This window comes from Methanocaldococcus jannaschii DSM 2661 (assembly GCF_000091665.1).
Classification (GTDB): Archaea; AGJL01; Methanococci; order Methanococcales; family Methanocaldococcaceae; genus Methanocaldococcus; species Methanocaldococcus jannaschii.
The window spans coordinates 1,364,966-1,595,651 of the sequence record NC_000909.1 but is presented as its reverse complement, the minus strand read 5'-3'; the positions used below and the strand labels follow the sequence as shown (position 1 = coordinate 1,595,651).

The following is a 230,686-nucleotide window of genomic DNA, read 5'->3' as shown; positions in this document are numbered from 1 at the left end:
TGTGCCTTTAAATTGTATTTTTTTGCTATCTTTACAGCTTTTAAAACATCATCTGGTGTCGTAGGTCTTCCTAATAGTTTGCAGTGATTTTTATCCCCACTCTCACAACCAATATAAATTGGGGTTTTTAGATATTTGCTAAATATCTCTGCCACTTTCTCATTAAACAAATTTGCTTTTATATTCTCAATTAATACGTTTGCGTTATATTTATCAGCTAAATCTTTACACTTTGATAATAAAGATTCAATTGCTTCATAATTTGGTTCTGGAAAATAAGGGTTTATTAATTTCTCTCCTCTTTTATAATCTAAAAAATCTGGGGCTGATAAAACAATTCTATTGACTCCTTCCTTTAATAATGCCTCAACTTCTTTTAATATATCTTCCTCATCCCTACTTCTTGCATATCCAAAGACAGAAGGGACAGAGCAGAAACCACATCCCGGATTTATATTTAAAGGGCATTTTAATGTTCCATTTTCACATAGGTTACATTTTTTGTTAGTGCATAATAATAGAGGTCTTTTAAAATTGCTGCAACCTCTAACAACTTCAACATAAACTCTCGCAGAGAAGTAGTTTTTATAATCTTTAATTTCAGTTGAGGGAGTTATTAGCTTTAAATCAGTTAAAATTTCCCTTAGGGGATTTATTTTTAACTCATCCTCATTATAATCCCAATATGTTGTTCCTTTAACATCTTCAGCATCAAAATCCTTTTTTATTAATTCCCTTATTGTTATCTCTCCCTCTCCAACTATACTTATATCCGCCTCTATTTTTTCCAAAATGTTTATGTCGTTAGCTATAGGGCCTCCAACAATTATCTTACTGTCTGTTTTTAATCTAATTCTTTCTACTAATTTTTTAACACATTTAAAGTCAGAGGTCATTGCACTAATAAAAATTAGGTTGTATTTTTTTATATCTTTAATATCTAAGTCCTCTACTGGTGTTATCTTAGCTTCAATACCTTCACTTTGCAAAATACCTTTAACTGTTCTTGGCCCAGCTCCAATAACGTCCCTTGCTAAAATTCTTTTCCCATCACCAGAGGCTAAACAATCAATAATTAATGCTTTCATTTTCTCACTTAACCCATAAATATCTAAACTAACAAAATATTATTTAGGATGATATTTAAATTGGGTGGAAATTTATGGAAATTATACATTTAAGTGAAATTGATTCAACAAACGACTATGCCAAAGAGTTAGCAAAAGAAGGGAAAAGGAATTTTATTGTGTTGGCTGATAAACAAAATAATGGGAAAGGAAGATGGGGAAGAGTTTGGTATTCTGATGAGGGAGGATTATATTTCTCAATGGTCTTAGATTCTAAACTATATAATCCAAAAGTTATCAATTTATTAGTCCCTATTTGTATTATTGAGGTATTAAAAAACTATGTAGATAAAGAACTTGGTTTAAAGTTTCCAAATGATATAATGGTTAAAGTAAATGATAATTATAAAAAGCTTGGGGGAATATTAACTGAACTAACTGATGATTACATGATTATAGGAATTGGAATAAATGTAAATAACCAGATAAGAAATGAGATTAGAGAAATAGCAATCTCTTTAAAAGAAATTACTGGGAAAGAACTTGATAAGGTAGAGATACTTAGCAATTTTCTAAAAACCTTTGAAAGCTACTTAGAAAAACTTAAAAATAAAGAAATAGATGACTACGAAATATTAAAAAAATATAAAAAATACTCAATAACCATTGGAAAGCAGGTAAAAATCCTCTTATCAAACAATGAAATTATTACAGGAAAAGTTTATGATATAGACTTTGATGGCATTGTCTTAGGAACTGAAAAAGGCATTGAAAGAATCCCTTCTGGAATTTGCATCCATGTAAGATAAAAATTTTTGGTTGATAACCATGAAAATAATAAAAACTGAATATGACAAAATTAAGCCTTATATTACTAAAGATGGCTCAATAATTAGAGAATTACTGCATCCAAACATCTATAAAGGTGTAAAACAAAGTTTAGCAGAAGCTATAGTTCCAGTCGGCTCTAAAACTTTATTACATAAACATTACACATCTGAAGAGATATATTATATCTTAGAAGGAAGAGGGTTAATGACTTTAGATAATGAAAAATTTGAAGTTAAAAAAGGAGATACTATATATATCCCTCCAAAAACTCCCCATAAGATTGAAAATATAGGTAATGTCCCTTTAAAGATATTGTGCTGTAGTTATCCTCCATATTCTCATGAAGATACAGAAATATTAGAATGAATTTACTTATTATTTTATTCTTATCCCAAAAGCAAATAAAAACATCCAGATAATCATCAATATTGCTATTAATACAGATAGAATCATCAAACCAGGAGAATTCCCAAAGACAATTGGTATAGGTCCTATCATTACAATTCCAGAATATTCCACACTACTTTCAGTTTTTTCAGTTTCTGGTTTTTCGTAATTTTCTTGAGAACTTGGTAGAATCATTCCTAAAGTTATCATAAAAAATCCAATAAACATTAAAATAATCCCTAAAAATATTAATATTGGCTTCATAATCATCCCTTTTTTAAAAATTAAAAATAAAATTTAGATTTATTTACCCAGTGGATAATTCGGAGCTTCGTTAGTTATAATTATATCGTGAGGATGACTTTCAACTTGCCCACTTGGTGTTATTATTACGAATCTTGCCTTTTCTTGCATTTCTTTTAGGTTTTTAGCTCCACAGTATCCCATTGAAGCTCTCAAACCACCAATTAATTGGAATACTACTTCACTTACAGGCCCTTTATAAGGAACAGCTCCCTCAACACCCTCAGGAACTAATTTTACATGTTTCATGTGGCTTTTTGCTGGTGCTTGGAAGTATCTATCAGCCCCAGCTCCAACTCCTCCTGTCATTGCTCCTAATGACCCCATTCCTCTATACTGCTTGTACTTCCTTCCATTGATAACCATTAACTGCCCAGGAGCTTCATCAGTTCCAGCTAACAGTGAGCCAAGCATAACCGCATCTGCTCCAGCTGCTATAGCTTTGGCAATATCTCCACTGTATCTTATTCCTCCATCTGCTATAATTGGAACGTTATGTTCTTTAGCAACATCAGCCACTTCAGCAACGGCTGTTAATTGAGGAACTCCTACTCCAGCAACAACTCTTGTTGTGCAGATTGAACCTGGCCCTATTCCAACTTTTAAAACGTCTGCTCCAGCTTTAATTAAATCCTCTGCCGCTTCTTTAGTTGCTATATTCCCAACTATTAATTTTATGTCAGTCCCTTCTAACATCTCTTTAAATTTCTTTACATTTTCAACAACCCTCATGTTGTGGGCATGAGCACAGTCAATGGCAATGGCATCAACCTCTGCTTCAATCAATGCCTTAGCCCTCTCAAAGTCATGTGGTCCGCAGGCAGCAGCAACTAACAATCTACCTTTTTTATCCCTTGCAGCTTGAGGATACTTTCTTCTCTTTAAAATATCTCTCAAGGTTATAATACCAATTAGTCTATTTTCATCATCAACTATAGGTAATCTTTCAACCCTATTTGCATACATCAACTCTAAAGCTTCCTCTTCTTCAACATCTTCCTTAGCACAAACGACATCTTTAGTCATTACATCTTTAACCTTCTTTGTTTTATCTTCAATGGCTTTAACATCTCTGTGTGTTATAATCCCAACTAATTTATCTTCATTATCAACAACTGGTAATCCGCTGATGGAGTATGTTTCCATTACATTTATTGCCTCTCCAACAGTATCATCTGGAGATACGGTGATAACATCCTTAATAACTACTTCATCAGCTTTTTTAACTGCCTGAACTTGATGAACTTGTTCCTCTATGGACATGTTTCTATGTATAACTCCTAAACCTCCTAATCTTGCTAAAGCAATAGCCATCTCTTTTTCTGTTACTGTATCCATTGCCGCAGAAACTATAGGGATGTTTAACTTTAAACCCGCTAAGTCTGTAGAAACATCAGTATCCTTTGGCTCTACCCATGAGGCATTTGGAACTAATAAAACATCATCAAAAGTATATGCCTTCTTTGCCTCAATTAGTTTTTTTAAAAACAAAGTCTCACCTTTATAACCTTTTTAACTATATTTAGAAGAGGGGTATTTATACTTTTTATATGATGCCCTTGAGTATATGATTATTTAAATAGTTTATGAACTTAACATTAATTCAATAAAAAATAAAATAAAGTTAATATATGGGGGCATCAATAATATAAAAATTGATTGACAAAAAATAAAATAATTATCTAGTTCTGCAATATTCTATGAAAGTTAGGTGATGGGATGATAGACAAATCCTCAGAAATTGCAAGATTTTCAGGTAAAGGGATATTAATTACCCCAAAAACTTTAGAAAAACCATTGTTAAAGTGGGAAAAACTGGAAATAATACTTTATAAAGATAAAATTGTATTTGAATTTGTAGATAAGACAATTGAAGTGGGGGTAGAAGATATTGAAGACGTGGGGGCAGAGTTACCAAAAAAAGTCATTGATATTGCTAAATCCACATTGGAAGACATCACTTACCACTCATCAATAATCATCAAATCTAAAGAGTTTGGTAATGTAATGGTGGGGTTTGCACCAGAGACATCAATCTATGGAAAAGCTCCTATAGACAATTTCTTAAGAAAACTGTTCTATATCCTGTTAAATAAAAAAGAAGTAAAGATATTGTATAACGCTGGAGAAAATAGTGAAAATACTAAATGGGAGAATGGATTTTTAACATTTATTAAAAAACGTATTAAGGATGGGTTAGTAACAAAGATAGAATACAGATTAGTTGTTGAGATATTAGACAATGAGGATTCTAAAATATACGATATATTTAGCAATATAAAAGATGTTGAAATAGAAGAAAAAGATGTGGATGGAGAAATAGAACCTGTGTTAAAGATACTGCAGGTAAAAGATGGAAAAGATATAATATCCTACCTCTACACTAAGGATAAAAAGGTGAGATTATTTATACTTAGATACATGGTAATACTGCTGGATTACAAATATATTGGAATTTTACGTTATCTTCAGGAAACGGTGGAATAGATGAAACTGGGAGTATCAACAAGTTTATTTTTAGATACTGATAAAAACTTATCTGATGCTCTTGAAATTTTAGAGGAGAGGGTTAAATATGTTGAATTAGGATGCGATGGAAATTTAAATGTAATGTCTGACGGAAATATTGAATTAGCTCAATCTTATGATTTAAAATATACTCTACACTGCCCTATAACTGATTTAAATTTATCTTCTTATAGAGAGAGGATAAGAAAGGTTAGCTTAGATTTTGTTAGAGATGTCTTAGAAGTGGCTATAAAAGTTGATGCCAAATTAATAGTCTTACATCCTGGTTATTGTGTTTTTAAATATGATTATGAAAAGGCATTAAACTCATTAATAAAGAGCTTAAACGATTTAAACAACATCCAAGAAGAATTTGGCGTTCAGATAACTATTGAAAATATGCCATCTTACGATATGTTCATGTTCAGAAACCCAGATAAAGAGATTATTGAAAATTTAGGGGAGTTGAAAATTACATTAGATATTGGACACTCTTTTTTAAACAAAAATATTGAGAATTTTTTAAAAATCTCTGATAAAATAGCTCATATCCACATTCATGATAACAACGGAGAGTTCGATGAACATCTATGCATTGGCAAAGGAAAAATTAACTTTAATAATTTTAAAAAAGATTTAAAAAAGATTAATGCCATAAAGATGATAGAGTTGCAGAATAAAAGCATTGATGATTTAGACTTATGTATAGATAATTTAAAAGAGATTTTGAGGTAATAGCATGATAGAAAAAGTTTTAGAGATGGATGACTGGAAAGCATACAAAATTCCTCATACAGTAGAGATTGATGGCATGGTTGAGGAAACAAAAACATTAATAATTGAGTTTAAAAATAAAAGGAAGGTTTTATCAACAAGAGAAGGATTTAAAGAGGTTAAATATGTAGGAAATCACTCAATCCCTGTTCCATTTTGGGACAAAGTTCATAACTACAAGGACTATGAAAATCAGGTTTTAAATAAAATTGGTATTAAAAAGGAAGATATAGCATTGTTATCAACTGGAGCGAATATGGATAACTTGGCAGTTGCAAAGGAAGAGTTTGATGAATTCTATGTCGTTGCTTTTACAACTGCAGGAGCTAAGCATAACGCTATAAGATTAGGAGATGAAGAAGCTGATTATATTGAAAAGGATTTCAAAACCTACAAAATAGTTGATGGAAAGATTGTGCCTAAGGAAGAGATAGGGACAGTTAATATCATTTTAATAACAAACGCTAATCTAACCGATGGAGCTATGGCAAGGGCAATAATAACAATAACTGAAGCTAAAACTAACGCTTTCCAAGAGCTAAATATAAGAAGCACAAAACATCCAGAACTTCAAGCTACTGGAACTGGAACAGATAATATAGTTGTTGTTAAAGGGTTTGGTAGTGGAGTAGATTACACCGGAGGACATACAAAGATGGGTGAGATGATAGCAAAGGCAGTTAAAAGGAGTGTGATTGAGGCATTAATAAAACAGGATAAGATAAAAATTTAATTAAAGAGATTTTAAGCACCAAATTTCTCATTTCTTCCAGTTAAGTCCAATAATATTTTCATTACATGCTCTCCCTTAATCCAATGTAAAGCTCCTTTAGCACATGCAAATTCGTTAAACTCTGTAACATCATCAACTCTGACACTCTTTCCCCAGATAACTATTGGAATAGGGTCTGCTGAGTGGTCTTTCATCTCTATTGGTGTTGAATGGTCTCCAGTCAAAACAAAATAAACCTCATCCTTATTTATGTGCTCAAATACATAGGCAAGCATCTCATCTATTTTCTCCAAAACTTCTTTTTTAAGTTCATAGTTACCATCATGGCTTGCTTCATCAGCACCTTTAACATTCACTAAAACAAAATCATACTCCTTTAAAGCCTCAACTAAAGCTTTAGCTTTGCCCATGAAGTTTGTCTTCGGTGTTCCAGTAGCTCCCTCAACCTCTATAACATCCAAACCAATCATCTTAGCCATTCCCTTTATTAATCCAGTTCCACAGATACAAGCCCCTTTCATGTTGTATTTTTCAGAGAACTTCTCTATCTTTGGAACAACTCCAGCTCCTCTTGGCAGTATTATGTTAGCTGGAGGTAAGCCCTTCTTTCTCCTCTCCTCATTTATTGGGTGGTTGTTTAACTTTTCATAAACAATCTTTAATAATTTATTTAAAATCTCTGCTGTTCTCTTTGCCTCTTCTGAATCATCCAATGGCTTTATCTCGCTAACCTTAACTCCCTCTTCATGTGGGTCCCCATCGCTAACTCTGCATGATAAGCCTTCTCCTCTCAAAACTAAAGCTCCTCTATATCCCTTAGAAGATTTAAAGATAACTTTAACACCATCAATCTCTAAACCATCAATCTCCTTCTCTAACTCTTCAGCTTCTTCAGGGCTTATTCTCCCAGCCCTCCTATCTAAAACAACAAAGTTCTCATCAACAGTGGCAAAATTACATCTAAATGCTATATCTCCCTCCTTTAAATCTAAGCCAACACCAAAAGCTTCTAAAGGTCCTCTACCAGTATAAACCTCGTAAGGGTTGTAGCCTAAGATAGCTAAGTGGGCTGTGTCACTTCCTGGCCTTATACCAATATCTATGGCATTCATTAAACCGCAAATCCCTTCCTTGGCAATTTTATCCATTGTTGGGGTCTTTGCCTCCTTTAGAGGGGTTAAACCCTTCTCATTTGGTCTGTCTCCTAATCCATCTATAATAAAAATTACACACTTTCCCTTTTTCATCTTTCTCCCTCATGCAATTATAAATCCTTCATCTCTTTCATATCTTTTATTCTTTTTACCCTCTTCATCCTCAATATAAATACTTTCTGTTTTATCATCTTTTGCAACTATAATATTTGTATTTATTAAACTTTCCTTTTTTACTTCATCATCCTTTTCATATTGCTTTTGTCCATCTTTCCGTCTATTATTTTTATCAAATTCCGATTTAGCTAACAATTCTTTTATATAATATTCAAAATCATATAAAATGTTTAAATAACTTGCATAGGCATCAAATGGAGTGTCAAAATGGCTGAAATAGTTATGAACACTCATATCACTAAGCCCCTTAATGGATTGATAATAAAGATTATCGCTTGTCTGTAAGACCTTATACATCTTATATATTTCATCAAATTTATTAAGTTTTTTTAATTTGTTTGAGTTCTCTTTTATAAATTTACCAATATCTTTTAGTTTTTCAAACGATATTCTTTGCATCTTATTCCCTAACCATGCACTTACATCCCTCTCAGTGTCAGCCCATGATATCGTGGCAAATTCATGCACGTAAATCTCTCCTCTTGGCTCTAATCTATCAACAACCTCACTGACATTAACAACCTCTAAATGTTCATGCTTAGCTATCTCTATAGGCAAATATCTCAAAAACTCAAATATTCCAGTTTCTTTCCAGTGATGTTCTCCAAATGTCTCATAGTCCATATATATGTTTATAACTTCCCCAGGAGTTGAAGCTAACCAAATAGCATATTTATCAGCTGTTAATGGATATTGGTCCCAATCTCTTGCTGAAAATCTAAAGCCAATGTCATCACTCAACCTATAATTCCTTAACAGAATTTTCATACCATCTGGTGATTGGTAAAGATAGTTTGGAGACCTCCAGCCTAAGATTTTCTCAATTCCCTCAGTAAATATCGCTTTAAACCCTAAATCTTTTGCTATCTTTGCAATTCTGTTGTTGTATATTAGCTCAGTATTTCTAAACACCTTGGCTTTAAAACCAAATATTTCTTTGTACATCTTTCTATGCATCTCAATATCTTCAATAAACTCATCTTCAGTTTCAAATAGACTTGTTAGTGAGTGATGATATGTTTCAGCTATCAACTCAACATTGCCAGTTTTTACCAAATCCTTAAATAAATCCAACACGTAATCATTAAATTCCAAAGCTTGCTCTACAAAAACCCCAGTAATTGAATAATTAACTTTAAAATCATATTCATCAATAAGCTCCAATATCAACTCATTTGTAGGAATGTAGCATTTATTAGCCACTTTATTAAAAACTTCTTTATTTAATTTTGTATCTACATACTTTTCCCATAAAGTATTTCCGTTTTGGTTTATCTCCTTATTTAGCCTATGTGGTTGATGCACCTCAAAATTAAACGTTATTAACATACTCTCATCTCAAAAATTTATTTATGGTATTATGACCTTATCATTCTCATACACATAAATGAGGAACATTGCATTGCTCCAGCCTAAAGGCATAGCGGACATTGGCACACCTAATTCTTTATGAATTTGCTCTGGAAACAGCCCATCAAAGCTGTATTTCATCACCCAATTAAACAACTTCTTAGATTTTTGTAGATAAATATCTGCCCCATTATCATCTTTTTCTTTTAAAACCTTGTATAACCTTCTATAATACAAAGAAAGCCATAATGTGGTTATAATCCATGGATTGCCTCCAAAGTAAATGTCTTCTGGATATCTCCCAATCCCTCCAACCTTATATTTGAAAGCTTTTTCAATTGCTTCGGCTGTTTTTATCATTCTCTCATCATCAACATCAATCAAATTGAAAGGGTAACTTAAACCCAATATGCTTGTGTCTATCGTCTTGTCTAAAGGATTTATTGATTTAGCAAATCTTTCCTCATCTTCCAAATAAAATCTCTTTGGAACCTCATGTTTTAAAAATTCTATGGTTTTTCCCCAATCCTTAACTTTATCCCTTTTATTCACTGCCTTACTCATGCTGTATGCACATTTCAATCCAGCGTAAGTAGCTCCCATTGTATAAGCAAATACTCCAAACCTCTCTTCCCACAAATCGAAGCATGGAGTAAAGTTTAAAGCTACCAACCTTAAATAATTAGCAGCTTTCTCTATAGTGTTCCAGTATCTCTCAACGAACTTTCTATCCCCAGTTAATCTGTAATGCACATCCATTGCCCATAATATGGAACCAATTTGGTCAGTCTGTATTGCAGTTAATCGTGGTTTTCCATTAACATAATAATTTTGTAGCCATGAACCGTCTGCATTTTGTATCTTAGACATGAATTCAAAAAATCTGTCTGGAATGTTCCTTATGCCAAATAAGTCCAAAGCAATTGAGATATAACTTCCATCTCTTCCCCACACGTATCTATAATCTGGATGTAGAGATGGAGCCGCTATAATCCCTCCTTCCTTATCACATAACATTAAAAGTGTCATTAAAGCCCTTTTAGTTATAGAATAAATCTTATTATTTTGCCTAAGCTCAGGATGTATAAATCTATTTATCTCCCCTATAATATGTTTCCAATAATTCATTGAGAGATTTTTAATGTTTTCACTGTTATTCATTATAATCTTTAGTTGTTCAGTTATTATTGAAAAATCTCCATCGAATCTTTGTGGAAGTATGTAGATGTTGAATGCCAAACTTCTTTTTTCATCAATCTTTATATTCCATGATATTGCACTATCGGTTAATAATCCAGAACTCTCTTTATGCTCCTTCAATATCCCATTTTCTATGTCTATGTAAGCACTTGTTTTACTGTATCTATTTCCACACTGAAATGAATCTATTCTTTTATCACTTCCAATGCAAAAAATATATTTTCCATTATATTTAACGATACAACCATCTTCTAAGAATTTAACTGTATTTGTTATTGGGTTTTCACCAATTCTCAAATTTTCGTAAAAAAAGAGCTTAAAATTTAATTTTTTATCGAGTTTATTTTTTATATACACTCTTCTTATAAGCACGTTGTGAGATACTGGCACAAAATCTTTAATGGTTAATATAATCTTATCATCTTCTAAGATAGTTTTAAATATGTTCGTTTCCTCAATGTATTTTTGGGTTATATCCCAATCATCATCCCAATGCCACTTTACTTTTTTATCATAAACTGCCAATGCAGAGTCAAAGAAATGAGTTTCATAACCAACTTGGGGATAAAAAAGGTATTCAATTTCCCCATAATCTCCAATTTTGGCTAATAAACTATTGTTTCCAACGATTCCACCCATATAAATCACACGATATATTTTTTTAATATTCTATTGCCTTTTGCGAAAAACCTACAATATTCTTTTTATAGCCTTCACAGCCATAGGGCTTCGCCCTATTGGTACAGGATTTTCACAGCTCTTATACATATAAGGAATTTTGATGCCAAAGGCATCTTTATTCGTCATAGAATTTTATTTCTGTGAAAGTCCTGCGATACCCACTAACACCTCTTCGCTTACGCTTGGAGGTGTAATTTTATTTACAATAATCTCTTTATAGCATTCCAGATTAAAAAGCTCTGCGGTTTTAAAATTCCTTCAATAGGATTTAAAAATAATATATTTTTCTTAACTAAATACACATAAATTGGCTTTGCTACTTCACTATCACTAATTTCATAACTATCCTTAAATAATTTTAATGCTTTAACAATATCTTCTTTTTTAAGTTCAATAACTTCATCTCCAACTTCAACCTTTGGCTTTATATAATCCAAGTCATTTAAGAAATACTTCAACTTTTGAGTGGCATCTTTAAGCATAAAGTCCAAAATATCATTTAAATTTTCATATCTTAACTTATCAATAACTTTTATTATCAAAACTGGTTTTCCCCCTACATAACTATATATCAACTCTTTTTCATCCTTAGGGAGTTTTTTATTTAAAATTTCTTTAGCTAAAAAATCTATAAACTTTAAAGCCGTTTGTTTGTCAAAGTCATCCACTAAAATATAATCAGCTCTTCCCTCTAATTCTCCAGTCTTATAAACATATTCAATAAATAAACTATCAGAACTTAAGCAGAAAACATGGCATAAATGTTGGACTTTAGTTAAGGCAACTAAGAATTGGAATAAACTCCATAATAACTTCCTATTTCCGTTTAAAGTTATCTCTTTAATCATTTGCAACTCATCAAATATTAAAATTGGTTTTTTACCTTTTTCGTTTAATTTTGCAAATAAATATTCTATATATTGATAAACATCCGCTGATTTATCCTTTTTATTAAAAATCTTATCAAAAAATGGTTTTGGTATTTTAATGGGCATGCCCAAATAGTATTTGCTAATCTCTTCACTACCTTTAACCAACAAATCAGCTAATGATTTGGCATATTCCCTAAAATCGTCTATTTCTGATTTTTCATCCACTTCAAATAAACATTCAATAAAATTATCAACGTTTAAAATATTCCTTGTCCTAAAATCAATAAAAAACGGAATATACTTAGATATGTCTAATCTATTAACTACTATTTCCCTCATTAGAGTTGATTTTCCACTGTTTAAAGAACCATAGATAAAATAAATATTATTTGGTTCTCCTTCAATAATAGATAGGATTTTATTAATTTCCTTTTCTCTATTGAAGAATTTCATAATTCCACCAAAAAAATATTTAAAATTATATTATTAACTTACTTCAGCTTAATTACCCACTTTTTATCATCTTTTAACACAAATATTTTATCTTCTCTTGCCAGCCATCCAATAGCCATCTTTACAATATTTGAGTTATAACCCTCTTTTCTTAAGATTTTCTCTATCTGGGAGAGGGATTTTTCCCCTCCTTCTAATAAATGGTAGATTTTTCCAGCAGTTTCTCCTATTTTTCCCCACATGTCTTCCATGTTATCCCCCCAAAAGGTCTTAAAATAAACATTATCGTCCCATCATCTCCATAGCTATTTTATAAACATTTACTGTCTCTTTAGCTATATTATCCCAACTATATTTTTCATACACATCCTTTTTGGCATTATTGACTATATATTCTCTAAATCCCCAATCCGATAGAACCCTATCCACACCCCAGGCAATTGAATCGGGATTTTTTGGATAGACCCAAATCCCATTGACCTCATGCTTTATAATTTCCATTAAGCCCCCAACTGAGCTAACAACTACTGGTGTGCCAGCAGCCATTGCCTCTAAAGCAACTATACCAAATGGCTCATAAACTGATGGAATTACAACAACATCCGCAGATTTATAGAGTTTTTTTAACGTATCTCCATTAACAAATCCTAAAAACACTACCTTATGCCTAACACCAAGCTGATAGCACAAATCTTCCAAATAATCCCTCATATCTCCAGAACCTGCAATAACTAATTTTGCATTATGTCTTTCAAGAATTTTTGGCATTGCTCTTATTAAATACTCTATTCCCTTTTGATATGTTAATCTTCCAACAAATAAAATCATTTTTTCATCATCTTGAACTCCTATACTCCTTCTAAAGTTTATCTTCTCCTCCCAACTTAAATTAATATCAAATTCCCATGGATTTATTCCATTGTAGATAACTTTAACTTTATCTTCGGGAGTATTAAATATAGAGCAAACTTCTTCCTTTAAAGATTTACTTACGGTTATTACTTGACAGGATTCGTAAGTTGAAAGGTATTCCATTGCATGAATAGCTTTTGAGTCATCTGAATAAAGCCCCCCACACCTTCCAATTTCAGTGCTGTGTATTGATTGAACATACGGCATTCTGCAGATATGTTTCAAATTAGCTCCAACAAAGTGCGTCATCCAATCATGACAATGAATAACGTCATATTTATCTACTCCTAAAATTCCTAACTTTTTTTCCATCTCTTCAGCCATAAACATAGCCCAAGTTAAAAAATGTGGATGAGATATTGGTCTTACTCTATAAACATTCACCCCATTTATGTTCTCATACTCAGGCAAGTCATAGCCAACTGTTATAACATCTACTTCATGCCCATTCCTAACCAATCCCTCAGCTAAGCCCTTACAATGAATTGCCAGCCCTCCAACAATTCTTGGGGGATATTCCCAAGTTACCATAGCAATTTTCATAATATCATCATTTAGATTTTTAAATATAGTATAAATCTTAGAAAGGTATAAAAACTATCTAATAGATACTTTAAATTAGATAATATAAAAACATTGTGATATATGTACATCATAATATAATATTTATTGTTAAAATCTGAAATTGAAATTGCTTTAAAGGGGTAATTATGAAAATAGTCATCCTTGCTCCAACAATAACCCCTATTGTCTCTTATGGAGGATTAGGGGATGTAATGAGAGACTTGCCAAAATTTTTAAAAAAAGGTAATGAAGTAGTTGTTCTAACTCTAAACCATTATAATAGGTATTTTACTCTTCCCTATGAAGATATCAAAAAAATAACTGTTATCTATAAAGGAGCTAAAATTACATTTGATGTTTTAAGAACAAAGCATCCAACGACAGGAGTAGATTTAATTGTATTTAGTAATGAAAGTGTCAATAACTTAAATGTTTGGGACCCTATTAAGTATGAAATTTTTGCTGATTTGGTTATTACATATTTAGATGAGGTTAAAGATATTGATGTAGTGTCTGGGCATGATTGGATGTGTGGTTTAGCTATAGCCAAATGCAACGATATTTTAGATTTACCAACAACCTTAACCATACATAATGAGGCATTTAAAGGAGAGATGATTGAGTATAAAGGGGAAGTTATGACATTTTTGGAGTTAGGAATTAAGTATGCAGATGCCGTTAATACAGTAAGCCCTTCTCATGCTGAGGAAATAAAAAACTACCCTTATATAAAAAAATACTTAAATAATAAGCCATTCTGTGGGATTTTAAATGGAATTGATATTGATGAATACGACCCCATGAAGATAATAGAAAGGATGTGCAACCTCTCAAACAACAAACTTGACCCAAGAAATTATGCTTATATCTCTCCCTATTCAGCTGAAGATTCCCATAATATAAAACCAAAAATAAAATATTCATGGTTTTATAGAGGAGGAGTTTATGAATATGTGGAAGATTGGAATAAGATTGATAAAGGAATATCAGCTACTGATGTTGAGGTCCATGGTGGGGTAGATGGAGATATAGAAACTCCATTAATTGGTTTTGTTGGAAGGGCGACACATCAAAAAGGTTTTAACACCATGTTTGAAGCAATTCCAGAACTTTTAGAAAAACATGATATAAGATTTGTATTTTTAACAAAGGGGGATAGAGATATTGAAGAGAGACTAAAAAATCTTGCAAATGAACATGATGGAAGAATCTTGGCATTGATAGGCTATTCCCTCCCACTCTCATCTTTAGTATTTGCTGGGAGTGATTGGATAATTATGCCTTCATACTGGGAACCGTGTGGTTTAGTGCAAATGGAAGCTATGGCATACTGCACTCCAGTCATAGCTACAGAAACTGGAGGTTTAAAAGATACCATAATTCCTCTTCATCCAAATCCTTATGAACATCCAAATTTTGATAAGGCAACGGGTGTTTTATTTAAAGTTCCAGATAAAGTGGGGTTTATGTGGGGGGTTGAGCACGCATTAAATTGGACATTCTATAAACTTAATGAAATATGTATGTTTATGCAGTATATAAGATATAAATGCCCTAAACATCCTTATGATGAGAACTCCCCATTATCTATGATGATGAAAAACTGCTACTATCACGTGTTTAGAAACTTAAGCTGGCAGAACTCCCCATCTATAAGAAAGTATAAGGGCTTATTTGGAGGAGCAATTTATAATCACTATCTACAACCATAACTTTCCACTTTATGTAATAAAAGATTTGGGGGGAAATATGCTAAGTTATGATTACGAAAACGCTTTAAAAGTTGGAGAAATAAGCCTTGAAGATATCAATAAAGTAGATTTTGCAAATGCATATTCAAACTTGATGGAGAAATTGGATAATGGAGTTGTAGGATTTAGAGATGTTATTTATGATGAGAACTTAGATAAATATAAATCTTTAAATGGATATGAAAATGTTGTAGTTATTGGAATGGGAGGCTCCATATTGGGAACAATGGCTATTTATTATGCAATTTCACCATTTAACAATAATGCCTATTTTATAGACAACAGCGACCCTGAAAAAACCCTCTCAATACTAAAAAAAGTTGATTTAAACGAATCTATAATTTATATTATTAGTAAATCTGGCAACACATTGGAAACTTTGGTTAATTATTATCTAATTAAAAAAAGAATTGAAAAATTAAATTCATTTAAAGGAAAACTTGTTTTTATTACTAATGGTGGGAAATTAAAGAGAGAGGCAGAGAAAAATAACTATGATATATTTTCAATTCCTGAAAATGTCCCTGGAAGGTTTTCAGTCTTTACTGCTGTTGGTTTAGCTCCTTTATATTCTTTAGGAGTTGATATATCAAAAATATTAGAAGGAGCAAGAGAGATGGACAAAATCTGTCAAAATGAAGATATTTTAAAAAATCCTGCACTTTTAAATGGGGTTATACACTACCTATATGATAAGAGAGGAAAGGACATCTCAGTTATTATGAGTTATGTTGAAAGCTTAAAATATTTTGGAGATTGGTATAAACAACTTATTGGAGAAAGTTTGGGAAAAAATAAGCATGGAATAACTCCTTTATTATCAATTGGAGCCAAAGACCAACATTCTTTATTGCAGTTGTATATGGATGGGAAGAAAGACAAGATTATAACATTCATGGTTGCTAAAAAATATAGGTTAGATGAAGAAATAGAATTTGAAGACATAAATGATGAGAAAATTTCTTGCAGATATTCAGATATAATTAGGAGCCAACAAAAAGCTACAGAGATAGCTTTAACAAATAATGGAGTCCCAAATGTAAGAATAACCCTTGATGAAATAAATGAGATGGCTATGGGGGCTTTACTATACATGTATGAGATGCAAGTTGGTTTTATGGGGGAGCTTTACAATATAAACGCCTACAATCAACCAGCAGTTGAAGAGGAGAAAAAAATTTGCTGGAGATTGATTAAACAATAAATAATATTTCTAATTCTTTTTCTTTATTAGTAGATATCTTAAAATGTGTGATATTATGGAAATAAAAAAATTTATTGAGACAATAAAAGGAACTAAGCTTTTCACAGCATATAATACAAATGTAGATGCAATAAAATATTTAAAAGACGAAGATGTACAAAAATTGGTAGATGAATTTAACCATAAAGATATAATAGAAAGAATGGAAGAATATCCAAGAATTATTGAAGAACCGTTAGATTTCGTTGCAAGGTTAGTTCATAGTATAAAGACGGGAAAACCGGCAGAGGTTCCAATAAAGGATGATAAAAAGTTACATGAGTGGTTTGATAGAATTAAATATGATGAGGAAAGAATGGGAGGACAGGCAGGGATTGTTTCTAATTTAATGGCTACCCTGCAGATAGATAAAATAATTGTTTATACTCCATTTTTATCAAAAAAACAGGCAGAGATGTTTGTTGATTATGATAATTTGCTTTATCCATTAGTTGAAAATGGAAATCTTGTATTAAAAAAAGTTAGAGAGGCATATAGAGATGACCCAATAAAGATAAACAGGATATTCGAATTCAAAAAAGGGTTAAAGTTTAAGTTAAATGGAGAGGAAATAACTGCTAAGCAATCTACAAGATTTATTGTTGCCTCAAGACCTGAAGCTTTGAGGATTGAGATAAAAGATGATGTTAGGAAATTTCTGCCGAAGATTGGAGAGGCTGTGGATTGTGCATTTTTATCTGGTTATCAGGCAATTAAAGAGGAATATAGAGATGGGAAAACAGCAAAATATTACTTTGAGAGGGCTGAAGAGGATATAAAATTATTAAAAAAGAATAAAAACATCAAAACCCACTTGGAATTTGCCTCCATATCAAATATAGAGATTAGAAAGATGGTTGTTGATTATATTTTAAGTAACGTGGAAAGCGTAGGAATGGATGAAACAGAGATAGCTAATGTTTTGCATATCTTGGGCTATGATGAGTTAAGCAATAATATTTTAAAAGACAGTTTTATTGAGGATGTGATTGAAGGGGCTAAGATATTACTGGATAAATTTAAAAACTTGGAGGTTGTTCAAGTTCATACAATATATTATATTTTGTTTGTTTGTAGGGCTGATAATCCACTATCTAAAGAAGAACTTGAAGAATGTTTAGAATTCTCTACTATCTTGGCATCAACAAAGGCAAAACTTGGAAATATAAGGGCAATAGATGATTTACATGAAGGTTTAAAAATCCCTCACAATAAATATGGGGATTTATTAAAGGAGATTGCTGAGAAATTTAACGATAATAATTATAAAATAGCTTTATCTCCATCAAGATATGTTGAAAAACCAAAATCTACAGTAGGTTTAGGAGATACAATATCAAGTGGGGCGTTTGTTTATTATGTATCTCTATTAAATAAAAAAAGAATGAGCTAAAAACTAATTTTTTATTTTTTAAGTGTTTTTACTCCTTTTTTAGTTCCAACTAAAACCTTATCTACCTTTGTAAAGATACCATTTTCAACTACTCCAGGAATGTTATTAATTTCTTTCTCAAGTTCTATAGCGTCATCTATGTTCATAAATACATCAATAATCATATTTCCGTTGTCTGTTATAACAGGTCCTCTTTTTCTGTCTCCTAATCTAATTACTGCCTCTCCTCCCATTTCTGATAAAGCTCTTATTACAACCCTATAAGCTGAAGGAATAACTTCCACAGGGATTGGGAACTTTTCCCCTAATTTTTTAACTAATTTACTTTCATCAACTAAAACAACAAATTCATTTGCGTTGTAATCAACTATTTTTTCTTGAGTATGGCAGCCTCCACCTCCTTTTATTAAAAAGAGAGTTGTTTCCTCAACTTCATCAGCTCCATCAAAGGCAATATCAACATCGTACTCATCTAATGTAACTAATGGAATTTCATACTGCATAGCCAGCATTTTAGCTTCAAATGATGTTGGAATTCCGAAGACTGTTAGCTCCTCTTCTCTAATTCTATTTCCAAGTTCTCTGATGAATAAAGCTGCTGTTGAACCGGTTCCTAATCCAATAACCATTCCATCTTTAACTAACTTCACTGCTTCCTTAGCTACTTTTAATTTTAAATCTTCATTTGACACTATATCCCTCTTTTCTGGCTTTGTGGTTGTTATTGAAATATTACAGGACTTTCACAGAGGATAAGATATTATTTAATGTAAAAAGATGCCTTTGGCATCAAAATTCCAAACTCAATATATAGACTGTGAAAGTCCTGTATTAAGAATGTTATAAAAAGTTTTTGTAATTTATAGATTTAAATATATAAATATAATGAAGAAAAAGAAAATAATATTATTTTTGTGTTTTATCCCGAATTGGTCTGATTTTAATTATAGGGATTATGGTTGGAGTTTCGATGATTATATTACAATTATTTCCATTCCGAAACGGTCTTATTTTAATTTTTTGTATCGATGTATTGGGATTTATTAATGATTGCGATTTCCATTCCGAAACGGTCTTATTTTAATAAATGTCCATTTACTGATACTTCTACCTTATCAATATGTGTATTTCCATTCCGAAACGGTCTGATTTTAATTTTACAAGAAAAAATATTCAAGATTATCTAAGCTTAATTAAAATTTCCATTCCGAAACGGTCTTATTTTAATAAGAAAGGACAATAGTGTTTTTTGGGGTGAAAACTATTTCCATTCCGAAACGGTCTTATTTTAATTCTTCAAATACATTATCAAATTTAAAAAATGAAAATCCCTCCAATTTCCATTCCGAAACGGTCTTATTTTAATGAGGTTCAATTAAATGAAGCAGATAAACATCTGCTGAAATATCATTTCCATTCCGAAACGGTCTTATTTTAATATTAAGATTAATGGTAGCTGTTTGTGCAGACGGTAGTTTATTTCCATTCCGAAACGGTCTTATTTTAATAACTTCATGTCGTCATAGTTAAATACTTCATAAGGAATTTCCATTCCGAAACGGTCTTATTTTAATCTAATAAATTTCTTATGAATAAATGCATCTCTCAACATCTTTTATTTCCATTCCGAAACGGTCTTATTTTAATCTGCCAAAGCATCAATCTCTGACTTATATTTCCCAATTTCCATTCCGAAACGGTCTTATTTTAATAAACTGTGTTTTTAGTCAATAAAGACGAACCATTTACGATTTCCATTCCGAAACGGTCTTATTTTAATAGGGCAATCATTCACAACATAATATACTTCAACTCTCCCAATATTTAAGCTTTTCTATACCATATTTTTCTAAGGGTAAGTAACTACTCCATAATATAAACCCTTTAGTATTTAAATCTTTCTTTCCATAATAAAACAGAGTATTTTTATCTTTTTAAATCCAAAAATTTAACTTATTTGTTAGAGAAATTTTATTTACTTGCCTAATTAATCCTAATTTTTAAAAATCTGAATAATTCAATAAACTCAAATATTCTAAATAATCAAACCAGCTAACCCTTAGAAATTAAATTTAAAACCTCTAAATAAATAAATAATTCCTAAATACTCTCATTTCTAAATTCCAAACTTATACAACAAGACAATCAATAAATCAATTAACAAAATTGAAAATCCCATAAAAACCTTAATAGTAAAATTCTAAAATATAATATCTACGGAACCCATATAAATATGTAACACAAAAAATTAAATTATTTTTTAGTAGAATTGTAGATATGGATTAAATCACTTAAAATAGCTGAAGCTGTTTCTATAGGTCCAGCTCCTCTTCCAACAACTACAACCTCTTTTGCCAAATCAGTTTCAAACATTGCAACGTTTAAAGTTCCCTTGACATTTAATGGGCTGTCTATTGGAACAAGCATTGGCTCAACAATTAAATAGCCATCTTTAATCTGTCCAATTAATTTTATTGTGTATCCTCTTTTATTAGCTAAAAATAGAGCTTCTGGAGTTATTCTACTTATTCCCTTAACTTTTACATCTTTTATTGTTTTATTCATGCCCATAATTGAGTTTGCTAAGATAACAATCTTTGCTGCAGTGTCTAAACCCTCAATATCTTGAGTTGGGTCTGTTTCAGCTATTCCAAGCTCTTTAGCCTCTTTTAATGCAGTTTCAAAATCTAAACCCTCTTTCTCCATTTTTGTTAGTATGTAGTTGGTTGTTCCATTTAAAATTCCCCTTATTGATAAAATTTCATTTCCTGCTAATGTCTCTTTAGCCAAGTTTATTATTGGCATTGCCCCTCCAACTGAAGCCTCATGTCTGAAAATAACTCCATGTTTTTTTGCCTCTTCAATCAACTCCTTATAACATAAAGCTAACGGTCCTTTATTAGCTGTTACAACGTGTTTTTTATTTTTAAAGCTTTCTAATATATGAGTTTTAGCTGGGTCTCCTGTTTCTAAGTTTGATGGTGTTACTTCAACAACAACATCCGCATCAACTTCTTTTATAACATCTATTGAACTCATCTCTCTTCCTTTCTCTGGATAATTTTTAATCTTTCCAGTTTTTTCTTTAACTTCTATTGCTTTTAGTAAATCTAAGCCATCTTCATCTATTGCAGCTCCAGAGCTATCTGTTATAGCAACAACCTTAAATTCCTCATAGTTCTTTTTTAAATAATCTTTTTTATCATACAAGACCTTAGCAATTCCTTTTCCTATAGCTCCAAATCCTACTATAATTATATCCATCCTCTCACCAAAATTTTATTTAAAATATGGATTTTATGAATAACAATCCTTTTTCTTTTTCTAACTCTTCAAATAAGTAAAAAAGCTCCTCTATCTTATCCTCATCAACGATAATTCTCATCATTGCTGATGATTCTTTATCTGGATGTGGCATAATCAAATCTAAATCTTCAACAAGTCCTATCTCATTTATTCTGTCTATTGTGTCTCTCACGTTGGTATCAACAACGTGCCCTATAACAACAACATCTAAATAAACCTTCTTATCTTTTCCATCTATTTTTTTAATTATAGCTCCCTCTTTTTCTAAATCTTCTAAAATCTTTTTTAATTTATCTTTATCATCAACATCAATAACAATCCTTACAGGAACTTTCCCTCCTCTTTTTTCCTCTCTTGAGTGAATAATGCTTATTACATTAGCCCCGTATTTTGAAATTGGAGTTAAAACTCTCAACAATTCTCCAGGTTTGTCTTTTAACTCAATATCTATTGTAATCATATTTTACCACCACACATCTTTAATGCCTAATTTATAGGCAATTATGTTTCCAAGTAGATGAACAAAGACAGTAAATAAACAGATTATAATTATCATCTCATAGGGTATTGGAGCAACAATATAACCAAATGCTAAAGCTCCTATAACAAAGTCAAGTTGGTCTAATAACGGAGCTGGCTTTCCTCTTTCAATATTTAACCTTCTTTTTATAAAGCTACCTACTGCATCACCAACAATAGCCCCGACTGATAAAAAGAAAGCCAATATAACATGGTCTAAAACAGTGCCATAAAAATCTAAGCTATTAAAAATATTAAAATCTACTAAAATTCCCTGAATTAATCCAACTAACGTTCCACATAAAATTCCGAAAATGCAACCTCTATATGTTACTCCATTACCTATTAATCTCCTTCCATCAATAAAATTTTTTCCCAAATCTACTGGAGTACCTCCGCCAAATATACATGCTGATGCATTTGCAACATAAGCTGGCAATATATACCAAAGTGATGCAAACAACAACCTATAAAACATCTGTCTCCCCTTACATTAATTTAACTCTATGGTAGTTAAATTATCCTTTATATATAAAAATATTATTCTGTGAGACCATGAAATGTTCAATCTGTGTTCATACCTCAAAAACAAAAAAGATAATTAACTATGAAGGGAAGCCAATATGTGTAGATTGTTTAACAATGTTAAAATATCCTCCAAACTTTGAGAAGATGAAAAAAGAGGTTGAAGAAATTTTATATAATTTAAAAAAAGAGGGAGGAAAATATCATTGCATTTTAGCATTTTCTGGTGGAAAAGATAGTGTTTTAGCATTAAAATTATTAAAAGAGAAATTTAAATTAAATCCATTATGTGTTATGGTTGATAATAAGTATATGGCTAAAGAAGCCATAGAAAACGCTTTAAATGTAACAAAACATTATCAAGTAGATTTAATGATATTAAATAGAGATTACACAGATTTATTTGAAGATGCAATAAAAAGAGGAGAAAGTCCTTGTAGGAGATGCTCAAGGCTTATATTGAGAGAGGTTTGGAGAGTTACTAAATTGTTGGGATTGAAGTATATAATTACTGGGCATGAGTTACCTTTCGGACACTCTGCAATAAGGGAGATGAAGGAAGGCATAAAAATGATAAGGTTATTAGCACCCTATAAATTTAAAGAAGAGGAGAAATATAAAATGTTAGAAGATTTACCTTGGAAAAAACCAGATTTGGGTGGTTATACAACAAACTGCTTAGTTTTAGGAGTTGCATTAGAGAGATTTTATGATAAATATGGGTTTAGCTTTGAGATTGATAGGATTGCTACACTTGTTAGGTTGGGTTTGTTATCTAAAGAAAAAGCTAAGAAGGAATTGGAAAAACCTAAAGTTCCTAAGGAGATTTATGAAGAGTTGAGAAGAAGAGGATTGAAGATATAAAAAAGAGGGATACTTATGAGCATAATAGCAATAAATGAAAATGGCTTCTTAGATAAAATTAAAGGAAGAAATCCTTTATTTACTTGTGTAATTTCATCAATAGAAACTACCTTATCAATTCCAATATCTGGAGTGCATAGGGATGTTATTAAATACACACCCTCTGCAGATGTTGAGCTTGTTTTTTATGGAAAATCTCTAACTTTAAAAACTCCTCCAATAGATGCCACTGGCTCACCAACACCTGCAACCATAACGAGGGCATGTGTTGAGCTAAAGAATATAAAAAACCTCCACATAGATGCGGGAGCTTTTGTTAAGCCAAAGATTCCTTTTATAGAGATAGATGAAAAGCCAACTGGGAGAATAGAAGAAGGTAAAGCAATGAATAACTCAAAGGAATTATATATGAAAGGTTATCTCTTAGGTAAAAACTTAGATGCTGAATTATTAATTGTTGGGGAGAGTGTTCCTGGTGGGACAACAACAGCATTAGGGGTTTTATTAGGATTAGGATATGATGCCGAGGGAAAGGTTAGCTCTGGCTCTATAAATAACCCCCATGAGTTAAAAATAAAGGTTGTTAGAGAGGGTTTAAAGAAAGCTGGCATTAATGAAAAATCATCTGTCTTTGATGTTTTAAATGCCGTTGGAGATAAGATGATGCCTGTTGTTGCTGGTTTGGCTATAAGTTTTGCTGAAAGAAATAAGCCAGTTATTTTAGCTGGAGGAACACAGATGAGTGCTGTCTTAGCAGTTATAAAAGAGATTAACAAAAAGGTTTTAGATAAAAACTTAATAGCCATAGGAACAACTGAATTTGTTTTAAATGATAAAAAAGGAGATTTAAAGGGAATAGTTGAGCAGATAGGAAATGTTCCAGTTTTAGCATCTAAGTTTTATTTTGAAAAAGCAAAGATTGAGGGATTAAAAAATTATTGCAAAGGTTCAGTAAAAGAAGGAGTAGGGGCTGGAGGAATAGCAGTTTATAGTATAGTTAATGATTTGGAACCAACGAAAATAAGGGAGTTTATAGAAAATAAGTTTTATGAGTGGTATAAAGAATAAAGCAATTTATTTTTAAAATTTTCAAATAAAATAATTATTATTGTAATGCTATTTTCAATAATTTCTATTTTTCAAGGATTTCGGTTTAACTAAAAAATCGTATCTGAAAATGGTATTTCGTGTTTCCATTCCGAATCGGTCTGATTTTAACCACAAAAGAAGAGTATGAAGTTTTAAACGGATTGTTCCAGTTTCCATACCGAATCGGTCTTATTTTAATTGCAAAAATTTTGGTTTGGCATTGGAGGGTTTATTTATTTTCATTTCCATCCTCCAAGAGGTCTGATTTTAACTTCTTAAAACAGCCACAAGTTAAACATTGGTTTATTTCGTTTCCATCCTCCAAGAGGTCTGATTTTAACTTATTGTGTTATTGTCAATTTCCATATTCCCCACCAAAAAATTTCCATCCTCCAAGAGGTCTGATTTTAACAGAAAATGAAGTAAAAGAGCTAAAAAAGTGCTTATGTTTCCATCCTCCAAGAGGTCTGATTTTAACGGTCTGATTTTAAGAAAAAAAATTAAGATAATAAAAACATTTCCATCCTCCAAGAGGTCTGATTTTAACTAGGTTAAAAATTCTGACTTTTCTAGTCCAGATGTGCTTACAGCATTTCCATCCTCCAAGAGGTCTGATTTTAACAGGGCAATCATTCACAACATAATATACTTCATCACTCTTAATATTTAAGCTTTTCTATACCATATTTTTCTAAGGATAAATAACCATCTTACAATATAAACCTTTTAGTATTTAAAATTTTATCTCTTTACTAAAACTAAGCATTTTTATCTTTTTAAATCCAAAAATTTAACTTGTCTGTTAGAGAAATCTTATTTCCTTTCCTAATTAATCTTAATTTTTAAAAATCTGAATAATTCAATAAACTCAAATATTCTAAATAATCAAACCAGCAAACCCTTAGAAATTAAATAAAAATCCTTTGAACTAATTAATAACTTCTAAATACTCTTATTTTCAAATTTCAAACATATTCAACAAGACAATCCATTAACCAAACAACAAAATCAAAAATCCTAAAACCCAAATAATAAAATTCTAAAATATAATATCTACGAACTCATATAAATATATAATGACGCAAAAAATAAATTATTTTAGCATATTAATAGAATCTTAGATATTTAAATCCATCTCCCTCATCAAAACTGTAATGAATAGTGCTGTACTCCTTAGCAAATTCTTTAACATCCTCTCTAACTTTCTCTGGTTTTTCTTTATCAATAGCTATCCTTTTCATAAATTCAGCTATTTCTTCCATCTCTTTTTCTTTCATTCCTAATCTTGTACATTCTTGTGTTCCTAACCTAATACCACTTGGATTGTCTGAGTTATTAACATCATCCCATGGCAATAAGTTTTTATTTAAAATGATATTTGCCTCTTCATACATCTTAGCTAACTCACTTGCTGAAAACTCTATGTCTGGAGAACTCTCTATATCAATAATTACTTGATGGCTTTCTGTAAAGTCCTTGTGCTCACATAAAACATTAAATCCTCTCTCATACAGAGCCTGAGCTAATGCCTTTGCATTCTTAATAACTTGCTTAGCATAAGCTTCTCCAAACTCCAACATCTCAGCTAAGGCAATGGCTAAACCAGCCTTATGATGTAAATGATGGTTACTAACAACCCCTGGGAATACATGGCTGTCTATCTTGTCAGCGTTTTCTTTTGTTGTTAATATAACTCCTCCTTGAGGACCAAAGAATGTTTTATGAGTGCTACCCATTAAATACTCCGCCCCTTCTCTCAATGGGTCTTGGAACTGCTTTCCAGCTATTAATCCCAAAACATGAGCTCCATCATAGGCAATTTTAGCACCAACTTCTTGAGCAGCTTCATAGGCATCAGCTACTGGATGAGGGAATGGGAATAAAGAACCTCCAAACAATATTAGCTTTGGCTTCTCTTCTAAGATTTTTTTAACCATTGCATCAGCATCAATATTCATCTCTTCTGGGTCGAATGGATGGTTTATAACTTTTAATCCTCTAATTCCAGCAGCACTTACTTTCCAATGGCTTATATGCCCACCATCTGGAACACTTAAAGCCATTAATTTATCCCCTGGCTTTGTTTCAGCAAAGAAAACAGCTAAATTAGCAACGACACCACTTGTTGGCTGAACGTTTGCGTGTTCAGCTTTAAATAATTCTTTAGACAACTCTATACAGAGTGTTTCAACTTCATCTATATATTTACATCCTTGGTATAATCTTTTTCCTGGTAATCCCTCAGCATATCTATGCATAAAATCTGTTGCACACGCCTCTCTAACTGCTAAACTTGTTATATTCTCACTTGCAATTAATTTTATGCTCTCTCTCATCCACTCGTGCTGTTTTATTGAAACGTCCCTAATAAACTTTGGAACATCCGAATATTCCATTTTTATCCCTCTTATTAACGTTTAATAGAAATAGAAACAATAAATATACCGTATTAATACTTAAAAATATCTTTAAACTATACTGTCTTCAAAATTAATTAAAGTTTATTAATAAATATTTGACAATAAATATTTAAATGCCTTCCTTTGGAAGGTGTTCATAAGCTACTGGTTACTTCAAAATGTTTTTGAAAGACACTATATAAAAAAGTTTTTGGTGCTGTCTATGATGAAGGTGTGTGTTATAGAAGGGGATGGAATAGGAAAAGAAGTGATTCCAGAGGCCATAAAAATATTAAATGAGTTGGGAGAGTTTGAAATAATAAAAGGAGAGGCAGGATTAGAATGTTTAAAAAAATATGGTAATGCACTTCCAGAGGATACAATAGAAAAAGCTAAAGAGGCAGATATTATTTTGTTTGGGGCTATAACCTCACCAAAGCCAGGGGAAGTTCAAAATTATAAAAGCCCTATAATAACGTTGAGGAAGATGTTTCATTTATATGCAAATGTAAGACCAATAAACAACTTTGGAATTGGACAATTAATTGGGAAAATTGCAGATTATGAATTCTTAAATGCTAAGAATATTGATATAGTTATTATAAGAGAGAATACGGAAGATTTATATGTTGGTAGAGAGAGATTAGAAAATGATACAGCAATAGCTGAGAGGGTTATAACAAGAAAGGGTAGCGAGAGAATAATAAGATTTGCATTTGAATATGCTATAAAAAATAATAGGAAAAAGGTATCTTGCATCCATAAAGCTAATGTTTTAAGAATAACTGATGGTTTATTCTTAGAGGTTTTTAATGAAATAAAAAAACATTATAATATAGAGGCAGATGATTATTTAGTTGATTCAACAGCTATGAACTTAATAAAACATCCTGAAAAATTTGATGTTATTGTTACAACAAACATGTTTGGGGATATTTTATCAGATGAGGCATCTGCATTAATTGGAGGACTTGGTTTAGCTCCTTCAGCAAATATAGGAGATGATAAAGCATTATTTGAGCCAGTTCATGGTTCAGCTCCAGATATAGCTGGGAAAGGTATAGCAAATCCAATGGCATCTATATTAAGTATTGCTATGCTTTTTGATTATATTGGAGAGAAAGAAAAGGGAGATTTGATTAGAGAGGCAGTGAAATACTGCTTAATAAACAAAAAAGTTACTCCTGACTTGGGAGGGGATTTAAAGACAAAAGATGTTGGAGACGAAATTCTAAATTACATTAGAAAGAAGTTAAAGGGATATTGATGAAAATAAAGATAACTAAATCCACAATATTGTTGATAATTAGCTTTTTATTTATTTTAGCAATAATGGCATATATTGGCTTAGATAAAATAATAAAAGTTCTTATCAATACAAACCCAGAATATGTAATTCTTGCTTTTATACTTCAAATACTGGTTTCTGTAATTCTCTCAGCAAGATGGAAATTTATAATTAAGATTTTAGGTTATTCTGCAAATTTTAAAAATATCTTTTTACTCGTTTTAATGGGATTGTTTATTAACAATATAACTCCATCTATGAGAGGGGGAGGAGAGGCATTTAGAGCTTATTATTTATCAAAACTTGAAGAGATTCCAAAAGGTTTGGCATTTTCTACAGTTGTAGTTGAAAGAGTTTTAGATACAGCGATATTTTTATTTTTCACATTATTTGTTATTGGATACTTTGTAGTTACTGGATTTAAGTATCTTGAGTATCTTATACTATCTTGGATTTTTTTATTTTCTCTAACTGCAATAATTATCTATTTAATTGCAAATAAAGGACTTCTAATTAAGACGGTTACCAAAATATCAAAGTTTATCTGTAAATATTGCTCATATAATTATGATGAGACAAAAATCCTACAATCTATTGAAGAGTTTTACAACAGTATGAAATTTTTTAAAAATAAGAGAGGATGGGAGGTTGTTGTAGCCATATTTTTATCAGTTATGCGGTATATCTTCGATATTTTAAAATTATGGCTGTTATTTTTGTCTCTCTCTTATGTTGTCTCAGTTATTTGTGTATCTGCAGTATATTTAATAACCCTCCTCTCTGGTGTTTTATCTATAACTCCAAGTGGCTTTGGAACAGCAGACACAGTTATGATACTTTCTTTCTCTGCTTTTAATATTCCTCCTTCAGTCGCTGCAGCAGTTACTTTATTAGACAGACTTGTTTCTTACATACTCCCTACAATCCTTGGTTATATTGCTATGTTAATTATAAAAAGAGAGATTGATAAGAAAAAAGGAAAATAATTTAATATAATATCTATTAATTATATTTTATTTAATATACTTTAAAATCTCTCTCAAATCCCTTTTCTCTATACAAATATCTGCCTTCTCTTTTAAAATTGGCTTAGCACAAAAAGCTATCTTCAAACCAGCTTTTTTAAACATACTTATGTCATTAGCTCCATCTCCTACAGCAACAGTATCCTCCAAATTTATTCCCTCAATTTTAGCTATCTTTTCCAAAATTTCTCCCTTAGCATTTTCTTTTAAAACCTCTCCCTCAACATCTCCAGTTAGTTTTCCATCTTTAACAATCAATCTATTTGCAAAAGCATAATCTAATCCCAATTTTTCTTTAATTTTATTAACAGCAATATCAAAACCTCCACTAACAACAGCAACAACATAACCTCTATTTTTTAACTCTTTAATAGTCTCTTCAGCTCCCTCTGTTGGTGTTATTCTTTTAATAGCTTTTTCAACCTTTTCAATTGGAAGGTCTTTTAATAAACTAACTCTTTTTCTTAAAGATTGCTCAAAATTTAATTTCCCTTCCATTGCTTCTTTAGTAATTTTTTTAACTTCTTCCTCAACTCCCGCCTCTCTTGCAATCTCATCAATTGTCTCATTATTAACCAATGTGCTATCAAAATCAAATAAAATAAGCTTTTTCTTCTTCTCCATTCAATCACCAACTTTAAAAATTTTAAAATTAAGTAAATTTTAATAAAAAAGTTTAATAAAATTAATTATTCAATTTTCTCGACTTTTATCTCATAATCATGAATAACAGGGTTTGCTAAGAGCTTTTTACACATTTCTTCAACTTCCTCTTTAACTTTTTCTTCATTTTCTCCTTCCATTATTATATCAATCATCTTGTATGTTTGGACTTCTTTAACATTATTAAATCCTAAAAAGTTTAAAGCTCTCTGTATTGTCCTTCCTTCTGGATTTAGAACTCCTTTTTTTAACTTTATTATAACTGTTGCCTTATACATAATTTCACCTTATTGCTTTATAATAATCCCAATCTCTCAGCGACAATTCTGTATTTTGCAATAACATCCCCTAAATCCTTTCTAAATACATCCTTATCTAAGACATCTCGTGTCTCCTTATCCCACAATCTCATAGTATCTGGGCTTATCTCATCTGCAACTAATAAATTGCCTTCCCTATCTTTACCAATTTCAATTTTGAAATCAACTAATATAATGCCCTTCTCATCAAACAATTTCTTTAATACTTCATTAACCTTTAAAGCAATTTCTTTAATTTTATTTAGCTCCTCTCTTGTAGCTAAACCTAAAGCTACAGCAATATCTTCATTTAGCATTGGGTCTCCATACTCATCATTTTTATAGTCAAATTGAACAATTGGAAATGGCAATTCTTTCCCTTCTTCAAAAGGATATCTTCTACACAAACTTCCAGCAGCTATATTTCTAACTATAACCTCAATTGGAATTATCTCAACTTTTTTAGCTATCATGTATCTTGGTTCTATATACTTTATATAGTGGGTTTTGACTCCATTTTCCTCTAAAGCCTCAAATAACTTTGATGAGATTAGAGCATTTAAGTAACCTTTTCCTTGTTTGACATCATGCTTAGCTCCATTTCCAGCTGTTATATCATCTCTAAACTCTATCAAAACTTTATCATCATCAATCTCATAGATTGACTTTGCCTTTCCACTGTATAATGGCTGTTTTTTTAGAATTTCTTCTAATTTTATCTCCATACTTTCACCTTAGCTATAACTTTAAATTTTAATTATTAAAACTCTCATTTAATTTTTAATCTTTATACTTACAATGTAATATAAAAAATTTATAGTTCTTTTCAAATGTTAATAAAGTTTATTAATTAAGTTTGAACTCCCTTCCTAATGGAAGGAGTTCATCAGTGCCTTAGTTATTACAAAATATTTTAAAAAGAACTATAGTCAAAACAGTGAAATAAAAAATAAAAATATATCAAAGATTTCGATGTGCCTCCCTTAAAGGGTTCGGCACATCGTAAGAACGTTATAAAAACTGCCCAGCACCGAGTTAATAGCATATATATGTTTGATATTAAATTTCAATAACTTTAACATCCTTACTTAAAACTGCTTTACCTTCACCTTTTTTCACAACTCTTCCAACTTCAAAAGCATAGCATTTAGCTTTTTCCAACTCATCAATTAAATTATCTTTATATTCTTCTTTTGCTGATATTAATAAGCCACCAGCAGTTTCTGCACCATAACCATCCAATAAAGCATGTCCAAATAATCTGCTTAACTCTGGAGTCCTTTTTATACAAGGCAGTAAATTTATTTCTATTAAAACATTGCTATTCTTAGCCATTTCATTTGAATGCCCCAATATTCCAAATCCAGTTATGTCAGTTAAAGCATTTGCTATTTTATCTCCAACTCTTTCTTCAGCCTTTCTTAGAGCTTTTAATGCATATCTGTTTGATGTAGTCATTATCTCTATTGCCTTATTTATGATGTAGTCTCTTTCTTCTTCAGTTATGCTAATTAAATCCTTAAACTCCTCTGGGATTCTTGATAACGCCATCGCTGTTTGAGTTCCTAATGGTTTTGTTAATATTAAAACATCTCCTACCTTAACTCCAGCCTTTGTTAAAACCTCCTCCTCTCTTCCAACACCAGTAACTGCTCCTCCAATTAAGGGCCATGGATTTAGTATTGTATGACCACCAACTATTGTTGTTTTGTTCTCTCTGCAGAAGTCTTGAAAGCCCTTTAACATCTCTCTAACTACGTGTATTGGAAGCTTCTCTGGAATACCAACAATTGCTAAAACTCCTACTATATCCAATAGTCCCATAGCATAGATGTCGCTTGTTGAGTTGCAAGCTGCTATTTTTCCCTGTATGTATGGGTCATCAACTATTGGTGTAAAGACATCAACTGTCTTTGCTATAACTAACCCATTCCTCTTAATTATTGATGCATCATCTCCTAAACCAACCAAGATATTTTTGTCCAATAAGTCATCATCAGTAACTATTCCTTTAACTAAAAACTCTAACTCGGTGCTGGGCAGTTTGCAAGCTCATCCGTGGAGTTTAACTAATTCAGTTAGTTTTATTTTTTCATTACCTCTTTCCATACTCTCACCTAAAAGTTATAAATTTATAAACATACCAAACAACTACAATTATTAGTAAATTTGATAGCTTAATAGGACTTATACAGATAATATTTTTATTTATTGAATAATGATGCCCAAAGGGCCAAAAATTAATAACTAAAATTCCTAATATGAAACCAATAAACTGGACTGTGAGTTTGCTTTAACTCAGTCTCTTTATATATAAAAGTAGTTATTAAAGCCCCAATAAATATACCAACAACAGTTAAAACAGGAAAAGCTTTTGAAACTAGTGCCATTCCTAATGTAGTCCCAAATAAATGATTAATAATCCAATTTACTAAATCCCTTGTGTGACATGCTATACAGATACCATAAGCTGGTGGAGGGAACACTTTAAACAGTGCTTGCAATATTGCAGCAGTGAAACCACCTATCAACCCTGCTATTAGTGGAGAAATTCTCATCGTTTTCCATCATTTTAGATTTTTTTAATATGGTTTTTGATAGATGCTAACATTTATTTAAAATTTCTAATTATAAAAAGTTTTTTGCAAAAGAATCTAATAATTATTTAGCTATTAGAAAAATTAATTAGGTGATTTAAATAGGACTTTCACAGTTTTTATTATTTGATAAGGCATTTAGGAATCAACTTTCCTTATAAAAGTCTATTCCTGCGAAAGCCCTATTAAATAAACTTTAAACAATAAAAAAGAGATACCAAACAACTATTACAATTAAAAAAGATATCTCATAAACAATTAAATGTAAAGTAGCTAACTTTGCCCCGATTTTTCCAAATATTGAGAGCTGTATTGGTAAATACTTTCTCAAATAAAGAACAACTCTATTTAAAAACCTGCGAGAAATAAAGAAAAGAGAACTTCATTTGGAGACAGTATATTTTCATCTAAAAGTCCAGATGCAATACCTATAGCCCCTGAAATTGTAGCTAACCCTGTAAGCACTATAACTAAAATAGTAGGAGATAAATTTAAAGCATTTAATAAAGAACCAGCAAAATCCTCAACAATATCCAATAAACCATGCTCAATAAGATAAGTTATTATCAAAACAGATGGGACAAATGATGTTAAAACTCTAAAATACTGCTTAAACGTATCTCTTATAGCTCCATATAAACCTTCTGACTTAGATTTAAATTCAATATCAATATTGTATTTCCTTTTTTTAAGCATTAAAACACTTATAATCAAATAATTGCATGTTACCAAAAATTTTATTAGCACATAGATGCCTCCAACATACCAACCCAAACTTGTAGCCATTGGTATAGCATAAAATAAAATTATGTGGATTCCAAATACAAACATCCCTAAAAAGTAAATTGGCAAAAGATTTTCTTCTGAAATTTCACCTTTTTTTAATAAATTTTTTAATAAAAAGCTACCTGATGTTGAACTAACAAAAAAGACAGCAATTATTGGGAAGTATTTATTTTTTATATATTTTTGAAGTTTGTATAAGATATTTAAATGACACATAAGATTTGCTAAAAGAATTCCAAAAAACATTATTGGAAGTATCTTTATAAATATCTGCAATGCCATCATCATGTTCTCAAACTAATAGTTTTTTGCAAAAAACTATTAAACTTCTTTCATTTTTTCCTTTGCTTTCTTTTTAAGGTAATAATTACCTAAAAATCCGGAAACTATTGGAAGGGGAGTTAATATATAAATAAATCCTCCAAAAACTCCTAAAATCTTTTTATAAAGTTTTATTGAATCAATTGTATTATCTCCTATCCTAAAAATTAAAGATTTTATTAACTTCTTTTCTGACGTATAGACAACCTTATAACTCCATAATATTGCTTGATACAAAGGTGTTGGCTTTCCTTCATAAGTCGTTCTTTTTTTAACTATTGCCTTATACAAATCATCAGCTGAATTTCCCTCAAATAATGTATAGGCATTCCCTACCATCCTCGCTATGTGAGCATCACTCCCTCCAATAAATGCAAAAGGCTTTTTGTGGTAGTTCCTTTATAACCTTATTTAATGCTATATTATTAACTATTCCATCCCTATGGTAGGCATTAAAAACCTCAACTCCATCCAAATCTAAGTCAAATATTCGGTCTCCAAGTGCTTTACAGATGGGGCTGTAGGGATGGGGAGCTATAGCTAATCCTCCTTGTTCTTTAATTTTTTCTATAGTTTCCTCTGGAGATAAACCTTTAGGTATATCTTCATTTAAAAATAAACCAATTATTTCCCCTTCGGTAGTCATAATCTCGCTACCTATAACAACTTCAACTCCAAACTCTTTCTCCAATTTTTTTGTCTCAACCCCTCCCCTAATTGTATTATGGTCAGTTATTGCTACAACCTCAATGCCTTTTTTCTTAGCTACTTTCAATATATTTCTTGGCTCTTCAACAGAATCAGGGAATTTAAGTTTCCAAAATTTACCAATTCCAGAATATTTTGTGTGTATGTGCAAATCTGCCTTCATAATCCCTCCTATTATTTGTCTTTAAATATTTTTCCTTGAATAAATAATTTAATAGTTTCATTGAAAGATTTTTAAGACATTAGGGATTTTTTCAATCAAATCTAATGGGGTATAATAATAACCTTTCTCTTTTAACAGCAAATCTCCAGCATAGCCGTTTATAAAAGCTCCACAACATGCTGATAAAAATGCCTCATTAACAGCAAATAAAGCCCCAATTAAACCAGCTAAAACATCTCCAGTTCCTCCCTTTGTCAAACCAGCATTTCCAGTTTTGTTTATTTTTAGATTGTTGGCATTAAATATTATATCATATTTCCCTTTTAACACAATCGTTGATTTTATATTTTCAATGTTATCTAAATCAATCCCCATATATTCAAACTCTCTTTTGTGAGGAGTGAAAATATAATTCTCAGAGAATTCAAAGTTATTATAATCAATAACTTTAATTGCATCAGCATCAATAACCACTTTTCCATCATATTTTGCTAAGAACTCATTTAAAAATGCTTTAGTTCTATTGTTGGCTCCTAAGCCATTACCAAGAACAACAACATCATACTTTTTAGCAATTTCTAGAGTATAATCAACATGTTGAGAGCTTAAATAATCCCCTTCAACCCTATACATAATAAACTCTGGATGATTTACTTTATCTATAACCTTACCGACTGACAAAATCCCCACCAAATCAACAATTTTTAATGCTGCCAAACCAGCCAATATTGGAGCTCCATAAAAATCTTTACTACCTCCAATAATCAAAACTTTTCCATTTTGCCCTTTGTGGCTATTGCTATCTCTCTTCCTTAGAGCTTTTAAATCTCCCCAGCCAACTATGTATTCTGCCTCCTTAGGAATGCCAATCTTTTTTACAATGGCGTTGTCTTTGTTTATAGTCTTTCTCTTGTGGAAAGTTATAGTTAAATCGCTTTCTAAATGCCCTGTCTCAACATCTACACTTATAACAAAGATATTTTTGTTTATTTGCTTTAACTCGTTTATTTTATCAACTATGGTTTTAAATGGCTCTCTTAGCTCTCCTTTAACACCAGTTCCAATCATTGCATCTATAATAACTGCCTTTTTATTTTTTAGCCTTTCAAATATATCATTAACTTCCTCAGCCCATTTAATTTCTCTAATCCTTATATTTCCAAACTCTGCCAAATTTTTTAGTATCTTAAAGTTTTCTCTTGCCTCGTAGGTTTTTATCTCTGACTCTTTTCCTATTAATATAACATCTCCCTTTCCAAGATGTCTTGCTACAACAAACCCATCTCCTCCGTTATTTCCAGTTCCACAGAAAATGATAAATTCCTCAGCATCAATATCCTTAATCTCTTCATAAACTGCCTTTCCAGCATTCTCCATTAATAATATTTTTTGAATTCCCAAAAACTCTGCATTATCATCAATAATTGCCATTTCCTTTGGTGTTATAACCTCTTTTTCTTTAATTTTTTGTTTTAATATTTCAAATAACTCCATTCTCTCACCAAATAGGAAATTATTAATATCCCTTCTCACATAACTATTTTTGTAGTTAGTTTCATATATTTATTGTGGGGATTTTTATGATAAAGAGGTTAAAAAAGAGAGATGTAAAAGTGCCACTAACAGTTCCAGAAGACAGAAAAGAAGAATACATAAAAAACTACTTAGAATTAACAAAAAGAACTGGAAATGTAATGCTATTCGCTGGAGACCAGAAGATTGAACATTTAAATGACGACTTCTTTGGGGAGGGGATAGCTAAGGATGACGCATCTCCAGAACATCTGTTTAATATAGCAAGTAAAGGGAAAATCTGCGGATTTGCAACACAACTCGGATTAATAGCAAGATATGGAATGGATTATAAAAAAATTCCCTATATTGTGAAGATTAACTCAAAAACTCATCTTGTTAAAACAAGAGACCCAATAAGTAGGGCTTTAGTGCATGTTAAAGATGTTGTTGATTTAAAAGAAAACTCTGGATTAAAAATATTGGGGGTTGGTTATACAATCTATCCTGGAAGTGAGTATGAACATATAATGTTTGAAGAGGCATCAAGGGTTATATTAGAAGCTCACAAGCATGGCTTAATAGCAATAATCTGGAGCTATCCAAGAGGGAAGAATGTTAAAGATGAGAAAGACCCTCACTTAATTGCTGGAGCTGCTGGAGTTGCCGCATGCTTAGGGGCTGATTTTGTTAAAGTTAATTATCCAAAGTGTGATAATCCAGCAGAGAGGTTTAAAGAGGCTGTCTTAGCCGCTGGAAGAACTGGAGTTCTATGTGCTGGAGGTAAAAGTATAGAGCCAGAAAAATTTTTAAAACAGATTTGGGAGCAAATTAATATTAGTGGGGCAAGAGGAAATGCAACTGGAAGAAATATCCACCAAAAGCCTTTAGATGCCGCTATAAGGATGTGTAATGCAATATATGCGATAACCATTGAAGGGAAGAGTTTGGAGGAGGCTTTAAAGATATACTATGGAGATAGGAAATAAAGTGATGGAGATGAAAAATGATATTAGTAAATGGAAACTCATAAAAACATTATACAAAGTTTTAAAACTTAAATGTTGGTATGATGATGAAAATTACGCTTGGAGTGGAGGTTTATCTGCTTATGCTGATGGATTGAGGTTGCTGTCAAAAGTTGGATTGTTTAAGATTGAAAGTGAATATTGTAGGTCAGTAACTGGAAAATTTAAGGAATTAAAAGCAAGTGCTGTAAATCTTAATGCAGTAGATGAGGATGAGTTAATAGAAACGCTATATAGGGTGTTACGTCAAAGTTGTATTATGAATATAGATGATAATATTGGAGAAAGTTTTGGAAAAAAGGTATATGCAAGTGGATTAAGGTTATTAAGTAAATTAGGTTTATTTGAAATTGAAAGTGAGCAAGGAGATTATATAATTGGAAAATTCAAAGAAATTTAATTTATATCTTTGGACAATCCAACTTTTCTGAAAATATTTTTATATCAATTATTGGTGTTTCATTGTAAGCGTCAATTTTGTCAATGAAAATTTTATTTCTATAAATTTTATGTATTTTTACAGTGTATTTTCCAATAGGGTTTGGTCTGTAGGGAGAACGGGTAGCAAAAACTCCTTTTAATGGGTTATTTATATCCCCTCTTGGATGAACCTTTAAAATTTTTCGTTTTTCTTCACTGTCGTTTTTATGAAACCAAACCAAAACAATAATGTAATCTCCCTCCTTTAAACCATCTAACCCCTCTACAAACTCATCAAATATATTTAGGACTGTATAGTTCTCATTTTGCTCTACAACTCCAATGGGTTTTAAATAATACATTACAATCTCCTCTTAAAGAATTTACATGTGTTTTTGTAAATGACATCTTTTACCTCTTCAACTTCCATCTCTTTAATCTTTGCTATCTCCTCAATAACCAATTTAACATTCTTTGGTTCATTTTTAGTTCCTTTGATTGGAGATAGATAAGGGCTGTCAGTCTCAGTAGTTAAATACTCTAAATCTAAGCTTTCAACAAGTTTTTTATGATGTTCTGAAAAGCACACCAATGTTGAAATTGATATTAAATGCCCTTCTTTTCCAATCTCCTTAGCTAACTCTACATCGCCACTATAGCAATGGAACATAATATCAACTTTATCTTTGGCTATATCAAATATCTTTCTCTCAAATCCTCTTGCATGAACAACTATTGGTTTGTTAAGCTCTTCAGCTAAGGACAAAAATTTTTTAAATATTTCTTCTTGCCTCTTATAGTTTTCATCTTTGATGTCCATTCCAATCTCTCCAATAGCCAAAATCTCATACTCATTATTTTTAATTAGGTTATAAACCTTCTCTATAACTTTATCATCTGCTTTAACTCTCGAAGGATGATAGCCAAGGGTTAGATAAATATTATATTTCTTTCTAAGCTCTAAAGCTCTCAAACAACCTCCTAAGCTTGCTCCACTTGTTACTATTATAACGTCTTCTTTCTTAGCCCTCTCAATGACCTCATCTCTGTTTTTGTTGAATGCTTTATCTTCTATATGGCAGTGAGCATCAACATATTTCACATCTCTCAAAACTATTCACCTTCATTATCCTCAATTAGCTTCTTTAAAATGGCCATTCTCACTGGAATTCCATAAAAACTCTGCTTAAAATACTTTGCTTGAGGTAAATCATCAACATCATAATCAATTTCATCAACTCTTGGTAATGGATGCATAATTATAAACTTCTTTCCTTCGACATACTCTCTCTTTATCTTATAGCTACCTTTAACCTTTTCATATTCGTTAGGGTCTGGAAACCTCTCCTTCTGGATTCTTGTTACATATAGAACATCTATATCATCATCTAAATCATCCAAACTTTCTTTTTCATAAAATTTTATATTTTTAGCTTTTAAATCTTCAATAATATCTTTTGGTAGTCTCAATTCTTTTGGAGATACAAAATACATCTCAACATTTTCAAATAAGGATAGGGCATAGACCAAGGAATGAACTGTCCTTCCATACTTCAAATCTCCAACAAACGCTATCTTTATCCCATCTATCCTGCCAATCTCTCTCATTATTGTGTATAAATCCAAAAGAGTTTGAGTAGGATGCTGATTACTCCCATCCCCAGCATTTATAATTGGAACTTGAGAATATTCACTTGCCAATCTTGCAGCTCCTTCACTTGGATGCCTTAAAACAATTATATCAGCATATCCACTAATTACTCTAATTGTATCTATTAAACTCTCTCCCTTTGCAACAGAAGAGCTTTTTAAATCAGTCATTGTTATTACTTCTCCACCTAACCTCTTCATTGCCGTTTCAAAACTCAATCTTGTCCTTGTTGATGGTTCATAAAAAACAGTTGCTAATATTTTCCCTTCCAATAACTTTAAAGGTCTTTTTGTATTTAAAAGCTCTTCCATCTTTCTTGCTTCATCTAAAATCTCTAAAATCTCCTCTTTTCCAATATCCTTCATTGATATTAGATGCTTCATAATTATCCCTATTAAAGCATATATATGAGGTTTGATAGAGTATTTATAAAAAAGATTTATAAAAATTTTGGAGAAAATATTGTGTGTCTTTCAAGATAATAATTTGCTAATTTACACCTCCGGGCATAGCGAGGAGGTGTTAGGGTATCACAGGACTTTCACAGAAATAAAATTTTATGATTGAATAAAGATGCCTTTGGCATCAAAATTCCTTATATGGTATAAAAAGCTGTAAAGTCCTTTGTCAATAGGGTTTTCCCATGCTTATAAAAATTTTGGAGGAAAAACTTATGGAACTAATCCAAATAGTTGGGGTTATATTTGCATTGTTTGCCTTGTCAAGGGTTGTGTTGCAGTTAAAAAGAAGAAGTATAAGCTTTAATGAGGGATTATTTTGGATTTTTGTCTGGGGTTTCGTTGTAATATTTTTAGTATTCCCAGAGTTTTTTGGATATGTTGCAGAAGTTTTGGGGGTTGGTAGGGGAGTTGATGCACTTATATATATATCGATAGTTGTCTTATTCTATTTAATTTATAGGTTGTATGCCAAAATAAACAACTTAGAAAGGCAGATAACACATATAGTTAGAGAAATAGCTATAAGGGATAGATATGAACCAAAGAAAAGAGATTGAATTGTTGATGTTTGATGTTTTGCCTTATATGGCAAATATGGAGTTTATTAAAGAGCTTTTAGAAAGTGTTAATAGCTTAGAAGAGCTTGAACAGAAAGTTAGAGAGTTGTTAGAGAAAGAAACCGACATTACTAAAAAAACTGATTTAAAGATACTGCTTGAAAAAATAGAGGAGAGAAAAAATAAGTAAAAAATAAAAATAAAAATTTTCTTACTTCTTTTTCCTGTATTCATGTTCAAAATCTTTATCAAAAGTCAGAATGAAACTTTTCAAAAAAGTTTCATCAAAATTTTTTATGGCTTTTTCTATATTCATGCTCAAAATTCTTATCGTAGAGTTTAGAGTATGCATAATACTTTGGATTTAAAACCTCTCCAACAATTATTAGTGCAGTTTTTTTAATTCCCTCTTTTTTTACCTTTTCAGCTATATCCTTTAAAGTCCCTCTAACTATTTTTTCATCATCCCATGAAGCGTGATAAACAACAGCCACTGGAGTTTCTTCTCTATAGCCACCTTCAATTAGCTCTTTAACAACCTTGTCAATCATTGAAACGCCTAAAAAAATAGCCATTGTTGATTGATGCTTAGCTAAATCCCTCAACTTTTCTTTTTCTGGCATTGGAGTCCTTCCCTCTGGTCTTGTGATAATAACTGTCTGAGAAACCTCTGGGAGAGTTAGCTCAACTTTTAATGAAGCAGTTGCTGCAAATAAGGAGCTAACTCCTGGAATTATCTCTACATCTATTCCATATTTAGATAGCTCATCAATCTGCTCCTTTATAGCTCCGTAAATAGAAGGGTCTCCTGTGTGTAATCTAACGACTTTCTTTCCTTGATTAACTGCTTTAACCATCACATCAATTATTTCCTCTAAGTTCATGTTTGCACTGTTGTAAATTTCAGCATTTTTTTTGTTATACTCTAAGAGCTTTTCATTGACTAATGAACCAGCATAGATAATTACATCCGCCTCTTCTATAGCTTTTTTACCTTTGATTGTTATTAGCTCAGGGTCTCCAGGACCTGCTCCAACAATTATAACTTTTCTATTATTATCCATTATTTCTCCTCTTGTTTTTGTTTTTATAGTAGGTCTTTCAAAATTAATAAAATTTACTTATGAAAATTATCTCGCTCCTCCTCCCCCGCCACCAAAGCCTCCTCCTGCTCCAAATCCTCCGCCAGAGCCTGTTGTTGATGAATATACACTATCTACAGAAGTTTTCATTGAATCATAGTTTGAGTGAATTATTACATAGTCAGCAACCAATTCAGAGAGGTTTAACGATTTCATCGCCTCAACGACTTTATCTCCAACTCCTAAAGCTGTTCCATAAATAAGCCAATCCTTCCAAATTGATATATCCTCCGGAGAATATTTTTTAATCATCGCTAAGTTGGATAAAAAGTTTTTAAACGCATCCCACTCCAATTTTTCTTTATAATAATTGGCTTTCCACCTTCCAAACAGAGATGTAGGGGTTAATGCCAAAATAATATTTTGGACAACAAATACTATTGAGAGGTAAAATACCTCATTAAATGTTTGGGAATATTTGGGTATGAAATATAGGAATACTGCAAGTAATATAGATATTACTAAAAGTGCTATAATTATCTTCTTTCCTCTTGTTTCTAAGAAAGCATTTACCACTTTTGATGAATATCTTGGATACTCCATAATTTTATCTAACTCATCTTTTAACTTCTTAAGTTTATCCTTAGAAGATTTATATTTCTGAGCAAGGGATTTTATATACTCAGGGTCAAATACATTGTTTTTTGAATACTTCATCAAAAACTTCATAACATCTGATTCATATACATCCAAATTTTCTAAATCTGTTTTTAAAATCTCTATTTTTCCACCGTTCATTATTTTTATATAGCCCCTGTTATGTAAGTCCAATAAAGTGGCATAAAATCCCTCTTTATCAAAAAATCCGGCATCTCCAGCAAATATGAGATTAACAATCCATGGTTTTCTATTTTTATTTGGAACATAGCTTAAATATTCTGGAACTACATAAAACTTCTCCTTTCCAAATTTTAAATATATGATATAAGCTATCAATGGAAATAACAAAATTATTGCCATTAGGAGATATTTTAAAGTCATTACAATGTTACTTACAAAAGTATATTTTTTATAGGCAGATATTGTTTTTCCCTCTACATTATAAACATATCTTGTGAATCCATTAACTGAATTTGGTTTTAACAACATTTCAACTTCAATTGGGTCATTCTTTGGACTACTTCCTTCAATAGTATAACCAAAATATGTTTTATAAACCTTGAATGTTGAAGGATAGACGAACAAATCTAATATACTGTTATTTTCGTCTATAACATTAATTTTAACATTTTTGTAAGGGAGGTGTTCATCTGCAAGCTTTAAATTTATATGATAAAATACATTGTCGGTCTCAATTGGAGGATATATGACAAACTTATAACTTGTTGTATAAATTCCGGGATTGCGTATGTAAAGAGGGTTATAGAATCCAACTTCGTTTCTTATATAATATTTATCTACAATCTCTTCAATATTTCTTTTTATCCAGTCCTCATCACTAAATACAAAAATGTCTCCTTTATAATCAACAACATATCCAACCATGTCTTTTGATGAGGTAGAGAGGTTTAAAACTTTTACATAAGGGGTATTTAAACTGCCATTATAGACCAATGGAGCTTTCCAATCTCTATATAGCATCCTGTACTTCCTACCTTCTAAGACCTCATAACTGTAAATTTCTTCTAATGTTAAATTCTTCCCAATATACAAATTTGCCTCATAGTCTTTAATATATATAGAAGTGTATTTCATTCCGTTAAATGATGTGGTCAAAAAAATTCCAACAACTCCCACAATAAAAATGAGAAGACAGACAATGATAATTTCCTTCTCCTCCCTCATAAAAATCCCCTAAAAATTAAAATTAATAATTAAAAGCTAATCTTAGGTCTTTCATATATCTCCTCTTCAAACTGCAGATAATCCATCTTCCTAAATCCAAATAAATTTGCTACAATATTTGAAGGGAATGTATCTATTTTTGTGTTGAACTCTTGGACTATATTATTATAGGTGTATCTATGCCTTGCAATCTCATCCTCTATCTCCTTTATTGCATCCATCAACTCTTTAACTGTCTCGGAGGTTTTTAACTCTGGATAATTTTCAACAGCTACTAAAATATTTCCTAAGATGTTCCTTGACTCTCTTTCAATATTTTGAATTTCTTCAGCTGTGTTTGCTTTCAATACGCTACTCCTCAGCTCAGTTATTTTTGTTAATGTTTCCTTTTCAAAGCTTGCATAGCTTTTAACTGCCTCAACAAGCTGGTTAATCATGTCCAATCTCTTTTTTAAAGCAACCCTTATCTGCCCCAATGTTGCCTCAGCTCCATTTTTTAATGTTTGGAATCTGTTATATATTGAGACAATATAAATCACAATACCTAAAACAATCAATGCAAGTATTAATCCAACAATAATTAACAATAACATTAACATAATTTCACCACAAAAAAGAATTTGAATTATTTGGATAGTTTAGTATGTTTGATATCAACTTATATAAATTTTATTATTAGTTATTCAAATTTGTAACCACAAACTTTACAAAAGTTTTTCAAAATCTCATTTCCATATTCTGTATGAGCAACTTCAGGGTGGAACTGAACTCCATAAATCGGCTTTGTTTTATGTTTCATTGCTTCAACCTGACATATATCTGAATGAGCTAAAATCTCAAAACCTTCTGGAACTTTTTTAACCTCATCCTTATGTGAAGCCCATGCATTGAACTCTCTTGGAACGTTTTTAAATAAATCGTTTTCTTTATCTACATAGACCTTTGTTAGTGCGTATTCTTCTGCCTCAGCCCTTCCAACCTCTCCACCATAAGCCAAGGCAATTAATTGATGTCCTAAACAAATCCCCAAAATAGGGAGTTTAGCATTTAAAGCAATATCTATACAATTTTTAGCTTTTTCAATATCAGGCCCTCCACTTAGTATAATACCCTTAACTTCTTTATTGCTTTCAATCTCTTCCAATGGTGTTGTATTTGGAACTATCTTTGAGCTAACTCCAATATACTTTAAACTTCTGTGTATTCTATGAACATACTGCCCTCCGTTGTCTAAGATAACAATCATTTTATCACCTTATATTTTATTAGTATCTTTCAAAAACATTTTGAAAGAACCTTTTAGTAAAAGGTTCATCAAAAATCTAACACCTCCTCGCTTACGCTCGGAGGTGCAACTCAGAAGGATTTGGGTATACCAATAGGCGAAGCCCTATGGTTTCTGGAATAACTAAGGCATTAATGAACACCTCCCTATAGGAGAGCGTTCAAATATCCATTATTAATATTAATTTTAACAACTTTGAAAGACACTATATTTTAAAATTTCTTTTATTATGATTATCCTCCAAATTTATTGAAGTCAGTTTTATAATCATATTTCCTTTTATGGATATTATAGAGCGGTAGCTTATGGTTATTTAAATTTTAAATGATTTCACCAGTTTACCCAATATTAAATATCCAAGATTACAAATCTATTTAGCATTAATCATTAAAAATTTATTTCCCAGTATAAATAACGTTTATGGAAAAGATTCAATAGAAGATGATTGTCATGGAAGATGTATTTAAAGGCATTGAAAAAGAAATTATAAAGATTTACAAAATCCCAGAGAGGAAAGGGAGATTCTCCAACTTCAAATTTAAAAATAAAGAGATTAATGAGCTAATTGATGCCTTAGGATTTAAATTATATTTACATCAAGTTAAGGCTTTAAAGTATCTCTACAATAAAAAAGATGTGGTTGTTACAACATCAACAGCAAGTGGAAAGAGTGAGATTTTTAGATTGGCTATATTTGACAACTTCTTGTCAAATCCTGACGATAGGTATCTGCTTATTTATCCAACAAGGGCATTGATAAACAACCAATATGAAAAATTCTCTATGGAGAATGAGCTATTTTATAAAATAACTAACAAGAGAGTTAAAGCAGAGATATTAACTGGAGATGTGGGCTTAGAGAAAAGAAGGGAGATTTTGAAGGATAAGCCAAATGTATTATTTACAACTCCAGATATGCTTCACTATCAAATATTAAAAAACCACAACAACTATTTATGGCTTTTAAAGAATTTAAAGCTCTTAGTTGTTGATGAACTCCACGTTTATAGGGGAGTCTTTGGAACAAACATGGTTTATGTTTTTAAGAGATTGTTAAAGCTTTTGAAGAGATTAAATAACAATTTGCAGATACTCTGCCTCTCTGCAACTTTAAAAAACCCAAAAGAGTTTGTTAAATTGTTGTTTAATAGAGATTTTGAGGTTGTTGATAAAAGCTACAATCCTTCATCAAGGAAGTATTTAGCAATCTTAGAGCCAAAGAATTTGGACAATAAACAGTTGTTGAGAAGATTGATAGAGAATTTAGTAGATAACAATATAAAAACTCTTGTATTCTTTGATACAAGGAAAGAGACAGAGAAGTTGATGAGATTTTTATTAAATTCTAAGGTTTTTTATAAACTCTCAACCTATAAAGGCACTCTGCCAAAGTATGTCAGGGAGGAGATAGAGGAGAAGTTTAAAAATGGGGAGATATTAGCTTTATTAACAACCAATGCTTTAGAGCTTGGAATTGATATTGGAGATTTAGATGCAGTTATAAACTATGGTATTCCACCAGATGGCATATTTTCATTAATTCAGAGGTTTGGTAGGGCTGGGAGGAGAGATAAAGAAGCTTTAAACATCATAGTTCTAAGGAAGGACGGTTTAGATTATTACTATAAAGAGCATCTAAATGAGCTTTATGAGAGGATTAGGAAAGGAATTATTGAATACATGCCAGTAAATATAAAAAATAGATTTGTTACTAAGAAGCACTTGCATTATTTAATCTCTGAGTTAAAAATAGTGGATTTTGATGAACTTAATGACTTTGAGAAGGAGATAGTTAAAGAACTTGAGAGAGAAGGGAAGATAAAGATTTATAAAAACCCAATAACCAACAAGACAGAGATAAGGAATGTAAAACAGCCTATTTATTCATCAATAAGAACTGCAAGTGATGAGAGCTATTATTTAATCTTAGATAAACCATGGATTAAATCTAAATTGTTAAATAAAACCCAAAGTGAGATTTTGAGTTTTATAAATTGGCTTAAGATTAAGGGCTATGTTATTGAAGAGGTTGATAAAGATGAGTATTACCGCTCTCTAATTACTGGAATGCCCTATTTTTCAAGAGGGAAGCTGTTTATAGCCAAGGACAAGATAGGTATTAGGAAATTTCATTTTATATTTGCCGATGAGTTGGATATGTTTTGGGATGTTGAAGCACTGCAGAAGAAAGAGGAAGAGATTGACATCTTAGATATTTATGATAAAAAGAGCTATAAGGATATAGACATCTATTATGGAAGATTGAGAGTTAGGAAGATTTATGAGGGATTTATTGTTAGAGGAGTTGATGTTGATAAATACTATCAAGAGCTTTTAGCTCTAAAAGATAATGGCATCTTAGATGCAGAGATTGATTTATTTAAGGATTTCTTTGGCTTGAACTTTATAAGTGTTAAGTTTAACAAAAAGATTATTAGAGACTTTGAGACAGATGGAATATGGTTATGTTATTTCCAGATTATATTAGGGATGTTAACCAAATGAAGAGTTCTTTGAGTTTCTTGGATAAGATAGAAGAGGATGATTTAGCTATCTCAATCTATAGAGATAGAAAACTCAGCAGAAAAGAGCTATTTCCAATTTACTTGGGAGCTACAACTCACTTACATAAAGAATGTTATTAAAAATAGAGTTAAAAAGCACTTAAACGTTAAAAAAGACACTAAAAAGGTTGAAGAGCTAACCTATAAGATAAAAAAGCTTATTGATAGCAAAGACGGCATTGCTGGGGGTTTGCATGCTATAGAGCATAATATTATAAAGATAACTCCAATCTTTACCTATATAGACAGCAGAGAGATTGGTGGCTACAGCTATGAGAGATTCAACAGAAATCTGTTTAAGGATAAAGCAGTTATCTTCATCTATGACGGAAATGAGGGAGGCTTTGGATTGGCGGAGATTCTATATGAAAATGCTGAAAAACTGCTAAATAAAAGCTTAGAGCATTTGAAAAACTGTAACTGCGCAGACGGATGTCCTCTCTGCATATACTCAACAAAGTGTGGAACATTTAACGAATTTTTAGATAAATGGCAAGCAATAAGAATTTTAGAGAAGCTACTTTCCTAATATTTTTGAAATAATTTTGAAATAATATTGACTGCTTCATCTAATGTAACTGGTATTTCATTTATATTATAACCCATATTCTTCAATTTAATAAAAAGCTTAGATATCTCAGGAACATCTAAATTTAACTCATCCAAATTTAGTGAAAATAAATCCTTTACTTTTCCTTCGAATATAACCTTTTTGTTTAATACGTAGCATCTATCTGCCAAGCAAGCCAAATTTAAATCATGAGTAACTAAAACCACAGTTTTTCCACACTCTTTAAATGATTTTATTAAATTCATAATTTCAGCCCTACTTTTTGGGTCTAATGCAGATGTAGGTTCATCCATTAAAATAACCTCTGGTTCAACAGACAATATACACGATATTGAAACCTTTTTCTTCTCTCCACCACTTAGATTATAAGGATGCCTATCCTTTAAATGATAAATTTTCATGTCTTTTAATGTTTTGTCGGTAACTTCAATAGCCTTTTCTTTTGAGTAAAGGTGGAGAGGAGAAAAAGCCACTTCATCCCAAACAGTTGGATTGAATAGCATGACATCAGGATTTTGAAAAACGAATCCAACTTTTCTTCTGAATTCTTTCATCAGTTCTTTGTCTCTTAATATTTCGTCAGTTAATTTTTTACCTTCAAAATAAACTTCTCCTTTATCTGGAAATACTAATCCATCTAAAATTTTTAATAATGTGGTTTTTCCTGCTCCATTTGGTCCTAAAATAGCTACTACCTCATTTTTGTATATATTTAGATTTACATTATCCAAAGCAATAGAACCATTAGGATATTTATATGAAACATCAACAAGTCTATATATTTCTTTCATAGTATCCCTCTATCAAATAATACAAGTAAAGCTGTTATGATTATTGAAAATAATAAAAATGCGATATCTTTAATTTTAATTTCTTCTCTGTAGATGTGCTTTATTTCTCCATTATATCCTCTTGAAAGCATTGCATAATATGKGTCTTCCCCCATTTGATAAGTTTTTATAAATAATGCTCCAATGGCTTTTCCTGCCTCTTTCCAACTCTCCACCATTCCCAATTTATTAACGACTCTTGATTTTCTTGAATACATCATGTCCAATACAAAATTTAAAAGTAAAAATATATACCTATAGGCAAGGTTTGTTATAGTGATAACAACCTCAGGAACTCCTAATTTATGTATGGCAGAGGTAACTTTATTCCATTGTGTTGTTATAGGGATGAGGACTGCAAATGATACACATGTTGCTACTCTCAAAGTAAATGTTATAGCATATATAAGCCCCTCATAAGTTATAGAGATGTGGGGGTTATTTAAAATAACAAAAACATCTTTTCCAGGAGTCATAAAGTTAAACATTACTGGAATGGCAATTATTCCAGCAAAAATTGGAATAAATACATAAACTCTTTTTAAATATTGTAATAGGGGTATATTAGATAAATATGCAAGAATTAATGCAATTGAGTTAAATATGATTAAAGTTAAAATATGCTTGGATAGAACACTTCCAACAAGAAATATAACTAAGGATATTATCTTTATCCTACTTTCTATATTCTGTAAAAGCCCTGATATTCTTGTGTATTTTTCAAAAAATATGTTCTCATTTAAATACTTTATTACATGCTCTATTGTTTTATCAAATAACTTATTGTTCATATTTTCACGAATAATTCTGCTTTTTATATTATATATTTTAAACAATCAAAATAATTACATTACAATTTTTATAATTATTCAATAAAAATTATCAAAATCTTTAAAATTATTATATTAAAATCACTCCAAAAATAATAGAAGATGAATATAGAAATTAAAAAAGTAAAAAAATTATCCTGCCGCTGCTTTTGGATTTACAATCTTTATAAGTGCGTAGTATGCCCCAACGCATAGTATTACTCCAACTATTGCAGATATTATGTATCCTATAGATGCATGAAATGGGTCATCCCATCCTGGAATATCATAGTCTGGAAGAGGAGCATAGCTCCAAATATCCGCTAAATGTAGTAATCCGCTAACTTTATCTTCCCCAACTTTTTCAGCAACATCTTCTGGTCCCCATTCTCCCCACGCATCTCCATAATTCCAAACTAACAATATTCCAAGAGGACAGAGAATTACCATAGCTACAATTAAATAGAGAAACTTTTTAACTAAGGGGTCTTGCCAATTCATGCATTCACCCCACTAACTTGCTGTTCTTTTGATGTGAATAAATCAGGTCTTACTTTCTTTACATACCAAACAACTATTGCAGTTACTACCGCTGCTGCAGGTCCTGCTGTTATCAAGTGAGCAAATGCCATTGCTGGAACTGAGACGGTGAAAGGGTATGGACAATAACCTGGCTCTATAAATGGCTGTAATCCAAACTCAAAGCCTGCAACAATTGCTGCTGCAACAATTCCAACATAAGCCCCAATACCACTTGCAATTACTTCTCCAACCTTATCTCTTAAGAATTTATAAACATAATAACCAACAAACGGTAACACAACACCCATATTGAAGCAGTTTGCTCCAATACAAGTTATTCCCCCATCTCCAAAGAATATTGCCTGTATAATTAAAACAATAGATATTGCTATCGTCGCAACCCATGGATTATCCATCAATATTGCTATCAATGTCCCTCCAACCATGTGAGCTGTTGTTCCATCTGGAACTGGAAGGTTGAACATCATAACTAAGAAAGAGAAAGCTGTTAAAACTCCCAACAATGGCAACTTTCTTGGGTCTAACTTTTTAAGCTCTTTAATACTCTTATACCAAATTGGTATCATTATCAAATAGAAGAAAGCACATGTTATTGGGCCAAGGTAGCCATCTGGTATGTGCATAGTTTCACCCTTTTGGTATTATTTAATTGTGTTATCATCATATCTAATGTTGATAATACTATTTAAACTTTTTTGTTTAAAGTTTATTAAAAATGTCTTGAGCTAATATAAAAAAATGTTACATAAAATTAAAATTGACAAAATTGAGATACTAAATATTATTTTAATGGAATTTTTAATATAGTATTTGAAAAATATAAGATTCAGTGATATCATGCACTGGATTGAAAAATATCTGAAAATATTACAATGTCCATACTGTAGAGGAGATTTATACTTAAACAAAAATAAAAATAAGTTGATATGTAAAAAATGTAATAGGGTTTATGATATAGTTGAAGGTATCCCTATACTGCTAAGATACTGAGGGATAGGATGAGGCTGTTTTTGGCTATAGACATCCCAGAAAATATAAAGGAAGAGATAGCCAAATTTCAAGAACAGTTTAAAATGAAAGGGATAAAGTTAGTTGAGAAAGAGAACTTACATATAACCGTTAAATTCTTAGGAGAAGTTGATGAAGAAAAATTAAAAGAAATATTGAATTTAGATTTATCAATTCAGCCAATAAAAATAAAGCTAAAATATATTGGAACATTCCCAAACTCTAACTATATAAGGGTTATATGGATTGGAGCTTACAATAATAATCTTGTAGAAATCTTTAAAGAAATTGATGAAAAACTATCAAACTTAGGATTTAAAAAAGAAAGAGAGTATGTTCCTCACTTAACAATTGGTAGAGTTAAATTCATTGATAACAAGAAAAAATTAAAAGATAGAATTGAAAAATATAAAGATGTAGATTTTGGAGAGTTTGAAGCAAAACACATAAAGCTTTATAAATCAACTTTAACTCCAAACGGTCCTATATATGAGGTTATAAAAGAGTGGTAGCAATGAATGAGAATCAGCAGAAGTTACATTATATAATAAACCTATTGACAAATGGAAATAAAAAGAGATGGGTTAAACAGACAGTTTTATTTGCTCTTATATATTATTTTATAAAATTAGATGTCTTTAAAGGTTATGACTATGCCCCAACTCCGTTTATGTGGGAAGATGAAATAAAATTCATAAATATCTCTTATGAAGCAATAAATGATTTAAATTATCTCTTGGATAACAATTATTTAAATGAGATTTTACTATCAGTCAGAGGGTTAAATGAGTTTATTGTTGGATATAGTATTGGAAAAAAGATAGATTACAACTTCAACCAGAAAGATAAAGAGACAATTGATAAAACATTATTGGAAAATGGGAGACTAAAAGAAATCCAAATAACAAAGAATGGAATAATAATAAAATCTAAAAATGAAAAATTAGAAATAGAGATTACAAAGATTGATAAAATTAGCTATAAATCAAAAAGCTACATAATGAAGGTATCATTATGGGATTCAAATATTTAAAAATAAAAAATCCAAAGGTAATCTTAACTGAATGGATTCCTTTTGGAAAGAATTATATGACTGAGTTTATAGATAGGATTACATTAAAAGAGTATCAAAGAAAAAGAATTAAATACTTTACCGCATCAGAAAGGAGAGATATAAGGTATAAAGCAGTTTTTGAAACATCTGAATATCAAACAACAGTAAATATTATTGAATTTATTCCAGAAACATCTGTAAAATTTACAGCTGAAATTATAGGGGAAAGGAAAAAAGACGTTTTTATATATGTTGATTATCTTGGAAGATGTATCTACTCCTCTGAAATAACAAAAGCTGGAGATGAAGAGGAGATTGTAAGCTTAGATAATCTTTCTTTCGTGATTCCTGACTTAATCTTGGACTCTTCAAGAATTATGAGCCATTTAATATCTCCACCACAAAGATATTTACTTGAAACTCTCTATGGAGAGATAAAGGTATATAAGCACGTTACTGTTTTAACAGAAACAGTTGTTAATATAGATGAAAATACAATATTGGAGATTAGTCAAGTTATTGGAGCAGTTAAGAATATAATTGAGATAGATGATGGGTTAATAATCTTTGGAGACTTTGGAATATTTATCTCACATAAAAATCCAGAGAAGTTTGAAAAATTTATCTACTACTATCCTTTTATAAGGAGTATTACTGGCGTTTCAAGGGATTTGTTTTTTAAATTAAATAATATTGCCTCTAAATTGGAAGTTATAAGTAACACACTTGCATCAGGAGTTGATTTAGAGGATATAACTGAAATTAGGGGAGAGTTAAGTAGAATAGACAGAGAGTTGGCAGTAATAGAAATTGTCTGCGGTTATCTAAAAGAAATAGTTGAGTTTTTAAACTCCTCTTATCCTCCAAACTTTGGGGACTTTGATTTAATGATTTTAGAGAAAGTTGAGGCAGAAAGAAAACTAAGAAGATTAATTTATAGGATTGCAGAGATAGAAAACATTTTAAAAAGTAATGATAGCTTAGCAACAAGTTTAACAAGGTTATTAACTACAATATCCGAAGATTTAGAGAGAAAGATAGCTAATCAATTGGCTGAAAATACCAAATACCAAGTAGCTATTGGAGAGGCGATGGAAGTTTTAGAAATTGGGATTTTTGGTGTCTATGCCTTAGAAGCAGCTCATATTTTGTTATTAACTTCTGGAAAAGACGAAATACTTCATCACATTAAAATACTTGGATTTCCATTGGAGTTCTGGATAATATTAGTCGTTACAATCCTTGGAGTTTATGTTGGGAAAATTGTCATTGAGTATAGAAAAAAGAAAGTTTTAGGAGAATAAATCATCATCTCCAAAGGCATTTTCTTCAATATCATCTGTTTTTAAACGTTCAGTATTTATAAAGTCCTTTTCCCATAATTCAACAAGATTTAAATCCTCTCCTCCATATCTTCCGTCAAATTTATCTACCTTAACAATTGCTGGCACTTTTATACACGGTCCTAAAATTATCGCCTCACCAATGTTTAAGCTTGTTAATTGTTTAACTAAATCTTCACTCAAATTTTCAGAAGCCATTTGGACATGTTTTTGGTCTGTTGGTTCAATAAGCTTAGATATTATTAGATTAGAGCATTGAGATAAAGTTTCAGCATCTAATGTTTTAGGTCTCTGTGAAACTAAGCATAAACCAACACCAAACTTTCTTCCCTCTCTTGCTATCCTGCTTAGATAATGCTTAGCCCTTGTTTTTCTATGTTGTGGAGCTATTAAATGTGCCTCTTCAAAAATCATAAATATTGGTTTTGCAAAGTCTCTTCCCTTATCAATAATAATCCTCTTCCTATCATCCAAAACTGCTTTAGCTATATAAGAAACAACAATATCCACAGCATTCTCATCCAATTCTTCCATTGGAATTATGTTGATATAATGTTCCCTAATATCATTTATTGGATTATAGTGAAGAGTTATAATATTCTTTCTAAACTGCAACATATCTTCCAATCTAAATATGGCTGTTTGAATACTACTTTCATCTTTTTTATAATTATCATTTGATTTGTATTCTTCCAATTTCCCAATTATTGCATTTATATAATCATCAACTGTGCTGAAATCATGTTCTTTACGTTCTTCTTTAATTTCTTTTATCGCCTTTCTTATATATGGTCTTTGCTTTGTTGCTTGGGCATCTACGCCAGCCAAATCACACAAATCATCATCATTTATCCTATAGATATTTATTTTCGGCTCAATTATATGAACTCTTAGCTTTTCACTTTCGCAGTAAATATCTTTATATTCTCCATGCATATCAAAAACTAAAACGGTTGCTTTAAGCTTATTCAACTCTCTTAACAAAACAGCTACAGTATTTGACTTTCCCATCCCAGTCATTGCCAATATAGCCAAATGTCTTGAACATAATTTATTTGCGTCTAATTTAACCTCCACATCTTCCCTTGTAACTAAATGCCCTATTTTTAAATGCCCATTACCAAAAACTTTTTTTAATAACTCATCATCTGCTCTGTAAATTGGTATTCCTGGCTTTGGTGGAACTCTCGGCAACTTTAAAGCTCCATCTTTATTTAAATCTCTAATATCTCCTAATACCTTTATCTTTCCTAAAATGTAGTAGGATGAGTTATCTTCAAACTCCCTAATTTTCTCTAAATGCTCAATGTTTAAAATATCCTCTAAAGCCATGTTTCCTTGGATTGTGCTTTCAACCATTCCCAATAATTCAGAGTCGTCATAATTTATTTTAACATAATCCCCAACTTTTGGGGCTTCTTTAGCCAAAAATGTTAATTCATCAATCCTTGTTTCTCCTATTGTGTAGCCAATAATCTCATTATTGTCCATCTAATCACCGGATGAATTATCAATTACCTTTATTTTTAAATTATTTTCTTCTTTATGTCCTTCTTTAATCTCTTCACTATCTTCTTTTTCTTCTTCCTCTTCTAATTCATCTTCGTTAATTATAACTCCTCCTTTAGTTCTTGGGGCGATGTCTTTAATTATCTTCATAATATCCTCATTTTCATCAGCCAAGATTTTAACAAATATCCCACCATGTGTGTCTATATCAAAATTCACGGCCCCTACATAAGCTGCCTGTTTATTTAAATAAAATTTTGTTGCGTTCTCTGTCATTCCTTTCTCTAAAACCATCCTTGCAGCATCTAATATTGACTGACTCCTTAAAAGTTCCTTTAACTTCTCTACACTCTTAGTTTTTCCTTCCCATTCTCCAAACTCATTATCTTTCTCAATAAATGTTAATTTTGCCTTTGGAAATATGTTTAAGATAGCTTTTTTAACTTTATATTTATCTTCAGTTGGCTTCACCTTAGCTTTAATAATCACTTCCATAATATCACCATTTAAAATTTTTTGTTATAGTTTATATAAGGTATAAAAGGATTATAAAACTTCTTGAGAGTATGTTTTTATGATTACACATGAAATTCATTATGTTCTATAAAAACATTCTGATATTAAGTATTTTCCTTTATTTATTTTCAAGTTTTCATTTTTAGCTATTTTAGTTATAAATTTAAATATTTATTCTAATTAATTTTAGTAAATTTTATATACCTTCCCATTAATTACATTTTATTCAGTTAGTTCAAAAAATTTTGAACAATATGAACGGGTGAGACTATGGCAGATTGCTATATTACAAAAATAAAACTAAAAAATAAATAAAAGATGGCACGCTAAAATTCTATCTAAAAACAGTTAAAAAGATTACAAAGTGATAATAATGGAAGAAGCAAAAAAATTAATTATTGAGTTGTTTTCAGAACTTGCAAAGATTCATGGGTTGAATAAATCAGTAGGGGCAGTGTATGCCATCCTTTACTTATCTGATAAGCCATTAACAATCTCAGACATTATGGAAGAGTTAAAGATTAGTAAAGGAAACGTTAGCATGTCTCTAAAAAAGCTTGAAGAGTTAGGATTTGTAAGGAAAGTATGGATTAAAGGAGAGAGAAAAAACTATTATGAAGCTGTTGATGGCTTTTCATCAATTAAAGATATTGCTAAGAGAAAACATGATTTAATTGCAAAAACTTATGAAGATTTAAAAAAATTAGAAGAAAAATGCAATGAAGAAGAGAAAGAGTTCATAAAACAAAAAATTAAAGGAATTGAGAGAATGAAAAAAATTTCAGAGAAGATTTTGGAAGCTCTCAATGACTTAGATAATTAATTTCCTTATAATGGTGGTATTGATGCTTAGAGAAATATTAAAAAAAGTTGCTCATTTCTCCGAACAAAAACCATTCCTAATGCTTCTAATTATCTTAATTATAACTGTATTTGCTGGAATATCAGCAACCAATGTTAAATCTCAAACTGCCTTTGAAAAGATGCTTCCTCAAGACAATCCAATTATAAAAACCCTATATGAAGTCAGGGATGAATTTGGAGGAACTGATGTCATAACTATCTGTATAAAGCTAAAACCCTCAGATAGCAGTGATAAAGTTGTTGATATAAGAGACCCGAGAGTTTTAAAAGCAATTAAAGAATTGGAGGATAATTTAAGATATGTAGATGGGATAACAAGCGTAAGCTCTCCAGTAGATATAATCATTCAAAAAAATAACGGTATTGTGCCAAATGACATTGATACGGTTAAAGATATCCTAAATAAACTCCCAGAAGATAAGAGAAAGAGAATATTCAACTCAGACTATTCAATGACAGTTGTTAATGCATATACTGACGCTGGTGGAGACCAGAAAAAGCTAATGAGAGTAATGGATGATGTAAATGAAAGAATTGAAGAAACTCCATTTCCTCCAGGAGTTGAAGTTATAGCAACAGGGACTCCACCAATGAGGAAGTTGATGGATGAGTTAATGAAAGAGAGCCAAAGCTTTACAACAACAGTAGGTCTAATTGGGATTTTAATAATATTGATTATCTACTTCAGAAAGCCGTTATCCTCTATAATGCCTCTCTTACCAGTGCTTATAGCAGTTATATGGACTGGAGGAGCTATGGGGCTTTTAGACATTCCCTTGGATATGGCAACCGCTGGAATAGGCTCTCTGATACTGGGGTTGGGTATTGATTACGGAATACATTTGATGCATAGGTATGATGAAGAAAGAAGGAAAGGGATGCCAATAGATAAGGCAATAGAAACAGCTGTAGTTGAAACAGGAACTGCAGTTATGGCTACAACAGCAACAACAGTAGTTGGTTTCTTAGCTTTGGTTTTAGCTCCATTACCAATGATGGCAAACTTAGGAAAGGTCTGTGCTTTAGGGATTTCCTTCTGTATGGTGGTGGTTTTAACCTTACTACCAGCTTTAATTGTTATTGAAGAGAGGCATATAATGCCACTTATTAAGAGATTGAAAGGTGATACTCAATGATAACCAATAAAATAAAAATATTCCTAATATCATTAATCTTTATTTCAGGAGTTTATGCTTTGCAGGTAGATGCTCCTCAGTATCAGCCGAATGTTATTCATCCTGGGGATGATGTTGATTTGTGGATTAAAATAACTAATGATAATTATGATAATGAAGTTAAAAACATAGTTGTTGAGGTTTCTCCACACTATCCATTTGAGTTAAGGCAGGTTAATCCAATTAAGGGGAAAGCAACAATCAGCCATTTAAATCCTGGAGAATCAGACACTGTATATTTCAAACTACATGTTGATGAAAATGCCCCATCAAGAGACTATGAAATAGATGTAAAGGTAAGTTATGATGAAATTAATAAAGAAGATGGGAAAGAAACAATCCACCACTATGAAATAACTAAAATCTATTACCTACATGTTTATGGAATAGCAAGCTTTGAAATTAATGGGAATTTTAGCCTAATTCCATCAAAAACTCAAACAGTTCCAATTGAAATTATAAACACAGGAACAGGAACAGCTAAGGAAGTTAATCTGTATATTGGATATTCTTTAAACTCTGTAAATGCTGGTTCTGAGTCAGTTGAAGTATCTGCCTATGGGACAACCAAAACCCAAGAAAAAACTATTTACTACCCAACAGCTGTTCCTATATCTAATCTACCAATTTCACCAGTTGGAGAAACAAAATTCTACTTAGGAGCTTTAAAGCCAGATAATAGCAGAGTAATTAATTTAAAGTTATACACTGCAAGCAATTTAGTTGAGGGCTGTTATCAAATCCCTGCAGTAATTACATGGATAGATGAAGACGGAACTAAAAGGGCAGAGCAGATAACCATTGGAGCTTATGTAAAAGGAGATATTTTATTGGGAATATCTAATGTGGTAACTGACCCTAAGGAGATAAAGCCAGGAACAACTTATGTGAGAATTGATGTAACAATAACCAACAATGGACATGCAGAGGCGAAGGATGTTAAATTAAAATTAATAACAAATAAACCATTTAAAGATAGCTGGAGTAACTGCAATATAAAAGATGTTGGCAACTTATTGCCCGGAGTTTCAAAGACAGTATCTTTCTATGTGGATGTAGATAAATATGCCTCTGCTAAGCATTATAAGCTTCCAATTGAAATTAGTTATTTAGATACTGCCAATAACAAATACAAAACTGAAAAATTCATAGACATCTATGTTAAACCAAAGCCATTATTTGAGATTATAACAAAAGAAGTTAATGTAACTGCTGGAAAAGAAAACACCGTCTATATAACAATAAAGAACGTTGGTAGTGAAAAGGCAGAGAGAGTTAAGATTTCAGCAATTAGAAACTCTGGACAACCATTTGATTACCCAATTAAAAGTGACACTATTGGAACTCTCTACCCTAACCAAACAGGAACTGGAGTTATAGTTATAGATGTTGATAAAAATGCTGAATCAAAGCCTTATATAATAACTATTGAAATAAGATGTGCAGGAGATAGTGATGAGGGAGATAATAACGTGTATGTCTATCAAGAACCGTTAAAAGTGGTAGTGAATAATTCAAATTCAAAAAGTTATTGGATATTGGGAATAATAGTGGTTATTGCCATTGTATTGGTTGTAGGATATGTATTTAAAAGAAAAAATAGCAAAGATAAAGAATAAAACACTCTATTTATTTTTGTTTTTTGAATTTTTCCTATTTCATTTTTTTATTTTAACGTTTTTAGGTGGTTTTATGGGAAAATTAGAGAAAAATGTTTTTGTTATTTGGATTACTACCTTTACAACTATGCTTGGTGTTGGTTTTATAGCACCAATTATGGCAATATACGCCCAAACACTGGGAGCTACAAATTTAGAAATTGGTTTAATATTTGGTTCATTTGCATTAGCGAGAACAGTAGCTCAAATTCCTGTTGGAGTTTTATCTGATATATATGGAAAGAAGTTTTTTATTGTCTGTGGAACATTTTTTTATGGAGTCTCTACCTTAATGTATAATTTTGTTAGCACAGTTTTAGGTTTTTTAATTGTGAGAATTTTTACTGGAATCTTTTCAGCTTTTGTAACACCAGTAGCTGGGTCTTATATCGCGGCTATAGCCCCAAAAACAAGATTAGGAGAATATATGGGAATTTTTAATTCAGCAATTACATTGGGCTTTGGCATAGGACCTTTTATAGGGGGAATTCTTGCTGATATGTATGGAATTAAAATGCCATTCTACTTTTGTGGATTTTTAGGAATTTTGGCGGCAATTATAAGCTATATGAAATTGGAGGATATTGTTTTTAATAAAAATAAAGAAAAAATAGATGTTAAAAAAATATCTACTTTATTCTCATTTGAATTTTTGAAAAATAGGAATTTTTCATCCTCTTTTATTATCAATGTATCTAATGTTATGATAAATGCTGGGATATATGCGTATTTGGCATTGTATGCAATTAACTACAATATAACTATAAGTCAAGTAGGTTTTATGATTGCTTTAACAAATATCTTAATGGCTTTACTTCAAAGAAGTTTTGGAAAACTCTACGATAAATTGGGAAATATAATGATAATCATTGGAATTTTTATAATATCCTTTGGAATGTATTTGCTCTCAACCTCTACAACTTTTTTGACTATATTGGCTTCTTTAACAATTATAGCAGTTGGTAGTTCAATATCTTCCACCGCCACAACATCTCTCGCAGTTAAAGACATCCCAACACATAGAAAAGGCGAAGCTATGGGGCTTTTTACAACAAGCATAAATATTGGGATGTTTATTGGTGCAGTGTCGTTTGGATTCTTAGCTGATATTTTAGGAATAGCAAATATGTATAAATTTTCAGCAATATTTTCAATTGTTGTAGGGATTATCAGCTATTTAAGAATAGAAAGATAAAGATAATTATTTTAATCCTGCCAATATTTTATTTAATATTTCTTCAAACAATTTCTCCCTATTTTCAATAGTTAAAGTATATAGCTCTCCTTTATCTTTAAATTTATTTACCCAATTTCTGTGTAGTGTGGCTAATAACGGTTTATCACTTTTAATAACCTCATCAACAACTTCAGAAAACTTTCTACTCTTAAATTCCATAGCTCCAAGTTCATCTATAATTATAATATCAGCATCTTTCAAAGCCCTTTTTATTGCCTCAACTCCAACGTTATCTAAATTTTCTATAAAAACAGCATATTTACCAACTTTTATTTTTCCATCTCCAACATAGGCTAATATTGTTTCTTCATTGGTATCTAAGGTTATTATTTTAAATCCCACTCTTTTTCCTCCATCTCTAATCTCCTTAGTTATAAAACCTCCAACTTTATAGCCTAACTCCTTCAACTTCTCAGCTATCTTTAAAGCTAATGTAGTTTTTCCAACTCCGGGCATTCCCGTTATAAATATCCTCATAGTTTCACCACAACCCTTAAATTGATGTATGTAATGTTTAAAGTTATAAATCATAACTCACTAATCAAATTTAAAGAGGAGAGAAGATGAGTAGAGTTGTAGTTTCAGTTATTGGGCAGGATAGAACAGGAATAGTTGCGGGAATCTCAAAAGTATTGGCTGAGAATAATGCAAACATCTTAGATATAAGCCAAACTATTATGGATAATCTATTTGCCATGATTATGCTCGTTGATATATCAAACGCTAAAGTAGATTTTGCAACACTAAAAAAAGAACTTGAAAAAGCTGGAGAAGAATTGGGTGTTCAAGTCATTGTCCAGCATGAAGATATATTTAAATACATGCATAGAATTTAATCAAATCCTTTCAAATTTAGCATCTACAACAACATGCCAAACGCCTGGAGCGTATTTTTTAATCTTTCTCACTTCATAATCTATCAATTTATAGCCATTTTTTTCAGCATAGAATTTTAATCTCTCTATTGGTCTTTCATACATAATCTTTTCAGCTACTGTTTCATGATAATGTATAACTCCCCTATCTTTTAAAAATTCAAAAGTCTTATCTAAAAATTTGTGTGTTTTATGTACATAGCCCATGATAACTCTATCTGCGACATCTTTTAACTCAACGTCTCTATTATCTGCTAAAATTGGGATGACATTATTTAGTTTATTTAATTTGATGTTTTCACATAGATAATGATAAGCTGTAGGATTTTTTTCGATTGCATAGACCAACTTTGGTTTTGAGTATTTAGCTAATGGAATTGTGAAATAACCAATACCAGCAAACATATCAACAACTACCTCATTCTCATTGCTTATAAATGCCATTCTTTTCCTTTCCTCAATATTTCCCTGACTCCACATAATCTTAGCAACATCTAACTTAAACAAACAGCCATATTCTTTATGGATTGTTTCTGTTTCTTTCCCATATAGGATTTTTACATGTGGAGTTCTAAATTCACCGGTTATTTGGGTTGTGTATAGCAAGATAGCTTTACATTTAGTTCTTTTTACAATCTCTCTAATTTCATCCTCACTTAATTCTTTTTTAACGATAACAACATCTCCAATCTTTTGATATTTTATACCCATAATCTCACAATATTAAAGTTATTATCACAAACAACGCAGTTATCAAAATTCTAACTAATGTAGATATCATCATCAAATTAAAACCATCTTTAAATCCATATATGCCTATATAATATGGAGCTAAAAATCTCAACGCTGGAATGCTTGATAATATAGAGCCAAGAAGTAAAGCTCTTACAACTTCAATCTCATCTAAAATTCCCCTATTTAAAAACTCTCCAGCTAAGACAAAAGCTCCTATGTAGTTTATTGGTTGGGTAACTGCCACAGTAATTTCTTCAACTGAAAGTGGTAGATAATAAGCTTTATTTTTTATAATCTCAGTTATATAGTCAAAAAATCCAAATTCAATCAAAAATGAGGTTATAATGGAGGCTATTGTTATATCCCTTATTATTGGAATTCCATACTTTATAGTGTTTTTAAAAGCTGTATAAACAACATCTTTATTTAGTTTTATCTTTTTGTCTGTGTTATCTTCTTTATACTCCCTATTTTTTAATGTTATCTTTCCAATAGCCATAAAAATGAGTGTTTGAATAAATCCAATCAAAACTAAGATTATAAAATAGATTATTCCAAAGAATCCTAAGGTGGCAAGCAAAATTGGCAATAAAGAATCCCAGTGCCTAAGCATTGCCGGAAATGCATCTATTAAAGATGAGATATAGAGTTCTTTTTTGTTTATAATCCCTTTTTTATAAAAATCTACAAGCATTATGTTTGCCATTCTTGGTTCAATAAAAGATGTTGTTATAGCTATCCCACACTCCTCTGGAAGATTTGCCAATCTTGTAAATATCTTTCCAATAAAATAGATTTTTTTGATGATATTACTCTCTATGAGAATTTGAGAGATAAATAAACCAACAATAAGCATTGGAATGCTGTAATACAAAAAAGTAAATGTCAATGTAAGTGTTTGAATTATCTTATCCATCATAATAATCTTATTAATTTCTCATTAAAAAGTATTTAAAAATTATGGAGTTAATCTCTGCCTATCTCTTGGGAATAAAACACACTCTCTAATGTTCTCTTGCTGAGTTAATACCATGGTAAATCTATCCGCTCCTAATCCCCATCCTGCATGTGGAGGCATTCCATACTTAAATGCCTCTAAGTAATATGTAAATCCATCAGGGTTTAAGCCCTTCTTTTTAATATTCTCAACTAATAAATCATATAAGTGAATCCTTTGAGCTCCTGAAGAAATCTCTAAATCTTTATACATTAAATCAAATGCCTTACAAATATTTGGATTTTTCTCATCTGGCATTGTATAGAACGGCCTAATTTCAGAAGGCCAGTCAGTTATAAAGTAGAGTCCTTCCATCTCCTCTCCAATAGCCTTCTCTGCCTCTCTACTCAAATCTTCTCCCCAGCTAATTTCAACACCTTTTGCATTTGCAATGTCAATAGCTTCATCGTAAGTGATTCTATCAAACTTCTCTGGTGGCAACTCAAACTCTATTCCTAAAGTTTCAATCTCCTTCTTTCTATTCTCATAAACATCTACAAATGCGTTATAAACAACTTTCTCCAATATATCCATAGCATCCTTATCATCAGCAAATGCCATTTCAATGTCTATTGATGTAGCTTCATTTAAATGTCTCCTTGTATTATGCTCCTCAGCCCTAAATATTGGAGCTATTTCAAAAACTCTATCCAACCCAGTTGCCATTAACATCTGCTTATACAACTGAGGACTCTGCCCTAAAAATGCCTCTCTCTCAAAGTATGAGATTGGGAAGAGTTCAGTTCCTCCCTCAGTGCAACTTGCTACCAATTTTGGTGTATTTACCTCAATAAAGCCCTCATTATAGAGTGTGTTTCTTACAGATTTTAGCATTTCACTTCTAATTTTAAATATTGCCTGAACTTTTGGTCTTCTTAAATCTAAGAATCTATTTTCTAATCTTGTATCTAACTCTGCTGGGACTTTTTCAGCTGGGTCTAAAGGAAGAGGTCTTTTAGCGGTGTTTATAACCTCCAACTCTAATGGTAATATTTCAAAACCATTTGGTGCTTTTTCATTTGCTATAACTTTTCCTTTAACTGCTATAACATCCTCTGCTCCAAGTTTTTTTATTTGGCTAAACAACTCATCTCCAACTTTTTGTTTTGGTGCTACAATTTGCACTGTCCCTTCTCTATCTCTTAAAATAACAAATATAATTTTCCCTAAAGCTCTAATTGAATGAACCCATCCCATTATAATAACTTCTTGTCCATCCATTTCTGGTTTAATATCTGCTGAGTAGTGTGTTCTTCTCCACTTCATTTTATTCACCATCTACATCATGTGTTTCCCAAATCACTAAAAACTTTTTAAGGTTAATAATTGTGTAAATGGTTTTTATAGTTTCCTAAGCTTTTGTGTATCTATATATTTAATTTTATAGGTTAAAATTGTCAAAAATAAAAAATAATTAAAAAATTAAATTTATTTAAACCCATAGCCATAAGGCAGATAGTTTTCAAACTCAATTTTTTTAACTAATTGCCAGTTATTTTCATCTAAAATGTGCATCTCTGAAAGTGAGAACGTGTATAGATAATTGTTTATAAATAAAGCCCTCAAAACATTTGTTTTATGCTCATCGTCCTTAACCATTTCTATCTTATTGTCCTCAACTTTAAACACATAAGCATGATTATAAGCAGGTAGAAAGAAGATTTTATACTTTTCATCCCATAAGAATGCGTGATAGTCCCTAAACGCTGGACTCCACCAAACATTTAATTTATATTTATCAACTTCTTTCGGATTATTCAAATCAGAAATATTAAATAGTGAGATTTTTAATTTTCCATCGTCATCTTTACCAATACCAATAAATAAATTATTACCTATTGGATGTAAGTAAGTGGAATATCCTGGAATCTTTAACTCTCCTAAGACCTTTGGATTTTTTGGATTTTTTAAATCAATAACCAATAACGGGTCTGTCTCTTTGTAAGTTACTATATAGGCTTTATCTCCCATGAATCTTACTGCATAAATTCTCTCTCCTTTTTCTAATCCAGTTAGCTTACCAACAACATTTAAATCACTATCTAAGATGTAGATGTTATTGGTCATTTTATCTCTGAATCTCCAGTCCCCTATTGTTGTTGCCACTCTTAAATAGCCGTTGTATTCATCCATAGCAAAGTTGTTTAAGAGATGACCACTAACCTTTCCACTTTTAACTTCAAAGCTGTCTAAGTTAATTTTAGCTATTCCAGTGTATTCAAACTCTTCCCAGTGTTCTTCTAAATAGTTCTCAAAGTCATTCTGCAACTTTTTCATTAGGTTGTGTCTCTTCTCAGAAGGAAGGGAGCTTAAATATCTTTCAATAGTTTCAGTTATCTCAACGAACTTGGCATTGTCTCCAAAGTCTTCATTTTCAATAACTCTCTTTATTTTATCTGCCACTTCTGTTGGGAAGTATTTATCTGCACTTTCATTTAAAAAGTTAAGCATTAATTTCTTCTCATTAATTTTTAGATTATAGGCAAAGTATAAGTTGTTCTTTGACATGTATAGGGTTGTTTTATAATTTCCAACAATTGCAATTGAGTTTTCAACTTTTCCACTTTTTATATTTATTCTGCTAATAATATATGTTGTATCAAAGTCCATACTGTATATTGGGGGAAGTTCTGGAATGTAGTATTTATCATAGCCAATTTTATAATTGTTCCATACAATTGGGCAATCTATAGAGTTTTTTCTAACTACTAAATATAACGTTCCATTATACAACCTTGAATCAACATAACTTCCATTTAAATCCATTTGCCAAATTATTTTTGGCATTTCTGGATTTGAGACATTATAGGAGGTTATTTTATTCCAACTTATAACTATTAGTGTATTGTTTGTTAAGTAAAGATAACCACATTCAGATATGTTTTTTATTATTTTAGCATATTTTGGAGGAAGGGGCTTAATTAAATAAATCTTATTTTGAGAGAAGGCAATAATGTTCCCATTTGTTTTTAATATATCTGCTTCATCAACTCCTTTAACTTGAACATTGGTTTTTGAAAATCTTTCTGGCTCAGTTGAGGTTTCTACATTAGAAGATTTAACAGTTGAGGTTATCTGCACTTCTCTACTTGCATAACTATGTCCAACGTAGATGTAGTTTCCTATTGAATTTTCAACGGTATTTTTAAATTCTTCAAAATTTGATTTGGAATTAACAGGAATTAATTTGAAATCATTACTTCCTTCTTTTATAGGCTTTTCATTTTCAACGCATCCAGAAAATAATGATATAATCATTAATAATGATAAAAATATTGCAACTGCCTTAATTTTCATTATATCACCTAAGAATATTTAAAAAGCTAATTCATTTATATATCTAAAAAAGATACTATATAATGATTTCTAAATCGTTCGGTTATCTCCGAATAATTTTATAAACTAAATAAACTATAAAGATTATTAAAAAAGTAGAGATAATTAAAAAAATTAAAAATAGCGGCTCTTTCTGAAAAGTTGTTGAACCTTTGTAAGTTGTATAAATACCCCTTTCAACAACTGTTTTTGATAAAACAACTTCTCTTGCTTGGTATTTTATTTGTTTGAATATATAGTAGATCCACAAACCAATTAGTGCAAAAATACTGCTGACCATTAAAATCAATGCTTCTAAGTTCTCTAAAACCTTCTTTCCTTTGTTTGTTATTTTATAATAAACCCACTTGCTATAGTTTTCTTTATCAACCAAACCCATTTCATATAAAGCGTTTAAATGCTCACTTATCGTTGATTTTGATTTTCCTAAAATTTTTGATAATTCAGAGATAGTATAATTCCTTTCATTCAATTTTTTTAAAATTTCAATCTTTGTCTTTGAAAATAGAAATTTCATAATCCCACAAAATAAAATAAATTAATTCTCAATTGGCTTAAATTTATAACCATAAGTTATAACTCCATCATCTCCATCTTCTTTAATTCTTCTAAATACTGCCTCAACTTGCATGCCTATATAAACATCTTCTGGCTTGCAATCTACAATTTGTCCTGTAATTCTCGCTCCTTCCTCTAACTCAATGATTGCTATCACATAAGGAGCTTGTTTTTCAAAATCCTTTGGAGCTACATGGACAACTGAGTATGTATAAACCTTTCCTTTTCCACTTAATTTTATCTCTTCAAACTCTGTTTTTCTTCTACACTTTGGACATATCTCTCTTGAAGGGAAATAAACAGTTCCGCAATTTTTACATCTAACTCCAATTAGACAGTATCTTTCTTTAATATGTCTCCAACTTCTGACAACCATTTTATCCCTCAATAAATATTTTATTCCCATCAACCTTTTCTAAAAAGGTTGATCAAAATGGATGCATCACCTCGCTACGCTCGGTGATGCCTCTTAGCTTAGCTACTATTAATATAGGAAGGCATTTCCGAATTTATCCCTCTATAAATATCTTATTCTCATTCAAATCAATCTTTTTAATCTCTCCAACAAATTCTTTTTTATCACCAAATAAATCAATGGCTATAACTTTATCTCCTTTTTTCTCAACAATCATAACATCTTCCATAACCAACTCTCCATTAAAGTAGAGATTGCAACTACACATATTTTCACCATTTAACTCGCTTCATCCTCATCTACATCTTCAACTTCCAAGGTTCCATTTTCATACCCATAAAGCTCATAAATTTTTGATGATATGTAGAGGTCAATGAGCATAATTAGCCTACACTCTCCCCCAACCCACATTACACACTTATCTTTTTTGCAAATATCTTTAATAAATGGGCAGAACTTATCCATTTAGCTCATCCTTCCTATTTTTATTAAATGGTAGGTAGATAAGGGATATTTAGTTTAGTTTTGTCATATATTATAAACCCTATTACAAACAAACAAGCAAATATTATTGCAGAAATCAACAAAAATACAGTTAATCCATCAAATAGATAATACCAAATAATAAAATCCAATACCACAAATCCAATGCTTCCAATTACTATAGTAAGCACTTCCTTTTTAATTTTATCCATAAATATCCTCTAATTATCTCTTATCAGACAATATATGGATGCATACAGTCCCTCCAGTCCCTCCGACATTTACAGTAATTCCATAGCCATTTTTAATCTCTACCTGCCTATCTTTAACCTCCTTATCCTGCTTTAACTGCCAGTAAATCTCTCCAACCTGCCTTATACCGGTAGCCCCTAATGCATGTCCAGCAGCTTTCAGCCCTCCACTTGGATTTACTGCTGGGAAGCCATCATAATCAATAGCTATCTTTTTATCATAAACTATCTTTCCAGCCTCTCCCTTTTTACAGAAACCAAGTTCCTCCATCAATATTAAACCATTTATAGCAAAGCAGTCATGAACTTCAGCGACATCCACATCCTTTGGTTCTATATTTGCCATTTTATATGCTTTTTCACTTGCAACTTTAGCAGCTTTTAAGCTTGTTATGCTCTCTCTGCTGTGTAATGCAATTGTATCTGATGCTTGAACACTTGCTTTGATGTAGATGATATCATCTTTATTTACAAATTCTTTAGCCTTTTCTGCTTCACATACTATAAGGGCAGCAGCACCATCTGAAACTGGTGAGCAATGTAGTAATCTTAAAGGCTCAGCAACTGGTGAGGAGTTGAGAACCTGCTCCAATGTAACCTTAAATGGGAATTGTGCATATCTATTTTTTGAGGCGTTTTCATGCATGATAACGCTCCACATTGATAACTCCTCTAAAGTTAAGCCATACTCATACATATACCTCTGAGCCATCATAGCATACAGTGAAGGAAAAGTAGCTCCAAACAAAGCCTCCCATTCTTGGTCTGAAGCTGATGATATTGCAGAGGTTGCATCAACAACATCAGTCATCTTTTCTACTCCACCAACTAAAACAACATCACTTGCCCCGCTCGCTACATTTAAAACAGCTTGTCTTAAAGCTAAGCTACCAGATGCACAAGCAGCTTCAACCCTTGTTGAAGGAATTGGGTTTAAACCAGCATGCTCAGCTATTAAAGAGGCTATATGCTCCTGTCCAACAAACAAACCAGCACTCATGTTTCCAACATACATCTCATCTATATCCTTCCCATCTATACCTGCAGCTTCAACTGCCTTAACACCAGCCTCAACAATCAAGCTTCTAAAACTTCTTTCCCATAGCTCGCCAAACTTTGTCTGTCCATAGCCGATAATGGCAACATCTCTCATTCTTCCACCTTTTCATAGAATTCAATGAGTTTAATTATTATCAGATGAAATGCTTCGCATTTCATTACTCGCATACTTTCGTATGCGATTTCATAGAGTTCATCAATTCTTTTTAAACCTTCTTTTACAACTTCTAAGTTTAATTTATCGTATTTATGGACAATAGCGTTTCTAAGCCTGTTATATTGTTTTAGTAGAGTAGCTTCATCTTTTGTAATAACATCATGCTTCAAAAGTTTCTTAATGTTTGTATAATCATCTTCAACATTCAACCCAATGTCTTTAACGAGCATTGCTACAACGTCCATAGTAATATCAACACATACTTGAAGAGAAATATAATAAAGCCCTTTTTGTAATCTCATCCCTTATTTCATGTTCTTTTATGAAGTAATATTCTTCCCCAAACTTTTCAAGCTTATCCAAGTATCTCTTCTTTCTTTGCATTAAATCTCCTCCTCAACATAACCTTTTCTCTAACACTGTTGAACTGATTTTCTCTAATCCTCTTTTCCATATCCCTCCAAATCTTTCTAAATTTGTAGAAATGCTCTGAAAGTTCTAATTCATCTCCAAAAATTACTTTATGATTTTTTATAATCTCCATTTTTATATACAAAGGAAGTTCTTCAAAGATTTTTATGTCATATTTATTTCCCAATTTTCCTAAGATTTCTAAGTATGTATTTCTATCAACCCCTACTAAGCATATATCAATATCACTCCTTTTTGTGTATTCATTCTTTGCATAAGAACCATATAGCAGAATTCCAAAAACTTTGCTCACATCTTAATTTTCTTTCTAAATTTGGCATATATTGCATAGTCGATATATTCTTTCCTCTCTAAGTAATAGGCTGTTTTTGGAGCTTTGTCTTTGACTTTATTTATTCTATCAGTTACTGTTATGTCGAAGGCATCACTTCCAGCCCCACTTCCATAGGAGACTGCTAAAATTCTCTCTCCACCTTCACAATTATCTAAGACATTTGATAACCCTAAAGGAACAGCTCCTGAGTAAGTGTTTCCAATATAAGGGGTTAATAGCCCTATTTTATATTGCTCTTCCTTAAAGCCCAAAATCTTAGCTACCCTAATATAGAATTTTCCGTTTGGTTGGTGGAATACGCAGTAATCATAATCTTCTGGCTTTGTTCCCATTTTTTCCATCAATCCTTTAGCAGCATTAATTACATGTCTAAAGTATGCTGGCTCTCCTGTAAATCTTCCTCCATGTCTTGGATATGGCTTTCCTTCTCTCCTCCAGAAGTCTGGGGTGTCTGTTGTGTATGAATAAGTGCCGTTGAATTCAGCTATAACGTTTGATTTTCCTATTATATAGGCAGCTCCTCCAGCTGCTGCCGTGTATTCCAAAGCATCTCCTGGAGCTCCTTGGGCAGTATCTGCCCCAATAGCTAATCCGTATTTGATTAAGCCGCTCTCAACCAATCCCATACACATCTGAATTCCTGCTGTTCCAGCTTTGCAAGCAAACTCTAAATCCGCTGCAGTTAAGTCTGGAGTTGCATCTATAGCCTCAGCAACTATTGTAGCAGTTGGTTTAACTGCATAAGGGTGGCTTTCACTCCCAACATAAACAGCTCCAATGTCTTTTGGGTCTATTTCAGCTCTTTTTAATGCATTTCTTGCTGCTTCAACTGCAATAGTTGCAGTGTCTTCATCCAAGCTTGGAACTGCTTTCTCATATACCAAAAGTCCTTTTTTTATTGATTCCGGGTCTTTGTTCCATACTCTTGCTATTTCTTCAACTTTTATCCTATATTTTGGGATGTATGCTCCATAACCAACAATACCCGCCATAATTTCCCCCTTATTTTATCTCATTTAGTCTTTTTATAAGTTCTTTAGTATCTAAATGGGTTGTTATTAGTGGGATGTTATCAATCTCAGCTAATTTTAAAGCTAAGCTGTCTATCTTGTCTTTATTTATTCCCTGCAAAACAACAACTCTTGGCTTCATTATGCTGACTCTAACAGCAACCATTGGGCTTCTTCCAGTAGAGACGTTTGTGAATATTAAAGCTCTTTCAGTAGTCCATCCGTATAAATGATAGAAATCATCTCCTGTCATCTCTAATATTGCCTTTATACTATCAACAACTGTATGCCCATATATTGGAGTGTCTGAGTTATCTCCAACGGCAATTTCTCCATCAATAATATTTACAAATTCATTAAGGGTTATTGGGTTTTCATACTCTTTTATTGATAAAATTGCCTTCATTGAAGGGCTTTTATCTAAAATTCTTTTTAATGCTTTTATTGTTTGTCCTCCCTTCTCCTTATCTATTTCTATTAATGCCAAAACATACTTTTTTATAATATTCACTCCTGGGTTTTTTCTTCTTCCAACTTCATAATCACTTATAACGGATGGAGAAACGTTTAAGTATTTAGCTAACTCAATCTGCTGGATGTTGAATAAATTCCTCCATTTTTTTAGAGCTTTTCCAGTATTTTCAGCTAAAACAATATCTCCTATAATGTATATTGCTACTTTCTCCATATTAATCACAAAATAAAAATAAAATGTCAATATTATATAAAGTTTTTGATTTTGTTGAAATGCATTATGTTTATTGTCGGATATTGTAAAGAGAAGATTTAAATACTTTGTCTAATATATTAGACATAAAAATATTAAGAGTGTCAAGTATGATAGACAAAAAGATACTATTTGAAGAAGTTATATTAGACAACTTAGAGATTGCAAAGAAAGCAAAGGTAATTAATAGAGATATTGAAATAAAACTCATCCCTAACAAAATAAAGGTTATCTATGGTGTGAGGAGAGGAGGAAAGACATATTTCTTATTTCAAATTATAAACAAGCATTTTAAGGATGATTTCATCTATATAAATTTTGAGGATGAAAGATTAATAAATATAGCTTTAGATGAGTTAAATGAACTCTTAAAGATTGCATTGTCTATAAAAAACACAAAAAACCTATTTTTTGATGAGATTCAGAGTGTTGATAATTGGGATAAATTTGTTAGAAGGCTAAATGATAGTGGTTTCAACATTTTTATAACTGGTTCATCTTCTAAATTATTATCAAAAGAAATTGCCACTTCTTTGAGAGGAAGAAATTTAAAAACTGAAATATTACCATTAAACTTTAAGGAATTTTTGAAATTTAAGAATTTTAATGTTAAGAAGAGGTATTCCACAATTGAAAAGGCAGAGTTGCTGAAGTATCTAAACGAATTCATTAAATTTGGTGGTTTTCCAGAAATAACTTTAATAGATGATGAAAACATTAAAAAAGAAATTCTTAAAGAATATTTGGACGGCATATTTTATAGGGATGTTGTTGAGAGGCATAGCATTAGAAATATAAAGGAAATTAAAGTTTTAAGGAACATTTTAATAAATTTATTTGCTAATGAGATTTCTATTAAAAAGATTGCCAATTTACTCAAAGAATTTAATACAAAAATAAGTAGAGAGTGCATTTACAACTATTTAGAGTATTTTAGTGATGCCTATCTAATATTTTTATTAAATAATTTCTCTTATAAGACTAAGACAATATCCTACTCAAAACTCTATGTTATTGACGGAATGTGGAACTTCTCCTTAAGTTTTAGCAAAAATAAAGGAAGAATTTTGGAAAACCTTGTATTTTTGGAGTTGAGAAGGAGAGGTTTTGTTGAGAATGAGAATCTGTTTTATGTCAAAAGGAAAAACTATGAGGTTGATTTTTTAATATTTGGAGAAAATAAGGAGTTAATTCAAGTATGCTATGAATTAAATGAGACCAATAAAGAAAGAGAAATCAAAGCTTATGAAAAGGCAATAAAAGATTTAAAACTTGATAATGTCAATTTAAAAATTATCACTTACAACGATGAAGGATTCGAAAAAATAACAGTTGATGATAAAGAACATCTGATAGAGATTGTTCCATTCTGGAAGTGGAGTTTAACCTATTGATATTTTAATAATGTAAAAGACATTTTTAAATTAATAAAATAAAAAAGAGATTAAAAATTATTCCTTCTCCAAGCCACACATCTTTCTTAACTCTTTTCCAACCTTCTCAATTAAATGCTCTTTCTCTAATCTTCTTAAAGCATTCAAGTGTGGGAAGCCAGCTTCTCTTTCTAAGCTCCATTCTTTTGCAAATCTTCCATCTTGTATCTCTTTTAAAATCTCTTTCATTGCCTTTCTTGACTCCTCATTTATAACTCTTGCCCTTCTTGTTAAACCTCCATATTCAGCAGTGTTTGAGACGTTCTCCCACATTCCCTGTAATCCCTTTTGATAGATTAAATCAACTATTAGCTTTAACTCATGGCATGTTTCAAAGTATGCCATCTCTGGAGCGTAACCAGCTTCAACTAATGTTTCAAACGCAGCTTTAATTAACTCGGTAACTCCTCCACACAAAACTACTTGCTCTCCAAATAAATCTGTTTCTGTTTCTTCTCTAAAAGTTGTTTGTATTACTCCAACTTTTGTTAATCCAATACCTTTAGCCATTCCCAAAGCAATTTGTAAAGCATCTCCTGTATAATCTCTCTCAACAGCAACCAATCCTGGAACTCCAAATCCTTCTTCATATGTTTTTCTAACCATTGCCCCTGGTGATTTTGGAGCTACCATTGTTATATTAACATTCTCTGGAGGTCTTATAAATCCATAGTGGATGTTGTATCCATGTGAGAAGCTTATTGTTTTTCCTTCTGTTAAGTAAGGCTCAATCTGCTTTTTATAAACTGCTGGCTGGACTTCATCTGGGATTAATATGTGGATGATATCTGCTTTCTCTGCTGCTTCCTCAATTGTCATAACTTTGTGTCCATCTTTAATTGCCTTGTTCCATGATGCTCCATTTGGTCTCAAACCAACTATAACATTTAAACCACTATCCTTCATATTTAAAGCTTGAGCTCTTCCTTGACTTCCATAACCAATAACTGCTATTGTTTTGTCTTTAACTGCGTCAAAGGTTACATCCTTATCGTAGAATATTTTAACCATTTCTATCACCATAAAGACTCTTTTTATTAAATACTCGCTACCTTTATTAGCCATAATACTATTTTAAGGTTTTCGGTTTAATTTGATATTCAGAAATCGATACTATAAAAACCATATAATAATAACATAGAATTTAAATACCATTAGAACACAACTAAATTATAGTGAAATAAATTTAAAACATAAATGTTGGTTATAAACGATATTTAGCAATTACACGGAGAGCATTATCCTAAAATTAAATAGTATGGTGAAATTTATGAAAATAAAGTCAATAGCCGCTAAGAATTTACTATCATTTGATGATTTTAAAATAACATTTGAGGATGGGGATGTTGTTACAATCTTCGGCCCCAATAATGTAGGAAAAACAAACTTATTTAGGGTTTTAAAATTACTAAGAAACATTATAAATGAGAAAATATCAGCAGTAGATTTGGAAATATATTTACACAATAAAAATTTAAAAGCGGCAAAGATAGAGGTAGATGTGATATTTGACAAGAGTGATAAAGAGGTTATTGCCAAATTTCTTAAAATTTTCTTCAAAATAAATGCTCCAGATTTGATAAGACTATGTAACAACTTAAAGCTGAACATTATCAATAGTATTATTGATTATTTTTCAGCAGGGTCATATATTTGGGAGTGCTCTGAATTAAGGTGCTATAGACCATATTTTATGCTTAGATTGAGAAGTTTAGAAGAAGATATTGAAAAAATAAAAATATACTTGAAAGAACGTGAATTATCAGAGATTACACCAGATTTAATTGACCATAGTAAGGTTATACATGAGTTGGACAGAAATGTTGAGATTATAGAAGTTACAAATGATTTAAAAAACATTATAACATCATCTGTAAATGCATTAATTACAATTTATGAAAAAAATGAGAAATTATTCTTTAGCACATTAATTGATGGTAAGGAGAATATCACAACAAGAATTGGAGATGGAAATATAGAAAATATTGTTGAAATCTCAATGAAAGATTTTACAAAAGACATTGAGAAATATGAAGATTGTTTTAAAAGATTAACAATGGATAAAAACATATTGAGAGCATTTGTTGTATTATTGGCTTTGGATAAACTCTTAGCCAATAAAATGTCAATATATGTTAAGAAGGTTTTAGAATATTCAAAAGAAAATCCATGGGACAAAGAAATTATTGAAGATTTAAAATATATTGTAAGATTTTGTGGATTTGATTATAGGGACATATATGAAATTAGTGATATCTCACTAAATGATATTTTATTAAAAATATATGAAAACAGTCTAATATTTTATGAGGATTATTTACCAAATGAAGGCAAAGTAATGATTCCAGATTATATGATAGTTGAATTACTTGCTGGTTTAAAGAATAACAGTTTAGAAAAAAATGTGAAATCTAAAATATTGGAATTATTCAAAACATCCACAACAAAAGACGATTTATATTTAGGTATATTAAGCATGCCATCTGAAAAATGGATACCCAGTTATTTGTTTTACTTAAAGAATAATGCAAATCTAAAGCTAAGAAAAAGATATATGAAAATTAAAGAGATGTTTGAATATATATTTAATAGTGGAAGTCTTAGTTTTGATGTAATTTTAGCTAATAATAAACCAGATATTGTAGTATATTCAGAAGACATTGAGATACCTCTGAACATGGTAGGACTTGGTGTGAAAAAAATCTTAGAAATTCTAACTTTAGTATTTGGGTATGAGTCAAAGGTTATTTTACTTGATACTCCATTTAATCAACTTTACCCAAAATATCAAAAGAGATTTTCAAAGATTCTTAAAGATACTGAGAATATTGACTCACAGGTATTTATAATCTTACATTCTCCATATTTCATAAACAATGAAAATATATTCAATACATTTAGATTTTATAAACCTAAAAAATCCACCAAATACATATGTATTGGGAGTATAATCAAAGACTTGGAAAAAACGTTTGGGACAGTAATTTTAGATAGAACTACCAGAAAGATATTACTATCTGACGCTGTAATTCTTTTAAGCTCTGCTTTAAGGGACATTCCATTATTCGACTTAGCTGAATACGAAGATATACCAATAGACGAATATAATATCGAAGTTATTCGCCCGCAAAACACTTTAAGTTTTGGAAAATATTATGCTCTACTTCAATATACTTCCATCCCATATATTCTTATGCTTAGAAGTTGGATACTTTATAACTTATATGAAGAAATAAAAGATGGTGAAGGAAAAGTTAGATACAAACTATTAGAAAAAGGAAAGTATCATAAAATAGTAGAGGAACGCCTTAATTTCTTTAAAAATAGACATCCATTTTGGATTTCTAAAGAAGAGTTCGATAAAGTTATAAATATTTATATTAAAACTTTGGAAGCTCATAGGGAAAAACTTATTGAGTTAGGATACATATATCTCTCATCTAAAGAAGAAGTAGTTAAATACTGTATAGAACCATTAAGAAAGCAGTTAGAGGATATCTTAAGAAAGAAGTTGTTTATATTTACCGTCCCTACAGATTTCATAATCGAACCACAAGACTTGAAAAACATTCAGATTGAGAAAGATAAATATATCGTTCATAACTATATTGGTTACAGAAAAGATGTATTAAAGGAATTCAAAGAATTCTTTGATTACTTTGTTAAATTCCACAATTTACAGTAATACAAGGTGAAACAGTGATATTGATAAAAAATGTATTTGTAAATGGGAAGAGACAGGATATACTAATTGAAGGAAATAAAATAAAAAAGATTGGAGAGGTTAAAAAAGAAGAAATAGAGAATGCTGAAATTATAGATGGAAAGAACAAGATAGCAATCCCTGGGTTGATAAATACTCACACCCACATACCAATGACATTATTCAGAGGAGTTGCTGATGATTTACCTTTAATGGAGTGGTTAAACAACTACATCTGGCCTATGGAGGCAAAGTTAAATGAAGAAATTGTTTATTGGGGAACACTATTAGGATGTATTGAGATGATTAGAAGTGGAACTACTACTTTTAACGATATGTATTTCTTTTTGGAAGGGATTGCTAAGGCAGTTGATGAAAGTGGAATGAGGGCAGTTTTAGCCTACGGAATGATTGATTTATTTGATGAGGAGAGAAGGGAGAGAGAGCTTAAAAATGCTGAGAAGTATATAAACTACATAAACAGCTTAAATAATAGTAGAATAATGCCAGCTCTTGGCCCTCATGCTCCATACACTTGCTCCAAAGAGCTTTTAATGGAAGTTAATAACTTAGCTAAAAAATACAACGTCCCTATACATATACATCTAAATGAAACCTTAGATGAGATTAAAATGGTTAAAGAGAAAACGGGTATGGAGCCGTTTATTTATTTAAACTCCTTTGGTTTCTTTGATGATGTTAGAGCTATAGCCGCTCACTGCGTGCATTTAACAGATGAAGAAATCAAAATAATGAAACAAAAAAACATAAACGTCTCTCATAACCCAATTAGCAACTTAAAATTAGCTTCTGGAGTAGCTCCAATTCCAAAACTCTTGGCTGAGGGAATAAACGTTACCTTAGGAACTGATGGATGTGGAAGTAACAACAACTTAAACTTATTTGAGGAGATAAAGGTCTCTGCAATCTTACATAAGGGAGTTAATTTAAATCCAACTGTTGTTAAAGCTGAAGAGGCGTTTAACTTTGCCACTAAAAATGGGGCTAAAGCATTGAATATAAAAGCTGGAGAAATAAGAGAAGGATATTTAGCAGATATTGTTTTAATAAACTTGGATAAACCTTACTTGTATCCAAAAGAGAATATAATGTCCCATTTAGTTTATGCGTTTAATGGCTTTGTAGATGATGTCATCATAGATGGAAATATAGTTATGAGGGATGGAGAGATTTTAACTGTTGATGAAGAGAAAGTCTATGAAAAAGCTGAAGAAATGTATGAGATTTTGAGAAGCTAATTTTTGAATTCATTTAACATTTTTATCAAAGCTAATTTGTCAGTAATTTTTATATTTTTTAGAAATATTCCTCCTCTTGCATCATAACCAACAATTAAAACCTCCTTACCTTTATATTTCAAAATAAAAGTTTTCCTATTATTAACTAAAATTTCAGCTATTTTTGAAGCCTCTGATAAAAAAATCTTTAAATCCTCAATTTTTTCTAAGAAACTTTTTAACTTCTTATTCGCTGATTTTGAAGAAACAGCTTCCATAATTTCTTTTAATGTTTTTATATTCTCAATATTAATTGTGATATAATCTCTACTAATCCCTAAAGAAAAAATATTCGTTAATGCTATTTCTAAACTACCATTTTTTATCAATCTCTGAAACAAAAATAAATAGTTGAGTTCTTTAAGCAAAGTCCCACTTATTTTATTCCTTTTTCTCTTTCTTTAATGGGATAATTTTTAAGCCTACTTCTCCATCAATGGTCAATTTGTTAAATACAATTTTAACCTCGCTTCCACTACCTTCTAAGATTTTTGCTAATTTTTCAATATCTACATTTAATTTAGGTAATTTATCTTTAACCTCATCGATAAGTTTTAACATTTCTTCTATTTTTTCTTTTGACACCATTTCTTTTTTATCTTTTAAACTATTTAAAAAACTTGTTATCTTCTCTATTTTATCAGCAATTTCTTTAGGAATCTCAACTTTTATTTCTTTAACTTCTTTTTCTTCTGACATATCTATCCCCACAATTTTGTTGTAGTATTCTGCGTTTATATCTTATATCTTTGGAGATATTTAAAGGTATCCATCTGTTCAATAGCTATTGAGTAAATCTTTAAATTCTTTTAATACCCTATCAGCATCAACCTCTTCCATCTTTTTTATTTTCTTTAAAAATTCTTTTCTTAATTCTACAACCTCTTTAATTTTATCTTTATCTAATTTTTTAGATTTTATATATTCACTTACAATTTTTCTTGTCTCCTTATCAATTTTATCAGAAATATTGTTGTTTTTATTTTTATTTTCCTCTAAAACATAAAATTTAGGAATTTCCTTACTTTTTTCAATTAATTTTTTAGCTATTTCATTAAAATCAATGTCTTTTGTTGTATCTATTATTAAAAATGGCTCATCCCATTTATATTTCTTCCCTGGCTCATCAAATTTCTCATACATCTTTTTAATCACTTCGTTTGGTATTTTTTCCCCTCTCTCAATATTTCTTCTAATTAAAACATCTAAAGAAGCTTTTAAATATATTATGGCATAGTTTTTGTTGTATTTTTTGGCTATATTTATTAAATCTCTCCTCATTGAGTTATAATAGTTGGTGTCATCAACAATAACCCAATAGTTTTTTAAAGCAGAGTCTATTAAGCGGTATGTTGATTTTTTAATAAACTCCTCATATTTCTCCTTCCATACTGGAAAACTCTCCCTAATCAAATCACTTCCTAAAACTATGACATCAATGTTGTTTTTACTCAAAATTTTTGCTAAATTCTTTGAAAACGTTGATTTCCCAACCCCTGGCAGCCCTGTTAAAATGATTAACATGATATCCCCCAAACTTATTTTTAATAGGACTTTCGCAGAGATAAAAATTTTTTAAGGAACTGATGCCTAAAGGCATCCAACTGCATTATGAAATATATGAACTGCGAAAGTCCTATTTAGGGTAAAATATAAATATGAGGAGGTCAATAATAGTGTATAGATGTGGCACAATCAAGGTGATGCTATGAGCTTATCAATGAATTTAAAATTATGTAATTATCACAACTGTAATTGCAATATTGGAGAGGAGTATTATAACCACACTTACCCTCAATTTTGGAATAGGATTATTGAGAAGTATAAGCTCAATAAAATAATTTCTTATGACTTCACTTCCTTGCCTTATTATAGATTTGTGGGAATGGTTGGAGATTTTATTTCAAAAAATATCACAACAGGACCTTGCCTATTAACACCAAAGGAAATTAGAAAGCTCAACCCTAATATAGATTTTGAAGAAGTTAAGAAGATGTTTTTAAGACATCCAACATTTGAAGATTATGTATCAGTGGCTATTGAGACAAATAAGGGATATAAAAACCACATAATAATTGAAACTTACGAATATGCAAAACTTGTTGAATATAAGACAAACATACCTTTTGAAGAGGCATTAAAATTAACTAAACTCAGTGCAAAGAACTTTAAAAAATACTACAAAAAGAAAGTTAAGGCAAAATATTATCTAACGCATAAAAAATCATTTGATAGAAGGTTGAGAGAACTTTGTAATGAGCATTATAAATATTACTTAGAAAATGCAAATATTTCAAAGAAAGGAAAAGAAATAATAAAAAACAATCCTGAAGAATCAACTTGGTTGAGGATTAAAGTTTCATTCCTTCCAGAAGCAATAAATAAAGATGACTCTACAATAGTTGAGCCAGTTTCAAGTATTGAGGGGATGTTATTAGCTAACAAAATTTCAGAAGTTAGTGGAATTGTTGTTAGAAGTCCTCCAACTTTAAACTTAAAACCAATTATGAATGAAGGAAATGAGAACGAGATATTTTACTTAAACAATGATATAGAGAAGGAAATAAAAAAACTAACCTATAGAACAAGAACAAAGTGGGGATGCTCATTGTATCACAACCTTTTATTCCTAAATTCTCCGATATGTTGCAACAAAAATTGCGAAGAGTGTTTAGAAATCTTTATAAATAAAATTAAAATATTAAAAATGGGGTGAAAAAATGATTCACGACACAATAATTATTGGTGCTGGACCTGGAGGATTAACAGCTGGCATATATGCAATGAGGGGAAAGTTAAATGCTCTATGTATAGAAAAAGAAAATGCTGGAGGTAGGATAGCTGAAGCTGGTATTGTAGAAAACTACCCTGGATTTGAAGAGATTAGAGGATATGAATTAGCTGAAAAATTTAAGAATCATGCTGAAAAGTTTAAATTACCTATAATCTACGATGAAGTCATTAAAATAGAAACTAAAGAGAGACCATTTAAAGTTATAACAAAAAATTCTGAGTATTTAACTAAAACTATAGTTATAGCAACTGGGACAAAACCTAAAAAATTAGGTTTAAACGAAGATAAATTTATCGGAAGAGGAATTAGTTACTGTACAATGTGTGATGCCTTCTTCTATTTGAATAAAGAGGTTATAGTGATTGGGAGGGATACACCAGCAATCATGAGTGCTATAAATTTAAAAGACATTGCTAAAAAAGTTATTGTAATTACTGATAAGTCAGAGTTAAAGGCTGCTGAGTCAATAATGTTAGATAAGCTTAAAGAAGCCAACAATGTTGAAATAATATACAATGCCAAACCATTGGAAATTGTTGGAGAAGAAAGAGCTGAAGGAGTTAAAATATCAGTTAATGGAAAGGAAGAGATAATAAAAGCAGATGGGATATTTATAAGCTTGGGACATGTTCCAAACACTGAATTTTTAAAGGATAGTGGTATAGAGTTAGATAAAAAGGGATTTATCAAAACAGATGAAAACTGTAGAACAAATATAGATGGAATTTATGCTGTAGGGGATGTTAGGGGAGGGGTTATGCAAGTAGCTAAAGCTGTAGGAGATGGGTGTGTGGCTATGGCAAATATTATTAAATACTTGCAAAAATTATAAAAATTAAAATATTTTTAGAAGAATTACTAAATTATTTTAAATTATTTTGTGTTAATGGGATGTCATAAACGATATTTCCCATTTTAAAATCTAATCTTAGATTTTCTATACTATCTGGTTTGTTGAATATCCAATATCCCGCAATCTCTTGATTAATTCCAATTTCTATTTCATCAAGTCCTCCAATTTTCCAATATTTTTTATCTCCAGAAATTAAACACACTCCTATAGGAGCAAATTCATATGTGTCAGGATTTAAGTTTTTAGCTACAAAATCAACTCTAAATACTTTTTCAATTCTGTCAGTTTGATTGTTATAAATTTTATAATATCCATATTCTTTTACAGTGAATTTTATCCCCACAACATCCCTAAATTCTTCTATATTAGTTTTTATTGAGTTTTCATGATATTCTTTTTCAAATATTTCTTTCATTTCTTCTTCAGAATATCTTTCAATTGTTCCATAGGTTGTTTTTGATAAATTCACATTATCATTTTTAAATGTCAATACAAATTTTGCATTTTTATAAAAGCCTTTAATTTTTGGCAATTCAATCTCATAGTAATATCCAGCTTTTAAGGGAAGTTCATTAATGTAGTATGTTTTATTAAACAATAATCCACTATCGTCAAATATCTTCAATACAACCTTTCCATTACTTACCCTTGCTAAACTACCGTTCTCATAAGCTAAAGCAAACTGAATTTTTGTTTTGTTTCCTTCTTTGACAATATACATATATTTTATTTCTTTTATTTTAGCTAATTGATTTTTTTCAGTTTTTTGAATTAAACTTTCATTTTCTAAGGTTTTGTTCGTTTCAATCTTATTTATATTTATTTCATTATTTACATTTGTTGTTTTATTGCTTGTGCATCCACACAGCAATACAATAAGCATAACAAAAATAAAGAACAGCCTTTTCATACTATCACCAAATAAAACAAAAAATATAAAAAATTAAAATAAAAAAAGAAAAGTTAAGTTAATTTACTCTTTTAATGCTGGAATAACCTTCTTACCAATTAATTTAATTGCTGTTTCTTTGTTTGGTCCAATTGGGGAACCAGCAACGATTTGAGTAACTCCCATCTCAGCTAATTTTTTACACTTCTCAACAACATCTTCTGGTGTTCCGTAGATTGAGAATGCCTCTAACATTGTGTCATCAACATTCTTGAATGCTTCTGGGAAGTTTCCTGATTTTAAAGCGTTTCTTATTGCCTCAACTTTCTCCATGTCAATTCCATGTCTCTCTAAGACAACTGGTGGAGAACCTGCTGCGATGAATGCAACAACTGGAACTGCTGCCTGCTTAGCTTTATCTGCATTCTTATCAACTGACATACATGCGTAGGCAGCGACATCAATCTCGTCCATGCTTCTTCCAGCAGCTTCGGCACCTTTCTTAATTAATGGGATTGCTGCTTCGAAGTCTTTTGGGTTTGATGCATTAATTAAAACTCCATCAGCAATCATACCAGCTGTTTCTAACATCTTTGGTCCTTGAGCTCCCATATAAACAGGAACTGCCTTTTGGATTGGTTTAACTGCTAAAGCAGCTCCTGCAATCTTGACAACCTTTCCTTCATAAGAAACTCTCTCTCCAGCTAACAACTTTCTTATAACTTCAATTGATTCTTTTAATGTTGTAACTGGCTTAACCCACTCAATTCCTAATGCATCAAAAGTAGCCTTATCTCCTGGACCGATACCTAAAACAGCTCTTCCTCCTGATAACTCGTCCAATGTTGCAATAGCTGAAGCTGTTATTGCTGGGCTTCTAACGTATGGGTTTGTAACTCCTGGTCCTAACTTAATTTTGTTTGTGTTCATTGCGATAGCTGTTAAAGCCATATAGACATTTCTGTTGTTGTAGTGGTCTGTAATCCAACAGTATTCAAATCCGTTGTCTTCAGCTAACTTAACATAGTAACAGAGCTTTTGTATTGGCTCGTTTGGAACAAATTCGATACCAAATTTCACAATCTCACCCTCAATTTTGTTATTTAACAACAATTATTATATTATCAATTTATGGTAGTAATTAAGTTTTCTATTTACCGCAAATCGAAAAATATTTATAGGAGTAAAGATTTTTGATGGGGGTATTAATTTATCTAAAAAAATATTTAATTTCAAGAAAAAACGTTTAAATGCCAAATCATTTAAATAATATAAATAATAATTAGGAAGTTTATCACAAATATTGTAATTCTTCAAATCATTATCTTAAATTCTAAACATATTATAAGTTTAATTTGAAGGTGACATTTATGAATCTTGAAGAGAGGAAAAAGTTAGAAACAAAATCTATTGATGAATTAGATTTAATTGGAAAAAAAGTTTGTGTCGATACCTGTGTCGTTATAGATGGTAGAATAACAGAGCTAATTGAGAGAGGTAAGCTTAAAGATGCTACAATAATAATTCCTGAAGCTGTGGTTTCTGAATTAGAGTATCAGGCAAACATGGGTAGAGAGATAGGATATAAAGGGATAGAAGAGCTTAGAAAACTAATAGAAAAAGCAAGTGAGCATAACATTAAAGTTGAATACTATGGAGAAAGACCTACAAGAGAGGAGATATTTTTAGCAAAAAGTGGAGAAATTGATGCAATGATTAGAAAAGTAGCTAAAGAAACAAACTCTATATTATTAACAAGTGATTGGATTCAATACAACTTAGCTAAGGCACAAGGTATTGAAGCATACTTCTTAGAGGCTGCAGAAGAGGAAGTTGAACTTGTATTGGATAAATACTTCGATGAAGAAACAATGTCTGTGCATTTAAAAGAGGGATGTTTGCCTTATGCTAAAAAAGGTAAGCCTGGAGAAGTTAAGCTTGTTCCAATAGGGGATAAAGAACTGACTAAAGAAGAGATGGAAGATATAATTGATAATATTATAAAGTATGCAGAACAGAATAATGGATTCTTTGAAATTCAAAGAAAAGGAGCTACAGTTATCCAATTAGGAAATATTAGAATTTCAATTGCAAGACCGCCATTTTCTGAGGCTTTAGAGGTTACAGCAGTTAGACCAGTAGTTAAAGCTTCATTAGAGGATTATGAATTGTCAGATAAGTTGATGGAGAGATTAAAGGAGAGGGCAGAGGGTATCTTTGTTTCTGGTCCTCCAGGAAGTGGAAAATCAACGTTTGTAGCGGCTTTGGCAGAGTTCTATAGAAGCCAAGGAAAAATAGTTAAGACAATGGAAAGTCCAAGAGATTTGCAAGTTAGCAAGGAGATAACTCAATATGCACCATTAGAGGGAGATATGGAGAAGACATGTGATATCCTATTATTGGTTAGACCTGATTACACAATCTATGACGAAGTTAGAAAGACAAGAGACTTTGAGATATTTGCAGACATGAGAATGGCTGGAGTTGGAATGGTTGGGGTTGTTCATGCTTCAAAACCAATAGATGCTATCCAAAGGTTGATTGGAAGGGTTGAGCTTGGAGTTATTCCACAAGTTGTAGATACTGTAATCTTTATAAAAGATGGAAAGATACAGAAGGTTTATGAGATTGACTTCACAGTTAAAGTGCCTTATGGAATGGTTGAAGAAGATTTAGCAAGGCCTGTTATTGAAGTTAAGGACTTTGAGACTGGAAGAGTTGAGTATGAAATCTACACCTATGGAGAACAAGTTGTGGTTATGCCAATTAAAGAAGAAGGTGGAAAAAAAGCCCCAATATATGGATATGCTGAAGAGAAGTTGGAGGAGATATTGAAAAAACTTCTACCAAGGAAAGCTAAGCCTATGGTAAAGGTTACTGGAGACAACTCAATTGATTTAATTGTTCCAGAGAAGTATATAGGAGCTATTATAGGAAAGGGTGGAAAAGAGATATCAAAATTGGAAGATATGCTTGGATTAAAAATTTCAGTTAAAGAAAAGGAGAAAGAAGAAGAAAAAGACATGGAAAGGATATATAGAAAGTATGAATATGTAAATGAGCTTGAATCAACAAGAATTTATGAGACAGATAAATATGTGGTCGTGGATGTTGGAGAGGACTTTGCAGGAGAAAACATAAGGATATACATAGATGGGAAGTTATTAACAACAGTAACTGTTAGAAATGACGGGACAGTGAGGATAAACAAAAAAACAAAGGTAGGAAAAGAGATTTTAGAAGCAATTGATGAAGGAAGAGACATATATGTTGATTTGCAATAAAAAATCCTATCTTAATTTTTAACTATCTCTAACGCCTTTTTTAAATCAATTAAACCTTTATATAGTGCTGAACCAATAACAACTCCATAAATACCAAGTTCTTTTAAAGCTTTTATGTCTTCTAAGGTTGTAATTCCACCAGAGTAGATGATAGGAATATCAGTCTTTTCAATTAACTCTTTAATTATATCAACATTTATTCCTTTTAATAAGCCCTCAACATCTACATTTGTAAATAATATATAGCCAACCTTATCTTCAAATTCCTTAATAACTTCTATTGGAGTTTTATCTACTTTTTCCTTCCATCCTTTAATAACAACCTTTCCCTCTTTACATTCTACAGCTAAAACTATCTTATCTTTTCCAATCTCTTTATTTAAATCATCTATGAATTTTGGTTCTAAAATTGCCTTAGTTCCCACTATAACTCTATCAACTCCCAAGCTAATTAATTCCTTTGCTATCTCTAAATTTCTAATTCCTCCTCCAACCTCAACTGGAACATTAACCTCTTTTATAATGTTCTTAATAACGTCTCTATTATTTCCTGTTCCAAATGCGGCATCTAAATCGATTATATGTAGATACTCAGCCCCTTCATCTACAAATTTTTTAGCAACTTCTACTGGATTGTTTAGTTCCAAATGCTTTTTATTTGGGTCTCCTTGAATTAGCTGAACGCACTTTTTATCTTTTAAATCAACTGCAGGGATTATTATCATTTAAATCACCTATATGAATAAGTAATGATATTGTTTAGGTTTTTACTCTTATTTTTCCAGTTAGTAGTAGATTCATTATTTTCTTTTTTGCTTTTTCTATTTGTTCTTTTTCTTTTCTTTTTATTTCTATTAAATCATCAATGGCTTTTAATCTTTTAGCTATTGCTTTTTGTTCTTCTAATGGTGGGAGGGGGATTTTTATACTTTCTAAATCTTTTTTAGTTATTGCTTTGAATACTGCACCTCCTCCTAAATATTCTATTTTTGGCTTTATATAACTCAAATAATAAAATACAAAGAAATTATCTACTTTTTCTTTATTTGATTTTATTCCTGCTAATCCTCTACCGATACAAAGTTTAAACGGTGCTATATTTACATCTCCAACTGGAGCCCTAACTGAAATTAAAATATCTTCATCATCAACGACTTTTAAAGGTTTATTTGTGTATAATACTGGATTAGGATAAATATTTCCAAATTCTGCTTTTCCTTGTAAAAATGGAACTCCTTCACCTTCTTTATTATAGGATGATGATGGTGGTGATTGTCCCATTATAATTTTGAAATATTTTTCATTTCCTAACTCAACAACCTCCCAATCCTCTGGAATCTCCCCAATTTCAGATTTTTTAAAACTTTTATGCTCAAAAACTCCTTTAGTAAATAATTTTTTCATCATCCCCTTTTTTGCCTTATTTAATACTTCAATCTGCTTATTTATTGTTCCTATTAGGTTATCAAAGTCACTTAATATTTTTGCTATTTGTTTCTGTTCTTCTAAGGGAGGGAGGGGGATTTTTAAATGTTTTAGTTGTGTTTGATTTATTGATGATTGATTAACTGCTCTTTTTGCTATATATTTAAATATATTTTTTTGTTTAAAATGCCTCAATAAATATAATAAATAATAAGGCTCAATTTTGTTTTTGTTAGGTCTAAGAAGTAGTAAATTCATTCCATGAAGTAAAAATTCGGGTTTCCCTTCATAAATTGCTACTTTTCCAATATGTTCCTCACTATTTATATGACTGAATAAAATATCCCCGATAATTAATCTATATTTAGCAATATCCTCTTGTTTAATATCTTCAACATACCCTAATTTTGTTATGTCTATTTTACTATCAGAAATCGTTTCAATTCTTGTTATTGGATAACCTATTTTATCTTTATTTTGCTTAGCAGTTAGTCCATTTCTGATAACCTCTAAAATGTCTTTTAATTCCCTAACCTCCCAATCCTCTGGAATCTCTCCAATCTCTGTTTTTTTAAAATTCTCCTCTTTATAAAATTGCAATAGAATCACCACAACGTTATTATTAATGGCCCTTTAGCATTTGGTTTCTTTTTTATCATCAATATGGCGTCTTCCCCATCTTCATAGTATTTTGGAAGAAGCTTTCTATCTCTATAACCCATCCTATAATAAAATCTTCTCGCCAGGACATTTGAAACCCTAACCTCCAAAACTATGTAGTTACAGTTAGCTATATTGAAATAATAGTTTTCAAGTGTTTTTAGTAAAGCTGTTCCAATTCCAAGCCCTCTACATTCTTTTTTTACAGCCAATGAGATAATGTGTCCATTCCCCCAATCCATACTTCCCAAAATATACCCAACAACCCTCCCATCAATCTCTGCCACATAAAAACAGTTTGGATACATTGACCAAAATCCTAAAATTAAGCTGGTTGGATAAGGGGTTTTAAATGCCTCTCTCTCAATTTCTTCAACAGCATCTAAATCTTTAGATGAGAATTTTCTTATTATCATGTTCTCACTTAACCTTTAGTAAAGCCTTTGAATAATTTTAATCAATGAATGTTGTGTAATTTATTAAATTCTATTTTAATTTTAGTATTATTTTAAATTCTTTTTATAGAGTCTTTTAAAACATTTTGAAATACTAAGGACCAATAAACACCCCCTTTATGAAAGCGTTCAAAATTCATTAATAGACTTTATTAAATTTGAAAGACACCATATTTAATCTTTCTCTCTCTAAGATAAATTTTTTCTTGTCTAATCCATAGGAATACCCTCCCAATGAATTTTTAGCAACAACTCTGTGACATGGAATTATTAAAGGTAAGGGATTTCTTTTTAAAGCCATTCCAACAGCTCTTGGTGAAGTGTTTAGTTTTTTAGCAATATCTCCATAAGTTAAGGTTTTCCCAAATTCTATGTCTTTAACAATATCTAAAACCTTTTTTGTAAATTCTGGAACTTCCAATTTATAACTTATTAATTCCCTCACTTTTTTATCATCAATTTCTGCAAAATATAATTTTAATATAATTTCAGCTACTTTTAAATGTTCATCTTCTGGATTGCTAACAACCTCCCCATCCATGAAATTAAATATCTCTTCCCTTCTTAAAGGGATTGTATTTCTAACCAATTGATTACCTTTAAATATCATCCCTATAAAATACTCTTCTATCTGAATAATCATGCTCTCACGGTGAAAGCCTATGTTGATAGTAATTAACTATAAAACATACAATGAAAGTATAGGAAATAGAGGTTTAGAGATAGCTAAAATTGCTGAGAAAGTTAGTGAAGAAAGTGGAATTACAATAGGAGTAGCTCCTCAATTTGTAGATTTAAGGATGATTGTTGAAAATGTCAATATTCCAGTTTATGCTCAACATATAGATAATATAAACCCTGGAAGTCATACTGGACATATATTGGCTGAAGCTATTAAAGATTGTGGTTGTAAAGGAACTCTAATAAACCATTCGGAGAAGAGAATGCTGTTGGCTGATATTGAAGCAGTTATAAATAAATGCAAAAATTTAGGATTAGAAACAATTGTCTGCACAAATAATATAAACACTTCTAAGGCAGTTGCAGCCCTAAGCCCTGATTATATTGCTGTTGAACCACCAGAGCTTATAGGAACTGGAATTCCAGTATCAAAGGCAAATCCAGAGGTTGTTGAGGGAACTGTTAGGGCAGTTAAAGAGATAAACAAGGATGTCAAAGTTTTATGTGGAGCTGGAATTTCTAAAGGAGAAGATGTTAAAGCAGCCCTTGATTTGGGAGCTGAGGGTGTTTTATTAGCTTCTGGAGTAGTTAAAGCAAAGAATGTAGAAGAGGCTATAAGAGAATTAATAAAGTTCATCTAAGTTATAATTTATTTTTCAAAACTTAATAAGATTCTAAGGAAACTTTGAACATTTATCTTATAAGTAAGGTGTTCATTAAGTATCATTTATTCCAAAATATTTTGAAAAGCTATCTCTTAAATTTTTTGGTGAGATTGATGGCTTTGGGATTGGATAGGAATATGGAGGGAGTTTTATGCTATTTGTTATTTTGGATTAGTGGATTGATATTTTTGTTGTTAGAGAGGGAAGATGATTTTATTAGATTTCACGCTATGCAGTCATTTATAACCTTTTTAAGTTTAAATTTAATTGCCATAATTGTATCTGCAATTCCAATAATTGGATGGGTAGCTTCCACTTTAATAAACATAGCCATAATTATCCTATGGATTGTTGGGATGATTAAAGCCTACAATGGGGAAAGATATAAATTTCCAGTGTTTGGAGATATAGCAGAGAGATATTACAGAGAATTTTTGAAATAAAATAATTTTAAGGATTATTATGTGGTTCAAAAAAAGGATTATAATAAAAGAGACAAATATACTCTTAAAGGTTGATGATAAAGGGTATTTTAAAAAGGCGGAGGAGATTATTTTAAAAAATAGATTAGAGTTAGAGAGGTATATATTAAAAAATCCCTATTTTTTAACATCATATTTTCCAGTTGATGTAGAAGATGATGCCCCAGAAATCGTAAGATTAATGGCTATAGCTGGAGAAATTGCCAATGTAGGACCCATGGCAAGTGTTGCTGGTGCAATAGCTGAGATGTTAATTAAAAATCTCAATGCCAAAAACATCATTGCTGAAAATGGTGGAGATATCTGCTTAAGGGCTAAAAAAGACGTTATTATTGGCCTATATGCTGGAAATTCAAAGATTACTGGAGAAGTTGGATTTAGATTAAAAAAAGAGAAGATTAAAAATATCTATGGTGTTTGCACTTCTTCAGCAACTGTAGGTCATTCAGTAAGCTTTGGAGAGGCTGATGCTGTTACTGTCTTTGCTAAGAGCTCTGCTATAGCGGACGCTGCAGCAACAGCTATATGTAATGCTTCAAGAGGAAGAGATGAAGAAGAGATGATAAACAATGCATTAGAAAAAGCGGATGAAATAAAAAAAATAGATGGAATTTTTGTTGTTGTAAAAGATAAGGTAGGAATTAAAGGAAAAATTCCAGAGTTAGTCAAGACAGATAAAAGAATAACCTTGGGAGAGCTGTTCGATATTTATTAACTCATCAAAGTTTAAAAAGTTTATTTTAGATAATCAGTTCCATAATCTACCTTATAAATCTTAAATCCTGGCTGAATGCCAAAGTCTGTTGGGTCTATTGTAGCTTTAACCAGCTTTATATGCTTTAATCCATAACCATCTAAGAAGTGTAATTTAGCGTAGATACTATCTTCTAAGTTTCTTGTTGCTAACCAGGCATACCCTCTTCCATCTGCTTCTATTCTAATAAACTCTGATAACTGTCCATCTTTATTTAATACAAGTTCCTTAACTCCCAAAGGTGTTTTAATATACAACTTGTGTATCTTAAATGTTCCAATGATTTTTGCTTGTCCATTTATTTTTTGAACAATTGCTGTTGAAATGTTAGTACTATTTATTAATGTGACATAACTATATGTATAGACATTTACATTTGCTAAGATTGTTCCATTTCCTAAATAGTAGGCAGTTCCTTTAAAGAACGCTCCTTTTTCCCTCTTGTCATTTGGAGTGTTTGGTGGTAGAGAGAAATTCCAGAATCCAAACATACTCCAAACTGGGGCAATATCTGTCATTCTGTTGTATGTTATTAAATAATCTGGATTTGGATGTTCTGGATGGGTTGCATTTAGAACTAATTTTGCTTTTTTATCACTCAACCCGTATTTTTTAGTTAATATATCATAAGCTTTACTTCTATCTACTGGCAATATTTCATTCAATATCTTAACTGTCTTTGAGACATTGTTGTGAGTGAAGTTCATTAGAACACTGCCTTTTTTAAATGCTTCATCTCCACTTGTTGCTAACATCCTAATTATTCCGATAGATAGATTTTCGTTTGATGTCGCAAAAGCTCTTCCTACCCAGTAAGCTCTTGGAGAGTTTTGACTACCTCCATCAAATGTTACCATTCTTCTTGCCTCATAAGTGTAGATGTGCCCGTTATCCCACCAGCAGGTTATAACTGAGTTGTTTGGAGTATTTGCCTTTATCCAATCTAAACCTTCTTTCCATCCGTTGTTGAAGGTTGGGGCAACAGAAAATGGAACTACGGCAGATAATGGAGGTATAACGACTCCAATGCAAAGTAGTAATGTAGAAACTTTTATTATTGTTTCTTTTTTGTCATTTAATGTTGAGATTATATCAGATATTTTGTAGATAGCTAATAGGGCTAAGACAATTAAAAATCCATAGGCAATTATAGGAACATAAGTCGTTGGTAATAGTATTTGAGAGATTTTTGCAGAGTATTTTGAAAGTATTAATAATCCAAATATTCCAGCAGGGATGCCAATACCAAATATTGCAATATCGCTTTTCATTTTTAAGAATCTCTCTAACTGCCCAACAAATATCCCTAAACCAATTGCCAATGGAGGAGTTGCTAAAGCTGCAAACCTAATTCCTTTTGTTGCTGCATATAAAGTTACTGCTAACCAAATAGCCAATAATATAGAATATTTTATATCCAACTTAACTTTTTCATATCTTAAAGATAAGAATGATAAAAGTATCCCAAGTATTCCAACAATTGCTATTGTATCTGAACCAATGGCATTTGTAAATATCTCACTCCATGAGCTTGGTTTTGCAAGCTCTGCAACGGTTGTATAAACGTTAGGCCAACCAGTTGTTTGAGTGTAAGTTGAAAGTATTTGGTTATAACCCAGAGGTGAAGTAATTGGTGAAATTGCTATCCCCATACCATATATTGCTACCAATAATACAAATGACCCAAATATGTAAAATATGGATAGATAGACAATGTTTTTAAGGTTTCCAATATTAATAAACTCTTTTATTTTTACCTGTGATTTTAATAATGCTAAGGCGATGATATATATTACTAAGAAAGCGGTTATTACATCGAATCCATACCACCAAGCTCCCCACATTTTTGGAGACACAGCTGTTAATATTACAGCCAATAAAGCAAATAATTCAAACTCTAATTCATTACCTTTCAATTTTTTAATTCCTGCTATTATTAAACCTGCTAAAATAAATGCTAAAGATACTGTATAAAATAATATTGAAGCGATAACTACACTTTCTCCTGAAGCGATATTTAAGTAAGCTCCAATTATTAACTCGATTATTAATGCAGCGATTACGAATAAAGAAATAGGATTCTTTAAATCCTTTTTAAATAATGCAGTTTTTTCCTGGCTGTGTATTGACTCAAGAATAAACCAAACTATAAAGAGTATTGGTAGAACTTCAAATATTGGTGTGTCTGCAAATCCAGCACATGTTTTGTATAATAAACCAGGAGCCGATATTAGGGCTATAGCCCCAGCTATCCCTCCAATGTTACTATTTGTAACTCTCCTAACCACGAAATAAATTGGTATTCCCAACAACATCCCCAACACTGCTGGAACCCAGAAGGCAGCATTCATAATGGTTACAGTCAAATCAATAGAATGCCATATATAGTAGATAGCTAATGTTGCTAAACAGATAACTGGTGGTTCCCAAGGCAGTGGATGTCCTGGAGGAGCGTATTGATATAAATCATAAGGTGTTTCTTTTCCATCAACAACTTTTATTGTATCCCCACAGTGTCCGTTATTGTAGAGATTTTCACTTAATCTTAAGTAGTAGTAAGGGTCTAACGCTAAAAGATACATCCTTCCATGTTCATCTGAAAACATATCTTTTAAAAATTCGTTATCTTGGGCAAATTTCATATCCGCTGTTTGAGCCCTCAACTGAAAACTTACAAACATCAACATCAAAATAATTAAAAATACCTTTATCCAGCTTTTCTCTTTGAAAAAATTGTTTATTTTTTCTAATGCATTACTCATAAGTTTCACCTTTATATACATGACAGTCAGTTATTATTATCAATCCGTTATTTTTTATAACTTCATATAACTTAGGTAAAACCCTATTTATATTTTCTTCAATATCAACACATTCAATAATCACTGGGAGATTTACAGATAGCCTAAATATGTCAAACTCAGCTACTCCTCTAACTCCATAACCACATATTCCTTTATAGACAGTAGCCCCACTTATCCCCTCCCTTTTTAGTATTTTCATAATATGTTTATACATCAACTCTCCTTCAAATTTATCTCCTTCCCTTAAATAAATTTTTAAGATTTTTGCCTTTATCATTATTTCACCTACCTAAAGATAGCTAAAGCTAAAACCCTACCAAAATAAACCATAATCAAACAGCCAACTACATTGATTAATATATTTAGTAGAGCTTTAAATAATAATCCTTCATCAACTAAGACAAAGGTTTCATAAGAAAATGTTGAAAAGGTTGTTAAAGCTCCACAAAATCCAGTTCCAATGAATAATTTATATTCAGTTGGTATTGGAGCGAATAAAGAGCAGTATAACAAAAATCCTAAGATAAAACTACCTATTAAATTAACTGCTAATGTCCCTGTTGGTAATCCAAACTTTACTGGAACAATCCCGCTGATTAAATATCTAAAAATAGCTCCAAAAAATCCTCCAACACCTATTAATAATAGTTCCCTAATCATCCTCTCCTCTCCAACCTTTTAGTAAAAGGTTGATCAAAACTTAAAGTATCATTAACTGTCCTCACTCAAATCTCTTCGTCTCCCTCATAAACACAAACTGTTAAATAAGAGAAATCTCCATTAGCTATTTCTTTTAAAGATTTTAAGCTAATTTTTTCATTTTCATAAGTTAGATTTTCTAAAACCCAAATTTTTGTGTCTGGATTTATACCATTATTTATTAAAAACTTCGCATCCTCTTTCAAATTGTTTGGTAAGAAGATAACTTTCTCATGATTTTTTATCAAATTTAAAAGCTTTTTCCTATTTTCTTCTTTTCCGTGGAGTGTTATTATATAATAATCTTCCCAGGAGATTTTTAATTTTGCAGCTGCTATTTGTATAGATGAAATTCCAGAGATAGCTTCAATATCTTCTTTTTTAGCTCCAATCTTTAATAATGTTTTTAATAATCCACTAAAACATGGGTCTCCAGTTGATAATATGGCAATCTTTTTATTTTTTATATTTTCATTTTTTATTAGCTCTTTTAACTCTCCAATTAAGTTTTTTGTTAGAGTTATTTTTTTATCTTCATCTATATTAAATAATTCTAAAGCCCTTTTACTACCAACAACCAAATCAGCATTTTCAACAATTTTTATTGCTTTTAAAGTTAAATATTCTCTATCTCCTGGTCCAATTCCAACTATATAAATCATAGTTTCACATTCAAATAATTTATTACTATTATGTTTTTAAATATCAATAAAATTAAAAAGATAAGGTAAAGATATCAGAATAAGAATATAAAATAAGAATATAAAAATATAAGTTAAATTTTGAATTAAAAATTTAAAAATTGAAATTAGGAGGTTGAGGTCTTTCTTTTCAATAATATATTTGCTAATGGTTTTGCCCATGAGGCTTCCAAGACAACACTGACTATTATTGTCATAAAGGTTGCTACTAATATAGTTCCAGCGAGTTCTGTTGGAGGCATTAAGCTTGCTATATTTTTTGGAACTATGTTTGGATGTTTCATAATCTCTGTATAAACCATTGCTGCTAACGTTGCTGGAACTACCCCTCTCGGCCCTTCTAAAGCTAAATATATCCTTTCAGTAAGTGGTCTAATTGGTGGAATAGCTGTAGCTATCAAAACACCAACAGGTCTTGCTAAAAGTATAGAACCCAATGCACATAAAAATGCAGGGAGTGCATATTTTTCTAATAATGGGATTGAGATACTTGCCCCTAATAATACGAAGATTAATATTCTGATAAATATGGAGAGTTCATCCATAAACACTGCAACCTTTTCCATATCTTTTTTATGTTCTTTTTTATGCACTATGACGTTTCCAATATATAATCCCATTATAGCCACTGCCATAAATCCACTAATTTCATAGCCAGTTATTGATGGGAAAATTCCCTCAGCAAAATACCAAAAGGCAATAGCCAATCCTAAAGTAAATGGAGCAATATAGTCCTCAAACTTAATTTTTGAGATAATAATTTCATAGAACTTGCCTGCTATAACCCCCAATATTATCCCACCAACAGCTAATGAGAAAAATTCAAGAATTGGATTCTCAGCTTTAGCTAAACCAAGGGCTGATAAACATATAAGTGTTACAACAATCCCTAATGGGTCGTTAAAAACACTCTCTGCTTCTAAGGTTATTGCTACTTCTGGATCAATATCCATGCTTGAGAATATTGGTATTAATGTAGCAGGGTCAGTAGCCGAAACGATAGCCCCAAATAGCAATCCAATCAATGATAAGATTGGAAGATGAAAGACAAAGTTAAATACTATTCCAGATATAATCCAAACAATTAATAAAGCCAGTATATCGAGTTTTATTATAACATCCAATACTCTCTTCATAATGTTCCATTCCATTTCAAATGAACCAATAAACAACAATATAATTAATCCAAAGTTTCCAATAAAATCAAAGGAGCTTTCAACAATATTTTTTGGGATTACATTTAGTATAGAAAGTATGAGACCAAATATTAGTAATAGAGGAATATCAGGTATGCCAATCTTTTTAGCAATTTTTGCTATTATGGCACCTCCAGCAAAAAGAATAGATAAATAGCCGAGAAATAATACAATATTCACAATCCCACCAATCTTTTAGTTTTTAATATCTGGATATACAGACACTAAACTTTACATTTAGAAAGCATATAAATTTTTTGGTGGTAATGTGAATAGAAACGATTACGATGTTGTGATTATCGGTGGAGGGCCGGTTGGCTGTATAACTGGAGAGTATATAAAAAATGGTAGGGTTTTGATTGTTGAAGAGCATCAATCTATAGGTGTTCCTTTGCAGTGTGCTGGCTTAATTAGCAAAAATGGGGTTAAGGAGCTTGGTAATCCTAAAGGAGTAGTTAATAAAGTTAGAGGAGCTTATATATATTCCAAAAATAGCATGGTAAAAATAGGCAATGAGGGAATTAGAGCTTACATTTTTGAGAGAAAGGTTATGGATAAAGATATAGCCATTAGAGCGGCAAAAAAATGCGATTTTTTATTAAAAGCTTATGGAAAAATTGAGAAAGATAAAAATGGTTATAAAGTGGAAATAACCCACTTAGGAGAAAAAATAACCCTAAATCCAAAAATTATTGTTGGTGCTGATGGAGCTAAAACAATAACTGGCAAAAAATTGGGCTTAGTAAATAACAAAAATAGAGAGATTTTATCAAGCTGTCAATTTGAAATGGTCAATGCTGAGGTAGATGATGATTTTGTTTATATTTTCTTGGATAGAAAATATTCAGAGAGATTTTTTACATGGATTATTCCAATGGGGAAGGATAGGGTTAGGGTTGGTTTGATAGATAGAGGAAACTGCTACAACAAGCTTATAAGATTTATAAATGAAAATAAAATAGCTAAGGAGATATTAAAAAATGCTACAATAACAGAATTTTCTACTGGCTCTTTACCAATTGGTTATTTAGATAAAACCTTTAAAGATAATGTTTTATTAGTTGGAGATGCTGCCTGTCATGTAAAGCCTCTAAGTGGGGGAGGGTTGTATTTTGGAGCAATGGGTGGAAAGATAGCAGGTGAGGTTATTAGTAAATATTTAAATGAGGATATAGAGAATTTAGAGCTTTATGATAAAAGATGGAAAGAAACATTTGGAAGTGAGATAAAAAATGGTTTGAGAGTTAGAAAATTGTTTTTAAAGCTGGGAAACGATACTTTAGATAAAATCATTGAGAAATTATCAAAAAGTGATTTGATTGATTATATAAATAAGCATGGAGATATGGATAGGCAGGCATCTTTATCTATAAAGGTTTTAAAATCATTAGATATTGGATTAGGATTTAGAATTTTAAGGGATTTGTTATAAAAGAATAAATCATAATGTCATTTTTAGAAGTTTAAGAAATTTGTTGCAGAGTTTTTAGTTTTTCCAATACTTGACTATTATTTTTTAAATCCTCAGATGTTGAAATAATTAAAACCTTGTCCCCCAACTTAGTATTTTCATTAATTTCTGAGAGTTTAATTATCTCAAATCCATTTTGTTTATATATGGGTTCTTTTTCTTCTTTCTGTCTTTTTCTATACTTTTCATTTTCTAACATACCATAATGTTCCCAAAGAATTGTTCTATTTTTTATATTTAATTTGAAGTCAGGAAGAACTCCAATTTTTAAATATTCTGATAGTAGTTCATAAATATATTCTATTCCTACCTCATGGAAGAGATTTGCCAATACACATTCTTGCCAACTTCTAACTTTTTCCCCATTTATTGTTATAATTTGTCTATTTTCAATATAAGGAACTAAATATGAAATGTTAAAATTTTCAAGGAGATTAGTTTTTCTCCTTGCTAAGTCAGAAATATTTGTTTCTAAGAAGTTTTTAAGCTCTTCTTCAACAATAACATACAATCTTTTTTTAGCTCTTGTTATTGCAGTATATAGCATTTCTTTTGAGACAAATTTGTTCAATCCTTTTGGAATTATTAAGATGACATTTTCAAATCCACTACCTTGACTTTTATGAATTGTTATTGCATAGGCATGTTCCATTTCTTTTTCATCTGTATATGCTTCTATTTTTGGATAGTAGAACCTTATAATGGTTTTATTTTCATATTTTTTCTGGTATTTGTTCCATTTTTTGAAAGTGTAGGCGAAACCCATCATTCCATTAAATACGCCATGTTCTTTTACCCATTTCCTTCTTTCAGTATCATAAACCCATTTTTTGTAATTGTTTCTAATTTGTATAACTTTATCTGCAACTTTACCATCTCCAAAAAACCAATTCTCCAACATTTTATTTTTATATTTGTCTGGAATAAACTTTGATTCCTGTTTTATGAATAAATTAATCATATATGAACCAAATTCTCCCTTAGTTTTTGTTGGAACTAAAATTTGTAATTTATCATTAAAAACTGCAAAGTCAAAGAAATCTTCTGTATTATTTTCTTTTAGTATGGTTTCTATAGCATTCTCTAACGATTTTTTAATGTTTCCATCTTTAACAACTTCTATTGTTATTATTTCCTTTTCTATGCCACCAATATTCTCTTTAATCCTATAGATTTCATTATCTCCTAAAGTTTCTTTATTTTTAAACATTTCATTCAAAATTTTTATTCTTTCTTCTTTATCAATATCTAAAAACAATTTTGAAAGTTCAACAATCTTCTTAGAGTCAGCCCTTAAGACAATTTCCAATTTACATATTGATTGTGGATTAACTTTTTCTAAATAGTTATAAATGTCATAGAAAGGTTTTCCAGCACCAACTGGTGGCAATTGGTTAATGTCTCCAACAAATATTAAATACTTCAAATTATCCAATTTTATTGTTCCCAATAATCTTCCCATTGTTTCAATATCTACCATTGATGATTCATCTATAATTAAAGCATCAATTTCTTTCTTGTCATTACCAGTTATTTTATCCAATCTAAGGATGAAATAATTATCTCCCTCAAAATAATCTTTAAATTCCTCTGCAATATATCTATGTATTGTTTTTGCAGTTGCTAAATTATTTAATTTTTCATTAACGACCATTGCTGACTTTCCAGTTGGTGTTAATATGTAGATTTTATTTAATCCAAGCACTTCCTTCATTAATTCCATAATTGTTTTTATGACCGTTGTTTTTCCAGTGCCTGCTGGTCCTGTTAATATTCCAACTCTATTTTTAAGTAGATTTACAACTGCCTCAGTTTGCATATCTAAAGCTTTTTCATATTCTTCATTATCAACTCCCGCTGGTTTTTTATTTTCGTTTTTTATTCTTAATTTTTCTCTAATTTCTAATGGATTCAAATCAATATTTGGAGCTTTCGACTTTAAGAGATAATTTATGGTATTTTCAATTATCTCCTCATATTCTCTAATTTCTTTTAGGGTAAATAATTCAATAATTTCTTTATTTTCATTATTTTTAACTTCTTTTTTGACTATTTCAACTTTTTCAGATATTATGTCTTTATATTCCTCAATTATCCTTAAAAATTCATCAAAAGTTATCTTTACAATGTCTTTATCCATTTTTTCAAAGAAATCTTTAAGGTCTTTTGTTGAAATTGTAGTGTTTCCTGAACTTAAATGCCTTTTTAGAATTTCAACCAATAAAGCTCTAACTCTATATGGACTGTAAGGATTAAATTTATCCCCCAATCTTCTTCTTTCCCATGAGTCAAGCTCTTCAAATATTATCCTTTCAAAACTATCATTTTCTTTTAAATCCTCAACCAAAATGTATGGATTTTTTATTATGTTATCTAAATTAATAAATTCTTTTTCATATTGTTCCTTAATTTTTTCAAGTTTAAATGCAGATAACTCATAATAAACAGCATAATTTTTTAAAAACTCTCTAAACTCTTCCTTCTGTGCTATAAATTTGTCTATAACCTTTTTTGTAATTCCAAACTCTAAATTTTCTTTTCTATTTTCTAAACTTTCAATTAATGCATTATAAAGTTTCTCTTCTCCTTTTTCTCCTTCATTTTTCCAAAGTTCAATATATCTTGAGTAAGCATCTTCCATTCCTAAGAAATAAAGAACTCCAGGAAGTCCAGGATATTTATATTTACTACCTTCAAGTTCTGCAATAACCTTTTTTATATTTTCAGCGAATTCATCAAACTTTTTCATAACATGAGGTCTAAATGCTATATTCTCATCAGTTAAGTATTTATCAAAGTCCTGATTTTCTTCTCTAAATTTATTGAATTCCTCAACAATTTCAAGCCCTTTTTTAAGAATTTGGACTGCCACCTCATCGGATATAAAGTTAGACATGCCTTTAAAGTATCTTTCAAAGTCCCCAACTTCAAAAATTAAATTAAATTCTTTTAGAATTTCTTCAATTTCTTTATTTTTATTTTTGCAGTATTCTAAGAGTTCTTGATAAGGTAAAGCAAATATTACATCATTCTCTACATCAAAAACAATGCCTCTTCCTACTCTATTAGGACTCTGTTTTTTTCTAATGTAATCCTTGCTACCATCTATTATTTCCTTTATTTTAACACATCCGACTATTACTCTATTTTCAGATAAAGGATTTTCTCTAACATAAAGTATTGCGTATTTTCCGTTAATCATTCTTAATTGTTCTTCAATTTCTTTTTTTATCATTTTTATTTCATGTTCATTTCTGTTTTTTCTATCAACATAAAATATTGCTGGAAATCTTATGTTATGCTCCTGTACTTTCCCTTTACAAAATACTATTGCTTCACTACATGCTCTTTCTCTTGAATTTCCTAAATTAGCATCTGGATTATTTACACAAAATTCATACTTTCTCTTTCTTATCACATATCCAAAGCTCTCACAATATTTATTTTCTTTTGGATTTCTACAAACTCTACCATTCCATCCAGAATCATGCCACGCTATCAAAGATATTAAATTTCTCATGATACCACCTCAGCTTTATTTTAATATTAAGTAGAAGTAATATTTATATTTTTTAACTTTTATTTATTAAAGTATTTTACAATCTTATTATCTATATAAACAAACCTAATAATTATCAAAGAAACATATCATTAAACCCCAATTTCCTCAAATCATGTAGAGTTATATTATTAGCCTCACTTAATTTCTTTTCCATCTCTCTTAGCTCTTCAACAAACTCCTTCAACCTCTTCATATTATTATAAAACACATCCTTTTTTGATTCTCTAACAATTCCTCTAATAATCTTTATTAACTCCTTATCAAAGTATCTAACATCTATCTTAGATGATTTAGGTAAATTTTCCCTAATATTCAACAATGTCTCAATAATATCATACTCTTTAACTTTAAAACCTCCATTTCTCAAAATTTTGAAAATTACATGGTTAAACATCTCTTTACTACCATCTTTCTCCAATTCTTTTGTATAATCATATAGCAAACACATAGCGGCTATATTTTTTATAAACTTAAACTCATATTCTCCAATGTTATCAATAAAGTCATAATACCAATCAAAATATAGATATTCTATTAAATTTTTAATTTCATCTGCCAATTTTTCTCTTTCTTTTTTATCTTTTGATAAATATAAATTATAAAACTTTGATAGGCAAATAATCAATACTCTTTGCTCATTTTCTCTCATACTTAATATATCACTCTTAATTTTCTCAATGTAGGCGTTTATTATGTTTAACCTACGAATAATGTCATCTGGAAGATTGTTATTAGCTATAATCCTTCTATAGCTATTAATATCTTCTAAACTTCTATTAAGTGAATTGTAAGTAATTCTAAGGACTTTATCAGTTAACACCACTAATTCATGCAGTTTTTTAATAATTTCTAATTCTTTGTCATCTATGCTTTCCGTTCTTAGTATTTCGTTAGATACTACCTTAAATATTATCTCAACTGCATTATAAACTCTCTCTTTGATTGTTAAAGACTCATCATCAATTGTGTAAATATTATATTCTAAATCATCCAGAATTTTGTTAATTTCAAATATATTTCCACTTTTTAATTCCATGATAAGATTTTTAATATTTTTAGAAACATTTTCACTCAAATCATGTATTTTGTTAGTGTAATCTGGAATGAAAATTATGCGAAGGAATAGTTTTGTCATGTATCTATCTACACTGTCGATTTCGTCTTCACGAGGTTTTGAACCAAAGATTATACTAAGCAATTCAGCCCACTTTTCTTTTTTCTTTTCAATAGTTGGATTAGATTTTTTACTTTTACCAATTTTACTACCATACTTTTTGTCTTTATATTTTTCCTTCTTATTAAAGCACTCTCCACTGAAATATCCAGAATTTCCTGGCTTTTCAAACTCAACATGCCCAACACTTCCATTATATTTTTATTAACATCAATATCCCTAACTAACCACCCACTAAACCACTCATCATCACAAACAACCCTCTTCCCTAAATCAAAAACTCCTCCACCATCTAAGATGTTATCTAACCTCTCATTAACCACATCCCCCATCAATATAAAAGTATAAACTTCCTTACCATTTAAAGTTGTCTTAAATATCATCTCATTCCTAATTTCTACTTGCCAATCAAATTTTTTAGCCATTTTATAAAACTCATCAAACTTTGGCTTTAACTCTTTAGGAATTACTAAAGAAACTCCAATATTCATCCAATCTCTCAATCTATTCCCTAACTTTATCTCCTCATCTCTTAAATTATATCTATTACCAGCAAACCAATTTACTACTTCCAATAACCACTCTTTAGCATGATTTCTTGTGTCCAATCCCAATTTTATTCTTGCAACACCATCAATAAACTCATCATTAGTTAAAATTCTATTATGATAATAATTAAAGACATCATCAAATATCTCTACCTTATAATCCCCTCTTTTTGTATATTCGTCAAATAATACTACAATCTCATTCAACGTTTCATTCAATGGCACTCTCTCACAGCCAATAACTTCAACAACTTCCCTATCTTTAATCCTCTCACTCCACAAATTCATAAGCTTCACCATTTTACTTCACCAATTCCTTAGAGATGTAATAGCCCATAACAATAGGAAATATCAGAAATCCAATAAGAATCAGCAATTCAGGAAGAAATATGACAAGGAGTAGTAGTGTGGATGTTGTTGTTAGACACTTCTTTTTGTCTTTAAATATAAGGCGTGGTAGAATTACTGGCACTCCAATGATTCCATATAACGGCCATAATGGAGCTATAGAATACAACACCAACGTCGCAAAAAACCAGCAAAAAATTCTTAACATTATTTTTAGAAATCCCATACTGCCACCGAATATTCAGTCCTTTAAGAAATCGAACAGCATACCCAACATAGTAAAAACCATCAATAATGCAAATACCGTTACCACAAGTGCAAATACTCCCATTCCTACCTCTCCAAAGTTAGAGGAGATTAATCCATCAATTATCATCCCAATACACAAGACTGAAAACATTATCCCTCCTATAATAAAGAAAATACACGCTATCAGGAATATTATAACCATTACACTTATTATGAGTTCAATTAAATCCAATATCATCAAATCTCCTCCAAAAAATTAAAAATTAATCATCTTTGCTGAAGATTATTGAATAAAGTTGGGCATTGTAATCCTTTGCTGACTTGTAGGCATCATAAATGCTATAAATCCATGGTATAATAAGCCAGCATGTTAATAACAATATTATTCCCTTTCCAACCCTTCCAAGATACATTTGCCCTGCTCCTGGAATTATGAAGCTAAGCAATACTGCAATACCGACACTCTTTTTCTTCTGCTCATAATACACAATTCGTTGATTTTTATCCATGTCTTTTACAAAATCTTTAATTTGCATTAGTTCTATTTCATTCATCGCCATCACCTCAATTCTATTATTAAATTAACTCATAATTATCCTATTTCTTCTCCATCTAAATCCTTTAAGCCTTTTATCAATCTCTACCCTCTTTTCTGGTTTAGTATAAAATGTTGCCTCTAAATCATCCCAATTGACAGTGTCTCTACTATCTTGCTTGATATATCCCTTATCCAACAAACTTCTAATCCCAATTCTCACAACGGAAGCATCATGTCTTATATTTCTGGATAAATACTCAAGATTTTCAATTATTTTCTTTAAACTGACTCTATGGGGACTTTCTCTAAGGATTTTTAAGATTTTCAATTCCAAATCTGTCAATCTCTTATTAGAGTAAATCATTTCCCCATTTTTAAACACCATAAGTTCTCCATTTTCAAAAGACTTCCAATCTTCATTAGTTAGAGGATTTGTAGCTATAATAAACCCTTCTTCTCTCACACTTTTAACATCTCCTAAGTTTATAATATAATCCTCATCCTCCAATCTAATTCTTCCATAAGGTGGCTTTCTCTTTAGGAAATGCAACTCTCTCCTCCCTCTATAATCTTTATAGGCAAATAAATACTCTCCATCGGAGAATAAGCAATTAAAAGCTCCATAGTAATTAATATCAAGCAGTATATCCAACATCTCATCAAAACCCTCTTTATTCCACTCAATCTCCCTCTTTTCAATTTGAGATAATAAATAGCAGAATACATACTCCGAATCCGTCTCTCCAATTGGATAATAGCCATCAAGCTCTAAATCCTCATATCCAAGTAGAGTTCCATTGTGAGCAAATGCTATTTCTTTATCTTCTAATTTTCTAACAAATGGATGGGTATTTACGTAAGATTCACTTCCAGCACTTGCCTTTCTTATGTGGGCAATGAATATATTTGATTTTATCTTAGTCCATCTGACACATTCAGCTAATAAAGCTTCATTCATTTTAATCGGCTCTTTTATTACCCTAACAAACCCATCTGGATAAAATGCAATCCCCCAACCATTTGGATGATCTTCACTCCTATGCTTAAAGCTATTTAATGATAACTCAACATTAACTTTCTTATTAAAGCAAATTCCAAGCAACTCACACATGCTTATCCCCTATAATCCTTATAATCTCCAGATTCTACCAGAATTCCACAAGATTCTGGATAAAAATAAAGCCAAGCCTCTATCTCCTTTCCAGAATCTAAAATTATCGAAACTTTCTTTCTTCTATAATAATCAGGATGTCCTTCAAGGCAGTCAATTCTTTTTAACGTTTTTTCATCAACCTCATAAACTTCCCCAACGATATGAGAGATTTTTTCATTTTCAACAACATAGGGGATGATATTGACATACATAGCGTATTTTTCCTTAGTTTTTCCTTTTCCAATGAATTTAGAGTTTTTTAAATATGGTTCATGATTCCAGAAGCCCTTTCTTAAACTCCCATAAACAAACACATACTCCATAGTATCACAACTTTGGTTTTGTAATGCTCATGAATAATTTAATATGAGAGAGTATAAATAATACTTACTATCTTAGTAACCTTAATGTAGTTACTGTCCTTACTAAAGGTGAGTAAAATGACAAATGATTTAGAGAAAATAAGAGGTGGAGTTCATATAGCAGTTCAAGGTTATGAAGTAGATAGAATTACAGAAGTTCCAATAATGAGGAGGGCTGAAAAAGTTTATTTAATTTGCAAACCTGGAAATAATGATTCAAAACGAGGAAAAGCATTTAAAAATGTTATTATTAAAAAGTTTGAAGAAAAGCGGGTTAATTATGAGATTGTAGAGGCAGATTTGTTTGATTTAGATGATATTGTTAAAAAGATGAAGTTAATTATAGCTCATGAGAGAAAAGAATTTGGAGATGTTAAATTCTATATTAACGTATCTTCTGGCTCTACAATTGGGTGTATTGCTGGCATAACCTGTGCAATGATATTAAATAAGGAAAATTCAAGGATTATTCCATATTATGTAATGCCAGAGAAATCTTTAGATGGCCTCTCTGAAAAAGAAAAGGAAGAATTAAAAAAAGAATATGAAAGTAAATATAACTGCCCTTATTTGCCAAGAAGTTTTGGCGTTAGAGGTGTTAAGCTAATCTATCCATTTGAAGTAACTTTGCCAAGGGAAGAGTTGCTAATATTTTTGAAGTTCATTGGCAGGGCTGGAAATAGAGGATTAACTATAAAAGAACTTAGTATTTTAACAAAAGAAGAGTTTTTAAACGTGGATTTAAATGATAATGAGAGTATAAAAGAGTTAATTAAAGCAGTGGAGAGAAAGGAATCTGTTAGCAACTCATCTGTTAAAAAAATGAAGAATTTAGTTAGAGAGTTAAAGGAGGTCGTTGGGAGTGATGTTGATGATTTGAAGAAGATTATTACTTGGAGGAAAAAGTGTAGGAGTTCAGTTAGTTCTACTGGGCAGAGTGATTTGGTTTGGGTTAATAAAAATGTTGTTGAAAAACTCTTAGAATTGGAATTGATAGAAAAACCAGAAAAAATAGGTAAGTCAAAATATATAAGAATAAGTGAAAAAGGGAAAATGCTACTGAACTACGTTGGATAATTCACTATCTTATACTCAAAATCTCCTCATGTAAAGCTTTTAGCACTTCTATGTAATCAACTTCTCCATTTTCAATCTTATCCATAATCTCCTCCAACTCCCTTGTTCTCTCTTCAGATATTAAGTGAGGATAATTGTTTATCAAATAATTATAGACTTCAATTCCCAGCTTTGTTGGGATTAACTTATTCTTATCTTTACTTTTAACTACGTATCCCCTATCTAACAGCTTTTTAATAATTTGGGCATAGGTTGAAGGTCTTCCAATACCCCTCTCTTTCATCAACTTAACAACCTCTCCCTCATCATACAATGGAACTTTTGGAATCTTTCTAAGTTTTTTGTCTAAAACTTTTAAACTGCTCTTTTCAATCCTTGGAAGCTTTTTTAATTTTAGATTATAAATTCTACTCCAACCATCAAACTTTATATCAACATATCCCTCAACCTTCTCATCTAAATCTTTTATATAAATCTCTTCATATTCAACAACAGCCTCTTTCATCTGAGAGGCTATAAATCTTCTAAATATCAAATCATAAACTTTTATATGATTTTTAGTTAGCTTTATGTTATTTTCCTTTAAAAACTCTATTAACTCATCGGTATTCATTGGTTTTGTTGGTCTTATACATTCATGAGCTCCTTCCATAAAGTATTCTCTATTTTTTAAATAATCCTCTAAATTGTTTAGTTTTAGATACTCTCTTGCTACTCTCATCCCATCCAATGAAACTCTTGTTGAAGAGGTTCTGTGATATGTGCAATTGTGTGAGATAACTCCATTTGATATAAAGTTTTGGTTATGTTTAATGCTTAAATCATAGACATATCCATCATAAGGAATATTTTCTACTTTTTTAACTCTAACAAAGGATATATCTCCATTAACAATCTTTTCTAAAAACTCTTTATGTTCTGAATTATTTGCATATCTTAGCACTGTCTTTAATTTTTCTCTTGGGATGTTATTTGTTTTCTCTTTATACCAATTTTCAATGTGTATTTTGCTATCTTTTAGAATTTCCTTTCTTCCCTTTTCAAATGTTAATTTCTTAAATACCTCTTTTACTGGCAATAAATCACATTCAAATCTTTCTTCATGCTCCTTCTTATATGTTTTATAACCATTTATAAATGCCTCTTTTCTAATCTTTAAATATTTCGCAATCTTTTCCTTAAAGGTTTCTAAGGACTTATTGCTTATTATTAAGGAATAAACTTCTCTACTTTTGTGTAAAGTATTTAGAATACCAATTGAGTTTAGATAAATGCCTATCTTTTCTAAAACATCTCTTCTTTTTGATGTTAAAACCATTCTTAAATTATGTTTTTTTGCCTTTTTATCATAAAGTAGGGAGAAGCATCCATCTGTATCAAAATATCCAGCAATTAATGCATTTATATAACTTTCTGGGAGAGAGAAGATAATTCCGTTTAATTTTCCATTTCTCATTCCTAATTTTTCCAAAATTTCAGCAATAATTGGATTTGAAATAATCACTTGGTTACCAGAAATCCAATTGTGTAAGAATGGGAATGTCTCATCCAATATGCTTTTAACATCCTTTAATGGTGTTTGTGCAATTCTAATTTTGCTATCTTGAATGCTTCCATCTCCCAATACCAAACCTGCAAAATACCAAAACCTCTCATCTAACTTAAACAATGGAATTTTTTTAGTTCCTGCAACGCTTTTATATATGTATTTTGCCTCTTTCTCAATCTCATCCAAATCAAAATTCCACTCAATTAGATATTTTAACGGGACTCTTCTATTTCTTAGATATTTGTATTTTGTGCTTGTTTTAATATTGTTTCTAATATATTCAGCTATTTTTTCAAATATTGTGGAGTTTTCATCAAACTCTATTAATACATCAGTAATATCCAAATATTTCAGAAGATTTAATAGGGAGATTGGCTTTCTTTCAACTTTATAGTTAAATGGCATTGCAATGTAATCATTTTCCTTAATATCTTTTGCAGGAATCCATTTTAGTTGATTGTCTCTTAAAACCAATAAGCAATGGTCTGGAGTTGCCTTTAGCTCATAATTGTTCGAAAGAGTAATTTTACTTAGGTTTCCATTATATCTCAATTTCCAGAATTTAATGGCTGTATCTATTTTTATTGATAAATTATCTAAATCTAATGATAAAACATTTCTTTCCTTAGCATTAACAATGTCTTCAATTGTTTCAATTCTTCCATCCCCTAACACAACATAGGTATCTGGAGTTAAACATAACCCTAACTCAAAAAGCTCTTGAGCTATAGACATTATTTCATCGGTGCTTAATCCAAATCTCTTTGTAGCTTCCTCTAACAATGTGTCTGTTGTGAATGGAGGTAATGGAGGAATCTCCTTCTCATAAACTTTAACTTCAACTTCAACCTCATCCTTATCAAACTCATCTTCCCAAATCTTTCCAATATATATGTCATTTTCCAATTTTAGAGATAGATAAGGGACTTTTATTTTATGTTCATTGTATCTCTCAATAATCCATCCTAACACTGGTGTTTGAACTCTACCAGCTGAGAGGTAGTTTTTATTAAATACCTCCCAAAGCTTTTGACTCAACCTAAATCCAATCCATCTATCTTCTATCCTTCTAACTACCTGTCCTTTAACTTTATTTTCATCTAAGCTAAGTTCTTCTCCTTTTTTAAATGATTCAACTGCCTTTAATATTGCCCTCTTTGTAATCTCATTAAATCCTACTCTGTAGATATTTCTATTGAATGGGAGGGCATTTATGGCTATGTCATATCCTATCTTCTCTCCCTCTGTATCGATATCGGTTGCTATGAATATTGCATCAACCTCATCGGCTATCTCCCTAATAATCTCTATGTTCTCCTTAGCATCCATTGCATTTACTCTCTCTCCTTTCTCCATTAACTGCTTTATCAACTCCTCCAAATCCTTTTGGTCGGTAAATTGCTCTCCATTCACTTTTTTAATTGATGTATATATTGGAATATACAAGTTATTTTCTATTTTAACCCCATAGAAACCCTCTTTTGTAACCAAATCAAATACATGCCCTCCACTCGCAGTTATAATCAAGTTTAAATCTCCAATACAAACCTCATAGACATTTCTGTTGTTTATCTTTCTAACAGAGGGCTTTCCAAAGAAGTTTGCTATAGTTCTTGCCTTATTAGGGCTTTCTACAACCATTAAGACAGATTTTAGCAAATCTGGGACTTTTCCTTTGGCTCTTCCAACTTTTATTTTCTCCCTATCTTCATCAATCTTTTTAATTAGCTCCTCTAAGTTTACCTCATCTATTCTTTTAAATTCACTCTCATACATAAAGAGCATATACTTTTTGAGGGCTTCAAAAATCTCTTTCTCATCCACCAATACAATACTTGCCCCTTTAGTCAAACCAAACTCTGTCATCCTTGAAGTTCTTCCAGATGCTTGGATATAGGTTTTTACATCTGGAATTAACAATAGATATTCATCATCCTCCTTCCTTAGAGAGAAGTTCTTTATCTTTAATTTCTCAGTTATTATCTGCCTAATTTCCTCCTCAGTCTTTCCTTCTATGTTAATATCTTCTTTTAACTCTCCCTTCTCCTTTAAGCTGTTTATATACTCCTTTAATCTAATTTTAAACTTCGGAATGCCATAAAAGATAGCATATCTAACCCTTTCCGGCATGTCTAAACCTCTAACCAAGACACCATAGTATGATGCCACTCCAATCAAAACATCAATCTTTCCCTCTCTGAAATCATCAAATCCCTTCTTATCCTTTGAATGGATTAATTTTGCCTTGATATTATTTTCTAATAGATATTTTTCAATCTCTTGGGCTTTCTCAACTCCGTAGTCAATTGAAACGAACACAATTCCGCCAGAACCAAATAATTTTATATACTCCAAAATCTTCTCTTTGCTAAATTCCTCGTCGTAGATATCAACAACATCCCTAAGCTTATTCATTCCAAATCCAATTTCAAAGTCTAAAAGCTCTCTGTAAAGCTTAACTCTATCCCCATAACTCTTTCCAGTTGCAGAAGCAATTATTAAACAGCCATGCTTTATTTTAGATATTTTTTTCTTTAAAATTTCTCTCTTTTTCATTGCATCCTCTATCTTTCCAATCTTTATTAGGTAGATGATTTTATATGCCTCATTTATTATCTCTTCATCAAATCCTAACAACTTTAAAGTTCTGTCAATGTTTTTAGATGCTTTTAACAATGCATCGACATCATCAACAAATACAAAGTCAAATTTGCATTTTGGCATGTTTTTTGTTAGATAGTTGGATGTTGTTATCAAAACATCATAATCGTTGTTTTCAATCCTCTCCTTTACCTCTTTCTTTTCCTTTGTTGAGAGTTCTGAATGATATGCAACTACTCTTATATTTAAGTTATTTTTTTCTGTTAAGGAGGATATTTTTTCATAAGTTTGCTTAACCAGTAGTGTTGTTGGTAGAATTATATAACATCTTTTCCCTTTCTTAGCTAAGAATAGGCTCATAAGTATTCCAAAAAAGCTCTTTCCAACTCCAGTTGGTACTACGATTGAAAAACTCTTGTTCTTTAAAACCCTTTTAGCCCACATCTTTTGAATACTTAAAAGTTCAAATCCTAAATCTTTTACAAATTCTTCAAATTCTTTAAATTCATTCCAAATAATACAATAATCTTTTAAATTTTTCAAAGTTTTCTCTTCTCTAAGTTTTTCACATAATTTTAGTTTTTCAAAAACATTTTCTTCTTTTAAACATTTTTCACAAACTCCTATAGCTAACCTTTCACTCGTTATCTCTCCGTTACAGTTAGGACACATCTCTTTATATATCATCGGTATCATAATAACACCAAGTCAATGAATATTTATTAGAGAATCTGATAGATTATAATTTAATTTTTATGTTCATTTGGTTTATTTGGGTTTAAAAACTTTATTATTTGTTTTTGTAAGAACATTAATCTATATATTTAAATATATAGATATAATATTAAAAAATAAAATAAAAAAATATGGAGTAGAATTAACACTGGTCTCCAGCAACTTCTAATATTGCCTCAACTGCCTTTATAAATCTTGGCATACCCGCTCCTATATACACAACTTTCATAACATCCTGAATCTCTTCAATTGTTGCCCCCATTTCCATTAACTTTTTTGTCTGTCTTTTAACTGCTTTTTCATCCCCCAATGTTGCAACAACCGCTAACAAAACCAATCTCTGCATCTTTTCATCTAATTTTTTCCCACTGAAAACCTCCTTCTGCAAATTGGCAACAGCCTCATAAAACTCTGGGCAGTTTTTCTTTACAACTTCAATTGTCTCTGCTGGAACGAACTCTGCCATACTATCCTCAATGGTTGTTCATTGTTGTGTGGTGTTTTAACCACAATTATACATAATTAATTTTATAATATAAAAAACATAGAAATTTAAATCCGCTAATTATATCCATAAGATTTTATAGTGGCATAAATTTGCACAGTTATATTAATTAATATATAGGTGAAAATATGGGGTTTTTAGAGGATAAAAAGAGGACATTAATGAATTTAGAACTTGCTATAAGAGAGGGCTTAGTTGATGAGGAGATAATTCCAATACTAAACAAAATCAATGAAATCGATAATTATTACACAACCTCAAGCTGTATTGGTAGGGTTGGAATAATGGAAATTCCCAAAGATAAGAATCCAAAGCTATATTCAAGATGGCTTGGGAAGTGGCATCACTATGCCTCTTATGATGAGTTATTTAACGCTTTAAAAAACAAAAAAGAGGGTTATATAGTTTTTGTTATGAACTCCCCCATATTGCATATTGCATGTAAAGATATAGAATCAGCAAAAAAGATGCTTGAATTAGCAATACACTCTGGATTAAAAGCCTCTTCCATAAAATCAATTTCAGATAAAAGAGTTATTGTTGAAATTTTAACAACTTATAAGGTAGATACCCCTATAGGAGAAGATGGGGAGATATTTGTTGATAATAATTACTTAAAATTTTTATTGGACTACAGCAACTCTAAACTTAAAAGAGCAAGAGAAATTTTAATGAGATGGGCAAATAGATTGGATGAACTGAAAAAATAAAAAATGAAAAATAGCGATTATAATGTGTAGTCTAATACTTTCTTAGCTTCTTCAATATGCTCTTTTCTTATTCTCTCAATATCTTCATGTAACGCTTTAATTACTCTACCAACTACAATAAATATTGTTCCTGTTATTAATGGAAGGTTATCAACAACTATGTCATCCAAAGGTAAGTCTCCAGGTATTTTTTTCATAACATACTTTTTAATTGTTTCAGCTACTATGTTTTCCTCTTCAATAACGCTTCTAAATAACTCCATTGAGTTTAAAAATCCTTTTGTTAATGGGATGTGCCTCATCTTTATGATTTTTGCATTCTCTTCCTTTGCATTTCTGTGTGCTACTTCAAATAAATCTGCTAATTTCTTCTCAACAACATCCATTATGTCCTCTGCCTCTGTTTTATACAAATCGATTTCACAAGTTGTTTTCATTATCTTTTTAAGCTGTGGGTATGGAATTATCATTTCTGCCATTCTATCCCCTCTTTTTAATTTTTAAAATTTTTATTTTATGTTCTCATAACATACCTCTGCGAAACTTATATATAAAGGTTTCCTTTATAGTTCCCATATTTAATTTGATTATTTTAATAGTTAAATTTTTTATTTATTGATTATTTCAACTATCTCACCATCTCTCAACTTAATAATCTTTGAGGCATATTTTGTCAATTCCTGCTCATGTGTAACCATAATTATAGTTATTCCTTTTTCATTCAACCCTTTTAAGATACTCATAACAGCCATTCCACTTTTGCTGTCCAAATTTCCTGTTGGCTCATCAGCAAATATTATTTTTGGGTTGTTTGCTAAAGCCCTTGCTATAGCAACTCTTTGTTGTTGCCCTCCACTCAATTGATGAGGGTAATGATTCAACCTATCTCCTAAACCAACCATCTCCAAAAGCTTTTTTGCCCTCTTCCTTCTATAACTCTTATCTCTCTCATCTAACATCATTGGTAATTCAACATTTTCTAAGGCTGTTAATGTTTTTATTAAGTGGAATTGCTGAAATATAAATCCACTAATCTTTCTCCTAAATATAGCCCTTTCATTTTCACTCATTGAACTTGTTCTTCTCCCTTTATAATAAACCTCCCCCTTTGTTGGAGTATCTAAGAGAGCTAAAATATTCAATAAGGTAGATTTCCCACATCCACTCGGCCCCATTATCATTACAAACTCTCCCTCTTCAATTTTTAAATTAATATTTTTTAAAGCTATGGTTTTTGCTTCCCCTTTACCATAGATTTTCCATACATTTTTAGCTTCTATCAAAATTATTCCCCCCTCAATGTCTCTATTGGATTTAACTTAGCCCCACTTCTTGCTGGGAAATAACCGCTTATGACACCAACTAAGAATGAAAATATTAAAACTCCAACAATCAACTCCCATGAAATCCAAGCATTAACCATCAAATAACCCATTTTGTGAGCCAATGCTTCAATAACCTCAGCCAATAAAATCCCTAAAACTAAACCAACAATTCCACCAAATAAACCTAAAAATCCTGACTCAACAACAAATATTGCTAAAATATCTGTTGTCTCTGCTCCCAATGCTTTTAATATTCCAATATCTTTCCTCCTCTCCAAAATACTCATATGCATAGTGTTTGAGATTCCAACAGCCCCAACTAATAAAGATATAGCGGCAACTCCAACAACAAATATAGTTATTACTCCAAGGACTGAGCTAACTGTCTTTGCTAACTGCTCAGCAGTTAAAACAGAAAAGTCCTCATCTCCAAAAGATTTTTTTAAAGCTTTTTTAATTTCCTCTGAAACTTTTTCTATATCCTCCCCCTCTTTAACTGTTACGGAGATAAAGTTATATTTCCCCTCATTTCCAAATAATTTTTCTCCAACATCAATATTTAATATAATTGAATTATCATCCTGCTGATTTCCTATCTGCTTTAAAATTCCAACAACTCTGAATTTTTTATCTTTGATTTTTATTACATCTCCAACTTTTATCTCTCTATCAAACAAGTTATGGGCAGTTCCATAGCCAATGACACAGGCATATTTGTCATTATCCTCTAACCATCTACCCTCTTCAATATCGTAACCACTATCCTTATAAACCTCTCTTAATTTTGATGGGATTGCATAATAGTAGGATACAAACTTCTTTTCTCCATTGTATTCTATCTCACAACCTCCATACCAACCATACATAACTGTATCAACGCCTTTAACATTTTTAATTGCTTTAATTTCTTTTTTTGTAAATAGATGTGAAGGAGGAACGCCAAACTGTTTCATAGGCAGGATGGTTATTTTATTAGAACCCATTTTCATCATCTCCTCATGTATGTAATTTTGAACACCATATCCTAAAGAGATTAAGCTAACCATTGCTAAAACTCCTATTACAATGCCAATAATCGTCAATAAACTCTGAGTTCTTTTTTGCTTTATATTCTTAAATGCAAAAGTAATTATATCATCAACTTTCATAGACTTCCCCAAAAAACATCTAAAGCTTTATATACAAATATAAGCTTAAGCTTTATATATAGATTTATGTGGGGGATTATGATGAAGAAACTTTTGATAATTTTAATTGGATTTATTTTGCTATCTTCAATATCTGCCATTCAAATAGATGCTCCTCAGTATCAGCCGAATGTTATTCATCCTGGGGATGATGTGGATTTGTGGATTAAGATAAACAATGATAATTATGATAATGAAGTTAAAAACATAGTTGTTGAAGTAACTCCACACTATCCATTTGAGTTGAGGCAGGTTAATCCAATTAAGGGGAAAGCAACAATCAGCCATTTAAATCCTGGAGAATCAGACACTGTATATTTCAAACTACATGTTGATGAAAACGCCCCATCAAGAGATTATAGGATAGACGTAAAAGTAAGTTATGATGAAGTTGATAAAGAGGATGGAAAAGAAACAAGCCACCACTATGAAATAACTAAAATCTATTATCTACATGTTTATGGAATAGCAAGCTTTGAAATTAATATAGATGATACTTCAATAATTCCAGGAAAAACAAAAACTATAAAATTAGACATAAAAAATGTAGGAACTGGAAATGCAAAATATTTAAACCTTTATTTAATTGGAAATGATAAAATCAATATTTTAGGAGGAAGTTTAATTTTTGTTGGATGTTTAAAAGCAAATAATCAATATATCATCCCTATAAAAATATACGCAGTTCCAGAAATTGAGGATGGCATATACTCAATTAATGCAAACTTATTTTGGGTTGGGGAGGATGGTAAGCAGTATAATTCAACAATTCCTTTAAATATAAGGGTTGTAAAGAAGATTTATGCAAACCAGCCGTATATTTATTTAGATGATGTAAAAAATAAAGGAGATTATATAGAGATAACTATTGGAATTGCAAATAGGGGAACTACAAAGATTAAGCATTGTGTAATGACTTTAACTGCAAATGGGAGGAATTATACCAAGTATATTGGAGATTTGGATGAAGATGATTATGACACTTCAATCTTTGAAATAAAGGAGTTTGGGGATATTCCAATTAAGGTAACTGTTACATACTTTGATGACTATCACAACCCATATAACGCTACAGAGACATTCAATATACATGTAGAAAAAGTTAAAAAAGAGGAATCATTAAGTCCAATGTATATAATTGGAGGAGTAATTGTTGTTATAATAATTATCCTATATATTAGAAAAAGAAAGAGACATCAGGAGTTTGAGGAATTTGAGGAAATTTAAATAGAACTCTCGTAATGAATAAATAATTTATTGGCAATATGTCGATATCCATATTTTTGTAAAGTTATAAATTTAATATTCTAATGTCATATGCAAACACAAAAGTTCTATTAGATACTAAAAACTATTTTTTGCTACTTTTATAATTTTTAAAGAACAATTGAAGAGTAGGATAACTATGTTTATTGAACATCCATTAATAAAACCAAAAACTTTGGAGGCGAGGTTGTATCAGCAGATTATTGCAGCAAATGCTTTAAAGAAAAAGACATTATGTGTTTTATCGACAGGTTTAGGTAAAACAGCTATTGCTATTTTAGTTATAGCAGGTATTTTAACAAAAAAGGATGGAAAGGTTTTAATCTTAGCCCCTTCAAGACCTTTGGTTGAGCAACACTACAACAGATTAAAACAGGTTTTAAACATTGATGAAGATAAAATAATAGCTTTAACTGGAAAAATCCAGCCAAAAAAGAGAGCTGAACTCTATAAAAAAGGGAAAATCTTTATAGCTACACCACAAGTTATAGAAAACGATATCATAGCTGGAAGAATAAATGTGGATGAATTTATTTTATTGATAGCTGATGAAGCCCACCACACAACAGGAGACCATGCCTATGCATTTGTAGCAAAAAAATTTAAAGATAAATGTCATATTTTAGGTTTAACGGCATCTCCAGGTTCTGATATTGATAAAGTCATGGAAATTTGTGAAAACTTAGGAATTGAGCACGTTGAAGTGAGAACTGAAGATGATGAGGATGTAAAACCATACATTGCTAAAGTAAAACTTATCCCAATTAGAATTGATTTACCCAACGAATTTAAAAGAGCGTTAAAATTAATAAATGAAGCTTTAAAGGAGAGATTAAAAATATTAAAAGATGCTGGAGTTATAAATTCCATTGCCGATGTAACAAAAACAGAACTTATTGAGCTAAATAATAAGCTATTTTCCTATGATGAAGAAGTGAAGTATGAACTTATAAAAGTTTGTTCAGAGGCTTTAAAACTTATGCATGCCAAAGAACTCTTAGAGAGTCAAGGAAAGAGTGTATTTTTAAACTATATAAATAAATTATCCATGCAAAGAACAAAATCAGCTAAATCTATTGTTAATGATGAAAAAGTTAGAGAGGCAGTTAATTTATTAATGAAATCAGATGTAGAACATCCAAAATTAGGTAAAGTTGTTGATATGGTTAAAAATATTTTGGAAAAAAATAAGGATGAGAGAATTATTATCTTTGCTCAATATAGGGACACTGTAGAGAAGATTGTTAATCTCTTAACTCAAAATGGAATTAAAGCAATAAGATTTATAGGACAGGCAAATAAAGAAGGAAAGGGAATGAGTCAGAAAGAGCAAATAGAAGCTATAGAGAGATTTAAAAAAGAGGGAAGTGTTTTAGTTTCAACAAGCGTTTCTGAGGAGGGAATAGATATTCCATCGGTAAATTACATCATATTTTATGAACCAGTGCCATCAGAAATTAGGTTTATTCAGAGGAGAGGTAGAGCGATGAGGGGAGAAGGAGGGAAGGTTTATGTTTTAATAGCTAAGGGAACAGCTGATGAAGCTTATTACAGGAGTGCTTTATACAAAGAAAGGGAGATGAAGAGATTATTAAAAAATATGTGTTATTTGCTAAATAAGAGGTTACAGAAGAAATTTGAAGAAAAATCTAAAGAGGAAATAAAGGAAGAGACAGAAGAAATAAAAGAAAAAGAAATTGAATCAAAAACTGCAGTAAAAGAAGAAACTAAGGAGGAAGAAGAAAAAACCAAAAAGCCAGTAACGATATTAGATTTCATTAAACAGATTGAAGTTAAGGAAAGGTCTAAATCAGAAGAAGATAAAATAAAACAAGAGATAAAAATTCCGAAAAAGCCAATAAAGATTATTGTAGATGTTAGAGAGAAGAATATGGCTAAGCTTTTACATAATTATGCAAATATTGAGCTAAAAACATTAGAAGTGGGAGATTATGTTTTAAGTGATAGGGTAGTTGTTGAGAGAAAGACAGCTGAAGACTTTGTAAATTCAATAATTGATAAGAGGTTATTTAGCCAATTAAAAAATCTTAAAAAAGTTGAAAAACCTCTGTTAATAGTTGAAGGTGAAAACTTTAGTAGATTACATGAAAATGCACTTAAAGGGGCTATTTTATCAATAATTTTGGATTTTGGCATCCCAATAATATTTACAAAAAATGCTGAAGAAACAGCTGATTTATTAATAAAGATTGCTGAGAAAGAGCAAATAAAAGAGAAAAGAACAGTTATGGTAAGGTATGGAAAGACAGCAATGTCCTTAAAAGAACAACAGAAATTTATTGTTGAGAGTTTGCCAGACGTTGGTGGAGCATTAGCTGAGAGGTTGTTAAAGCACTTTAAAACAGTTGAAAATGTATTTACAGCAAAAGAAGAGGAATTAATGAAAGTTGAAGGAGTCGGAAAAGAGAGAGCTAAAAAGATTAGAGAGGTTTTAACAGCAGAATATGAGGGATAAAAATGAAACTCTCTATTATCTTAGGGACAAGACCTGAAATTATAAAACTTTCTCCTATAATTAGAGCTTTAGAAAAAACTAACATAGACTGGCATATCATCCACACTAATCAGCATTATTCTGAGAATATGGATAAAATATTCTTTGAGGAGTTAAATCTACCAAATCCAAAGTATAATCTTAATATTGGCTCTGGAACTCATGGAGAGCAGACAGGAAAGATGTTAATAGAGATAGAAAAAGTTCTTTTAAAAGAAAAACCGGATGTTGTTGTAGTTCAGGGAGATACAAACACTGTTTTAGCAGGAGCTTTAGTAGCCTCAAAATTAAAGATAGATGTAGCTCATGTTGAAGCAGGATTAAGAAGTTTTGATAGAAACATGCCAGAGGAGATAAATAGAGTTTTGACTGACCATATAAGCAGTTATCTCTTTGCTCCAACTGAAATAGCTAAGAATAATTTATTAAGAGAGGGCATTGAAGAAAATAAGATTTTTGTTGTGGGAAATACAATTGTTGATGCCACCCTACAAAATTTAAAAATTGCTGAAAAAAATGAAAACGTTAGAGCTTTTTTTAATAGTGTTGTTATTGATGATGATTATTTTTTATTAACCCTACATAGGGCTGAAAATGTTGATAATAAAGAAAGATTAAAAAATATTGTAGAGGGAATATTTGAGATAATTGAGATATACGATAAAGCTATTATTTTCTCAATCCATCCACGAACTAAAAAAAGATTGAAAGAGTTTAATTTGTTTGATAAACTAAAAAGCAATAAAAAAATAAAAATTATTGAGCCAGTTGGCTATTTGGAATTTCTAATGCTGGAAAAAAATGCCGAGCTAATTTTAACAGATAGTGGAGGAGTTCAAGAAGAGGCATGTATCTTAAAAGTCCCATGTATAACTTTGAGAGACAATACTGAGAGGCCAGAAACAGTTGAAGTTGGAGCTAATATATTAGTTGGTGATAACAAAGAAAAGCTAATTAAAGCGGTTGAAATAATGCTCAATAAAAAGAGAAATTGGAAAAATCCATTTGGAAATGGGAAAAGTGGAGAAAGAATTGTGAGAATTCTTACTTATGGAAAGTATTAAAATAGGACTTTCGCAGGAATAAATTTTTATTGAACAATGATACCTAAAGGCATCTATTTTCCAAATTTAATAATATAGACTGCGAAAGTCCTATTAAAAGATAATCTTTAAATATAATGATATAATTAGTTAATGCCAATGCCACAACCATGAAGGTGATAATATGAGTAAACTTTTATTAAAAACTCCATGCACAACCTGGACGTTTGATAGTTTAATGGCATGTGTTTTTGGTATAAAAGTTTCTGATGTCAAAGTTTATTTTGATATTTTAAAAAACGGCCCTTCAAAAATAAACGACATTGCTGAGAGAATTAATAGGGATAGAAGTACAGTTCAGAGAGCAGTTCAAAATTTAATGAATGCTGGTTTAGTAAAGAGAAAGCAGGTAAATATAAAAGATGGAGGGTATTATTATGTTTATGAGGCAATTCCATTTGAAGAAACGAAAAAGATTATAAAAAAGACTATGGAAGAGTGGTGCAACAATATGAAAAAATGGGTAGAAGAATTAGAATTCGAGGATGTTGTTAAAGAATATTTAGAGAATATTGAGGAATAACTCCAAAAAGATGATTATTATGAAGCTAATATTCTTAGGAACTGGAGCGGCAGTTCCATCAAAAAATAGAAATCATATTGGAATAGCATTCAAATTTGGAGGAGAGGTTTTTTTATTTGATTGTGGTGAAAATATCCAGAGGCAGATGCTTTTTACTGAAGTATCTCCAATGAAAATTAATCACATATTTATAACTCATTTACATGGAGACCATATATTGGGCATTCCAGGACTTTTACAGAGTATGGGATTTTTTGGAAGAGAGAAAGAGCTTAAAATCTTCGGCCCTGAAGGAACAAAGGAAATTATAGAGAACTCATTAAAACTTGGAACCCATTATATAGAATTTCCAATAAAAGTTTATGAAATTTATACAAAAGAGCCAATAACCATCTATAAAGAAGAAAATTATGAGATAATTGCCTATCCAACTGAACATGGCATTCCATCTTACGCTTATATATTTAAAGAAATAAAAAAACCACGTTTAGATATTGAGAAAGCTAAAAAACTTGGAGTTAAAATTGGCCCAGATTTAAAAAAACTAAAAAATGGAGAGGCAGTTAAAAATATCTATGGAGAGATAATAAAACCAGAGTATGTTTTGTTACCACCAAAAAAAGGATTTTGTTTAGCTTACAGTGGAGACACTCTTCCATTAGAAGATTTTGGGAAATATTTAAAAGAGTTGGGATGTGATGTATTAATCCATGAAGCAACATTTGATGATTCAGCCAAAGATGCTGCTAAAGAGAATATGCATTCTACAATAGGAGATGCCGTTAATATAGCCAAATTAGCAAATGTAAAGGCATTAATTTTAACCCATATCTCAGCAAGATATGACAAGGAGGAGTATTTCAACTTATATAAAATGAACGTTAAACAGTATAATGAGAGCTTTAAAATTATTATCAGCGAAGATTTAAAATCTTATGATATAAAAAAAGATTTATTGGGGTGAAAAAATGAAAATAGCAATATTAGGAGGTACTGGGGACCAAGGATTTGGTTTAGCTTTAAGATTGGCTAAAAACAATAAGATAATCATAGGTTCAAGAAAGAAAGAAAAAGCTGAAGAAGCAGCTAAAAAGGCTAAAGAGATATTGAAACAGAGAGGAATTGAGGCAGATATTATTGGTTTAGAGAATAAAGATGCAGCAAAAGAAGGGGATGTTGTTATCCTATCTTTACCTTATGAATACACTCTATCAACAATAAAACAATTGAAAGAAGAATTAAAGGGGAAGATAGTAGTTTCTATTGGCGTTCCTTTGGCAACTGCAATAGGAGATAAGCCAACAAGGTTGTTGTTTCCCCCAGATGGGTCAGTTGCTGAAATGGTTCAAAATGTATTAAAAGAGAGTAAGGTAGTTAGTGCTTTCCAAAACGTTTGTCACGCTGTTTTAGAAGATTTAGATAATCCAGTTGATTGCGATATCTTAGTTTGTGGAAATGATGAAGAAGCAAAAAAGGTAGTTATTGATTTAGCTAATCAAATAGATGGAGTTAGGGCAATTGATTGTGGTAATTTAGAAAAATCAAGAATTATAGAGGCTATAACACCATTATTGATTGGGTTAAATATAAAATATAAATCAAAAGGAACTGGTATAAGGATTACTAATTTGGAGATTTAATTTTAAATTTTTACGGTGATTTTATGGATGATAAGAGCTACTATGAAGAAATAGAAAGCATATTAAGGCAAATACTACAACCAATTGAAAAAATTTCATTTTCTACTTTTATTAGAGTAGTTAGTGGTTATAAAATTATCCCTATTGATTTATCTAAAAAAGAAGATAAAGAACTAATTAACGATTTAGCTAAGGCATGTAATGAAGTTATTGAAGAGATTAAAAAAACTGGTGGTGTAAAAACTAAGGAAGGAAAAACACCAAAAAGAGTTAATGAAGTTGGCAATCATATTGAGCATTATGTTAAAGATGTTTTAAACAAATACGGCTATGCAATTACTCCAAAAACTAAAAAAGGTAAGCAAAAATCAACGGGTTATCCGGACATTGAATTTTGGTATAAAGGAAAGAAAGAAAGGGATGGAAGGGTTGTTTATATCGAAATTAAAACATTCAATGAGAAAAATATAAACTCATCCCATAGAACTTTTTATGCTTCTCCTTCAAAAGATGAAGAAGGGGTAAAAATAAGATATGATGCTCCTCATTTATGCTTATCATTTAAGATTGAGAAGTTAGGTAGGGATTATTATGCTACTGGTTTTAAAATAATTGACTTATCTAAACTAAAAGGAGGAATTAAGAGAGAGTTTAACGCATCTAATAGAGAATTATATAAAAAGGATTTGATTATTTATGAAAAGGATTTAAAATAAATAAATTCGCTTATCTTCTCTTCAATTTTTATTACTCATAAAAATTAATTTATGTATTTATTTATATATTAATGTTAAATAAAGTAAGTAGGGGGAAATATGTCAAAGTCTGGGAATAAAAACCAAAATTGCCCAAAATGTAATAACAGCCCATGGATACAAAGAGCAAATAATTTTATTGCTCAAAATCAAAATGTTCAAACAGGTACTAAGGAATATTATCAAGTTGAAGCAGTAAAGTACTTATTAAATAATGGACATTGTGGGATAGATTGTAGGGCAAAAATTAGCGATATTATAAAGGGAATAAATTATCCCAAAAATAGGGAAGCTTTCCAACATGAAGTGTTGATACCACTAAAACAGTATGGCATCATAGCAACATTGGTTTATCCAGGACGTAAAGGAGGCGTATTTATCCCATGTAATAATGATGAAATAAAAAAAGTGGCAAAACAAGTGTTTAAGAGGATAGAAAGTGAATTAGAAAATTTAGAAGGTTCTGCGACAGGAGTTCAAAATATAAAAAATTTAGCAAATTCTCTAAAAACGACTGTTCACAATCTTAAGAACACTATTTAAATAAATGCATCAAGAGTAATTATGTTTTTGTTTTTTACATTATCAAATTTTCCATCTGTTTTTAAAAGTTCTTTTTTTATCCTCTCCTCTGCAACTCTGCAATAGTATTCATCAATCTCAAAGCCAATATAATCAATCCCTAACCTAATACATGCTATTGCTGTGCTTCCAATTCCCATAAATGGGTCTAAAACAAGATTTGTCTTTTTAACACCATGCAATTTAATACACATCTCCGGAAGTTTTGGAGGAAATGTTGCAGGATGAGGTCTTTCTTTTTCTTTTGATTGGATTGTTTCATAAGGGATAAACCACGTATTTCCCCTATCTCTTAAATCTCCTTTTCTGTTAAATCTCTTTATATTGCTTTTATCCTGATAAGGAACACCAATTGCTAATTTGTCTAACTTAACGTTCCCATTTTTTGTGAAGTGGAAAATATATTCATGCATTATACTTAAAAATCTATCACTGTTTATTGGCTTGTAATGTCCAACAGCAATATCTCCAATAATATTTGGGTAATTTCCAACATCTTCTTTTTGTATTGCAATTGATTTTACCCAATGTATAGTATTTTGTAATTTAAAATGTTTTCTTATAACATTAGCAACATCAAAGGCAATCCACGGGTCTTTTGCAGTATAGCCAACATTTATAAAAAATGAGCCGTCATCTTTTAATACTCTCTTTATTTCTTTGACAACTTCTTCAATCCAATTTAAATAATCTTCTCTACTTAAATTATCAGAGTATTTGTTGTATTTTATGCCAATATTATAGGGTGGAGACGTAACAACAACATCAACTGTCTTATCTTTTAACTGTTTCATTCCCTCTAAACAATCCATACAGTAGATTTTATTTATCTCCATTTTTAATCCCCATCATTATTTATTCTATCATCAATTCTGCAAGCTTCTCTACTTCTTTAATTCCCCTATCAAAATCATTTAAGTTTAAATATTCTTCTTTAGAATGGGCAAGCTCTAATTTGCCAACACCATAAATAATAGTATCTGCCTTTAAAAATTTGTTGAAGTAATATGCTTCGCAAGTAGCATTAAAAAATGATATTTTAAAGTGCTTAGACAACTTATTTATTAACTCTTTATTTTCAAGCATGTAGAAATTAGCATAATGTCTTTCAGGATTTAATGAGCTTTTTATATGCTTTGAATAATTTTTTTGAGATAAAAAGTCGTCTATCTTTTTTATTATATCTTTTTCAACACTTCTAACATCAAATAAGACATAAGCATAATCTGGAATGATATTGCTTTGAATTCCTCCTTTTATTATGGTTGGAGTTATTGAAGAACTGTAGATTTTATCAACCTTAATCTTTTCCAAAGGAAGATTTTTTAAATCTAAAATAACTCTGCTTAAGATTTCTATTGGATTTAGGCCTTGAGATGAGGCATGCCTCGCCTCCCCAAAACTTTCAACAATATACTCAAATCTTCCTTTATGTCCAATACAAACATTTAAGTCAGTAGGCTCTCCAACTATGCATTTAATACCTCTTTGAATTTTATTTTTATTTCTTAAATATTGGCAAAAATTGTAAATACCATTTGATTCTGTTTCTTCATCAGGAGATATAACTAATAGAGAGTTATTGCTATTTAAAAAAGCATGAATCATTAAAACCACATTCCCTTTAGCATCTATAACTCCAGTCCCATAAAAATTGTTATCATCTTTTTTAAAATTTGATTGAATCTTTACAGTGTCTATATGTGAATTTAATATCAAATCAAAGTTTTCTTTTTCTTTATATGCTACAAAGCATCCTTCAATGATAGTATTTTTTATTCCTAAGTTATTGAAAAGATTAGATAAATATTTAAATGCCTTTTTAACACCAATTCTATTATCCGTCCTAATTTTCACCAAATCCTCTAAGATTTTTAAATAATCCATAATTATCATCTCATAAATTCTACTTTTTCTCCAATAATTTCATTTAAATCAATATCACTACACTTAAATTCAAGCATTGCTGTTGAGTAATTTTTACATTTGTAGGTTTTCCATGGCTTTAATCTTACAGCTTCGACAACCCTATTTTTATCAATAAAAATTATATCAATAGGATAAAGCATAAAGAATGTATGCATAGCTATCTTTCTTCTTTTGTATAGGAAAAGCATAGCTTTATCTCCAATATCTCTAAGCATTAAACCAAAAGCTCTTTTAATAAAATTATCTGCCAATACAACTTCAAATTCTAAATTTCCAACTTTAACTTTTTTAATTTTCTTATTTTGCATTTTTTTCACTTTCTTTTTTGCTGTATGGGACAGGGATGTAATAAACTGAAGGTTTGGCTCCCATTGGTTGTGGATAAAGCTCTAATAACTCATAAACCTTTCTTGGAACATTTGTATTAACTTCAATACCTAATTCTTTTAATTTACTAACTGTTAAAGGGTAATCATGTGTCCATGTTCCTGAAGTTAGTTTTTTTGCGATTTCTTTAGCTTTTTCATCTCCATATTTATCTTTCAACAACTCATAAACAAATTCTTCCATCTGTTTAATAGCTTTTTTAGATATATCAACCAATATTAATGTCTCATCACTTACTTTTTCTCCCTTCCTATAGTATGCCTCTAAGATAGATGCAGCAGGATACTGCCCAATCTGTGGATCTACTGGCCCCATTACAGCGTTTTTATCCATAATTATTTCATCTGCAGCTAAGGCAATTAAACTTCCTCCACTCATCGCATAATGTGGAATTATAACTGTTGTTTTTGCCTTATGTTCCTTTAAAGCTAAGGCTATCTGCTCACTCGCTAAAGCTAAACCTCCAGGAGTATGAATGATTAAATCAATAGGCATATCTTCTGGTGTTAATCTAATAGCCCTCAAAATCTCTTCACTATCTTCAATAGTGATAAATTTATATATTGGTATCCCTAAGAATGTTAATGCTTCTTGTCTATGTATCATAGCTATAACTCTTGTTCCCCTCTGTCTTTCAATCTCCCTTATACATCTCAACCTTTTCATTATCCTATATCTCATCATCATCTCTGGATAAATAAATAATAGAAATATGAATAAGAAGAAAAACATATCCATCGATGTCATTTCATCCCCCATTATTTTTGTAAGGTAAATTATTAATATCACTTCATGAATATAAATATAGTTGCCTTATTAATAGGACTTTCGCAGGAAAAATATTTTTATTGAATATTGACACTCTTTGAGTGTCTAAGCTCCAAATTTATACATAAACTGCGAAAGTCCTATTTATCATCACTTAAACTGGTGATTGACTATGAGTAAAATTGGATTTAATCCAATAAAAATAAAATCTTTTTCAAAGATTAAAACTTACGATGATACATTACCATCATTAAAGTACGTTGTATTAGAGCCTGCGGGATTCCCAATCAGGGTTAGTAGCGAGAACGTTAAAGTTTCTACTGATGATCCTATATTATTCAACATCTATGCGAGAGACCAGTGGATTGGCGAGATTGTTAAAGAGGGAGATTACTTATTTGATAACTCAATCCTTCCAGATTATGCTTTCAAGGTTATTTCAACTTATCCAAAAGAGGGAGGAATGATTACAAGCGAGACTGTCTTTAAATTACAAACTCCTAAAAAAGTTCTTAGAACACAGTTTAAAAAAGCTAAGTTCAGCGAGATTATTGGGCAGGAAGAGGCAAAGAAGAAGTGTAGAATTATTATGAAGTATTTAGAGAATCCAAAGCTCTTTGGAGAATGGGCTCCAAAGAATGTGTTGTTCTATGGTCCTCCAGGAACTGGAAAGACATTGATGGCAAGAGCTTTAGCTACAGAGACAAACTCCTCATTTATATTGGTGAAAGCTCCAGAGCTTATTGGAGAGCATGTTGGAGATGCTTCTAAAATGATTAGGGAGTTGTATCAAAGAGCATCTGAGAGTGCTCCATGTATAGTGTTTATTGATGAATTGGACGCTATAGGATTAAGTAGGGAATATCAATCATTGAGAGGAGATGTTTCTGAAGTAGTTAATGCACTATTAACTGAATTAGATGGAATTAAAGAAAATGAGGGAGTTGTAACTATAGCAGCGACAAACAACCCAGCGATGTTAGACCCAGCAATTAGAAGTAGGTTTGAGGAAGAGATTGAGTTTAAGTTACCAAATGATGAGGAGAGATTGAAGATTATGGAGCTTTATGCTAAAAAAATGCCACTTCCAGTTAAAGCTAACTTGAAGGAGTTTGTAGAGAAAACAAAAGGATTTAGCGGTAGAGATATCAAAGAGAAATTCCTAAAGCCAGCGTTACATAGAGCAATATTGGAAGACAGGGATTACGTTAGCAAGGAAGATTTAGAATGGGCGTTGAAGAAAATATTAGGCAATAGAAGAGAAGCTCCACAACACCTCTATCTCTAATCCTCATAATCAAAGTAATTATCATAATACTCTATTAAATAATCTCCAACAATCCATAATTCTTTTTTATGCTTTCTATATAAATTTATAAGCTTTTTTATTGCTTCTTTATTTTCTCTTCTAAATATTTCGTCTAATATTATGGTTAATGCCTCAATAATATCAGAATTATTAAAATCCAAATCTGCCCTTATCATCTCATCAATAACCTTTATCAACTCCTCATCATCAGCATTTTTAACAAACTGATTTCTTAAAAATGATTTAAATGTATAAATATTTTTTCTCTCTAATGGAATTAGTTTTATTAAGCCAATGGCTTTATTTAATAAACTGTCTGTATTTAAAAACTCATCCCATAGATAATATTTAACAACCAAATTTTTTAAAATTTTTAAAATCTCTTCTTTAGGTTTATCTTCTATTTCTTTAAATATTTCTTCTGCATCCACATAGTTGTTGTTTTCATAAGCTTCAATTAAAGCATAGGCATGTTTGCAGTTGTATTTGTATTGGCAGGTGCATAATCCAAAATAGTTATTATCTAAATCAACTTTAACTTTATAAGTATCTGAGCCAACAACCTCCCCAAATAAAAAATTTTTGTATTTTATGCAGTATTTGACTAAATTGTTTCTATAATATAGCTTTCCTCTTTCTATTATTTTTGGGTCGTAGTTCATGGTTATCACAAAAATTATTTAAATTTTTTATAAATCATTTCAAAAAATATCGGCAGAATATAAAAAACTACAGTAAATCCAGCAATAAAGCCAGTTATAAACCTCAACTCATTAAAACTTTCTCTCAATCCAATTAGTTGAGTGGTTCCATCAACTGCCATAGGAATTAATGCAATTATTAAATACCATTTATTAGGGATTTTAAAATCATCTAATTTCTTAATAAATGGATAAATAATCATCCCTACTAAAACCCCTGTATAAATCCCAAAACATCTTGCACACACGGCCATTTTATGTCCAAAGATAAAAAAGCTTCTTTGTGGCATTTGATGGCATATAAGGGAATAAACAGCGTATAAACATATTGAAATAAACTTCCAAAAATTTGATGTTTCTCCCAAATATGCAAAATAAGGTGCTAAAAAAATACTCAAATAAAAAATAAGAAAAGAAATAAGGACTATTAAATAATATTTTTTCATAACCCCACTTATCTATTCTTTATAACAACATATATAACTCCACCAACAGCCCCGAGTATTGCTCCAAAGATGATTGCTGTAATAAATCCAATAATGAATGAGGCCCCAGTAAACATCGCCGCTTTTAATCCAAGCGCTGATAGGTATGCAGACATAAATAAAAAGCTTAGAATTGAAGCGATAACTCCCCCTATAACTCCGGATATTGCTCCAACTAATCCACAGTTTTCATAATCGCAAATACCTCCAGCATTAACATAGAGATGAGCGGCAACAGCACCACCAATAACATAACACAAACAACAAATAGCCCCCAATATACCGTTTATAATTCCTCCAATTACCGCTGGTTTTAACATTCTTTCCTGGTCAAAACTTACCATATATTTCACCGAGTTTATTTTTAATTATAATTACATTAAAATTTTTATTTTTTGATTTTATATATTTTTCTATTTTTATATTATTAACATTTACATCCATAAGCTTCATACAAAGTTCCATTAATCACTGTATAGATTGGAAATCCCTTAACTTCCCATCCGTCAAATGGACTAAATTTTGCCTTTGATTTAAACAGTTCAGCATTGATTTTTCCTTCTTTTTTTAAATCAATAATTGTTAGATTTGCTAAATTGCCTTCTTCAATTTTGTTGTTTATGTTAAATATCTTAGCAGGATTTTTTGATAAAACCCTTATAGCATCAAACAAACTTATTAATCCTTTATTAACTAAATTTAAGGTTAAAGGAACTATCGTCTCAATTCCTGGAATCCCCGAAGGGCAGTTTTTGACATTTTTAAGTTTATCCTCTAATAAATGTGGGGCGTGGTCAGAGGCAATAATATCAACATCTTTATTAACAATTCCTTTAATTAAAGCGATATTATCATCTTTTTCTCTTAATGGAGGGTTAAACTTGCCAAAACCCTTTAACTCTTCAGCCATGTCTTTATTTAAATAAATATGATGGGGAGTAACTTCAACAGTTATTTTTATATTTTTTAACTCTTGTCTTACTTTTTTTATTAAATATAGAGCTTCTTTAGTTGAAATATGGCAAAAATGGACATGTGGTTTTTTATTACTCTGCCTATCAATAATCTTTAAGTTTTTTATAACTTCTTTAACTGCTTCAACTTCTGATTTTTCATCCCTAATTTTACAATGGTCTATCCAGCTGTTTAATTGATATTTCTTTAGATTTTCATTTATTACATCTTTGTGTTCAGCATGGATGCAGAAAAGCTTATTTTGATTTAAAATATCTTTTAATTTTGAATAATCCTCTATAAACAAATCTCCAACAGATTTAACCATAAATATCTTGTATGCTTTTGCATCTTCTACAGTTCCAAGGTAATTATTTTCAGTAACTCCAAAATTCAAAAACACATTTATCTTACTATCCTTTTTACAATCTTCAAGTTTTTTATAAAATAGTTCTTTTGTAGTTATTGGAGGTTTATTATTAGGCATGTCTATGGCAAAGCAAACTCCTCCATTTATTCCAGCTAAGCTACCACTTAAAAAATCTTCCTTCTTTTCCTCTCCCCATCTAAAATGAACATGTGCATCAATAACTCCCGGAATAACTAAGGAGTTTTTTATATCTATTATTTCATCATCTACTTTAATATCTTTGGCTATCTTTTTGATTCTACCATTTTCATCAATTAAAATATCTCCTTCAATGATTTTGTTGTCTTTTATTATTCTACAGTTTTTTAATAGCATGGTATCACATCTTAATTTATTAATACAAAACTAATAAAAATAAAAAGTATTAAATAAAAATATTAACCATCTTTAAGAGTTTAGAGGCTGGTAGTTATGCAATTGGGAAATGCAGAAGTATTTTATATAGCTATGGGAATTTATCTATTTTTATTATTTGCTATTGCATTTATGACTTATAGATGGGTTAATAAAGAAGTAAAACCAGCTAAAACATAACTTCAAACTTTTTTTAATTAGCTTACCTCCTAAAATCCAAAATATAACTATGCTAATGGCAAATATAAAGCATAATCTAATAGTAATGGCTTTTTTATACACAAATAAGTTAAATGTGCTTAGTAATAGACCATAATAGCTATGTTCAACTAACACATTAAATATTTTTCCAACTACATAGTTACGAAATGCTATTCTATCCTTTATTGTTATTTGCCTATGCATTTCAAAACCATAACCCAATATGAATTGAAAAGCAAACAACAAACCTAATCCAACAATAACCATAAATATAATGCATGGAATAGTAGGATACTGCAGAGGCTGAAACATTATACCAATAGCTATAAGCAAATAAGTTATTAAGTTATTAAAGTTAGCTTTATTATTGATACTGCATTATCTATGTAATATATTATTTTATCGTTCATGAGCATCACAATTGGTTTTTTGACTAGAATTAAATTTATAACAATCTATACCTCCCTGGTTTTGGTTCATCTATATCTCCATATTTAATTAATTTTTTAATAATATTTTCCAACTCATCCTCTTTAATACCTTTCTTTTTTGCTTCTTCAGCTATATCTTCATGTTCAACAAGTTCTGATTTTTCAGATAACTCCTTAATTATCTCATAGACGGTTGTTAATTTGTCTCTCTCTTTCTTAGACACCCCTAAAATTTTATCAACATCAAATATTCCAGTCTCTGGGTCATAGGCAATTTCTTTTAAGCATTCAGTTATTATATTTATTGCCTCCTTTGCATCTTCCTCATCAACAACATCCTTTAACTTTGCCTTTGCATGAGCTTCAGCAATCCTTATAGCAGCCTCTAACTGCCTTGCAGTTATCTGATGTTTTTTTCTCATCTCTACATAATAATTAACAAATAATTCCTTAGCCTTTTCACTAATTATCGGCTTTTTCTGTCTTGCGTAGTAGATATATTTTATTATAAATTCCTTGTCTATTTTAACTCCATCAACCTCAAGGTAATCTAAACCCATCTCCCTGTTTATTTTCTCATCTAAATATGCTCTATGCAAATCTACAATGTATTCAGCGATATCTTTATCCTTATCCTTATCAGAAACATCTCTAATTGGAAATATTAGGTCAAATCTACTCAATAATGGGGCTGGAATATTTATCTGCTCAGCTACAGAAACCTCTGGGTTGAATCTTCCCCATCTTGGATTGCAAGCGGCTAAAATTGCACATTCAGCTGGAAGTTTTGCATTTATTCCTCCTTTACTAATATGGATTGTCTGACTCTCCATAGCCTCCAAAACATAGCTCTGCAGTTCTTTATTAACAGTTAGCTCATCTATACATGCAGTTCCTTTGTGGGCTTTAACTAACAAACCTGGCTTAATAACCCATGTATCTTCACCAATCTCTGTCTTCTCCCTAACAACAGCGGCAGTTAGCCCAACACCAGTGGCGGTAGTAACAGAACCGTATAAATTTCCTGGGATTTCAGCAATCTTTCTTAGTATGACTGTTTTTCCAATTCCTGGGTCTGTGATTAATAATATATGAATATCAGCCCTCTTTCCAGGTTTTTTAACTCCCTTTATCTGTTGTAGTAAGACAGCCTTCTTTATTGCAGAATGCCCCTTAATCTCTGGAATTAATCTATCTGCAAGTATATTAACAACATCTTTTCTTTTAGCTATTTTTTTAATATTTTCAATATCTGAATTTGTTAATTTAATTTTTACTTCCCCATCCAAAACCTCACAGTGTAGGGCTTTAACATGTATGTCATAGATTGGTAGCTTTTTACTCTTCTTAACTTTTATTGGGATGCCAGTTATCTTCACCCTTCCAGCATATATTCCAGGACTGTTTTCTAAGAACACAGTTATGTATTTTGGCGGCTCTTCAGGATTTTCCATTAAATCCAATGGCTGTTGAACTTTAATCTCTTGGAAGTCAGTATATATTGATTTATGCTCAATTAGGTTTAACTCAGCTCCACATTCACAAACAGCTTTTTCAGAGTCAGTGTTTAAGATATCTATTTCTCTAACAACTTCTCTTCCACATTTTGGACATATATAATAAGCTTTTTTAAGCATTGGTCTTATTTTTGATGCCATAACAATGATTCCTTCAAATTCAACTAATTTTCCTAAAGTTTTGCTCCTAATATCCTCTATTGTGAAAATTTTCCCTTTTCTTGTAGTTTTAAAAATTTTTGGGAGATTTTTTACAGCAATTATTACGTTTGTTGGATATTCATTTCTTAAGGTGTAATAAGCATCGTTGTAGCACTCTTTTATAAAATCAATCCCTTTTTGTGGATTATTTATTAAAAATTCTACAAATTCCATTAATCCGTAATTGTAGAGTTGATTTAAATCAACTACAACTCTTTCATTGTCTAAGATAATATCTTCCTGATGAATATTTCTTAAATAGGCAGTTAAATAATCCCTAACTTCCTCTAAAATTAAGTCTTCATCTCTCAATTCCATATCTACATCCCCATACGAAGAAATCAAATTTTAGAGAAATTTTAAAACGAAAAATAGTTGAAATTTTGCTTTTAATCTTAATTATATTATTTAGTAGTTGTTCTATTTATCTATTCTGTCATTTATTATAAACTATTTATATAATTAACAACCTTTAAAACTCCCATGGCTATTCCTTCAACCTCAATTCCACCCCTTCCTTTAGCTCCATCTCCAACTAAATAAAATCTATCATTAACAATATTGTCAATATCAGTTCCATTAGATGCATGATTTACAGGCCAATCATCCCTATATGACTGAATATGCAATATTTTGTAGTCTTTTCCTTTAAAGAGGTTTTCAATATCCTCTAATCCCAAATCAATTTCCTTTTTTACATTGTTGGTTAGCTGTGTTTGATGAGTCATAACTAAATGCCATCCTTCAGGAGCTAAGGATTTATCTACATTAGTTACTTGGTTTAAGCCGTTTATCCTCTCACATTCTGGGGTAAAGAGAACACCACCATGTTTTATAATTCCTTCTTTTGTGGCTATGCTTATCTTTATTCCTTTAGATGGCTTTGGCTTTGATTTCAAAAATTTTATATTGCATATTTTCTGGGTTTCAATTGGAGAGATGTTGCTTATAACAACATCGAATTCATAGTCATCAATATAAGCTTTTTCATCAATCTCAATCCTTTTAACTTCATATTCCTTAATAATTTTTCCATTGTTCTTTTTAATAATCCTCGAAAGTTCATCAGTAACTGCCTTACATCCACCTATTGGTATTCCAGGTCCTCCAAATTTGTGGTAGTTTTTAGCTATCTCTATAATTTCACTCATAGGTGTTTCATAAGCTGTTAAACTCAAAGCCCATCCAGTAAATGCATTTCCAACCTTTAAAGCTAAATCAATCTCTTCTAAAAACTCTCCAAATGAGATATTTTTATCAACTTTTCCCAACTTTAATTTTGTAGCTAATTTAAATGCTTTTGCCTTTTCTTTAAAACCTAAGAGTGAAAACAGCTCTTTATATAAATACTCCTTCCCATTAATTAAAAATGTTCCATCTGGTTTTGAGTTTATTATTTTTACATTAGCTCCAGCCTTTCTTAAAGCTTGGGCTAAATAGCCATCATTTCCGTGTGGTATCATGTGTAAAGCTCCTGTTGTTAGTTGAAAGCCCTCATACTTCAAGTTTGTAAATCTCCCTCCTAAGAATGGAAGTTTTTCAAATACAACAACTTCATGATTCTTAGATAACAATGCTCCAGCTAATAATCCACCTAATCCGGCTCCAACAATACCAATTCTCATAATATCTCCCTTATTTGTTTATAATTTCCCAGTTTTTAAATATTTTGATATCTTTTGAGCAATTATTTCCTGATTATGCCATGTTCCGTGAAATATACCCTTAGGAATCTCATACCTCATAGCTCTTATTATCTTTTTATCAACTTTCCCAGGATTTGCCTTAGCAAAGGGTGTTTGTGGTAAAGGCATAAAAGTATGAGCATGTATTTTAGCACCCATTTTTATTAAATCCTTCATAACCTTTATTGTCTTTTCTACATCTTCCTCAGTTTCTCCAGGCAAACCAAAAATAAAATCTACATCTACTCCAAGTCCAGCTTTTCTCGCTACTCTTACAGCGTTATAGACATCTTCAACCGTATGTCCCCTATGGCATAGTTCTAATACTTTTTCACTACCAGATTGAGCACCAATAACTAAATTCTTATTATCAGCATATCTTAAAATTAAATCTACCGTCTCAATATTCACATGCTCTGGTCTAACTTCAGAGGGAAATGTTCCAAAAAATATCCTTCCATTATTACCTAAAATTTCTCTAATACTTTCTAATAGTTTTTCAATTTTATCAATATTTAATGTTTTTCCGTCTTTAGAACCATAGCCAAAGGCATTTGGAGTTATAAACCTTATATCTTTCAAATTCCTTTCAGCCATTATTTCAACATATTTATATATATTTTCAACATCCCTATGCCTTATCTTTTTTCCAAAGATTCTTGGTGTTTGACAGAAATAGCATTTGTAAGGACAACCTCTCGTTATCTCTATATGTCCAAATTTATTATGCTTTACAGGAAATGGTGGATACTTATTTAAATCAACAGGTTTTCTTCTTCCAGTGTAAATAAATTCATTATCATTTAAATAGGCAATACCTTTAACTTTTTTATAATCCTCATCTTCATTAACCGCCTTTATAAATTCTGGAAACGTCTCTTCTCCCTCTCCAATGCAAACAACATCAAATCCCAATTTTAACGTTCCTTTTGGGTCACCTGTTGGATGAGGTCCTCCAGCTAAATAAATAATTTTATTCCTATAACTTTGATATTTAGCTTTTAATTCATTAATTAATTCATAAGTTTTCCAGAGTTCAGTTGTAAAGAAAGATATGGCAATAACAACCTTGTCATATTTTTTTAAAACTTCCTTTAAATTAAAAATATCTTTTTTATTGGCAAAATATATTGGGAGGTTATCAAAATATTCATCAATCTCTAAAGCTCCAATCAATGCATTGAAACTGTTTTTATGTAGTTTTGTATAATAAACTACCAAAGCGGTGTTTTCTTCCATATTGCTCCCTAAACAATATTTATCTCAAATGAGATAATTAACAAAAAACTATATTAATGATTCCTTTAAAAGCTAAAGTATAGAATAAAATTTTAATGCTAAAAATTTTTTGGTGAAATTTATGGCAATTGGGACACCTCTTTTGAAAGGAAGTATAAAATTTTTGTTGTTAGGAAGTGGAGAGTTAGGGAAAGAAGTTGTTATTGAAGCTCAGAGATTGGGAATTGAGTGTATAGCTGTTGATAGGTATCAAAACGCCCCAGCTATGCAGGTTGCTCACAAGAGCTATGTTATTGATATGAAAGATTACGATGCATTGATGGCAATTATTGAGAGGGAAGAGCCAGATTATATTGTTCCTGAAATTGAAGCAATAAATACAGATGCATTAATAGATGCTGAAAAAATGGGTTATACTGTTATTCCTACAGCTGAAGCTACAAAGATAACTATGAATAGGGAGTTAATAAGAAGATTGGCAGCTGAAAAATTAGGATTAAAAACTGCTAAGTATGAATTTGCAGATTCTTTAGAAGAGTTGAGAGATGCCGTAGAAAAACTTGGCTTGCCTTGTGTAGTTAAGCCAATTATGTCTTCATCTGGAAAGGGGCAGAGTGTAGTTAGAAGTGAAGAGGATATAGAGAAAGCTTGGAAGATAGCTAAAGAAGGAGCAAGAGGAATAGGAAATAGGGTTATTGTTGAAGAATTTATAAACTTTGATTATGAGATAACCTTATTAACCGCAAGAACTGCTGAAGGAACTAAGTTTTGTGAGCCAATAGGTCATGTCCAAATAGATGGAGATTATCATGAAAGCTGGCAACCTCATAATATGTCTGCTGAATTAAAAGAACAAGCTCAAGATATAGCTAAGAAGGTTACCGATGCTTTAGGTGGTTATGGAATCTTTGGTGTTGAGTTGTTTGTTAAAGGGGATGAGGTTATATTTAGTGAAGTTTCACCAAGACCTCATGATACAGGAATGGTTACAATGATAACTCAAGAAATGAGTGAGTTTGAAATTCATGTTAGGGCTATTTTAGGTTTGCCAGTATCAACAAAACTTATTCACCCAGGGGCAAGCCATGTAATAAAGGCAGAGATAAATAAATATGCTCCAAAGTATCATATAGAGGATGCTTTAAAAGTTCCAAATACTAAGTTGAGATTGTTTGGAAAGCCAAATGCAAAGGTTGGTAGAAGAATGGGAGTTGCTTTAGCTTATGCCGATTCTGTAGAGAAGGCAAGGGAATTGGCTGAAAAATGTGCTCATGCAGTTAGAATTGAATGATTGGATATTTAGATAATATTTGTCTTGTTGAAAAAATTTAAATCTATGTTTAATTAGCTTATAAAATCTATTTCTTCATTTGAGAATTTTTTATTTAATTTCTAAGGGTTTGCTGGTTTGATTATTTAGAATATTTGAGTTTATTAAATTATTTAGATTTTTAAAAATTGAGATTAATTAGGTAAGTAAATAAGATTTCTCTAACTAATAAGTTAAATTTTTGAATTTAAGGAGATAAAAATGCTTAGTTTTAGTAAAGAGATAAAATTTTAAATACTAAAAGGTTTATATTGTAAGATGGTTATTTATCCTTAGAAAAATATGGTATAGAAAAGCTTAAATATTAAGAGTGATGAAATATATTATGTTGTGAATGATTGCCCTGTTAAAATCAGACCTCTTGGAGGATGGAAATTTAAATGCTTTTACTAAATATTTTGTTAAATAATTCGTGTTAAAATCAGACCTCTTGGAGGATGGAAATACAAGTATATTATAAGTGTATTGGTAGTATATAAATTTTTGTTAAAATCAGACCTCTTGGAGGATGGAAATCTGTTTTATCAATTTTTCAGCTTCATCTGGTGTTATTATGAATAATGTTAAAATCAGACCTCTTGGAGGATGGAAATCTGCCCGCTCTTACCTTTCACGGCAATATAAGCATTAAACGGTTAAAATCAGACCTCTTGGAGGATGGAAACGTTAAACAATCTGCTATGATAATCATAACTAAATTCATTTGTTAAAATCAGACCTCTTGGAGGATGGAAACGAAGTATCTTCATTTACTATTACTAATTGATAACCTTGTGCATCTTTAGTTAAAATCAGACCTCTTGGAGGATGGAAACTTATCTCCTCCATTTTTATCTGTAAAAATTTTATTAAAATTAAAATAATTAAAATAAGACCGTTTCGGAATGGAAATATAATTTAACTAAAAACTTGTATGCAACTGCAACGTCATTTATTATTAAAATAAGACCGTTTCGGAATGGAGATTAGCAGTTTTGTCAGCTATTCATATATAAAATAAAAATCTTTTGAAGATTTAGACTTAAACATTTAGTTTATTTTTTTAAAAGTCTCAGAGTTTTAAAATACAAAGTAGCAAATAAAACAAGCACTGGGATAATTTCCAATCTACCAATCCACATTGCTATAATTCCAGCTATTTTTCCAATTACTGGAGTTTTTAAAGTAACTACCCCTAAAGATATGCCTATATTTGAGGTAAAAGAAACAGCATCAAATATTGAATCGTAAGGGTTATAACCTAAAGCTATAAATATTAAAGCTGTTAAGAACGAAGATAAACAGTATAAAAAGAATACAACAAATGCTTCCCTAATTATTCTATAATTTAAGTCCATATCATCAAGATGTTCATGAATCACTGCTGATTTTGGATAAATAATTTCTTTTATTTCATATAAAAGTGCCTTCAGTATAACTAAAAATCTAATTATCTTAACCCCTCCAGTTGTTGTCCCTGCCCCTCCACCAATTAGCATTAAAAAAATTATCAAAAATAGGGATAAGGATGAGAGATTACCTACATTTATAGTTGTGAATCCAGTTGATGTCATTGCTGAAACTACTGTAAAGAGAGAATCTATTATTGGAACTTTATCCTTTATTGAGATGATAATTGAAATAAAGGCAGTAACAATTAATGCATACTTTGTTTGAATGTCATTAAAATACTTGCCCGTTAGTAATTTGTGATGTATTGAAAATGACATAACTCCTCCAACCATCATTATGCCAATCATAACAATTTTTGCAAAATCGTTGTATGGAAAGCTATAATTGCTTATACTCATTCCTCCAGTAGATATTCCAGTCATGGTTAAATTTAAAGCATCCCAAAAACTTAATCCAGATAAATATAACAAAAGAACCCCTAAAATAGTGTATAAAATATAAATCCAGATAATAGTTTTTATTGTTCCTATAGCACTTGGCATTATCCTCTCTTGTCTCGCCTCAGATGTATATAAAAGATAAGCAACAGTTCCAGACCTTGCTAAGACAAGAGCTGATAAAACCAATATTCCAACTCCACCAATCCACTGCTGAAAACTCCTCCAAAATAAAATAGATTTTGGTAAAACCTCAACATTAGGAATAAGAGTCATTCCAGTTGTTGTCCAGGCAGACATGCTTTCATAAACTGCATCAACATAAGAAAAATAATCTATAGATAAATATAAAGGAATGGCCCCTATAAATGAAGCTATAAGCCAAGCCAATGCAGAGGCAACCATGGTATGATGTAGTTTTAAATTTTTTGGTTTAGTAGCTCTCTTTAAAACAAATCCAAAAATAGAAAAAAATAAACCTGGAATTAAAAAATTTAAAAAGGTGTTTTCATTGTAATAAACTGACACTATACATGGAACTAATGTAAATATTCCAATAATTTGTATAATCCCCCCTAAAATATGTAAAATTCCTTCAATGTCTTTTTTTGTTAATCTACAGATTCCCATAATTCTCTAACCCATAGAAACATTTACCTCGAAAAGTTTAATATCTTTTGTATGCTCCTTAATTAAAACAACATCCTTATCATACATTTCTACCGAATAGTTTATTATCTCAGACATATTATAATATTTAAGCTTTGGATTTTTATCAATGTAAGATTTGTTTCCATATTCTTTGAGCATTTTGTTATAAAACTTATCTGCTAAACTTTCATTTTTAAATATCCAAAAATTGGTTATAATTACTTCATTTTTACCAAAATATTTTTTGCACTCTCCTTTAAAATATATGCTGTTGTTATTAATATAATCAACACGTGAAATTCCCCCTATTCTAAAAAATCCGTTGCTATTGGACTCATAATAACTCTTTGTATTCTCCTTAAGTATTTTATAAACCTTATCTCTCAAGGTTTTATTGGAAAATAAGGATGCATTATATTTTATTGTAAATATCTCCATCTAATCCCAGAAATATCATTCGCTTTAATTATTAAGTTATTTCCAACAATAATATATCTGTCAGAGAGTGCTTTTTCATTTTTGTAATAATAAACGCCCCTACAACTTTCAACAGAGTAGCCATTTTCTATAAGTTCTTTTAAGATTTCTGTTTCATTGAAATCTCCTTTTTCTATTACTACTGCATCACTACCTATTATAACAGTTTCTATATTGTTGATGTTCCGTTCCCAATCAAATCCGTCTTTTTCATAATAGAATCTATCACAAACTTCTGGAACAAAAGTTAATATATTTTCATCTCCAAAGTCATTTATTGTGCTTTTGTTTATCTCTACCTTTTTAAAACTAAAATTTGATGAGCTAAAGTAGATTCCAAAAATTATAATTAAAGAAATCAAAAAAACAATAACCGAAAGAGTTTTGTCCATATTAATCAACTCCAGCCTATAATCCCTCTTCTAACATATCTTCCTCACTCAGCCCTTCTAACTCAATCATCGTTTTCAATCTTTCGGTAATTATATTCAAACATTTATCAACAGTCTCACTAATCTTTATATTCTCAACCACTGGAATTCCCTTCTTTTTTGCAGTTTCAACCATGTAATCGTTTATCATTCTAATGATTTTAAAGTATTTTAAATACCTCTCAGTAGGTCTGCTTGAAACTCTTCCCCTTGCGTAGAATCTCATTTTATGCAACTCTTCATTGTAGATTGTTAGCATAATAAAAACTACATGGGAATTTTCTAAATATTTATCTTTTAAAAGTGTTGGGACTAAGTGAGTTCCTTCGATAATTACACTCTGCCCCTCAACTAAGCATCTATCTATAACTCCTTCCACTCCAGTTAATACTGCCTCAGAATGCCTCTCAAACCCTTTAATGTATTTATTGCCCTCATCATCTCTCAAAACCTTCCAAGCTGTATAACTTGATTCGTAAAGTGTAGGGATTAAATCTCTTGATATAACCTTTCTCATAACTTCCCTTATAGAATCAGTTCCAATAACGCTTGGAATACCCAATCTTGAAGCTATCTCAAAGGCAATAGTTGAAGTTCCAACACCACTCGCTCCACCAATTAAGATAACTATCGGTCTTCTTCCTAAAACCATTCTCCATAGTAGATATTTTTTAGCAACTTCATCGTAATTTTTTGAAATTAAGTAATAATAAACTCTCCTCCTCAAATCAGCCTTATCTATAACTCTGATATTTTCCTTTTTTAACATCTCGTATATATCCCAGGCTATTCTATAGGCAATACTTGGTTTTAATCCAGCGGCTGTTAAAGACCTTGCCAAAATACCCTTTGAAAATGGCATCTCATAGGATTTTCCCCTCACAATAATATCATTCTGCAAATCCATTATTCCACCGAAATTTAATCTAAAATTTCATCAGCATCCAATTTTTCAGCATTATAAAGATTTTTAGCCCTCAAATAGAGAAGTTCATCTTTATCATCCTCAACCACAACAAAAATTTTTTCTGGTTTGTATTTTTCTATAAATCTCTCAACATTCTTTCGTGCTATCTCAACCTTTTTCTTTAATCCTTCTAATGCTTTTTCTGGAACGCCTATAGCTCTCATATCTTCAATATCTAACATTCCCTCAGTGCATACAACTTTTAAATTAGGATTTTTGTTTTTAAGCTTTTTAAATAACTTTTTATTTGAGACAATGTATAATGCACCTTCATCTATTTCTTTTTCTTCAAATTCAAACCCAAAGTTAGCTAAGATTTTATTTAAATGTTCTTGGCATTTTATAATCAATTTACAGAACTCTTTAGCTTCCTCTTCATTCAACTCATGCTTTGGGGCTTTTTTATATAAGAAGTCATCTGCCTCAATCAACAAATAAATAGCTTTTTTAAATTCATTGACATCTATCTTCCCTGGCTTTGCATCTTTGTAGGATATTTTTTTATCATCCTTTTCTACTCTTATTTTAGCTTTTTTTAGTTGGGAAATAGTTGAAATTCCCTTTCTTATCAAATCCTTTGAATATTCAACTCTCATCTTCTCCTCCTCTATTCTTCTCTCTTTTCAGATTTTTCCTTTTCTTTCTCTAATTTTTCCAACTCCTCAACAAGCATTGGTAAAAAGACACCAACATCAGTAACTATCCCCAAAGCTTGTGATGTCCCTCTATCCATTAACTTTGTTACAACCGCTGGATTTATATCAACGCAGATGGTTTTAACCCATGAAGGTAATAAATTACCTGTAGCTATTGAGTGTAGCATAGTAGAAAGCATTAGAACCATATCCTTTCCTTTTAAAAGCTCTCTCATTTTTTCCTGAGCTTTAACAACATCTGTAATAACATCTGGTAATGGGCCATCATCCCTGATACTTCCAGCTAAAACATAAGGAATGTTGTTTTTTATACACTCATACATAACTCCTTCCTTTAAAATTCCCTGCTCTACAGCATCTTTTATGCTTCCAGCCCTCATTATTGTATTTATAGCCCTTAAATGATGACTATGCCCTCCTGGAACGCTCTTTCCAGTCTTTAAATCAACTCCTAAAGATGTCCCATATAAAACGCTCTCTATGTCATGAGTAGCTAAGGCATTTCCAGCAAATAGTGCTTGAACATACCCCATCCTAATAAGCTTAGCTAAAGCCCATCCAGCTCCAGTGTGAATTATAGCCGGACCTCCAACAACTACAATTCCTCCTTTACCTGTCTTTCTATATTTTTCTCTAATCTCATACATCTCCTTAGCTATTCTTCTAATAATTGTTTCTTTAGGCTTTTCTGAGGAGGCATCTGATTTCATAAACTCAAATAACCCCCCTCCTTCTCTTGGTTTTTCTGGAGGGATGACTCTAACCCCTTTATGCCCAACAACAACTAAATCTCCTTTTTTGATATTTCTTATTGTCTTTACTTCAGCCCTCATTTCATCTGGATAAACAACGATAGCTCCGTCCATTTTTTGGTTTTCAACCTCTATCCATTTGCCTTTGAACCTAATAAATGTTTTATGATTGGTTGTTGAATAAAAGCCCTCTGGTAAGACCATATCCTTCTCAGCTGGCTGTAACTCAACCTCTTCAATCTCTGGAATCTCAGCTCCTAAATCCCTCAACTCATTCAATATTTCATCTACATGCCTTTCATCTCTACCAATAACCAATATCTTTGCATAACTTGGGTCTGTTTTTCTCTTCCCAATCTCAAACTCTAAAACTTTATAATCTCCGCCCATATCTAAGATTTTATCAAAAACCTTAGGCAGGATTAAGCTGTCAATAATATGCCCTCTCAATTCAATTTCTCTCATGAACATAAAAATCCCCCAATAAATGTTATCTTAGGATTAATTAACGATGATGAAGTATTTAACAATTGTCATCAAAACCTTTATATACTATTTTGACAGTTTTTAATCCAATTTTTATCTACTTTACAAAGAGGGATAATTTGCATACATTAAGATTTAAAAAAGATAGAGCGATAAAAATAAGTGAAGAGCTATTTCCTGATGAGTTATGTGAGAGATGTGGAAGATGTTGCATTTTACACGCTTACAAAACTGAAGATGGAATTAAAACAATATATTGTGAGCATTTAGACCCAGAAACAAAATTATGTAAAGTTTATAAAGATAGGTTTAAACATAGATGCTTAACTGTAATGGAAGGAATCTTAGCTGGTGTTTTTCCAAAAGACTGCCCCTATGTTAAAAATTTAAAAAATTATGAAGAGCCATGGTTTTATAGGCATTTGAGAGATTAGGTCTTTAAAAATTCATCTATTTTTTCAGCTAATGTGTCAAATATCCATTCAAACTTTTCGTCATCTCTCTCTAACAATGTAACTCTAAATCCGTTAAGTTGAGAGCAGAATGAGGTTAGAGGAACTACACAGATTCCAGTAGATGCTAAGAGATAATAAACAAATTTCTTATCTATAGATGCATCTTTTATTTGGTGTTCTATAAATTCCTTCAATTTCTCATTCTCTATTTTTATTGAATTGTTTCCATTTAAATAGTTATCTTCAAATACAACAGACATATAGAAAGCTCCATTGGCTTTATTTGCTATAACACCATCTAAATCTTTTAGTTTTTTGTAGGCTGTGTTTGACCTTTTTTCAAAGAACCTATTCCTCTCCTCTAAGTATTTTTTGTAATTTCTATGCCCCATAATTCTTGGAATAGCCATTTGTGGCAATGTAGTGGAGCAAACCTCTATCAATTTGGCTTTATAAATACTCTCAACGTATTTTTTAAATTCTTCATCCTTATCGGCATTGTAAATTTCAATCCATCCACATCTTGCCCCTGGCCATGGAAGTTCTTTTGATATACCCTTTAAAGATAAACCGCAGACATCATCTATAACCTCACATAGTAAATGCTGTTTTTTCCCATTATATACTAAGTTACAGTATATTTCATCACAAATAATAAATAAATCATATTCATTGGCTAAATCAACAATCTCATTTAAGATTTTTTTTGGATATACTGCTCCAGTTGGGTTGTCAGGATTTATAACCAAAATTCCACTAACTGCTGGGTTGTATTTAATCCTCTTCTCCAAATCATCAATGTCTGGATACCAGTAGTTGTAAGGGTCTAAGAAGTAAGTTACTGGAGGAGAGCCAGCATGGGATGCCTCTGCAGAAGAATGGGTTGAGTATGATGGGGATGGGTTTATAACTCTAACCTGCCTCTTCAATAAACCATAAATCTTTGCAATGGCATCTCCTAAGCCGTTAAAGAATATGATGTCTTCAGCAGTTATCTGAACTCCTCCTCTTTTATTTACTTGTTCGGCTAAAAATTCTCGTGTTTCTAATAAACCTTTAGTAGGACAGTAGGCATAAGAACAGTCGTTTTTAACAATCTCTGCTATAATATCTTTAATCCAATCTGGAATTTTTTCCCCTTTAGCCACTGGGTCTCCTATGTTTTCCCATGTTATGTTTATTCCAAACTCTTCTATTTTTTTAGCTACATCTACAATCTCCCTAATTTCATAACTCAATTCTTTAGCCCCTACATCTATTATAGGATTCCTCATGTTTTCATCTCAAAATGGAACTCTATTTTGTATGACACTTTTGTGTAATTTACCATTATCCCAGTAGTATATAAACTTTACTCTTAAAATAGAGTTCTATTTTTTTATATGTTTGAAGTGTTATATATCGAATACTTATAGTGCGTTACAAAAAACTTACTATAGAAAAGGCACTTATAAAACCAAAGACTTTTATATTCTTACCTTAAAAATTGCAGTTAATTTTGAAAAGCACGATAAACGATAATTCCCTAAATATATGGTGAAAACAATGAAATGCAAATTTTGTGATAAAAAGAGTTATATAAAGCTCAAATCACCAAAGATGTATCTATGCAAAGAGCATTTTGTTGAATATTTTGAAAATAAGGTTAAAAAATCAATAGATAAGTATAAAATGCTAAGTAAAGATGAAAAAATCTTAGTTGCTGTTTCTGGAGGTAAGGATGGGCATGCAGCTGCATGGGTTTTGAAAAAACTCGGCTATAATATTGAGTTATTCCACATAAATTTAGGGATTGAGGGATTTTCTGAAGAATCTTTAAAGGCTGTAAAGGAGTTGGCTGAAAAATTGGAAGTTCCTTTGCATGTTGTTAATTTAAAAGACATTACTGGAAAGACAATGGAGGATATTAGAGGTAAGAAATGCTCTATATGTGGAACAACTAAAAGATATTTAATGAACAAGTTTGGTTATGAAAATGGATTTGATGTCATCGTTACTGGGCATAATTTGGATGATGAAGTTTCCTTTATTTTAAACAACTTATTCAATTGGAATATTAGATATTTAGCTAAGCATGAGCCAGTTCTTCCAGCTCATGATAAATTTTTAAAGAAGGTTAAGATATTCTTTGAAATTGAGGAAGAGTTAATTTTAAAGTATGCTGAAGCTGAAGAAATCCCATATACAACCGTTGAATGCAAATATGCTGAGAGAGCTATAACCTTAAAGCATAGAGCTTATTTAAATGAGTTAGAAAAGGAAAGGCCAGGTATAAAGTATCAATTCCTATCTGGCTATATGAAAAATAGGCATCTGTTTAAAGTTGAGGAAGAGGATTTCCAATTTAGAGAGTGTGAGGTTTGTGGAATGACATCTGCTGGAAAAATCTGCTCATTCTGTAGAGTTTGGAAGCTCTATAAGAAAAAGAAAGAAAATAGAAATTAATTTATCAATTTTAGCCACCATGTATTTAGTTCGTCTAATTCTCTATCGGATTTAGCAACATAGGGGACATACCCTTTATCTAAGCTTTTATTAATAAAATCTTCAACTCTCTTCAAATTTTCATTTGTTTTTGTTCCATCATCAACATAATCAACCACTAAAACAAACTTTCCAGAATCTTTTACTTTATCCAACAATTTTATTCTTTCATTTATCTCTTCCTCTGTCTTTTGCTCTACACCATCATAAAACAAATCTTCAACAGCCCATCCAGAAACTGTATTTAATAACTTTCCATGTTTATCGTACTCCAATAATCTTTCACCATTTTGTGGAATTATTATAAAGCTGTTGTTAGTTTTGTTTCTGCAGTAGTTTGATATCTCAACAATAAATTTAATCATCTCCTTTGCTGTAAAATCTTCATCATAGCCATTTTCTGCCCAGTATTCGAACTCATCAACCTTATCTAAATAAACTCCACAGAATCCTTGCTGAATAATTTTATCTAAATAGCTAAAAATTATTTTCTTCCATTCTGGATGCCAATATTTCACAGCATAACAGCCCTCCCATTCTGGGTTTTCATCTCCTAACCACTTTGGAGGATTTTTTAGCCATTCATTGTCCCAATAGAACCTATAATCTTCAGCCTCTCCAATGCTGATATAGGCAATAGGTATTTTTCCAGCTTTTTTAAGCTTTTCTATCTCTTCTTCACTATATTTTCCATTTTCAGTCCCATCTTTTGAATAATCTATAACAATTAAAGTAAAGTTTGAGTTTGCTATTTCATCAATATCTGCATTTTGAAGTTGATATGCCCATAAAAATTTTAAATTGTTAGAATTTTTGCTGATATTTGTAAGGTTTTCCGCATTTCTAATATTATTTTTAGATTTAGACATCATTTTAGGGTTATCTAAAAAAGTACTATCAAATGAAATAAAAAATCCTACAATTAAAATAATGCAAATTATTATTCCTAAAATATGGCTTTTCTTCATGTTCTTTCCCCTAATTTTATTTAAATGCACTCATTAACGTCCATGCCTCCTTTCCACTTATAAAAGCCCTATTAACCAATCTCTTAAAGATTATTTTGCAGAGTTCTTTTTTATGCTCTGGGATTTTTTCATTCTTGTCAATAAACTCATTAAATTTCCTTATCAATAGCTCTTTGTCCTCTTTTGATGCCTCTCTCATATTTATATCTAAAAATTTATTTCTAACTTTTTTTGTATAAATCTCATATAAAATAACTGCAACAGCATGAGATAGGTTCATAATTGGATACTTTTCAGATGTTGGTATTGAAACTAACAAATCACATTTATCTATCTCTTCATTTCTCAATCCATCATCTTCCCTACCAAAGACAATCCCAATGTTTCCCTTAACCTCTAAGATTTTATCTGCCAACTCTTTTGGTGTTATTGGAACTCTCTTTAAATTTCTATCTCCTCCTCTTGCTCCTGAAGTGGCAATAACAAAATCTAAATCCCCTATAGCTTCATCAAAGGTGTTGTAGAATTTGGCATTGTCTAAAATCTCTCTTGCATGGACTGCCATCATATAGGCTTCATTATTTATTATGCTTTTATCTCCAACTATTCTAAGCTCTTCAAATCCAAAATTCATCATAACCCTTGCTATACTACCAACATTTCCACTGTATTTTGGATTAACTAAGATGACAGAAATCATTATTATCACTGTTTTTCCTTCTTTTTCAGCTTATAATAATGGTACTCAACGGTTTTTATATTAATCCCAGTAATTTCAGCTATTTCTTTAGGTTTTTTATCTAAATACTTTTTAATAATCTTATCTACATTCGTAGGTCTTCCAGTCTTTGCCTTTATTGGAATAACTTCGACATCAACTCCTTCCAAAGCCTTTATAATCTTTTTTGAGCTTCTTTTATATTTTGATTTTGGTAAATATATCTTCTTTGGCTCACAACTTTCCAATAAAGCAATAGCTACATCCCTATCTAACTCTAAGTTTATATAAATCTCTTCTTCATTTTCACATTCTTTAATTTTTTCAATCAATTCTTCCTTTGTTTTTGCTATTAATTTTTTCATAATACAATCACTTACTTATTTTTTCTTCCTTTTCTTCTTTAACCTCGATTTAACCATCTTTCTCTCCATAGGGCTTCGCCCTATTGGTATACCCGGGATGCACTGCCTCGTTTCACTCGGCAGTGCCTCTTATAAGTTATTTTTTCTTCCTTTTCTTCTTTAATCTCGATTTAACCATCTTCCTCTTTAAAGGGCTACCACAAATCTCACATATATCTTCTTCATAATCTACTGGATAAAGTTTTTTACAACCTTCACAAATCTTTCTCCAAATAAAATCTTTATTTGTTGGTTCAAAAGCTATTCCCCTAACTTCAATATTTAATTTTTTAGCTACATTTTGAATGCCATAATCGTCAGTATATAATATGGCGTTTAAATTTAGAGCTAAAGCTAAGACACCAATATCTTGTTGAGACAAATTATCTCCAGTTTTTTTAACAACTTCTTCAACCTTTTTTATATACTCCCTATTAGGACTCATTATTTTTAATTTTCCAAAATCTAATGCTTGTTCAACAATAATTTTTTTTGATTCTATCTCTTCCAAAACTTCTGGGGTTGTGTAATGTTCCCCCTCCTCTATAATTGGGTTGTATCCATGAATAATAGCTGAAGCATCCAACACCTTAACCTTCATGATTCCACTCCTATAAATGTTAAATAACTGATAAGGAGATTTATTAATAATCCATAATTTATAAAATTCTGGTGGTGGCAATGATAACAACTGTAGTTGGTAGTTATCCAGTAGTTAAAAAGGAAGAAACATTCTTAGATAAGGTAAAAAAGGTATTTGGCTTGTATGATGAATATAAATATGCCATAGAGAGGGCTGTTAAAGACCAGGTTAAAGCTGGAGTTAATATTATAAGTGATGGACAGGTTAGAGGAGATATGGTTGAGATTTTCACAAACAACATGTATGGCTTTGATGGGAAGAGAGTTGTTGGTAGAGTGGAGTTTATAAAACCAATAACACTAAAAGATATTTTATACGCTAAAAGTATAGCCAAAAAACTCAATCCTAATGTTGAAATTAAAGGAATTATTACAGGGCCTTGCACTATAGCTTCATCTGTTAGAGTTGAGAGTTGTTATTCAGACAATAGAGATGAGAATCTAATTTATGATATTGCTAAAGCCCTTAGAAAGGAAGTTGAAGCATTAAAAAAGCATGTCCCAATAATACAGATTGATGAGCCGATACTATCAACTGGTATGTATGATTTTGATGTTGCAAGGAAGGCTATTGATATAATAGTTGATGGATTAAATATTAAATTTGCCATGCATGTTTGTGGGAATGTTTATAATATTATTGATGAGTTAAATAAGTTTAATGTGGATATTTTAGACCATGAATTTGCTTCAAATAAAAAAAATTTGGTGATTTTAGAAAGTATGGAAAAGAAAGTTGGCTTTGGTTGTGTAAATACAAAAGTTAAGAAAGTTGAAAGTGTTGAAGAGATAAAAAGCTTGATAGAAGAGGGAATTGAAATATTAAAAAACAATGAAAAATTGAATAAAAATTTGTCTGATAATATTTTAATAGACCCCGATTGTGGAATGAGGTTATTGCCAATAGACGTCGCTTTTAATAAGTTAAAGAATATGGTTGAAGCAACTAAATTAATAAAAATATAATTAATTTTCCTCTATAAGTGGTTTATATCCTGGCATATTTGGATAAAGCCAGTAGTCAGTTTTGTTAGTATATAATCCAATGATAGAATACGTACTATTATAGACCAATATATATTTCCCTGGTTCTCCATAGTATATAGTCCCAGTAAATGTTTTTGGTTTTTCTTCTTTATAGTCGAGATTTGGATATTCATCAACACCTATTGGAGGGACGGTAGTTGTAATATCATTTATATCTTTTAAAAATATCCAATCCACTGTAACATTAGTATTTAAATTTATAAGAGCAGTTATTGAAATTGGATAGTTATTTCCCTTATTTCCATTAGTAAATGAGTTGCTATATTCAATATCCAAAGTGTCATTAAATATTGTAAAGTTTAAGTCAGTGGTTGAAATTCTTTTTAAATCATAAATATAAAATTTATTTAAGTATTTATTTGAATTAGGAACATAATCCCCAATATCACTTCCACTGTATCCAACTCTCATATAAAGTTCTGGATTATTTCCAGTCCAATCATACATATCCCAACCCACTCCATCGTTATCGCTTAATTGTGTAAAGAATCCTATAGTTTGGGCATGGGATGGAGTAAAGTTTGCTCTAAATATTAATTCATATCTAGTTCCATAAGTTTGTTTTGTATATACGCTTGAACCTGCTCCTGCAATTACCGTTATTTTACTATTATTTATGATAAAGTATCCAACAGAATCCCATTTATCTGGGTTAAAGTAATTGAAATCATCAAAGAATATAAATGTGTGTTCTGGGTCTTGTCTATCTACCGGAGTAGTTGAATTGTAGAGTATGTATATATACCCCTGCCCATTATTGTAGTTGTAAATTTCATTTTTATTTGCTCTAACCCAAATTACTGATACATCGTTATTTCCTTCTCTCCAGGTTTGAACCCAGTAAGGTAAAAGAATAATTTTGTTACTTACTGAATCCCAGCCAATTACTCTCAGCTCTGTTGGAGATTGAGGGTTATGCATTTCACTATAGTTAAAGTTACTACTATTTAATATTATACAGAAAGTACGGTTGTAGTTATCATTTGGAAAATTATATATATTTATCTTTTTTTCATAACCCCAGGTGTAGTAAAATTTATTTAAATAGACATATGGGTCAGGAATTCTTGATAATTTTATGTCTCTGTTGATGACTATTGGCTTTAATGCGATTAACTCACCATTATTTAATTTTTTTGAATATTTTATGTCAATTTCACAATATAAATGTACTACTAATGGGTCGTATGTAGGTGAAATTTTAACAGAACTAATGTTATAGGATATATTTGAGTAGCCATAATTCACATTATTTAGTGATTCTTTCGTTTCATTTTTTATATAGCTGGTTATATACGCAACTGCCTCACTTGAAGCTGTAAAAAATTTTCGTTCTTTCATTATTTTATAGCTTGCATTTACAAAGGCATCTTCTACAATTTTATCTATATTTCTATCTATAGTATTTATTAAATTTTTTTCATATAAACTTACTTCTTTTATTTTTATTTCATCCTCTACTTCCTTTGTTTTGTAATCAATTGTTGCATAAAACACTGCAGATATCACAAACATTAGCATAACTAAAATTATCGCATTTTGAGAGAAATACATGGCAATCCCCTTAATTTCCTAATATATATAATTCAACCCTTGAAGAGGATACATTTTTTGAAAGATACACAGGCATATGTATATCGTAGTTTCTATATTTTAGATAATTATAGGCGTCATCATAGTCAAGAAACCTCTCCTTGGATATATTTACAAAGTCCTCATTTCCATAAATTACATACCACCCTTCACTTCTGTTTAAAGTTAAAACTGTTAAAATATATACACTATTACTATTATTAACCCCATTGGATTTATTTATTAGAAGGTTATTATCTATATAAAGAAGATAATGTTTAAGTGGAATTCTTTCCTCTAAAAGTTTTTTTGAATCATTAACTCTATCAAAATAATATAAAAGAACAGCATCTTGCAAAGTTCCATCCTCTGATAGATGTTCCATAGTGCTTATTCCTTTATCAAAAATATAATCAGATTTTACAATATCCACATAATTGTTGTTATGTTCGACAATAGATACTGTCCAATATGCCATCCCTATGAGAAGAATGGCAGTTCCAATTGCTAAATCAACGCTATTAATCATGGTTTCACCACAATGGTGACATTGTTAGGTGATAGTGTTAAATAGTAAAAATCAGTGTTTTCATTTGTTTTAATTAAAAACTCTACTGGAAGAGGTGAGCTTAAAATCCTTATTTCATTAATCCCCACATTTAAATTTGGAGTTATATCTATATTGTCAAATACTGATTTTAATGGTTTTTTGTATATATATCCATTTACTGTAAAAATGACATCAGAAGATAGAAGCGTTACTGTTGGTTCTGGTTCTACATACTTTCTAACAAATACCCAATCAATGCTAATATTTCCGTTTTGTTCGTCTTGAGGAACAGGATAGTAACCATATTTTGTTGAATAATCATATTTTCTTGCATAGAATGAAATTGGTAAATCTCCAGTATATATGTTTGAATATATGGTTTTATATATGGCATCATCTATTATGAAATTCACTGAACTACCTCCATCTCTTTGAATCTCATAAGTGTGCCAATTATCGTATAAATCTGGGTCTTGTAAGATAATGTAACTATCGTAATCTTGATTTAATACAGAAGATTCAGCTCTTAGCCACTCTCCTCCCCAGTGATAGTTAGTTATAACCTCTCTGTTATAGTCATTTCCATTTATGTTTATATAAAATCCGCCCCACTCCTCATATTTCTTATGGAAATTTGCATGGAATCTTACAGAAGTATTTGGATAGTATGTACTAATGGAGGAAATATGCGTATTATTAATATCATAAATAATGTAATTATGATTATTGTAATAAGTATAATCTAAACTTAAATAAGTAAAATTAATCCCATTTGGATAAGTGTCATTTACAAATAATGGATTATTAAAGTTGTAAGTCCATTTTGTATTATCCAAATTACCTTTAGAAAAATCATCAAAGAATAGGGGGAAGGTATTATCTCCATTTGCAGTCGTTGTAGCTGTTGGATTTCCATAAAGCATATATATTAGCTTATGTTCATTTGGAGCTAAATTTACCTTAACCCAGGCGACAGTATGCGGAGTATCTATTGTATTTGGCTCTATCCAATAACTTAATGGATTACCATCTTCATCAACAAACCTTACATCTCCACAATCTGTTCTCATCTCTCCAGAATTTATATAACTTTGAGAATCAAAAACAATTTTTACATCATAATCATTTAAATTTTGATTTAGGTTGTTTATTATTAATATTGGAGTAGCATACCTCCAATTCTGCCAAGTAATAAATGGATTACCATTATTTGTAACAACCCTCGCAGATGCTGAAATAATTTCGCTATTGACTTTAAAGTAAATGTGGTCTCCATTACAGCCATATAGATTTATAGAATCTCCATATTTCATTCCAGTAATTTTTGGAATATATACATTTTCTTTAAAGTAAATTAAATCCATCCCACTTATACTTAGGTTGGCGTTGTTAAATGTAGTATTTACATTTGAATAAATTTTAAATGTGTTGCTACTGAAATTATATGTTATAGCCTGAAGTCCATCATTTGCACAAATTTCGTCTGAAATGTTGTCAAGTTCTTCATCATATATGTTTGGATAAATTATAAAACGAATCAATCCCTTATATTCACTAAAATTATTAAATAAGTCGAAAGTTTTTTCTTTAATATCTAATTCATTTGTAAAATTATCCAAATATGTTTTGTTATAAAACTTTCCAGGAAATTTATTATTCCTTAAAAAATAATCTTTTAGTAACAAAGCTTTATGAAATTTTTCAGTATCCTTCTTTTCCTCTAATGCTGTGAGCATATTATGACTATAAACCATATACCCTATATAAAAAACACTCAAGAAAATGAAGGCAATTACTATTGCCTCATAAGTAAATATATACCCTCTTTTTGAAACAATTTTTCTAAACATATGCCATCCCTCATTTAAACATAATTATTTTTTTCATTTTTAATAAATATATCCAAAACCAGTTCAGGAACAAAGCTATTGGGAAGATAATAAAACTTATGACATCATGAACTACATTATAATTTATCATATTTGAATAATTTATTATTAATATTATCCTCAAAATATTTGAGATAGTAATAATTGAAAGTCCAAATACTGAATATGAGATTTTATATTTAATAGGAACATCAGGAGTCCCAAAGATATAACCTAAAAATAAAGCCATTTCTAATGAACATGTGCATGGTGAGCTAATCTCTATAATATTTTTGCCAACTATAATTTCATTCTTGTAAAATTTCAAATTTAAAAGTTTAGATAGGGTTATTGTTAATAAGTCCATTATGTTTCCTTCTAACATTTTTAAAATGTAATAAAATATAAAAAAATATATTAAAAATCTAAGTATGTATATAGCATTTTTATTGCCCATTTAAGGCCCTCTTCACTTTGTATATATTGTCCAATGCTTTATTCTTTGCAGCTAAGGTTATATTTTTTGAAATACTTTCTGCTGTAGAGGTCCCTCTCGTAACTGATTTTAGATAATAGAATCCAACTATAGATGCTGCAACTACAAGAGCACCTAACAATAATGCCAATTCTAATGATATTTGAGCTTTATTAGATATTATTTTTTTAGGTTTCATTTTAATCCCCTTATAATTTGGAAGAAACAGAATATTGTTGAAATAACTATCAATATCTCAATATATGGCGGTATTGGAACGCTATGTATAAATGATTCTCCTATATTTATTAACTTAGTTCTTGAATCTGAAAGATTATCATTATCTATAACTGTCAAGGTAACTGGATAAACCCCCTCTTTTTTATATTTGTGTATTATAATTGGATTTGTTGTTGTATTTGCTGGTGTTCCATCTCCAAAGTCCCAGATATAATATTTAATATATCCATCTTCATCGTATGATAAATTAGCGTTAAACTCTACAGTAGTTCCATTTATTACTTTATACGTAAAGTCAGCAACTGGAGGATATTTTGGAGGTGGAGAAATTATAACAATCTTTGTTACACTATCCGTTAAGTTTGTATCGCTTTTAACAGTTAAGGTTACAAAGTATGCCCCCTCCTTGCTGTAAGTATGGATAGGATTTTGTTCTGTTGATGTGCTGCCATCTCCAAAGTCCCAGTGCCAACTAATTATTTTCCCAGGGGCCACAACTGATGTATCTTCAAATCTTACAGTATTTTCATTTATTATTTCATATGTAAAGTTAGCTAATATACCCCCAACTACTATTTGTTTTGATATTGAACTACTTGCGTTATATTTGTCAAATACTGTTAAGGTAACTGTATAGTAGCCTGGTCTTTCATATTTGTGATGAACTATCGTATCTGTTGTATTGATAACGGTCCCATCTCCAAAATTCCAAATGTAATATGCAATTTCACCCTCCGGGTCATAAGACTGGGAAACGAATTCTACATCCTCATTAGGTTCAGGTTTATCTGGATAGTATATAAATTGAGCCACAGGAGGTCTATTTATCACACTAAACTTAACAGTTGTTGAATTAACTCCTCCCATTCCATCCCAAACTACCAATTTAGCAGTGTAATTCCCTATAGGAAAACTTTTGGATATAATAGTTAATTCATTTGATGAGTAATTCCATGCAACATTTCCATTAGAATCATAAACTGTTAAGTTAAATCCATATATTCTTGCCATGGGTGAGTTTGGAGATATAGGATAATACCCTATTAAGGTGCCGTAGTAATTATACTCTGGAATCATTCTATTAGCATCTGGGTCATAACTATTTATTGGACTAAAGGAAATTGTATCTTTATAACTTGCAGGATTTGGATAAATATAGAGTTTGGCTATTGGGTTTTTATTGTCTATTACATATACTGTTTTCATATTTTCTGCAGTATAAACTTTCATATATATTGGATAAACCCCTTCTGAAGTGTATGTATGTGTGAAAGTATATGGCGATTTTTTGGGTTTTATCCAAACACTGCCACCATCTCCGAAATATATATGATGCCAATACCAAGTCCACGATGCCGGCTCTACTATTGTTATATTTATTGGATAGTAAGTAGGGGCTATTGTAGGAGAAGCATAAATTTGAGGATAACTGCTGTATCCTCCAACTCCAATTGGTGGTGGAATTCCAACCTCTATATTTCCATTATCATCTATAACGAATACATGAGGATAGTATAGTCCACTTGAAGAATATCTATGAGTAGGGCTTTTTTCAAATGAACATGTCCCATCTCCAAAACACCACATTATAAATATTGGATTTCCATAAGGCGAACAATCAAATCTAACGTTTTCATTTACACTAACTTGAGTTTTGTCAGCAGTTGCTGTTATATCTATATAATATCCATCTCTCAATTTTACATTAAATTTTGGAGTCGAAATTACATCTGAATAGTAGTATAAATTAACCGTATGGTTTTCTTTATTATATTCATAATCATAGTAAGTTTTATCATGAGCAGATGAAGGGTAAAAATTATATCTTGTGTTTTCTACATCGTCAACTACTATAAAGTTGAGGGTATCTGATTTCCACCAACTACCCCACCCATAACTCATCCAGAAGAACGGCCACATAAATGGAAACTTATATTGATGATATGATGGAGTAAAGTAAGACTTATATGTATAAGGAGTTTCTGTTCCATCTCCAAAATCCCACTTCCAATATTCTCCCCAAGCTCCACTCATTTCAAATTTTATAGTGTCATTAACTTTATAGGTTATTTTATATGGGTCAGTGTATGCATTTCCATTATTATTATTGTCATCTCCAGAGCTATTATATACATAAGTGTATGCCTCTCCATCATAGTGACTTGGTCCTGTAACCCAGTAAATATACCCCCCTCTTGCTCTTTTTACTTCAATTCCTTCATCCAAATATCCAACCATTACCCTTCCAGAATCATCAACAACTAAAACTCTTGGATAATAAAGCCCTGACTTTGTATATGTATGTTCTGGAAATTTTTCAAAGGAAAAAGTTCCATCTCCAAAACTCCATACACAGAATATTATATTTCTACTAACTGAAAAATTAAATTTAACAGTATCTCCTTCTACAATTTCATCTCTGCTAACATTTACAGTTACTGAAGTTGTATCAACACTTAAACCATTAAACTCCCTATCAACAGGGGTTTCTGAGTAATATTTTATTATAACAGTATTATTTGTGCTATTATAATAGACCTCCCAACTTGTCTTTGAATTCAACGGACTGCCATTAAATACATACTTAGTATTTGCTACATCTCCAACAACAAGCCAGTTGTAAGTTAAAGCTTTCGAATAGCCAGTATTATTTAGATAACCGCACCATGCTACTGGATAAGGAAATGGAAATGTATATGTATGGGTGGTTGTTCTATAATTCCCATAATCAGTCTCAGTTAAGTCACCAAAATCCCATTTAACAACTCCATTATCTAATATATCCTGAGCTACAGAATCGGGGGCTAAAGCTTCAAATGTTATCGTGTCATTTACATTGTATGCAATGATATTGGGGTCTGTGTTATAAACTCCAGAACTGTTAGTTATGTTCATAGTGTTAGGATGTATCACAATAACATATCCATTTACTATTGAAATTATACCAAGAATGATTAATGGCATTAAAATCTTTAAAAGTTTCATAATAACCCACCAAAATTTTAAGTTATATTTATTGTCAATTCTTTACATATTGTTATATTATTTTTATCAATAGTCACAGTTATGCTTATATTTTTTCCAATATCAACTGGGGCAGTTTCTATATTGCTTCCAGAAATTATGACACCGTTATCTGTTGGGGTAAATACGATAAGGGTTTTATAACTCACATTAATAATTTTATTCGAGACATGTATTACATACCCCAAATCTCCAATAGGTTTTAATTTCAAAACTATTGTTTCATTTTTTGTATATGAAAGGATTGCATAGTTCTCAAATGTATCGGCTATACTGTACATCCTATCCACTATCAAAGCATCCGTAGTGTTATTTGTAAATGTAAGTGCATTGTAATAAATAAACAGTGAAACCAACATTAAAAATAATATTGCAAGTACAAAATCAACAGATAACTGTCCCCTTTTTTTTATTTTGTTTTTGTTCATATTAAACCTCTTTTTTTCTAATTTTACATTATCTTTTATGCTGAAATTAATACTATAATCATATAATAATATAGTATTATTCTTTCTTAATTTATATTTTTCCACTAAAATTGGAGACTGTCAAGTTAAGTTTTTATCAAAATATTGATAAAAAATAATAAAATATGAGGCTCACGATAGAAGTTATAAAGGAGAGAATCGTAGAGAGGAAGCTTTTTAAAAGGAATAGGAAATCGATAGAGGTTAAAATCTTAGCAGGGCTTTTGTATTACCTCGGATTATCGTTAAGGAAGGTAAGTTTATTCCTTTCCCAATTCGAAGACATAAGCCACGAATCGGTTAGAATTTATTATCACAAGATTAAAGAAGTTTTAAACGAGCCAGAAAGAAAGGAAAGAAACTTAATTGCAATCGATGAGACTAAACTAAAGGTTGGAGACAAATATATTTATGCATGGTCTGCCATCGATGTAGAAACGAAAGAATGCTTAGGAGTTTATATATCGAAGACAAGAAATTACCTCGATACTATATTATTCGTTAAGAGTATATTAAAATTTTGCTCGAATAAGCCAAAGATTTTAGTTGACGGTGGAAAGTGGTATCCGTGGGCGTTGCGAAAATTAGGCTTAGAATTCGAAAGAGTCAAATTCGGACTAAGAAATTGCGTAGAAAGCTTCTTCTCAGTGCTCAAACGAAGAACTAAAGTATTCTACAATAGATTTCCAAATAATAGTAAATTCGATACGGTTATTAGCTGGATAAAAAGCTTCATGATGTTCTACAACTGGATGAAATCGTTAACTTGACAACCTCGATGGGAACTAATAAGGTTTTAAGATAACATCTCGTGTTTACTCTATTTATAGATTCTAAATTTTTAATGCTAAATATTAGGTATTGCTATAAATATTTAATGCATAAAGATTTAATAATACATGGTTACATAGTGGCATGTTTAATAATATGTAGCATTTTTCAAAAACTTAATAAAATTTTAAAGAATTAATATAAGCCTAAAAGTGCCTAATAGGACTTTCGCAAGAATACAATTCTAATTGAATGATAACACCGTTAGATATCAAGTAACCTTAACAAATCTATAAACTGCAAAAGTCCTATTCAATGTTATGAGGTGGCATAATGTTACAAAGATGTATTAAATGTGGAAAAACTTACGATGTGGATGAGATAATCTACACCTGCGAATGTGGTGGCTTATTGGAGATTATTTATGATTATGAAGAGATTAAAGATAAAGTTTCAGAAGAAAAACTAAGAAAGAGAGAAATTGGAGTCTGGAGATATTTGGAATACTTACCAGTAAAAGACGAAAGTAAAATTGTAAGTCTATGTGAAGGAGGAACTCCATTATATAGATGTAACAACTTGGAAAAAGAGCTTGGAATTAAAGAACTCTATGTAAAAAATGAAGGGGCTAATCCAACTGGAAGCTTTAAAGATAGGGGGATGACTGTTGGAGTAACAAGGGCAAATGAGTTGGGTGTTGAGGTTGTTGGCTGTGCTTCAACAGGAAATACATCCGCTTCTTTAGCCGCTTACTCAGCAAGAAGTGGAAAGAAATGTATTGTTCTATTACCAGAAGGAAAAGTTGCCTTAGGAAAGTTAGCTCAAGCAATGTTCTATGGAGCTAAGGTTATTCAAGTCAAAGGGAACTTTGATGATGCATTAGATATGGTTAAACAATTAGCAAAAGAGAAGTTGATTTATTTATTAAATTCAATAAATCCATTTAGATTAGAGGGACAGAAAACCATAGCATTTGAAATATGTGACCAATTAAACTGGCAAGTCCCAGATAGAGTTATTGTTCCAGTTGGAAATGCTGGAAACATCTCAGCTATATGGAAAGGATTTAAAGAATTTGAAATTACTGGCATTATAGATGAACTCCCAAAAATGACCGGAATTCAGGCAGATGGAGCTAAGCCAATTGTTGAAGCATTTAGAAAGAGAGCTAAAGACATCATCCCATATAAAAATCCAGAGACAATTGCAACAGCTATAAGGATTGGAAATCCAGTAAATGCCCCAAAGGCTTTAGATGCCATATACTCCTCTGGAGGTTATGCTGAAGCAGTTACTGATGAAGAGATTGTTGAAGCTCAAAAGCTATTGGCAAGAAAAGAGGGAATTTTTGTTGAACCAGCTTCAGCTTCATCAATAGCTGGGCTTAAAAAGTTATTAGAAGAAGGAATTATTGATAGAGATGAAAGAATTGTTTGTATAACAACAGGGCATGGGTTGAAAGACCCAGATGCAGCTATAAGGGCAAGTGAAGAGCCGATAAAGATTGAATGTGATATGAATGTTTTAAAAAGAATTTTGAAAGAGTTATAAACAATAATATTTTATTATTATATTTTTTATGTCTCTAAAATAACTTCAAAATAACTCCATAGAAATCATAAATCTATATATAAATCTATATATACGGTCTTTAGAAAAGTTATTAAAATCAATATGGAATATTTAAACGTCTTCCAAAAGGAGGGTTCGAAACAGTTTTTAATTTTCTATAACTTACAGTAGCATATCATAATAAACAATATCACAATATAAATATTGTTTTTTTATTAAAATAGTAATATGTATTGTTATATCATAATGTTAATGAGGAGGCTTTGCCTTCGAGACGAAATGTTGATACTAAATATTAACGAAGTTTGGATTTTGGGGCTGTATCTGTTCAGTCCTAAGTCTGATGAACTTATAGTGAAGGGAATGGTGTTCCCGATGAAGCTATGGGCTGAGGACAACCCATTTCCATAGCTTACCGATTCGTATAGTAAGTTATTAAATGCTATGGTAAGCTATGGAAACGGGAAACGGTTAAATAGATCTTGGATTATATTAAACATTATCTAATTATTGAGATTTCTTCTTAATCTTTTAAAGGTTTTAATCATGTATTAAGAAAATTTGGATAAAAATAGAAAGCTATATATAGGAGTTTAGGTATAAAATAAGAGCAAAAAGTAAGGGTTTAAATCGATAGTCCATTAAAACAAGGATAAACTCTAAAAAAGCAAGATTATTCTTTAACTCTTTTACCAACAGCTACGTATATGTTGTTAGCTCCAATTTTATCTCCAAATTTGGATAAAACCTCTATATTTCTCTCTCTACACAGATTTTCTACCTTCTTCCTACAAGCATCTTTTGTTTTCTCCCCAAAAGATACAACAACTATATTTCCATCTATTTCCTCAGAACCTAAGACAGGTTTTTTTATCTTTTTGTATAACCCATCAAAGTCCTTTAAATGTGTCACAATCATTTTAGCATCTTCAATAAATGGAAAGTCCTTTAAATACTTGGTTATAAATGATATATCCCTTTCTCTATCTTGCCCATACTTCTTTAAATCTACTTTGTAGTAGTTGAGTTTTCCATCCTGATATTCTTTTATAATTGTCTTAGCTGTTCTAACTAAATCAACTTCTCCACCTTTGGTTAAATAACTCCTTTTATTTCCAATCTTTTTTAATAACTCTTCATCAACCTCTTCATAATCAACTCCAAAGTATTCTTTTATTATTGAGTTATCAAAGTTATTTATCCTACTTAAAATCTTTAAAGCTGGAGGAATAGGGTTTTCTACTTTTTCCAATCTCAAAGCTCCACTTATAACCAAATCATCCTCATCTCTCATCTCCAAAACTCCAGGAGTGTCCATAAGCTTAATATTTTTAGTTAATCTAACCCACTGCTCTCCTTTGGTTAAACCAGCTACACTTCCAGTTAAAGCTTTTCTTTTTCCAGTTAATGCGTTAATAATGGATGATTTTCCAACGTTTGGATAACCAACAATTCCAACTTTTCCTTCTTTTTTACCCATTTCTTTTAAGGATTGTTTTATCATCTCTCTCAAAATTTTTGTTCCCAATCTTCTCTTAGCAGATACAAATACTGTATTTTCCCCAAAAACTTCTTTCCATTTTTCTAAAATATCTTTTGGAACTAAATCAGCCTTATTTAATACATAGATTAGCTTTTTACCTTTTGCTTTGATTTTTTTCTCCAACTCTCTGTTTCTTGTCATCTCTGGGTCTCTTGCATCTAATACCAATAAGATGACATCACATTCATCAATAATTTTATTAACTATTTTTTTAACTGGTACTTTCTTGTATCTCATAACTCTCACCATCAAAAAAATGTTATATTCCTCTCATTTATATTTTTTATCAATGAATATGACAAAATAAATTTATAAATTTATCGATTATAGAAAATTTTTTATAGAACTTCAAACACATTTACAAATAGTTAAATTTTCAATAAAAAATATGAATAAAAAGGTGATATTGTGGTTGTAGATGCAAAAGAAGTAGAGATGATAAATACCTTAGTTTTTGAGACATTAGGAAATCCAGAGAAGGAGAGAGAATTTAAGTTAAAATCATTGAAGAGATGGGGATTTGACTTAATATTTGGTAAAGTAGATGGAAAAGAAACATATTTCACTGTTGAATTAGATGAAAGAAAAGCTGGAGATAAGTTTTCAAAGGATGGAAAGGAGTATGAAGTTATCGAAGTTCTTCAAGAATTGCCAAAAAACACTGAGCTCTATGCACACATAGAAATGGAGATGGGTAAAGCATATATTGTCTGTCAATTAAGAGATGAAGATGGAAAAAACACAGAAGTTTTAAGAGTTCCAGCAGCTACTTTATTGTTAGCTTTCCTTAAAAAGAATAAATTAGCAAACATAATAAAAGCAATAAAGAACGTTGGAATTAGTTTAGAACTTTCCATGCAGAATGGTGTTGGAGGAAAGCCATTATCTTATGAAGAATTGCCAAACGTTGCAAGAAGGTTTATAAGAAGTGCAAGAAAGGTTGAGAAAGAAACTGGTTTTGGAAGGTTGTCATTTGCATACTATGGAGAAACAAAAGATGGAGAACCAAGATATAGATTTAGCTGGCTGTTGCCAACAATTGCCTTATTTGACTTAGATATAGCTAAAAAAGTAGAACAAACCTTGGGAATCTTAAAGGTTTCTGAATAAATAAAATTTTTTGAGGTGAGATGATGATTTATGGGATTTTGTTAAATATTCCAGAAAAACATGCTACAAAGTATGAGGATTTAATTAGGAGAATAATTGGAGAAGGAATAGCAAGAGGAGATATCTTATCATTTACAGAGGCAAGATACAAAGGAGATGTCGCTTTTGTCATGCTTGCAAGGTCAAGGAGAGCGGCTGAGAAAGTTTATCAGCAACTTAAAGAGCATCCAATCCATGTAAAGGTTATAGAGATTGAAGGAAAAGGAGATTAATAGTTCATAATTTGTGAAAAAAAATTCTTAATATTTTTATACCATAATTTATATTTTTTATATGTGAAGTATTTCATTATCGTGTAAGAGGGGAGAATATGGAGCAATTTGATTTTGATAGCATCTTCAATAATGCAGTAGGTAATATGAAATATTTCATTAAAAAAGTTAAAAAATACGAAGAGATTAAAAAGCATGAAGATATATTAAAAAAAGATTTATTAAACGCTGTAAATGTGTTTATAGAGAGGTTTAGAAATAATCCATGCATCTGCAAAAATAGGAATAATCACAGTAGTTGCACCACAAACGCATGTGGGGAGATAGAAAATCGCATGAAAAACTGGGTTGAGAAGTTATTTGAATATAGTGATGATGAAGAAAAATTAAATGAATTTTTTAAAATTATAGCAAAAGATGCAATGAAATTTGTTGAGTTGGATTTTGAACCGTTGTATATTTTATGTGGATTGGAGGAAATAAGAGAGACGGCAGAAGAAAAATTAAAAGAGGAACTACCAACTGAAGAGTATTTAAAAGTTATGGAAGAGTTTGATGATTTAATTGAAAGAATGTCTTTGGTTGCCACAGCTGTTTATATGGAGTTCGAAGATAGGGTTTTTGAAAGAATGGGCATAAACAAAAACTTAAAATATAATATTATCAAGTTGGGATTGAAAAAGATGAATATTAATTAATAAAAATTAATAAATAATACCTATTTTTTAATATTTATTATTACAAAGTTTTATATATTTTGTTTTACATAGATGTTATTGATTAGGTCATAACACTAAATAATTAAAAAATATATTAAAAAAGAAAGGTGGCTTTTATGGAAAAAATCTTTCCAGACATTTTAGAAGCAATAAGAAATGAAGAGATAATAAAAGAAAGTAAAAAAATTCCTATGCCATATTTTGGGTTGTTTGCATTGGTAATATTTGATAAAGTTAAAGAACTTGGTTCAGAAACCTCATTATATGAAATTGGTGAAGAATTTGGAAAAATGTTATCTCCTAAAAATATTGAAGAATTGAAAAAAATATTCAAATTAATGAATTTTGGAGATTTGGAGATTGACGAAAATAAAATACTTCTCAAAAATCCACCATATAAAATAAAGCTATCTAATCCTCCATACCAATGGGTATCTAAAGAAGAACCAATTCATGATTTTATAGCTGGAATCTTAGCTGGATGTTTAGAAGAGATATTTAAAAAGAAATTTGTTGTTAATGAGGTTGAATGTGTTTCTCAAGGAAAAGATAAATGTGTGTTTGAAGTTAAGGAAGTTGATGAGCTAAATAAATAAATCAACCAACTGCATATCTTTAACCAAACCTTTATCAGTTATTTTTAGCTCAGGAATCACAGGGAGAGAGAAAAAGCTCATACTTAAAAATGGGTTCTCAAAAGAACTCCAACCTTCTATTTTTTTATACAAAGCATTAATCTTCTCAGCTATGTATTTTCCATCATCTCCCATTATCCCTCCAACTGGTAGAGGAAGATATTCAACAACTTCCCCATCCTTAGCAGCTATAAATCCTCCACCAATATCTTTTAATTTATTTACAGCTAAGGCTAAATCTTTCTCATTATTTCCTATGGCTATTACATTATGAGAATCGTGAGCATAGGAAGAGGCTAAAGCTCCCTCCTCCAAGAAGTTGTATATTAAACCCTTTCCAATATTTCCAGTATTTTTATGCCTCTCTATAACGAAGATTTTATTTATAGCATTTTCATTCAGTAATATTTTTATTTCTTCAGTGCTAAATATTAGCTCTTCAGTTATTAGAGAATCTTTTAATGGTTTTATTACTCTAATAAATCCATCTCTCTCCTTATAATCAATCCCTTTAATTAAAAAATCACCTTCGTTTTTGTATTGGTATTTTAAAGTATTCATGAGCTTTTCGGGAATTTTTCTTTTTTTATTTTTATTTAGTTCATTTAAAACATCATCTAAGAATCTTCCTTTTATGACAATGTTATAAACTTTAAAATTGTCTAAATCTTCAAAGATTACAAAACTTGCCTCATTTCCAGCTTTAATTCCTACATCAAACCCAAAATAATTTGCTGGATTTATTGTAACCATTTGAATAGCTTCAATTGGAGAAACATAGTTTGTGGCTTTTCTTAAAATATTTAACATGTAGCCGTCTAAATCTTTAATACAGACGTCATCACTAACCAACATTATATTCCTAAAATCTTTTATCTTTTTGCATATATTAAGCAAATAGATGTTTTTTGATGCTGTTCCTTCTCTAATCATTAATTTTAATCCCAATCTAAGCTTTTCTAATGCCTCATCTTCATCAACACTCTCATGGTCGCTCATTATTCCATGAGATATATATTTGTTTAACTCCCAACCTTTTAATTTTGGACAATGCCCATCTATCAATTTATTGTATTTTTTAGCTACTTCTATCTTTTTTAACATCTCTTCATCTTCATTTATTACTGCAGGATAGTTCATAACCTCTCCTAAACCTAAGACATTATCTAAAAGAATGAGTTCTTCAATATTCTCTGCTGTAATCTCAGCTCCACTTGTTTCTAAGTTTGTAGCTGGAACACAGGAAGGAAGCATAACATAGACATCTAAAATTTTGGCATCATTCAACATAAACAAAATTCCTTCTTTTCCAGCAATATTTGCTATTTCATGCGGGTCTATAACTACTTTGCTAACTCCGCTTTTTAATACAAATTTCTCAAACTCTGATGGGATGAGATGGGAAGATTCTATATGTATATGCCCATCTATAAATGTTGGAGATAAATATTTTCCTTTTAAGTCAATAACTTTAACATCCTCCTTTATTTTTTCAATTATCTTATCAATTTCATCATTTAAATCCACAAAGGATATTTTATCCCTCTCAACTGCAACATTTCCTTTAACAACCTCTCCAGTATATACATCAATAATCTTTGTATTTTTGAAGACAATCATAGAGCTCTCCCTTTAACCTTATTTATGTTAAAGAAACTTTTTAGGAGAAAATTAATAGGAAAAAATTAAATGAAAATCATGGAGTTTCATAACCCAAAGCTAACGCTTCGGTTTCATCAAAAATTATTAAATTATCTTTATAGCACCCTACCTTTAACCTTATTTATATCAAATTTTGCTGTTTCAGCAATAGCCATAACAGCTAAAACCCCTGCCTGCAATGGGTCTCCAACAACCAAATCAGCAACCTTAGGAACAGAGCCAAACATCTTTAAGCTTATCACGGGAATGCCAGTCTTTTCCTTTAATTCTTTAACTGCTTCAGTTATCTTCCCTCCCATTAAAGAGCCAGCTAAAACTAAAATTCCTACTCGTGGAAGAGTTGCTACAGCTTTAACAGCCTCATATAAATTTTCTTCACCAACTATTGGAAGAGTATCTACGCTAATTCTCTCCCCTCTTATATTATGCCTGTCTGCCTCACTTATCGCCCCTCTCGCAACTTCAGCAACTTGTGCCCCTCCACCAATAATAATAACTCTCTTACCATAAATCTTTTTTAATGAGCTGTGAATTTCAAAGCTCTTTACACACTCACAACTCTCCATTCTTCTCTTTAGCTCCTCAATATCTTTAATCCCTTCAACTTCCATATAAATAAATCCAATTTTACCATCATCTTTAATGAATTGTTGAGTATAGGTTATATTCCCTCCCAATTCAGAAAGAATTCCCGTAAGTTTGTGCAAAACTCCTACTTTATTTTCTGCCTCTATGCTGATTCCAATTTCCATGTTCTCACATTAAATTTATTTAATATTGATGAAAATCATCAAAAATAATATTATTTAAAATTTAAAAGAAGCTATCGCCTATATCATTGGTAATGTTATCTATTTCATCAGTTATGTCCTCAATTACATTATCTACTCCCTTGTCAATTTCTTCTATTGTGTCTTCTATTGTTGTTTCTATTCCTTCAGAATTATACCCATCAGCTTCGTTATTTTCGTTATTATTTATCACATCTTCTATTGCATCAGTTATCAACTCTCCAGCTATAACTCCACCAGCAACAGCTGCAGCAGTTCCTAATAAATTGCTACTATCTCTCTCAACTACAACTGTTCTATTGGCTGTTCCATTTACAGTCTTATTCTTTCTACTAAATATTAAATATCCCAGTATCAATCCAAAACCAACTAAAATAAATGCTAATCCAAAAAATAAAATTAATAAGGTTAGTGCTGTCATAACCATCACATAAAAATTATTTTAATCTTCTTCTAACAGCTTCAGCATGCCCAAACAAACCTTCAGCTTCAGCTAATGTGATAACAATATCAGCAATATTTTTTAAGCTTTCCTTATCCAATTTTTGATATGTTATTTTCTTTAAAAATGTCTCTACATTCAAACCAGAACTCATTCTCGCAAACTGTGAAGTTGGCAGAACATGATTAGTTCCAGAAGCATAATCTCCAACAGGAACTGGGCTATACTCTCCTAAAAATACACTTCCAGCATGTTTAATTTTATTTAAAACTTCCTCTGGATTTTTAGTTAATATTTCAAGATGTTCTGGGGCATATTTATTTGAGAATTCAATACACTCTTCTAAATCACCAATTAATATGGCAGAGTTTTCTAAGGCTTTTAAAATAATCTCCTTTCTTTCAGCTTTTTCTATCTCTTCAAATATCTTGTTTTTAATCTCCTCTGCCTTCTTTTCAGATGTTGTTGTTATTACACAAGAGGCGTTAGGGTCGTGTTCAGCTTGGGCAATAAAATCTAAGGCAACAAACTCTGCATTAGCTGTTTCATCAGCAATAATTAAAACCTCTGAAGGACCTGCTAAGAAATCTATGGCAACTTCTCCATAAACCATCTTTTTAGCTGTTGTTACATATATATTCCCAGGCCCTACAATAATATCAACCTTTGGGATAGTCTCTGTTCCATAGGCTAATGCCCCTATAGCTTGAACTCCTCCAACCTTATAAATAGCTGAAACTCCAACAATATCTCCTGCTATTAAGGTAGCTGGATTTCCTTTCCCATCTTTTGTAGGTGGGGAGGTTATATATATCTCTTCACATCCAGCAACCTTTGCAGGAATTGTTGTCATTAAAACAGTTGAAGGATAAAATGCCCTTCCTCCAGGAACATAGCATCCAACTTTTTCTATTGCTCTAACAACCTGTCCTAAAATTATTCCATTATTTTCAACATTTAAATCTTTTATTTGCTCCATCTGCTTTTTATGGAAGAAATAAATGTTTTCCTTAGCTCTCTCAATAGCTTCAACAACTTTATAATCAACTGAGTTATAAGCTTCTTCTATCTCCTCATCTGTAACTTTAAAATCTTCTATTTCTACACCATCGAACTTTTTTGTATAATATTTTAATGCTTCATCCCCTTTTTCTTTAACATCCTTCAAAATCTCCATTACTGTTGGCAATATTTCCTCAAAGTTTGCTTTATTCCTATTAATTATTTTCTCCTCTTCTTCCTTTGTTAATTCTTTAATTTTTTTAATTATCATTCCAGTCACCATAGATTTTTAATTGACAAAGTTTATATATAGTCAGTGCTTATATTATTTACTGTATAAGAAAAAATCAAGGTGAGAAAATGATACTCTTCGAGTGGGGAACTTATAACGCTTTATCAACATTAAAACAGGCAGCATTATTGGGGACAAGAATTACAGAAATTCCACCAGCAGTGTTATCAAGAAGATTGCCATCCGGATACTATGAGAGTTATAAAAAGTTAGGTGGGGAGTATTTCACATCAATCTTAGCTCATGGGCCTTATTATAGCTTATCATCAGAGAAGGGATTGAAAGGTCATCTTTCAGCCATAGAAAAAGCTACACTATGTGGAGCTGAGATATACAACTACCATCTTGGAAAAAGAGTGGGGGATGATTTAAACTACCACTTAGAAGTCTTAAAAAAATTCAGTGAAGTTAATAATGAGATGATTTACTCTCCAGAGCCAGCAACAAATATTGGAGAGTTTGGAACATTAGATGAGCTTGAAGAGTTAATAAAAGCGGCTAAAGAGGAAGATATAAAAATTATTCCATCATTACAGTTAGAAAACATATTCTTAAATGAATTGGGAGTTTATGAGAAGGATGATTTAGATGAAGCAGCTGAAAAGGCAGATGTTGATTGGTGGCTAAAGATTTTCAGAAGAATGGATAAAATATCAGATTATATAATGCATTTCAGATTTTCACAGGTTATTGGGCTTAAATATGGAAAGAGATTCTATAAGAAGAGAGTTCCTTTAGGAAAAGGGTATCCACCAGTTGAGCCATTAACTGAAGCTTTAGCTACATACTTAGTAGATAACGCTACAAGAGGGGGATTTAAGAAAGTTCTATTTGTCTATACCGGATTGCCAGAGGTTAAGTATAGGGATTTAATTGACTTGTATGCAATGATTATGAAGAAATCCATCGACAAGTTGATGAGTAGAGAGAGCCAGGTTGAATATGGCGATTTCTATAAAGTTATGAGTTCAGAAGAGGAAGAATAAATTTTCTATTTTTTAGCTTAATTTTATATTGCATTAAATTTAAAATATTTTGCTTTTTAATTTTTAATTAAATAAAACTTTTAAGGGGAGAGAATATGATATGTTTGCCAGTAGTTGAAGATAGTGTAGAAAAAGCAATAAAAACAGCTGAAAAGTATTTAGAAATAGCAGATATTGTTGAATTTAGGATAGATATGCTTAAAGAAGTTAGTGAAGAAGATATAGAGAAATTTGCTAAGTATCCTTGCATAATAACTGTTAGAGCAGATTGGGAGGGTGGTTATTGGAAGGGAAATAATGAGGAAAGATTAAACTTAATAAAAAAGGCAATTGAATGCAATGCCAAATTTGTTGATATTGAATTGAGAGAGGAGAAAAATAAAGAACTTGTAAAATTTAGAGATGAAATTGGTTCAAAAACAAAAATTATAATTTCTTATCATGATTTTGAAAAAACTCCTTCTAAGGAAAAATTGGTAGAGATTGTTGAAAAAGCTCTTAGCATTGGAGATATAGCAAAATTTGCAACAATGGCAAATAGTAAAGAAGATGTCCTCAATATCTTAGAAGTGATAAATAAATATCCTGGAAAGATTATTGGTATTGGAATGGGCGAGAAAGGGAAACTAACAAGAATCTTAGGGGTTTATTTTGGCTCAATATTAACGTTTGCTTCATATAAAGGGAAAAGTTCTGCCCCTGGGCAGGTTGATATTGATACATTAAAAGAAATCTGGAGACTAATGGATTTAAAGTAAATTTAAATTTCTTAGCATAATTTCAGCTAATTGTTTATGTTCTCTACCTCCAACTTTTTTAATTATTGAGAAATATTTTCTAATGTCATTTATCATCTCTTTTTTGTCATCTTCATTAATTTTTATATTTTTGTTGGCTAATCTTGAGTAGATAACTGCTATCTCCACCAATAAGCCGTCTGCCCTATTGTATGGCTTTGGGATGTTGTTTAAATATATCCTCTTTATTTCCTCTCCCTCTAAAATCATCAATCTGTTTTTTCCAAATTTATCTTCCCTATCAACAAACTTTCTTTCGATAACTTTGTAAAATATAGCATAATAAGAGCTTTTTAGATAAGGAATGTCATTATAATAAAGATAATCATCCTCATCATCTAAAACTGCCTTTGCTATCTCAATTGGTGGAACCACATTAACTGAAAAATAATCTTCAGTTAAAAGATTTTCATAAGTATGAGAGCCAGAAAAAAGATGCATAATAACTTTTTTATCTTTAAAATAAACACCAATTGGGGCTTTATTGTCTCTATTATTTTTTCTTGTTGTTACAACCACTTCACTTATCATGGTTATCCCAAATTTACTTTTATGCTCTCTAAATCTCCTCCTCTTCTGTATGATAAATTTATCTTAACTCTTCCCTTATCTACCTTTTTATTTAATGGAATTACCAATGGAGGATTCAGCATTGATGTTTGTCCAGCTACATGTTTATCATCCAATATTGTATAGGTTCTCAGCTTTATTCCTAAGTTTTCACAGCTTTTTTCAAGCTCTAACTCTATATTATAGCTTACTTCAATAGGATTTGTCTTATGAAAATCAACTTCCTCATAAATAACCTCTTCAGAAACTTCCTCTGATTTAATATCTTCATCATAATAGATATGGCTCATTTTTGCCTCTACAAGTTGTATAGTTGATATTGCCTTAGCTGGGATTATTTTAACATCTTCTTTTAAAAAACCTCTTTCTATTATTGAATTCATAACTTTAACTTGTGGTTCAATAATTAAAGCAGTGTCTAAAAGCTCAGCTATAACCACATCAGCCTTCTCTTTAAAGTTGTAAGTTGAGGCATCTCCTTCAATAATCTCAATGTTATTAAATCCATTAACTTTTATATTTTCTTTAGCATAATCATAAGTAAAAGGGTCTAACTCAATGGCATAAACTTTTTTTGCTTTCTTTGCAGCAATCATTGCTAAAATTCCACTACCTGTTCCCAAATCAAAGACAACGTCATCTTCATCTACAACTCTCTCTATGGCGTTTTTAAAGATAGCCAATCTCTCATAGTCAGTTAATAAAGAGTAATGCCATTGTGGAACCTTTAGTCTTAATTTCATGTTATCCCGTCATTCATATATTTATAAACGCAAATAAATTTATAGATTGAAAATTGCGTAACCTATATGCATCAATTTTTCATATTTTTCAAAAATGAAAAAATATATATAGGGGATAAGTTAATAATATTATCCTGTGGGGGAATAATACGAAATGTTTTGCTATTTTATCATAAACTTTGAGATATGGCTTAATTAGATAATGTTAAACATAAGGGGAGGGGTTTTACGCCTAAAACCATATTTATATAACATTTTTACAGACATAATTTAAAAATATAATTTTTGGTATTTAATCTCTTATCATACCCCTTTCTTTTTGCCATTTTCTCCTTAAACCTAATATACACCCTCCTCCCCTAACTCCTCCAATAGGCACTTGAGGAGTTCCCAAACAGTTCATACATCTTGCCATAACTGAAGCACCTAAAGCTAAGCCATCCTCAACAAACACAACATTTTCCTCAACTTTATCCCAAATTTCTAAAGTTTTAAGCTTCTCAATAATTAATTCTGGCTTTCTGCCAGTAATCCCAGCCCTTCCTGTAATTCCTACAGCTGACTTTTCACTAATTAATCCTTTTTTATAAGCTAACTCTACCAACCTTCTAACAACTTCACTCATAACATAGTCTAAACAGCACATCAACGTTGGAATATCACTCTTTTCAACTAATTCCCTCCCCAATTCTTCCAATTTTATCAAATCACTACCATTCTTACCAACATCACATCCAATTAATGTAGTTCCAGCCTTTTCAGCGGACTTTGGGTCTACTGGGACAGTTCCAAATCTATCAACATCTTTTGGGACTTCTTTAATAATTATATATTTGTGCATTTCTTCAGCATATTCCTTAGCTAATTCTTCATTTGGCTTTCCTTTTATATTTGCTAAATCTAAAGCCGCTCCAGTCTTCTCATCTATTTTTCCAGAACCCCTTGCAATTGCATCAGCTATAGCTCCAGCTAAACCGCATAAATTACCAATAACCTTTGCATAAGGTAAAGTGTCATTAGTTATTCTACCAGCCAAGGTTGTTCCAAAGTCAATACTCATACAAGGATTTCTGAAATCTACATCTGTCCATTTACTTCCAACTTTTATTCCTGCAGTTACAAGCTCTCCTTCCATCTCGTTAGCTACAACCTCCTTTCCTGTAGGAGGCAGAACTCCAGTAACCGCTCCATCAAATATAATCTTATCTAAAAAAGAATATTTATCAAACGGCTTTGGTATCTGTTCCTTAGTCATTGCTGGAGTCATCTTTGCTGGAGGAACTCCAGCTTTCATACATCCTTGAGCTAAGGCAATAATCATCTCTCCAACTTCTTCTGGAGATGCAAAACCTGCAGTAACTCCAGTACTTCTAACAACAAAGTGTAAGTCATCAACAGTTAGTCCAGCTTTTTTTAAACTCTCCAACAAAACCTCTTTAACCATATCTGCAACTGCCTCTCTTGTTAATTCAACCCCCCATAGTGTCTCTCCAAAAACTTCTTCTCCTTTCTTTGGCTTTCTGACATCCCTTGTCATCTTCACGTGCTTGCTAACAATGTAGGTTTTACCAGTATCCATATTTGTTGCTGTTATGATGGATTTTGTTGTTGTATTTCCTAACTCAACTGATGCCACTATATAGTAAGGATTTCTTTTTAACTCAATCAAATCTACACTTTGTGACTTTGCATAGGCAATTTTTGGCTTCTTTTTAAACAGTCCTGAGATGACATCAAAGATTCCCATGCTACCCCTCTCTACAAAAATATTGCAATAAAATATTTATCTCTGGCTTATGGTTTATAAAATCTCCCTTACAAATTTTTTAGATAGTGCAATAATTGAAACTATTGGCGGAACTCCCAAGGCTTCTTTAAATAAAGAGGCATCGCAAACATACAACCCCTCTCTAACCTCAAACTCATCAACAACTAAGCTTAAACTCCCCCCTGGATGAGAACCCCTTGGTATAGTTGTGTATATATCATCAACACCCAACTTGTATAAATATTTTGTTGCCTTACATATACCTCTTGCAAGAGTTTTGAAATCTTCCTTAGTTATCTCTTTTTTAACGTCGTTATCTAAAACCACTCCATTGTTTTCATCCTTAATCTTTATCATAATCCCCACAATATCTTTCTCTTTCACATCCTTATAATCTTTTTTTATTTCGTTAATTAGTAGTTTTGAATAATGAGTTGCCAGCATGAAATTTTTGTATTTCTTATAAACAAGCATGGAGATGTCTTTATTTAGATAGCTATCTTCTAAAATCCCACCAACAGTAACAAAGGTATCTATAAATAAGTTTTTTCCAATATTCTCATCGTCAATCATTTTTTTTAGAATTCTTGGAGAATTAATGCCTCCAGCAGAGATTATGAGATTTTTAGCTTTAATCTTTCTACCTTTATCATCTAAGATTTCGTAATAATTGCTATAATTTATTGCTTTTATGTTAAATTCAGTGATTATATTTGCATTTGATTCTTTTAGATAATTTAAAGGCGTCCATTTAGCTTTGCATATCTTTCTTGCACACTCTCCACATTTATTGCATCTATCAAAATCTATAAACTTCTCCATCTTTTCAAAGCCAAGTTCAATAAAGGCTTTATCAATATCATTTAAAAAATCATCTTTTGGAGCTTTAATTTTTAATTCTTCCCAAATTTCTTTATAGATATCTTTGTCTATTTTGTAGCCCTTAATTTCTGTTTTTATGGCATTTCCCAAGGAATAAACTCCACTCCCTCCCAAGCCATAGACATAATTTATTTCTACATTCTTTCCTTCTGAAGCATAACTTGGCTTTTTTCCCTTTTCTATTACTGCCACTTTATACCTATATCTCAATTCCTTGGCTAAGGTGGCTCCAGCCACTCCAGAGCCGATAATGGCAAAATCATACATGGCTAATCCCTATTTTTGCATATATTTATTGTATAATTCTAATATTTTCATCTTCCTATTTTCATTATACTTGTTGTTATTACTAAACATTGAGTTATTAATCAATCTTTCAAAAGTTCTTCTATCTCTTGAAGATAATTTTAATAAACTCAGCTCTTTTACAGCTTTTGCACATTCAATTTCAGAATAAAGTCTCCATTCTTGAAGGATATCCATATATTTTTTGAATTTTTGTTCATCAATAGCATCTTTGGTGTATAATCTATCTTGATTAATGAATGGAAATGTATTTATAAAATCAAACTTTTCTTTAAAATCAGGTTTTGCTATTGAATTAATAATATCCAATATTTTTTTCATAGTATTTTCTTCTCCAGATAAAAAACTCCACAATTCTTCTGCAATTAAAACCTCTCTTTTATCAAAATACTTGGAAAATTCTATTAAACTACTCATGAATCTATCTTTATCATATCCACAAGGATTTTCTGGATTTTCAGTAGGGTCATAGGGAAAGCCAATAAAATAATAAACTTTTTTATTTGGTTTTGTTTCCATCATATAGGCTTTTCCATAAAGAATTTTTTGTTTTTCTCCTCTCATTTCTCCAGCATTAGGTCTAACAGTTTTTAACTCAATCATTACAACTTTATCTTTATCTTCAAAATAAACATCTGCAGTAAATTCTAACCCATTTACATATTCAGAATTTTTTGAAGTAGCTTCTCTTAATTCTTTATTTTCTTTTTCCACATTTGGCAATCTTTCTCCACTTTTTAAATCATTTATAATCTCCGATATTTTGTCTCTAACACTTCTTTTAATTTTATAGTTTTTAAATGTCCTTTTTTCACCGTTAGATAAAATATGAGCAATATTTTCAAAGTAGCTCTGCCCCAATGTTGTGCTTAATCCATGAAACCACTGTGATAAAGTTAAAAACTTTAATGCTTCAGTATCATCGTTTATCCCAATCTTCCCATAAAAAGCCCTTAAAAAAGCCATATGGAATGGCATGTTTCTTATTTTTATGTCTTCATCTGATATTGTATCAAATCTTGATTTTAATACTCTTATTGTCTCAATGCTAATTTTTTCTATAACATTTTTACTTAGTGGCATAGCTATTCCTCCATTTTTAATTCAAAGATGCTTTCATAGTATGGGTTTCTATCTCTTTCTGTTCTATTTAAGACCGGTCTTTTAAACTCTCTAACTAAAATAAGCCCACTTTTCTCAAAAATCTCTTTATATAGGTTCTTTTTATCATTAACTACAATGAAAATCTTTGCGTCTTCATTTAAAAATCTTTTCATGTTGATTAAAACATCGGATATGCCTTCAATATACTCTTTTTGTGCTTTTTTTGAACTACCTTTAAATTTAGGTCCTATCTCCAACTCATCCAATCTTGGAATGTCAAAAAGCTCATAAGCATAGGCATGCTGCTCATGATAATCAATCTGCCCTAAATAAGGAGGAGATGTAAAAATACCATCAATTTTTTTGTTTTTATAAAGTTCATAAAAGTTTGGGTGTTTTTTTAGTTCTTCTTCAATATCAACAGTCCTTGAATCTCCATTAATGATTAAATAATATGCATCTTTCCTAATCTTTGAAAATTCTTCTATTCTACTAATTACATCATTTGTATATTCTTCTAAGTGTCTTAAAATTGTTTGAACTGGTCTGCAAATTTTTTTATGCTTATAGCAATAGTATGGGTCAAAAACTGGCTCTTTTAGTGTGGCTAAATCAAAATGAGTAGTTCCTCTAACAGACCTTGCCGTTCTACTCAAAATTATCATTGCCACTTTTTTTATTGTTTCATCTCTGCAGTCTTTAATTAAATTTAAATAAAAGTTTAATTCTGCCCTAATTCTTGGAGAATACCACTTATATAAAAATGGCTTATCTTTAAAAATGTCATCAAACTCATCATCATTTTTGCAGTATTTTTCCTTAAGTTTTTTATACTCTAAATAAAACATTTCCATGATTTTTTCGGAATAGCTATCTTCATCAATTTCTTTTTTTGATAATTTTCTTTTATATTCTAAGGTAAAGTATTTTTTGTTGTATTTCTCAATTAATTTATCCATTTCTTTAACAAATTCATCATCTCCTAAATTTTTTGAAAATTCCTTTGTTTTATTTAGCATATCTAATAAAATTTTCTTTAATTTTTGAATATCATATTTCTGCAATTTAACTTCAGCAATTAAACAGTTAAATGGTGATATATCAATGCCAATAGAATTAATGCCCATCTCCATACATTGCACTAATGTTGTTCCAGAACCCATAAACGGGTCTATTATAATATCTCCAACGTTAAAATGCCTCTTTAAAAAATACTCTACCAATTGTGGAATAAACTTTCCTTTGTATGGGTGAATTCCATGAACATGTTTAGTTCTCTCCTTCTCAGATAACAAATCAAATGCTAAATCCCAATCCAATTTAAATCCCAATTTTTCTTCCCATTCTTTTCTTTTTTCAAAAAATAATTTTTTATAATAGTTTTCAACCTCATCAATATCTACATAAACCCTATTTTTGATTTTATACTTATTGACTCTTCCATACTGCACTAAATATGAAATATTATGCTCTTTAATTTCCTTACCAAACTTTTTTGTTAATATTCTTGATGCCTCTTTTATTGTGTAAAGTTTTTTTGCTGGCTGTATATCTAACCATGCATCCAGATTCATAATTCCTCCCCTATATCCTCATCCTCATCAAAATAAAGCCTATAAGTGTCTATATCATAACCCATCTTGTTTATAAACATCCTAATTACTCTTCCTGGGTCTTTTGATTTTGTAATTGCTCTACCAACGATTAATATTTGATATTCTTTTAAAAGCTCTTCAACATTCTCCACACCAACTCCTCCAGCAATTGCTAATAAGCAGTTTTCCTTAAATTTCCATTCCTTTTTAATTCCAAATGTCTCCTCATCAATCCCTCTATGCAAGATAACAACATCTGGCTTTAATTTTAATGAATCATATAATTTTTGAGGTTCAGAGACGTTCATCATATCCAAATAGCTGATTAAACCACATTTTTGACATTCGTGGATAGCTTTAATTATTGTTGATTTTGGTGCTACTCCACTTATTGCCACTGCATTAGCTGTTGCTTCAAATGCCAATCTTACCTCAACCCTTCCAGTGTCTAAGGTTTTTAAATCAGCAACAATAAAGCCATCAAAATATTCTCTCATTATTTCAATAACCTCTAAACCAAACTTTTTAATTAGTGGTGTTCCAGCCTCTAAGATGATGTGGTCGCTATTTGGAATTGTTTGTAACAAAAATTCCAAATTCTCCATAGTTGGGACATCCAAAGCAATTTGTAGATATGGAGGATACTCCAATCTAACATCCCTAAATCCAACTAATGGATGCAAAGCTCTATATTTCTCTTTCTTTACCTTCTCTTTTGAAGGATATTCATTTAAAGCTCTGTTTATAGCTAACTTTGCTGAGGCATAGAAGTATTGGAAGAGTTTTCTTTTATTTAAATTGGTTATTGGAACCTCTGGGACATTAACAGAGACAACAACCTTTAAATCTTCATCTAAATCTAAATCAGCAACTGCCTTGGCAACTGCATACTGAATAACTCCCTGAAATAGCTCATCCTGTATCTCACTCTCTATATTATGCCTTGGAACAACTAAGGTTAATGGTTTAACTATTAAATTAGGTCTTAAATTGGCAAAAACACAATTTCCTCTTGTTAAAGCATTTGTAAAGGTATTCTCAATTAACTCTCCTTTCCCTAATGCAACATTAACTATTGCCTTAATTTCATTTCCCAAAACTGCTTCTCCAAATTTTATCATATTAATCCCTTGTAGCTATTTTATTTAAAATTTAACAATTTTCCACTCGCATCTCTATATACTCCCCGAACAACCTTTTTAGAAAAGGTTGATCAAAACTAAATATCAATACCTTATAATGTTAATAATAAATCTTCTTACCGCTTGCATCTCTCTTATACTTCCCAAATTCTCTAATAAATTTCAACTTATCTCCCCAAAATACTGGCCCATCCTTACAAACACAAAGTCCCTCATCATCTACACAACACTGCCCACAAATACCTATACCACACTTCATATACCTCTCCATTGAAACCTGAACTGGAATATTATATTCATTTGCTATTTCTACAACCTTTTTCATCATTATTTCTGGCCCACAAGTTATAATTAAATCAAATTTCTCTTCTTTAAGGACTTCTTTCATTTTTTCAGTTGTAAAACCTTTAAATCCAAAACTACCATCATCTGTGCAAATCTCTAATCTGCTAACTTTTTCAAATCTATCCAAAAATAATAACTCTTCTTTAGTTCTCGCCCCTAATATGGTTGTTATTTCAATTCCCTGCTTTGAAAATTCTTCAACTGCTGTTATAATTGGTGCAGCTCCAATACCTCCAGCAACTGCCAAAACCTTATCTCCTATTGGCTCAAAATATGTTCCATAAGGCCCTCTAACTCCTATTATATCTCCTTCTTTTAGTTCATGCATTTTTTTGGTAAATTCTCCAACTCTTGCAACACTAAAACTATTTTTAGAAGAAAATCCAAATGGTTTTTCATCAACTCCCGGAAGCCAAAGCATTGCAAACTGTCCCGGCTTAAAATCAAAATCTTTATCTACTACAAATGTTTTTACTGTTGGGCTTTCTTCTATTATTTCTTTTATTCTACATATAACTGGTTTTTCCATAATATCACCTGAATTATAAAATTTTCTATTAAAAACTAAAAATAAAATAATAAAAACTAAAAACTTAAATTTATTAAATACTTTTACAAATCATTTATTGTTCTAACGACTTTTCCTTTTTCTATCAATTTTACGATTAAATCTAAGCTAACTGGTTTATAATTAATAACTTCTACAGAAACATTAATACTCTTCCTTTTGGGATTAATAAATGGATATTCATCTAAATGGTTTGCGTGATGATGCCCATGAATTATCCAACCATCGAAGTTTAAAGTATAAGAGCTGTCTGGATTATGAATTAGCATGAATTTATAGCCGTTATATTCAATAACTCTAAACTTCTCACCAAACTTGTCATGATTTCCTCTTATAAAAACAATCTCCCCATTTAACAACTCTAAAAGTTCTCTTGCTTTCTTTGCCTTATTTTTGCTTAAAATCAAGTCCCCTAAAAAATAAACAATATCCTTATCCCTAACCACATTATTCCAATTTTTTATTAGAGTTTTATTCATCTCCTCAACATTTGAAAAAGGTCTATTGCAGTATTTTATAATATTTGCATGGTTAAAATGCGTATCAGAGATGAGGTAAATTTTTCTCATAGACATCCCACAAAATTATATAAATTATTTAAACCATGCATCTAATGTTTTTTGCTTAGTTTTGTTTGCAATTAAGTTATAGAGTTTATCAACATGCTTTTTAACCCTATCATAATTAAAGTCATTTTCATCAACTAAGAATTTTATAATTCCCTCTTTATCTGGCAATTTTAGGCTTAATGAATAGTTATCGGTAACCTTTGGCTCTTTAAATATCCTCTTAATCTCATCGTAGTATTCAACCTCTTTTTTCAAAACATCCTTAGCTACACCACTTCTAACCAATTCATAAGCCCTTTTAAATCCTATTCCTTTAACTCCTCCTGGATTATAGTCAGTTCCCATAAATATGGCTATATCTATCAAATCATCCAAAGAAATTCTTAAATCCTCTAAAACCTCATTTAATTCAATAAGTTCTGGCATCTCCTTTGTAGTTGTTAAATTTCTAACAACTCTCGGAGCTCCATATAACAAGGCATCATAATCTTGACTTACAACTGCCCAAACATCTCCCTTCTTTGCCATATAGCTTGCTTGTGCCTCTCCCTCAGAGGGAGCTTCAACATACGGAATGCCCATCAAACTTAACAAATATTTGCAGTTTTCAACCATTTTCGGAGTTAGATAGCTAACCCTCTTTGCATACTTAGCAGCTTCTTCAAAATCCTCCTTTTTAATTGCCTCTTTCATCTTAAGTTCAGCTTTCTCTTTCATCTCTCTCCTAACTTTCCTTGTTTTCTCCTTTAACTTTGGTGGCTCACCATCAAAAACCCAGATTGGAGTTATATCATTCTCTAACAAATGTATGGTTTTATAAAAAACTCCGTTATATGCTGAGGTTATCTCTCCTTTTCTATTTCTCAATGGAGAACCATCTCTCAAACGTATAGATGTTAAAAACTGATATAATGCATTCATTCCATCAATAGCTACTTTTTTCCCTTTTAAATCTTCAAAGGAGATAATATTTTTTGGAATAAAATCACCAAACTGCACTCCCATGTTATCCCCTACATTTAATCTTAACTAAAAATTATAGTGTTTTTCAAAATTAATAAAATTTATTGATAAAGATTTGAACGCCTTCCAAAGAAGGAGTTCATTAATACCTTAGTTATTTAAGAAGTTTGAAAAACACTATATAACTGCATAAAAGATATTTATAAAAAACGGTTTAATTTTTTAAATTTCTATAGAAATCCATAAAAATAGACAAAAGTTAAAAATTATTGTGAATACTGCTCTGCTATATCTCCAATTACTGGAAGCTTAAACTTCTCTCCTTTGTATGCCTTATACATACACACAATCCACAAAATAAAAGCTGCCAAATTTACCAGACCACTTAGCATCCATCCATAGGGTATAAATGCCAATATTATTGATAAAACCCAAAGTCCTCCGAATAGTATTATGGATTGAACTGCATGAAATTTAACAAATTTACTTTCCTTTTCTAATATATAGAACAATATTCCAGTTATTACTCCAAATAGATAACATAACGCTCCTTCAATATTTTCATCTAAACCGAGTGAAGTTTTTCCCATAAATATCACCTATATATACGTAAATTTTTATAAAAAGGATGAATTTTATTGTGAAGAGTATATCTTACCTTTGTAGTATCCAACAACGATTTCATTTGTATCTGGATATAAAATTATTTGTATTGCAGATTTATTGTCTTTTGAAACATACCATAACACCATTCCTTCTCCAGATTGCCCTCCTCCTGCTATTCCTCCACTACTTTCAAAATATCCAGATTTTTTTATTGCCTCATTCAGCTTTTCAAAATCATTAGTGGTTATTTTTCTCTTTGGAACATAAGTCAATACAATAGACTCTCCTTCATTTTGCTTTCCTGTTGAAACATATTCCATTAATTTAACTTCTCCAAACACTTCATTTAATATTGGTCTAATTTTCTCATCAGCTTCTTTTGCAGTTCCTATTGGCTGGACATCCCTTATTGAATTGTAATCAACCCCTTCATCTTCATTTTGATATTCTTCCTGGTTTTCATTTTGTTGTTGTTGCACTACCTGTTCTTGCATATTTTGAATCTCTTCAACATTCTTTCCTCCAATGCATCCGCTAATGGTTATGCCACATCCTAAAACACTCAAAAATATTAAAAATATTAAAAATTTCCTCATAGTCCCACCGTAGAACTTTATAAAAATTCTTATGCTTGTCATGCTTATATAAATTTTCTATCTTTACAATTTTTAATTTTGGCTATGGAAATTATTGATAATAATACAAATTGTGAAAATATTATCCAGCTAAAATATTATAAATAAGTAATTTAATTTTTTAAAGTTATATAAAAGGTAAAAATTTTACAAAAATAAAAATAGTCCAATTTATCTCCCATTACTCATAAGCTTTTCCTTCCAAATCATGTCAATATCTACACTACCTCCTTGGAATTCACCAATATCTGCTATACTACTATAGGTTTCTTCAATATCTCCCTCAATCTCTAAATAAGCCCTTTTTAGCTCCTCTATATTCCCTTCAGTTGTTTTCCACAATCCTCTTTGATAAGCCTCCAACAATCTCCTTGCAATCTCTTCTAAGGCATAGATGTTGTGTTCCTTAAAGAACTTTCTATTCTCTTCATTTTTCACGAACGTATTAAATATCTCATCAAATATCCAATTCTCAACCTCTTTTGTTGTAGCACTCCAGCCATAAACTCTGCCAATTCTCTTGGCTATATCTCCAGCTCCTTTGTAGCCATGCCTCTTCATTCCCTCAATCCACTTTGGATTTAAGAGTTTTGTTAAGCTAACTCTCTCAATTTCTTCTTTTAAAGTTCTTACTTCAACATTGTTTGGATTTCTTGTATCTCCATAATATGCCTTAACCTCTTCTCCTTTTAAAACCCTTGCGGCATTTGTTAAACCTCCATGCGTTCCAAAGTAGCAACAACATCCAAATAAATCATACTCATCTGTAACAACTTTATTAAATGTTAAATCAACTGTCTTTAATATATTTTCAAATGCATTAATCGCCTTCTTTCCATAGACATCCTTTCCATAGGCATAGGAGTTCCAGTAGATAAATGCATCTTTTAAATCTTCATCATTTTCCCATGCACTTGCATACACTGCATATTTAACACCATTTCCATAAGTGCCAGGAGGAGAGCAGAAGATTCTAAATGTTGATTCTCTAAATGATAGGCCTTTATTTAAGTTCTCAACAACATGCTTCTTTACAAAGTTCATCTCCAATGGCTCATCTAAGTTAGCAACTTTCATTATTGCCTCATCAACAAGCTCTATGCAGTTTGGGAACATATCCCTTGTTATTCCACTAACTCTAATGGTTACATCAATCCTTGGTCTTCCCAACTCCTCCAATGGAATAACTTCTAAGCCAACAACTCTCCCTCCTCTATAAACTGGCTTAACACCCAATAGATATAAAATCATCCCCATTCCTTCCCCATCAGCCCACATTATATCAGATGCCATCCAATATAGAGCTATGTTTTCAGGATACCTTCCCTCCTCCTCTAAATATCTATTAATTAATTTTTCAGCTAATAAAACCCCTACTCTATAAGCAGATTTCGTAGGAATTCGGTATGGGTCTAATGAGTAAAAGTTCCTTCCTGTTGGTAAGATATCATAGTTTCCTCTTGTTATCAGCCCAGAAGGCCCTGGCTCTATATATTTGGCATCAATGCCTCTCAACAAAGAGCCAATCTCATCTGATTTTTCAATTCTCTCATTGATATCCTTAATCTTCTCCTCTAATTTTTTATCTTCTATACTCTTTCCATTTAATACATCTGAAACTTTCTTCTTTAGGTTTTTATCTTTATACTCAAACTCCATAGGGGGAAGCCCCCTATTGGGATACCCCGGATGCATTGCCTCGCTTCGCTCGGCAATGCCTCTCCTTTTACTATTCATAGTATTATTCTGGATGAATATCGCCTCTAAAATACTCTTTATAAACTCAACTCTCTTCTCTCCACTTGGAAGTTCTCCAAAGATATGCATTCCATCATTGCACTTCGAGTTCTTTATCATCTCTAAGATATCTCTTAGCTCATCAAATATCTCTTTAAAGTTCTCATGGATTTTCCCTTCTTTTTCAATCTTCTCAATTTTTTCTTTAATTTTCAATAAATTGGTTTTTTTAACTTCCTCAACTATCAAATGCTCTAACTGATGCCTTCTTGAAGCATCCATCTCCTTTAAATACTCCTCTATATAGCTATCTAATGTCTCCAACTCTTCATAAAATGCATCAACCATAACTGTTTGCATGTGATCAATAATAGTTGCATAGCTTCTTCTCTTTGCTATAGTTCCCTCTGGTGGATTATCTGAATTATAAATATAGAGATGAGGAATATCTCCAATACAGATGTCTGGATAGCATTCGTTAGATAAACCAACGTTTTTTCCAGGTAAAAATTCCAAAGTTCCATGAGTACCAACGTGGATTATTATGTCAGCAATGTCATTAAAATATTTATATGATGCTATATATTGATGAGTTGGTGGGCAATAAGGGTCGTGTAATATCTTACAAACTCTTCCATCACATCTTGCCCCAGCACATCCTCTTTTTGGTTGAACACAAACATAGACATTCCCAAACTTTAAACCAGTTATAACTATCTTATTTTTTCCATTAACTTTATAAATCATTCCTGCTGGGATGTCTTTACCATTTAAATCTCCCCATGTTTCTAAAATTTTATTTTTTACATTCTCTGGCAGTGTGTTGAAGTATTCATAATACTCTTCTTCATCCATTAAGTATAGATATCCTCCTTTAGCTATAATCTCATTTACGGTAGTCCATCTAAACTCTGAAATTGCCTTCTTCTGCATAATTAGCTGAGCTAACTCCTCTCCATTTTCTGGAATATTTTCTACATAGTAGCCCTCTTCCTTCAACTTCTTCATTATGTTTATAACACTTTGAAAGCTGTCTAAATGGGCAGCACTTCCCACAGTTGCCTCAACAGATGCACATGCATTGTTATGCAATATAAATATAACCTTTCTATCTTTCTTAGGTTTGTATTTTAGCTCAATCCATCTCTTTATTCTTCTAACAACTTTGTCTATCCTTTCCTCAATACCAAACTTCTTCTCTAAGCCGTTCTCATTTTCAGTAGTTCCAATGATAATCGGTTCTATAACCCCTTCAAACTCTGGCAAGGCTATAGTCCAACCAATATCTGCAGATAAACCTTGCTCATCTTTTTTCCAATCCTCATAGCTTTTATAATAACTCATTATTGGATGAAATACTGGCACATCTAACTTTTTAAGTATCTCTACTCCAGAGATTTTGTTTAAATTAGCCTTATCTTTTACAGTTCCCAATGGAAATGACAGTAGATTGATTAAGGCGTCTATTATTGGCTTATCATCTTTAAGGAAGTATTTTAAAACACTCTCTCCACTACCTAAGGCATTTAAATCCTCACACTTAGCTCCATAGGAAAATACTGGAATTACATTGAATTCTTTGTCCAATCTATTTAATAGCTTCTCAATAACATCCATATCATCATTAACTAAATAATGCCTTGAGAATAAAATCCCCACCGTATATTTTTTATTAAACTCAACGTCTTTTAAAAATTCTTCTAATTCTTCATAAATTTTGCCTCTATAATAGATACCTTGGAATGGATGCTTTACAACATCTTTATCTTTACCCATTAGATATAAAACCATATTTTTGAAGTTATCTAAACCTCCATAAGTTATAAATAAATAACATTTAGCAGATTTTTCAGAATTCCAAAAGTTTGGGTCTTGGGCAACAACTATAACGTTTTCATTGAACTTCTTTATCTTCTCTAAATCAATATCATCTGATGATGTTCTATAAATAAAAACTAAATCATAATCTTTTGCATCCTCTAAAAACTCATCATCAATTGGATTTCTGTTAGAATATATTTTATATTCAACATCTACTCCTTCTTTTTTAAGCTCATCCAACGCCTTTTTTAATATTGAGCAATAAGATGCCCACATATAAAATGTGATTTTCATAACACCACCGTAATATTAATAACTTATAATAACTACTTTAGTGCTAATTTTTTGTAGATTTTATTACTACATTATTACAATTTTAGTATTTATAATTTGTCATTAAAAATCATGATAAATTTCATAAAAAATAAAAAATTAAAATTAGTAAATAGAAGCTCCATCATTGTTTGGTTTAGTTAAAATAACCTTTCCATACCTATTTAATTTTTCTTTTACCTTTTCAACATTTTCATCTTCAACCATGGCTATATAACTTGGACCTGTTCCAGATAAACCGGCTGTTATTGCCCCAGCATCTAATGCGTCTATTGCTATGTTTGTTGGAAAGTTTAAAGCTGATGCATAAAGAATTCCATTTAAAAATAAAGCTTTGAAATAGTTTCCATTTATAGCCTCATTAAAGGCAATTTCAACATAATCCTTTATTAGCTTCATTCTATTTACATCAACATTCTTTTCTAAATTTGGAATTAATATTAAGACGTTTAAATCATCTCTCATCTTATCTCTTTTTAAAATTTTTCTTTCTATATTGTCAGTTATTGTTATTCCCCCATAGTATGATGCAGTAGCATCATCATAAGCTCCAGTAACAGTTAATTTTTCATCAAAACTTGATTTTATCCCTAAATTTAATATTAGCTCATCATCTATTTTTTCCCCTAATGCATCAAATGTTGCCAAAACAACTGCGTTAGAAGTGGCTGAACTACTACTCAATCCAGATTTTATAGGAATTTCTGTCTTTGTTTCAACATAGGCAGAGTAATTCAGCCCAAAATAATCTAAAGTATTTTTGACACATCTTACTATTAAATTTGGCTTAATGTTTGGATTATCTAAAACTTTACCCTCTATTTTGTTTTTTCCATCATCTATAAGTTTAACTTTGGCATAAACCTTTAAATCTAATCCAAAAGCTGAACCCTTACCTGTTGCTATAGCGTTTATTATTGTCCCAGATGCTAATGCATAGGCTTTTCCTTCCATAAAAAATCACTCCATTACTTTTGTAGCTATAAATAAAGTGGAGCTGAACGAAGTGAAGCCCCACTCATTTTGATGAACCTTTATTAAAGGTTCATGATAATGCATAAGTTCTCCCTTCCATAAAACTCCCCTTAGTTATTGCTCCAATTCCATAAACCCACTCTATTTTCTTTAGCTTCCCTCTCAACATTTAAGAATTCATCCTTTAACTCAAAATTACTTATATAAACCCTTGCATATCCATACTTTAAAAGCTCTTCATTGAAGTTTATTAAATTATTACTATTATTTATAAAGATGTATGCTAAATATCTCCCATATTTATCTTTCTTTGGGGCTTCATTATCAAAGACAATTATAACTGTTTTATTTTTAAGTTCTTTTTCTGCAAAATGCTTAGCTTTATAGCCCCATTCTTTTAAGTATTTTGTATCTGTTATCGGTGTTCCATTTAATAAATAATATTCATACGGGTTGTTTCTCTTGTGAATTTCTGGAGTATCTACCCCTAAAAGCCTAATCTTCCATAATTCCCCATTAACTTCAACATAAACAGTGTCTCCATCTACAACCTTAACAACCTTTCCGTAGTAGTGTTCATGAGTATCTACAAAAGAAGTGTAATTATTATAACTCCAACTATCATGATAATAACCGTTAGAATTAGAGGATGAGAAATCAACACAGCCACATAGAGTTGTGAAGATTAACATAGATAGTATTAGGAATTTTCTCATAATCCTCCCTCTAATCATTTTAACCTAATAAATATATACTAAATACTTTAATACTTGCTATAATTGATAATAAAACAACAACTCTTGTTATTTCATTTGAAGCTCCTAAAACATCTCCATTAACTCCTCCAAAATGTCTTTTGGCTATTTTAGCCATACATAAGCCAGTAATTATTGTCGTTATTATGGCAATAATAACTATCTTCCTTTCAATCCCACTGAATATTAAAAGTAATGGGAGAGATAAAATAATACCAATTGTTAAAAATTTTTCATCTGCCTTTTTAACAAAGTATCTCCCAGTTCCTTCAATTAAAGGATTTCCAAAGGTTGAACAGCTTAGCATTCCAAGCTTTGCACAAACCTCTCCAACCAATAGATATAGGATATTAATGTCTAAAATATAAGATAATGATATGACTGCCATTAAATTAAAAAATATTGCAAAAACTACTCCTCCACAGCCAATATATCTATCTTTCATAGCCATTAATTTCTTTCTCTTATCTCCAACAGCCATCCACCCATCTCCAAAGTCAATTAAACCATCTATATGGTGGAATCCGTTTAAATATTCAATAAAAAACAAAATTAAAACAGCAGATAAAAAATTGGGGAGCAAAAAACTAAAAATATAACCTAATATCAAACTAAAAATTCCAAACACATATCCAATTAAAATAATCAGATAAAAATAGTTGGCAATGTTTTCAAAATCAAAATCTTCTACATAGATTGGAATCCTTGTAAAAAATGACAACAGTGCTTTAAATTCCTTAAACATTGTTATCCCCAAAAAATTTTATATTTTAATCCTTTTTTAAATTTTTAACAATATCTACAAGCTCTTGAAGGGAGTTTATTGTGTAATCGCTATATTCATCATCTTCCATGTCTTTATATTTGCCCTTCAATATCCTAACTGTTATCATCCCCAACTCTTTAGCTGGTTTTATATCCTTATCAACCCTATCTCCAACATATACTGTTTCTTCTGCTTTTAAACCCATTCTCTTTAATCCATATTTAAAAAACTCTAAGTGAGGCTTTCCTAAACCAAATTCCTCTGAGGTTATAACATCATCAAAGAATGGATGAATTCCTAATCTAATAAGCTTTTCCCATTGCTTTATAGTTAATCCATCAGTTATAACCCCCAACTTTAATCCCATTGCCTTAAGTTCCATTAATGTCTTTATTGTGTGTGGATAAGGCCTTAATAATGCTACTTTAACGTTATGGTAGGTTATTATTCCAGTAGTTATTATTTTTGGGTCATATTTTCCTAAAACAGCTTTAACTAAATCATCAAAATGCTTTCCATAATTTGAACCTTTGTCCTTAATGATTTTGTTTAATATGTTCATTGCTTCTTCAAAATCTATATTTAAACCAGCATCTATCATTGATTTAACTGCTTCTCTTCTTGCAATCTCTACAAATTCTGATGAATTATATAAGGTATCGTCTAAATCAAACAAAATTCCCTTTATCATATTTTATTCCCTTTTAGCATTTTTTACCTTCTCTTTGACCATTTGAAACAATCCAACAAAGTCATCATCCTCATTAACAGGAACAACAATTAATCCTAACTTTTTATGCCTCTCTATCCAACCTTCATTATAAGCAGGAACTTCTATCTTTATCGGTTCATCTGTTGGATTCCCAACTATAACATTTCTGTATGGGAAGGGCTTTACTTCATCATCCTCTTCATAAGGAAAGGTAGTTTCTCTAATATATCCTCCTAAAGCCATTGTCATTCTTGGTAATAAAACCATCTTTGGCATATAATATCCCCCTTAATCTACTTGCAAAAAATAATATAATAACCTCCCAAAATTTAAACTTAACTAAAATAGTTTATATTTATTTTTATAAATTTATACATAATAAATAAAAGAGAAAAAAAGAATGGGGAAGTTAGTATTTAGTATTCTATGTAGTCAATAGCATGTTTAAATACTAATAAGTTCCTGTCTCCAACTTTTACCATTATTTCATAATTAGAGACTCCTGTAACTTCAGCATCTAAAACTTCCCCATTTCTTAAGAATATCTTGACCTTCTTCCCATTTAATCTTCTTGCATATTCAAAGTTTGGGATGACTTTCTTTGGTTGCTGTTTTTTTACTGGCTTATTCATCTACTCCCACCTTTTGACATCTTATAAATATCAACCCTTATAATTTTCAATCACATATATATACTTTTTTAAAGATAGCAAAAAATTACTTTGAGAGGCAGAATTCTTTAATTGGACAGTTATCACATAATGCCTTTTTCCTACAGAACTTTTTACAGTGCTCTACTATTAATGCGTGATATTCTTTGTATATTTCTAAATCTTTTGGTAAATTTTTTTCAAATATTTCCTTAATCTCATCATATTTAGCTTTTTCGTTAATTACTCCCAACCTACTAAACATTCTTTTGGTATAGGCATCAACAACAAAGCTCTCCCTATCTAATGCATACAACAAAATACTATCAGCTGTTTCCTTTCCCACTCCATTTATTGATAAGAGCTCAGCCCTTAATATTAAAGTGTCTTTATCTGTCTTAGCCATCTCTTCTGTATTTCCATAATTTTCAACAATAAATTTAGTTACATTTTTTAGACGCTTAGCTTTTAAATTATAAAATCCAGCTGGCCTTATAAGTTCTTTTAGTTTATCTTCATCAACATTTAGTATTTTTACTTCTTCCAACAAATCTTCCATCTTTAGATTATTTATAGCCCTCTCTACATTTTTCCAACTTGTATTTTGAGTTAAAATTGCTCCAACGACAACCTCATACCTTGTTTCGGCAGGCCACCAATTTTGATGTCCATAATAATCTAATAAAATTTTGTATATTTTGTATATCATCTCAAATTTGTTCTCTTTCATTTATCATCCTCCTCTATAATAATGGACTTATTATCAAATGGATTTGCCCTTAAACATAATGAATACAGATATGGATAGTTATCTTTTAAGTGCATTAGGTAGTTTAGCCATTGAATAATCAATAATTTATAAACTCTAATAATATCGTTTTTTAAATGGTCTAAATCACTTTTTGGAAGGTTGCTTAAATCCTCTCTTCTATGTAGCTCATCAGCTAAATGAAATACTGCCAATAGTAATTCGGTAAAGCTTTCATGCTCCAATAGCAAAGGATTTTCCATCAATCTTAAAAGAAATTCTTTATTTCTCTCTAATAGATTTTTAAGCTTATATAAATCAATTTTTTCTATATCTATGTTACAATCATAATTCATTAATAATTTTTTTGTTTCTTCGTAAGTTTTATCATTCCATTCATCTGATATTTTTAAGTAATCCCTTATATTCCCAACATCTCCTTCTAAGATTATTTTTAAAAGTTCCTCTCCAACACTATTAAAAAAAGAACCAACGACCATATTTAATTTTTCCAATATCTTCTTTTTTTCCCTATAATCTAAAATTTTCTCAATGATTAAACTTACAAGCAAAACTTCAATAGGAACAAATGCCAAATGTAATAAAAAATAGCTTAATATGTAATCAACTTTTCCAAAGATTAAAAAATGTATTGAATAAACCAATATAGATAAAAAAATTAAACAAATAGCTATTATTAACATATACCTTTTATCATTCATTTTTATCCCTTAAAATTCCAGATTTTGTCTCCTACATAGTGAAGGTTTTTAATAGCTTTTCCTTTATCTGCTTCTTTCATCTCTTTTCCATTCATTAATGCAATTCCAACACATATTGGCTTTTTGTGGTTTTCATCTACCACAAAAACAACATCCTCCTCTTTAATATTTTCATCTGCATCTACAATTCCTGGAGCCATTACATCTGCTCCATTTATTAAAAATTTTATAGCACCTATATCAACAACAACTAAATTTTTATCTGGGAGGGATTTTAATAACAATTTTAATGTTGGAATTACTTTATCATCTTTTTTAAATGCAATTGGCTCTTTATCGACTAATATTATCTCAAAGTCATCAGTTATAGCTATCTCCACATTTCCTTTTTTTGGGATTATCTCATCAACATTTTCAAAAAACACTTCCAATTCTTTTTTTATTTTTTTAACATCTTTTTTACTTAAAAAATATCTTTTCCTTATTTCCAACCTCTCACCTTTTATAATAAATTACTCTAAAATTTTATACAAAGTAGTTCTCTCCTTAGGAATTAATCCAACCCTTTTAATCATGTCTCTAATCTCTTCAACACTCATATAAACTCCATGCTCAGCTCCTGCACTTCTTGATATACTCTCCTCTATCAAAGTGCCACCAACATCGTTAGCCCCACATCTTAAAGCAACTTGAACCATCTTTTTTCCTAATTTAACCCATGAAGCTTGGATATTTTTTATCAAACCCTTAAATATTATTCTGCTAACAGCAAAAACCTTTAAATCTTCAATTCCAGTAGCTCCAGCTTTTGCCTTTCCTTCTTTATAGATTGGAGCATATTTATGCATAAATGAGAGTGGAACAAATTCAGTAAAGCCGTTAGTCTCTTCCTGAATCTCTTTAATTATAAAAAGATGATTTACCCAGTGTTTATATTCTTCGATATGCCCATACATCATTGTTGCAGTTGTTGGAATGCCTAATTTATGAGCCTCCTTAATTATATAAATCCACTCTTTAGTTTTTATTTTATTTGGGCAGAGTTCAGCTCTAATGTCATCATCTAAAATCTCCGCCGCAGTTCCTGGCATGGAGTTGAGACCATTTTCTTTCAATATTTTCAATGCTTCTTTAATATCTAAGCCAGCATTCTCAGCACCAAAATAAACCTCCATTGGAGAAAAGGCATGTATGTGGATATCTCCGTAAGGTTTTGTTGCTTCATGCACAGCCTTTAAAATCTCCGCCTGATAATATGTATCTATCTTTGGATGCAATCCTCCCTGAATACAAACCTCAGTGCAACCAAATTTTTTTGCTTCTACTGCCCTCTTAGCAATCTCATCTATATCTAAAAAATAAGCATGTTTGTCATTTTCATTGGCTCTGAAAGCACAAAATCTGCAATTTCCAACGCATATATTTGTGAAGTTTATATTTCTATTTACCACGTAGGTAACTATATCTCCAACTTCCTCTCTTCTCAAAGAATCTGCAAATTTAAACAACTCAAATATAATCTCATTATCTTCAAATAACTCTAATGCTTCTTTTTTGGATATTTCTTTCTCTCTAAATTTATTTGGGTCCATATTCTCATCTCTTAGAGTAGTATTCTCCAGTTATTTTTAGTTCTCCATCTTCTATTTTATAATGGAAACATGAATAATAACCCTCATGACATGCAACCCCTTTCTGTTCAACTATAAATAATAAAGCGTCTCCATCACAGTCCCTATAAAATTTTATTAATTTTTGAACATTTCCACTCTCTTCTCCTTTTCTCCATAACTTTTTTCTACTTGTTGAATAATAATGCATATATCCAGTTTCTAATGTCTTTTTTAATGCCTCTTCATTCATAAATGCAACCATTAACACATTTTTATTCTCATCACAGGTTATTGCTAAAATTAATCTCTCTCCTTCTATATTTCTGAATTTTAAATTTAGTTTTTTAACAGTATCTTCCACATCCATGAAATCACCTAAATATGGATATTAATTAGGACTGAAAGTCCTAACTTAATAGACGGGTGGTATACCAATAGGAGGTTTCCTCCTATGGTTACCAATCATCTAAACCCATCCATTCTCCGACTATGTTTATATCCTTTCCTCCATATACTCCATCAAATTTGTCAATTTTGACTATTGATGGGAGGGATATTGCTGCTCCTACAATTACTGCTTCTCCAATACCCAAAGATGCCAAATCTTTTACCAAATCTTCTCCAAGTTCTTCTGAAGCTCTCTGTATATATTTTTGGTCTTCTGGTTCGACTATTTTTAAAATTATCTTAGTGTTCGTTTGAGATAAAACATCAGGATGCAATTGCTTAGGTCTTTGGGATACTAAACCTAAACCAACACCAAATTTTCTTCCCTCTCTTGCTATCTTCCCCAACCATAAGCTTGCTGAGTTTTGTTCATTTACTGGAATAAATATATGAGCTTCTTCTACAATTAACAGGACAGGTTTTGTTACAACTTTGTAGTGTGATTCAATAATGTTTAAGTTTGATTGTGCAACTCTTCTAATTTCCTCATTAATACTATATACATCCTTTAATGATTTTAAGTAAGTTATCCTTTTTAAAAGAAGATGTTTAGCTATAAATCCCACAAAAGTAACCATCTGAGGAATCTCCAACCCACTTAAATTAACGATGTTTATTTTTCCAATTTCAAATTCTTCAATTACATCTCTATCCCCAATATTTAATGCATAATCTAATTTGAATTTGCTAATAGTATCAATGAGAGACATCAATATAACGAAATCTTCCTTTTCTAATTTTCTTCTATCATAGTTCCTTCTTAATGGGTTGTAATATTTAATTTCCCATCCAACTGATGCTATCTTACTCCATTCATAGAGTAGATTTTCTATTTTTTCAATAAACTCAATTCCTTTAGCATCTGGACATTCATGTTTTACAGTGTGGTATGCAAATTCCACATAAACTCTCTTCTCTATCTCATTATCGCCTATCCCAATTAAATTAGCAAATTCACTTGGAGCTAATAAAACAGGGTTTATTATTGGATTTATTACCTTTATTTTCCCCTCCATGTCTTCATGATATAAAGAGATATACTCTCCATGGGGGTCTATCATTATTACAGTTCCATTTTTCTTTGCAAGTTCTCTGCACAAAACAGATGCGGTATTTGATTTTCCCCCTCCAGTTATAGAGAGTATTGCAAAATGTCTTGATACAAGTTTATTTGTGTCTAAATAAACTCTAACATTATCTCTTGTTAATAAATGACCTATATTCAACCCATCTGGAGTTAGATATATATTATTTAGGATTTCATCATCACACAATCTAACTTCACTGTTTGGGAGTATTGGTGTTCTATTGGGAATTATTTTGTTTCCATCCAATACACCAATGACTTTAACTTCACCAACAAATTTCTCAACATCTGCAACTACATTTTTTATAACACCCAATACATCTCTGCCATCAACATTTTTTGCAATTACATACTCTCCAAATCTTATCTTTTCAAGGGATTCAAAAGTAAAGTGTGTTGTTGTAGTCTTTCCTACAACCTTCATAACATACACCCAAGTTTTTGGAGAAGCTCTTTTATTTGCATTAAAACGCTCTCATCAGATTTATAATCATCAATTAATTCACAGTATCTGTACATCTCTAATGATAACTTGGACTTTATATCATTGACCATTTGGGATATTTCATCTAAGCTTATGTATGATTCAATAAATGATAGATAGATATATGCTCCAATAGGATTATTATTTGCCATATACTTCCATAGGTTTGATGCATAGAAACAAGTAATATTTGGTTTGTGATACATTACAGGAATATCAAATAAAACCGAAGGTATTTCAAGATTTGTAGGTTTTCTACTTCTTAATTTTTCTAATATATTGTCGATTTCACATGTAAATTGCAAAGAATTGACAATTTTCAAAATTTTTGTGTATGTTGTTATCGCTTCATCGATTTTTCCAGATTTTTCAAGAACTATTGCAAGAGATTTTAATGTGCTAATATCTTTTGGATTCACTCTTAAAGCATTCATAAAAGATTCATACGCATCCTTGTAGTTCCCTAACTTGTAATAAATATACCCTTTGACATACCACCATCTACTGCTGTTTTCCAGATTTATTAAATTATCTACATATTTCATAGCCTCATGATAGTATTTTGGGATTCCTGTTGTCTCAGCTTTTCCAATTAGGGAGTATAAGTTGAGTGCGCTAATATCTTCCTCTGAGAGTTCTTCAAGGTATGTTTCTAAGACTTTATCAAAAAAGTTTGAGGATTTTTCCAACTCTCCTTTTCTGTAATAAAGTATGGCCAATCCAAAATATGCATATGGATTTTGTGAATTTAGCTTAATTGCCTTGTTATATGCTTCTATAGCTCCCTCTTCATCTCCAAGCTTGTATAATATATCTCCTTTTTTTGCATAATATAAACTCCTATTAAATATTGATATCGATTTATCAATATATTCAAGGGCTTTTTTATATTCTTCAAAGATTTCTGCAATTACACTTTTATAATAGTAAGAGATGTCAGAATTTTCATCTATCTGAAGCACTTTATTAAAAATTTTTAATGCACCAATGTAATCTTTATTTTTTATCATCGTAAGTCCATTATTTAAATCTTCATAAGAGTTTATGGCATTTACAACGTTTTCCATACATTCAACAATTTTTTTACACTCATGGCTTGGATTTTGTTGTAATATTTCATTAAACGCATCATATGCTTTATCAATGTCTCCAAACAGTAGATAAATCTTTCCTGCCTTAAATAACGCATTGAGATTTTTTGAATTTGCCATTTTATATGATTTTAAATAGTATTTTAAAGCCTCTTCGTATCTACCATATTTAACCGAAATATCTCCCAAAATTTCAAATAATTCCTCATTTTTAATTTTTTCAGAGGCCTTTTTAAGATATTTATATGCTAAAATTATTTCCCCACGTTTATAGTGAATGAGTCCTTTAAGATATGCAAAATATATGTTTGATGGAGATATTTTTAACGCCTCATTTATTGCCTCAAGTGCAGAGTCGTATTTTTCTAAATGGTAGAGTGCATAAGCAAGATTAAACCAATCAATAGGATTGGTATTTTTCTTTTCTAATGCTTTTAAGTAGCATTCAACTGCTTTGTCATATATTCCTTCATCTAAGTAATAGTTAGCCTCAGTAACCCAATCTTCATAGGATTTAAGTTTTTCACTTATCTTTCTGAACAAGTTCATTGTGAATCACCAAATTTTATGCCCCACATTATTTGCTTTAGTTATAATTATTTCTCCATAAACTCCATATTTATCAAAAATATCGTTGGCTTTTTCAACAATTAATTTTTTGTCTCCAAATGCATAAATTGTTGGGCCAAAGCTTGAAAGTCCTGCATAAACATCTTTATGCAATTCATTAATTAAATCTTTAACAATATCTGATTGTAAAGAGAGTTCAACTTTTTTAAAGCCTAAGTATTGAAGCTTGTTGATAACTTCTCCAAAATCATCTAAATTTTTTTCAACAACTGCTGGCATCATCTTCATTAAAACTAAATGGCAGATTTTTTCAACTTCATTTAAAGGAACTGGGCAGTATTTTTTAAATATATCCACTTCTTTTTTTCCATAGACATGTTCTCCTTTTGGAATTATTAAGATAGTTTCCCAATCAAAATCATGTCTAAATATTATTGGTGCTGGCTTAACTCCTTTTGAAGCAGATGAAGGTCTAAAATCTTCTTTATCCTTACCCTTGCCAAAACTATGCCCTCCATCAATTAAAAATCCTCCATACTCAAAAGCCCCTATTCCAATGCCTGAAGTCCCTCCCCTTCCAGTAATTTTAGCAATATTGTAGGCGTTCATTTCTTTATTGTATATTTTTGATATTAATTTACCTACAGCCAAAGATAGCTGTGTTCCACTACCAAGACCAGAATGGGCTGGAAATAGTGATAGGATTTTTAAATCAACTCCCTCTCCACCAATAACATCTAAAACTTTGATAGCTGTATTATATACTCTATCTCTAACAGATTTTATATAATCTTCTCCATACTTTTCAATCAATTTTTTATCAAACTCAATGGATATATCATCACTTTCTTTTCCTTCAATTTTTATATTTGGCTCCTCTAAAGCCAAACCAATACCTCCATCAACTCTTCCAATAGAACCATTCAAATCTATAAGCCCCATGTGAATCCTTGATGGTGTTTGAATTATCAAAATCTCACCATTATTAAGGTTTTAAAGATAATAACAATAACAACCAGATGTTCTATAAATTATAAATATTTACAACAAAAAATAAAAAGTTTGAAGCTTAAATTAATGCCTCTATCAAATCCCCTCTTGTAACAATACCAATTAAATTTCCTTCATCATCAACTACTGGCAATCTTTTGATGTTATTTTTAACCATCAACTTTGCTGCATCATTAATTGTCATATCTGGCTTAGCAACAATAACTTTTCTTGTCATCACATCCCTAACCTTTGTTTTTAATGCATTTTTTAAATCTTCCATAAATTCCTCTATCTTTAAAGCTGTTTTTAGTGGAAGTTCAATCAAATCCAATGGTGATGGTAAAATGAGATTTAAATCTTCATTATGTGTAACAATGGTTTTCACTATGTCACTCTCTGAGATTATTCCCACTAACTTACCATCTTTATTTAATACTGGGGCTCCACTTATCTTATTTTTCCTAAATAATCTTATTACATCGATTAAATCATTATCCTCATAAACCACAATGGGTTTTTTCATGATATCTTTTATTAACATTATTTCACCATTTATATTTAATTTATTCAATATAGTCCTCAATATTTAATCCCAACTCATTACAAATTTCTTTTAATTGGTTGTATAAGTTTTTATCAATTTCAAATCCATCCTTTCTTTTCATTTTATTCCTCTCCTCTATTTCCCCAGGGATTAATATCTCAAAACCTTCTGCTGGCTCTGAGTTTTTAATTTCATCTAACAACTCATCAACTTTTCTTTTAAACTCCTCCTTCCCCATAAAAAATTCTGGATTTATAGCTATAAATAAATCTCCCTTAGTGCATCTCTCCTCTGGATTAGCAGTCCCTTTAACCTTAGTCCCAACCTCAGCCCCACCGATAGCTGACAGCATTTCGATAGCTAATGCCAAACCATACCCCTTAGGTCCTCCAAATGGTAATATACATCCTTCCAATGCTTTAGCAGGGTCTGTTGTTGGCTTTCCATCTTTATCTACTGCACAACCTTCTGGAATCTTTATTTTTTTTCTTAAAGCTTCTAAAATCTTTCCTCTTGCAATTGAAGCAGTAGCCATGTCTAAGGAAAATTTATACTTATTTCCTTTAAATGCTATAGCAATTGGATTTGTTCCTAAAATTTTCTCTTTACCACCAAAAGGAGCCATAGCTGGCTCTGTGTTTGTTATTGTTATTCCAATCATATCTTGATTCATAGCTAACTCTGAATAATAGCCAGCGATACCAAAGTGATTAGCATTTCTTGTAGCAACAACTCCAACTCCAACATTTTTTGCCTTTTTTATAGCTAATTCCATGGCTTTTTTTCCAACAACTTGACCTAAACCCAAATCTCCATCTATAACTGCCGTTGCTGGGCTTTCTTTAACTATCTTTATATCTGGCTTTGGATTTATATTTCCTAATTTTAAGGCAGTTATATACTGTGGAAACCTTCCAATTCCATGAGAAGTAAAACCCTTTAAATCAGCATCAACAAAAACATCGGCAGTTATTTTGGCATCTTCCTCTGGAACACCAAATTTTTTTAAGACATCAATTATTAACTTTTTTTCATTTTCTGGTTTTAAAATCATTATATCCCTCCAAAAATTTTTAATTTTATGGTTTTACATAGGTCATGTTATAATAGACAATATCCCCATCTGCATCAACGATTGCTATGAGTAATTTTTTTCTAACTGAGTGAGCAACCCTAACAAACCCAGTTAGCTCACTTAATAGAAAAGAGCTATCTTCAGGAAATACCTTAACCAAATAAACAGAGTGTTCTTTATCTATGTTAGCTCCCCTCTCATAAAGCCTAAAATCAGCCCCATACTTCAAACCAGTCTTTACTATATAACCTCTTGTTCTTAAATCCTTATAAACTAAATATTTTAAACATAGTCTTTCTTCAACATTTCTCGCATATTCATATAGTTCTTCAAAACTTAGAGGTTTGTTATCTTTATATTTCACTTCCAACCATCCTAAATTTATCAAATAGAGGGCTTCAACTAAAGATAGAGATAAAAAATTCCCTTCAACATTTCCATAATGCCTTGCTGATAACTTAGATATCCCATTTTTGTCAAACACTATAACTCTATCTCCATCCAACAATCCAGTTATTTTTTTGCCCATTTTATCTCTCACCAAAGTTATTATTTATAAAATCTTAAAATTTATTGTGGATAATAAAATAAATAACATATGGTTTATGTTATTTAACAAAATTAATGAATGAATTAATATAGAACTTCGCAGTTTTTATATTAAAAAGGTATTTAGATGCCTAAAGGCATCATTATTCAATAAATCATTTATTCCTGCGAAAGTTCTATAATATTGAGGTGAATCTATGATATTCCATCCAAGACCTTCACCAATAGCTGCTGCAATGTATCAACTTAGGGATTTGGGTGTTGATGCTATAATTTTACATGGTCCAAGTGGTTGTTGTTTCAGAACCGCAAGATTATTAGAGTTAGATGGAGTTAGAGTATTTACAAGCAATATTGATGAAAATGCTATTGTCTTTGGAGCTTCAGAGAATTTAAAAAAAGCTTTGGACTATGCAATTGAATATTTAAAAAAAGAGTTAAAGAAAGAGAGGCCAATGATAGGCATAGTTGGGACGTGTGCAAGTATGATTATTGGTGAAGATTTGTGGGAATTTGTAGATGATGATAGAGCCATAATTATCCCAGTTGAGGTGCATAGTGGAAGCGGTGATAATACAATAGGGGCAATAAAGGCTATGGAGTCAGCTTTAAAATTAGGAATAATTGATGAGAAAGAGTTTGAGAGACAGAAGTTTTTATTAAAAAAAGCTACTGAAGTTGAGAAAAAAAGAGGCATGGCAAAGAAAGAGTATATAAAGCCAACTTATGATGATGATTTAAATGAAGCTATAAAAGTTTTAAAGGATTTGAAAGAAAAAGATGGGAAAATAGCATGTGTGTTGAATGCTAAAAAAGAAACTGCCTATTTGTTTGCTCATCCTCTAATTGTTTTAAATAAGTACTTTAACTGTGTAAATATAGCAAACTTAGATATAAATAAGGGACTTCCAAAGATAAGAAGAGATGCACAAAATATATTAAGAAGGTTTAAAGCAGATTATATTACTGGTGGGTTAGATGAGTATCCAATAACCGGAGAGAGAGCAGTCGAAATATTAAAAGATTTGGATGTTGATGCTATTGTTGTCTCTGGTGTTCCTCATGCTTTACCAATTGAAGAGATAGATAAAGACATAATAAAGATAGGCATAAGTGATGGACCAAGAACATATCATCCAATAAAAGAAATTTATGATTACGCAATTGTTGAATTAGATGCACATGCGAAGGTTTTAGGGAAAAGAGATATTGTAAAATCAAGATTTGGAGAAATATTGGATTATGCATTGGAATAAAGTTTAAAAATTATTAATCCATAAAAAATTTTGGTGATAATAATGGAAAAACCATGGGTAGAGAAGTATAGACCAAAAACATTGGATGATATTGTTGGACAGGATGAAATAGTAAAGAGATTAAAGAAATATGTCGAAAAAAAGAGCATGCCGCATTTATTATTTAGCGGACCTCCAGGAGTTGGAAAGTGCTTAACAGGAGATACAAAAGTTATTGTAAATGGAGAGATTAGAGAAATTGGAGAAGTTATTGAAGAGATAAGCAATGGAAAATTTGGAGTAACTTTAACCAACAACTTAAAAGTTTTAGGAATTGATGAAGATGGAAAAATTAGAGAGTTTGATGTGCAGTATGTCTATAAGGATAAAACCAACACGTTGATAAAAATAAAAACCAAAATGGGTAGGGAGCTAAAAGTAACAACTTACCATCCACTTTTAATAAACCACAAAAATGGAGAAATAAAATGGGAGAAAGCAGAGAATTTAAAGGTTGGAGATAAATTAGCAACACCAAGATACATTTTATTTAATGAAAGTGATTATAATGAGGAATTAGCAGAATGGCTTGGGTATTTCATAGGAGATGGGCATGCAGACAAAGAATCAAATAAAATAACCTTCACAAACGGTGATGAAAAACTTAGAAAGAGGTTTGCAGAACTTACTGAAAAGTTGTTTAAGGATGCAAAAATAAAAGAGAGAATACACAAAGACAGAACACCAGATATTTATGTTAATTCAAAAGAAGCTGTTGAATTTATTGACAAGCTTGGTTTAAGAGGAAAGAAAGCAGATAAAGTTAGAATTCCAAAAGAAATAATGAGAAGTGATGCATTAAGGGCATTTTTAAGAGCATACTTTGATTGTGATGGTGGTATTGAAAAACACTCAATAGTTTTATCAACTGCAAGTAAAGAAATGGCAGAGGATTTAGTTTATGCCTTATTAAGGTTTGGAATAATTGCAAAATTGAGGGAAAAAGTAAATAAAAACAATAACAAAGTATATTACCATATTGTTATCTCAAACTCTTCAAACTTAAGGACATTCTTGGACAACATTGGATTTAGTCAAGAAAGAAAACTTAAAAAGCTCTTAGAAATCATAAAAGATGAAAATCCAAACTTAGATGTTATAACTATCGACAAAGAGAAAATAAGATACATAAGAGATAGATTAAAGGTTAAATTAACAAGAGACATTGAAAAAGATAATTGGAGTTACAACAAGTGCAGAAAAATCACTCAAGAACTTTTAAAAGAAATATACTACAGATTAGAAGAGTTAAAAGAAATTGAAAAAGCATTAGAAGAAAATATATTAATCGATTGGGATGAAGTTGCAGAAAGAAGAAAAGAAATTGCAGAAAAAACTGGAATAAGAAGTGATAGGATTTTAGAATATATAAGAGGTAAAAGAAAACCAAGTTTAAAGAACTATATAAAAATTGCCAATACCCTTGGTAAAAATATTGAAAAAATCATTGATGCAATGAGAATCTTTGCTAAAAAGTATTCAAGCTATGCAGAGATTGGAAAAATGCTCAATATGTGGAATTCAAGTATAAAAATTTACTTAGAGAGCAATACCCAAGAAATTGAAAAACTTGAAGAAATTAGAAAAACTGAACTTAAACTTGTAAAAGAGATTCTTAACGATGAAAAATTGATAGATAGCATTGGCTATGTATTATTCTTAGCATCTAACGAAATTTATTGGGACGAAATTGTTGAAATTGAGCAATTAAATGGTGAATTCACAATCTATGACTTACACGTTCCAAGATACCACAACTTTATTGGTGGGAATTTACCAACTATACTGCACAATACAACCGCCGCTTTATGTTTAGCAAGAGATTTATTTGGAGAAAACTGGAGAGATAACTTTTTAGAGTTAAATGCCTCTGTTTCAAAAGATACACCAATATTGGTTAAAATAGATGGAAAGGTAAAGAGAACAACCTTTGAAGAACTTGATAAGATATACTTTGAAACTAACGATGAAAATGAGATGTATAAGAAAGTTGATAACTTAGAGGTTTTAACTGTAGATGAAAACTTTAGAGTTAGATGGAGAAAGGTTTCTACAATAATTAGGCATAAAGTTGATAAGATTTTGAGAATTAAGTTTGAAGGAGGATATATAGAGCTAACTGGAAACCACTCAATTATGATGCTTGATGAAAATGGTTTAGTGGCAAAGAAAGCAAGTGATATAAAGGTTGGGGATTGTTTCTTAAGCTTTGTAGCCAATATTGAAGGTGAAAAAGATAGGTTGGATTTAAAAGAGTTTGAACCAAAGGATATTACTTCAAGGGTTAAGATAATTAATGACTTTGACATTGATGAAGACACTGCATGGATGCTTGGATTGTATGTTGCTGAAGGAGCTGTAGGCTTTAAGGGGAAAACATCTGGACAAGTTATTTATACATTAGGTAGCCATGAGCATGATTTAATTAATAAATTAAATGATATTGTTGATAAAAAAGGATTTAGCAAATATGAAAACTTCACTGGCTCTGGATTTGATAGAAAAAGGTTATCTGCAAAGCAGATTAGAATATTAAATACCCAACTTGCGAGATTTGTTGAGGAAAACTTCTATGATGGTAATGGAAGAAGAGCAAGAAATAAAAGAATTCCAGATATTATATTTGAATTAAAAGAAAATCTAAGAGTTGAATTCTTAAAAGGATTGGCTGATGGAGATAGTAGTGGAAATTGGAGAGAAGTTGTTAGAATATCATCCAAATCAGATAATTTATTAATCGATACGGTATGGCTTGCAAGAATATCTGGCATTGAAAGTTCAATATTTGAAAATGAAGCAAGATTGATTTGGAAAGGAGGAATGAAGTGGAAGAAAAGCAACTTACTACCGGCTGAGCCAATAATCAAAATGATTAAAAAGTTAGAGAATAAGATAAATGGAAACTGGAGATATATATTAAGACATCAACTCTATGAAGGTAAAAAGAGAGTTTCAAAAGATAAAATTAAGCAAATTTTAGAAATGGTCAATGTTGAGAAATTATCAGATAAAGAAAAAGAAGTTTATGATTTATTGAAAAAGTTATCTAAAACAGAGTTATATGCGTTGGTTGTTAAAGAGATTGAAATTATTGACTACAACGACTTTGTTTATGATGTATCAGTTCCAAACAATGAGATGTTCTTTGCTGGAAATGTGCCAATATTATTGCATAATTCTGATGAAAGAGGGATAGATGTAATTAGAACAAAAGTAAAAGATTTTGCAAGAACAAAGCCAATTGGGGATGTTCCATTTAAGATTATATTCTTAGATGAGAGCGATGCATTAACTGCAGATGCACAGAACGCTTTAAGAAGAACAATGGAGAAATATTCAGATGTTTGTAGATTTATCTTGAGCTGTCTAACTGGAGATGCAAAAATAACTCTTCCAGATGAGAGAGAGATAAAGATAGAGGACTTTATAAAAATGTTTGAAGAAAGAAAGCTTAAACATGTTTTAAATAGAAATGGAGAGGATTTAGTTTTAGCAGGGGTTAAATTTAACTCAAAGATAGTTAATCATAAGGTTTATAGATTAGTTTTAGAAAGTGGTAGGGAGATAGAGGCAACAGGAGACCACAAGTTTTTAACAAGAGATGGATGGAAGGAAGTTTATGAGCTAAAAGAGGATGATGAAGTATTGGTTTATCCAGCATTGGAAGGAGTTGGGTTTGAAGTTGATGAAAGAAGGATAATTGGCTTAAATGAGTTCTACGAATTTTTAACAAACTATGAGATTAAACTTGGATATAAACCATTAGGTAAAGCAAAAAGCTATAAGGAATTAATAACAAGAGATAAGGAGAAAATATTAAGTAGAGTTTTGGAGCTCTCAGATAAATACAGTAAATCAGAGATTAGAAGAAAGATTGAGGAAGAATTTGGAATAAAAATATCACTAACAACTATAAAAAATCTTATAAATGGAAAAATTGATGGATTTGCTTTAAAATACGTTAGGAAAATTAAGGAACTTGGATGGGATGAGATAACTTATGATGATGAAAAAGCAGGAATCTTTGCAAGGTTGCTGGGCTTTATAATTGGAGACGGGCATTTATCAAAATCAAAAGAAGGAAGAATATTGATAACTGCTACAATAAATGAACTTGAAGGAATTAAGAAAGATTTAGAAAAATTAGGCATAAAAGCATCAAACATAATTGAAAAAGATATTGAACATAAATTGGATGGTAGAGAAATTAAAGGCAAAACATCATTTATATATATAAATAACAAGGCATTTTATTTATTGCTAAACTTCTGGGGAGTTGAAATTGGAAATAAAACCATAAACGGATATAACATTCCAAAATGGATAAAATACGGAAATAAATTTGTCAAGAGAGAGTTTTTGAGAGGTTTATTTGGAGCTGATGGAACTAAACCGTATATCAAAAAATACAACATAAATGGAATTAAATTAGGGATAAGAGTCGAAAACATAAGTAAAGATAAGACATTAGAGTTCTTTGAGGAAGTTAAAAAGATGTTAGAAGAGTTTGAAGTTGAATCATATATTAAAGTCAGTAAAATTGATAACAAAAACTTAACTGAGTTGATAGTGAAAGCAAATAATAAAAACTATCTAAAATATCTATCAAGAATATCCTATGCCTATGAAAAAGACAACTTTGCAAGGTTAGTTGGAGAGTATCTAAGAATCAAGGAGGCATATAAGGATATAATCCTAAAAGAGATTGCTGAAAATGCATTGAAAGAAGCAGATGGTGAAAAATCTCTAAGAGAATTGGCAAGGAAATATAATGTTCCAGTTGATTTTATAATAAATCAACTTAAAGGAAAAGACATTGGATTACCAAGAAACTTTATGACCTTTGAAGAGTTCTTAAAAGAAAAGGTTGTTGATGGAAAGTATGTTTCAGAAAGAATCATTAAGAAAGAGTGTATTGGTTATAGAGATGTCTATGATATAACCTGCCATAAAGACCCTTCATTTATAGCAAATGGATTTGTGTCTCATAACTGCAACTATCCAAGCAAGATCATTCCTCCAATTCAATCAAGATGTGCTGTCTTTAGGTTTTCTCCATTAAAGAAAGAGGATATTGCCAAAAAATTAAAAGAGATTGCTGAGAAAGAAGGTTTGAATTTAACTGAAAGTGGTTTAGAGGCAATAATTTATGTCTCTGAGGGAGATATGAGAAAGGCAATAAATGTTTTACAGACAGCGGCAGCTTTGAGTGATGTTATAGATGATGAGATTGTTTATAAGGTCTCATCAAGAGCAAGACCTGAGGAAGTTAAGAAGATGATGGAATTGGCTTTAGATGGAAAGTTCATGGAGGCAAGAGATTTATTGTATAAGCTTATGGTTGAGTGGGGAATGAGTGGGGAGGATATATTAAACCAGATGTTTAGAGAGATAAACAGTTTGGATATTGATGAGAGGAAGAAGGTTGAGTTGGCAGATGCTATTGGTGAAACTGACTTTAGAATAGTTGAGGGAGCTAATGAACGAATTCAATTGAGTGCTTTATTAGCAAAAATGGCGTTAATGGGAAGATAATTTAACCTTCTTTTTCATGAATAATTTTATTATTTCCATAAAGATAGACGTTGAAAATGCCCTCACCAAACAAATAATCCATTCTTTTAAATTTAAAGAGTAATTTTTTCTTTTCTTTAAGTTCCTTGTATCCATATATTTTTAATCTTTCTTCAACTTCAAGATTTGATAAGCCAATCATCAATATCACTGCAAAAAATGTATATGGCAATGTTTATAATTCACAACGTATAAACCTTTTTTAACATCCTATCATATTATGAAAAGGTTATTTTACACATAAAAAGTAGGAGATGATTATGAAAAGAGTTGTGATTGCCGGAACATCAAGTGAAGTTGGAAAGACAGTTATCTCTACTGGAATTATGAAGGCATTATCAAAAAAATATAACGTTCAAGGCTATAAAGTTGGGCCTGACTATATAGACCCAACATATCACACGATAGCCACTGGAAATAAATCAAGGAATTTAGATTCTTTTTTTATGAATAAAGAACAAATAAAATATCTTTTTCAAAAACATTCAAAAGATAAGGATATAAGTGTTATTGAGGGAGTTAGAGGGCTTTATGAGGGAATATCTGCAATAGATGATATTGGAAGCACAGCAAGCGTTGCCAAGGCTTTAGATAGCCCTATAATCCTGCTTGTGAATGCAAAGAGCTTAACAAGAAGTGCAATAGCAATAATAAAAGGTTTTATGAGTTTTGATAATGTGAAAATTAAAGGAGTTATTTTCAATTTTGTTAGAAGTGAAAACCACATAAAAAAATTAAAAGATGCAATGAGTTATTATCTTCCAGATATTGAAATAATTGGCTTTATCCCAAGGAATGAAGATTTTAAAGTTGAAGGAAGGCATCTTGGTTTAGTCCCTACTCCAGAAAACTTAAAGGAGATAGAGAGTAAGATAGTGTTATGGGGGGAGTTGGTTGAAAAATATTTGGATTTAGATAAGATTGTGGAGATAGCTGATGAGGATTTTGAAGAGGTTGATGATGTGTTTTTATGGGAGGTTAATGAAAATTACAAAAAAATAGCTGTTGCCTATGATAAGGCATTTAATTTTTATTATTGGGATAACTTTGAAGCTTTAAAAGAAAATAAAGCTAAGATAGAATTTTTCAGCCCATTAAAAGATAGTGAAGTTCCAGATGCAGATATTTTGTATATAGGAGGAGGTTATCCAGAGCTGTTTAAAGAAGAATTAAGCAGAAATAAAGAGATGATTGAAAGCATTAAAGAGTTTGACGGCTATATCTATGGAGAATGTGGGGGCTTGATGTATATAACAAAATCGATTGATAATGTTCCAATGGTTGGTTTATTAAACTGCTCAGCTGTTATGACAAAGCACGTTCAAGGACTTAGCTATGTTAAAGCTGAGTTTTTAGAGGATTGTTTAATTGGAAGAAAGGGATTAAAGTTTAAAGGGCATGAGTTCCATTACTCAAAGCTTGTCAATATAAAAGAGGAGAGATTTGCCTATAAAATAGAAAGGGGGAGAGGAATTATCAATAACTTAGATGGGATTTTTAATGGTAAAGTTTTGGCTGGTTATTTACACAATCATGCTGTAGCTAATCCTTATTTTGCTTCATCTATGGTTAATTTTGGTGAGTAAATAGAAGATAAGAATGAAAGAAAAATCTCATATGAGATTCCTGAAAAAATTTCCATTTTTGATTTTAGAAATTATTTCATGGATTTTTGAGTTATTTTCATTTGTATTGATTATTTTTGGATTTTCTCTATCTTTAGGATTTGGAAAGGAGATATTGTTGATAAAAAAATAATAAAATATGAGGCTCATGATAGAAGTTATAAAGGAGAAAATCGTAGAGAGGAAGCTTTTTAAAAGGAATAGGAATCGATAGAGGTTAAAATCTTAGCAGGGCTTTTATACTACCTCGGATTATCGTTAAGGAAGGTAAGTTTATTCCTCTCCCAATTCGAAGACATAAGTCACGAATCGATTAGAATTTATTATCACAAGATTAAAGAGGTTTTAAATAGATTTCCAAGTAATGGTAAATTCGATACGGTTGTTAGTTGAGTAAAAAGCTTCATAATGTTCTATAACTGGATGAAATCGCTAACTTAACAACCTCATAAGGATTTCACAGTTTATATATTAACTTTGGAGCTTAAGTACTAAGAATAAGAAAGGGTTATAAAAATTCATTCAATAAAATTCTAAAAACTTATTCAACAGTAACGCTCTTAGCTAAACCTCTTGGTTTATCAACATCTCTTCCCAATTCAACTGCCTTATAATAAGCTAACAACTGGAAGGCTGGAGCATAAACAATTGGAGAAATCTCTTCAATTACCTCTGGAACTAATATATTTTCAGCTCCATCTATTTCAGTTGGAGTTATGGCTATAACTTTTCCCCCTCTTGCTTTAACCTCTTCTATATTTGATAATATTGAGTTAAATACTGCAGAATCCCTTGGAGGAACTATTGCTACAGTATCCATATTTTCATCAATTAGGGAGATAGTTCCATGCTTTAACAGTCCCCCACTCATCCCCTCAGCATGTAAATAAGTTATTTCTTTAAATTTTAAGGCTCCTTCCAATGCACTTGCAATATTTATTCCTTTAGAGATGAATATGTAGTTATTTACTTTTAGATTGTTGGCTATTTCTTTAATTGTTTCTTTTTTATCTAAAACCTCCTTTATATAATTCGGAATTTTATCAATCTCTTTCTCATATTCACTCATATCTCTACCTAAAAGCTTTCCATATTCAATAAACAACCTATACAGTATCATTAACTGGGATGTGTAAGTTTTAGTAGCACAGACAGCTATCTCTATCCCTGCTCCCATCATAACGGTTATATCCGCCTCTCTTGTAGCTGTGCTTCCCAAAACATTAACTATAGCTCCAGTTTTTGCCTTATTTTTCTTAGCAAATCTCAATGCCTTTAAAGTATCGTAGGTTTCTCCACTTTGTGTAATCCCTATAACTAAGGTTTTATCATCAACAACCCCTTTATTTAAAAATTCAGATGCATCACAAGCTATAACCAGCTTTCCAAGCTTTGCAAACAAATACTCTACAACCATTGCCGCATGTAAGGAGGTTCCCATGGCTACAAAATAAACCCTATCATAATCTTTTATACATTTTGCCAATTCTTTAATTTCTTCAGCGGATATTTTGGCAGAGACTTTTAAAACCTCTGGCTGTTCCATAATTTCTTTTAGCATGAAGTGAGGATAACCCATCTTTTCAGCAGAACTTATATCCCAATTGATTTCCATCATCTCTCTTTCAACAGTATTTCCATTATTTTCTATAGTTACTTCATATCCATTTTCTTTCTTTTTAATTACAACAACATCTCCATCCTCTAATGGAATTGCTTTATTTGTGTAATCTAAAAAGGCAGTTATATCACTCCCTAAAAAATAGCCGTCATCATTAATTCCCAATATTAGGGGACTTTCATTTCTTGCCCCAATTAATAGGTTTGGGAAATTTTTATTTATTATAACTAATGCATAAGTTCCTTTTAATTTTTTAATTGCATTTTTAACGGCTTTTATGTAATTTTCTTCATTAATTTCTTTAAATTTTTTTAATTCTTCTTCAATTAAGTGAGGGACAACTTCAGTATCAGTTTCTGATTTAAATTTATGCCCCTTCTTCATTAATTCATCTTTTAACTCTTTGTAGTTAGAGATGATTCCATTATGAACTACTGCAATCTCTTCTTTGCAGTCAGTATGGGGATGAGCGTTTTCTTTGCATACATTTCCGTGTGTTGCCCATCTTGAATTATGATTAATTATTAAATTCCCAATGAAATTATGATAGTCCTCAACCTCTAAATCATAGACATATTCAACATCAGATTCAACCTCTTCAATTTTAAATTTTGTCCAAACTATATCAGCGTCTAAAAATCTTTTTAAATACTCTGCTTTATCATATAGTCCTTTACTGTTTAGTTCTTCAATAATCTTTTCTATTGTGTAATCGGTGCAATAGTTATCTCCATTTTTTATTGTTTTTAATGGAACTCCTACAAATTCCCTAATCTCTTTTTTAGTTAAAGGAATTGAAATATATCTAAAGTTAAGTCCTTTCATTTTGTTTAATATAGCCTCTAATTTCTCCATTTTGTCCTTTGCAGTAAAACCAATGTATTTTTTAAATAATTCAAAGGATTTTTTATCACTTATAAGAAGCTTATGAGTATTGTTCCAATTTTCCTCTTTTCTTTTAATTTTTGAATATGATGCTAAAATTCCAAATCTCAACAACAAGAACTGAATCTCTTTTATAAAGCATTTGGAAGTCATTCCTATACCAATTTGCTTAGCCTCAGCTCTTATATAACCTTCTGCATCAAATATTCCTCTTAAATATGATGCAACCAAATCATTATTTAATCTAAATACAAATTCTGGAGTTCTCTCATTACCGGTTTTATTAAATAACTCTGGAATGTTTTCTCTGAACCAATCAATCAGGTATTTGCTGTTTATCTCTAATATATAATAATTGCCATCTCCTTTTTTGATATTCCCTTCTAAGTTAAAGACAGTTTTAAATAGTTGATTATATTCCTCTAAAACTTCTTTTCTTTCATCCTTCAATCTCAACATCCTATTTGAAGGGAAATGCCCATCTCCAATAATATAACCAATAATCTGCATTAATTCTGGAGTAGGAGTTTTTGGAAATTTAACAGGATTTGTGTAATGTAAGTTATCCCTATATATAATCTCTTCAAAGTTGATACCATAAAGAGAACATAATTTCTTTAATCTCTCTTCTTCAATACTCTCTAATTTTCCAGTTTCAATTTTTACAATATATATTTCTTTAACTCCACATAATTTTTCAACGTCTTTTCTTGTTAGTCCTAATTTTTCTCTAACTTTTCTTAGTTTATTTCTTATTGTTTCATCTAACTTATAATGCCTTTCAACATATACATCCTTAAACTCAACATTATCATTAAAGCTATAATTTAACTTCCTCACTACACCAATTAACTCACTTCCATTCAAATCTTTAACACACTTCTCAACTATCTTTCCATTCTCTACAACAAACAATTTATGTTCTCCAGTTGTAATAAGTTCAGAAAAGGCAGTTTTTATCTTATATAATATCTTTGGTGCTTTATGTTTAAACTTTTTGATTTTTTTATTATATAGCTTTAAATCTTCAAAATTAACTGATAAAACCTCATCTTCATCAATTTCAGAAATCTTTTTCATTCTTCCATCTGGCAATATAACATAAGTATCTGGATGCAAACAATGCCCTATCCCAATATTTCCATCAATATCCAAAAATCTCTCTTTTTTAGCAACCTCTTCAACTTTGCCCACATTCTTTTTAATAATTAGTTTATTATTATCAACAACTCCAATTCCACAGCTATCATATCCTCTATATTCCAACCTTCTTAATCCATTTAATAAGATTTTTGGAGCTTTATCATTACCTATATAGCCAATGATACCACACATAAATTTCACCGATAAACCTAAATATCTCCTAAAGTAATAAATAGTTAAAACCCATAAACAATAATATTAATACTAATTTTAAATAATTCTCTTTTAAATATATTATATAATGCTTTGTTTGGAGGTGAGAGTTATGGTATTTGGTAGTGCAGCGAGTGAGAAAACACCTGAGGAAATATTAAAAGGAGTTGCTTTGATGTTGGATGAGATAATTAACGATACAACCGTTCCAAGAAACATTAGAGCTGCTGCTGAAAAGGCTAAAGAAGCTGTTTTAAAAGAGGGGGAGGAGCCAATCGTTAGAAGTGCAACAGCAATCCACATCTTAGATGAGATTAGCAACGACCCAAACATGCCACTTCACACAAGAACACAAATTTGGAGTATTGTTAGTGAATTAGAAAGAGTTAAATAAATTTAAAAATCCCCACTATTTCTTTACAAGAAGGTTTAAAAGTGTAAGTTTAGCTTGTTCTTCTAAAACCTCCACTTTTATATATGCATCTATCAAATCTTTACCTAAACAAACTACTCCATGATTTTTTAATATAATAACGTCCTCATCTCTTTTTGCTGTTTCTTCAGCTAATTTTAAACTACCTGCCTCATAGTAATCAACATAACCAATTTTCTTCAAAAATATTTTTCCTTCTGGTGTTAAAAGTTCTATTTCTTTGTTTATTGTCGATAAAAAAGTTGATATAAGTGAATGAGTGTGGATTATTGCGTTTATGTCATTTCTTTTTCTATAAATCATTAAGTGGAGATTTTTTTCTGATGTAGGTTTTCCTTTTATAACATTACCATCCAAATCCATTTCAGCTATATCATCTTCCTTTAAAAACCCTAAAATAGAGCCAGTTGGAGTCAGATATATTTTATCCCCCTCTTTAACTGATACATTGCCTCCACTACCTACAACATATTTCCTATCATACAATTTTCTACATATTTTAATAAATTGCTTTTTGTCCATAATCTCACTTAAAATATTTTTATTAGTTTCAACATCAAGATTATAACCGTTATATAAAGAAATACAATTAAAATCCCTAAGATTATGATATTAATGCGGATTATTTTTAGGTTTCTTTTTAAATCCTCCATGGTTTTTATGTATATTCCTAAAGCTAACAACGCCTCTTGTTTTAATATTTTATTAGTTTTTTCATCTAATTTTTTCTCATTTTCTTTTAGTTTTGCATCTACTCTCTTCTCTAATTCTAAAATTTTTTTACTCAATACTTCAAACCTCTCCTCTATTTCCTTTTCATCCATAGTAGCCCTTATTTAAATATTAAGTTAATAATTAGATAATAGTGATTTTAAATATTGAATAGCTATTTGTATATAATTAAAAAGCTGGGTAGATAAATATTCATTATTTAATATTACCATATAGCTAATTGTAAGACCTATTGCAATTATTACTATGAGTAATAGCATAGATATTTGTTTTAATTTTCTTTCCATTCTATTTTTATGTTCTATGTCTTCTTTAACATATTTCTCCATTTCTTTTAAAATTTCATTATTATTTTCAAGATATTTATCAATTTTTTGATTTAGCTCTTTTAACATATTTACATTTTGCCTCATAAATTCGTTTAATTGAACATTGGAAGAGTTGATATTTTTATCTTTAATCTCATCAAGTTGCTCATATAATTTCTTTATTTCATCTAATATTTTATTAGTTAAATCTTTCTGCCCCCCCCCTATTATCCAAATCAAATACAAGAGGAACTATCTCATCCAAGGTTTTTACAGGAATAATCTCTATTCCCTCTGTTTCAATAACATCTATCATGTTTGCCTCTGGAATAATAACCCTCTTAAACCCGTATCTCTTAGCTGCCTCTATCTTCTCATTAACTCCTCCAATAGCTAAAACATTCCCACTTAAATCTAAGCTTCCAGTTATTGCAAAGTCCTGTTTTAATGGAATGTCTAATAAAGCAGATATTATAGCTAAACAAACTGCAGCTGTAGCACTATCCCCATCAATCTTTGAATATGACTGACTGAATTGGATATATATCTCTTTATTATTTAAGTCAATATCTTTCTTAGGTAGAGGAAGTTTCTTCTCAGCTACTAATTTTTTTGACAATGCTGAAGCTAAAGTTATTGAATGCTTTGCAATATCTCCAGAAATATTTAATAGATGAGTTCCTGGGTTTTTTGATTCTAATATTTGAACAATAATCTTTGTTACATCCCCTATTCCTCCAGCTCCTAATACAGCTAAGCCGTATATAACTCCAACCTTTGGTTCATCATTTGGCACAATATGCTTGTATCTCTTGAAGTTTTTGATGTAGTTTAATGCCACCTGTTTTTCCATACTGTAAATTCCAGTATCAAATACCTTTCTCACGTGTTCTGCAGTTATATATACCTTGTTACTTTTATCTTTTTGAGTTTCTGGATGATATTCTCCCTTATCATCAAAATTGCCCAATAATTCTTCAACATCTTTACCCATAGCTACATCATTTGCCATTTTTATAATATTTGCAAGCAATCTTAACCTTAAAGTTAATTTATCCTTTGAACCTGCCAAGTATTGAGCAATTCTGACAACTTCACAACATCCATCGTAAGTCATTGGGTTTAAGTTGTTGTTCTTTATCTCTTGAACTATAAACTGTAATAACTTATCCCTATTTTCTAGGGTGTTGTCCATTTTATTCTTTAAAACTATCTTATAGTCAATCCTATCCAACAGTGGAGCTCTCAAATTATAAACATCATCCATGTTTCCAGACATTATTAGGATGAAGTCACATGGTATTGGGTTTGTTTCTACAGTGGCTCCACTTGAATTTGGATTTCTCCCACTTATTGGAAGTTGTTTATCTTGTAGAGCAGTTAAAATGTAGTCCTGAACTTCCAAAGGCATTGTTTTTATTTCATCAACGTATAAAATTCCTCTGTGTGCCTCGTGAATAGCTCCTAATATAATCCTCTTATGTGGAGGAGTTCCTAATGGAGGTCTTCCACCTAATGGACAGTGTTTTATATCCCCTAACAACCTTGTTACGTTGTAAGCACTTGCTCTTACAAGAGGTCTTTTTTTACATTCATATAAGAGGACTGGCTTTAAATCCATTGGATTTAGATTATTTGGCATTGAAGCCCTTGAAGCCCCCATTATGCTTGTTAAAATAATTACAAATCCAAAGATTAAAACTATTAGAGCAGTTATGGTTACAGCTGCCAGTAAGTAATTTTGTGGTAAATATTTTAAAAGATATTCTGACAGTAGTATAGCACCAATCATTATTAGAAGTAAAGTTGTTGAGCTTGGAGCTTTAAAATCCAATTTTGGCATGTCTTTTGAGTCTTCTTTATACTCTCCATCTATAACCTCAACTATTGGTCTCTCCATATTCTTTAAATTTGGTTTTGCAATTACATAATAAGGAGTAAATTCACCAAAATCAGATAAAATTTCTCCAACTGCTTTAACTATCATTGATTTTCCTACTCCAGGGTCTCCTAATAAAATAACATTTCTCTTATTTTTTACAGCAGACAAAACAATTTTTACAGCTTCCTCTTGTCCAATAACTTGGTCAATTAACCTTGGTGATGGTTCTGGCAATTCCTCAGTAGTTTTAAATTTTATTGAAAACATATTAACACCTTATAAAAATCTCTGTAAATATATTGACATATATAAATCTTTTAAATTTTTAGTTACTATTAAAAGGAAGATGCCTTATCATAATATCATAATCTTATATTTATAATTTTTAGTTATGGTGATATGATGGATTTAGAAGGATATGTTAGAAGATGCCTAAGAAAAAAAATCCCAGAAAATAAGATTATTGAGGATGGGTTTAAGAGAATTTTAGAGATTAAAGAAGATGTAGATGAGGAGTTTGCAAAAAAGTTTATAAAGGCAATTTTAGAGGAGGTAAAGACAACTGAAAAATTTAGAGAGATTGATGATGAGAATTTAAAAACTCTACTAAAATATCCAAAATCTGGAGTAACAATGGGAAGAATGGGAGTTGGTAGTAGAGGAGAAGGAGATTTCTTTGTTCATAGAGAAATAGCAAGGATTGTTAAAAGCACTAAAGTTAAAGCCTATGTTTCAGCTGAAGAGCAAGATGATGCAGGGATTGTTAGAGCTGATGCTAAATACATAGTTGCGGCAATAGATGGAACTCACTCAAGGCTTAGTGATTTCCCATTTTTAGGAGGTTTTCATGTAACAAGAGCTGCTTTAAGAGATATCTATGTCATGGGAGCTGAGGCGGTTGCTTTAATTAGTGATGTGCATTTAGCTGATGATGGAGATGTAGGGAAGATATTTGACTTCACAGCTGGAATTTGTGCTGTTTCTGAGGCTGTTAATGTTCCTTTAATAGGAGGAAGCACGCTGAGAGTTGGAGGGGATATGGTAATTGGAGATAGGTTGGTTAGTGCTGTTGGTGCAATAGGAGTTATTAAAGAGGGAGAACCAACAGCAAGAAGAAACGCTGAAGTTGGAGATGTTATTTTGATGACAGAGGGTAGTGGAGGAGGGACGATAACAACAACTGCCCTGTATTATGGATGGTTTGACGTGATTTATGAAACTTTAAATGTGGATTTTATAAAGGCATGTCAGAATTTGATTAGAAGCGGTTTAATTAAAAAGATTCACGCAATGACAGATGTCACAAATGGCGGTTTAAGAGGAGATGCTTATGAAATTTCAAAAACAGCTAAGGTCTCTTTAATATTTGATAAAGAGAAGGTTTATAAAACAATCAATCCAAAGGTTTTAGAGATGCTTGAGGTATTGAATATAGACCCATTAGGAGTTTCAACAGATTCTTTAATGATTATCTGCCCTGAAGAGTATGCTGATGATATAAAAAAGGTTACTGGAGCTATAGAAGTTGGATATGTTGAGGAGGGAGAGGAGAGTTATTTAGTTGATGGAAATAAAAAAATCCCATTAAAACCAATGTTTAGAGAATCCGCATATACGCCAGTTAAAAAGGTTGTTGGTGAGAGAAAACCTGGAGATTTTGAGGAGATGAAGGAGAAAGTTAGGAGAGCATGTGATGAAGCTATTAAAAAGAAAGATTTTGTTGTTGAATTGTTAAAAGAGAGAAAAAAGAAATTTTAATACTTTCCTTCCAAGATTTTTACAGCAATTTCCTTTGCTTGCTCTCTCTTCTCCTTCAAATCTTTTAAAAACTCTACAACTCTTTCATAAGCCATTTTTTTGCATTTACCACAAGTTAGTTCTCCACTTCTACATTTTTGATATATTTCAGCTAATTCCTTATCATCTAAGATTAAGTGATATAAAAACAACTCATAAACAACACATTCCTCTGGAACTCCCCCATACTTCTTATGCTCTTCTAAAGTCTCTCTTCCCCCAGTTTTTGCTGAGAATATTTTCTTTTTAACAGTTTTTTCATCATCAGTCAAAAATATTGCTGTCTCTGGCTTTGAAGAACTCATTTTTCCTCCTAACAATCCAGTCATAAATCTGTGATAGGTTGAAGATGGAGGAATAAACTTAAACTCCTTAGCTCTATTTGCAATATCTCTTGTTAATCTTATATGCGGGTCTTGGTCAATTCCTACTGGAACAACAACGGGTTTTGGTTCTGGACTTAAGTTCTCATCAAGTTGAGGATGTAAAATATCAGCAACTTGAACTATTGGGGCAAAGACGTGTCCAATGTTTGTTTCTCCTTTAAATCCATAAATTGCCTTCATCTCACTCCAATTTGTTCTTTTAGATAAAATTAAAGCCAAATCTTTAACCTTTTGATATTTTGATTGTAAATACACATTAATTTTTTCTGGGTCTAAGCCAAGAGCTATGTAGTTGGTTATATACTCATTTAAAGCAAGTTCTTTTGTTGTTTCAAAGCTCATGTTTCTTGCCCAATATGCCTCTAAATCAGCTATTGGGATGTTTATATTGTCAGTGTATTTTTGATAAAACTTTAATAAATCTACCACCATTTTATGCCCAAAATGCATTTTACCAGAAGGCATCATTCCACTAACAACTGCAAACTCTTTGTTATTTTTTATTGCATCAACTATTCTCTCAAAATCCCTATGCCCCAATATAATATTCCTCCTGAAGAAATGATGTTCCTCTTTCAAATCTCCTAAAACATCAACTATTGGCTTAACTCCAAACTGCTCCATCGTCTTTTTGTAATCAATAACTGCTGGAGTTTCCCATGGTGTTAATTCCATTAGTTTCACCCTTCATTTTGATATAAAGATTTAAATACATCAGTTGTAATATATTTATTATGTATTCTCTTTAAGGTGTCACCTATGAGGTGGGCAATATTTTTGGTTTTATTAACTATAACATTCAGCGGTTGTTTAAATAAAGAGATAAGTAAGGAAGAGATAATTAAAAAGATTGATGAAATTAACACATTTTCTTATAACGCAAAAGTGTTTATAAACCTTAGTGTTTCAAATCCAGCAATAAATAAGGTTAATATGAAAATGGATATTGACGGATACAGTGATGGAAAGTTATCAAAAGGGATTATACATGTTTATTATACAGTTAGATACTTTAATGGTAGGAATGAGACAATTCCTTTTTATGTAAATGAGGAAGGAACGTTTATAAAATTAGAGGGAAAATGGCAGAAAATAACAAATAATGATTTAAGCAATCACACGTGGAATATATTAGCTTATATAAAAGACTTAATTGAAAAAAATGACATAAAAATTGAGGAAGAAAACAATCATTATATTATAAGGTTAAAGGATGAAAATGCTGAAAAACAATTAAATCCTTTCTTCTACAGAGGGATAAAAATCCCAGGAATAAATCTAAAAATCTCTGAAGAGGAAGTAGTTATTATATTAGATAAGTATGGAACTCCAATAAAAGTTATTAAAAAAGGAAAATTGTATGGAACTTCAAGTAAAGGAAACTTAGATGGAGTTATAGTTATAGAAACGGAGATTAAAGATATCAACAAAGATTTTGACTTCTCAATACCAGAAGATTTAAGTATATATAACTAACATAGGTTATTAACATCATTATTTAGTTTTATTAACTTATTTGTTTTTGGGTGGGTGGGATGATAACTACCACAACTCCTTATATTGAAGGAAAAAAGATAATCAAATATTTGGGCTTTGTGCATGGGGTTGCATCAGTTTATGTTACTGTTAAGTATTATGAAGATGTTAAAGATGCGTATGAAAGGGCATTAAGGGAGTCGGAGGATACTGCCCTAATTAGAATGGTAGATAATGCAAAGAAATTAGGAGCTAATGCAATTATTGGGATTAACTCAAATTATGCAATGGTTGGAGAAAAAGGAGACATGATAATGGTTGGCATCTATGGAACTGCGGTTGTTGTTGAAGAAGATGGATAATAAAATTAAAAAAATTAAAGAATTACTTTTTTAGCAATACATAAACATCATCTCCAGTTTTTACATTTTTTAAATACTCTGCATTTTCAACTATTCCTCCAACAATATTTGTTTTTTCAAAGCTTTCTCCAGTAGGACCGAATTTATCACTCTCTCCCAATCTAACCCCAATCATTCCCTTATACCTACTAACCATGTTTGTTACTCCAATAGAGCAGGGTTCAACTTTATCCGTTGGGATGTTTTCAGGCAACAAGCCTTTAGCATACTCAGGATTCCCTTTAAACATTACAATATCCTTATGTTTGAAATATACATGAAGCTTTCCAACTCTCTTTGTTGTTAATCCAGTAGTTTTTCTGAAATACCATGCTGTAATTGGAGCTTTATCTTCAAACAACTCTATAACGATTATTTTGTTCTTATCCAATCCTCTAATTTTAACTTTCTTTTCCTTTAATACATCTAAGGTATATTCTGGCTCCTGTTCAACAACAATTGCATTTTCTAAATCTCCCTCTTTCTCAACTTCTATATTGTATTTTTTAAACATCTCTTCAGCTTCCTCTATAGTTAGACCAATAGCACACAACCTCTCAGGAACTGNTTTTACAGACAAAACTCCAGAATCAGAAAAGTCAATAAGCTCTATTCCTTCCTTAACCCTTCCAACAACTGTGTGAGATAAAGATGAACTCCTACTTTCTCTGTAGATATAAACTTTACCTTCTCCAACTCCATAGTTTCTGACAGTTATAAATCCTCTCTCCCTATCAATTAAATTTCCTTCCTCAATTTTTAATGTCTGCAGTCTGCAATCAGCAACGTAAGTATTTGTGTTTTCAGTTATCTCAAATATTCCATCCTCCATTAAAGCTAAACAATGCTCTACTGCTGAAGGAGTTCCATCAAACTCAGCTGTGAAATAAGTAAAGATTCTCCAGCCATCTTCTAATTTTAAATCTAAATCAGTTGTTACTAAGTAATCAACTGCCTCTTTCTCCTCTCTAATTGGCTCTATGTCAATAATTTTATCTCCAACCTCCAATCTATCAATAACCCACTTACCTCCAACAACAATACCAATCTTTGGGTCTTTTAATCCATAAACTCCCTCAGTTTTTTTCTTTATGAATACAATATGCCCCTCATCTTTATCTAAACCAGATATACTCAAAACAACATCCCATTTTTTAAACTCTTTTGGTTCTGTTGAGATTTCTAAGTCAATTGTCGTTGAACCAAATGCTACATCCATTCCACTAACCCATCTGAGCTTCTTTACAAAGTCTTTATAATTATTTATAAAGAATTTTGCTGTCTCATTATTTTCAGTTATTGCTATTGTTATATTCCCCTTAGTTGTTTTAATTAAAAACTTCTTTGGTATTTTTTCAGCTTCTCTTTTAACTCCTTTTATTATTACGATATTCGCTCCCTCATTATAGTATTCATCCTTTATAACCTCTCTTAAAGTTTCTCCAACCTTTTCCTTTCCATTTACAATTACCTTAGCCATAGTTTCACCAGATTATTTTGAGATTATTATTGTCTTTATATTGCTCATCTCTTCCATTGCATATTTAACTCCTTCCCTACCTAAGCCACTCTTCTTAACTCCTCCAAATGGCATATTATCCTGCCTAAACAATGATGAATCATTTATAACTACTCCCCCAAACTCCAAGTTTTCAGCAAATTTTAAGGATTTATTTATATCGTTTGTGAATATAGCTGAATGCAACCCATATTCAGTGCTGTTGGCTATATCAATCATCTCTTCCTCATTAGTTCTAATTATAGGAATTACTGGGGCAAATGTTTCAGTTTTGCATAAAATATTGTCTCTATCAACTTCCAATATTGTTGGATAGAATAGAGCTTTATCTCTCTTTCCTCCTAATAATAACTTACCTCCTTCATCTATAGCTTTTTCTACAACTTTTTCAACCCATTCTGCATGTTCAACACTTATTAAAGGTCCTACATCAGTTTTCTCATCTAATGGGTTTCCTACGTTAAGTACTTTTGCCTTATTTACAAACATCTCTATGAACTTATCTGCTATACTCTCATCAACTAAAATCATCCCTACAGAGATGCAAACCTGTCCAGCATATATAAAACTGCCTTTTATTAATGCATTAACTGCTTTATTTAAATCAGCATCTTTTAAAACGATATTTGGATTAACCCCTCCCAATTCCAAGGCAATTTTTTTAAAGCCAGCTTTTTTAGTAATTAATTCTCCAACCTTTGAACTGCCTGTGAAGGATATCATATTAACCTTCTCATTAACAACTATCTCATCTCCTACAACCTCTCCAGCTCCAGTTAGCAAATTATAAACTCCCAGTGGAACATTATATTTCTTCAAAGCATTTTCTATGATTTTAGCCAACTCTATACAAACAAGAGGAGCTTTTGATGATGGATGATGAACTATAACATTCCCAGTGGCTATAGCTGGGGCTATTTTATGAGCTGATAAATTTAGAGGGAAATTGAAGGGTGTTATAGCCCCAACTATTCCAACTGGTTCTCTCCTTGTAAAAATTAATCTATCATCTGAAGGGATTACCTCATCTCTATGCTCTTTAACATAGAAAGCAGCTAATTTAAATGTTCCAATACTTCTTTCAACCTCTACTCTTGCCTGTTTTATTGGTTTTCCTGCATCTATAGCCAATATTTTGGCAAGTTCTTCCTTCTTTTCTTTAATTTGTTTGGCAATATTCATTAAGATGTTGTATCTTTTAGTTATGGGGAGATTTTTCATAACTTCTTTATACTTTTCAGCCGTATCTATAGCTTCTTTAGCTTCTTCCCTACTTAACGCAGGGATTTTTTTAATAACTTCTAATGAATATGGGTTAATAACATCCATATCTTCCCTATTTATCCACTTCCCATCTATGAACATGATTCCACCAAATAAAAAGAATGTTGTAACTAATTTATAATTTGTGCCTCTTTCATTTTAAATGTTTTTAACAAACATTTAATGTTTATATATTATGTGTGCTTATAATTATTAAGATTTTTAGGATTTTTAATTTTGTTGTTTGGTTGATGGATTGTCTTGTTGAATATGTTTGAAATTTGAAAATAAGAGCATTTAGAATTTATTAATTAGTTCAAAGGATTTTTATTTAATTTCTAAGGGTTTGTTAATTTGATTATTTAGATTAAAATCAGACCGATTCGGAATGGAAACTTTTATAAATCCAATATTGTCTGTTATTAGAATTAAACCTCTCAAAGGGTTCAAAACAAGTGGAAATCTCTTTTTATTAAAATGTTGATATTGTAAATCTAAATATTTATATTAGTTTATTTTTTAATAGAGCTTTCACAATTTATATATTAAATAATACATATAGATGCTAAGGAAATTAACTTCTCCTTTAGTGAAACTATGAAAGTAAGAAAATTAAAAAATGCTGAAATTAATTTAATTGAGGAAGAGTTAAGTAAATATACTGATAAGGATTTTGTCAAAAGCTTTAAATATGAAAATCTAATAGTTTTGGAAGGAAAATGGCTAACAGTTTGTTATACAAATATAGAAACAATAAAAAAATTAAATATGTTTCAAGACATATTTTCAGTAGGTAATGTATTTGGTGAGATTAAGAGAAAATTTCGCTTATCCTTAGAGGGCTTTACATTAATATCTCCCAATATAATAAATAATTATGCAATTGTAAATGAAAAAGCTGAAGCATTATTTTTATATGGAAGGGATATCTTTAAAGAATCAATAATAGAAGTTAAAGGTTTTGGAAGAATTGCTGTTTTTAATAAAAATAGAGAGTTTTTAGGTATTGGACTCTTTGACGGAAAGATAATTAAGAATATAAAAGATAAGGGATGGTATTTGAGAGAGGGTGGATAATAATTATCAAGAGTAACTACATAATACTAAAATTTATATTTATCCAAAATTAAATTTTACTATTAATTATAATCTGAATTTTTAATAGGTGGAAACAATGAAAGCAAAAGAATTAGCTCAAAAAATTTTATTAGATATTTACAGAAACTTAGATGAATTTTCAAAGGATATAATTAGAGGAGATTTAGCAGATATTGAATTTAAAGGATTCTATCTAAAAGGAAAAAACGGAGAGAAGGCATATATTAGAAACTTAGATGACTTTGAAAATTTAAAAGATTTTGATGTAGAGATGAGAAAATACAAATTAAAAAGTATAAATTTAAAGAACTTAGATGAGGGTTTAATGATAATTAACTTATCTTCAAGGGTAAGTAAGGAATATAAGTTTGAAGCAAATGAATACTCAATAATCTACCCATCAAATAATACAACCATAGAGTTTAAAGAGAGAGTATTAAAATGGATGGAGTTAGAAGATGATGAATTAGATGAAAAAATTATAGAGTTTGACACAAAGATGAACGAGATTCTTGAAGAGCTGTTGGAAGATGTTGAAGTTGAAGAAGAAATTTCTGTCTATATTGATGTATTTATGGATGTGAATAAAATAGAAAATTTTGTAGAAAAAGATGACGAAAGAATAATAATCTGGATTCATCCTGTCTTTTTATTCTCAAACGATGATGTCTTAAGAGGACTTTTAGCTTATGAACTTTCAAGATTCAAAAGCAGATTCTTAGAAGTAGGTTATAAAGATATAATAAAATACTGCAGAGAATTAAAAAAACTAACCAACAAAAAACCAAAAGTTCTTGAAAAAATTAAAGATATTGCCAATAAATATGGAGATATAGACTCTTTAAACTTAATAAATGAAATTGAGAATGAATAATTTAACATTCCAATTCTTTATTTTCCGCATCTTTATCCTTTAAAAATTCTTTTATAGCAATTTTTTTAAGCCTTTCTTTTAACTCATCCAATCCAATATCTTTATCAGCAGAGATTTTTAATATTTCTTCTATTCCAACCTCTTTTAATTTTTCTTCAATCTCTTTAACTCTCTCCTCATCTACCAAATCAATTTTATTTATAGCCACAACAATAGGAGCTTTAAACAAATCTTTTATCTCTTTTAATAGATTTATTTGCTCTTCTATTGTATAACCACAAAATTCACTGGCATCTATTATAAATAAAATCAAATTAGCTAAATAATTTAGAGCTAAAATTGCCTGTAACTCAATATCATTCCTCTCATACAGAGGCCTATCCAACAGTCCAGGAGTATCGACCATCTGAATCTCTCCTATATAACCAACATTTATTCCCTTAGTTGTGAAGGGATAGCTGTTTATTTCAACATCAGCTCCAGTGAGTTTTTTCAATAGTGTTGATTTACCAACGTTTGGATAACCAGCTATAACTACTGTTGGCAAATCCTTAAATGTTGGTAAATCTTTTAATTTCTCTCTTGCCACTGCAACAAATGCCATCTCTGGATGAATCTGCTCCAATATAGATTTAACTCTACCAACAAATTCCTTTCTTAACTTTCCTGCCTGTTGTGGAGTTCTTGCCTTTCTAATTTTTCTTGCATATTCATTTCCTAATTTTCTGACCAATTCAGAAGCCCATTTAAATGCTCCCATCGACTTTTTAAAATCATCTATCCCTACCAAGACCTCAACCATCTCCTGATAAAACTTAGGAAGTTTTCTTACTGGAGGCGTTTTATCTATAACCTTTTGTAAGTTATCTGCAACAACTGAAGCAATAGTTCTTACCTTATGCTCCTCCACAAACCTCGCTTTTAGTAACCAAGGTAATTCTTTCTGTCTCATCTCATTTGCTACTTTTTCTCCTCTTCTTAAGGCTTTAGCCATCAATTCATCAGGCATCAATATTGTTGGCATTTTTTTGAATGGATTAGCTTCTCTACTCATAATTATCACCAAAAAAGTTTTTAATAGATTTATCGATAAAATAAAATTAAAATAAATCTTCTAATAAAAGAATGATTTTTATTTTCATTTATTTAAAATTTTCACCACTCCTGTATTTCCATCAACAACAATCCTATCTCCAGTTTTTATCTCCTCAATATCTATTTTATCAACTAAAGGAATTCCTCCTAAAATAGCCCCAGTGGCAACTATTGGCTCACATTCTTTATTAACTATACCCTTTAAAATCCCTCTCTTTGCTAAACCATAAATAACATAGGAGCCAACAGTACTCCCCCTACCATAAGGAAATACAAAGATTTTTCCTTTCAATGATTGTCCATATAAATCGCTATCTTTATCTATAATGTTGCCCTCTTCATCAACTCCTCCTAAAAAAGAGAATGGTTTTTTAGAAACGATTGCTATGCCTTCAATAATACCTTTTGATATACTTCTTCCTTTTAGTTCCATAATAATCCCTCAATCATAAGAAAATTTACACCTCCGAGCGTTAGCAAGGGGAGTGTTAAGAGGTATCCTCACTATAGAAGGGCTTTGCCCCTCTATTGGGATACTCCCCAGATAGAAAGTGGGGTTGCCTCTGGCAACCCCGCTCTGGAGTATAGCAATAGAGGCTTTGCCTCTATGCTTTGAAATACTTCTTCCTTTTAATTCCATAATACCACTTTTAAATTATTCATTCAAAAATTACTTCATTTAAAAACTTCTCACAATAATAGCATCTAATTTTTAATGGGTTTTTACTTTCTATTTTAAATTTTCCTCTAACTTTTTCTTTATTTGTTATGCAATTTGGATTTGTGCATTTTAATGTCCCTTCTATCTCATCTGGAATTTGTGGTTTAAGTTTTTCAACAACTTTTCCGTTTCTAATGATGTTGATAGTTACATCTGGAGAAATTAAAGATATTTTATCAACATCCTCCTTTTTTAATTCAATTCCTTCAATTTTTAAAATATCTTTCTTTCCTTTCTTTTTTGATGGGACATTAATGGCTATCATCACAGATGTCTCTTTTGGGACATTTAAAACCTTAAAAACCATTAATGCCTTTCCAGCATCTATATGGTCAATTACAGTCCCATTTGTAATTTTTTTAACTTTTAACTCCTCCATAGGAATCACTTAAAATTTAAAGCTTTTGTTCAATTTTCTCTAATATTTTTAGCATTTTTATTTGTGTTTCTTTTATCTCATTCAATACCTCTAATTTTTTATTTACATTTTCTAACTCTCCAAAAATTAGTTTTATCCTTGAATAATTTCTTTTTTCTTTCACTTGGAAAATTTGCCAAAATTCGAACAGTCCCATCTTCATAGTTATACACAATTCCATCAATTCCTAAGGCATGTCCCAAGTTTTCAATCCTTTCTCTAAATCCAACATGCTGGATTCTACCGTAAATAATAATTTCATAAGTTGTAGGCATAAACTTCACCAAAAATAATAATAAAATAATAAAAAATATATTATTAAAATTAAAAGGAATTATTCCTCTTTCTTAAACTCTTCTGGATTAAATTCTTCAGGGAACTGTCCTTTAACTACTTTACCAGCATGTTTTGGATGATATTTATCATAATCAGCTTCTAACTGCCTCAATACTGATTCTAATGACTCTTTTAAAACATCAATAAACTCCCATCTTTCATGTTCTGAAACATAAGCTATATCTTCACCTTCAGCCTCTAATTTGTTTGGTAATGATGCTTTTGGCCTACCCTCCCCAACATATAATTTATTTGGTGTCTTAACATAAGTTGTTATTCTATAATAAGGAACTCCTCCTTTATCTCTCTCTTTTTTGATTGTTATTTTTATCCAATGAATCTTTCCTGCATGTTTAACCATCTTTTTAACTTCTGTTGCAATAATTCTTTCAGCAAGGTCTTTAAATTCTGGGTCTAACATACCGTGTAATTCAATTTCAATCATTGCCCCTTTCTTTAAATCAGCAATATATTTAATAATATCCAATCTTGTGACAATTCCCCTCAATGATTTTCCTTTAACAACTGGGACTCCTCTAATATCATATTCTTGCATAACTCTTGCAGCATCTGCAGCACTTGCATCAACATCGACTGTTATTAATGGAGTGTTCATAATTAATCTAACTGGCTGTCCCATTCTTGGAACTTTTTCTCCTTTAAATTCTCCAGCAGTCATCTTTTTCTTAGGTTTAAAGACCTTTTTTAATATATCGACTTCAGTAACCATTCCAACTGGGTTTCCTTCATCATCTACAACAACCAATCTACCGATGTTATTGTCTCTCATCAAAGCTCTCGCTTTACCAATTGAGTCATTTTCGTTTATTGTAATAACATTCCTTGTCATTATCTTTGTAACCTTTGTATCTTTCATTATTTTTGATTTTGCAGCTCTTGCCATTATATCATAGTCAGTTATAATTCCTACCATTTTTCCTACATTATTAACTATTGGAGCTGCTCTCTGCCCACTATCCAACATCTCACATACAGCATCCAAAAATGGAGTATCTTCATGTACGCAGTGTGCTTTATACATTAACGACCTAACTTCTTCATCTGTTGATGATGCCAACAACAAATCTCTCATGCTTATTAAGTAATATTCTTCCTTACCGTCTTTTTTATCAACAACTATTAAATGATGAAATCCGTTCTCTTCCATAATTCCTAATGCCTTTGAGACAGGTGTATCAGGTGTTACTGTAACTACATCTTTTGTCATTATCTCTTTTACTGGTTCGTTTAACATTAATCTCACCTTTTAACAGAAATTTTGATGATTGATATTATATCACATTTAATATTTAAAGTTTAACAGCAGTTACGTATTAAGAAATGTGAATGTTTAATTTGGCTCTATTTTCCTAACAATATTAAAGAAAACTTTAAAATATTTTAAAATATCTTTTATCATTATTTGTTTAAAAATTAATATTTGAGTAATAATATTTTTTAAAAAATCGTAAGATTTATATATTATTTTGGCATGATATACTGCATAAGTAATATAATATACATAATAACCTACACAAATTAATAAAAAATATATAAAATTATTACTCCCGATGACGGTCTCCCATGGTGGGATACTTGAGGGAAGTAGTAGAGGTGGGAAGATGATGGACTGGTTAAAGAATAAAAAAGCAATCTCTCCAATCTTAGCCTTATTAATCGTGTTAGGAGTTACAATAGTCGTAGGAGCAGTATTCTACGCATGGGGAAGTAATTTATTCGGAAACAGCCAAGAAAAGACACAGGCAGCAGTTGAAGGGACTGCAACAAATATGTTTTATGATGCTGGGGCAATTAGGGTTGCAGCAACATGTATTGACAAAATAAGATACCAAGATGCTGATGATAGTGATTCATGGTTAGGCTATCCAAATGGTAACGGAAAAATTGCAAAGCCATCTACTTCAAATGGATGTTATAATTCAACATACGGCACAGTATTCTATGACGAAAGATTTATTGTGGAAATTCCAGTAACTATTGACACACAAGATTATAAATTAACTGGAGTTAAAGTTGTAGGAGGAATCCCAAAAATAGTTGATATGGGTGGAACTTACACAAATGCCTTTGAAGATATATCTGCAAAGTTCTATGCATTCTGGTTACACCTAAATGACAACTATCAATTGTTGAAGAAAGATGGAACATTGTTCGTTGGATACGTAAATAAATCAGGAATGTTTGAAGTTAGTAATGGGTATGTAATTGCATGGAATCAGACAAGAGACACCTATGGAAAATTGGCTTCTTCAGTTGGTGCAACATCAGACTCCAGCTGGGATGCAGTTAATACAACAACTGGAGTAGCTCCACTTGTAGAGACTTCATGGCCATATTATGGAACATACTGTAGTAATGTTAAGTTATACACAGC

Annotated in this window: 226 protein-coding genes, 4 pseudogenes and 3 CRISPR repeat arrays (2 of these 233 cut by a window edge); of the genes and pseudogenes, 73 read left to right on the top strand and 157 right to left on the bottom strand. The window is 30.9% G+C overall.

The genetic code is table 11. The annotated features are described in order from the left end of the window. Nucleotides 1–1,088 carry the 5' portion of a B12-binding domain-containing radical SAM protein gene (locus MJ_RS08625; RefSeq protein WP_010871145.1) on the bottom strand. Its footprint begins 430 nt before the window's first position, so the window shows 1,088 of its 1,518 coding nt (coding positions 1–1,088); the start codon lies at nucleotides 1,086–1,088; its stop codon lies beyond the left edge, outside the window. A gap of 74 nt (nucleotides 1,089–1,162) precedes the next feature. Here MJ_RS08625 and MJ_RS08620 point away from each other — a divergent pair, with 74 nt between their 5' ends. Both MJ_RS08620 and MJ_RS08615 read left to right on the top strand, forming a co-directional pair. After that, nucleotides 1,163–1,876 carry a biotin--[acetyl-CoA-carboxylase] ligase gene (locus MJ_RS08620; protein ID WP_010871144.1) on the top strand — a complete coding sequence of 238 codons (714 nt, stop codon included), beginning with the start codon at nucleotides 1,163–1,165 and terminating at the stop codon, nucleotides 1,874–1,876. Nucleotides 1,877–1,895: 19 nt separating this feature from the next. Continuing rightward, the gene (locus tag MJ_RS08615; RefSeq protein ID WP_064496878.1) at nucleotides 1,896–2,264 is read left to right on the top strand and encodes a cupin domain-containing protein; all 369 of its coding nucleotides are present in this window, start codon (nucleotides 1,896–1,898) and stop codon (nucleotides 2,262–2,264) included. Between the two features lie 9 nt (nucleotides 2,265–2,273). Here MJ_RS08615 and MJ_RS08610 read toward each other — a convergent pair whose 3' ends face one another. Next, complete coding sequence (locus tag MJ_RS08610) at nucleotides 2,274–2,549, bottom strand: TIGR00304 family membrane protein (protein WP_064496877.1); 276 nt, start codon at nucleotides 2,547–2,549, stop codon at nucleotides 2,274–2,276. A gap of 39 nt (nucleotides 2,550–2,588) precedes the next feature. Further along, nucleotides 2,589–4,079, bottom strand: coding sequence for an IMP dehydrogenase (gene guaB, locus MJ_RS08605; protein ID WP_010871141.1), 1,491 nt, complete (start codon nucleotides 4,077–4,079; stop codon nucleotides 2,589–2,591). A gap of 228 nt (nucleotides 4,080–4,307) precedes the next feature. Between guaB and MJ_RS08600 the strand changes: the two genes are divergently transcribed. Genes MJ_RS08600 through MJ_RS08590 form a run of 3 tightly spaced genes read left to right on the top strand, consistent with a single transcriptional unit; the run spans nucleotide 4,308 to nucleotide 6,603 of the window. Next, nucleotides 4,308–5,075 (top strand): CheF family chemotaxis protein, encoded by a 768-nt coding sequence (locus MJ_RS08600; protein WP_010871140.1) that lies wholly within the window; start codon nucleotides 4,308–4,310, stop codon nucleotides 5,073–5,075. Next, the gene (locus tag MJ_RS08595) at nucleotides 5,076–5,831 is read left to right on the top strand and encodes a sugar phosphate isomerase/epimerase family protein (RefSeq protein ID WP_010871139.1); all 756 of its coding nucleotides are present in this window, start codon (nucleotides 5,076–5,078) and stop codon (nucleotides 5,829–5,831) included. It abuts the gene before it with no gap. Nucleotides 5,832–5,835: 4 nt separating this feature from the next. Continuing rightward, nucleotides 5,836–6,603 (top strand): adenosylcobinamide amidohydrolase, encoded by a 768-nt coding sequence (locus MJ_RS08590; RefSeq protein ID WP_010871138.1) that lies wholly within the window; start codon nucleotides 5,836–5,838, stop codon nucleotides 6,601–6,603. Nucleotides 6,604–6,614: 11 nt separating this feature from the next. Here the strand turns inward: MJ_RS08590 and MJ_RS08585 are convergent, their stop codons facing one another. The 6 genes from MJ_RS08585 to MJ_RS08560 form a co-directional block, all read right to left on the bottom strand. Continuing rightward, nucleotides 6,615–7,850, bottom strand: coding sequence for a 2,3-bisphosphoglycerate-independent phosphoglycerate mutase (locus MJ_RS08585; RefSeq protein WP_010871137.1), 1,236 nt, complete (start codon nucleotides 7,848–7,850; stop codon nucleotides 6,615–6,617). A gap of 9 nt (nucleotides 7,851–7,859) precedes the next feature. Then, nucleotides 7,860–9,263 carry a glycoside hydrolase family 57 protein gene (locus tag MJ_RS08580; RefSeq protein ID WP_010871136.1) on the bottom strand — a complete coding sequence of 468 codons (1,404 nt, stop codon included), beginning with the start codon at nucleotides 9,261–9,263 and terminating at the stop codon, nucleotides 7,860–7,862. 21 nt (nucleotides 9,264–9,284) lie between these two features. Next, nucleotides 9,285–11,123, bottom strand: a complete 1,839-nt coding sequence (locus MJ_RS08575) for a glycoside hydrolase family 15 protein (RefSeq protein ID WP_064496876.1) — start codon at nucleotides 11,121–11,123, stop codon at nucleotides 9,285–9,287. Nucleotides 11,124–11,365: 242 nt separating this feature from the next. Next, nucleotides 11,366–12,490, bottom strand: a complete 1,125-nt coding sequence (locus MJ_RS08570; RefSeq protein ID WP_010871134.1) for an ATP-binding protein — start codon at nucleotides 12,488–12,490, stop codon at nucleotides 11,366–11,368. 38 nt (nucleotides 12,491–12,528) lie between these two features. After that, the gene (locus MJ_RS08565; protein WP_010871133.1) at nucleotides 12,529–12,741 is read right to left on the bottom strand and encodes a winged helix-turn-helix domain-containing protein; all 213 of its coding nucleotides are present in this window, start codon (nucleotides 12,739–12,741) and stop codon (nucleotides 12,529–12,531) included. 31 nt (nucleotides 12,742–12,772) lie between these two features. Next, the gene (locus MJ_RS08560; RefSeq protein ID WP_010871132.1) at nucleotides 12,773–13,945 is read right to left on the bottom strand and encodes a glycosyltransferase family 4 protein; all 1,173 of its coding nucleotides are present in this window, start codon (nucleotides 13,943–13,945) and stop codon (nucleotides 12,773–12,775) included. Nucleotides 13,946–14,112: 167 nt separating this feature from the next. Here MJ_RS08560 and MJ_RS08555 point away from each other — a divergent pair, with 167 nt between their 5' ends. From MJ_RS08555 to pfkC, 3 genes are read left to right on the top strand one after another with little or no spacing between them, the layout of a single operon-like run. Then, nucleotides 14,113–15,678, top strand: coding sequence for a glycogen synthase (locus MJ_RS08555; RefSeq protein ID WP_010871131.1), 1,566 nt, complete (start codon nucleotides 14,113–14,115; stop codon nucleotides 15,676–15,678). Between the two features lie 37 nt (nucleotides 15,679–15,715). Further along, nucleotides 15,716–16,921: a glucose-6-phosphate isomerase gene (gene pgi / locus MJ_RS08550; RefSeq protein WP_010871130.1), complete on the top strand. Its 1,206-nt coding sequence runs from the start codon at nucleotides 15,716–15,718 to the stop codon at nucleotides 16,919–16,921. 55 nt (nucleotides 16,922–16,976) lie between these two features. Beyond that, on the top strand, nucleotides 16,977–18,353 hold the full coding sequence (gene pfkC, locus MJ_RS08545; RefSeq protein ID WP_064496875.1) for an ADP-specific phosphofructokinase: 1,377 nt from the start codon (nucleotides 16,977–16,979) through the stop codon (nucleotides 18,351–18,353). Nucleotides 18,354–18,364: 11 nt separating this feature from the next. Here pfkC and rpiA read toward each other — a convergent pair whose 3' ends face one another. From rpiA to MJ_RS08525, 4 genes are all read right to left on the bottom strand, one after another. Next, nucleotides 18,365–19,045 carry a ribose-5-phosphate isomerase RpiA gene (gene rpiA, locus MJ_RS08540; protein ID WP_010871128.1) on the bottom strand — a complete coding sequence of 227 codons (681 nt, stop codon included), beginning with the start codon at nucleotides 19,043–19,045 and terminating at the stop codon, nucleotides 18,365–18,367. 295 nt (nucleotides 19,046–19,340) lie between these two features. After that, a CRISPR array of direct repeats spans nucleotides 19,341–20,133; the repeat unit is 30 nt; unit sequence ATTTCCATTCCGAAACGGTCTTATTTTAAT. A 473-nt stretch (nucleotides 20,134–20,606) separates the two neighbouring features. Continuing rightward, nucleotides 20,607–21,617, bottom strand: a complete 1,011-nt coding sequence (locus MJ_RS08535) for a homoserine dehydrogenase (protein ID WP_010871127.1) — start codon at nucleotides 21,615–21,617, stop codon at nucleotides 20,607–20,609. A gap of 19 nt (nucleotides 21,618–21,636) precedes the next feature. Beyond that, entirely contained in the window at nucleotides 21,637–22,119 is a 483-nt protein-coding gene (locus tag MJ_RS08530; protein WP_010871126.1) for an ACT domain-containing protein, read from the bottom strand. Nucleotides 22,120–22,122: 3 nt separating this feature from the next. Next, nucleotides 22,123–22,656, bottom strand: a complete 534-nt coding sequence (locus MJ_RS08525) for a CDP-2,3-bis-(O-geranylgeranyl)-sn-glycerol synthase (RefSeq protein WP_010871125.1) — start codon at nucleotides 22,654–22,656, stop codon at nucleotides 22,123–22,125. A gap of 77 nt (nucleotides 22,657–22,733) precedes the next feature. Here MJ_RS08525 and MJ_RS08520 point away from each other — a divergent pair, with 77 nt between their 5' ends. Together MJ_RS08520 and cobT are read left to right on the top strand one after the other, a co-directional pair. Continuing rightward, on the top strand, nucleotides 22,734–23,567 hold the full coding sequence (locus MJ_RS08520) for a phosphoadenosine phosphosulfate reductase domain-containing protein (protein WP_010871124.1): 834 nt from the start codon (nucleotides 22,734–22,736) through the stop codon (nucleotides 23,565–23,567). 15 nt (nucleotides 23,568–23,582) lie between these two features. Continuing rightward, nucleotides 23,583–24,635 carry a nicotinate mononucleotide-dependent phosphoribosyltransferase CobT gene (cobT, locus tag MJ_RS08515; protein ID WP_010871123.1) on the top strand — a complete coding sequence of 351 codons (1,053 nt, stop codon included), beginning with the start codon at nucleotides 23,583–23,585 and terminating at the stop codon, nucleotides 24,633–24,635. A 263-nt stretch (nucleotides 24,636–24,898) separates the two neighbouring features. After that, a CRISPR array of direct repeats spans nucleotides 24,899–25,278; the repeat unit is 30 nt; unit sequence TTTCCATCCTCCAAGAGGTCTGATTTTAAC. A 484-nt stretch (nucleotides 25,279–25,762) separates the two neighbouring features. Here the strand turns inward: cobT and glyA are convergent. Further along, on the bottom strand, nucleotides 25,763–27,052 hold the full coding sequence (gene glyA / locus MJ_RS08510) for a bifunctional serine hydroxymethyltransferase/L-allo-threonine aldolase (RefSeq protein WP_010871121.1): 1,290 nt from the start codon (nucleotides 27,050–27,052) through the stop codon (nucleotides 25,763–25,765). 226 nt (nucleotides 27,053–27,278) lie between these two features. Between glyA and aksF the strand changes: the two genes are divergently transcribed. Next, nucleotides 27,279–28,322, top strand: coding sequence for a homoisocitrate dehydrogenase (aksF, locus tag MJ_RS08505; protein ID WP_010871120.1), 1,044 nt, complete (start codon nucleotides 27,279–27,281; stop codon nucleotides 28,320–28,322). After that, complete coding sequence (locus tag MJ_RS08500) at nucleotides 28,322–29,329, top strand: UPF0104 family protein (protein ID WP_064496874.1); 1,008 nt, start codon at nucleotides 28,322–28,324, stop codon at nucleotides 29,327–29,329. Before aksF ends, MJ_RS08500 begins: the two co-directional genes overlap by 1 nt. Nucleotides 29,330–29,356: 27 nt before the next feature. Here MJ_RS08500 and serB read toward each other — a convergent pair whose 3' ends face one another. The 8 genes and pseudogenes from serB to MJ_RS08460 form a co-directional block, all read right to left on the bottom strand. Then, on the bottom strand, nucleotides 29,357–29,992 hold the full coding sequence (gene serB, locus MJ_RS08495; RefSeq protein ID WP_010871118.1) for a phosphoserine phosphatase SerB: 636 nt from the start codon (nucleotides 29,990–29,992) through the stop codon (nucleotides 29,357–29,359). A 65-nt stretch (nucleotides 29,993–30,057) separates the two neighbouring features. Further along, nucleotides 30,058–30,309 (bottom strand): phosphoribosylformylglycinamidine synthase subunit PurS, encoded by a 252-nt coding sequence (gene purS / locus MJ_RS08490; protein WP_010871117.1) that lies wholly within the window; start codon nucleotides 30,307–30,309, stop codon nucleotides 30,058–30,060. A gap of 17 nt (nucleotides 30,310–30,326) precedes the next feature. Beyond that, nucleotides 30,327–31,055: a phosphoribosylaminoimidazolesuccinocarboxamide synthase gene (gene purC, locus MJ_RS08485; RefSeq protein ID WP_010871116.1), complete on the bottom strand. Its 729-nt coding sequence runs from the start codon at nucleotides 31,053–31,055 to the stop codon at nucleotides 30,327–30,329. Nucleotides 31,056–31,389: 334 nt separating this feature from the next. Further along, entirely contained in the window at nucleotides 31,390–32,439 is a 1,050-nt protein-coding gene (gene selD, locus MJ_RS08480) for a selenide, water dikinase SelD (protein ID WP_083774555.1), read from the bottom strand. Between the two features lie 127 nt (nucleotides 32,440–32,566). Continuing rightward, a pseudogene (locus MJ_RS08475) lies at nucleotides 32,567–32,888 on the bottom strand (cytochrome C); the annotation flags it as partial. Between the two features lie 387 nt (nucleotides 32,889–33,275). Further along, on the bottom strand, nucleotides 33,276–34,001 hold the full coding sequence (locus MJ_RS08470; RefSeq protein ID WP_010871114.1) for a hypothetical protein: 726 nt from the start codon (nucleotides 33,999–34,001) through the stop codon (nucleotides 33,276–33,278). Between the two features lie 33 nt (nucleotides 34,002–34,034). Continuing rightward, a pseudogene (locus tag MJ_RS08465) lies at nucleotides 34,035–34,905 on the bottom strand (PHP domain-containing protein). A 57-nt stretch (nucleotides 34,906–34,962) separates the two neighbouring features. Beyond that, nucleotides 34,963–36,399, bottom strand: a complete 1,437-nt coding sequence (locus MJ_RS08460) for a bifunctional ADP-dependent NAD(P)H-hydrate dehydratase/NAD(P)H-hydrate epimerase (RefSeq protein WP_064496873.1) — start codon at nucleotides 36,397–36,399, stop codon at nucleotides 34,963–34,965. 86 nt (nucleotides 36,400–36,485) lie between these two features. Between MJ_RS08460 and MJ_RS08455 the strand changes: the two genes are divergently transcribed. Both MJ_RS08455 and MJ_RS08450 read left to right on the top strand, forming a co-directional pair. Further along, nucleotides 36,486–37,406 (top strand): beta/alpha barrel domain-containing protein, encoded by a 921-nt coding sequence (locus tag MJ_RS08455; RefSeq protein ID WP_064496872.1) that lies wholly within the window; start codon nucleotides 36,486–36,488, stop codon nucleotides 37,404–37,406. Nucleotides 37,407–37,416: 10 nt separating this feature from the next. Next, nucleotides 37,417–37,845 (top strand): hypothetical protein, encoded by a 429-nt coding sequence (locus tag MJ_RS08450; protein ID WP_162484771.1) that lies wholly within the window; start codon nucleotides 37,417–37,419, stop codon nucleotides 37,843–37,845. Between the two features lies 1 nt (nucleotide 37,846). Here the strand turns inward: MJ_RS08450 and tsaA are convergent, their stop codons facing one another. The 3 genes from tsaA to pyrB are packed head-to-tail and all read right to left on the bottom strand — an operon-like array spanning nucleotide 37,847 to nucleotide 39,899. Beyond that, nucleotides 37,847–38,227, bottom strand: a complete 381-nt coding sequence (tsaA, locus tag MJ_RS08445; RefSeq protein WP_010871108.1) for a tRNA (N6-threonylcarbamoyladenosine(37)-N6)-methyltransferase TrmO — start codon at nucleotides 38,225–38,227, stop codon at nucleotides 37,847–37,849. Continuing rightward, nucleotides 38,227–38,976, bottom strand: a complete 750-nt coding sequence (locus MJ_RS08440) for a TatD family hydrolase (protein WP_010871107.1) — start codon at nucleotides 38,974–38,976, stop codon at nucleotides 38,227–38,229. Before MJ_RS08440 ends, tsaA begins: the two co-directional genes overlap by 1 nt. Before the next feature lie 2 nt (nucleotides 38,977–38,978). Continuing rightward, on the bottom strand, nucleotides 38,979–39,899 hold the full coding sequence (pyrB, locus tag MJ_RS08435; protein ID WP_010871106.1) for an aspartate carbamoyltransferase: 921 nt from the start codon (nucleotides 39,897–39,899) through the stop codon (nucleotides 38,979–38,981). A gap of 290 nt (nucleotides 39,900–40,189) precedes the next feature. Here pyrB and MJ_RS08430 point away from each other — a divergent pair, with 290 nt between their 5' ends. Together MJ_RS08430 and MJ_RS08425 are read left to right on the top strand one after the other, a co-directional pair. Beyond that, the gene (locus MJ_RS08430) at nucleotides 40,190–40,534 is read left to right on the top strand and encodes a DUF2304 domain-containing protein (RefSeq protein WP_064496980.1); all 345 of its coding nucleotides are present in this window, start codon (nucleotides 40,190–40,192) and stop codon (nucleotides 40,532–40,534) included. Beyond that, nucleotides 40,512–40,724 carry a hypothetical protein gene (locus MJ_RS08425; protein ID WP_010871104.1) on the top strand — a complete coding sequence of 71 codons (213 nt, stop codon included), beginning with the start codon at nucleotides 40,512–40,514 and terminating at the stop codon, nucleotides 40,722–40,724. The genes MJ_RS08430 and MJ_RS08425 overlap by 23 nt, the downstream gene beginning before the upstream one ends. A 94-nt stretch (nucleotides 40,725–40,818) precedes the next feature. On the opposite strand, the gene cobM is transcribed toward MJ_RS08425, so the two are convergent. From cobM to MJ_RS08405, 4 genes are all read right to left on the bottom strand, one after another. Further along, nucleotides 40,819–41,598 (bottom strand): precorrin-4 C(11)-methyltransferase, encoded by a 780-nt coding sequence (gene cobM / locus MJ_RS08420; RefSeq protein WP_010871103.1) that lies wholly within the window; start codon nucleotides 41,596–41,598, stop codon nucleotides 40,819–40,821. Between the two features lie 66 nt (nucleotides 41,599–41,664). Continuing rightward, entirely contained in the window at nucleotides 41,665–43,461 is a 1,797-nt protein-coding gene (locus tag MJ_RS08415; RefSeq protein ID WP_010871102.1) for a DUF2207 domain-containing protein, read from the bottom strand. A gap of 29 nt (nucleotides 43,462–43,490) precedes the next feature. Then, complete coding sequence (locus MJ_RS08410) at nucleotides 43,491–44,060, bottom strand: LemA family protein (protein ID WP_010871101.1); 570 nt, start codon at nucleotides 44,058–44,060, stop codon at nucleotides 43,491–43,493. An 80-nt stretch (nucleotides 44,061–44,140) separates the two neighbouring features. Beyond that, nucleotides 44,141–44,707, bottom strand: a complete 567-nt coding sequence (locus tag MJ_RS08405; protein ID WP_010871100.1) for a GMP synthase subunit A — start codon at nucleotides 44,705–44,707, stop codon at nucleotides 44,141–44,143. 489 nt (nucleotides 44,708–45,196) lie between these two features. Here MJ_RS08405 and MJ_RS08400 point away from each other — a divergent pair, with 489 nt between their 5' ends. The 3 genes from MJ_RS08400 (at nucleotide 45,197) to MJ_RS09645 (ending at nucleotide 47,839) form a co-directional block, all read left to right on the top strand. Then, nucleotides 45,197–47,251 (top strand): DEAD/DEAH box helicase, encoded by a 2,055-nt coding sequence (locus MJ_RS08400; RefSeq protein WP_010871099.1) that lies wholly within the window; start codon nucleotides 45,197–45,199, stop codon nucleotides 47,249–47,251. Next, nucleotides 47,248–47,391, top strand: coding sequence for a hypothetical protein (locus tag MJ_RS09650; protein WP_209320029.1), 144 nt, complete (start codon nucleotides 47,248–47,250; stop codon nucleotides 47,389–47,391). The genes MJ_RS08400 and MJ_RS09650 overlap by 4 nt, the downstream gene beginning before the upstream one ends. A gap of 109 nt (nucleotides 47,392–47,500) precedes the next feature. Continuing rightward, nucleotides 47,501–47,839, top strand: a complete 339-nt coding sequence (locus tag MJ_RS09645; RefSeq protein ID WP_010871097.1) for a Zn-binding domain-containing protein — start codon at nucleotides 47,501–47,503, stop codon at nucleotides 47,837–47,839. On the opposite strand, the gene MJ_RS08385 is transcribed toward MJ_RS09645, so the two are convergent. The 4 genes from MJ_RS08385 to cbiM all read right to left on the bottom strand — a co-directional run bounded on the left by MJ_RS08385 (nucleotide 47,836) and on the right by cbiM (nucleotide 50,686). Further along, nucleotides 47,836–48,672: an energy-coupling factor ABC transporter ATP-binding protein gene (locus tag MJ_RS08385; RefSeq protein ID WP_010871096.1), complete on the bottom strand. Its 837-nt coding sequence runs from the start codon at nucleotides 48,670–48,672 to the stop codon at nucleotides 47,836–47,838. The two genes, MJ_RS09645 and MJ_RS08385, sit on opposite strands and share 4 nt — an antisense overlap. Continuing rightward, nucleotides 48,669–49,502, bottom strand: coding sequence for a cobalt ECF transporter T component CbiQ (gene cbiQ, locus MJ_RS08380; RefSeq protein ID WP_064496871.1), 834 nt, complete (start codon nucleotides 49,500–49,502; stop codon nucleotides 48,669–48,671). The genes MJ_RS08385 and cbiQ overlap by 4 nt, the downstream gene beginning before the upstream one ends. A 171-nt stretch (nucleotides 49,503–49,673) precedes the next feature. Next, nucleotides 49,674–50,021: a PDGLE domain-containing protein gene (locus MJ_RS08375; RefSeq protein WP_010871094.1), complete on the bottom strand. Its 348-nt coding sequence runs from the start codon at nucleotides 50,019–50,021 to the stop codon at nucleotides 49,674–49,676. Beyond that, nucleotides 50,018–50,686, bottom strand: a complete 669-nt coding sequence (gene cbiM / locus MJ_RS08370; protein WP_010871093.1) for a cobalt transporter CbiM — start codon at nucleotides 50,684–50,686, stop codon at nucleotides 50,018–50,020. The genes MJ_RS08375 and cbiM overlap by 4 nt, the downstream gene beginning before the upstream one ends. Nucleotides 50,687–50,900: 214 nt before the next feature. Here cbiM and MJ_RS09395 point away from each other — a divergent pair, with 214 nt between their 5' ends. Genes MJ_RS09395 through MJ_RS08355 form a run of 4 tightly spaced genes read left to right on the top strand, consistent with a single transcriptional unit; the run spans nucleotide 50,901 to nucleotide 53,429 of the window. Then, a complete protein-coding gene (locus tag MJ_RS09395) occupies nucleotides 50,901–51,053 on the top strand; it encodes a Trm112 family protein (RefSeq protein WP_083774554.1) in 153 nt (50 codons plus the stop codon). An 8-nt stretch (nucleotides 51,054–51,061) separates the two neighbouring features. Then, nucleotides 51,062–51,583, top strand: a complete 522-nt coding sequence (gene thpR / locus MJ_RS08365) for an RNA 2',3'-cyclic phosphodiesterase (protein WP_010871092.1) — start codon at nucleotides 51,062–51,064, stop codon at nucleotides 51,581–51,583. A 2-nt stretch (nucleotides 51,584–51,585) separates the two neighbouring features. Next, nucleotides 51,586–52,104 carry a hypothetical protein gene (locus tag MJ_RS08360; protein ID WP_064496870.1) on the top strand — a complete coding sequence of 173 codons (519 nt, stop codon included), beginning with the start codon at nucleotides 51,586–51,588 and terminating at the stop codon, nucleotides 52,102–52,104. Continuing rightward, the gene (locus MJ_RS08355; protein ID WP_010871090.1) at nucleotides 52,086–53,429 is read left to right on the top strand and encodes a hypothetical protein; all 1,344 of its coding nucleotides are present in this window, start codon (nucleotides 52,086–52,088) and stop codon (nucleotides 53,427–53,429) included. The genes MJ_RS08360 and MJ_RS08355 overlap by 19 nt, the downstream gene beginning before the upstream one ends. Here the strand turns inward: MJ_RS08355 and MJ_RS08350 are convergent. Beyond that, nucleotides 53,418–54,959 (bottom strand): helicase HerA-like domain-containing protein, encoded by a 1,542-nt coding sequence (locus MJ_RS08350; RefSeq protein WP_010871089.1) that lies wholly within the window; start codon nucleotides 54,957–54,959, stop codon nucleotides 53,418–53,420. The genes MJ_RS08355 and MJ_RS08350 overlap by 12 nt on opposite strands. Next, the gene (locus MJ_RS08345) at nucleotides 54,960–55,472 is read right to left on the bottom strand and encodes an RNA-binding domain-containing protein (RefSeq protein ID WP_010871088.1); all 513 of its coding nucleotides are present in this window, start codon (nucleotides 55,470–55,472) and stop codon (nucleotides 54,960–54,962) included. A 394-nt stretch (nucleotides 55,473–55,866) separates the two neighbouring features. Between MJ_RS08345 and MJ_RS08340 the strand changes: the two genes are divergently transcribed. From MJ_RS08340 to MJ_RS08325, 4 genes are all read left to right on the top strand, one after another. Beyond that, complete coding sequence (locus MJ_RS08340; protein ID WP_064496869.1) at nucleotides 55,867–56,316, top strand: GbsR/MarR family transcriptional regulator; 450 nt, start codon at nucleotides 55,867–55,869, stop codon at nucleotides 56,314–56,316. Nucleotides 56,317–56,338: 22 nt separating this feature from the next. Beyond that, nucleotides 56,339–57,493: an MMPL family transporter gene (locus MJ_RS08335; RefSeq protein WP_064496868.1), complete on the top strand. Its 1,155-nt coding sequence runs from the start codon at nucleotides 56,339–56,341 to the stop codon at nucleotides 57,491–57,493. Next, nucleotides 57,490–59,151 carry a COG1361 S-layer family protein gene (locus MJ_RS08330; protein WP_010871085.1) on the top strand — a complete coding sequence of 554 codons (1,662 nt, stop codon included), beginning with the start codon at nucleotides 57,490–57,492 and terminating at the stop codon, nucleotides 59,149–59,151. The genes MJ_RS08335 and MJ_RS08330 overlap by 4 nt, the downstream gene beginning before the upstream one ends. Before the next feature lie 73 nt (nucleotides 59,152–59,224). Next, nucleotides 59,225–60,385 (top strand): MFS transporter, encoded by a 1,161-nt coding sequence (locus tag MJ_RS08325; RefSeq protein ID WP_010871084.1) that lies wholly within the window; start codon nucleotides 59,225–59,227, stop codon nucleotides 60,383–60,385. Nucleotides 60,386–60,391: 6 nt separating this feature from the next. Here the strand turns inward: MJ_RS08325 and MJ_RS08320 are convergent, their stop codons facing one another. Further along, entirely contained in the window at nucleotides 60,392–60,958 is a 567-nt protein-coding gene (locus MJ_RS08320) for an NTPase (protein ID WP_010871083.1), read from the bottom strand. A 32-nt stretch (nucleotides 60,959–60,990) separates the two neighbouring features. Here MJ_RS08320 and MJ_RS08315 point away from each other — a divergent pair, with 32 nt between their 5' ends. Then, entirely contained in the window at nucleotides 60,991–61,263 is a 273-nt protein-coding gene (locus MJ_RS08315) for an ACT domain-containing protein (protein WP_010871082.1), read from the top strand. Here MJ_RS08315 and taw2 read toward each other — a convergent pair whose 3' ends face one another. From taw2 to MJ_RS08250, 15 genes are all read right to left on the bottom strand, one after another. Next, nucleotides 61,264–62,013 (bottom strand): tRNA(Phe) (4-demethylwyosine(37)-C(7)) aminocarboxypropyltransferase Taw2, encoded by a 750-nt coding sequence (gene taw2, locus MJ_RS08310; protein WP_010871081.1) that lies wholly within the window; start codon nucleotides 62,011–62,013, stop codon nucleotides 61,264–61,266. 4 nt (nucleotides 62,014–62,017) lie between these two features. Beyond that, a complete protein-coding gene (locus tag MJ_RS08305) occupies nucleotides 62,018–62,953 on the bottom strand; it encodes a hypothetical protein (protein ID WP_064496978.1) in 936 nt (311 codons plus the stop codon). A 42-nt stretch (nucleotides 62,954–62,995) separates the two neighbouring features. Then, nucleotides 62,996–64,300 (bottom strand): aspartate--tRNA(Asn) ligase, encoded by a 1,305-nt coding sequence (gene aspS / locus MJ_RS08300; RefSeq protein WP_064496866.1) that lies wholly within the window; start codon nucleotides 64,298–64,300, stop codon nucleotides 62,996–62,998. Between the two features lie 162 nt (nucleotides 64,301–64,462). Then, on the bottom strand, nucleotides 64,463–66,331 hold the full coding sequence (locus tag MJ_RS08295; protein ID WP_010871078.1) for a beta-propeller domain-containing protein: 1,869 nt from the start codon (nucleotides 66,329–66,331) through the stop codon (nucleotides 64,463–64,465). A gap of 82 nt (nucleotides 66,332–66,413) precedes the next feature. After that, a complete protein-coding gene (locus MJ_RS08290) occupies nucleotides 66,414–66,887 on the bottom strand; it encodes a winged helix-turn-helix domain-containing protein (protein WP_010871077.1) in 474 nt (157 codons plus the stop codon). Nucleotides 66,888–66,908: 21 nt separating this feature from the next. Further along, on the bottom strand, nucleotides 66,909–67,304 hold the full coding sequence (locus MJ_RS08285) for a Zn-ribbon domain-containing OB-fold protein (protein WP_064496977.1): 396 nt from the start codon (nucleotides 67,302–67,304) through the stop codon (nucleotides 66,909–66,911). 133 nt (nucleotides 67,305–67,437) lie between these two features. Next, entirely contained in the window at nucleotides 67,438–67,611 is a 174-nt protein-coding gene (locus tag MJ_RS09390; RefSeq protein WP_010871075.1) for a CooT family nickel-binding protein, read from the bottom strand. Nucleotides 67,612–67,622: 11 nt separating this feature from the next. Further along, complete coding sequence (locus MJ_RS08280; RefSeq protein ID WP_010871074.1) at nucleotides 67,623–67,808, bottom strand: hypothetical protein; 186 nt, start codon at nucleotides 67,806–67,808, stop codon at nucleotides 67,623–67,625. Nucleotides 67,809–67,831: 23 nt separating this feature from the next. Next, nucleotides 67,832–68,038 carry a hypothetical protein gene (locus tag MJ_RS08275; protein WP_064496865.1) on the bottom strand — a complete coding sequence of 69 codons (207 nt, stop codon included), beginning with the start codon at nucleotides 68,036–68,038 and terminating at the stop codon, nucleotides 67,832–67,834. Nucleotides 68,039–68,051: 13 nt separating this feature from the next. Further along, entirely contained in the window at nucleotides 68,052–69,230 is a 1,179-nt protein-coding gene (locus tag MJ_RS08270) for a thiolase domain-containing protein (RefSeq protein WP_010871073.1), read from the bottom strand. After that, a complete protein-coding gene (locus MJ_RS08265) occupies nucleotides 69,227–69,538 on the bottom strand; it encodes a HepT-like ribonuclease domain-containing protein (protein WP_244409425.1) in 312 nt (103 codons plus the stop codon). The genes MJ_RS08270 and MJ_RS08265 overlap by 4 nt, the downstream gene beginning before the upstream one ends. A 7-nt stretch (nucleotides 69,539–69,545) precedes the next feature. Further along, on the bottom strand, nucleotides 69,546–69,677 hold the full coding sequence (locus MJ_RS09890; protein WP_280109649.1) for a hypothetical protein: 132 nt from the start codon (nucleotides 69,675–69,677) through the stop codon (nucleotides 69,546–69,548). After that, complete coding sequence (locus tag MJ_RS08260; protein ID WP_010871071.1) at nucleotides 69,649–70,017, bottom strand: nucleotidyltransferase domain-containing protein; 369 nt, start codon at nucleotides 70,015–70,017, stop codon at nucleotides 69,649–69,651. The genes MJ_RS09890 and MJ_RS08260 overlap by 29 nt, the downstream gene beginning before the upstream one ends. Continuing rightward, on the bottom strand, nucleotides 70,014–71,051 hold the full coding sequence (locus MJ_RS08255) for a hydroxymethylglutaryl-CoA synthase (RefSeq protein WP_010871070.1): 1,038 nt from the start codon (nucleotides 71,049–71,051) through the stop codon (nucleotides 70,014–70,016). The genes MJ_RS08260 and MJ_RS08255 overlap by 4 nt, the downstream gene beginning before the upstream one ends. A 10-nt stretch (nucleotides 71,052–71,061) precedes the next feature. Continuing rightward, entirely contained in the window at nucleotides 71,062–71,757 is a 696-nt protein-coding gene (locus MJ_RS08250) for a helix-turn-helix domain-containing protein (protein WP_064496864.1), read from the bottom strand. A gap of 149 nt (nucleotides 71,758–71,906) precedes the next feature. Here MJ_RS08250 and MJ_RS08245 point away from each other — a divergent pair, with 149 nt between their 5' ends. Further along, on the top strand, nucleotides 71,907–73,190 hold the full coding sequence (locus MJ_RS08245) for an ATP-binding protein (RefSeq protein ID WP_083774553.1): 1,284 nt from the start codon (nucleotides 71,907–71,909) through the stop codon (nucleotides 73,188–73,190). A 57-nt stretch (nucleotides 73,191–73,247) separates the two neighbouring features. Here MJ_RS08245 and ilvC read toward each other — a convergent pair whose 3' ends face one another. Further along, the gene (gene ilvC, locus MJ_RS08240; RefSeq protein ID WP_064496863.1) at nucleotides 73,248–74,240 is read right to left on the bottom strand and encodes a ketol-acid reductoisomerase; all 993 of its coding nucleotides are present in this window, start codon (nucleotides 74,238–74,240) and stop codon (nucleotides 73,248–73,250) included. 259 nt (nucleotides 74,241–74,499) lie between these two features. On the opposite strand from ilvC, the gene MJ_RS08235 reads away from it, so the two are divergent. Next, complete coding sequence (locus tag MJ_RS08235; protein WP_244409424.1) at nucleotides 74,500–76,914, top strand: AAA family ATPase; 2,415 nt, start codon at nucleotides 74,500–74,502, stop codon at nucleotides 76,912–76,914. Nucleotides 76,915–76,928: 14 nt separating this feature from the next. Further along, entirely contained in the window at nucleotides 76,929–78,191 is a 1,263-nt protein-coding gene (gene dadD / locus MJ_RS08230) for a multifunctional 5'-deoxyadenosine/S-adenosyl-L-homocysteine/5'-methylthioadenosine deaminase (RefSeq protein ID WP_010871065.1), read from the top strand. Here the strand turns inward: dadD and MJ_RS08225 are convergent. The 3 genes from MJ_RS08225 to pstK form a co-directional block, all read right to left on the bottom strand. After that, nucleotides 78,188–78,598, bottom strand: a complete 411-nt coding sequence (locus tag MJ_RS08225) for a hypothetical protein (protein ID WP_010871064.1) — start codon at nucleotides 78,596–78,598, stop codon at nucleotides 78,188–78,190. The two genes, dadD and MJ_RS08225, sit on opposite strands and share 4 nt — an antisense overlap. Before the next feature lie 13 nt (nucleotides 78,599–78,611). Then, nucleotides 78,612–78,929 (bottom strand): hypothetical protein, encoded by a 318-nt coding sequence (locus MJ_RS08220; RefSeq protein WP_064496862.1) that lies wholly within the window; start codon nucleotides 78,927–78,929, stop codon nucleotides 78,612–78,614. A gap of 78 nt (nucleotides 78,930–79,007) precedes the next feature. Continuing rightward, complete coding sequence (gene pstK / locus MJ_RS08215) at nucleotides 79,008–79,754, bottom strand: L-seryl-tRNA(Sec) kinase (protein ID WP_064496861.1); 747 nt, start codon at nucleotides 79,752–79,754, stop codon at nucleotides 79,008–79,010. Nucleotides 79,755–79,938: 184 nt separating this feature from the next. Between pstK and MJ_RS08210 the strand changes: the two genes are divergently transcribed. Both MJ_RS08210 and trxR read left to right on the top strand, forming a co-directional pair. Beyond that, nucleotides 79,939–80,946 (top strand): hypothetical protein, encoded by a 1,008-nt coding sequence (locus MJ_RS08210; RefSeq protein ID WP_244409422.1) that lies wholly within the window; start codon nucleotides 79,939–79,941, stop codon nucleotides 80,944–80,946. Between the two features lie 4 nt (nucleotides 80,947–80,950). Continuing rightward, nucleotides 80,951–81,856, top strand: coding sequence for a F420-dependent thioredoxin reductase (trxR, locus tag MJ_RS08205; protein ID WP_010871060.1), 906 nt, complete (start codon nucleotides 80,951–80,953; stop codon nucleotides 81,854–81,856). A 31-nt stretch (nucleotides 81,857–81,887) separates the two neighbouring features. On the opposite strand, the gene MJ_RS08200 is transcribed toward trxR, so the two are convergent. Together MJ_RS08200 and mer are read right to left on the bottom strand one after the other, a co-directional pair. Then, complete coding sequence (locus tag MJ_RS08200) at nucleotides 81,888–82,787, bottom strand: hypothetical protein (RefSeq protein WP_010871059.1); 900 nt, start codon at nucleotides 82,785–82,787, stop codon at nucleotides 81,888–81,890. Between the two features lie 63 nt (nucleotides 82,788–82,850). Further along, nucleotides 82,851–83,846: a 5,10-methylenetetrahydromethanopterin reductase gene (gene mer, locus MJ_RS08195; RefSeq protein WP_010871058.1), complete on the bottom strand. Its 996-nt coding sequence runs from the start codon at nucleotides 83,844–83,846 to the stop codon at nucleotides 82,851–82,853. A 290-nt stretch (nucleotides 83,847–84,136) separates the two neighbouring features. Here mer and MJ_RS08190 point away from each other — a divergent pair, with 290 nt between their 5' ends. Next, complete coding sequence (locus MJ_RS08190; RefSeq protein WP_064496860.1) at nucleotides 84,137–86,050, top strand: PINc/VapC family ATPase; 1,914 nt, start codon at nucleotides 84,137–84,139, stop codon at nucleotides 86,048–86,050. An 11-nt stretch (nucleotides 86,051–86,061) separates the two neighbouring features. Here MJ_RS08190 and hisA read toward each other — a convergent pair whose 3' ends face one another. From hisA to MJ_RS08170, 4 genes are all read right to left on the bottom strand, one after another. Further along, nucleotides 86,062–86,775: a 1-(5-phosphoribosyl)-5-[(5-phosphoribosylamino)methylideneamino]imidazole-4-carboxamide isomerase gene (gene hisA / locus MJ_RS08185; RefSeq protein WP_010871056.1), complete on the bottom strand. Its 714-nt coding sequence runs from the start codon at nucleotides 86,773–86,775 to the stop codon at nucleotides 86,062–86,064. 34 nt (nucleotides 86,776–86,809) lie between these two features. Further along, nucleotides 86,810–88,075: a restriction endonuclease subunit S gene (locus MJ_RS08180; protein WP_162484770.1), complete on the bottom strand. Its 1,266-nt coding sequence runs from the start codon at nucleotides 88,073–88,075 to the stop codon at nucleotides 86,810–86,812. 5 nt (nucleotides 88,076–88,080) lie between these two features. Further along, nucleotides 88,081–88,551 carry a ribosomal protein S18-alanine N-acetyltransferase gene (gene rimI / locus MJ_RS08175; RefSeq protein ID WP_010871054.1) on the bottom strand — a complete coding sequence of 157 codons (471 nt, stop codon included), beginning with the start codon at nucleotides 88,549–88,551 and terminating at the stop codon, nucleotides 88,081–88,083. A 178-nt stretch (nucleotides 88,552–88,729) separates the two neighbouring features. After that, nucleotides 88,730–89,233: a methylated-DNA--[protein]-cysteine S-methyltransferase gene (locus tag MJ_RS08170; protein ID WP_010871053.1), complete on the bottom strand. Its 504-nt coding sequence runs from the start codon at nucleotides 89,231–89,233 to the stop codon at nucleotides 88,730–88,732. Nucleotides 89,234–89,252: 19 nt separating this feature from the next. Between MJ_RS08170 and tpiA the strand changes: the two genes are divergently transcribed. The 3 genes from tpiA (at nucleotide 89,253) to MJ_RS08155 (ending at nucleotide 91,133) form a co-directional block, all read left to right on the top strand. Further along, the gene (gene tpiA / locus MJ_RS08165) at nucleotides 89,253–89,912 is read left to right on the top strand and encodes a triose-phosphate isomerase (protein WP_010871052.1); all 660 of its coding nucleotides are present in this window, start codon (nucleotides 89,253–89,255) and stop codon (nucleotides 89,910–89,912) included. Nucleotides 89,913–90,049: 137 nt separating this feature from the next. After that, entirely contained in the window at nucleotides 90,050–90,379 is a 330-nt protein-coding gene (locus MJ_RS08160) for a DUF4870 domain-containing protein (protein ID WP_064496859.1), read from the top strand. Nucleotides 90,380–90,398: 19 nt separating this feature from the next. Next, on the top strand, nucleotides 90,399–91,133 hold the full coding sequence (locus MJ_RS08155) for a UPF0280 family protein (RefSeq protein WP_010871050.1): 735 nt from the start codon (nucleotides 90,399–90,401) through the stop codon (nucleotides 91,131–91,133). Between the two features lie 20 nt (nucleotides 91,134–91,153). On the opposite strand, the gene MJ_RS08150 is transcribed toward MJ_RS08155, so the two are convergent. The 5 genes from MJ_RS08150 to MJ_RS08130 form a co-directional block, all read right to left on the bottom strand. Continuing rightward, nucleotides 91,154–93,934, bottom strand: coding sequence for a dolichyl-diphosphooligosaccharide--protein glycosyltransferase subunit STT3 (locus tag MJ_RS08150; protein WP_064496858.1), 2,781 nt, complete (start codon nucleotides 93,932–93,934; stop codon nucleotides 91,154–91,156). Continuing rightward, a complete protein-coding gene (locus MJ_RS08145; protein WP_010871048.1) occupies nucleotides 93,927–94,253 on the bottom strand; it encodes a DUF190 domain-containing protein in 327 nt (108 codons plus the stop codon). The genes MJ_RS08150 and MJ_RS08145 overlap by 8 nt, the downstream gene beginning before the upstream one ends. 8 nt (nucleotides 94,254–94,261) lie before the next feature. Next, entirely contained in the window at nucleotides 94,262–94,636 is a 375-nt protein-coding gene (crcB, locus tag MJ_RS08140; RefSeq protein ID WP_010871047.1) for a fluoride efflux transporter CrcB, read from the bottom strand. Between the two features lie 65 nt (nucleotides 94,637–94,701). After that, nucleotides 94,702–95,337: a cobalt-precorrin-7 (C(5))-methyltransferase gene (locus tag MJ_RS08135; RefSeq protein ID WP_010871046.1), complete on the bottom strand. Its 636-nt coding sequence runs from the start codon at nucleotides 95,335–95,337 to the stop codon at nucleotides 94,702–94,704. A gap of 146 nt (nucleotides 95,338–95,483) precedes the next feature. Further along, nucleotides 95,484–96,752 carry a cation:proton antiporter gene (locus tag MJ_RS08130; protein WP_010871045.1) on the bottom strand — a complete coding sequence of 423 codons (1,269 nt, stop codon included), beginning with the start codon at nucleotides 96,750–96,752 and terminating at the stop codon, nucleotides 95,484–95,486. Between the two features lie 88 nt (nucleotides 96,753–96,840). Here MJ_RS08130 and MJ_RS08125 point away from each other — a divergent pair, with 88 nt between their 5' ends. Continuing rightward, nucleotides 96,841–98,004, top strand: coding sequence for a geranylgeranyl reductase family protein (locus MJ_RS08125; protein WP_010871044.1), 1,164 nt, complete (start codon nucleotides 96,841–96,843; stop codon nucleotides 98,002–98,004). Nucleotides 98,005–98,035: 31 nt separating this feature from the next. Here the strand turns inward: MJ_RS08125 and MJ_RS08120 are convergent, their stop codons facing one another. The 8 genes from MJ_RS08120 to MJ_RS08085 all read right to left on the bottom strand — a co-directional run bounded on the left by MJ_RS08120 (nucleotide 98,036) and on the right by MJ_RS08085 (nucleotide 105,938). Further along, nucleotides 98,036–101,563 carry an ATP-dependent DNA helicase gene (locus tag MJ_RS08120; protein ID WP_010871043.1) on the bottom strand — a complete coding sequence of 1,176 codons (3,528 nt, stop codon included), beginning with the start codon at nucleotides 101,561–101,563 and terminating at the stop codon, nucleotides 98,036–98,038. A 115-nt stretch (nucleotides 101,564–101,678) separates the two neighbouring features. Further along, the gene (locus tag MJ_RS08115) at nucleotides 101,679–102,803 is read right to left on the bottom strand and encodes a hypothetical protein (protein WP_010871042.1); all 1,125 of its coding nucleotides are present in this window, start codon (nucleotides 102,801–102,803) and stop codon (nucleotides 101,679–101,681) included. Beyond that, nucleotides 102,791–103,615, bottom strand: coding sequence for a hypothetical protein (locus tag MJ_RS08110; RefSeq protein ID WP_162484769.1), 825 nt, complete (start codon nucleotides 103,613–103,615; stop codon nucleotides 102,791–102,793). Before MJ_RS08110 ends, MJ_RS08115 begins: the two co-directional genes overlap by 13 nt. A 13-nt stretch (nucleotides 103,616–103,628) precedes the next feature. Beyond that, complete coding sequence (locus MJ_RS08105; protein WP_064496856.1) at nucleotides 103,629–103,901, bottom strand: hypothetical protein; 273 nt, start codon at nucleotides 103,899–103,901, stop codon at nucleotides 103,629–103,631. A 15-nt stretch (nucleotides 103,902–103,916) separates the two neighbouring features. After that, entirely contained in the window at nucleotides 103,917–104,162 is a 246-nt protein-coding gene (locus MJ_RS08100) for a hypothetical protein (protein WP_064496855.1), read from the bottom strand. 25 nt (nucleotides 104,163–104,187) lie between these two features. Next, nucleotides 104,188–104,478, bottom strand: a complete 291-nt coding sequence (locus MJ_RS08095) for a TM2 domain-containing protein (protein ID WP_064496854.1) — start codon at nucleotides 104,476–104,478, stop codon at nucleotides 104,188–104,190. A 27-nt stretch (nucleotides 104,479–104,505) separates the two neighbouring features. Next, nucleotides 104,506–105,573, bottom strand: a complete 1,068-nt coding sequence (locus MJ_RS08090) for a class II glutamine amidotransferase (RefSeq protein ID WP_010871038.1) — start codon at nucleotides 105,571–105,573, stop codon at nucleotides 104,506–104,508. Nucleotides 105,574–105,575: 2 nt separating this feature from the next. Next, complete coding sequence (locus MJ_RS08085; protein ID WP_010871037.1) at nucleotides 105,576–105,938, bottom strand: gamma-glutamylcyclotransferase family protein; 363 nt, start codon at nucleotides 105,936–105,938, stop codon at nucleotides 105,576–105,578. Nucleotides 105,939–106,055: 117 nt separating this feature from the next. Here MJ_RS08085 and MJ_RS08080 point away from each other — a divergent pair, with 117 nt between their 5' ends. Next, nucleotides 106,056–107,054 carry an HFX_2341 family transcriptional regulator domain-containing protein gene (locus tag MJ_RS08080; protein ID WP_064496853.1) on the top strand — a complete coding sequence of 333 codons (999 nt, stop codon included), beginning with the start codon at nucleotides 106,056–106,058 and terminating at the stop codon, nucleotides 107,052–107,054. A 4-nt stretch (nucleotides 107,055–107,058) separates the two neighbouring features. On the opposite strand, the gene rgy is transcribed toward MJ_RS08080, so the two are convergent. Beyond that, nucleotides 107,059–111,900 (bottom strand): reverse gyrase, encoded by a 4,842-nt coding sequence (gene rgy / locus MJ_RS08075; protein ID WP_010871035.1) that lies wholly within the window; start codon nucleotides 111,898–111,900, stop codon nucleotides 107,059–107,061. Nucleotides 111,901–112,081: 181 nt separating this feature from the next. Beyond that, nucleotides 112,082–112,405, bottom strand: coding sequence for a carboxymuconolactone decarboxylase family protein (locus MJ_RS08070; protein WP_010871034.1), 324 nt, complete (start codon nucleotides 112,403–112,405; stop codon nucleotides 112,082–112,084). A gap of 167 nt (nucleotides 112,406–112,572) precedes the next feature. Between MJ_RS08070 and taw3 the strand changes: the two genes are divergently transcribed. Then, complete coding sequence (gene taw3, locus MJ_RS08065) at nucleotides 112,573–113,154, top strand: tRNA(Phe) 7-((3-amino-3-carboxypropyl)-4-demethylwyosine(37)-N(4))-methyltransferase Taw3 (RefSeq protein WP_010871033.1); 582 nt, start codon at nucleotides 112,573–112,575, stop codon at nucleotides 113,152–113,154. A 17-nt stretch (nucleotides 113,155–113,171) separates the two neighbouring features. On the opposite strand, the gene MJ_RS08060 is transcribed toward taw3, so the two are convergent. From MJ_RS08060 to MJ_RS08050, 3 genes are all read right to left on the bottom strand, one after another. Next, nucleotides 113,172–113,633 (bottom strand): DUF1931 family protein, encoded by a 462-nt coding sequence (locus tag MJ_RS08060; RefSeq protein ID WP_010871032.1) that lies wholly within the window; start codon nucleotides 113,631–113,633, stop codon nucleotides 113,172–113,174. Between the two features lie 129 nt (nucleotides 113,634–113,762). Next, nucleotides 113,763–114,437 carry an ABC transporter ATP-binding protein gene (locus MJ_RS08055; RefSeq protein WP_010871031.1) on the bottom strand — a complete coding sequence of 225 codons (675 nt, stop codon included), beginning with the start codon at nucleotides 114,435–114,437 and terminating at the stop codon, nucleotides 113,763–113,765. A gap of 2 nt (nucleotides 114,438–114,439) precedes the next feature. Continuing rightward, on the bottom strand, nucleotides 114,440–115,627 hold the full coding sequence (locus MJ_RS08050; RefSeq protein WP_064496851.1) for an ABC transporter permease: 1,188 nt from the start codon (nucleotides 115,625–115,627) through the stop codon (nucleotides 114,440–114,442). Nucleotides 115,628–115,705: 78 nt separating this feature from the next. On the opposite strand from MJ_RS08050, the gene MJ_RS08045 reads away from it, so the two are divergent. From MJ_RS08045 to MJ_RS08010, 8 genes are all read left to right on the top strand, one after another. Beyond that, on the top strand, nucleotides 115,706–116,893 hold the full coding sequence (locus MJ_RS08045) for a COG1361 S-layer family protein (protein ID WP_244409420.1): 1,188 nt from the start codon (nucleotides 115,706–115,708) through the stop codon (nucleotides 116,891–116,893). 178 nt (nucleotides 116,894–117,071) lie between these two features. Further along, nucleotides 117,072–119,408: a DEAD/DEAH box helicase gene (locus MJ_RS08040; RefSeq protein ID WP_010871028.1), complete on the top strand. Its 2,337-nt coding sequence runs from the start codon at nucleotides 117,072–117,074 to the stop codon at nucleotides 119,406–119,408. A 2-nt stretch (nucleotides 119,409–119,410) separates the two neighbouring features. Beyond that, nucleotides 119,411–120,511, top strand: a complete 1,101-nt coding sequence (gene wecB, locus MJ_RS08035; RefSeq protein ID WP_010871027.1) for a non-hydrolyzing UDP-N-acetylglucosamine 2-epimerase — start codon at nucleotides 119,411–119,413, stop codon at nucleotides 120,509–120,511. Between the two features lie 163 nt (nucleotides 120,512–120,674). Then, the gene (locus MJ_RS08030; RefSeq protein ID WP_010871026.1) at nucleotides 120,675–121,073 is read left to right on the top strand and encodes a helix-turn-helix domain-containing protein; all 399 of its coding nucleotides are present in this window, start codon (nucleotides 120,675–120,677) and stop codon (nucleotides 121,071–121,073) included. A 19-nt stretch (nucleotides 121,074–121,092) separates the two neighbouring features. Further along, nucleotides 121,093–122,037: a ribonuclease Z gene (gene rnz / locus MJ_RS08025; RefSeq protein ID WP_064496849.1), complete on the top strand. Its 945-nt coding sequence runs from the start codon at nucleotides 121,093–121,095 to the stop codon at nucleotides 122,035–122,037. Between the two features lie 4 nt (nucleotides 122,038–122,041). Next, a complete protein-coding gene (gene npdG / locus MJ_RS08020) occupies nucleotides 122,042–122,713 on the top strand; it encodes an NADPH-dependent F420 reductase (protein ID WP_010871024.1) in 672 nt (223 codons plus the stop codon). A gap of 23 nt (nucleotides 122,714–122,736) precedes the next feature. After that, the gene (locus MJ_RS08015; protein ID WP_010871023.1) at nucleotides 122,737–123,429 is read left to right on the top strand and encodes a type II restriction endonuclease MjaV; all 693 of its coding nucleotides are present in this window, start codon (nucleotides 122,737–122,739) and stop codon (nucleotides 123,427–123,429) included. 99 nt (nucleotides 123,430–123,528) lie between these two features. Then, on the top strand, nucleotides 123,529–124,011 hold the full coding sequence (locus MJ_RS08010; protein WP_010871022.1) for a hypothetical protein: 483 nt from the start codon (nucleotides 123,529–123,531) through the stop codon (nucleotides 124,009–124,011). Here the strand turns inward: MJ_RS08010 and MJ_RS08005 are convergent. Genes MJ_RS08005 through MJ_RS07990 form a run of 4 tightly spaced genes read right to left on the bottom strand, consistent with a single transcriptional unit; the run spans nucleotide 124,008 to nucleotide 127,113 of the window. Continuing rightward, complete coding sequence (locus MJ_RS08005) at nucleotides 124,008–124,886, bottom strand: DNA-methyltransferase (RefSeq protein WP_010871021.1); 879 nt, start codon at nucleotides 124,884–124,886, stop codon at nucleotides 124,008–124,010. The genes MJ_RS08010 and MJ_RS08005 overlap by 4 nt on opposite strands. 19 nt (nucleotides 124,887–124,905) lie before the next feature. Next, a complete protein-coding gene (locus MJ_RS08000) occupies nucleotides 124,906–125,946 on the bottom strand; it encodes a M20 family metallopeptidase (protein ID WP_010871020.1) in 1,041 nt (346 codons plus the stop codon). After that, nucleotides 125,943–126,287: a DUF192 domain-containing protein gene (locus tag MJ_RS07995; protein WP_209320028.1), complete on the bottom strand. Its 345-nt coding sequence runs from the start codon at nucleotides 126,285–126,287 to the stop codon at nucleotides 125,943–125,945. The genes MJ_RS08000 and MJ_RS07995 overlap by 4 nt, the downstream gene beginning before the upstream one ends. Next, nucleotides 126,277–127,113: an SDH family Clp fold serine proteinase gene (locus MJ_RS07990; RefSeq protein WP_064496848.1), complete on the bottom strand. Its 837-nt coding sequence runs from the start codon at nucleotides 127,111–127,113 to the stop codon at nucleotides 126,277–126,279. The genes MJ_RS07995 and MJ_RS07990 overlap by 11 nt, the downstream gene beginning before the upstream one ends. Before the next feature lie 193 nt (nucleotides 127,114–127,306). Here MJ_RS07990 and MJ_RS07985 point away from each other — a divergent pair, with 193 nt between their 5' ends. Further along, the gene (locus MJ_RS07985; RefSeq protein ID WP_010871017.1) at nucleotides 127,307–128,422 is read left to right on the top strand and encodes an AAA family ATPase; all 1,116 of its coding nucleotides are present in this window, start codon (nucleotides 127,307–127,309) and stop codon (nucleotides 128,420–128,422) included. Here MJ_RS07985 and MJ_RS07980 read toward each other — a convergent pair. The 4 genes from MJ_RS07980 to MJ_RS07965 all read right to left on the bottom strand — a co-directional run bounded on the left by MJ_RS07980 (nucleotide 128,419) and on the right by MJ_RS07965 (nucleotide 131,328). After that, nucleotides 128,419–129,105, bottom strand: coding sequence for an SWIM zinc finger family protein (locus tag MJ_RS07980; RefSeq protein WP_064496847.1), 687 nt, complete (start codon nucleotides 129,103–129,105; stop codon nucleotides 128,419–128,421). The genes MJ_RS07985 and MJ_RS07980 overlap by 4 nt on opposite strands. A 14-nt stretch (nucleotides 129,106–129,119) precedes the next feature. After that, nucleotides 129,120–129,590, bottom strand: a complete 471-nt coding sequence (locus MJ_RS07975) for a DUF2085 domain-containing protein (protein WP_010871015.1) — start codon at nucleotides 129,588–129,590, stop codon at nucleotides 129,120–129,122. 8 nt (nucleotides 129,591–129,598) lie between these two features. Beyond that, the gene (locus tag MJ_RS07970; RefSeq protein ID WP_064496846.1) at nucleotides 129,599–129,973 is read right to left on the bottom strand and encodes a hypothetical protein; all 375 of its coding nucleotides are present in this window, start codon (nucleotides 129,971–129,973) and stop codon (nucleotides 129,599–129,601) included. An 83-nt stretch (nucleotides 129,974–130,056) separates the two neighbouring features. Further along, nucleotides 130,057–131,328: an amidohydrolase family protein gene (locus MJ_RS07965; RefSeq protein ID WP_010871013.1), complete on the bottom strand. Its 1,272-nt coding sequence runs from the start codon at nucleotides 131,326–131,328 to the stop codon at nucleotides 130,057–130,059. Nucleotides 131,329–131,424: 96 nt separating this feature from the next. Between MJ_RS07965 and MJ_RS09885 the strand changes: the two genes are divergently transcribed. Further along, nucleotides 131,425–131,547, top strand: coding sequence for a hypothetical protein (locus tag MJ_RS09885; RefSeq protein WP_280109648.1), 123 nt, complete (start codon nucleotides 131,425–131,427; stop codon nucleotides 131,545–131,547). Between the two features lie 466 nt (nucleotides 131,548–132,013). Here the strand turns inward: MJ_RS09885 and MJ_RS07960 are convergent, their stop codons facing one another. The 3 genes from MJ_RS07960 to MJ_RS07950 all read right to left on the bottom strand — a co-directional run bounded on the left by MJ_RS07960 (nucleotide 132,014) and on the right by MJ_RS07950 (nucleotide 136,641). After that, entirely contained in the window at nucleotides 132,014–134,035 is a 2,022-nt protein-coding gene (locus MJ_RS07960) for an ATP-binding protein (RefSeq protein WP_064496845.1), read from the bottom strand. Between the two features lie 125 nt (nucleotides 134,036–134,160). Continuing rightward, nucleotides 134,161–135,342, bottom strand: coding sequence for an NAD(P)-binding protein (locus tag MJ_RS07955; RefSeq protein ID WP_010871010.1), 1,182 nt, complete (start codon nucleotides 135,340–135,342; stop codon nucleotides 134,161–134,163). An 18-nt stretch (nucleotides 135,343–135,360) separates the two neighbouring features. After that, on the bottom strand, nucleotides 135,361–136,641 hold the full coding sequence (locus tag MJ_RS07950) for a TIGR04013 family B12-binding domain/radical SAM domain-containing protein (RefSeq protein WP_010871009.1): 1,281 nt from the start codon (nucleotides 136,639–136,641) through the stop codon (nucleotides 135,361–135,363). A 121-nt stretch (nucleotides 136,642–136,762) separates the two neighbouring features. Between MJ_RS07950 and purT the strand changes: the two genes are divergently transcribed. After that, nucleotides 136,763–137,932, top strand: coding sequence for a phosphoribosylglycinamide formyltransferase 2 (gene purT / locus MJ_RS07945; protein WP_064496844.1), 1,170 nt, complete (start codon nucleotides 136,763–136,765; stop codon nucleotides 137,930–137,932). 384 nt (nucleotides 137,933–138,316) lie between these two features. Next, a CRISPR array of direct repeats spans nucleotides 138,317–138,785; the repeat unit is 30 nt; unit sequence GTTAAAATCAGACCTCTTGGAGGATGGAAA. A 220-nt stretch (nucleotides 138,786–139,005) separates the two neighbouring features. Here purT and MJ_RS07940 read toward each other — a convergent pair. From MJ_RS07940 to MJ_RS07915, 6 genes are read right to left on the bottom strand one after another with little or no spacing between them, the layout of a single operon-like run. Next, entirely contained in the window at nucleotides 139,006–140,430 is a 1,425-nt protein-coding gene (locus MJ_RS07940; protein ID WP_010871007.1) for a TrkH family potassium uptake protein, read from the bottom strand. A 6-nt stretch (nucleotides 140,431–140,436) separates the two neighbouring features. After that, on the bottom strand, nucleotides 140,437–140,889 hold the full coding sequence (locus MJ_RS07935) for a hypothetical protein (RefSeq protein ID WP_010871006.1): 453 nt from the start codon (nucleotides 140,887–140,889) through the stop codon (nucleotides 140,437–140,439). Then, nucleotides 140,871–141,320 (bottom strand): hypothetical protein, encoded by a 450-nt coding sequence (locus MJ_RS07930; protein ID WP_064496843.1) that lies wholly within the window; start codon nucleotides 141,318–141,320, stop codon nucleotides 140,871–140,873. The genes MJ_RS07935 and MJ_RS07930 overlap by 19 nt, the downstream gene beginning before the upstream one ends. 16 nt (nucleotides 141,321–141,336) lie before the next feature. Continuing rightward, nucleotides 141,337–142,266 carry a 2-phosphoglycerate kinase gene (locus MJ_RS07925; protein WP_010871004.1) on the bottom strand — a complete coding sequence of 310 codons (930 nt, stop codon included), beginning with the start codon at nucleotides 142,264–142,266 and terminating at the stop codon, nucleotides 141,337–141,339. A gap of 14 nt (nucleotides 142,267–142,280) precedes the next feature. Next, the gene (locus MJ_RS07920) at nucleotides 142,281–142,922 is read right to left on the bottom strand and encodes a DUF2100 domain-containing protein (RefSeq protein WP_010871003.1); all 642 of its coding nucleotides are present in this window, start codon (nucleotides 142,920–142,922) and stop codon (nucleotides 142,281–142,283) included. 11 nt (nucleotides 142,923–142,933) lie between these two features. After that, entirely contained in the window at nucleotides 142,934–144,205 is a 1,272-nt protein-coding gene (locus MJ_RS07915) for an ornithine cyclodeaminase (RefSeq protein WP_010871002.1), read from the bottom strand. Between the two features lie 134 nt (nucleotides 144,206–144,339). Here MJ_RS07915 and MJ_RS07910 point away from each other — a divergent pair, with 134 nt between their 5' ends. Next, nucleotides 144,340–144,654 (top strand): CxxCxxCC domain-containing protein, encoded by a 315-nt coding sequence (locus MJ_RS07910; protein WP_064496842.1) that lies wholly within the window; start codon nucleotides 144,340–144,342, stop codon nucleotides 144,652–144,654. Here MJ_RS07910 and MJ_RS07905 read toward each other — a convergent pair. Next, entirely contained in the window at nucleotides 144,651–145,949 is a 1,299-nt protein-coding gene (locus tag MJ_RS07905) for a pyridoxal phosphate-dependent aminotransferase (protein ID WP_010871000.1), read from the bottom strand. The two genes, MJ_RS07910 and MJ_RS07905, sit on opposite strands and share 4 nt — an antisense overlap. Before the next feature lie 271 nt (nucleotides 145,950–146,220). Between MJ_RS07905 and ttuA the strand changes: the two genes are divergently transcribed. After that, nucleotides 146,221–147,120, top strand: a complete 900-nt coding sequence (gene ttuA / locus MJ_RS07900) for a tRNA-5-methyluridine(54) 2-sulfurtransferase (protein WP_064496841.1) — start codon at nucleotides 146,221–146,223, stop codon at nucleotides 147,118–147,120. On the opposite strand, the gene MJ_RS07895 is transcribed toward ttuA, so the two are convergent. The 4 genes from MJ_RS07895 to MJ_RS07880 all read right to left on the bottom strand — a co-directional run bounded on the left by MJ_RS07895 (nucleotide 147,117) and on the right by MJ_RS07880 (nucleotide 149,850). Continuing rightward, complete coding sequence (locus MJ_RS07895; protein WP_244409416.1) at nucleotides 147,117–148,127, bottom strand: MJ1477/TM1410 family putative glycoside hydrolase; 1,011 nt, start codon at nucleotides 148,125–148,127, stop codon at nucleotides 147,117–147,119. The two genes, ttuA and MJ_RS07895, sit on opposite strands and share 4 nt — an antisense overlap. A 16-nt stretch (nucleotides 148,128–148,143) precedes the next feature. Beyond that, nucleotides 148,144–148,827, bottom strand: coding sequence for a TrmJ/YjtD family RNA methyltransferase (locus tag MJ_RS07890; protein WP_064496840.1), 684 nt, complete (start codon nucleotides 148,825–148,827; stop codon nucleotides 148,144–148,146). 5 nt (nucleotides 148,828–148,832) lie between these two features. Continuing rightward, nucleotides 148,833–149,210 carry a DUF1699 family protein gene (locus tag MJ_RS07885; protein WP_010870996.1) on the bottom strand — a complete coding sequence of 126 codons (378 nt, stop codon included), beginning with the start codon at nucleotides 149,208–149,210 and terminating at the stop codon, nucleotides 148,833–148,835. 136 nt (nucleotides 149,211–149,346) lie between these two features. Next, nucleotides 149,347–149,850 carry a type II toxin-antitoxin system VapC family toxin gene (locus tag MJ_RS07880; protein WP_064496839.1) on the bottom strand — a complete coding sequence of 168 codons (504 nt, stop codon included), beginning with the start codon at nucleotides 149,848–149,850 and terminating at the stop codon, nucleotides 149,347–149,349. A gap of 80 nt (nucleotides 149,851–149,930) precedes the next feature. On the opposite strand from MJ_RS07880, the gene MJ_RS07875 reads away from it, so the two are divergent. After that, nucleotides 149,931–150,857 (top strand): methionine synthase, encoded by a 927-nt coding sequence (locus MJ_RS07875; protein ID WP_064496838.1) that lies wholly within the window; start codon nucleotides 149,931–149,933, stop codon nucleotides 150,855–150,857. On the opposite strand, the gene MJ_RS07870 is transcribed toward MJ_RS07875, so the two are convergent. The 7 genes from MJ_RS07870 to MJ_RS07840 are packed head-to-tail and all read right to left on the bottom strand — an operon-like array spanning nucleotide 150,858 to nucleotide 159,095. After that, nucleotides 150,858–152,492 carry a DUF2341 domain-containing protein gene (locus MJ_RS07870; RefSeq protein WP_010870993.1) on the bottom strand — a complete coding sequence of 545 codons (1,635 nt, stop codon included), beginning with the start codon at nucleotides 152,490–152,492 and terminating at the stop codon, nucleotides 150,858–150,860. It abuts the gene before it with no gap. Between the two features lie 10 nt (nucleotides 152,493–152,502). After that, nucleotides 152,503–153,039: a hypothetical protein gene (locus MJ_RS07865; protein ID WP_010870992.1), complete on the bottom strand. Its 537-nt coding sequence runs from the start codon at nucleotides 153,037–153,039 to the stop codon at nucleotides 152,503–152,505. After that, nucleotides 153,036–154,910: a DUF2341 domain-containing protein gene (locus MJ_RS07860; RefSeq protein WP_010870991.1), complete on the bottom strand. Its 1,875-nt coding sequence runs from the start codon at nucleotides 154,908–154,910 to the stop codon at nucleotides 153,036–153,038. The genes MJ_RS07865 and MJ_RS07860 overlap by 4 nt, the downstream gene beginning before the upstream one ends. Before the next feature lie 10 nt (nucleotides 154,911–154,920). Next, nucleotides 154,921–155,385, bottom strand: coding sequence for an archaeosortase D (artD, locus tag MJ_RS07855; protein ID WP_010870990.1), 465 nt, complete (start codon nucleotides 155,383–155,385; stop codon nucleotides 154,921–154,923). After that, entirely contained in the window at nucleotides 155,375–155,602 is a 228-nt protein-coding gene (locus MJ_RS07850) for a class III signal peptide domain-containing protein, archaeosortase D/PIP-CTERM system-associated (RefSeq protein ID WP_010870989.1), read from the bottom strand. The genes artD and MJ_RS07850 overlap by 11 nt, the downstream gene beginning before the upstream one ends. After that, the gene (locus tag MJ_RS07845; protein WP_010870988.1) at nucleotides 155,599–158,628 is read right to left on the bottom strand and encodes a PIP-CTERM sorting domain-containing protein; all 3,030 of its coding nucleotides are present in this window, start codon (nucleotides 158,626–158,628) and stop codon (nucleotides 155,599–155,601) included. Before MJ_RS07845 ends, MJ_RS07850 begins: the two co-directional genes overlap by 4 nt. Nucleotides 158,629–158,645: 17 nt before the next feature. Further along, on the bottom strand, nucleotides 158,646–159,095 hold the full coding sequence (locus MJ_RS07840) for a hypothetical protein (protein ID WP_064496837.1): 450 nt from the start codon (nucleotides 159,093–159,095) through the stop codon (nucleotides 158,646–158,648). A gap of 164 nt (nucleotides 159,096–159,259) precedes the next feature. Between MJ_RS07840 and MJ_RS07835 the strand changes: the two genes are divergently transcribed. Then, a complete protein-coding gene (locus MJ_RS07835) occupies nucleotides 159,260–159,904 on the top strand; it encodes an IS6-like element ISMja1 family transposase (protein ID WP_010870986.1) in 645 nt (214 codons plus the stop codon). A 334-nt stretch (nucleotides 159,905–160,238) separates the two neighbouring features. After that, nucleotides 160,239–161,456 (top strand): threonine synthase, encoded by a 1,218-nt coding sequence (gene thrC, locus MJ_RS07830; RefSeq protein ID WP_010870985.1) that lies wholly within the window; start codon nucleotides 160,239–160,241, stop codon nucleotides 161,454–161,456. A gap of 694 nt (nucleotides 161,457–162,150) precedes the next feature. On the opposite strand, the gene MJ_RS07825 is transcribed toward thrC, so the two are convergent. Next, on the bottom strand, nucleotides 162,151–163,257 hold the full coding sequence (locus tag MJ_RS07825) for a GTPase (RefSeq protein ID WP_064496836.1): 1,107 nt from the start codon (nucleotides 163,255–163,257) through the stop codon (nucleotides 162,151–162,153). 171 nt (nucleotides 163,258–163,428) lie between these two features. On the opposite strand from MJ_RS07825, the gene MJ_RS07820 reads away from it, so the two are divergent. The 4 genes from MJ_RS07820 (at nucleotide 163,429) to MJ_RS07805 (ending at nucleotide 165,717) form a co-directional block, all read left to right on the top strand. Continuing rightward, a complete protein-coding gene (locus MJ_RS07820; RefSeq protein WP_010870983.1) occupies nucleotides 163,429–164,130 on the top strand; it encodes a TIGR00703 family protein in 702 nt (233 codons plus the stop codon). Nucleotides 164,131–164,153: 23 nt separating this feature from the next. Continuing rightward, on the top strand, nucleotides 164,154–164,402 hold the full coding sequence (locus MJ_RS07815; RefSeq protein WP_064496835.1) for a hypothetical protein: 249 nt from the start codon (nucleotides 164,154–164,156) through the stop codon (nucleotides 164,400–164,402). Nucleotides 164,403–164,500: 98 nt separating this feature from the next. Then, nucleotides 164,501–165,100: a hypothetical protein gene (locus MJ_RS07810; protein WP_010870981.1), complete on the top strand. Its 600-nt coding sequence runs from the start codon at nucleotides 164,501–164,503 to the stop codon at nucleotides 165,098–165,100. 137 nt (nucleotides 165,101–165,237) lie between these two features. Further along, the gene (locus MJ_RS07805; protein ID WP_064496834.1) at nucleotides 165,238–165,717 is read left to right on the top strand and encodes a V4R domain-containing protein; all 480 of its coding nucleotides are present in this window, start codon (nucleotides 165,238–165,240) and stop codon (nucleotides 165,715–165,717) included. On the opposite strand, the gene ade is transcribed toward MJ_RS07805, so the two are convergent. From ade to hisD, 4 genes are all read right to left on the bottom strand, one after another. After that, nucleotides 165,706–167,376 carry an adenine deaminase gene (gene ade / locus MJ_RS07800; protein WP_010870979.1) on the bottom strand — a complete coding sequence of 557 codons (1,671 nt, stop codon included), beginning with the start codon at nucleotides 167,374–167,376 and terminating at the stop codon, nucleotides 165,706–165,708. The genes MJ_RS07805 and ade overlap by 12 nt on opposite strands. A 137-nt stretch (nucleotides 167,377–167,513) precedes the next feature. Further along, nucleotides 167,514–168,170 carry a DUF5612 domain-containing protein gene (locus MJ_RS07795; RefSeq protein WP_010870978.1) on the bottom strand — a complete coding sequence of 219 codons (657 nt, stop codon included), beginning with the start codon at nucleotides 168,168–168,170 and terminating at the stop codon, nucleotides 167,514–167,516. A 61-nt stretch (nucleotides 168,171–168,231) separates the two neighbouring features. After that, on the bottom strand, nucleotides 168,232–168,630 hold the full coding sequence (locus tag MJ_RS07790; protein WP_244409414.1) for a hypothetical protein: 399 nt from the start codon (nucleotides 168,628–168,630) through the stop codon (nucleotides 168,232–168,234). A 16-nt stretch (nucleotides 168,631–168,646) separates the two neighbouring features. After that, complete coding sequence (hisD, locus tag MJ_RS07785) at nucleotides 168,647–169,924, bottom strand: histidinol dehydrogenase (protein ID WP_064496833.1); 1,278 nt, start codon at nucleotides 169,922–169,924, stop codon at nucleotides 168,647–168,649. Between the two features lie 89 nt (nucleotides 169,925–170,013). Between hisD and MJ_RS07780 the strand changes: the two genes are divergently transcribed. After that, nucleotides 170,014–170,931 carry an apurinic/apyrimidinic endonuclease family protein gene (locus tag MJ_RS07780; protein ID WP_010870975.1) on the top strand — a complete coding sequence of 306 codons (918 nt, stop codon included), beginning with the start codon at nucleotides 170,014–170,016 and terminating at the stop codon, nucleotides 170,929–170,931. Nucleotides 170,932–171,026: 95 nt separating this feature from the next. Then, nucleotides 171,027–171,689: a type I 3-dehydroquinate dehydratase gene (gene aroD / locus MJ_RS07775; RefSeq protein ID WP_010870974.1), complete on the top strand. Its 663-nt coding sequence runs from the start codon at nucleotides 171,027–171,029 to the stop codon at nucleotides 171,687–171,689. Here the strand turns inward: aroD and MJ_RS07770 are convergent. From MJ_RS07770 to endA, 30 genes are all read right to left on the bottom strand, one after another. Further along, nucleotides 171,681–172,259, bottom strand: coding sequence for a DUF447 domain-containing protein (locus tag MJ_RS07770; protein WP_010870973.1), 579 nt, complete (start codon nucleotides 172,257–172,259; stop codon nucleotides 171,681–171,683). The two genes, aroD and MJ_RS07770, sit on opposite strands and share 9 nt — an antisense overlap. Before the next feature lie 2 nt (nucleotides 172,260–172,261). Beyond that, entirely contained in the window at nucleotides 172,262–173,041 is a 780-nt protein-coding gene (locus MJ_RS07765; protein WP_010870972.1) for a 50S ribosomal protein L11 methyltransferase, read from the bottom strand. A gap of 292 nt (nucleotides 173,042–173,333) precedes the next feature. Next, nucleotides 173,334–174,788, bottom strand: a complete 1,455-nt coding sequence (locus MJ_RS07760) for a methanogenesis marker 14 protein (RefSeq protein ID WP_010870971.1) — start codon at nucleotides 174,786–174,788, stop codon at nucleotides 173,334–173,336. A 54-nt stretch (nucleotides 174,789–174,842) separates the two neighbouring features. Next, nucleotides 174,843–175,958: a GMC family oxidoreductase gene (locus MJ_RS07755; protein ID WP_010870970.1), complete on the bottom strand. Its 1,116-nt coding sequence runs from the start codon at nucleotides 175,956–175,958 to the stop codon at nucleotides 174,843–174,845. 9 nt (nucleotides 175,959–175,967) lie between these two features. Then, nucleotides 175,968–177,080 carry a TdeIII family type II restriction endonuclease gene (locus MJ_RS07750; protein ID WP_010870969.1) on the bottom strand — a complete coding sequence of 371 codons (1,113 nt, stop codon included), beginning with the start codon at nucleotides 177,078–177,080 and terminating at the stop codon, nucleotides 175,968–175,970. A gap of 2 nt (nucleotides 177,081–177,082) precedes the next feature. Next, nucleotides 177,083–178,675, bottom strand: a complete 1,593-nt coding sequence (locus MJ_RS07745; protein WP_010870968.1) for a DNA methyltransferase — start codon at nucleotides 178,673–178,675, stop codon at nucleotides 177,083–177,085. After that, nucleotides 178,672–179,817, bottom strand: coding sequence for a bifunctional 5,6,7,8-tetrahydromethanopterin hydro-lyase/3-hexulose-6-phosphate synthase (locus MJ_RS07740; RefSeq protein WP_010870967.1), 1,146 nt, complete (start codon nucleotides 179,815–179,817; stop codon nucleotides 178,672–178,674). The genes MJ_RS07745 and MJ_RS07740 overlap by 4 nt, the downstream gene beginning before the upstream one ends. A 121-nt stretch (nucleotides 179,818–179,938) precedes the next feature. Next, the gene (locus tag MJ_RS07735) at nucleotides 179,939–180,712 is read right to left on the bottom strand and encodes a dihydroorotate dehydrogenase electron transfer subunit (protein WP_010870966.1); all 774 of its coding nucleotides are present in this window, start codon (nucleotides 180,710–180,712) and stop codon (nucleotides 179,939–179,941) included. 83 nt (nucleotides 180,713–180,795) lie between these two features. Continuing rightward, the gene (locus MJ_RS07730; RefSeq protein WP_244409412.1) at nucleotides 180,796–181,320 is read right to left on the bottom strand and encodes a metallophosphoesterase; all 525 of its coding nucleotides are present in this window, start codon (nucleotides 181,318–181,320) and stop codon (nucleotides 180,796–180,798) included. 24 nt (nucleotides 181,321–181,344) lie between these two features. Then, nucleotides 181,345–182,325 (bottom strand): flap endonuclease-1, encoded by a 981-nt coding sequence (gene fen, locus MJ_RS07725; protein ID WP_010870964.1) that lies wholly within the window; start codon nucleotides 182,323–182,325, stop codon nucleotides 181,345–181,347. 224 nt (nucleotides 182,326–182,549) lie between these two features. Next, nucleotides 182,550–182,873 carry a DUF4870 domain-containing protein gene (locus tag MJ_RS07720; RefSeq protein ID WP_064496832.1) on the bottom strand — a complete coding sequence of 108 codons (324 nt, stop codon included), beginning with the start codon at nucleotides 182,871–182,873 and terminating at the stop codon, nucleotides 182,550–182,552. 45 nt (nucleotides 182,874–182,918) lie between these two features. Next, a complete protein-coding gene (locus tag MJ_RS07715; RefSeq protein WP_064496831.1) occupies nucleotides 182,919–183,485 on the bottom strand; it encodes a hypothetical protein in 567 nt (188 codons plus the stop codon). Between the two features lie 210 nt (nucleotides 183,486–183,695). Further along, a complete protein-coding gene (cobN, locus tag MJ_RS07710) occupies nucleotides 183,696–187,376 on the bottom strand; it encodes a cobaltochelatase subunit CobN (protein WP_010870959.1) in 3,681 nt (1,226 codons plus the stop codon). A gap of 144 nt (nucleotides 187,377–187,520) precedes the next feature. After that, nucleotides 187,521–188,369, bottom strand: coding sequence for a shikimate kinase (locus MJ_RS07705; protein ID WP_010870958.1), 849 nt, complete (start codon nucleotides 188,367–188,369; stop codon nucleotides 187,521–187,523). 131 nt (nucleotides 188,370–188,500) lie between these two features. Continuing rightward, nucleotides 188,501–189,106, bottom strand: a complete 606-nt coding sequence (gene ecnA, locus MJ_RS07700; protein ID WP_244409410.1) for a calcium-activated nuclease EcnA — start codon at nucleotides 189,104–189,106, stop codon at nucleotides 188,501–188,503. A 19-nt stretch (nucleotides 189,107–189,125) separates the two neighbouring features. Continuing rightward, on the bottom strand, nucleotides 189,126–189,890 hold the full coding sequence (gene cobS, locus MJ_RS07695; protein ID WP_064496830.1) for an adenosylcobinamide-GDP ribazoletransferase: 765 nt from the start codon (nucleotides 189,888–189,890) through the stop codon (nucleotides 189,126–189,128). Nucleotides 189,891–189,915: 25 nt separating this feature from the next. After that, nucleotides 189,916–190,602 carry a TIGR02253 family HAD-type hydrolase gene (locus MJ_RS07690; protein ID WP_010870955.1) on the bottom strand — a complete coding sequence of 229 codons (687 nt, stop codon included), beginning with the start codon at nucleotides 190,600–190,602 and terminating at the stop codon, nucleotides 189,916–189,918. A gap of 3 nt (nucleotides 190,603–190,605) precedes the next feature. After that, nucleotides 190,606–190,899: an energy-converting hydrogenase B subunit P gene (locus MJ_RS07685; RefSeq protein WP_010870954.1), complete on the bottom strand. Its 294-nt coding sequence runs from the start codon at nucleotides 190,897–190,899 to the stop codon at nucleotides 190,606–190,608. Between the two features lie 140 nt (nucleotides 190,900–191,039). Next, nucleotides 191,040–191,255 carry an RNA chaperone Hfq gene (locus MJ_RS07680; protein WP_010870953.1) on the bottom strand — a complete coding sequence of 72 codons (216 nt, stop codon included), beginning with the start codon at nucleotides 191,253–191,255 and terminating at the stop codon, nucleotides 191,040–191,042. Nucleotides 191,256–191,340: 85 nt separating this feature from the next. Beyond that, a complete protein-coding gene (locus MJ_RS07675; RefSeq protein ID WP_010870952.1) occupies nucleotides 191,341–192,003 on the bottom strand; it encodes an endonuclease III domain-containing protein in 663 nt (220 codons plus the stop codon). Then, nucleotides 192,000–192,743: a hypothetical protein gene (locus tag MJ_RS07670; protein WP_010870951.1), complete on the bottom strand. Its 744-nt coding sequence runs from the start codon at nucleotides 192,741–192,743 to the stop codon at nucleotides 192,000–192,002. Before MJ_RS07670 ends, MJ_RS07675 begins: the two co-directional genes overlap by 4 nt. Before the next feature lie 2 nt (nucleotides 192,744–192,745). Then, nucleotides 192,746–193,234: an RNA-binding protein gene (locus MJ_RS07665; protein WP_010870950.1), complete on the bottom strand. Its 489-nt coding sequence runs from the start codon at nucleotides 193,232–193,234 to the stop codon at nucleotides 192,746–192,748. 21 nt (nucleotides 193,235–193,255) lie between these two features. After that, the gene (gene cofH, locus MJ_RS07660) at nucleotides 193,256–194,335 is read right to left on the bottom strand and encodes a 5-amino-6-(D-ribitylamino)uracil--L-tyrosine 4-hydroxyphenyl transferase CofH (protein WP_010870949.1); all 1,080 of its coding nucleotides are present in this window, start codon (nucleotides 194,333–194,335) and stop codon (nucleotides 193,256–193,258) included. 4 nt (nucleotides 194,336–194,339) lie between these two features. Continuing rightward, nucleotides 194,340–194,723 (bottom strand): phosphoribosyl-AMP cyclohydrolase, encoded by a 384-nt coding sequence (gene hisI, locus MJ_RS07655; protein WP_010870948.1) that lies wholly within the window; start codon nucleotides 194,721–194,723, stop codon nucleotides 194,340–194,342. 88 nt (nucleotides 194,724–194,811) lie between these two features. Then, a complete protein-coding gene (locus MJ_RS07650; RefSeq protein WP_064496829.1) occupies nucleotides 194,812–196,314 on the bottom strand; it encodes an ATP-binding protein in 1,503 nt (500 codons plus the stop codon). Continuing rightward, nucleotides 196,311–198,014 (bottom strand): tetratricopeptide repeat protein, encoded by a 1,704-nt coding sequence (locus MJ_RS07645; protein ID WP_010870946.1) that lies wholly within the window; start codon nucleotides 198,012–198,014, stop codon nucleotides 196,311–196,313. Before MJ_RS07645 ends, MJ_RS07650 begins: the two co-directional genes overlap by 4 nt. A gap of 6 nt (nucleotides 198,015–198,020) precedes the next feature. Then, on the bottom strand, nucleotides 198,021–199,007 hold the full coding sequence (locus tag MJ_RS07640) for a beta-ribofuranosylaminobenzene 5'-phosphate synthase (RefSeq protein ID WP_010870945.1): 987 nt from the start codon (nucleotides 199,005–199,007) through the stop codon (nucleotides 198,021–198,023). A gap of 97 nt (nucleotides 199,008–199,104) precedes the next feature. Beyond that, nucleotides 199,105–199,569 carry a CBS domain-containing protein gene (locus tag MJ_RS07635; RefSeq protein WP_064496828.1) on the bottom strand — a complete coding sequence of 155 codons (465 nt, stop codon included), beginning with the start codon at nucleotides 199,567–199,569 and terminating at the stop codon, nucleotides 199,105–199,107. A gap of 22 nt (nucleotides 199,570–199,591) precedes the next feature. Beyond that, nucleotides 199,592–200,626 carry an L-sulfolactate dehydrogenase gene (comC, locus tag MJ_RS07630; protein ID WP_010870943.1) on the bottom strand — a complete coding sequence of 345 codons (1,035 nt, stop codon included), beginning with the start codon at nucleotides 200,624–200,626 and terminating at the stop codon, nucleotides 199,592–199,594. Between the two features lie 25 nt (nucleotides 200,627–200,651). Further along, nucleotides 200,652–201,176, bottom strand: a complete 525-nt coding sequence (gene endA / locus MJ_RS07625) for a tRNA-intron lyase (RefSeq protein WP_064496827.1) — start codon at nucleotides 201,174–201,176, stop codon at nucleotides 200,652–200,654. Nucleotides 201,177–201,393: 217 nt separating this feature from the next. On the opposite strand from endA, the gene cfbD reads away from it, so the two are divergent. Together cfbD and MJ_RS07615 are read left to right on the top strand one after the other, a co-directional pair. Further along, complete coding sequence (gene cfbD / locus MJ_RS07620; protein WP_010870941.1) at nucleotides 201,394–202,452, top strand: Ni-sirohydrochlorin a,c-diamide reductive cyclase catalytic subunit; 1,059 nt, start codon at nucleotides 201,394–201,396, stop codon at nucleotides 202,450–202,452. 42 nt (nucleotides 202,453–202,494) lie between these two features. Next, a complete protein-coding gene (locus MJ_RS07615; RefSeq protein WP_162484768.1) occupies nucleotides 202,495–208,026 on the top strand; it encodes an LAGLIDADG family homing endonuclease in 5,532 nt (1,843 codons plus the stop codon). A 1-nt stretch (nucleotide 208,027) separates the two neighbouring features. On the opposite strand, the gene MJ_RS07610 is transcribed toward MJ_RS07615, so the two are convergent. Beyond that, nucleotides 208,028–208,207 carry a hypothetical protein gene (locus MJ_RS07610; protein ID WP_064496826.1) on the bottom strand — a complete coding sequence of 60 codons (180 nt, stop codon included), beginning with the start codon at nucleotides 208,205–208,207 and terminating at the stop codon, nucleotides 208,028–208,030. A gap of 118 nt (nucleotides 208,208–208,325) precedes the next feature. On the opposite strand from MJ_RS07610, the gene cfbB reads away from it, so the two are divergent. Continuing rightward, nucleotides 208,326–209,651, top strand: coding sequence for a Ni-sirohydrochlorin a,c-diamide synthase (gene cfbB, locus MJ_RS07605; RefSeq protein ID WP_064496825.1), 1,326 nt, complete (start codon nucleotides 208,326–208,328; stop codon nucleotides 209,649–209,651). Between the two features lie 178 nt (nucleotides 209,652–209,829). Beyond that, nucleotides 209,830–210,041, top strand: a pseudogene (locus tag MJ_RS09380) (IS6 family transposase); the annotation flags it as partial. A gap of 190 nt (nucleotides 210,042–210,231) precedes the next feature. Here the strand turns inward: MJ_RS09380 and glmS are convergent. After that, on the bottom strand, nucleotides 210,232–213,531 hold the full coding sequence (gene glmS, locus MJ_RS09375; RefSeq protein WP_083774552.1) for a glutamine--fructose-6-phosphate transaminase (isomerizing): 3,300 nt from the start codon (nucleotides 213,529–213,531) through the stop codon (nucleotides 210,232–210,234). A gap of 133 nt (nucleotides 213,532–213,664) precedes the next feature. Here glmS and MJ_RS07595 point away from each other — a divergent pair, with 133 nt between their 5' ends. Next, a complete protein-coding gene (locus MJ_RS07595; RefSeq protein ID WP_012980461.1) occupies nucleotides 213,665–213,946 on the top strand; it encodes a UPF0147 family protein in 282 nt (93 codons plus the stop codon). A gap of 15 nt (nucleotides 213,947–213,961) precedes the next feature. On the opposite strand, the gene fucA is transcribed toward MJ_RS07595, so the two are convergent. The 4 genes from fucA to lonB are packed head-to-tail and all read right to left on the bottom strand — an operon-like array spanning nucleotide 213,962 to nucleotide 217,174. After that, nucleotides 213,962–214,507, bottom strand: a complete 546-nt coding sequence (gene fucA, locus MJ_RS07590; RefSeq protein ID WP_010870936.1) for an L-fuculose phosphate aldolase — start codon at nucleotides 214,505–214,507, stop codon at nucleotides 213,962–213,964. An 8-nt stretch (nucleotides 214,508–214,515) separates the two neighbouring features. Continuing rightward, the gene (locus MJ_RS07585; RefSeq protein ID WP_064496824.1) at nucleotides 214,516–214,809 is read right to left on the bottom strand and encodes a hypothetical protein; all 294 of its coding nucleotides are present in this window, start codon (nucleotides 214,807–214,809) and stop codon (nucleotides 214,516–214,518) included. 24 nt (nucleotides 214,810–214,833) lie between these two features. Then, nucleotides 214,834–215,265, bottom strand: coding sequence for a hypothetical protein (locus tag MJ_RS07580; protein WP_162484767.1), 432 nt, complete (start codon nucleotides 215,263–215,265; stop codon nucleotides 214,834–214,836). Beyond that, nucleotides 215,225–217,174: an ATP-dependent protease LonB gene (gene lonB, locus MJ_RS07575; RefSeq protein WP_010870934.1), complete on the bottom strand. Its 1,950-nt coding sequence runs from the start codon at nucleotides 217,172–217,174 to the stop codon at nucleotides 215,225–215,227. Before lonB ends, MJ_RS07580 begins: the two co-directional genes overlap by 41 nt. A 135-nt stretch (nucleotides 217,175–217,309) precedes the next feature. Between lonB and MJ_RS07570 the strand changes: the two genes are divergently transcribed. After that, a complete protein-coding gene (locus MJ_RS07570; protein WP_064496823.1) occupies nucleotides 217,310–218,665 on the top strand; it encodes an AIR synthase-related protein in 1,356 nt (451 codons plus the stop codon). Here the strand turns inward: MJ_RS07570 and MJ_RS07565 are convergent. After that, nucleotides 218,662–219,765: a tryptophan--tRNA ligase gene (locus MJ_RS07565; protein WP_064496822.1), complete on the bottom strand. Its 1,104-nt coding sequence runs from the start codon at nucleotides 219,763–219,765 to the stop codon at nucleotides 218,662–218,664. The two genes, MJ_RS07570 and MJ_RS07565, sit on opposite strands and share 4 nt — an antisense overlap. Before the next feature lie 84 nt (nucleotides 219,766–219,849). Between MJ_RS07565 and MJ_RS07560 the strand changes: the two genes are divergently transcribed. After that, entirely contained in the window at nucleotides 219,850–220,566 is a 717-nt protein-coding gene (locus MJ_RS07560; RefSeq protein WP_244409408.1) for a DUF6612 family protein, read from the top strand. Nucleotides 220,567–220,625: 59 nt separating this feature from the next. Continuing rightward, the gene (locus MJ_RS07555; RefSeq protein WP_064496821.1) at nucleotides 220,626–220,928 is read left to right on the top strand and encodes a heavy metal-binding domain-containing protein; all 303 of its coding nucleotides are present in this window, start codon (nucleotides 220,626–220,628) and stop codon (nucleotides 220,926–220,928) included. A 22-nt stretch (nucleotides 220,929–220,950) separates the two neighbouring features. Here MJ_RS07555 and mmp3 read toward each other — a convergent pair whose 3' ends face one another. After that, complete coding sequence (gene mmp3, locus MJ_RS07550) at nucleotides 220,951–222,447, bottom strand: methyl-coenzyme M reductase-associated protein Mmp3 (RefSeq protein WP_010870929.1); 1,497 nt, start codon at nucleotides 222,445–222,447, stop codon at nucleotides 220,951–220,953. Nucleotides 222,448–222,459: 12 nt separating this feature from the next. Next, entirely contained in the window at nucleotides 222,460–223,851 is a 1,392-nt protein-coding gene (locus tag MJ_RS07545; RefSeq protein ID WP_010870928.1) for a lactaldehyde dehydrogenase, read from the bottom strand. A 495-nt stretch (nucleotides 223,852–224,346) separates the two neighbouring features. Between MJ_RS07545 and MJ_RS07540 the strand changes: the two genes are divergently transcribed. Together MJ_RS07540 and MJ_RS07535 are read left to right on the top strand one after the other, a co-directional pair. Beyond that, on the top strand, nucleotides 224,347–224,826 hold the full coding sequence (locus tag MJ_RS07540; RefSeq protein ID WP_010870927.1) for a PUA domain-containing protein: 480 nt from the start codon (nucleotides 224,347–224,349) through the stop codon (nucleotides 224,824–224,826). A 97-nt stretch (nucleotides 224,827–224,923) separates the two neighbouring features. Continuing rightward, nucleotides 224,924–225,721 (top strand): hypothetical protein, encoded by a 798-nt coding sequence (locus tag MJ_RS07535; RefSeq protein ID WP_064496820.1) that lies wholly within the window; start codon nucleotides 224,924–224,926, stop codon nucleotides 225,719–225,721. A gap of 1 nt (nucleotide 225,722) precedes the next feature. Here the strand turns inward: MJ_RS07535 and MJ_RS07530 are convergent, their stop codons facing one another. From MJ_RS07530 to MJ_RS07505, 5 genes and pseudogenes are all read right to left on the bottom strand, one after another. Then, entirely contained in the window at nucleotides 225,723–226,775 is a 1,053-nt protein-coding gene (locus tag MJ_RS07530) for an NOG1 family protein (RefSeq protein ID WP_010870925.1), read from the bottom strand. Nucleotides 226,776–226,859: 84 nt separating this feature from the next. Then, nucleotides 226,860–227,249, bottom strand: coding sequence for a DUF126 domain-containing protein (locus MJ_RS07525; RefSeq protein WP_010870924.1), 390 nt, complete (start codon nucleotides 227,247–227,249; stop codon nucleotides 226,860–226,862). Between the two features lie 226 nt (nucleotides 227,250–227,475). Next, the gene (pyrI, locus tag MJ_RS07515; RefSeq protein ID WP_064496818.1) at nucleotides 227,476–227,916 is read right to left on the bottom strand and encodes an aspartate carbamoyltransferase regulatory subunit; all 441 of its coding nucleotides are present in this window, start codon (nucleotides 227,914–227,916) and stop codon (nucleotides 227,476–227,478) included. 137 nt (nucleotides 227,917–228,053) lie between these two features. Then, nucleotides 228,054–228,230: pseudogene (locus MJ_RS07510) on the bottom strand (acylphosphatase); the annotation flags it as partial. A 59-nt stretch (nucleotides 228,231–228,289) separates the two neighbouring features. Further along, a complete protein-coding gene (locus MJ_RS07505) occupies nucleotides 228,290–229,546 on the bottom strand; it encodes a CBS domain-containing protein (RefSeq protein ID WP_064496817.1) in 1,257 nt (418 codons plus the stop codon). Nucleotides 229,547–229,913: 367 nt separating this feature from the next. Here MJ_RS07505 and MJ_RS07500 point away from each other — a divergent pair, with 367 nt between their 5' ends. Next, nucleotides 229,914–230,686, top strand: the 5' portion of a protein-coding gene (locus MJ_RS07500; RefSeq protein ID WP_244409407.1) for an archaellin/type IV pilin N-terminal domain-containing protein. The gene runs 301 nt beyond the window's last position; only the first 773 of its 1,074 coding nucleotides appear in the window; it begins with the start codon at nucleotides 229,914–229,916; the stop codon falls past the right edge of the window.

What these genes read in the sequence shown, in the direction of transcription:
- MJ_RS08620 (WP_010871144.1), top strand. Translation starts at nt 1,163, where the DNA reads ATGGAAATTATACATTTAAGTGAAATTGATTCAACAAACGACTATGCC.
- MJ_RS08615 (WP_064496878.1), top strand. Translation starts at nt 1,896, where the DNA reads ATGAAAATAATAAAAACTGAATATGACAAAATTAAGCCTTATATTACT.
- MJ_RS08610 (WP_064496877.1), bottom strand. Translation starts at nt 2,549, where the DNA reads ATGAAGCCAATATTAATATTTTTAGGGATTATTTTAATGTTTATTGGA.
- MJ_RS08600 (WP_010871140.1), top strand. Translation starts at nt 4,308, where the DNA reads ATGATAGACAAATCCTCAGAAATTGCAAGATTTTCAGGTAAAGGGATA.
- MJ_RS08595 (WP_010871139.1), top strand. Translation starts at nt 5,076, where the DNA reads ATGAAACTGGGAGTATCAACAAGTTTATTTTTAGATACTGATAAAAAC.
- MJ_RS08590 (WP_010871138.1), top strand. Translation starts at nt 5,836, where the DNA reads ATGATAGAAAAAGTTTTAGAGATGGATGACTGGAAAGCATACAAAATT.
- MJ_RS08585 (WP_010871137.1), bottom strand. Translation starts at nt 7,850, where the DNA reads ATGAAAAAGGGAAAGTGTGTAATTTTTATTATAGATGGATTAGGAGAC.
- MJ_RS08580 (WP_010871136.1), bottom strand. Translation starts at nt 9,263, where the DNA reads ATGTTAATAACGTTTAATTTTGAGGTGCATCAACCACATAGGCTAAAT.
- MJ_RS08575 (WP_064496876.1), bottom strand. Translation starts at nt 11,123, where the DNA reads ATGGGTGGAATCGTTGGAAACAATAGTTTATTAGCCAAAATTGGAGAT.
- MJ_RS08570 (WP_010871134.1), bottom strand. Translation starts at nt 12,490, where the DNA reads ATGAAATTCTTCAATAGAGAAAAGGAAATTAATAAAATCCTATCTATT.
- MJ_RS08565 (WP_010871133.1), bottom strand. Translation starts at nt 12,741, where the DNA reads ATGGAAGACATGTGGGGAAAAATAGGAGAAACTGCTGGAAAAATCTAC.
- MJ_RS08560 (WP_010871132.1), bottom strand. Translation starts at nt 13,945, where the DNA reads ATGAAAATTGCTATGGTAACTTGGGAATATCCCCCAAGAATTGTTGGA.
- MJ_RS08555 (WP_010871131.1), top strand. Translation starts at nt 14,113, where the DNA reads ATGAAAATAGTCATCCTTGCTCCAACAATAACCCCTATTGTCTCTTAT.
- pgi (WP_010871130.1), top strand. Translation starts at nt 15,716, where the DNA reads ATGCTAAGTTATGATTACGAAAACGCTTTAAAAGTTGGAGAAATAAGC.
- pfkC (WP_064496875.1), top strand. Translation starts at nt 16,977, where the DNA reads ATGGAAATAAAAAAATTTATTGAGACAATAAAAGGAACTAAGCTTTTC.
- MJ_RS08535 (WP_010871127.1), bottom strand. Translation starts at nt 21,617, where the DNA reads ATGGATATAATTATAGTAGGATTTGGAGCTATAGGAAAAGGAATTGCT.
- MJ_RS08530 (WP_010871126.1), bottom strand. Translation starts at nt 22,119, where the DNA reads ATGATTACAATAGATATTGAGTTAAAAGACAAACCTGGAGAATTGTTG.
- MJ_RS08525 (WP_010871125.1), bottom strand. Translation starts at nt 22,656, where the DNA reads ATGTTTTATAGGTTGTTGTTTGCATCACTTTGGTATATATTGCCAGCT.
- MJ_RS08520 (WP_010871124.1), top strand. Translation starts at nt 22,734, where the DNA reads ATGAAATGTTCAATCTGTGTTCATACCTCAAAAACAAAAAAGATAATT.
- cobT (WP_010871123.1), top strand. Translation starts at nt 23,583, where the DNA reads ATGAGCATAATAGCAATAAATGAAAATGGCTTCTTAGATAAAATTAAA.
- glyA (WP_010871121.1), bottom strand. Translation starts at nt 27,052, where the DNA reads ATGGAATATTCGGATGTTCCAAAGTTTATTAGGGACGTTTCAATAAAA.
- aksF (WP_010871120.1), top strand. Translation starts at nt 27,279, where the DNA reads ATGATGAAGGTGTGTGTTATAGAAGGGGATGGAATAGGAAAAGAAGTG.
- MJ_RS08500 (WP_064496874.1), top strand. Translation starts at nt 28,322, where the DNA reads ATGAAAATAAAGATAACTAAATCCACAATATTGTTGATAATTAGCTTT.
- serB (WP_010871118.1), bottom strand. Translation starts at nt 29,992, where the DNA reads ATGGAGAAGAAGAAAAAGCTTATTTTATTTGATTTTGATAGCACATTG.
- purS (WP_010871117.1), bottom strand. Translation starts at nt 30,309, where the DNA reads ATGTATAAGGCAACAGTTATAATAAAGTTAAAAAAAGGAGTTCTAAAT.
- purC (WP_010871116.1), bottom strand. Translation starts at nt 31,055, where the DNA reads ATGGAGATAAAATTAGAAGAAATTCTAAAAAAACAGCCATTATACAGT.
- MJ_RS08470 (WP_010871114.1), bottom strand. Translation starts at nt 34,001, where the DNA reads ATGATGATGGCATTGCAGATATTTATAAAGATACTTCCAATAATGTTT.
- MJ_RS08460 (WP_064496873.1), bottom strand. Translation starts at nt 36,399, where the DNA reads ATGGAGTTATTTGAAATATTAAAACAAAAAATTAAAGAAAAAGAGGTT.
- MJ_RS08455 (WP_064496872.1), top strand. Translation starts at nt 36,486, where the DNA reads ATGATAAAGAGGTTAAAAAAGAGAGATGTAAAAGTGCCACTAACAGTT.
- MJ_RS08450 (WP_162484771.1), top strand. Translation starts at nt 37,417, where the DNA reads ATGAAAAATGATATTAGTAAATGGAAACTCATAAAAACATTATACAAA.
- tsaA (WP_010871108.1), bottom strand. Translation starts at nt 38,227, where the DNA reads ATGTATTATTTAAAACCCATTGGAGTTGTAGAGCAAAATGAGAACTAT.
- pyrB (WP_010871106.1), bottom strand. Translation starts at nt 39,899, where the DNA reads ATGAAGCATCTAATATCAATGAAGGATATTGGAAAAGAGGAGATTTTA.
- MJ_RS08430 (WP_064496980.1), top strand. Translation starts at nt 40,190, where the DNA reads ATGGAACTAATCCAAATAGTTGGGGTTATATTTGCATTGTTTGCCTTG.
- MJ_RS08425 (WP_010871104.1), top strand. Translation starts at nt 40,512, where the DNA reads ATGAACCAAAGAAAAGAGATTGAATTGTTGATGTTTGATGTTTTGCCT.
- cobM (WP_010871103.1), bottom strand. Translation starts at nt 41,598, where the DNA reads ATGGATAATAATAGAAAAGTTATAATTGTTGGAGCAGGTCCTGGAGAC.
- MJ_RS08415 (WP_010871102.1), bottom strand. Translation starts at nt 43,461, where the DNA reads ATGAGGGAGGAGAAGGAAATTATCATTGTCTGTCTTCTCATTTTTATT.
- MJ_RS08410 (WP_010871101.1), bottom strand. Translation starts at nt 44,060, where the DNA reads ATGTTAATGTTATTGTTAATTATTGTTGGATTAATACTTGCATTGATT.
- MJ_RS08405 (WP_010871100.1), bottom strand. Translation starts at nt 44,707, where the DNA reads ATGATTGTTATCTTAGACAACGGAGGGCAGTATGTTCATAGAATACAC.
- MJ_RS08400 (WP_010871099.1), top strand. Translation starts at nt 45,197, where the DNA reads ATGGAAGATGTATTTAAAGGCATTGAAAAAGAAATTATAAAGATTTAC.
- MJ_RS09650 (WP_209320029.1), top strand. Translation starts at nt 47,248, where the DNA reads ATGAAGAGTTCTTTGAGTTTCTTGGATAAGATAGAAGAGGATGATTTA.
- MJ_RS08385 (WP_010871096.1), bottom strand. Translation starts at nt 48,672, where the DNA reads ATGAAAGAAATATATAGACTTGTTGATGTTTCATATAAATATCCTAAT.
- MJ_RS08375 (WP_010871094.1), bottom strand. Translation starts at nt 50,021, where the DNA reads ATGAATTGGCAAGACCCCTTAGTTAAAAAGTTTCTCTATTTAATTGTA.
- cbiM (WP_010871093.1), bottom strand. Translation starts at nt 50,686, where the DNA reads ATGCACATACCAGATGGCTACCTTGGCCCAATAACATGTGCTTTCTTC.
- MJ_RS09395 (WP_083774554.1), top strand. Translation starts at nt 50,901, where the DNA reads ATGCACTGGATTGAAAAATATCTGAAAATATTACAATGTCCATACTGT.
- thpR (WP_010871092.1), top strand. Translation starts at nt 51,062, where the DNA reads ATGAGGCTGTTTTTGGCTATAGACATCCCAGAAAATATAAAGGAAGAG.
- MJ_RS08360 (WP_064496870.1), top strand. Translation starts at nt 51,586, where the DNA reads ATGAATGAGAATCAGCAGAAGTTACATTATATAATAAACCTATTGACA.
- MJ_RS08355 (WP_010871090.1), top strand. Translation starts at nt 52,086, where the DNA reads ATGGGATTCAAATATTTAAAAATAAAAAATCCAAAGGTAATCTTAACT.
- MJ_RS08350 (WP_010871089.1), bottom strand. Translation starts at nt 54,959, where the DNA reads ATGGACAATAATGAGATTATTGGCTACACAATAGGAGAAACAAGGATT.
- MJ_RS08345 (WP_010871088.1), bottom strand. Translation starts at nt 55,472, where the DNA reads ATGGAAGTGATTATTAAAGCTAAGGTGAAGCCAACTGAAGATAAATAT.
- MJ_RS08340 (WP_064496869.1), top strand. Translation starts at nt 55,867, where the DNA reads ATGGAAGAAGCAAAAAAATTAATTATTGAGTTGTTTTCAGAACTTGCA.
- MJ_RS08335 (WP_064496868.1), top strand. Translation starts at nt 56,339, where the DNA reads ATGCTTAGAGAAATATTAAAAAAAGTTGCTCATTTCTCCGAACAAAAA.
- MJ_RS08330 (WP_010871085.1), top strand. Translation starts at nt 57,490, where the DNA reads ATGATAACCAATAAAATAAAAATATTCCTAATATCATTAATCTTTATT.
- MJ_RS08325 (WP_010871084.1), top strand. Translation starts at nt 59,225, where the DNA reads ATGGGAAAATTAGAGAAAAATGTTTTTGTTATTTGGATTACTACCTTT.
- MJ_RS08320 (WP_010871083.1), bottom strand. Translation starts at nt 60,958, where the DNA reads ATGATTTATAACTTTAAACATTACATACATCAATTTAAGGGTTGTGGT.
- MJ_RS08315 (WP_010871082.1), top strand. Translation starts at nt 60,991, where the DNA reads ATGAGTAGAGTTGTAGTTTCAGTTATTGGGCAGGATAGAACAGGAATA.
- taw2 (WP_010871081.1), bottom strand. Translation starts at nt 62,013, where the DNA reads ATGGGTATAAAATATCAAAAGATTGGAGATGTTGTTATCGTTAAAAAA.
- MJ_RS08305 (WP_064496978.1), bottom strand. Translation starts at nt 62,953, where the DNA reads ATGGATAAGATAATTCAAACACTTACATTGACATTTACTTTTTTGTAT.
- aspS (WP_064496866.1), bottom strand. Translation starts at nt 64,300, where the DNA reads ATGAAGTGGAGAAGAACACACTACTCAGCAGATATTAAACCAGAAATG.
- MJ_RS08295 (WP_010871078.1), bottom strand. Translation starts at nt 66,331, where the DNA reads ATGAAAATTAAGGCAGTTGCAATATTTTTATCATTATTAATGATTATA.
- MJ_RS08290 (WP_010871077.1), bottom strand. Translation starts at nt 66,887, where the DNA reads ATGAAATTTCTATTTTCAAAGACAAAGATTGAAATTTTAAAAAAATTG.
- MJ_RS08285 (WP_064496977.1), bottom strand. Translation starts at nt 67,304, where the DNA reads ATGGTTGTCAGAAGTTGGAGACATATTAAAGAAAGATACTGTCTAATT.
- MJ_RS09390 (WP_010871075.1), bottom strand. Translation starts at nt 67,611, where the DNA reads ATGTGTAGTTGCAATCTCTACTTTAATGGAGAGTTGGTTATGGAAGAT.
- MJ_RS08280 (WP_010871074.1), bottom strand. Translation starts at nt 67,808, where the DNA reads ATGGATAAGTTCTGCCCATTTATTAAAGATATTTGCAAAAAAGATAAG.
- MJ_RS08275 (WP_064496865.1), bottom strand. Translation starts at nt 68,038, where the DNA reads ATGGATAAAATTAAAAAGGAAGTGCTTACTATAGTAATTGGAAGCATT.
- MJ_RS08270 (WP_010871073.1), bottom strand. Translation starts at nt 69,230, where the DNA reads ATGAGAGATGTTGCCATTATCGGCTATGGACAGACAAAGTTTGGCGAG.
- MJ_RS08265 (WP_244409425.1), bottom strand. Translation starts at nt 69,538, where the DNA reads ATGGACGTTGTAGCAATGCTCGTTAAAGACATTGGGTTGAATGTTGAA.
- MJ_RS09890 (WP_280109649.1), bottom strand. Translation starts at nt 69,677, where the DNA reads ATGCAAAGAAAGAAGAGATACTTGGATAAGCTTGAAAAGTTTGGGGAA.
- MJ_RS08255 (WP_010871070.1), bottom strand. Translation starts at nt 71,051, where the DNA reads ATGGCGGGTATTGTTGGTTATGGAGCATACATCCCAAAATATAGGATA.
- MJ_RS08250 (WP_064496864.1), bottom strand. Translation starts at nt 71,757, where the DNA reads ATGGAGAAAGTAGCAATATACATTATAGGAGATATTGTTTTAGCTGAA.
- MJ_RS08245 (WP_083774553.1), top strand. Translation starts at nt 71,907, where the DNA reads ATGATAGACAAAAAGATACTATTTGAAGAAGTTATATTAGACAACTTA.
- ilvC (WP_064496863.1), bottom strand. Translation starts at nt 74,240, where the DNA reads ATGGTTAAAATATTCTACGATAAGGATGTAACCTTTGACGCAGTTAAA.
- MJ_RS08235 (WP_244409424.1), top strand. Translation starts at nt 74,500, where the DNA reads ATGAAAATAAAGTCAATAGCCGCTAAGAATTTACTATCATTTGATGAT.
- MJ_RS08220 (WP_064496862.1), bottom strand. Translation starts at nt 78,929, where the DNA reads ATGTCAGAAGAAAAAGAAGTTAAAGAAATAAAAGTTGAGATTCCTAAA.
- pstK (WP_064496861.1), bottom strand. Translation starts at nt 79,754, where the DNA reads ATGTTAATCATTTTAACAGGGCTGCCAGGGGTTGGGAAATCAACGTTT.
- MJ_RS08210 (WP_244409422.1), top strand. Translation starts at nt 79,939, where the DNA reads ATGAGCTTATCAATGAATTTAAAATTATGTAATTATCACAACTGTAAT.
- trxR (WP_010871060.1), top strand. Translation starts at nt 80,951, where the DNA reads ATGATTCACGACACAATAATTATTGGTGCTGGACCTGGAGGATTAACA.
- MJ_RS08200 (WP_010871059.1), bottom strand. Translation starts at nt 82,787, where the DNA reads ATGAAAAGGCTGTTCTTTATTTTTGTTATGCTTATTGTATTGCTGTGT.
- MJ_RS08190 (WP_064496860.1), top strand. Translation starts at nt 84,137, where the DNA reads ATGAATCTTGAAGAGAGGAAAAAGTTAGAAACAAAATCTATTGATGAA.
- hisA (WP_010871056.1), bottom strand. Translation starts at nt 86,775, where the DNA reads ATGATAATAATCCCTGCAGTTGATTTAAAAGATAAAAAGTGCGTTCAG.
- rimI (WP_010871054.1), bottom strand. Translation starts at nt 88,551, where the DNA reads ATGATAATAAGAAAATTCTCATCTAAAGATTTAGATGCTGTTGAAGAA.
- MJ_RS08170 (WP_010871053.1), bottom strand. Translation starts at nt 89,233, where the DNA reads ATGATTATTCAGATAGAAGAGTATTTTATAGGGATGATATTTAAAGGT.
- tpiA (WP_010871052.1), top strand. Translation starts at nt 89,253, where the DNA reads ATGTTGATAGTAATTAACTATAAAACATACAATGAAAGTATAGGAAAT.
- MJ_RS08160 (WP_064496859.1), top strand. Translation starts at nt 90,050, where the DNA reads ATGGCTTTGGGATTGGATAGGAATATGGAGGGAGTTTTATGCTATTTG.
- MJ_RS08155 (WP_010871050.1), top strand. Translation starts at nt 90,399, where the DNA reads ATGTGGTTCAAAAAAAGGATTATAATAAAAGAGACAAATATACTCTTA.
- MJ_RS08150 (WP_064496858.1), bottom strand. Translation starts at nt 93,934, where the DNA reads ATGAGTAATGCATTAGAAAAAATAAACAATTTTTTCAAAGAGAAAAGC.
- MJ_RS08145 (WP_010871048.1), bottom strand. Translation starts at nt 94,253, where the DNA reads ATGATAAAGGCAAAAATCTTAAAAATTTATTTAAGGGAAGGAGATAAA.
- crcB (WP_010871047.1), bottom strand. Translation starts at nt 94,636, where the DNA reads ATGATTAGGGAACTATTATTAATAGGTGTTGGAGGATTTTTTGGAGCT.
- MJ_RS08135 (WP_010871046.1), bottom strand. Translation starts at nt 95,337, where the DNA reads ATGATTTATATAGTTGGAATTGGACCAGGAGATAGAGAATATTTAACT.
- MJ_RS08120 (WP_010871043.1), bottom strand. Translation starts at nt 101,563, where the DNA reads ATGAGAAATTTAATATCTTTGATAGCGTGGCATGATTCTGGATGGAAT.
- MJ_RS08110 (WP_162484769.1), bottom strand. Translation starts at nt 103,615, where the DNA reads ATGAATTTGTGGAGTGAGAGGATTAAAGATAGGGAAGTTGTTGAAGTT.
- MJ_RS08105 (WP_064496856.1), bottom strand. Translation starts at nt 103,901, where the DNA reads ATGGGATTTCTAAAAATAATGTTAAGAATTTTTTGCTGGTTTTTTGCG.
- MJ_RS08100 (WP_064496855.1), bottom strand. Translation starts at nt 104,162, where the DNA reads ATGATATTGGATTTAATTGAACTCATAATAAGTGTAATGGTTATAATA.
- MJ_RS08095 (WP_064496854.1), bottom strand. Translation starts at nt 104,478, where the DNA reads ATGAATGAAATAGAACTAATGCAAATTAAAGATTTTGTAAAAGACATG.
- MJ_RS08090 (WP_010871038.1), bottom strand. Translation starts at nt 105,573, where the DNA reads ATGTGTGAGTTGCTTGGAATTTGCTTTAATAAGAAAGTTAATGTTGAG.
- MJ_RS08085 (WP_010871037.1), bottom strand. Translation starts at nt 105,938, where the DNA reads ATGGAGTATGTGTTTGTTTATGGGAGTTTAAGAAAGGGCTTCTGGAAT.
- MJ_RS08080 (WP_064496853.1), top strand. Translation starts at nt 106,056, where the DNA reads ATGACAAATGATTTAGAGAAAATAAGAGGTGGAGTTCATATAGCAGTT.
- rgy (WP_010871035.1), bottom strand. Translation starts at nt 111,900, where the DNA reads ATGATACCGATGATATATAAAGAGATGTGTCCTAACTGTAACGGAGAG.
- MJ_RS08070 (WP_010871034.1), bottom strand. Translation starts at nt 112,405, where the DNA reads ATGGCAGAGTTCGTTCCAGCAGAGACAATTGAAGTTGTAAAGAAAAAC.
- taw3 (WP_010871033.1), top strand. Translation starts at nt 112,573, where the DNA reads ATGGGGTTTTTAGAGGATAAAAAGAGGACATTAATGAATTTAGAACTT.
- MJ_RS08060 (WP_010871032.1), bottom strand. Translation starts at nt 113,633, where the DNA reads ATGGCAGAAATGATAATTCCATACCCACAGCTTAAAAAGATAATGAAA.
- MJ_RS08050 (WP_064496851.1), bottom strand. Translation starts at nt 115,627, where the DNA reads ATGAAAGTTGATGATATAATTACTTTTGCATTTAAGAATATAAAGCAA.
- MJ_RS08045 (WP_244409420.1), top strand. Translation starts at nt 115,706, where the DNA reads ATGATGAAGAAACTTTTGATAATTTTAATTGGATTTATTTTGCTATCT.
- MJ_RS08040 (WP_010871028.1), top strand. Translation starts at nt 117,072, where the DNA reads ATGTTTATTGAACATCCATTAATAAAACCAAAAACTTTGGAGGCGAGG.
- wecB (WP_010871027.1), top strand. Translation starts at nt 119,411, where the DNA reads ATGAAACTCTCTATTATCTTAGGGACAAGACCTGAAATTATAAAACTT.
- MJ_RS08030 (WP_010871026.1), top strand. Translation starts at nt 120,675, where the DNA reads ATGAGTAAACTTTTATTAAAAACTCCATGCACAACCTGGACGTTTGAT.
- rnz (WP_064496849.1), top strand. Translation starts at nt 121,093, where the DNA reads ATGAAGCTAATATTCTTAGGAACTGGAGCGGCAGTTCCATCAAAAAAT.
- npdG (WP_010871024.1), top strand. Translation starts at nt 122,042, where the DNA reads ATGAAAATAGCAATATTAGGAGGTACTGGGGACCAAGGATTTGGTTTA.
- MJ_RS08015 (WP_010871023.1), top strand. Translation starts at nt 122,737, where the DNA reads ATGGATGATAAGAGCTACTATGAAGAAATAGAAAGCATATTAAGGCAA.
- MJ_RS08010 (WP_010871022.1), top strand. Translation starts at nt 123,529, where the DNA reads ATGTCAAAGTCTGGGAATAAAAACCAAAATTGCCCAAAATGTAATAAC.
- MJ_RS08005 (WP_010871021.1), bottom strand. Translation starts at nt 124,886, where the DNA reads ATGGAGATAAATAAAATCTACTGTATGGATTGTTTAGAGGGAATGAAA.
- MJ_RS08000 (WP_010871020.1), bottom strand. Translation starts at nt 125,946, where the DNA reads ATGATAATTATGGATTATTTAAAAATCTTAGAGGATTTGGTGAAAATT.
- MJ_RS07995 (WP_209320028.1), bottom strand. Translation starts at nt 126,287, where the DNA reads ATGCAAAATAAGAAAATTAAAAAAGTTAAAGTTGGAAATTTAGAATTT.
- MJ_RS07990 (WP_064496848.1), bottom strand. Translation starts at nt 127,113, where the DNA reads ATGACATCGATGGATATGTTTTTCTTCTTATTCATATTTCTATTATTT.
- MJ_RS07985 (WP_010871017.1), top strand. Translation starts at nt 127,307, where the DNA reads ATGAGTAAAATTGGATTTAATCCAATAAAAATAAAATCTTTTTCAAAG.
- MJ_RS07980 (WP_064496847.1), bottom strand. Translation starts at nt 129,105, where the DNA reads ATGAACTACGACCCAAAAATAATAGAAAGAGGAAAGCTATATTATAGA.
- MJ_RS07975 (WP_010871015.1), bottom strand. Translation starts at nt 129,590, where the DNA reads ATGAAAAAATATTATTTAATAGTCCTTATTTCTTTTCTTATTTTTTAT.
- MJ_RS07970 (WP_064496846.1), bottom strand. Translation starts at nt 129,973, where the DNA reads ATGGTAAGTTTTGACCAGGAAAGAATGTTAAAACCAGCGGTAATTGGA.
- MJ_RS07965 (WP_010871013.1), bottom strand. Translation starts at nt 131,328, where the DNA reads ATGCTATTAAAAAACTGTAGAATAATAAAAGACAACAAAATCATTGAA.
- MJ_RS09885 (WP_280109648.1), top strand. Translation starts at nt 131,425, where the DNA reads ATGCAATTGGGAAATGCAGAAGTATTTTATATAGCTATGGGAATTTAT.
- MJ_RS07960 (WP_064496845.1), bottom strand. Translation starts at nt 134,035, where the DNA reads ATGGAATTGAGAGATGAAGACTTAATTTTAGAGGAAGTTAGGGATTAT.
- MJ_RS07955 (WP_010871010.1), bottom strand. Translation starts at nt 135,342, where the DNA reads ATGAGAATTGGTATTGTTGGAGCCGGATTAGGTGGATTATTAGCTGGA.
- MJ_RS07950 (WP_010871009.1), bottom strand. Translation starts at nt 136,641, where the DNA reads ATGGAAGAAAACACCGCTTTGGTAGTTTATTATACAAAACTACATAAA.
- purT (WP_064496844.1), top strand. Translation starts at nt 136,763, where the DNA reads ATGGCAATTGGGACACCTCTTTTGAAAGGAAGTATAAAATTTTTGTTG.
- MJ_RS07940 (WP_010871007.1), bottom strand. Translation starts at nt 140,430, where the DNA reads ATGGGAATCTGTAGATTAACAAAAAAAGACATTGAAGGAATTTTACAT.
- MJ_RS07935 (WP_010871006.1), bottom strand. Translation starts at nt 140,889, where the DNA reads ATGGAGATATTTACAATAAAATATAATGCATCCTTATTTTCCAATAAA.
- MJ_RS07930 (WP_064496843.1), bottom strand. Translation starts at nt 141,320, where the DNA reads ATGGACAAAACTCTTTCGGTTATTGTTTTTTTGATTTCTTTAATTATA.
- MJ_RS07925 (WP_010871004.1), bottom strand. Translation starts at nt 142,266, where the DNA reads ATGGATTTGCAGAATGATATTATTGTGAGGGGAAAATCCTATGAGATG.
- MJ_RS07920 (WP_010871003.1), bottom strand. Translation starts at nt 142,922, where the DNA reads ATGAGAGTTGAATATTCAAAGGATTTGATAAGAAAGGGAATTTCAACT.
- MJ_RS07915 (WP_010871002.1), bottom strand. Translation starts at nt 144,205, where the DNA reads ATGTTCATGAGAGAAATTGAATTGAGAGGGCATATTATTGACAGCTTA.
- MJ_RS07905 (WP_010871000.1), bottom strand. Translation starts at nt 145,949, where the DNA reads ATGAGGAATCCTATAATAGATGTAGGGGCTAAAGAATTGAGTTATGAA.
- ttuA (WP_064496841.1), top strand. Translation starts at nt 146,221, where the DNA reads ATGAAATGCAAATTTTGTGATAAAAAGAGTTATATAAAGCTCAAATCA.
- MJ_RS07895 (WP_244409416.1), bottom strand. Translation starts at nt 148,127, where the DNA reads ATGAAGAAAAGCCATATTTTAGGAATAATAATTTGCATTATTTTAATT.
- MJ_RS07890 (WP_064496840.1), bottom strand. Translation starts at nt 148,827, where the DNA reads ATGATTTCTGTCATCTTAGTTAATCCAAAATACAGTGGAAATGTTGGT.
- MJ_RS07885 (WP_010870996.1), bottom strand. Translation starts at nt 149,210, where the DNA reads ATGAAAAAATTAATAGCAAAAACAAAGGAAGAATTGATTGAAAAAATT.
- MJ_RS07880 (WP_064496839.1), bottom strand. Translation starts at nt 149,850, where the DNA reads ATGAAGGTTAAGGTGTTGGATGCTTCAGCTATTATTCATGGATACAAC.
- MJ_RS07875 (WP_064496838.1), top strand. Translation starts at nt 149,931, where the DNA reads ATGATAACAACTGTAGTTGGTAGTTATCCAGTAGTTAAAAAGGAAGAA.
- MJ_RS07870 (WP_010870993.1), bottom strand. Translation starts at nt 152,492, where the DNA reads ATGTATTTCTCTCAAAATGCGATAATTTTAGTTATGCTAATGTTTGTG.
- MJ_RS07865 (WP_010870992.1), bottom strand. Translation starts at nt 153,039, where the DNA reads ATGATTAATAGCGTTGATTTAGCAATTGGAACTGCCATTCTTCTCATA.
- MJ_RS07860 (WP_010870991.1), bottom strand. Translation starts at nt 154,910, where the DNA reads ATGTTTAGAAAAATTGTTTCAAAAAGAGGGTATATATTTACTTATGAG.
- artD (WP_010870990.1), bottom strand. Translation starts at nt 155,385, where the DNA reads ATGGGCAATAAAAATGCTATATACATACTTAGATTTTTAATATATTTT.
- MJ_RS07850 (WP_010870989.1), bottom strand. Translation starts at nt 155,602, where the DNA reads ATGAAACCTAAAAAAATAATATCTAATAAAGCTCAAATATCATTAGAA.
- MJ_RS07845 (WP_010870988.1), bottom strand. Translation starts at nt 158,628, where the DNA reads ATGAAACTTTTAAAGATTTTAATGCCATTAATCATTCTTGGTATAATT.
- MJ_RS07840 (WP_064496837.1), bottom strand. Translation starts at nt 159,095, where the DNA reads ATGAACAAAAACAAAATAAAAAAAAGGGGACAGTTATCTGTTGATTTT.
- MJ_RS07835 (WP_010870986.1), top strand. Translation starts at nt 159,260, where the DNA reads ATGAGGCTCACGATAGAAGTTATAAAGGAGAGAATCGTAGAGAGGAAG.
- thrC (WP_010870985.1), top strand. Translation starts at nt 160,239, where the DNA reads ATGTTACAAAGATGTATTAAATGTGGAAAAACTTACGATGTGGATGAG.
- MJ_RS07825 (WP_064496836.1), bottom strand. Translation starts at nt 163,257, where the DNA reads ATGAGATACAAGAAAGTACCAGTTAAAAAAATAGTTAATAAAATTATT.
- MJ_RS07815 (WP_064496835.1), top strand. Translation starts at nt 164,154, where the DNA reads ATGATTTATGGGATTTTGTTAAATATTCCAGAAAAACATGCTACAAAG.
- MJ_RS07810 (WP_010870981.1), top strand. Translation starts at nt 164,501, where the DNA reads ATGGAGCAATTTGATTTTGATAGCATCTTCAATAATGCAGTAGGTAAT.
- MJ_RS07805 (WP_064496834.1), top strand. Translation starts at nt 165,238, where the DNA reads ATGGAAAAAATCTTTCCAGACATTTTAGAAGCAATAAGAAATGAAGAG.
- ade (WP_010870979.1), bottom strand. Translation starts at nt 167,376, where the DNA reads ATGATTGTCTTCAAAAATACAAAGATTATTGATGTATATACTGGAGAG.
- MJ_RS07795 (WP_010870978.1), bottom strand. Translation starts at nt 168,170, where the DNA reads ATGGAAATTGGAATCAGCATAGAGGCAGAAAATAAAGTAGGAGTTTTG.
- MJ_RS07790 (WP_244409414.1), bottom strand. Translation starts at nt 168,630, where the DNA reads ATGACAGCACTAACCTTATTAATTTTATTTTTTGGATTAGCATTTATT.
- hisD (WP_064496833.1), bottom strand. Translation starts at nt 169,924, where the DNA reads ATGATAATTAAAAAAATTAAAGAATTAACAAAGGAAGAAGAGGAGAAA.
- MJ_RS07780 (WP_010870975.1), top strand. Translation starts at nt 170,014, where the DNA reads ATGATACTCTTCGAGTGGGGAACTTATAACGCTTTATCAACATTAAAA.
- aroD (WP_010870974.1), top strand. Translation starts at nt 171,027, where the DNA reads ATGATATGTTTGCCAGTAGTTGAAGATAGTGTAGAAAAAGCAATAAAA.
- MJ_RS07770 (WP_010870973.1), bottom strand. Translation starts at nt 172,259, where the DNA reads ATGATAAGTGAAGTGGTTGTAACAACAAGAAAAAATAATAGAGACAAT.
- MJ_RS07765 (WP_010870972.1), bottom strand. Translation starts at nt 173,041, where the DNA reads ATGAAATTAAGACTAAAGGTTCCACAATGGCATTACTCTTTATTAACT.
- MJ_RS07760 (WP_010870971.1), bottom strand. Translation starts at nt 174,788, where the DNA reads ATGGGAATCTTTGATGTCATCTCAGGACTGTTTAAAAAGAAGCCAAAA.
- MJ_RS07755 (WP_010870970.1), bottom strand. Translation starts at nt 175,958, where the DNA reads ATGTATGATTTTGCCATTATCGGCTCTGGAGTGGCTGGAGCCACCTTA.
- MJ_RS07750 (WP_010870969.1), bottom strand. Translation starts at nt 177,080, where the DNA reads ATGCCACTAAGTAAAAATGTTATAGAAAAAATTAGCATTGAGACAATA.
- MJ_RS07745 (WP_010870968.1), bottom strand. Translation starts at nt 178,675, where the DNA reads ATGAATCTGGATGCATGGTTAGATATACAGCCAGCAAAAAAACTTTAC.
- MJ_RS07740 (WP_010870967.1), bottom strand. Translation starts at nt 179,817, where the DNA reads ATGATAAAATTTGGAGAAGCAGTTTTGGGAAATGAAATTAAGGCAATA.
- MJ_RS07735 (WP_010870966.1), bottom strand. Translation starts at nt 180,712, where the DNA reads ATGGAAAAACCAGTTATATGTAGAATAAAAGAAATAATAGAAGAAAGC.
- MJ_RS07730 (WP_244409412.1), bottom strand. Translation starts at nt 181,320, where the DNA reads ATGAGAAAAATTTACCTCATCTCTGATACGCATTTTAACCATGCAAAT.
- fen (WP_010870964.1), bottom strand. Translation starts at nt 182,325, where the DNA reads ATGGGAGTGCAGTTTGGTGATTTTATTCCAAAAAATATTATCTCCTTT.
- MJ_RS07720 (WP_064496832.1), bottom strand. Translation starts at nt 182,873, where the DNA reads ATGGGAAAAACTTCACTCGGTTTAGATGAAAATATTGAAGGAGCGTTA.
- MJ_RS07715 (WP_064496831.1), bottom strand. Translation starts at nt 183,485, where the DNA reads ATGAGGAAATTTTTAATATTTTTAATATTTTTGAGTGTTTTAGGATGT.
- cobN (WP_010870959.1), bottom strand. Translation starts at nt 187,376, where the DNA reads ATGAAAATCACATTTTATATGTGGGCATCTTATTGCTCAATATTAAAA.
- MJ_RS07705 (WP_010870958.1), bottom strand. Translation starts at nt 188,369, where the DNA reads ATGGAAGGAAAAGCCTATGCATTAGCATCTGGGACAATAATAAACGCT.
- ecnA (WP_244409410.1), bottom strand. Translation starts at nt 189,106, where the DNA reads ATGAGAAAATTCCTAATACTATCTATGTTAATCTTCACAACTCTATGT.
- cobS (WP_064496830.1), bottom strand. Translation starts at nt 189,890, where the DNA reads ATGTTTAAGGAATTTAAAGCACTGTTGTCATTTTTTACAAGGATTCCA.
- MJ_RS07690 (WP_010870955.1), bottom strand. Translation starts at nt 190,602, where the DNA reads ATGATAAAGGGAATTTTGTTTGATTTAGACGATACCTTATATAATTCA.
- MJ_RS07685 (WP_010870954.1), bottom strand. Translation starts at nt 190,899, where the DNA reads ATGCCAAAGATGGTTTTATTACCAAGAATGACAATGGCTTTAGGAGGA.
- MJ_RS07680 (WP_010870953.1), bottom strand. Translation starts at nt 191,255, where the DNA reads ATGAATAAGCCAGTAAAAAAACAGCAACCAAAGAAAGTCATCCCAAAC.
- MJ_RS07675 (WP_010870952.1), bottom strand. Translation starts at nt 192,003, where the DNA reads ATGAAAGAGAACAAATTTGAGATGATATACAAAATATACAAAATTTTA.
- MJ_RS07670 (WP_010870951.1), bottom strand. Translation starts at nt 192,743, where the DNA reads ATGAATGATAAAAGGTATATGTTAATAATAGCTATTTGTTTAATTTTT.
- cofH (WP_010870949.1), bottom strand. Translation starts at nt 194,335, where the DNA reads ATGGACCCAAATAAATTTAGAGAGAAAGAAATATCCAAAAAAGAAGCA.
- hisI (WP_010870948.1), bottom strand. Translation starts at nt 194,723, where the DNA reads ATGGATGTGGAAGATACTGTTAAAAAACTAAATTTAAAATTCAGAAAT.
- MJ_RS07650 (WP_064496829.1), bottom strand. Translation starts at nt 196,314, where the DNA reads ATGAAGGTTGTAGGAAAGACTACAACAACACACTTTACTTTTGAATCC.
- MJ_RS07645 (WP_010870946.1), bottom strand. Translation starts at nt 198,014, where the DNA reads ATGAACTTGTTCAGAAAGATAAGTGAAAAACTTAAATCCTATGAAGAT.
- MJ_RS07635 (WP_064496828.1), bottom strand. Translation starts at nt 199,569, where the DNA reads ATGTTAATAAAAGATATCATGAAAAAACCCATTGTGGTTTATGAGGAT.
- comC (WP_010870943.1), bottom strand. Translation starts at nt 200,626, where the DNA reads ATGATTTTAAAACCAGAAAATGAAAAAAAGTTAATAATTGATGTCTTA.
- endA (WP_064496827.1), bottom strand. Translation starts at nt 201,176, where the DNA reads ATGGGCAAAAAAATAACTGGATTGTTGGATGGAGATAGAGTTATAGTG.
- cfbD (WP_010870941.1), top strand. Translation starts at nt 201,394, where the DNA reads ATGATATTCCATCCAAGACCTTCACCAATAGCTGCTGCAATGTATCAA.
- MJ_RS07615 (WP_162484768.1), top strand. Translation starts at nt 202,495, where the DNA reads ATGGAAAAACCATGGGTAGAGAAGTATAGACCAAAAACATTGGATGAT.
- MJ_RS07610 (WP_064496826.1), bottom strand. Translation starts at nt 208,207, where the DNA reads ATGATTGGCTTATCAAATCTTGAAGTTGAAGAAAGATTAAAAATATAT.
- cfbB (WP_064496825.1), top strand. Translation starts at nt 208,326, where the DNA reads ATGAAAAGAGTTGTGATTGCCGGAACATCAAGTGAAGTTGGAAAGACA.
- glmS (WP_083774552.1), bottom strand. Translation starts at nt 213,531, where the DNA reads ATGTGTGGTATCATTGGCTATATAGGTAATGATAAAGCTCCAAAAATC.
- MJ_RS07595 (WP_012980461.1), top strand. Translation starts at nt 213,665, where the DNA reads ATGGTATTTGGTAGTGCAGCGAGTGAGAAAACACCTGAGGAAATATTA.
- fucA (WP_010870936.1), bottom strand. Translation starts at nt 214,507, where the DNA reads ATGGACAAAAAGCAATTTATTAAAATATGTAGAAAATTGTATGATAGG.
- MJ_RS07585 (WP_064496824.1), bottom strand. Translation starts at nt 214,809, where the DNA reads ATGGATGAAAAGGAAATAGAGGAGAGGTTTGAAGTATTGAGTAAAAAA.
- lonB (WP_010870934.1), bottom strand. Translation starts at nt 217,174, where the DNA reads ATGTTTTCAATAAAATTTAAAACTACTGAGGAATTGCCAGAACCATCA.
- MJ_RS07570 (WP_064496823.1), top strand. Translation starts at nt 217,310, where the DNA reads ATGGATTTAGAAGGATATGTTAGAAGATGCCTAAGAAAAAAAATCCCA.
- MJ_RS07565 (WP_064496822.1), bottom strand. Translation starts at nt 219,765, where the DNA reads ATGGAATTAACACCATGGGAAACTCCAGCAGTTATTGATTACAAAAAG.
- MJ_RS07560 (WP_244409408.1), top strand. Translation starts at nt 219,850, where the DNA reads ATGAGGTGGGCAATATTTTTGGTTTTATTAACTATAACATTCAGCGGT.
- MJ_RS07555 (WP_064496821.1), top strand. Translation starts at nt 220,626, where the DNA reads ATGATAACTACCACAACTCCTTATATTGAAGGAAAAAAGATAATCAAA.
- MJ_RS07545 (WP_010870928.1), bottom strand. Translation starts at nt 223,851, where the DNA reads ATGTTCATAGATGGGAAGTGGATAAATAGGGAAGATATGGATGTTATT.
- MJ_RS07540 (WP_010870927.1), top strand. Translation starts at nt 224,347, where the DNA reads ATGAAAGTAAGAAAATTAAAAAATGCTGAAATTAATTTAATTGAGGAA.
- MJ_RS07535 (WP_064496820.1), top strand. Translation starts at nt 224,924, where the DNA reads ATGAAAGCAAAAGAATTAGCTCAAAAAATTTTATTAGATATTTACAGA.
- MJ_RS07530 (WP_010870925.1), bottom strand. Translation starts at nt 226,775, where the DNA reads ATGAGTAGAGAAGCTAATCCATTCAAAAAAATGCCAACAATATTGATG.
- MJ_RS07525 (WP_010870924.1), bottom strand. Translation starts at nt 227,249, where the DNA reads ATGGAACTAAAAGGAAGAAGTATATCAAAAGGTATTATTGAAGGCATA.
- pyrI (WP_064496818.1), bottom strand. Translation starts at nt 227,916, where the DNA reads ATGGAGGAGTTAAAAGTTAAAAAAATTACAAATGGGACTGTAATTGAC.
- MJ_RS07505 (WP_064496817.1), bottom strand. Translation starts at nt 229,546, where the DNA reads ATGTTAAACGAACCAGTAAAAGAGATAATGACAAAAGATGTAGTTACA.